General features: G+C 40.9%; 180 protein-coding genes, 2 tRNA genes and 1 riboswitch (2 of these 183 running past the window's edge). Of the genes, 78 read left to right on the forward strand and 104 right to left on the reverse strand.

The genetic code is table 11. The annotated features are described in order from the left end of the window. The 3 genes from M2408_RS15420 to M2408_RS15430 all read right to left on the reverse strand — a co-directional run. Positions 1–967, reverse strand: partial view of a bestrophin family protein gene (locus M2408_RS15420; RefSeq protein WP_259183204.1) — the 5' portion only. The gene continues 41 nt to the left of window position 1, outside the view; only the first 967 of its 1,008 coding nucleotides appear in the window; the start codon lies at positions 965–967; its stop codon lies beyond the left edge, outside the window. A 261-nt stretch (positions 968–1,228) separates the two neighbouring features. Further along, positions 1,229–2,482, reverse strand: coding sequence for an outer membrane beta-barrel protein (locus M2408_RS15425; RefSeq protein ID WP_259183205.1), 1,254 nt, complete (start codon positions 2,480–2,482; stop codon positions 1,229–1,231). Next, positions 2,479–3,156, reverse strand: coding sequence for an RNA polymerase sigma factor (locus M2408_RS15430; protein WP_259183206.1), 678 nt, complete (start codon positions 3,154–3,156; stop codon positions 2,479–2,481). The genes M2408_RS15425 and M2408_RS15430 overlap by 4 nt, the downstream gene beginning before the upstream one ends. A gap of 63 nt (positions 3,157–3,219) precedes the next feature. On the opposite strand from M2408_RS15430, the gene M2408_RS15435 reads away from it, so the two are divergent. From M2408_RS15435 to M2408_RS15450, 4 genes are all read left to right on the forward strand, one after another. Beyond that, positions 3,220–4,068, forward strand: a complete 849-nt coding sequence (locus M2408_RS15435; RefSeq protein WP_259183207.1) for a hypothetical protein — start codon at positions 3,220–3,222, stop codon at positions 4,066–4,068. A 155-nt stretch (positions 4,069–4,223) separates the two neighbouring features. Further along, positions 4,224–4,628 (forward strand): cytochrome c, encoded by a 405-nt coding sequence (locus M2408_RS15440; protein WP_259183208.1) that lies wholly within the window; start codon positions 4,224–4,226, stop codon positions 4,626–4,628. A gap of 12 nt (positions 4,629–4,640) precedes the next feature. Further along, positions 4,641–5,189 (forward strand): YceI family protein, encoded by a 549-nt coding sequence (locus tag M2408_RS15445; RefSeq protein ID WP_259183209.1) that lies wholly within the window; start codon positions 4,641–4,643, stop codon positions 5,187–5,189. Between the two features lie 18 nt (positions 5,190–5,207). Further along, positions 5,208–6,146, forward strand: a complete 939-nt coding sequence (locus tag M2408_RS15450) for a DUF5777 family beta-barrel protein (RefSeq protein ID WP_259183210.1) — start codon at positions 5,208–5,210, stop codon at positions 6,144–6,146. Positions 6,147–6,291: 145 nt separating this feature from the next. Here M2408_RS15450 and M2408_RS15455 read toward each other — a convergent pair whose 3' ends face one another. The 8 genes from M2408_RS15455 to M2408_RS15490 all read right to left on the reverse strand — a co-directional run bounded on the left by M2408_RS15455 (position 6,292) and on the right by M2408_RS15490 (position 21,101). Then, positions 6,292–8,622: a glycoside hydrolase family 95 protein gene (locus tag M2408_RS15455; RefSeq protein ID WP_259183211.1), complete on the reverse strand. Its 2,331-nt coding sequence runs from the start codon at positions 8,620–8,622 to the stop codon at positions 6,292–6,294. 44 nt (positions 8,623–8,666) lie between these two features. Next, positions 8,667–11,024, reverse strand: coding sequence for a discoidin domain-containing protein (locus M2408_RS15460; RefSeq protein ID WP_259183212.1), 2,358 nt, complete (start codon positions 11,022–11,024; stop codon positions 8,667–8,669). A gap of 107 nt (positions 11,025–11,131) precedes the next feature. Continuing rightward, positions 11,132–12,340 carry a DUF4998 domain-containing protein gene (locus M2408_RS15465; protein WP_259183213.1) on the reverse strand — a complete coding sequence of 403 codons (1,209 nt, stop codon included), beginning with the start codon at positions 12,338–12,340 and terminating at the stop codon, positions 11,132–11,134. A 33-nt stretch (positions 12,341–12,373) separates the two neighbouring features. Next, entirely contained in the window at positions 12,374–13,552 is a 1,179-nt protein-coding gene (locus tag M2408_RS15470; RefSeq protein ID WP_259183214.1) for a DUF5000 domain-containing lipoprotein, read from the reverse strand. Between the two features lie 53 nt (positions 13,553–13,605). Further along, positions 13,606–15,519 carry a RagB/SusD family nutrient uptake outer membrane protein gene (locus M2408_RS15475; RefSeq protein WP_259183215.1) on the reverse strand — a complete coding sequence of 638 codons (1,914 nt, stop codon included), beginning with the start codon at positions 15,517–15,519 and terminating at the stop codon, positions 13,606–13,608. 19 nt (positions 15,520–15,538) lie between these two features. Continuing rightward, entirely contained in the window at positions 15,539–18,901 is a 3,363-nt protein-coding gene (locus M2408_RS15480; protein ID WP_259183216.1) for a TonB-dependent receptor, read from the reverse strand. Positions 18,902–19,094: 193 nt separating this feature from the next. Continuing rightward, complete coding sequence (locus M2408_RS15485) at positions 19,095–20,192, reverse strand: FecR family protein (RefSeq protein ID WP_259183217.1); 1,098 nt, start codon at positions 20,190–20,192, stop codon at positions 19,095–19,097. 330 nt (positions 20,193–20,522) lie between these two features. Continuing rightward, entirely contained in the window at positions 20,523–21,101 is a 579-nt protein-coding gene (locus M2408_RS15490; protein WP_259183218.1) for an RNA polymerase sigma factor, read from the reverse strand. Positions 21,102–21,618: 517 nt separating this feature from the next. Here M2408_RS15490 and M2408_RS15495 point away from each other — a divergent pair. Beyond that, entirely contained in the window at positions 21,619–22,092 is a 474-nt protein-coding gene (locus M2408_RS15495) for a hypothetical protein (RefSeq protein ID WP_259183219.1), read from the forward strand. 160 nt (positions 22,093–22,252) lie between these two features. Here M2408_RS15495 and M2408_RS15500 read toward each other — a convergent pair whose 3' ends face one another. From M2408_RS15500 to M2408_RS15525, 6 genes are all read right to left on the reverse strand, one after another. After that, positions 22,253–23,215, reverse strand: coding sequence for a hypothetical protein (locus tag M2408_RS15500; RefSeq protein WP_259183220.1), 963 nt, complete (start codon positions 23,213–23,215; stop codon positions 22,253–22,255). Between the two features lie 191 nt (positions 23,216–23,406). After that, the gene (locus tag M2408_RS15505) at positions 23,407–24,768 is read right to left on the reverse strand and encodes a Gfo/Idh/MocA family protein (protein WP_259183221.1); all 1,362 of its coding nucleotides are present in this window, start codon (positions 24,766–24,768) and stop codon (positions 23,407–23,409) included. A 180-nt stretch (positions 24,769–24,948) separates the two neighbouring features. After that, positions 24,949–25,527 (reverse strand): fasciclin domain-containing protein, encoded by a 579-nt coding sequence (locus M2408_RS15510; protein ID WP_259183222.1) that lies wholly within the window; start codon positions 25,525–25,527, stop codon positions 24,949–24,951. A gap of 4 nt (positions 25,528–25,531) precedes the next feature. Next, a complete protein-coding gene (locus tag M2408_RS15515; protein ID WP_259183223.1) occupies positions 25,532–26,905 on the reverse strand; it encodes a RagB/SusD family nutrient uptake outer membrane protein in 1,374 nt (457 codons plus the stop codon). A 9-nt stretch (positions 26,906–26,914) separates the two neighbouring features. Next, the gene (locus M2408_RS15520; protein ID WP_259183224.1) at positions 26,915–30,007 is read right to left on the reverse strand and encodes a TonB-dependent receptor; all 3,093 of its coding nucleotides are present in this window, start codon (positions 30,005–30,007) and stop codon (positions 26,915–26,917) included. A 539-nt stretch (positions 30,008–30,546) separates the two neighbouring features. Continuing rightward, a complete protein-coding gene (locus M2408_RS15525; protein ID WP_259183225.1) occupies positions 30,547–30,996 on the reverse strand; it encodes a protein-disulfide reductase DsbD N-terminal domain-containing protein in 450 nt (149 codons plus the stop codon). A gap of 631 nt (positions 30,997–31,627) precedes the next feature. Between M2408_RS15525 and M2408_RS15530 the strand changes: the two genes are divergently transcribed. Next, positions 31,628–32,125: a DinB family protein gene (locus M2408_RS15530; protein WP_259183226.1), complete on the forward strand. Its 498-nt coding sequence runs from the start codon at positions 31,628–31,630 to the stop codon at positions 32,123–32,125. Between the two features lie 95 nt (positions 32,126–32,220). Here M2408_RS15530 and M2408_RS15535 read toward each other — a convergent pair whose 3' ends face one another. Continuing rightward, complete coding sequence (locus M2408_RS15535) at positions 32,221–32,364, reverse strand: hypothetical protein (protein ID WP_259183227.1); 144 nt, start codon at positions 32,362–32,364, stop codon at positions 32,221–32,223. A 263-nt stretch (positions 32,365–32,627) separates the two neighbouring features. On the opposite strand from M2408_RS15535, the gene M2408_RS15540 reads away from it, so the two are divergent. The 4 genes from M2408_RS15540 (at position 32,628) to M2408_RS15555 (ending at position 37,936) form a co-directional block, all read left to right on the forward strand. Next, the gene (locus M2408_RS15540; RefSeq protein ID WP_259183228.1) at positions 32,628–33,245 is read left to right on the forward strand and encodes a zinc ribbon domain-containing protein; all 618 of its coding nucleotides are present in this window, start codon (positions 32,628–32,630) and stop codon (positions 33,243–33,245) included. Between the two features lie 31 nt (positions 33,246–33,276). After that, entirely contained in the window at positions 33,277–34,812 is a 1,536-nt protein-coding gene (locus M2408_RS15545) for a glycosyltransferase family 39 protein (RefSeq protein WP_259183229.1), read from the forward strand. 20 nt (positions 34,813–34,832) lie between these two features. After that, complete coding sequence (locus M2408_RS15550) at positions 34,833–35,384, forward strand: putative glycolipid-binding domain-containing protein (protein ID WP_259183230.1); 552 nt, start codon at positions 34,833–34,835, stop codon at positions 35,382–35,384. 263 nt (positions 35,385–35,647) lie between these two features. Then, positions 35,648–37,936 (forward strand): family 20 glycosylhydrolase, encoded by a 2,289-nt coding sequence (locus M2408_RS15555; protein WP_259183231.1) that lies wholly within the window; start codon positions 35,648–35,650, stop codon positions 37,934–37,936. 114 nt (positions 37,937–38,050) lie between these two features. Here the strand turns inward: M2408_RS15555 and M2408_RS15560 are convergent, their stop codons facing one another. After that, complete coding sequence (locus tag M2408_RS15560) at positions 38,051–38,719, reverse strand: trans-aconitate 2-methyltransferase (protein WP_259183232.1); 669 nt, start codon at positions 38,717–38,719, stop codon at positions 38,051–38,053. A 359-nt stretch (positions 38,720–39,078) separates the two neighbouring features. Between M2408_RS15560 and M2408_RS15565 the strand changes: the two genes are divergently transcribed. Together M2408_RS15565 and M2408_RS15570 are read left to right on the forward strand one after the other, a co-directional pair. Beyond that, positions 39,079–39,636 carry a hypothetical protein gene (locus M2408_RS15565; protein WP_259183233.1) on the forward strand — a complete coding sequence of 186 codons (558 nt, stop codon included), beginning with the start codon at positions 39,079–39,081 and terminating at the stop codon, positions 39,634–39,636. Between the two features lie 25 nt (positions 39,637–39,661). Beyond that, positions 39,662–40,174, forward strand: coding sequence for a GNAT family N-acetyltransferase (locus M2408_RS15570; protein WP_259183234.1), 513 nt, complete (start codon positions 39,662–39,664; stop codon positions 40,172–40,174). Between the two features lie 89 nt (positions 40,175–40,263). On the opposite strand, the gene M2408_RS15575 is transcribed toward M2408_RS15570, so the two are convergent. Then, entirely contained in the window at positions 40,264–40,647 is a 384-nt protein-coding gene (locus tag M2408_RS15575; protein WP_259183235.1) for a helix-turn-helix domain-containing protein, read from the reverse strand. Between the two features lie 210 nt (positions 40,648–40,857). Here M2408_RS15575 and M2408_RS15580 point away from each other — a divergent pair, with 210 nt between their 5' ends. Continuing rightward, entirely contained in the window at positions 40,858–41,541 is a 684-nt protein-coding gene (locus tag M2408_RS15580) for a YceI family protein (protein WP_259183236.1), read from the forward strand. Positions 41,542–41,692: 151 nt separating this feature from the next. Here M2408_RS15580 and M2408_RS15585 read toward each other — a convergent pair whose 3' ends face one another. Further along, positions 41,693–43,435 carry a hypothetical protein gene (locus tag M2408_RS15585; protein ID WP_259183237.1) on the reverse strand — a complete coding sequence of 581 codons (1,743 nt, stop codon included), beginning with the start codon at positions 43,433–43,435 and terminating at the stop codon, positions 41,693–41,695. A gap of 345 nt (positions 43,436–43,780) precedes the next feature. On the opposite strand from M2408_RS15585, the gene M2408_RS15590 reads away from it, so the two are divergent. After that, positions 43,781–44,248 (forward strand): GNAT family N-acetyltransferase, encoded by a 468-nt coding sequence (locus tag M2408_RS15590; RefSeq protein WP_259183238.1) that lies wholly within the window; start codon positions 43,781–43,783, stop codon positions 44,246–44,248. 22 nt (positions 44,249–44,270) lie between these two features. Here the strand turns inward: M2408_RS15590 and M2408_RS15595 are convergent, their stop codons facing one another. Next, entirely contained in the window at positions 44,271–45,800 is a 1,530-nt protein-coding gene (locus M2408_RS15595; protein ID WP_259183239.1) for a DUF2931 family protein, read from the reverse strand. 264 nt (positions 45,801–46,064) lie between these two features. Between M2408_RS15595 and M2408_RS15600 the strand changes: the two genes are divergently transcribed. Together M2408_RS15600 and M2408_RS15605 are read left to right on the forward strand one after the other, a co-directional pair. Next, on the forward strand, positions 46,065–46,634 hold the full coding sequence (locus M2408_RS15600) for a GNAT family N-acetyltransferase (protein WP_259183240.1): 570 nt from the start codon (positions 46,065–46,067) through the stop codon (positions 46,632–46,634). Between the two features lie 210 nt (positions 46,635–46,844). Further along, positions 46,845–47,462 carry an HPP family protein gene (locus tag M2408_RS15605; protein ID WP_259183241.1) on the forward strand — a complete coding sequence of 206 codons (618 nt, stop codon included), beginning with the start codon at positions 46,845–46,847 and terminating at the stop codon, positions 47,460–47,462. 70 nt (positions 47,463–47,532) lie between these two features. Here the strand turns inward: M2408_RS15605 and M2408_RS15610 are convergent, their stop codons facing one another. Both M2408_RS15610 and M2408_RS15615 read right to left on the reverse strand, forming a co-directional pair. After that, a complete protein-coding gene (locus tag M2408_RS15610; protein ID WP_259183242.1) occupies positions 47,533–49,932 on the reverse strand; it encodes an outer membrane beta-barrel protein in 2,400 nt (799 codons plus the stop codon). Positions 49,933–50,215: 283 nt separating this feature from the next. Next, positions 50,216–50,620, reverse strand: coding sequence for a VOC family protein (locus tag M2408_RS15615; protein WP_120258972.1), 405 nt, complete (start codon positions 50,618–50,620; stop codon positions 50,216–50,218). A 180-nt stretch (positions 50,621–50,800) separates the two neighbouring features. On the opposite strand from M2408_RS15615, the gene M2408_RS15620 reads away from it, so the two are divergent. Next, a complete protein-coding gene (locus M2408_RS15620; protein WP_259183243.1) occupies positions 50,801–51,184 on the forward strand; it encodes a hypothetical protein in 384 nt (127 codons plus the stop codon). Between the two features lie 11 nt (positions 51,185–51,195). Here M2408_RS15620 and M2408_RS15625 read toward each other — a convergent pair whose 3' ends face one another. The 4 genes from M2408_RS15625 to M2408_RS15640 all read right to left on the reverse strand — a co-directional run bounded on the left by M2408_RS15625 (position 51,196) and on the right by M2408_RS15640 (position 54,307). Then, positions 51,196–51,639, reverse strand: a complete 444-nt coding sequence (locus tag M2408_RS15625) for a hypothetical protein (RefSeq protein ID WP_259183244.1) — start codon at positions 51,637–51,639, stop codon at positions 51,196–51,198. Positions 51,640–51,981: 342 nt separating this feature from the next. Beyond that, positions 51,982–52,737 (reverse strand): hypothetical protein, encoded by a 756-nt coding sequence (locus M2408_RS15630; RefSeq protein WP_259183245.1) that lies wholly within the window; start codon positions 52,735–52,737, stop codon positions 51,982–51,984. Between the two features lie 12 nt (positions 52,738–52,749). After that, complete coding sequence (locus M2408_RS15635; protein WP_259183246.1) at positions 52,750–53,589, reverse strand: DUF6882 domain-containing protein; 840 nt, start codon at positions 53,587–53,589, stop codon at positions 52,750–52,752. Between the two features lie 10 nt (positions 53,590–53,599). Continuing rightward, positions 53,600–54,307: a hypothetical protein gene (locus M2408_RS15640; RefSeq protein WP_259183247.1), complete on the reverse strand. Its 708-nt coding sequence runs from the start codon at positions 54,305–54,307 to the stop codon at positions 53,600–53,602. A 215-nt stretch (positions 54,308–54,522) separates the two neighbouring features. Between M2408_RS15640 and M2408_RS15645 the strand changes: the two genes are divergently transcribed. The 9 genes from M2408_RS15645 to M2408_RS15685 all read left to right on the forward strand — a co-directional run bounded on the left by M2408_RS15645 (position 54,523) and on the right by M2408_RS15685 (position 64,045). Continuing rightward, positions 54,523–55,266 (forward strand): LytTR family DNA-binding domain-containing protein, encoded by a 744-nt coding sequence (locus tag M2408_RS15645; RefSeq protein ID WP_259183248.1) that lies wholly within the window; start codon positions 54,523–54,525, stop codon positions 55,264–55,266. Beyond that, the gene (locus M2408_RS15650; RefSeq protein ID WP_259183249.1) at positions 55,263–57,182 is read left to right on the forward strand and encodes a sensor histidine kinase; all 1,920 of its coding nucleotides are present in this window, start codon (positions 55,263–55,265) and stop codon (positions 57,180–57,182) included. Before M2408_RS15645 ends, M2408_RS15650 begins: the two co-directional genes overlap by 4 nt. 17 nt (positions 57,183–57,199) lie before the next feature. Further along, positions 57,200–57,649 carry a hypothetical protein gene (locus M2408_RS15655; RefSeq protein ID WP_259183250.1) on the forward strand — a complete coding sequence of 150 codons (450 nt, stop codon included), beginning with the start codon at positions 57,200–57,202 and terminating at the stop codon, positions 57,647–57,649. Between the two features lie 219 nt (positions 57,650–57,868). Beyond that, positions 57,869–58,837 carry a preprotein translocase subunit SecD gene (locus M2408_RS15660; RefSeq protein ID WP_259183251.1) on the forward strand — a complete coding sequence of 323 codons (969 nt, stop codon included), beginning with the start codon at positions 57,869–57,871 and terminating at the stop codon, positions 58,835–58,837. Then, positions 58,834–59,013, forward strand: a complete 180-nt coding sequence (locus tag M2408_RS15665) for a hypothetical protein (protein WP_259183252.1) — start codon at positions 58,834–58,836, stop codon at positions 59,011–59,013. The genes M2408_RS15660 and M2408_RS15665 overlap by 4 nt, the downstream gene beginning before the upstream one ends. Then, positions 59,006–59,752: a hypothetical protein gene (locus M2408_RS15670; protein WP_259183253.1), complete on the forward strand. Its 747-nt coding sequence runs from the start codon at positions 59,006–59,008 to the stop codon at positions 59,750–59,752. The genes M2408_RS15665 and M2408_RS15670 overlap by 8 nt, the downstream gene beginning before the upstream one ends. 50 nt (positions 59,753–59,802) lie before the next feature. Further along, positions 59,803–60,441, forward strand: a complete 639-nt coding sequence (locus tag M2408_RS15675) for a hypothetical protein (RefSeq protein WP_259183254.1) — start codon at positions 59,803–59,805, stop codon at positions 60,439–60,441. A gap of 157 nt (positions 60,442–60,598) precedes the next feature. After that, positions 60,599–63,046, forward strand: a complete 2,448-nt coding sequence (locus M2408_RS15680; RefSeq protein WP_259183255.1) for an ABC transporter permease — start codon at positions 60,599–60,601, stop codon at positions 63,044–63,046. 372 nt (positions 63,047–63,418) lie between these two features. Beyond that, a complete protein-coding gene (locus M2408_RS15685) occupies positions 63,419–64,045 on the forward strand; it encodes a DUF1062 domain-containing protein (RefSeq protein ID WP_259183256.1) in 627 nt (208 codons plus the stop codon). A 229-nt stretch (positions 64,046–64,274) separates the two neighbouring features. Here the strand turns inward: M2408_RS15685 and M2408_RS15690 are convergent, their stop codons facing one another. The 3 genes from M2408_RS15690 to M2408_RS15700 all read right to left on the reverse strand — a co-directional run bounded on the left by M2408_RS15690 (position 64,275) and on the right by M2408_RS15700 (position 71,583). Then, a complete protein-coding gene (locus M2408_RS15690; protein WP_259183257.1) occupies positions 64,275–65,612 on the reverse strand; it encodes an SWIM zinc finger family protein in 1,338 nt (445 codons plus the stop codon). A gap of 1 nt (position 65,613) precedes the next feature. Further along, on the reverse strand, positions 65,614–68,724 hold the full coding sequence (locus M2408_RS15695; protein WP_259183258.1) for a DUF6493 family protein: 3,111 nt from the start codon (positions 68,722–68,724) through the stop codon (positions 65,614–65,616). Between the two features lie 393 nt (positions 68,725–69,117). Continuing rightward, positions 69,118–71,583: a glutaminase family protein gene (locus M2408_RS15700; protein ID WP_259183259.1), complete on the reverse strand. Its 2,466-nt coding sequence runs from the start codon at positions 71,581–71,583 to the stop codon at positions 69,118–69,120. Positions 71,584–71,934: 351 nt separating this feature from the next. Here M2408_RS15700 and M2408_RS15705 point away from each other — a divergent pair, with 351 nt between their 5' ends. Beyond that, complete coding sequence (locus tag M2408_RS15705; protein ID WP_259183260.1) at positions 71,935–73,737, forward strand: mechanosensitive ion channel family protein; 1,803 nt, start codon at positions 71,935–71,937, stop codon at positions 73,735–73,737. Positions 73,738–73,739: 2 nt separating this feature from the next. Here M2408_RS15705 and M2408_RS15710 read toward each other — a convergent pair whose 3' ends face one another. After that, positions 73,740–75,194, reverse strand: coding sequence for a PLP-dependent aminotransferase family protein (locus M2408_RS15710; protein ID WP_259183262.1), 1,455 nt, complete (start codon positions 75,192–75,194; stop codon positions 73,740–73,742). 99 nt (positions 75,195–75,293) lie between these two features. Between M2408_RS15710 and M2408_RS15715 the strand changes: the two genes are divergently transcribed. After that, positions 75,294–76,175, forward strand: a complete 882-nt coding sequence (locus M2408_RS15715) for a DMT family transporter (RefSeq protein ID WP_259183263.1) — start codon at positions 75,294–75,296, stop codon at positions 76,173–76,175. Between the two features lie 37 nt (positions 76,176–76,212). Here M2408_RS15715 and M2408_RS15720 read toward each other — a convergent pair whose 3' ends face one another. After that, positions 76,213–76,713: a GNAT family N-acetyltransferase gene (locus M2408_RS15720; protein WP_259183264.1), complete on the reverse strand. Its 501-nt coding sequence runs from the start codon at positions 76,711–76,713 to the stop codon at positions 76,213–76,215. Between the two features lie 153 nt (positions 76,714–76,866). On the opposite strand from M2408_RS15720, the gene M2408_RS15725 reads away from it, so the two are divergent. The 5 genes from M2408_RS15725 (at position 76,867) to M2408_RS15745 (ending at position 80,017) form a co-directional block, all read left to right on the forward strand. Next, positions 76,867–77,478, forward strand: a complete 612-nt coding sequence (locus M2408_RS15725) for an FMN-binding negative transcriptional regulator (protein ID WP_259183265.1) — start codon at positions 76,867–76,869, stop codon at positions 77,476–77,478. Between the two features lie 18 nt (positions 77,479–77,496). Then, the gene (locus tag M2408_RS15730) at positions 77,497–78,036 is read left to right on the forward strand and encodes a GNAT family N-acetyltransferase (RefSeq protein WP_259183266.1); all 540 of its coding nucleotides are present in this window, start codon (positions 77,497–77,499) and stop codon (positions 78,034–78,036) included. A 9-nt stretch (positions 78,037–78,045) separates the two neighbouring features. After that, the gene (locus M2408_RS15735) at positions 78,046–78,780 is read left to right on the forward strand and encodes a YggS family pyridoxal phosphate-dependent enzyme (protein ID WP_259183267.1); all 735 of its coding nucleotides are present in this window, start codon (positions 78,046–78,048) and stop codon (positions 78,778–78,780) included. A gap of 11 nt (positions 78,781–78,791) precedes the next feature. Next, positions 78,792–79,523 (forward strand): glutamine amidotransferase-related protein, encoded by a 732-nt coding sequence (locus M2408_RS15740; protein WP_259183268.1) that lies wholly within the window; start codon positions 78,792–78,794, stop codon positions 79,521–79,523. A gap of 176 nt (positions 79,524–79,699) precedes the next feature. After that, entirely contained in the window at positions 79,700–80,017 is a 318-nt protein-coding gene (locus M2408_RS15745; RefSeq protein WP_259183269.1) for a hypothetical protein, read from the forward strand. 116 nt (positions 80,018–80,133) lie between these two features. Here the strand turns inward: M2408_RS15745 and M2408_RS15750 are convergent, their stop codons facing one another. Both M2408_RS15750 and M2408_RS15755 read right to left on the reverse strand, forming a co-directional pair. After that, positions 80,134–80,424, reverse strand: coding sequence for a putative quinol monooxygenase (locus M2408_RS15750; protein WP_259183270.1), 291 nt, complete (start codon positions 80,422–80,424; stop codon positions 80,134–80,136). Continuing rightward, positions 80,421–81,032: an NAD(P)H-dependent oxidoreductase gene (locus M2408_RS15755; RefSeq protein ID WP_259183271.1), complete on the reverse strand. Its 612-nt coding sequence runs from the start codon at positions 81,030–81,032 to the stop codon at positions 80,421–80,423. The genes M2408_RS15750 and M2408_RS15755 overlap by 4 nt, the downstream gene beginning before the upstream one ends. Before the next feature lie 97 nt (positions 81,033–81,129). On the opposite strand from M2408_RS15755, the gene M2408_RS15760 reads away from it, so the two are divergent. Further along, positions 81,130–82,026 (forward strand): LysR family transcriptional regulator, encoded by an 897-nt coding sequence (locus M2408_RS15760; RefSeq protein ID WP_259183272.1) that lies wholly within the window; start codon positions 81,130–81,132, stop codon positions 82,024–82,026. Between the two features lie 7 nt (positions 82,027–82,033). Here M2408_RS15760 and M2408_RS15765 read toward each other — a convergent pair whose 3' ends face one another. Further along, entirely contained in the window at positions 82,034–82,603 is a 570-nt protein-coding gene (locus tag M2408_RS15765; RefSeq protein ID WP_259183273.1) for a Crp/Fnr family transcriptional regulator, read from the reverse strand. A gap of 121 nt (positions 82,604–82,724) precedes the next feature. Continuing rightward, on the reverse strand, positions 82,725–84,128 hold the full coding sequence (lpdA, locus tag M2408_RS15770; protein ID WP_259183274.1) for a dihydrolipoyl dehydrogenase: 1,404 nt from the start codon (positions 84,126–84,128) through the stop codon (positions 82,725–82,727). 355 nt (positions 84,129–84,483) lie between these two features. Between lpdA and M2408_RS15775 the strand changes: the two genes are divergently transcribed. Further along, positions 84,484–84,948 carry an OsmC family protein gene (locus tag M2408_RS15775; RefSeq protein ID WP_259183275.1) on the forward strand — a complete coding sequence of 155 codons (465 nt, stop codon included), beginning with the start codon at positions 84,484–84,486 and terminating at the stop codon, positions 84,946–84,948. An 8-nt stretch (positions 84,949–84,956) separates the two neighbouring features. On the opposite strand, the gene M2408_RS15780 is transcribed toward M2408_RS15775, so the two are convergent. Beyond that, positions 84,957–85,652 carry a LytTR family DNA-binding domain-containing protein gene (locus M2408_RS15780; protein ID WP_257088039.1) on the reverse strand — a complete coding sequence of 232 codons (696 nt, stop codon included), beginning with the start codon at positions 85,650–85,652 and terminating at the stop codon, positions 84,957–84,959. A 2-nt stretch (positions 85,653–85,654) separates the two neighbouring features. Beyond that, positions 85,655–86,665: a sensor histidine kinase gene (locus M2408_RS15785; RefSeq protein WP_120259005.1), complete on the reverse strand. Its 1,011-nt coding sequence runs from the start codon at positions 86,663–86,665 to the stop codon at positions 85,655–85,657. A gap of 171 nt (positions 86,666–86,836) precedes the next feature. Between M2408_RS15785 and M2408_RS15790 the strand changes: the two genes are divergently transcribed. The 3 genes from M2408_RS15790 to M2408_RS15800 are packed head-to-tail and all read left to right on the forward strand — an operon-like array spanning position 86,837 to position 92,620. Continuing rightward, a complete protein-coding gene (locus M2408_RS15790; protein WP_259183276.1) occupies positions 86,837–88,225 on the forward strand; it encodes a TolC family protein in 1,389 nt (462 codons plus the stop codon). 10 nt (positions 88,226–88,235) lie between these two features. Further along, entirely contained in the window at positions 88,236–91,526 is a 3,291-nt protein-coding gene (locus M2408_RS15795) for an efflux RND transporter permease subunit (protein ID WP_259183277.1), read from the forward strand. Further along, entirely contained in the window at positions 91,523–92,620 is a 1,098-nt protein-coding gene (locus M2408_RS15800; protein WP_259183278.1) for an efflux RND transporter periplasmic adaptor subunit, read from the forward strand. The genes M2408_RS15795 and M2408_RS15800 overlap by 4 nt, the downstream gene beginning before the upstream one ends. Before the next feature lie 146 nt (positions 92,621–92,766). Here M2408_RS15800 and M2408_RS15805 read toward each other — a convergent pair whose 3' ends face one another. Next, a complete protein-coding gene (locus M2408_RS15805) occupies positions 92,767–93,804 on the reverse strand; it encodes a linear amide C-N hydrolase (protein ID WP_259183279.1) in 1,038 nt (345 codons plus the stop codon). Positions 93,805–94,060: 256 nt separating this feature from the next. Between M2408_RS15805 and M2408_RS15810 the strand changes: the two genes are divergently transcribed. From M2408_RS15810 to M2408_RS15825, 4 genes are all read left to right on the forward strand, one after another. Next, complete coding sequence (locus M2408_RS15810; RefSeq protein ID WP_259183280.1) at positions 94,061–94,618, forward strand: YdcF family protein; 558 nt, start codon at positions 94,061–94,063, stop codon at positions 94,616–94,618. Positions 94,619–94,769: 151 nt separating this feature from the next. Further along, positions 94,770–95,555 (forward strand): trans-aconitate 2-methyltransferase, encoded by a 786-nt coding sequence (locus M2408_RS15815; RefSeq protein WP_259183281.1) that lies wholly within the window; start codon positions 94,770–94,772, stop codon positions 95,553–95,555. A gap of 58 nt (positions 95,556–95,613) precedes the next feature. Beyond that, positions 95,614–96,537, forward strand: a complete 924-nt coding sequence (locus tag M2408_RS15820; RefSeq protein WP_259183282.1) for a Dyp-type peroxidase — start codon at positions 95,614–95,616, stop codon at positions 96,535–96,537. 51 nt (positions 96,538–96,588) lie between these two features. After that, positions 96,589–96,951 (forward strand): DUF4180 domain-containing protein, encoded by a 363-nt coding sequence (locus tag M2408_RS15825; RefSeq protein ID WP_259183283.1) that lies wholly within the window; start codon positions 96,589–96,591, stop codon positions 96,949–96,951. A gap of 82 nt (positions 96,952–97,033) precedes the next feature. On the opposite strand, the gene M2408_RS15830 is transcribed toward M2408_RS15825, so the two are convergent. Next, the gene (locus M2408_RS15830) at positions 97,034–97,483 is read right to left on the reverse strand and encodes a VOC family protein (RefSeq protein ID WP_259183284.1); all 450 of its coding nucleotides are present in this window, start codon (positions 97,481–97,483) and stop codon (positions 97,034–97,036) included. 212 nt (positions 97,484–97,695) lie between these two features. Here M2408_RS15830 and M2408_RS15835 point away from each other — a divergent pair, with 212 nt between their 5' ends. From M2408_RS15835 to M2408_RS15845, 3 genes are all read left to right on the forward strand, one after another. Continuing rightward, a complete protein-coding gene (locus M2408_RS15835; RefSeq protein ID WP_259183285.1) occupies positions 97,696–98,187 on the forward strand; it encodes a GNAT family N-acetyltransferase in 492 nt (163 codons plus the stop codon). Between the two features lie 53 nt (positions 98,188–98,240). Then, the gene (locus M2408_RS15840) at positions 98,241–99,137 is read left to right on the forward strand and encodes an AraC family transcriptional regulator (protein ID WP_120259016.1); all 897 of its coding nucleotides are present in this window, start codon (positions 98,241–98,243) and stop codon (positions 99,135–99,137) included. Positions 99,138–99,233: 96 nt separating this feature from the next. Then, positions 99,234–101,174 carry an oleate hydratase gene (locus tag M2408_RS15845; RefSeq protein WP_259183286.1) on the forward strand — a complete coding sequence of 647 codons (1,941 nt, stop codon included), beginning with the start codon at positions 99,234–99,236 and terminating at the stop codon, positions 101,172–101,174. Between the two features lie 74 nt (positions 101,175–101,248). Here the strand turns inward: M2408_RS15845 and M2408_RS15850 are convergent, their stop codons facing one another. The 5 genes from M2408_RS15850 to M2408_RS15870 all read right to left on the reverse strand — a co-directional run bounded on the left by M2408_RS15850 (position 101,249) and on the right by M2408_RS15870 (position 106,825). Further along, positions 101,249–102,388: a serine hydrolase gene (locus M2408_RS15850; protein ID WP_259183287.1), complete on the reverse strand. Its 1,140-nt coding sequence runs from the start codon at positions 102,386–102,388 to the stop codon at positions 101,249–101,251. 18 nt (positions 102,389–102,406) lie between these two features. Then, positions 102,407–103,081: a LytTR family DNA-binding domain-containing protein gene (locus tag M2408_RS15855; RefSeq protein WP_259183288.1), complete on the reverse strand. Its 675-nt coding sequence runs from the start codon at positions 103,079–103,081 to the stop codon at positions 102,407–102,409. 5 nt (positions 103,082–103,086) lie between these two features. Then, entirely contained in the window at positions 103,087–104,586 is a 1,500-nt protein-coding gene (locus M2408_RS15860; RefSeq protein ID WP_259183289.1) for a TlpA family protein disulfide reductase, read from the reverse strand. 73 nt (positions 104,587–104,659) lie between these two features. Then, positions 104,660–106,168 carry a sensor histidine kinase gene (locus tag M2408_RS15865; protein WP_259183290.1) on the reverse strand — a complete coding sequence of 503 codons (1,509 nt, stop codon included), beginning with the start codon at positions 106,166–106,168 and terminating at the stop codon, positions 104,660–104,662. 90 nt (positions 106,169–106,258) lie between these two features. Continuing rightward, positions 106,259–106,825 (reverse strand): Crp/Fnr family transcriptional regulator, encoded by a 567-nt coding sequence (locus tag M2408_RS15870; protein WP_120259020.1) that lies wholly within the window; start codon positions 106,823–106,825, stop codon positions 106,259–106,261. A 201-nt stretch (positions 106,826–107,026) separates the two neighbouring features. Here M2408_RS15870 and M2408_RS15875 point away from each other — a divergent pair, with 201 nt between their 5' ends. Then, complete coding sequence (locus M2408_RS15875; protein ID WP_259183291.1) at positions 107,027–107,719, forward strand: HAD family hydrolase; 693 nt, start codon at positions 107,027–107,029, stop codon at positions 107,717–107,719. Between the two features lie 63 nt (positions 107,720–107,782). On the opposite strand, the gene M2408_RS15880 is transcribed toward M2408_RS15875, so the two are convergent. After that, positions 107,783–108,307 (reverse strand): DinB family protein, encoded by a 525-nt coding sequence (locus M2408_RS15880; protein WP_259183292.1) that lies wholly within the window; start codon positions 108,305–108,307, stop codon positions 107,783–107,785. Positions 108,308–108,531: 224 nt separating this feature from the next. On the opposite strand from M2408_RS15880, the gene M2408_RS15885 reads away from it, so the two are divergent. The 5 genes from M2408_RS15885 (at position 108,532) to M2408_RS15905 (ending at position 116,398) form a co-directional block, all read left to right on the forward strand. Continuing rightward, positions 108,532–109,212, forward strand: coding sequence for a response regulator transcription factor (locus M2408_RS15885; RefSeq protein WP_121125026.1), 681 nt, complete (start codon positions 108,532–108,534; stop codon positions 109,210–109,212). Continuing rightward, complete coding sequence (locus tag M2408_RS15890) at positions 109,212–110,588, forward strand: HAMP domain-containing sensor histidine kinase (RefSeq protein ID WP_259183293.1); 1,377 nt, start codon at positions 109,212–109,214, stop codon at positions 110,586–110,588. Before M2408_RS15885 ends, M2408_RS15890 begins: the two co-directional genes overlap by 1 nt. A gap of 162 nt (positions 110,589–110,750) precedes the next feature. Further along, positions 110,751–111,896 carry an efflux RND transporter periplasmic adaptor subunit gene (locus tag M2408_RS15895; RefSeq protein ID WP_259183294.1) on the forward strand — a complete coding sequence of 382 codons (1,146 nt, stop codon included), beginning with the start codon at positions 110,751–110,753 and terminating at the stop codon, positions 111,894–111,896. 25 nt (positions 111,897–111,921) lie between these two features. After that, positions 111,922–115,047 (forward strand): efflux RND transporter permease subunit, encoded by a 3,126-nt coding sequence (locus tag M2408_RS15900; protein WP_259183295.1) that lies wholly within the window; start codon positions 111,922–111,924, stop codon positions 115,045–115,047. Positions 115,048–115,114: 67 nt separating this feature from the next. Next, entirely contained in the window at positions 115,115–116,398 is a 1,284-nt protein-coding gene (locus tag M2408_RS15905) for a TolC family protein (RefSeq protein WP_259183296.1), read from the forward strand. 5 nt (positions 116,399–116,403) lie between these two features. Here the strand turns inward: M2408_RS15905 and M2408_RS15910 are convergent, their stop codons facing one another. The 3 genes from M2408_RS15910 to M2408_RS15920 are packed head-to-tail and all read right to left on the reverse strand — an operon-like array spanning position 116,404 to position 120,424. Then, a complete protein-coding gene (locus tag M2408_RS15910; RefSeq protein ID WP_259183297.1) occupies positions 116,404–117,981 on the reverse strand; it encodes a hypothetical protein in 1,578 nt (525 codons plus the stop codon). A gap of 2 nt (positions 117,982–117,983) precedes the next feature. Beyond that, positions 117,984–119,042, reverse strand: coding sequence for an HlyD family secretion protein (locus tag M2408_RS15915; RefSeq protein ID WP_120259029.1), 1,059 nt, complete (start codon positions 119,040–119,042; stop codon positions 117,984–117,986). Beyond that, positions 119,042–120,424 carry a TolC family protein gene (locus M2408_RS15920; RefSeq protein WP_259183298.1) on the reverse strand — a complete coding sequence of 461 codons (1,383 nt, stop codon included), beginning with the start codon at positions 120,422–120,424 and terminating at the stop codon, positions 119,042–119,044. Before M2408_RS15920 ends, M2408_RS15915 begins: the two co-directional genes overlap by 1 nt. Before the next feature lie 182 nt (positions 120,425–120,606). Between M2408_RS15920 and M2408_RS15925 the strand changes: the two genes are divergently transcribed. From M2408_RS15925 to M2408_RS15935, 3 genes are all read left to right on the forward strand, one after another. After that, on the forward strand, positions 120,607–121,899 hold the full coding sequence (locus M2408_RS15925; RefSeq protein ID WP_259183299.1) for a serine hydrolase: 1,293 nt from the start codon (positions 120,607–120,609) through the stop codon (positions 121,897–121,899). A 102-nt stretch (positions 121,900–122,001) separates the two neighbouring features. Continuing rightward, positions 122,002–122,373: a BlaI/MecI/CopY family transcriptional regulator gene (locus M2408_RS15930; protein ID WP_120259032.1), complete on the forward strand. Its 372-nt coding sequence runs from the start codon at positions 122,002–122,004 to the stop codon at positions 122,371–122,373. Then, on the forward strand, positions 122,366–123,835 hold the full coding sequence (locus tag M2408_RS15935) for an N-acetylmuramoyl-L-alanine amidase (protein WP_259183300.1): 1,470 nt from the start codon (positions 122,366–122,368) through the stop codon (positions 123,833–123,835). Before M2408_RS15930 ends, M2408_RS15935 begins: the two co-directional genes overlap by 8 nt. A 60-nt stretch (positions 123,836–123,895) precedes the next feature. Here M2408_RS15935 and M2408_RS15940 read toward each other — a convergent pair whose 3' ends face one another. After that, complete coding sequence (locus tag M2408_RS15940) at positions 123,896–124,660, reverse strand: DUF3050 domain-containing protein (RefSeq protein ID WP_120259034.1); 765 nt, start codon at positions 124,658–124,660, stop codon at positions 123,896–123,898. 210 nt (positions 124,661–124,870) lie between these two features. Further along, positions 124,871–124,964, forward strand: a riboswitch (SAM-I-IV-variant riboswitch). Between the two features lie 67 nt (positions 124,965–125,031). Here M2408_RS15940 and M2408_RS15945 point away from each other — a divergent pair. Next, positions 125,032–125,298, forward strand: a complete 267-nt coding sequence (locus M2408_RS15945; protein WP_120259035.1) for a 5-oxoprolinase — start codon at positions 125,032–125,034, stop codon at positions 125,296–125,298. Between the two features lie 160 nt (positions 125,299–125,458). Here M2408_RS15945 and M2408_RS15950 read toward each other — a convergent pair whose 3' ends face one another. The 12 genes from M2408_RS15950 to M2408_RS16005 all read right to left on the reverse strand — a co-directional run bounded on the left by M2408_RS15950 (position 125,459) and on the right by M2408_RS16005 (position 147,172). Then, positions 125,459–127,810, reverse strand: a complete 2,352-nt coding sequence (locus tag M2408_RS15950) for a glycoside hydrolase family 95 protein (RefSeq protein WP_259183301.1) — start codon at positions 127,808–127,810, stop codon at positions 125,459–125,461. Positions 127,811–127,816: 6 nt separating this feature from the next. After that, complete coding sequence (locus M2408_RS15955) at positions 127,817–129,802, reverse strand: sialate O-acetylesterase (RefSeq protein ID WP_259183302.1); 1,986 nt, start codon at positions 129,800–129,802, stop codon at positions 127,817–127,819. A 97-nt stretch (positions 129,803–129,899) separates the two neighbouring features. Next, complete coding sequence (locus M2408_RS15960) at positions 129,900–132,098, reverse strand: alpha-galactosidase (RefSeq protein ID WP_259183303.1); 2,199 nt, start codon at positions 132,096–132,098, stop codon at positions 129,900–129,902. 12 nt (positions 132,099–132,110) lie between these two features. Beyond that, on the reverse strand, positions 132,111–134,351 hold the full coding sequence (locus tag M2408_RS15965) for a glycoside hydrolase family 95 protein (RefSeq protein WP_259183304.1): 2,241 nt from the start codon (positions 134,349–134,351) through the stop codon (positions 132,111–132,113). 21 nt (positions 134,352–134,372) lie between these two features. Beyond that, positions 134,373–135,968 (reverse strand): solute:sodium symporter family transporter, encoded by a 1,596-nt coding sequence (locus M2408_RS15970; RefSeq protein ID WP_259183305.1) that lies wholly within the window; start codon positions 135,966–135,968, stop codon positions 134,373–134,375. A 19-nt stretch (positions 135,969–135,987) separates the two neighbouring features. Beyond that, positions 135,988–137,028, reverse strand: a complete 1,041-nt coding sequence (locus M2408_RS15975) for a GntR family transcriptional regulator (protein ID WP_120259040.1) — start codon at positions 137,026–137,028, stop codon at positions 135,988–135,990. Positions 137,029–137,037: 9 nt separating this feature from the next. After that, positions 137,038–139,062 (reverse strand): alpha-galactosidase, encoded by a 2,025-nt coding sequence (locus tag M2408_RS15980; protein ID WP_259183306.1) that lies wholly within the window; start codon positions 139,060–139,062, stop codon positions 137,038–137,040. A gap of 11 nt (positions 139,063–139,073) precedes the next feature. Next, a complete protein-coding gene (locus tag M2408_RS15985; RefSeq protein ID WP_259183307.1) occupies positions 139,074–140,252 on the reverse strand; it encodes a DUF4998 domain-containing protein in 1,179 nt (392 codons plus the stop codon). 20 nt (positions 140,253–140,272) lie between these two features. Beyond that, positions 140,273–141,463, reverse strand: a complete 1,191-nt coding sequence (locus M2408_RS15990) for a DUF5000 domain-containing lipoprotein (RefSeq protein WP_259183308.1) — start codon at positions 141,461–141,463, stop codon at positions 140,273–140,275. 23 nt (positions 141,464–141,486) lie between these two features. Next, on the reverse strand, positions 141,487–143,385 hold the full coding sequence (locus tag M2408_RS15995; protein ID WP_120259044.1) for a RagB/SusD family nutrient uptake outer membrane protein: 1,899 nt from the start codon (positions 143,383–143,385) through the stop codon (positions 141,487–141,489). 13 nt (positions 143,386–143,398) lie between these two features. Next, positions 143,399–146,590 (reverse strand): TonB-dependent receptor, encoded by a 3,192-nt coding sequence (locus M2408_RS16000; RefSeq protein WP_259183309.1) that lies wholly within the window; start codon positions 146,588–146,590, stop codon positions 143,399–143,401. 276 nt (positions 146,591–146,866) lie between these two features. Then, complete coding sequence (locus M2408_RS16005; RefSeq protein ID WP_259183310.1) at positions 146,867–147,172, reverse strand: hypothetical protein; 306 nt, start codon at positions 147,170–147,172, stop codon at positions 146,867–146,869. A 464-nt stretch (positions 147,173–147,636) separates the two neighbouring features. Here M2408_RS16005 and M2408_RS16010 point away from each other — a divergent pair, with 464 nt between their 5' ends. Further along, positions 147,637–148,872: a DKNYY domain-containing protein gene (locus M2408_RS16010; protein ID WP_259183311.1), complete on the forward strand. Its 1,236-nt coding sequence runs from the start codon at positions 147,637–147,639 to the stop codon at positions 148,870–148,872. A gap of 96 nt (positions 148,873–148,968) precedes the next feature. Here M2408_RS16010 and M2408_RS16015 read toward each other — a convergent pair whose 3' ends face one another. The 16 genes from M2408_RS16015 to M2408_RS16090 all read right to left on the reverse strand — a co-directional run bounded on the left by M2408_RS16015 (position 148,969) and on the right by M2408_RS16090 (position 172,318). Beyond that, positions 148,969–150,432 carry a polysaccharide lyase 6 family protein gene (locus tag M2408_RS16015; RefSeq protein ID WP_259183312.1) on the reverse strand — a complete coding sequence of 488 codons (1,464 nt, stop codon included), beginning with the start codon at positions 150,430–150,432 and terminating at the stop codon, positions 148,969–148,971. A gap of 40 nt (positions 150,433–150,472) precedes the next feature. Next, on the reverse strand, positions 150,473–151,228 hold the full coding sequence (locus tag M2408_RS16020) for a hypothetical protein (protein WP_259183313.1): 756 nt from the start codon (positions 151,226–151,228) through the stop codon (positions 150,473–150,475). Between the two features lie 24 nt (positions 151,229–151,252). Further along, positions 151,253–152,806 (reverse strand): RagB/SusD family nutrient uptake outer membrane protein, encoded by a 1,554-nt coding sequence (locus M2408_RS16025; RefSeq protein ID WP_259183314.1) that lies wholly within the window; start codon positions 152,804–152,806, stop codon positions 151,253–151,255. Between the two features lie 86 nt (positions 152,807–152,892). After that, positions 152,893–155,991, reverse strand: coding sequence for a TonB-dependent receptor (locus M2408_RS16030; RefSeq protein WP_259183315.1), 3,099 nt, complete (start codon positions 155,989–155,991; stop codon positions 152,893–152,895). Positions 155,992–156,263: 272 nt separating this feature from the next. Next, a complete protein-coding gene (locus tag M2408_RS16035) occupies positions 156,264–158,399 on the reverse strand; it encodes a TIM-barrel domain-containing protein (RefSeq protein ID WP_259183316.1) in 2,136 nt (711 codons plus the stop codon). Between the two features lie 5 nt (positions 158,400–158,404). Beyond that, a complete protein-coding gene (locus tag M2408_RS16040; RefSeq protein ID WP_259183317.1) occupies positions 158,405–159,541 on the reverse strand; it encodes a glycoside hydrolase family 105 protein in 1,137 nt (378 codons plus the stop codon). Between the two features lie 111 nt (positions 159,542–159,652). Beyond that, the gene (locus M2408_RS16045; RefSeq protein WP_259183318.1) at positions 159,653–160,366 is read right to left on the reverse strand and encodes a LytTR family DNA-binding domain-containing protein; all 714 of its coding nucleotides are present in this window, start codon (positions 160,364–160,366) and stop codon (positions 159,653–159,655) included. After that, a complete protein-coding gene (locus tag M2408_RS16050; protein WP_259183319.1) occupies positions 160,363–161,397 on the reverse strand; it encodes a sensor histidine kinase in 1,035 nt (344 codons plus the stop codon). The genes M2408_RS16045 and M2408_RS16050 overlap by 4 nt, the downstream gene beginning before the upstream one ends. Before the next feature lie 80 nt (positions 161,398–161,477). Further along, positions 161,478–162,617 carry an acyltransferase gene (locus M2408_RS16055; protein WP_259183320.1) on the reverse strand — a complete coding sequence of 380 codons (1,140 nt, stop codon included), beginning with the start codon at positions 162,615–162,617 and terminating at the stop codon, positions 161,478–161,480. A gap of 237 nt (positions 162,618–162,854) precedes the next feature. Then, positions 162,855–164,024 (reverse strand): NRAMP family divalent metal transporter, encoded by a 1,170-nt coding sequence (locus tag M2408_RS16060; protein WP_259183321.1) that lies wholly within the window; start codon positions 164,022–164,024, stop codon positions 162,855–162,857. Further along, on the reverse strand, positions 164,021–164,779 hold the full coding sequence (locus tag M2408_RS16065) for a LamB/YcsF family protein (RefSeq protein ID WP_259183322.1): 759 nt from the start codon (positions 164,777–164,779) through the stop codon (positions 164,021–164,023). The genes M2408_RS16060 and M2408_RS16065 overlap by 4 nt, the downstream gene beginning before the upstream one ends. Further along, the gene (locus M2408_RS16070) at positions 164,772–165,728 is read right to left on the reverse strand and encodes a biotin-dependent carboxyltransferase family protein (RefSeq protein WP_259183323.1); all 957 of its coding nucleotides are present in this window, start codon (positions 165,726–165,728) and stop codon (positions 164,772–164,774) included. The genes M2408_RS16065 and M2408_RS16070 overlap by 8 nt, the downstream gene beginning before the upstream one ends. Next, a complete protein-coding gene (gene pxpB, locus M2408_RS16075; protein ID WP_259183324.1) occupies positions 165,718–166,443 on the reverse strand; it encodes a 5-oxoprolinase subunit PxpB in 726 nt (241 codons plus the stop codon). The genes M2408_RS16070 and pxpB overlap by 11 nt, the downstream gene beginning before the upstream one ends. 684 nt (positions 166,444–167,127) lie before the next feature. Further along, entirely contained in the window at positions 167,128–167,763 is a 636-nt protein-coding gene (locus tag M2408_RS16080; RefSeq protein WP_259183325.1) for an ankyrin repeat domain-containing protein, read from the reverse strand. A 138-nt stretch (positions 167,764–167,901) separates the two neighbouring features. Next, the gene (locus M2408_RS16085) at positions 167,902–168,498 is read right to left on the reverse strand and encodes a hypothetical protein (RefSeq protein WP_259183326.1); all 597 of its coding nucleotides are present in this window, start codon (positions 168,496–168,498) and stop codon (positions 167,902–167,904) included. 493 nt (positions 168,499–168,991) lie between these two features. After that, positions 168,992–172,318: a TonB-dependent receptor gene (locus M2408_RS16090; protein ID WP_259183327.1), complete on the reverse strand. Its 3,327-nt coding sequence runs from the start codon at positions 172,316–172,318 to the stop codon at positions 168,992–168,994. 471 nt (positions 172,319–172,789) lie between these two features. On the opposite strand from M2408_RS16090, the gene M2408_RS16095 reads away from it, so the two are divergent. The 5 genes from M2408_RS16095 (at position 172,790) to M2408_RS16115 (ending at position 182,042) form a co-directional block, all read left to right on the forward strand. Further along, the gene (locus M2408_RS16095; protein ID WP_259183328.1) at positions 172,790–173,266 is read left to right on the forward strand and encodes a hypothetical protein; all 477 of its coding nucleotides are present in this window, start codon (positions 172,790–172,792) and stop codon (positions 173,264–173,266) included. A 666-nt stretch (positions 173,267–173,932) separates the two neighbouring features. Beyond that, positions 173,933–177,058, forward strand: coding sequence for a TonB-dependent receptor (locus M2408_RS16100; protein ID WP_259183329.1), 3,126 nt, complete (start codon positions 173,933–173,935; stop codon positions 177,056–177,058). Between the two features lie 18 nt (positions 177,059–177,076). Continuing rightward, positions 177,077–179,032, forward strand: a complete 1,956-nt coding sequence (locus M2408_RS16105; RefSeq protein ID WP_259183330.1) for a RagB/SusD family nutrient uptake outer membrane protein — start codon at positions 177,077–177,079, stop codon at positions 179,030–179,032. Positions 179,033–179,069: 37 nt separating this feature from the next. Continuing rightward, on the forward strand, positions 179,070–180,341 hold the full coding sequence (locus M2408_RS16110) for a DUF4959 domain-containing protein (protein ID WP_259183331.1): 1,272 nt from the start codon (positions 179,070–179,072) through the stop codon (positions 180,339–180,341). A 24-nt stretch (positions 180,342–180,365) separates the two neighbouring features. Beyond that, the gene (locus tag M2408_RS16115) at positions 180,366–182,042 is read left to right on the forward strand and encodes a DUF4998 domain-containing protein (protein ID WP_259183332.1); all 1,677 of its coding nucleotides are present in this window, start codon (positions 180,366–180,368) and stop codon (positions 182,040–182,042) included. Positions 182,043–182,203: 161 nt separating this feature from the next. On the opposite strand, the gene M2408_RS16120 is transcribed toward M2408_RS16115, so the two are convergent. The 4 genes from M2408_RS16120 to M2408_RS16135 all read right to left on the reverse strand — a co-directional run bounded on the left by M2408_RS16120 (position 182,204) and on the right by M2408_RS16135 (position 185,179). After that, positions 182,204–183,034 (reverse strand): M48 family metallopeptidase, encoded by an 831-nt coding sequence (locus M2408_RS16120; protein WP_244211718.1) that lies wholly within the window; start codon positions 183,032–183,034, stop codon positions 182,204–182,206. Between the two features lie 160 nt (positions 183,035–183,194). Beyond that, positions 183,195–183,845 carry a glycerol-3-phosphate 1-O-acyltransferase PlsY gene (gene plsY, locus M2408_RS16125; protein ID WP_259183333.1) on the reverse strand — a complete coding sequence of 217 codons (651 nt, stop codon included), beginning with the start codon at positions 183,843–183,845 and terminating at the stop codon, positions 183,195–183,197. Positions 183,846–183,861: 16 nt separating this feature from the next. Further along, entirely contained in the window at positions 183,862–184,719 is an 858-nt protein-coding gene (nadC, locus tag M2408_RS16130; RefSeq protein ID WP_259183334.1) for a carboxylating nicotinate-nucleotide diphosphorylase, read from the reverse strand. Between the two features lie 76 nt (positions 184,720–184,795). Next, positions 184,796–185,179, reverse strand: coding sequence for a DUF4783 domain-containing protein (locus M2408_RS16135; protein ID WP_167457247.1), 384 nt, complete (start codon positions 185,177–185,179; stop codon positions 184,796–184,798). Between the two features lie 250 nt (positions 185,180–185,429). On the opposite strand from M2408_RS16135, the gene gpmI reads away from it, so the two are divergent. From gpmI to M2408_RS16150, 3 genes are all read left to right on the forward strand, one after another. Continuing rightward, positions 185,430–186,962 carry a 2,3-bisphosphoglycerate-independent phosphoglycerate mutase gene (gpmI, locus tag M2408_RS16140; protein WP_259183335.1) on the forward strand — a complete coding sequence of 511 codons (1,533 nt, stop codon included), beginning with the start codon at positions 185,430–185,432 and terminating at the stop codon, positions 186,960–186,962. Continuing rightward, a complete protein-coding gene (locus tag M2408_RS16145; RefSeq protein ID WP_259183336.1) occupies positions 186,943–187,533 on the forward strand; it encodes a hypothetical protein in 591 nt (196 codons plus the stop codon). The genes gpmI and M2408_RS16145 overlap by 20 nt, the downstream gene beginning before the upstream one ends. 726 nt (positions 187,534–188,259) lie before the next feature. Continuing rightward, positions 188,260–190,557, forward strand: coding sequence for a TonB-dependent receptor (locus M2408_RS16150; RefSeq protein WP_259183337.1), 2,298 nt, complete (start codon positions 188,260–188,262; stop codon positions 190,555–190,557). Positions 190,558–190,714: 157 nt separating this feature from the next. On the opposite strand, the gene M2408_RS16155 is transcribed toward M2408_RS16150, so the two are convergent. Together M2408_RS16155 and M2408_RS16160 are read right to left on the reverse strand one after the other, a co-directional pair. Further along, positions 190,715–191,269 carry a ferritin gene (locus M2408_RS16155; protein WP_120259075.1) on the reverse strand — a complete coding sequence of 185 codons (555 nt, stop codon included), beginning with the start codon at positions 191,267–191,269 and terminating at the stop codon, positions 190,715–190,717. Positions 191,270–191,486: 217 nt separating this feature from the next. Further along, on the reverse strand, positions 191,487–192,137 hold the full coding sequence (locus M2408_RS16160) for a tetratricopeptide repeat protein (RefSeq protein WP_120259076.1): 651 nt from the start codon (positions 192,135–192,137) through the stop codon (positions 191,487–191,489). Between the two features lie 346 nt (positions 192,138–192,483). Between M2408_RS16160 and lon the strand changes: the two genes are divergently transcribed. Further along, positions 192,484–194,961 (forward strand): endopeptidase La, encoded by a 2,478-nt coding sequence (gene lon / locus M2408_RS16165; protein WP_259183338.1) that lies wholly within the window; start codon positions 192,484–192,486, stop codon positions 194,959–194,961. A 182-nt stretch (positions 194,962–195,143) separates the two neighbouring features. Here lon and dctA read toward each other — a convergent pair whose 3' ends face one another. From dctA to M2408_RS16210, 9 genes are all read right to left on the reverse strand, one after another. Then, a complete protein-coding gene (gene dctA / locus M2408_RS16170) occupies positions 195,144–196,397 on the reverse strand; it encodes a C4-dicarboxylate transporter DctA (RefSeq protein WP_259183339.1) in 1,254 nt (417 codons plus the stop codon). A 4-nt stretch (positions 196,398–196,401) separates the two neighbouring features. Continuing rightward, the gene (locus tag M2408_RS16175; RefSeq protein ID WP_120259079.1) at positions 196,402–197,457 is read right to left on the reverse strand and encodes an alpha/beta hydrolase; all 1,056 of its coding nucleotides are present in this window, start codon (positions 197,455–197,457) and stop codon (positions 196,402–196,404) included. A 296-nt stretch (positions 197,458–197,753) separates the two neighbouring features. Continuing rightward, on the reverse strand, positions 197,754–199,664 hold the full coding sequence (locus tag M2408_RS16180; RefSeq protein WP_259183341.1) for an amidophosphoribosyltransferase: 1,911 nt from the start codon (positions 199,662–199,664) through the stop codon (positions 197,754–197,756). Positions 199,665–199,784: 120 nt separating this feature from the next. Next, the gene (locus M2408_RS16185; RefSeq protein ID WP_259183342.1) at positions 199,785–201,662 is read right to left on the reverse strand and encodes an Nramp family divalent metal transporter; all 1,878 of its coding nucleotides are present in this window, start codon (positions 201,660–201,662) and stop codon (positions 199,785–199,787) included. Positions 201,663–201,745: 83 nt separating this feature from the next. After that, positions 201,746–202,348 carry a 2'-5' RNA ligase family protein gene (locus tag M2408_RS16190; protein WP_259183343.1) on the reverse strand — a complete coding sequence of 201 codons (603 nt, stop codon included), beginning with the start codon at positions 202,346–202,348 and terminating at the stop codon, positions 201,746–201,748. A gap of 64 nt (positions 202,349–202,412) precedes the next feature. Then, positions 202,413–204,458 carry a gamma-glutamyltransferase family protein gene (locus M2408_RS16195; RefSeq protein ID WP_259183344.1) on the reverse strand — a complete coding sequence of 682 codons (2,046 nt, stop codon included), beginning with the start codon at positions 204,456–204,458 and terminating at the stop codon, positions 202,413–202,415. Between the two features lie 158 nt (positions 204,459–204,616). Continuing rightward, complete coding sequence (locus tag M2408_RS16200) at positions 204,617–206,293, reverse strand: sodium/sugar symporter (RefSeq protein ID WP_259183345.1); 1,677 nt, start codon at positions 206,291–206,293, stop codon at positions 204,617–204,619. A gap of 52 nt (positions 206,294–206,345) precedes the next feature. Next, a complete protein-coding gene (gene xylA, locus M2408_RS16205) occupies positions 206,346–207,674 on the reverse strand; it encodes a xylose isomerase (protein WP_259183346.1) in 1,329 nt (442 codons plus the stop codon). 1 nt (position 207,675) lies between these two features. Then, on the reverse strand, positions 207,676–209,160 hold the full coding sequence (locus M2408_RS16210) for a xylulokinase (RefSeq protein WP_259183451.1): 1,485 nt from the start codon (positions 209,158–209,160) through the stop codon (positions 207,676–207,678). Between the two features lie 123 nt (positions 209,161–209,283). Between M2408_RS16210 and M2408_RS16215 the strand changes: the two genes are divergently transcribed. The 4 genes from M2408_RS16215 (at position 209,284) to M2408_RS16230 (ending at position 212,533) form a co-directional block, all read left to right on the forward strand. Next, positions 209,284–210,306 carry a LacI family DNA-binding transcriptional regulator gene (locus tag M2408_RS16215; protein WP_259183347.1) on the forward strand — a complete coding sequence of 341 codons (1,023 nt, stop codon included), beginning with the start codon at positions 209,284–209,286 and terminating at the stop codon, positions 210,304–210,306. Between the two features lie 28 nt (positions 210,307–210,334). Then, positions 210,335–210,892 carry a hypothetical protein gene (locus M2408_RS16220; RefSeq protein WP_259183348.1) on the forward strand — a complete coding sequence of 186 codons (558 nt, stop codon included), beginning with the start codon at positions 210,335–210,337 and terminating at the stop codon, positions 210,890–210,892. A 1-nt stretch (position 210,893) separates the two neighbouring features. Continuing rightward, complete coding sequence (locus tag M2408_RS16225) at positions 210,894–211,367, forward strand: hypothetical protein (protein ID WP_259183349.1); 474 nt, start codon at positions 210,894–210,896, stop codon at positions 211,365–211,367. Positions 211,368–211,510: 143 nt separating this feature from the next. Continuing rightward, positions 211,511–212,533, forward strand: coding sequence for a YCF48-related protein (locus tag M2408_RS16230; protein ID WP_259183350.1), 1,023 nt, complete (start codon positions 211,511–211,513; stop codon positions 212,531–212,533). Between the two features lie 194 nt (positions 212,534–212,727). Here M2408_RS16230 and M2408_RS16235 read toward each other — a convergent pair whose 3' ends face one another. Continuing rightward, positions 212,728–214,803 (reverse strand): Na+/H+ antiporter, encoded by a 2,076-nt coding sequence (locus M2408_RS16235; RefSeq protein WP_259183351.1) that lies wholly within the window; start codon positions 214,801–214,803, stop codon positions 212,728–212,730. An 86-nt stretch (positions 214,804–214,889) separates the two neighbouring features. After that, complete coding sequence (gene glmM / locus M2408_RS16240; RefSeq protein WP_259183352.1) at positions 214,890–216,272, reverse strand: phosphoglucosamine mutase; 1,383 nt, start codon at positions 216,270–216,272, stop codon at positions 214,890–214,892. Between the two features lie 201 nt (positions 216,273–216,473). Between glmM and M2408_RS16245 the strand changes: the two genes are divergently transcribed. Next, entirely contained in the window at positions 216,474–217,055 is a 582-nt protein-coding gene (locus tag M2408_RS16245) for a phosphatase PAP2 family protein (protein WP_120259090.1), read from the forward strand. After that, positions 217,055–217,885 carry a ZIP family metal transporter gene (locus M2408_RS16250; RefSeq protein WP_259183353.1) on the forward strand — a complete coding sequence of 277 codons (831 nt, stop codon included), beginning with the start codon at positions 217,055–217,057 and terminating at the stop codon, positions 217,883–217,885. The genes M2408_RS16245 and M2408_RS16250 overlap by 1 nt, the downstream gene beginning before the upstream one ends. Here M2408_RS16250 and M2408_RS16255 read toward each other — a convergent pair whose 3' ends face one another. Continuing rightward, on the reverse strand, positions 217,886–218,335 hold the full coding sequence (locus M2408_RS16255; RefSeq protein ID WP_259183354.1) for a MarR family winged helix-turn-helix transcriptional regulator: 450 nt from the start codon (positions 218,333–218,335) through the stop codon (positions 217,886–217,888). Between the two features lie 131 nt (positions 218,336–218,466). On the opposite strand from M2408_RS16255, the gene M2408_RS16260 reads away from it, so the two are divergent. The 4 genes from M2408_RS16260 to M2408_RS16275 all read left to right on the forward strand — a co-directional run bounded on the left by M2408_RS16260 (position 218,467) and on the right by M2408_RS16275 (position 222,823). Next, complete coding sequence (locus M2408_RS16260; protein WP_223583452.1) at positions 218,467–218,706, forward strand: FeoA family protein; 240 nt, start codon at positions 218,467–218,469, stop codon at positions 218,704–218,706. Beyond that, complete coding sequence (gene feoB / locus M2408_RS16265) at positions 218,706–220,808, forward strand: ferrous iron transport protein B (RefSeq protein ID WP_259183355.1); 2,103 nt, start codon at positions 218,706–218,708, stop codon at positions 220,806–220,808. The genes M2408_RS16260 and feoB overlap by 1 nt, the downstream gene beginning before the upstream one ends. A gap of 53 nt (positions 220,809–220,861) precedes the next feature. Then, positions 220,862–221,026, forward strand: a complete 165-nt coding sequence (locus M2408_RS16270; protein WP_120259094.1) for a FeoB-associated Cys-rich membrane protein — start codon at positions 220,862–220,864, stop codon at positions 221,024–221,026. A 375-nt stretch (positions 221,027–221,401) separates the two neighbouring features. Then, complete coding sequence (locus tag M2408_RS16275; RefSeq protein ID WP_259183356.1) at positions 221,402–222,823, forward strand: amino acid permease; 1,422 nt, start codon at positions 221,402–221,404, stop codon at positions 222,821–222,823. Between the two features lie 142 nt (positions 222,824–222,965). On the opposite strand, the gene M2408_RS16280 is transcribed toward M2408_RS16275, so the two are convergent. The 5 genes from M2408_RS16280 to M2408_RS16300 all read right to left on the reverse strand — a co-directional run bounded on the left by M2408_RS16280 (position 222,966) and on the right by M2408_RS16300 (position 227,189). Further along, positions 222,966–223,508, reverse strand: a complete 543-nt coding sequence (locus M2408_RS16280) for a GNAT family N-acetyltransferase (RefSeq protein ID WP_259183357.1) — start codon at positions 223,506–223,508, stop codon at positions 222,966–222,968. A gap of 53 nt (positions 223,509–223,561) precedes the next feature. Next, positions 223,562–224,626 carry a PA0069 family radical SAM protein gene (locus M2408_RS16285; RefSeq protein ID WP_259183358.1) on the reverse strand — a complete coding sequence of 355 codons (1,065 nt, stop codon included), beginning with the start codon at positions 224,624–224,626 and terminating at the stop codon, positions 223,562–223,564. Positions 224,627–224,756: 130 nt separating this feature from the next. Beyond that, the gene (locus M2408_RS16290; protein ID WP_259183359.1) at positions 224,757–225,254 is read right to left on the reverse strand and encodes a hypothetical protein; all 498 of its coding nucleotides are present in this window, start codon (positions 225,252–225,254) and stop codon (positions 224,757–224,759) included. A 45-nt stretch (positions 225,255–225,299) separates the two neighbouring features. After that, a complete protein-coding gene (locus M2408_RS16295; RefSeq protein WP_259183360.1) occupies positions 225,300–226,025 on the reverse strand; it encodes a hypothetical protein in 726 nt (241 codons plus the stop codon). A 15-nt stretch (positions 226,026–226,040) separates the two neighbouring features. Further along, positions 226,041–227,189, reverse strand: coding sequence for a hypothetical protein (locus tag M2408_RS16300; RefSeq protein WP_259183361.1), 1,149 nt, complete (start codon positions 227,187–227,189; stop codon positions 226,041–226,043). 520 nt (positions 227,190–227,709) lie between these two features. Here M2408_RS16300 and M2408_RS16305 point away from each other — a divergent pair. After that, positions 227,710–228,456 carry a hypothetical protein gene (locus tag M2408_RS16305; RefSeq protein WP_259183362.1) on the forward strand — a complete coding sequence of 249 codons (747 nt, stop codon included), beginning with the start codon at positions 227,710–227,712 and terminating at the stop codon, positions 228,454–228,456. Between the two features lie 108 nt (positions 228,457–228,564). Here the strand turns inward: M2408_RS16305 and mnmA are convergent, their stop codons facing one another. Further along, positions 228,565–229,656, reverse strand: coding sequence for a tRNA 2-thiouridine(34) synthase MnmA (gene mnmA, locus M2408_RS16310; protein ID WP_046672147.1), 1,092 nt, complete (start codon positions 229,654–229,656; stop codon positions 228,565–228,567). A gap of 187 nt (positions 229,657–229,843) precedes the next feature. Here mnmA and M2408_RS16315 point away from each other — a divergent pair. Both M2408_RS16315 and M2408_RS16320 read left to right on the forward strand, forming a co-directional pair. Continuing rightward, a tRNA-Phe gene (locus tag M2408_RS16315) sits at positions 229,844–229,916 on the forward strand. A 42-nt stretch (positions 229,917–229,958) separates the two neighbouring features. Beyond that, positions 229,959–230,031 (forward strand) — tRNA-Phe (locus tag M2408_RS16320). A gap of 65 nt (positions 230,032–230,096) precedes the next feature. Here M2408_RS16320 and M2408_RS16325 read toward each other — a convergent pair. After that, positions 230,097–230,686, reverse strand: partial view of a hypothetical protein gene (locus tag M2408_RS16325; protein ID WP_259183363.1) — the 3' end only. 1,513 nt of this gene lie beyond the right edge of the window; 590 of the gene's 2,103 nt are visible here — the last part of the coding sequence; the start codon falls outside the window, past its right edge; it ends in the stop codon at positions 230,097–230,099.

Below are 230,686 nucleotides of genomic sequence, written 5' to 3' on the forward strand. Positions count from 1 at the left end.
GCGAAGTCTCATCCAACATATCACGCATATCAATTTCGATCATTCGGCTAATTTGTGTAATCGGTATATCATTGGCACTACCTTCAAATGGATTGACGGAGCTCTCCCCTATGGTATCCAAAACATGAAATGCCCATGCTACGATTGTCGAAAACAAAACATTAAGCCAAATGCTATATCCCTCCAAAAATGTCCCCTCGCCCAATTTATCATACTCCCGGAGCAAACCAAAAGGCAATAATAAAATAAACACAAACATCAGATAAGTCGTAACCGAAGCGAAATTACGCGGATAAGGGAAGTTTTTGATACGCTCGGCTTTTCCCTGGTCATCGATCAGCCTGATGATCCCCTGTTGCAGCTCCAACCATTGAATATCATTGATATGCCCCTCTTTTTTCAGGGCAGCAACTTGTTCCGACTGTAATGCCAACAATTGGGTTGCCCTATTCTTTTTGGACAGAATATAAGTGAGTTCCTTTTCTTCCAGGTAGCTTCCCAACACTTCCTCCAACTTGCCATCCCATTCAGGAATACGATAATGTGTACGCAGAAATTCTTGATTGCTCTTACGACTGGTATTTTCCCAATTACGTGGTTCCCTAAGTTGGTATCGCAATGCGGTAAGCCAGGCAAAGTGCCGGTAGAACACTTGTTTTACAATCGGGCTCTGCTTTCCACCGGCTGTATCACGTACCAAAAATGCGAAATTACGACTGTCGTTGATCACGCTGCCATAGATCTGCCTCGCTTCCCAAATACGCCCATAACTCGCATTATTTTTAAATCCGACAATGAAAGCCAAGCCGGTCCCTAACAGGGCAAGGGGTTGCCAGGGTAATGCAAGAAAATGCCAGCCAAAATAATATAAAGCGGTAGGGACTGTAGCTATTAAAAGTATCCACAAGGTATCGCGGAAAGTCCATTTGAAAAATTCCTGGGGACTGTATCTTCTTCCGGTATGCATAGTCTATTTGATAATATGTTCTCTTGAAAATACGAAATATTCTGCATTAATCAACTGTCATTCATTAAGATCCACTATCCTTCTACAGCATACTTTATTGCATACAGTTGTACCCGATTCAAGCATGATGATCTATCCGTATAACAGTATAGACGATTGAAACAATCAATTGTCCCTGTCTTTTTCTTTCGTCCGACAGAATTATTCAGCTGTAAACATGAACAGCTTGATGCTTGATCAGTATATACTGATAGTATCATGTTATAAACTCAATCCCAATGTAAACGCGACACCTTTTGATTGTAAGTCCACATTCCCATATCCTATTCCTGTTAGAGGTATCTTAACAAAAGGTTTTATGCCTATATTGATCTTGTTGCTGATTTTCTTTTCAACCGATATCGAAAAGTCTGCTACACCAAAAATATGCTGGTTTTCGCCATTGACCTCATAGCTTACACTTTTTTTATCGTCGTAACTGCTTTTGGCCCCATAGACTGCACCCTTTTTGCCTCCGTAACTGGCTTCACCTTCATAGTCAAATGTATATTTTTCCTTCAGCATAAAATAACTGGACAGACCAGCACTGACATTAAACTTTACCTTTTTACTTTTCAATACCGTATAATTTGCTGTCAAAGGGACATCGATCACATCACATACGGCAGTAACCTGGCTAGGCAACTGTGTCAGTTGTGGGGGATTCGAGGGAGAGTAAAAGCTGTATGCTGACTTATAATTCTTCTTGGCATAGATAGCGCCAACAGAAATACTCAACCCTTTAATTAGTGGATAGGAATAAGCCAAACCAACGTTCTGACTTACGGAAGATTTACCGGCACCTTTTACACTCGTTAGATCAGGTCCCGCCAAAAGTGTTAACACCGACGACTCTCTTTTTGGCACACTGGGCTCCTCGATTTGCTTTTGATTATACAACGCGGCTAACCGATCTCCTGTTGTTTCAACCGGATCTACTGATAAGTTAAAACGGGGTAGTTGACCAACTTTAAATTTCATTTTCGGAACTGTAAAATCGGTTTTTGTATCAATCCGCCGCAGGATACCATGATTTGCTTCTGAGAGCGCTGCTATCGTATTAATTTGTGTCAGCTCTCCACCAGTTTTTTCCCCAAGACTAAAATCAACATCTTCTTTCAATCTTGATTTTATATTTTCTGTTTTTCCTTGAGGCGTTATCCGGGAAAAATCATGTTGAATAATCGTATCCCCCACCTGCTTCTCAGATCTATTTATAGCAGCGGATTGACCAGAATTATTCATTTTTTTGCTTTCTACCGGTACATCCTTATTCCAAATAAAAAAAAGAGCGAGAACTGCGGCTGCTGCCATAGATAGTGCTGTAAGAAAATACAATGTTGACTTTCTTTTATTTCGATCATTGTTCAATCGAGACTCCATCTCCTCCCAATGCGATTCATTAAAGTCAAAATTGGCTTCATCGAGACCTTCTCTAAAGATCTCATCAATCTTGTTCTTGTCCTTTTCCATCATGTATTCTCCCCAGTTTTACCTTTTGTCTCCTCTTGGCTTTTAACCATTTCAGCAAGTCGTCCGCGGGCTTTATGCAAATTGGATTTTGAAGTTCCAACTGCAATCCCCAGCATATCACTGATCTCTTCATGTCCATACCCATCAATCGCGTAAAGATTAAACACTGTACGATAGGCCGGTGGAAGCCGATGTATCATCAGTAGCAAATCCTCGTAATTCAATTTTTGAGTTATCGTATCATTATCGGCAATAGCATGTTCAACCACAGCAATATCGACTAGGTAACCCTGTCTAATTTTCGCGCGATAGAAATCTATTGCCGTGTTTGTCATGATTTTTTTTATCCAGGTAGATAAAGGCTTCTGATAATCATATTTGATTATATTTTTAAATACTTTAAAAAATCCCTCGTTTAAAATACCTATTGCATCTTCTTTATTATCGGCATATCGTAAACATATACCCAGCGCCAACGCATAATATGTGGTATAAAGATCTTTTTGAGATCTGCGGTCCTCATTTATGCATCCCTTAATAATATGGATAGATTTTTCGTCAACTTCTTTTATCGCCACTCGATATTGTTGCTTTTCTTTTGATAAATATAGTATAAAATGTAGTACGATGAGATAATAAGAAAGGTTGCCTGCAATGAAAAAAAAAATTTTTTTCATTGCAGGCAACCTTTTCCAGAGCATGGTCGTAATGGCTAGTATCAACAATTAAAACTTAGTATTATGGAACTTAACCCAAAAAATGTAAAAACAGCCCTAGTGGCCGTACTCATGTTATCCCTATTTTCGTCTTGTTCTAAAGATGATGACAAAGCTCCTGAGGATAAAAAGAAAGGAATACAGGCCGCTGCAAATGCTCAATTTGGCACCATTCTAACAGATGCTAATGGGAAAACGCTCTATTTCTTTTCAAATGATACAAAAGGCATGTCAGCATGTACAGGAAATTGTCTATCAACCTGGCCGGTTTATCATAACAATGAGACTAGTTCTGATATGAAGATCGATAAAAGTCTTCTGGGCGAAATTACAAGAACCGATGGAAGCAAACAAAGTACCTACAAAGGCTGGCCATTATATTATTATGCTGGAGACAGCCAATCTGATCCTGTAAAAGGAGATGCCGTAAATAAAATCTGGTATGTAGCAAAGCCCGATTATCTACTGATGGTTGCCAATGCACAACTTGTCGGGCATGATGGGAAAAACTATTTGGGAGATTACACGGAAGGTACGGGCAGCACCTTGTATTTAACCGACGATAAAGGCCGAACACTTTATGCCTTTAACCCCGACAAATTCAATAAAAATACATTTACCAAACCCGATTTCAGCAATGATGCTGTCTGGCCGATTTATCAAATGGACAAAGGAGCTTTACCATCCCTCATAAAATCGGCAGATATTTCGGTTATCGATGTTTTTGGTAAAAAACAATTGACTTTCAAAGGATGGCCTATGTACTATTTTGGTCAGGATCAACAACGTGGTGACAACAAAGGAATTAGCTTCCCCCGCCCCGCAGTATGGCCAATCTTGAATGACAAAACAACTATTGCACCTACTAGCTAAATTATCCTTTATGAAGCTACAATGATTTATTCGAATACACGCCAGCTAAACGGAGTACGAAGTATTCGAACGAGTCCTTGAACAGCAACAGCAGATATAAATGTGTAAAAAATAACACTGATAGCCTCATCAACTTCGAGAAAAAAAAGATACAGATGAAAAAACTAAAAATAGCTAGACCACTCATCCCGAACAATAAGTTCAAATTGACTATTGCGACTATTGTTATAATAGCTATTGCACTTACAGGATGTACAAAAAAACAAGCCGAGGAATTATCTTCTGAACCTCCGGGGCCAGAAGAAGTCACCGTGAAAAATGTGACCTATACAAATTTTGCAAAAGCACTTTTTGAAACCAAATGCAGGTCATGCCATACTGCTGGACGACCTGCCAGTGCACGCTGGGAATTTAACGGATATAACTCTGTCAAAGATCATATTACAAGGATTAATAACGTCGTATTGGTGACCAAAACGATGCCCATCGGGGGTACCTTGACAGCGAAAGAAATAGAATTGCTGGATGCCTGGATCAAACGCAATACTCCAGAAAACTAATGCAAAACTCATATGAATAAGATACGTATATACAGTATACTCCTGTTTTTGCTCGGGAGTAAAGCGACATTCGCTCAGCAGACAAATTCTTTAGTCTCCAAAGCTGCAACCATTTCTTTTTTCAGCAGCGCCCCTTTGGAAGATATAGAAGCAAAAAGCAGTTTAGCAGGATCTGCCCTAAATATCAAAACAGGAGAAGTTATCTTTCGGGTAAAAATTACTTCATTCCAATTTGATAAAAAACTGATGCAGGAGCATTTTAATGAAAACTATATGGAGAGCGATAAATATCCGTTTTCTGAATTTAAAGGTAAGATCGGAGAATGTGAAAAATTAGCCAAAGATGGCACCTACAAATTGAATGTTTCAGGTACTTTACAAATCCACGGTGTAGGTAAATCCTATTCTACCGCTGCGACTTTCAATGTGAAGAATGGAGCAATAAATGCTATCGCAGCTTTTGATGTCAGACTGGCAGACCATAAAATCAGTATTCCCTCAATCGTCGGAAAGAAAATTGCGGAGGTCGTGAAAGTAAAAATAGAAGCTGCTTATAAATAATAATTATTCCATTCAATTATGAAAAGTATACTATGCATAATGCTATCTATTATTTCGCTGAAAGTAGCTGCACAGGAAGATCTCGATAAAATGATCAAACTTGAAGGGCCAAAGAACGAAAAAGTTACTGCAACATTTAAATCAGGCAACTTGATCAATCTAAAAACTACTGAAACCATTCATCGAAATGAAATGGACTTCAGAGTAGATCACCGGTTTGGAGATATTGGAGGAAGTGCCGGCGGAGCAAAAAATTTCTTCGGTCTTGACAATTCAACAGATATCAGGATTGGTTTTGATTATGGTTTAACGGATAATATCAACATTGGAATTGCTAGAGCGAAAGGTGCCACGGAAGTCAGACAGCTCTATGAGGGTAATATCAAATACCGCTTTGTTGAACAAACAACAGACAATAGTGTACCTTTTTCGATCGCCTTTTTTGGAAGCACAGTCGTATCCGCTATGGAGGCTTCGGAAGAAAAACATTCCGCGGCAAGTTTCGAACAGTTCAGCGACCGTCTGAGCTATGTGACGCAATTGATTATTGCCAGAAAATTCAGTTCGAGTTTTTCTCTTACTGTTGTCCCTTCCTACCTTCACCGTAATTATACAGCCTATAATGACCAGAATAACATGTTTGCAATCGGTATTGGTGGTAGGGCGAAAGTCAGTAAAAGGATAGCATTCGTTGCCGACTATTTCCTTCCCTTCCGTCAATCCTCGAAAAAGAAATACCGCGAAGAACTAACTGGCCAACCTTACTACAATGCTTTAGGAGTTGGTTTGGAAATGGACACAGGTGGACATATATTTCATCTCAATTTTACAAATGCCACAGCGATACAAGAATCACAGTTTATCAGCGAGACCAACAGTTCATGGGGGAAAGGGCAATTTAGATGGGGATTCAGTATTGCAAGACGTTTTAATTTTAACAAAAAAGATAAAGGATAAAATCAGTAAACACGCTGCGCTTCTCGGTCTGCTATTAATAATATTAATCGTTTAATGCTGAACTATTATCCCCTTGCCGAGAAAGGTGAGGGGATAATAGTATTTTTTCAAAATGCACATGAGAGGCATTCTTTTGAACAGCTACTTAAATATTTTTAAGTGTGGTGTACCATTGGTAACCACCATTTAGTCTGATTTTTATTTTCTCCGGCTTAGCAGAGCGTATGGTATGCTTGATCAATTTACCGTCTTTCCATTTCATGTCGACCGTGTAATTGCCCCTCGCTTTGAGGCCTTTCACCTCGCCATTTTTCCATGCATCAGGTAAAGCAGGCAACAGATCTATACAGCCATCATGACTCTGCAAAAGCATTTCCGCAATACCAGCCGTAGCGCCGAAATTGCCATCGATCTGAAATGGAGGATGTGCGGAAAATAGATTCGGATAAACACCTCCACCACCGCCCATATTATTGGGATCAGCAACCGGTTTTAGCATTTCCCGGATCAATTTGAATGCTCTGTTTCCATTATGAAGTCTTGCCCAAAACAAGGTTTTATAAGCAATAGACCAGCTCGTACTATTATCTCCTCTTACCTCAAGTGTTTTTTTTGCAGCTTCCGCAAGTTCGGGAGTAGATAAAGGCGTGATTAATGGTGCTGGATAAACCCCATATAAATGGGAAACATGGCGATGGGTCGGTTCAATTTCTTTATAATCCTCCAACCACTCCTGTATACGTCCATCTTTGCTGATCACTCCAGCTGGAGGTATGGTCTGCAACAAATTCTCCAACTCCTGTCTAAACGCATGATCAATTTTCAGTTTTTTGGCGGCTGTGATCACATTAGTAAACAGCTCCCGCACAATCTGATTATCAATGGTAGGTCCCATACAGATACTCGCGGTCTTTCCGTTAGCCATATAGAAAGTATTCTCTGGCGAAACTGAGGGCGAAGTAACCATCCAGCCTGTTTTAGGGTCTTTCACTAACACGCTTTTATAAAATTCTGCCGAACCTTTCAGCACAGGATAGATATCTTTTAGATAGTTTAAATCATTTGTAAAAGCATAATGATCCCATAAATTGCTACATAGCCATCCTGAGCCCGCATTTGATGCTCCCCATGATGCACTTTCGCCGGGCTCAGTAAATCCCCAGACATTGGTAATGACATGCGCAATCCAGCCATCAGCATTATAGTAAGCCTTGGCGGTTTTCTTTCCCGGTTCAACGAGACTTTTCACCAATTCCGCAAGTGGCAGATTCAGTTCAGATAGATTGACCACCTCCAGCGGCCAATGATTCATCTGTACATTCACATCCAAGTGATAATCCCCATTCCACGGTGTGTTGATCTCCTGCGCCCAAAGCCCCTGTAGATTTGGTGGCAACAGTCCTACCCGGGTGCTACTGATGCTCAGGTATCTCCCATACTGAAAAAACAAAGTAGCAAGTGATGGATCATTATTGAAATTATTGTAGAAATTGGCTATCCGACGGTCTGTTGGTAAATCTGCAGCTGTCCCTTCTCCAAGATCAATATAAGCACGTTTAAAGAGCTTGCTGAATGCAGCTATATGACTACGTTTTTGCAGATCATAACTTTTTTTCATCGCTGCGGACAAAAACTGTCTTGTCTTTTCTTCAAAGGCAAAGCCTTTGAAATCAGTTCCAGCAGAAACGTAAATCAACACCTCAGTAGCATCTTCAATAACCAGATTATTATTTTCCGGACGGATAGTCCCATCCTTCAGTTTCGCCTGTACCCGAGCCAGATACTTCATCCCCTTACCATCGGTACCGTTATTGAGCTGGCCGGACATCTGCAATTCGTTGCCCACCGTATTAACCTGATAACGTTCAGGTCTATTCATCGCAATACGACAATGGAGCTGCCCGGGCTTGTCTGCTGTCAACCGTATGACATCGACATCATCGTCAAAACTTGTAAAATACTCCCGTTTATAATTTACACCATTACGTGTAAATGTACAGTTCGCTATGGCTTGGTCCAATAGGAGCTCGCGACGGTAGTTCTCAACTTTTTGTTCCTTTCCCTGATCCCCCTTATAAGTGAAATCGATCTGCAATGCACCCATTGTTTGAAATTTACCCCACCGTTCTCCTGCTGAGCCTTCGCCTTTACAAACAAAATTGCTATTTACCAATGCTTGTGCCTCATCATTTTTACCCTGTAAAATAAGTTGACGGATAGCCGGAAGACTTTTATAGGCCTCATAATTATTGGCATCCTGCGAACTTCCAGACCATAAAGTAATATCGTTCAGGACTATGCGCTCCTTTAAAATACCGCCATCGGGTGTCATTCCCAACCTGCCATTACCCAGCGGTAATGTGGCTTCCCAAATTTCCGCTGGTTTATCATACCACAATTTTAAGGGCTTTTGCTGGGCAGATACAGTTGTAAGAGCGAAGTAGCAAAAATAAAATACAGTTAACAGTTTCTTCATGATATATAGTGTTTCAAATCCCTCATTTTATTGTGGAAAGCTCGTTAATCTCCGTAAACCTTAAATTCATAGATATTGGCAATAGTCTTATCTTTTGCAGGTAAAACTGTCAATCGTACCCATCTTGCTTTGGCATTGCCCTCATCAGCAAAACATGGAATTGATGTTTTAGCGTTATTGGTTTTATCTGCAAAAACAGACCATTTTACATTGTCGGCGGAATACTCAATTTTATATTGCGCACCTTTATCTACGAAATCCGTAAAGGTTTCACATCTTTTGATTTTCTTTACAGAACCAAGATCCACGACCAGATGCTGCTCGGCACCATCAGCTTTGGGACTCCACTTGGAAAGGCTATTTCCATCAAATGCACCAATCAAGCTATGTCCCACGGGATCAGCAGGAGAGCTAGCAGGCATCCAAGCCGATAGCAATTGACCTGAGGCCGGCGTGTAGTTGAGTACAAGGTTGTCGAATCCAGCAAAATTAAAGCCCGATACGTAACCTGCTGCACCAATTGAATAGGTATCATCCTGTACATCAACAACGAGTTGGCCGTCTATGTAACCTTTGATATTGCTTCCTTTTCCGGTCAGCTTCAATTTATGCCATTTACTGGCATCCACATTTCCACTTGCAAGTATATTTTTCTTCGTCTGAAGTTTCCACGTACCATCTTTATAGATATTAAAACGATAGCCGAAAGGAATATTTGATTGATTGGCTTTATCATAGGCTCCTCTCAAAATTAGTCCGGCATAACCGACTCCATTAAAGGCATCATTTTCGACAAAAACATCAGAAGAAATTTCACCCTGCTCCCATTCCGTATTTTGCGCAACAAACGTATAGGCACATTCATCCGGAATCCAGTGCGTGATATCGTTTACGAGCAATTGTCTTAAGTATTTATTATTCCCTTCAGATTGCGCCAATTCAAAAGCACCCGAGTTGTCATAAAAGTATTTTGGCGAAAGCGGTGCTCTTTCTAAAGAATAATTATCAAAATTATCACTGTATTTTGTTGGGAAGGCTTTTTCCTTAGGGATATTGTGCGCTCCCTTTTGCTGACCTGTCGTTGTCGTAATCGTATAAATACTCTCCGGATCAACAGCTAATGTAACTTCTCCGTTGACTACAGAAACATCTTCCTGTTGTACAAATTGGCTTCTACTGTCCGACTTCCACACATGCAACTTATCTTTAGCAAGATCAGCGATATTGAATGTTAATTTCTGCCCCTCTGAACCACTGACCACCACAATACTATAATCATTGCTGCCATCCATGTTTTTATAAGTACAGTAAGCACCATCACCACTGAATTCACCACAGCCACTATCTAGGTACTTCCATCCTGGTTTGGCAAACTGGTTAAAATGCGCTACTGCCCAGATCGTTGGCCACACTTCATAATATCCTGACCACGGCGTAGTCCCTTTCATCAAGCCTACGTTCGAAAAACAGGAAATATCGGGCATTGAAGCAATCGGACACCACATATTTACTTTCACAATTTTCCATTTGATGTAACACTTTAAAATATTCTTGGCTAAATATGTCGTATTTCTCCAGGATGCTCCAGGTAATGAAAAATCCTCACCAGACCATAAGGGCAATTCTGTCAAAACAGAATTTGGGTTTGGTTCTTCACCTCTATATCCCCACATATAGGAGTCCGGATAGTGATAGCTGATCGATGAAATTGTATTTCTGAATACAGAGTCTTTAACCAGCAAATCACTGATTTCCCATGCTTTGCCAGCACCCTCGGGTGCATTTATTTTAATATCTCTAAATCCATTTCGATCGAGTGTAGGTCTTAAAACATTGACAATCCAGTCCCTGTTATAATCGCGCTCATTCCAACAACCTGAAATATACTTCATCTTGAGTCCCCAGTGTTTTGCACCTTCAATAAACTTGACCAGGTAGTCAGCGTTATCCTGTGACCATACCCCTTTAAACCATCCGGGCATGCTCCATTCTAGAGCGTCAAGTTCTATATTCGGATTTCGATTTGCCGCTTCACGCATCAGCCAGTACTCAAATCCACGGTTGTAATGTGGTTTTTCCATTTCGGCCCTTGTTCGTGCAAAACTTGGTTCTGAACCACAAGTGGTGTTACCATCCCCCCCAATTTCAGTCTTAAGGTAAGTAAAGCCAGCACCAAAGTTCGGTTTGAACAGGTAATCTAAAATATCGCTTCTGGATTTATCGGCATAATCTATTAATAATCTTGATGAAGAGCCTGCACTCACAGCGCCGACCCCGTCAAAAAGCCGTCCGCTACCTTTTCCGTCGATCTTAATTAGTTTAGATGAACCAGCATTTGTCTGTGCTAAAGCCGCACTGACTGCAAGAGCTAAGTAGAGTGTTGTAATTGTGTTTTTAAACATAGTTGGTTTCATTATATTACCTGTTTGAATTTTGCATAAATTTCAGGGTAAAATCTAACGGCTTTACCCTGAATATTCTTTTATTAGCACATGCTAAAAAATGATTATTATTTTACGATCCGATCACTTGTCCAAAAAGTCAGTTCTCCCATTGTGATAAATGTACCTCCGCCCCAAGTTTCCAGTACTTTAATTCTGATATACCGCGCTTTAGGCGTTCCCGGAGGAAGTTTAAATTCCTCGCCTGCTTTTGCGTAGTTGATATCTCCGTCTGTTGTTTGTCCGACCGGTAATCCTGAAGGTTTTATAGATTGACATTCGGCTAATTTTGTCCAGCTTGCCCAAGAACCATCCGAAGCAGGATTATTGCTGCCCCATATTTCAAATTTCTTCACATTCTCCGCCTTAAAGATACGGTCAGCAGCCTGCCAGATTTTAAATCTGCTGATAGAAACAGATTCGCCCATATCAAAAGTAAACCATTGTGAAGGCCCTTCAGTAGAAGCAAAGCCTTTGCCATCGTAATCTTTATTCCAAAGATATTCCATCAGCCAACCCCAATTATCCCGAACATCTGTAGGAAGCGAATATACCTTAAAGTTTGCCTTATCTACTTCTCGCTCAAATAGTGGAAGTGCGACCTCACTCGGTGCTATTGAGAACTCATCTATTGCCTTGGGTTCGGGTAAAAATATAGATTTGTAAGTAAGCTTAGTACCGTTCTTAAAGCCCGAAATCTCTGTTTTTAAACTTCCTCCTGGAATCACCACGGTTTGGATAGTACCTGTTTCAGTAGTATATTTTAACTCAATGGATTTTTCACCCTCCAATGGAGAATTCCAGTCAATAAAGAGCTTGCTTCCATCCAATGAATAACTTAGCGTTTTCACCGTTCGATTAGATAATATCTTTAGGTAATTCTCCCCATACACCATACCAGTTCCTTGTTTTACTATTGATTTAGCTTTAGGCCCGGTGTATGTATATACATCAAAAGAATAGGTGCCTTGAGAAAGATTATTAATCAACAGATCAACAGTATCTTTGCCCGTTGTTTTTACAACGTCTACTTCTGTCGAGTCTGCACTATTATTCCAGAAGGCCTTAACTTTGGTTATCAGTGGATCATTTCCCAAAACAACCTGCAATTTAATTCTGTTATTACCACCATGGACGAGCACAGTATCTGCTCTCCCTGGGTAGTAAATTTCGCCATCCTTTGTAATTTTTTTATACTCATCTTCTTTGGTACAGGAACTCATATATAATCCTACAGTGACAAGGAAGAAACAGGTCAGATATTTAGTCATTTTCATATTTTCACTATTAATTATTATTACACCAAATTTCTATTGTGGATTCCCCCACAGCGCTAATTCTGTAAAATTCACATAAACTCCATCTGACCAATTCCGCAAGGTTTTAAAGCGGATATACCTTACTGCAGGAGCATCTACAGGAATGCTGATGGTCTCCCCCTCCAGTGCAGCTTCAATATCAGCATTCGAATTCTGTCCCGGTGGCAAACCTGATGGTTTTATCTGTTCGTGTTCGGCTAATAATATCCAGTTGGTGAAACTGCCATCAGGGCTCGGATTGTTGGAACCCCATATTTCCACTTTTCTTGGATTATGAAGATGAAAATACCACCCTTGTCTCATAAACCAGACTAAACGGCTCAACTTAGCAGTTTGCCCCATATCGAAGGTAAACCATTGGGGCATACTTACCGGGTCAATGGTATGATAAGCTGTTTTATTACTTACATCACCATCAAAAAGATATTCAACTTCATTTCCAGGATAATTTTTCGCATCAGTACCATTAATATTTAATCCTTTCATTTTTGTTCTATCCAATTGTGCTTCAAAGAAAGGCTTTAAAGTCACATAGGTAGTATCAGATAAATTACCCCAGCGGTCCCGTACCATCAGTCCAAATCGGGTTTCTACGGCGGCGAGATTTCTTGCACCGAAGGTTCCTGTTTTTAGCTTCGTATTCAACGTTTTCAATGGCGCAAAATTGCCCAGTTTATCATTTGCTAAAATAACTATAGCTACATCCGATTCAGTCACATTCTGATAACCAATATCCAACCCGCCAAAAGCAGCACTAGCTACTAGCTTTTGTTTAACAAGTTCAAAAGGTGGTGTTTTGGGTTGCACTTTTACAAGCAATGGTACAGAGACATTTTCACTTTTATCCACGGCATATAACCTTGCTTCGTAAACATCCGTATCGGCAAACCCTTGTAAAACAACACTGTCCAAATACCTACTAACCTTGGTGTTCCGAACGACCCCTTGTTTCGTCGTATACTCAGCCCTTATATACAATAAATCATCATCTTGTGGCAAGCTATAGGTTATTTTGGCCGCTCCATTTAGATTCTCAACCTGAGCGTTGCTCACAGGCCCCGGAGCCTGCTTATCACTTTTATCCATTGTCCCCACCTCAGTCTTACGACAGGATCCGATCGTTCCGACGAACAACAATCCTGCATATAACATATATATTAATCGTTTCATTTTTGTTCTTTTCTAATGATTGATTTTGAATACTAAGTTTTACCTAACTGTTGTTACCAGCCTCCATTTTGAACCAGATTCGGATTTACTAAGATATTATCGTCCTTTATCGGCCAAAAATAATCCCTCGGACTGTTAAAACTTTGATTGAACAATAATATCCTTCGGTTATAATCAGCATATTCTGCCCGAATCACATCCCAGCCATAAATGGGCTGGTTCAGAATCTCTCCAGCCTTTTTCCAGCGTCTGAGATCCCAGAAGCGGCTGCCCTCAAAGGCCATTTCAATTAGACGTTCCTGTTGTATAATCTCTCTTAAACCATTTTTATCGGTGTATTTATTTGGATTCTTAGAAAAGTTAGTCCAAGAAGACTCAACAGATTTAAGCCCGGCCCGATCTCTTACCATGTTAACGTATTCCAACGCAAGCGCCTTATTATCTGTCTCGTTTAATGCCTCAGCATAAAGCAAATAAAGATCTCCTAGACGTACTACAGGCCATGGATAGCGTTCAACAACTACATTTATCGGAGTTGCAACCATTTTCCAGTTCACCAGTTTCTTGGTATAATAACCTGTTACCGAATAAATACGGGTTTGCTTTTTTCCAGAATGTTGTCCTGATTTGGCCTTAATGTTAAAATTTGCATTTTCCATATACCATGTAGATCCATCAAATGCCATATCCGCATAAAAACGAGGCTCTCTGTCAAAATGCAGACCAACAGACTGATAACCATTCTGTATCCCAAGATCTGCAGCTGTTGCAGTCCGCAGTTGGAATCTATTGGCATAGTCCCAGGTTTTATCTTCTGTAATAGGTACACCATTTTCTGTATAAAACAATTCAGCCATTTTCAAGGTAGGTGCGAGTTGCCCCTTTAAGCTTGGGTTAGCTACATTTGGATCTAGTTGTGGACTGGCATAGAGTTGTAAGGTCCAGGTGTCATCTGGCTTGGTGGTTGTCCCCCAGATCAGCTCCGTATTCCATTTTTCACATACGGCATTACGGATGCTCATTTCCGTTTTCGTGAAATCATCTACTGGCTTTCCCGGTGAATTAAAGCGATACAGGTCTATATCCGCTTTTTTGGCCGCAGCGATGGCTAGTTTACATGCCTCTGCTGCTCTTTCCCATTTTTTCTGATCATAGGTTGCACTAAATAATGCCCTCCCATCGCGATTCTTGATATTGGCAAAATCTGGATTTCCATTGAACAAAGGGCTTGCAGCAGTAACAAGTACTCTGGCTTTGATTGCCAGTGCAATAGGTTTGGTTATTCTACCCAGCTCTGTACTTTGGTCTAATATTTTTTCTGGTAGCCCCACGCTTCCCTCCCCTGCAGCAGCCTCATCGAGTAGATTAACAATATAGTTTACAACGGAGTCTGCCGACTGGCGACTTACCTTTACCTCATCAGGCAAGGCATTAATTGGCAAATTTTTGTCAACAACCGGAATAGGGCCATACATTCTGAATAAATACCAGTGAAAATAAGCCTTCAAAAATTTGGCTTCGGCAATCCAGCGGTCTTTCATATATGGCTCCACGTCTTTAACCCTATCAACATTTTCTAAAAATATATTACAGTTCCGAATACCATTCCACATCGATTTACCATCAAAACTATCCCAATAATTCATTTCGGGCTTATTTCTGTTTTGAAGTCCTCTGGCAATATTATACGGAGATAGGGTCGAATAATCTTCTCCGGTGGGCATTGGCCAATAAATCCAAAACTCATCTCCAGTGTTCATACCTGGATTCATTTCCGGATGTCCCTCCCTCGGTAGACCGTCATAACAGGTAAACAAAAATTTCTCTGCTTCATTACGATTGGAAAAAGCATGATCAATGGTAGAGACATTGTCTGGAACCACATCAAGAAAATTTTTCTTACAGGAATTCATCATAAATAGCAGCAAGGCCGCCGAAAGGGTAAAACGAATCGTATATCTTTTCATATTGAATTTCTTTTTTGTGTTAGAATTGGACGTTTAATCCGAAATTGTATACTTTTTGAAGCGGATATCTTAGACCATTACCCCCCATCTCTGGATCCCAGAGATCAAAGCTACTTTTGACGAACAGGTTACTGGCATTTAGATAAAGTCTGATTGGTCCCACTCCCATTTTATCAAGCATCTTGCTCGAGAGGTTATAGCCCAATTCCACTGTTTTTAACCGTAAAAACGAACCATTACGCATCCACCAACTGGAAGATTCAAGGTTATTATGATTCAGATTCGGGCTTAAGCGAGGCCAAAACGCATATATATTACCGTTCTCCTCGGACCAGTGATCATCAGCAATGGCTTGTAATAAACCATGTTGATAAGCGCCATTCATAACAAAAGGACTGGTTTTATCGGGGTCGATCCAGAAAGAAGACCGGCCGGAGCCCTGAAAGAATCCACTAAGATCAAAGTTCTTATAGCCTACTGACAATCCAAAACCATAAATAATTTCAGGTACCATAGGTAAGCCCAATGGGACATAGTCCTGTGATGTGATAATTCCATCTCCATTCATATCTCGATATTTAATATCGCCTCCCATGACCTCACCGAAAGTCTGAACAGGAGAATTTTTCACCTCTTCATTATCGACAAATAGCCGCTCAGCGATCAGACCGTACCCTTGACTAAGAGAATGACCGACCTTGGAAAGATAAGCTAAACTGGATGGGTAATTAGGTTCCTCATTGACAAGCAATTTACTGGTTGCATAGGTAAACGTTCCTCTAGCCTGTATCCACATATCACCAAAATTCTTATTGTAATCTATGGAGAGGTCGATACCTTTTCCTTCAGCCTCGCCCACATTAGCCCGTATGTCTGCCGATAATCCCATTGTTGTAGGAATATAAGACCGATTCATTAGAATATTATTTCTACGTGTCTTGTAGGCATCCAAAATAATATTGACACTGTTAAACAGACTGAGATCCATCCCTAGGTTGACCGTCGATGCTTGTTCCCAAGTGATCGCTTCGTTTGCGTATCTGGAAATTGTCACTCCCGGTTTACTGTATATATAATTTGTACCAAAAGAGGATCCGTGACCACCATCTTTTAGATTCACATCTGATAAATAAAAGAAACGATCATTTGGATCACCTATCTGATCATTACCGATCAAACCATAAGTTGCTCTAAATTTTAGTTTCGTTATAGTCTGTCTTAATGGTCGAAAAAACTCCTCATTCGATGCATTCCAGGCAGCCCCAATTGAAGGGAAGAAACCATAACGATGATTCTTCGCAAAACGTTCAGAGCCATTTAGTCCAAAATTTGCTTCAAACAAGTATCTGTTATCGTAACCATACGTAAATCTACCCGATAGTCCCTGATTTCTATAAGGGAGAGAAGTCTGAAGCTTATCTGCATCACCAGTTACAAAACTCCGTAGCTGGGTAACTAACAAGCCTCCAACACTATGTTTTTCGGAGAAAGTGTGATTGTAGTTAACAGCAGCCTCCAGATAAGAAACTGTATTTGCAACTTTAGCTCCTCGCTTAAAATCCAAATACTCAGTGGCATCTTTCTCATTGAGCAATTCCAACGAATATTTGTCACCTTCGGTACTAGTTGCATTTGCCCGATAATAAAAAGGAGTATACCTCCTACTCAGATCAAAATAAGAATAGCGTTGTGTATAAGCCATTAATCTTGCACTCAGCCCTTCTGTTAGGAATTTAAAATCTTGCTTAATTTCAAGCTGTACATTTAATGTTGATGAATTTGATTGCTGAAATCCTGAAACCATTTCTGCATACGGATTAAAATACATCGCTTCCGTCTGCCCATTGATTCTGGCATTCCCAAATAAAGGATGTTCAGCATAAGGCATATCAGATGCCGGAAAAACAGCTGGAAAATTGACAGGATTTGCGGCTATTGCACCCTGAAAGATATTACCCCCTCCACCAATTGGTCCCTGATAGTCATCAAAGCTTCCCGAAGTTCTTACAATTCCCTCCGTGGTTGGTGTCAGTTTAACATTGACATTTGAACGGATCTGATAACTTTTCAGGTTAATATTATTATCGAATTTATTTCCATGGTCAGACTTTAACACGCCGTTATCTACGTTATAGGTTCCTGCAATATAAAACTGTGCGTTTTTCCCCCCACCACTCATATTCATATTAAATCGCTGGTTGATCGTGTAATCTTTGATCAACAAACCAATCCAGTCATTATTGGGGTAAAGAAAAGGGTTTTCCCCTGCTATTGTGCGGTCTATCTTATTCTGGCTATAAGGCAGGTCTTCAAGTGCATTTCTAGTCAATACAGCTTCATTCGCCAGCTTCATATAGGTGATATTGTCCGCCAATTTGAAATTTTGTGTATTCGATGAAATCGAATTCTCTGCCCTCAAATTGAATTTTGTTTTTCCTGTAATACCGGATTTCGTAGTAACCAACACCACGCCATTAGCTCCCCTAGCCCCATAAAGCGAAGATGCAGCTGCATCTTTTAATACTGAAAAACCGGAGATATCATCGGGTTGCAATCTGGCTAATGCGTTAGAAGTGGATTCCATACCATCAATCAAAATCAATGGATCTACCTTCCCACTACCAAATGTTGTAATCCCGCGGATAAAAAACTGTGCATTATCAGCGCCGGGTTCACCACTCCGTTGAAAGGCAACGACCCCAGATAGCCTTCCCGCAAGCATCGTTGTCAGATTGCTGGTTGGTCCTTTCAATTCTTTCGGATTGATTGTTGTAATGGAACTGACCATACTCTCTTTTTTCTGATGACCGTAAGCGACTACAACCACCTCATCCAATTCGCTCTTATCCTCCGTTAATTGTACATTTATCTGTTGAAGCTCATCAATCGGAACTTCTTTTTTTGCGTAACCAACGATAGAGAAAACAAGAATTCCATTGGGGTTCGATACTTTGAGACTATAATTTCCATCAACGTCTGTTGTAGTTCCATTACTTGTCCCTTTTTCCACGACAGAAACACCCTGTAGTTTTTTATCTCCTTCTCCCGAAACAACACCTTTGATCAAATTCTGATTGGCCCGGCTCTCCCTTCTTTTGGAAATAATAATCATTCTTTCCTCTATCGCATACTCCAGCCCCAAATTAGCTGTAACTTCCTTCAACGCTTCATCAAGTGTGGCGTTCTTAACTCGAAAATTTGTCTTTTTTAACGGGCTGATCAGATCTATATTATAGAACATGTCGTACCCCGATTGTTTCTTGATCTCTTTCAGCACAGATTCTACAGCTGCATTTTTCAGCTCGAGATTAATACGTTGGCCATAGCCCTCCGCAAATGCCGAAATTGAAAATAAAAATGTAATTACAAATGTTAGCTTCATTATGATTAGATGCTTGCGAGTACATATTCCAGTCCCAAATAGGCGCTGTAATAAACAATACAAATGCTTGTATTGAACTTTTAAATTCATACTTTTGTGATGTTAGGTTAGTTAGAAAATTTTGTATTACCCTAATGTTCGCCGACGGTATGGCAGTACTGTCGGTTTTTTTTGATTAAGTTTTTTTCCCCATTTATTTTTCAAATTTTAGTGTAGTTCCCGTTCGGTTAATCTTGATATTGGCTGTCCGCGCAATAACGCTCAGTGCTTTGTCCAGCTCATAATTTCTTGGTATAGTTCCACTAAATGTAAGTGCAGGAAGAGTTTCAAGATCCACATCAATATTATACCATCTGGCAAAATCCTTCATAATTTCCTTTAATGTTGCATTATCATAAACAAATACACCATTCTTCCAGCCCAATACCTGCTCCTCGTTTTCAGTCTTATCTTGTTTCAAAGCTTTGGATTTTTTATCGAGGACAATCTGTTCGCCCGGTTTAAGGATATACTCCTTCTGAGGTGATGATCCGATCAAATTCTGAACAGAAACTTTACCATGAAACAAAGTGGTTTTAGTCGTTTGTTCATTTTCGTAATTATTGACATTAAACTTTGTTCCGTATACCTTAATCCGTTGATCGTGTGTTTTAACTATAAAAGGCTTACGCTTATTGGTTTCTACGTCAAAAAATCCTTCGCCCTGAAGTTCGACCTCCCGTTGACCCTCTGCATAAAAAAGTGGAAATTTAAGTTGAGAATCAGAATTTAAAACCACAGCACTACCGTCAGTAAGATAAATACGAGATTGTCTGCCCTTGGCGGTCCGGATTGTTTGATAAATGATCTGAGGCTTAAGATTAGGCAGACTATCCAGGACCTTAACATGGATATCCCCTAAGCTATCCTGTAGAATCACGGTTCCATTTTCCCGCAATAATTCAACGTTGGAGGTACCATCCAGTTTTATCTCTTTTCCATTACTTGTTATCAATGTGCTTCGGTTATCTGCTACTCCTATACCACCAGATTCTTCCCCCCCGCGTGTGTACCATAATACCGAAATTGCACAGATTATCGAAGCTGCAGCGGCAATTGAAATCCATGCGAATAGTTTCCTGTTGTTCTTTTTTCGGTTCTGATAAAAATACTCACGGTCGAAATATTCATCAAGCTGCTGAATAGCTACTTTGGCCTGATCATCTAATTCGATTTCCTCTTCTAGCTGCAAATCTTCCAAAATCAGTTCCTTGAAAAGTTTTGCATACTCCTTTTGTCGCATGTAATGCATCAACAAATGGATTTCTTCATCCGTGCACTGTTTAGCAAGATATCTTCTATATAAGTTTATTAATTTGGTTTGTTCCACAGTATAATTGGTCTTACTTTTACTCTATATACGTAAGCCAAAAAAATATCAACTATGCCAAATCAAAAAAAATTAAAATACTGCAAATATGTCCTACGTCTTGCAGCCGCAGAGATGCCCAAGGGATATTTACTGATTTTAATGTAAGATGATTTGTAGCAGGATTGTGCTGATGTAGCTGAGAAATACAAGGTGGTATTCCATGTAAGAAAACAACAGTGGTTTCAATTCCTAGGTGAGAAATATAGGGTGTTATTCCACAAATAGCATCATAAGAAAACAACAGTAGTTCCAGTTCCAATGCGATTTAATAATACCAGTAGCTTTAACAATATGATTGTTGATTGTGGCTGTAGAAATATTCAAAAGTTTGGACACCTCATCATAGCTTCGGCCTTCGAGCTTACAGAGTACATATACTTCCCTACATCGTTCGGGAATAATATCCAAGATATCATTGAGGTACTTCTCCATTTCTTTATAAGAGACCTCCGCTTCAATATCATTTGCGCATTTTCCCTTAGATAAAATCATCAGCTGTTCACTCTTAGCTTGATCCGAAGCAATTTTTCGAAAATAATCGTAAACTGTGCTTTGTGCAATTGTATAGAGATAGGATTTAAAATTTTTTGAAACATCAATCTGCGCTCTATTCTGCCAGACCTTTACAAATACGTCCTGAACGATATCCTGCGCAAACTCCACCGATCTTACCTGCTTTAGTATACGGCCGAAGATCTGTGCTCTATAGTCATAATAGAGCTTTTCGAATGCCTTTTGATTTCCCTCAGCCAATTGTAAGAGCAATATCGCGTTGTCCTCTAGACTCATAATTCTATTTCTATCGAAGTTCAATAATCCATGGTTTTTCAATTGCATTACGATGTGCGGGAAAATAATTCATACTTTCTGCACAAGTGCTTTTCTAGGTACTTGACGAGTTGAAAATAGTGGCAAAATTTCGTTAGGCCACCTGACAGTCGCCTGACAATTGATCTTTAAACAAAAGAAATAATATAAATTAAATCAGAGATGTATAAAACACGTAAAAACATGTAAAATATTACGATACAGCCGATGCATTTCTCTTTTATAAAAAGTAAGGATCAAATCCGTATATACGTTAACAAATGAGCAGGTTCTTTTTGTCCGACAAGGAGCTGTTTCACTTCGGGAGCAGCATCATGAAAGTAACTGAGCTAATGAGCCCGCCACGTCGAAATATCGAAGGTAAAAAGCTCAAAACTGGCACGAAATTCGATATCATTTGACCAGGCATAATTAATCAAATACTTAAAAAAACATAAAATAACAAAGTCATTTTGAGTCGTAAACTAATCTAAAACCTATGATCGTATCATTAAGTACTTATTTAATTATTATTGGGATATTTTGTTTTTTAATAGTTATCAAACCCTTATATGTTCGATTTATCAAAAGAGAGGAAGGTAAAAATAATGCGGTATTGTTACTGCTTCTCCTAACTATTCCGATCAATTGGTTTACACCAACGATCCTGACAATTACAGACTGCAATAATTACACAAAAGAGGTTGTGTTGTTCCCAACAACGAAAGGTGGCATTAAAATTAACTATGGAAGGGCGACTTATATCTTTAATAATTCGGATCGGAATTTAACGTTTGAATATTACTATTATGGAGATAATACACCAGCCAAGGGAGAGGAAAATAAGGAAATTGAACCGAAGAAAAACGCGAAAGTAAATGTTATTTCAATCGATTATATTCTTTCAGAACCGGCAGAGAGTGTATCCACGAAATCAAGCGGTGCAACAAAAACGGTATTGAGATGTAAATAAATAGGATACAGCACATTCCTTATTCCTGCTGTATCCAGGCAAATTTTCCCTTGTTTAAATAGATAACATCTCCACCACAAGATTCAGCTTGGTGAATGAAATTATAAAACGATTTCTTGCCATCATGTATATATTTTAAGAAAAAATGATCTCAATTAGATTAGTTATCACAATTCGCAATAAATATGGGATTCGGCAATACTTTTACAGTTGTCTGGGGTTCTGACGTTCCCTTAATCTGGTCAAACTTCATTAATATACCATCGTAATGGTAGTCTGTGCTTTTATAGTCCAGTTCTTTCGCTGGAATCACCCGATTGAGATATAGATTTTTGTCGGTATCATATCTGTAAGCTGCTAAATCTATTTTCTGATCCATGTCATCATGGGTATTGTACCCATTATTTACCAACTTGAAATCCGCATCAAAGGCGCTATCGAAAGATTGGTCTAAAAATTTCAGTTCTTCGAGCATAGAAAATTCTTCCTCTTTAGTAGATTTGCGAATAGGCGTATCCGACTGGTCACTGACTGCATATAACTCTTCTTTGCCTATTTTGAGCATAAAGTCATTGTGATACAAGCTACTTTGCATATGTTGCACAATAAAATCATTACAATCGCCACTGGCAAAATGATACGTCAATTTAGGAATCTCAATACCACGATCATTGTCCTGGTTTTCTCGCTCCAATAAGGTAATCGTATCCATCTTTTCATTAAACAGATGAACACTAGGAAAGTCTTTACAATTCGCATCCTCATTAAAAAGTGGCTGCATCTTATCCGGGAACTTTCCGACCAAAATCGCACTACTCAAACGATCCCCCATGAAACAAACACGCATCCCGCTTTTGATAGTCGGATTTTTCCGCGCATAGACATAAAATTGAGCGTCAGGATTTTTAGGCTGTAGATAAATAAGATCATTTTCGATCTTCCAGGTACCTTTTATTAATGTTCCGTAGGCTATTATCAAAAATGTTTTGTTTTTGTTTATAACAAAAGCAGCACCCGAAGATTTATATACCCCATCAATATGTTGTTCGCTTTGTTGTGCACAGACAAGATTAACACATAATGTCAATAACAGCACAAGTAGTTTATTAAATTTCAATTGCATAGCTTCAATATTTAGTTAAATATCGTAAAAATGCCAAAAGATAAATTGGCTATTAAAAATTAAATGGTAGGAGAATAAATTTTTGAAGGTCTTTCACCAATATTTGATTCTCCCAATTTCCAGCGCATAAACCAAAGTGGTCAATAAAGATCACATGAAAACGATATACTAAATCACAATTATAATTTATACTAAGACAGATCAGGATGCTGCCAGGGCATTCGATAAGGTCTTTTCAATAACTTGGTCGCTTCTGGATCATCGGTACATATTTTTTTTACCGGATCATAGTACAAAGGTCGATTTAATTGCATCGAAATATTAGCGAGGATACAACAGGCCGTCGATATATAGCCCTCTTCGATGTCAGCCACGGGCAATCGGTCATGTTCTATTGCAGACAATAGATCCAATAGATGTTGTCGTGTGGCTGGAGCTGTATGCAGTTCAATTCGAGGTTCTTCAAGATCTGCCGGAAATTTTTCCTTTTCATAAACCACGTCTTTTTTAATGGGAGTACCTTTACCTATTGGAATAAACTCAAATTTCATCACACTTCCTTTTAGCGTTCCTTTATCTCCATAAATAATAAACGCCCAAGGATATTCGGGATCCACAGGATCGCCCCAGGTGCGATGTTGCCATATACAATTAAGCTCATCATATTCAAATACTGCTGTTTGTGTATCTGCAATAGTTGACTTTCCCTCCTTTTGCACGTAAATTCCCCCTGTAGCACTAATTTTCTTTGGCCATTTGAGTTGTAACAGCCAACGAACAGTATCAAACATATGCATACCCATATCACCTGTGATACCATTCCCATATGCCATAAAAGTTCGCCACCAACCGCCATGAGGTAAACCGTCGTAAGGACGTAAAGGAGCCGGACCAGTCCATAGTTCATAATCAAGAAAGTCCGGAACTGGCTCCAGTGCCGGATTACCGTTCTTTCTCATATGATAGTAACAACACATTTCCACGTGCGATATCTTACCGAGTAAACCTTGGTCTATAATCTGCTTTTTTGCATCAATCAGATGTGCTGTACTCCGCCGCTGTGTTCCTACCTGTACTTTTTTATTATATTTTCGTGCATATCGGAGTATGGCTTCTCCCTCTAGAACATCAACACTAACAGGTTTTTGCAAATAGATATGCGCTCCCGAACGTATCGCATCTATTGCCTGTCTCGCATGCCAATGATCAGGTGTACCGATCAGAATGAGATCGAATTGATGATCCGCAAGCATTTTCCTGTAATCTTTGTAGAGCTTTGGAATCTGCCCCGAGCGTTGGCGTTCTCCGACCAATTGTCCCGCCTCCTGCAAATGACGGCTATCAACATCGCAAATCGCAACCACATTGACATCACAAACCTGCATCAGCCTAAATAGATCGCTTTTTCCATACCAACCCGCCCCGATCAGTCCGACCTTGATATTTTTAGGTACATGTCCAAAGGATAATCCTTTAGCCTCTAAAGCGGATAAAGTAACAAAAGCACTTGCACCCAGAATGAAGTTTCTTCGGTTCAGCGTATAATCAACCATAATTTACTGGCTTATTGTTTAGTATAAAACAAAACAATAAACTGAAGATAATGTTTATTGAGCTATCATTTTTCAATTGTATCCATTATCACCATAGCGCTTTATAAGCTGTTGGTATTTCCATTTTTTTCTTATACTTTATACACAAGACATTGTGCAGAAAACAGATCATCAATTTACCTATTTCGTCTTCTCGGATAAAAATACGATGTGATCAACGACATGGATGACACCATTATCCGGAACTAAATTAGATGTGCGGATTTGCCATTGGTTATTGGTCCCTTCATTGATCAGCCCAACATAGGTACTGGTATGGGACAAGTATATCGTTTGACCTTGTTCAGTCGTATAAGCAATTGGTTTGTTACTTGGAGCCAAGGCAGGATCACTAAAATTTACTACCGCCTTAACAATATGATAGCGCAAAATATTCTTCAATACAGGTACCGGAATAGCGGCAATATTGTCGTATTTATTTTCTTTTAGATATCCTGTAAAAGCTTGATTGGTGGGTAGAATAAAGGTTGCTTTTTCTGTACGTTCATACAATGCTTCATCCTTACATTGCAATATAGCTTGTTTCAGTGAGGACAATGAATCCTTCCCTTGAATATATGTCCATGCTGACATATTCAGTTTACTATTGTCTTCTGCGTAGTCGTATTCGAAGCTTTCCTGTATTTCGCAACTAGAAAACAATGATAGCGTACTAAAACCGCATAGAAAAAAAATAACGATATATTTTATATTCTTCATAAGATTATCTATAAAATTCATTTTGTTGCAAATTTGGATTTTTAAGAAGTTCGCCTTCATGTATTGGCCACAGCAAATTTCGCTTATCGGAGAGACCATTGATCGGTTTCATTGTCGAAATAGCGGTTTCATTTCTTAAGAGATCAAACCAACGGTGTCCCTCAAAACAAAGCTCTACAGATCGTTCATGCAAAATACTACCAACTAAACTTCCGAATTGGCTTTGCGCCTTGTTTTGATCCAAAACCGAAAGTCCCGCCCGAATACGGATTCGGTTCAGTAGGTCCAATGCTTCAACAGGCTGATTTAAATTGGCATGTGCTTCAGCCTTAAGCAGAAGGATATCAGCCAATCGCGTTAATACAATATTGCCTGCGGAAGGTTCTGGACTCTCGTCATTAAATCCTTGCCCAAAAAACTTCCATATCTTACGGGGCTGAACTTGAGACACATCGTAAATACGAGGTTTGCGAAGATCGTCAGGTTCGATTGACGCTATAAAACCCGCACTGGGTACATAATCACTATCCGATCCATTGGCATACCATACACGTAGGTTATTGGGTTGCACTTCATTATATCCGACTTCAAAAATACTTTCGGTACTGCTTCCTTTTACAAAAATGTTATTCCAATCCTCAATTGGTACCAAGGCATATTGCGAGTCCGCGATTACTTTTTCAGCCATTTCTATTGCTTGTGCATACTTTTTTTGCCACATATAGAGCTGTGTCAGAAAAGCATAAGCCGCCCCTTTGGTAATCATCACGCGGTTTCTGGCACCCGAATAATTTGAAGCACAATTCTCTGTTGCTAAGATTAAATCTGCTTCCACCTTAGCCAATACCTCCGCCTCAGTGTTCTTCTTGACAAACAGGTCCTGATCCAATCCCTCATAGGGTTCCGTAACCAAGGGGACCTGCCCCCATATCCGAACCAAGTAAAAATAAGCCAGTGCCCTTAAAGCATGGGCCTGCCCAAGTAATTGCCTTTTAAGTTCGCTATCTTCAGTTCCAAATGCCTGTGGAATATATTTGATCGCATAGTTCGCACGGGATATAACAGTATAAAAATTATCCCAGCGTGCCGAATTGATAACGGGAGTCAGTGTGTTCTGTTGCAGCGCAGCAGGATCGCCGGCATGGCGGGTCACAATATTATCGGCCCGCCCTTCTCCCCAGTAAGCAAAATTCTGACGAAAAAGAGATTGCAGACCATTATAGATACCATTGACACCAGCCTGCGCATCACTGGGCTTTTTATAGTACCCCTCTCCAGAGACATTGCTAATAGGCTCCTTGTCCAGCAACGAGTTCGAACAACCGCTAACGGATAAAAATAGAAGAGAACAAAATGTATATTTTAACAATTTTTTCATCACGATTTATTAAAGACCAAGGATTAAACCAAACATAAATGTGCGGCTCTGCGGATAAGAGCCCTCATCCAATCCCACACGAAGACCAGAATAGGAATTAACATCGGGATCAAAGCCTGTATACTTTGTCCAGGTAATCAGATTTGTAGCCGTAACAAAAGCATCGAGCTTACGCAAACCAATGCGTTTGCTCCAAGCGGGGTCAAAAGAATACCTTAAATTGATGTTTTTTAACTTCAGATATGAACCATCTTCGACCCACCTACTTTGTACCCGACTATCAGACTGTTTTGGATCATCCCGAATCAATCGGGGAAAATCTGTTTGATCTCCCTGTTCCCGCCACCGATTAAGAGCGTCAGTAGATAGATTATTATAACGAACAATTGAATTTCGCTGATGATTCAACTCACTATAAATCTGATTACCGACCGAATATTGAAAAAACACATTCAAATGAAAATTCTTATAGCTGAAATCATTGGAGATCCCGCCGAAATACTTCGGTTCAGCATAACCAATAATCTCGCGGTCATTTTGATCGATAATATTATCATTGTTCACATCCTTCCAAATGGGATCACCACCGGCAAATACAGGTCCATTCGCACCATTTGTCACCCCACTTGTATTGTCTTCATCACGTGCATATACACCAAGATAACGCCATCCATAAAATACACCGATAGGCAAACCCTCACGTAGAATATGGAAAGACCCATTTTGAATATGACCGCCAGTCAGAAGATTCTTAGGCAACGATGTAACTTTATTTCTATTTAAGCTAACGTTTATATTTGTGTTCCAACTAAAAGCGCCCTCCAGGTTACGGGTCTGTAGGCTAAACTCCAATCCTCGATTCTCAATAGACCCTATATTTTGTGTAATAAATTCAAATCCTGTGGTTCCGGGAATAGGCACATTATAAAGCAGATCTTTCGTTTTCTTCAAGTAAGCATCCGTGGAAAACAGGATTCTGTTTTTTAAAAAGCCAAGCTCTAGACCAAGGTTATATTGACGCGTTGTTTCCCAGGTGAGGCTCGGGTTGGGCATCACAGTTGGTGCCGCTCCCGAAAAATCCAGATAATTCGTTCCTAAAGTAAACTCTCCTCTCGCGGCATAATCACCGATGGCCTCGTTTCCGGTACTTCCAAGGCTAAAACGAAGCTTACCATCGCTAAGCCAACCCAAATTCTTGATCCCTTTTTCTTCGACAAAACGCCAGCCCGCCGACGCAGAGGGAAAAAATCCAAACCGTCGGTTACGGCCAAAACGGGAAGAGCCGTCCGTACGAAGGTTGAATTCCAACAAATATTTTCCGAGATAGTCATAGGTTACCCGACCGAAATAAGAAAGCATGGCATGTTCGGAAGCGATATTTACACCTTGGTTTGAAATGACAGATGCACCATTCAATGTACGGATATCATCACTTGGAAAATATTCTCCATCGAGACCTGTCCTGTCATAACGCCATTTCTGAAAACTTATTCCCAATACCGCCCCAATATTGTGTGCATTAGCTACGCTTTTTGCATAGGTAAAATAACTCTCATTGCCCCAGGTAAGGTTTCCAGAAGATCGTACAGCACCCTTATTATACCCCTCGCGGTAATCCAATATGGATGGCATAAATTCATCTTCTTTCATTGAAATATAATCCAGGTTTACATTACTTCGGAATTTAAGATCTTTATAAAGATCAATTTCCAGATATTGGCTTCCAACGATGCGATTACTCTTGTTCAGGTTGGTTGCAAACAAAGCCATCCCGACGGGATTCCGCTGTCCGATCATATAACCATTCAGTGATCCATTGGGTAGATACATCGACATAATAGGTGGCCGTATCAATAAACTGCGGATAATACTTAGATTCCCTGAGCCCGCGGCATTTGTCCGGTTGTTCACTGCGTTTGTATAGGAAATACTCTGCCCTATCCTGATCCGATCCGAAATTGTAAAGTCGACATTCAATCGGGAGGTAAATCGCTTGTAATTGGAATTCAATATCACACCATCCTGATCCAAATAAGATGAACTCCAGGCATATTTTGTCCCTTGATTCCCTCCTCGTACAGAGAGATCCAACTTATATTGCTTTGCTGAACGCATCAACTCATCCTGCCAGTCCACATCACCACTGTTCATGGGGTTGAGCGAATCTATAATTGTATAAAATGGTTCCTCAGGTTTGGCCATCCCCCGATAGGAATCCAAAACTGCCTCTCGATATTGCCTTGCGTTTAAAACACTTAGTTTGCGGGTCAGGGCACTCACTCCCGCAGTTGCATTTAATATCACTTCGGGTCTACCTTCTGCACCTCGTTTCGTCGTAATCATCACAACTCCGTTGGCAGCTCTAGACCCATAAATCGCAGTAGATGCAGCATCTTTAAGAATCTCAATCGAAGCGATATCGTTCGGATTGATATCCGTCATCGGGTTCAGCCCAGAATTTTCAGTACCGTTTAAAGAAGAAATGGAATTGGATTCCAGTGGAATACCGTCTACAACAAAAAGGGGATTGTTACCCGAGTTCAATGAGGAACTCCCCCGGACACGTATGCTCATTTCACCACCGGGTGCGCCGGAATTGGACGAAACCTGCACCCCTGCTGCCCGTCCCTGTAAAATTGAAATGGGATCCTGCAACGTTGTCTTGGCTATTTCTGAAGCACCTACGGAAACAATAGATCCTGTGAGGTTTCGTTTTTTCTGACGCCCATATCCTACCACAACAGTCTCTTCCATCAGATTGGAAACAGCAACTAGTGCGATCGTATAGCTTGCACGTGAATCTATTTTTATTGTCTGACTCGAGTAGCCCACAAATGAAAAAGTAATGGATTGCCCTATTGCTACATCGTCCAATACAAAGCCCCCCCTTTTATCCGTACTCACTGTCACATTTTTTGCGTCGCTGAGCTTTACGGTGACTCCAAGTAAAGGCGCCTTTGTGGTCGCGTCAATCACGTTACCAGTGACCGTCTTTTGCTGAGCGACAACAATGCCAGGAAAAATTAAAATGCTGCACAAAAAAAATAAGGATAGAACATAATACGGTCCTTTAAGGTTACGCTGGTTAGCACTAAATTTCATATGAAGACTTTAAGTTTATATCACCTATTAACTATCGATAATGATTAATAAAAAATATTTTAATGAAAACATTTACATTAAAACGTTAAGCATTATCAAATAATTAACGTTTGAAAAAAAACAATAGTATACGAAGCGCCAACTTTAGTAACATTTATGTGACGAAATCACTTTCAAGAAACATTATATTGTCCTACTATCTATTTCATAAATACTGTTTTCTTTCCCAACCAAGTCAATAAAATTCCAAATGGGCTCCGCAGAAATTAGACGAACATCAAACCGCAGACTACCTTGCTTGCAGAAATTTTCATAGTCCCGAATAGAAAGCTTAACCGCAGGTCATAAAAAAGCCCTAGAGCGGGGAACTCTAGGGTCTTAGCCATATATTAACCTATTTTATGAAAAGTATTTGCATTATTAACGCATTATTGTGGCAACTTATTTTGTGCTATATTGAAAAAAATTAATAATTATAAAAAAATCCCATTTATAGCGCTATAAATGGGATTTTTTTATACGATACAAAAAAGATTTTGTTATTTGATCGTTACTGCAAAAGCATATTCATCTGGAGGAAGACATTGTGATGCATCACATGCTTGCCATTCCACACTACCTTTCACAGTTGCTGTTCCTTTTTTCAAAGCCACCTTTTGTTGGAAGATCACCTCATTTGTAAAATATCCTACATCCATTTTAAAAACCTCTTCATGTTTTACTTTCGGTTTCGGCTCAGCAGTTTTTCCTGCCAATGCATAATCGGTCGCATTCACAAATGTGAAAGAAGTCGGAATAGGTCCGCCATCCTTTACATTTTGCGAATAAATATGCCAGCCATTTTGGATGGTAGCTTTTACATAGACGACTGCCTCTTTGTTATTTAGCTTTTTGCTAGCTACAGTCCATTTTACCGGTTTGTGAATTTGAGCAAAAGCGCCAGTTATCATAAAAATAACTGCAGTCATTAACAATACTAATTTTTTCATTTTTTTATATTTATTTTGGTTTATTACACGATGTCCATTCTCCTACCTTCATATCCCTTTTAGTTCGTTATATCAATATGACGATATGGAAAGACAAAAAACGCTACAACAATATTCGCCATAAACAATATAAAACACAACAACAGGTTGATAAAACAATAAATTTTATTGAAAACAATATAAAAAACAATACGATTCACATTTATACAATACTTTTTTCAATATTCTCGCCTTATTTTTTTTGTGTCCTAAAAATTGAAAACAATCCCTATATCATACTGGCTATACCACCCAAAATCTGCTATTATCCATTTAAAATCAGAAACAACAGATTTGTTACGTTGCAGCACCTGTCAAAAACCATCTTTGGCACAGAAATCGCATAATATAAAACTCATAATTTAGGTTAATAATTGGTTAGGTTAGACCGCTTGAAGTTCCCCACTTCAAGCGGTTTTTTTATGATGAATCTTCATATTCAAATCCATACTGACACATAGCTGTCAATATCCAAACTTATCTTTGACGTAGGATACAAAAAACAGAACGACCTATCATTTGTTCAAAAGGATGGGTAGAAAAACAGGGGCATTGTATCAAAAAATATTAAATTAATATATTCCAAAACAAGATGAACACACTTCAACAACTAAAATCTGAACTTGAAAATGAGTATCAGATCACTAAAAATTTTATTGAACTTTTTCCAGAAGGCAAAAATGACTATGCCCCACATGAAAAAAGTATGAAAATCATGCCCCTTGCGACCCATCTCGTAGAGGTATTTGAATGGCCAAGTACAATTTTGAAAACGTCCGAACTAGATTTTGCCGATGGTGGCTACACACCCACTATTCTATCAACGCGGGAAGACTTACTCCAGAAACTAGACCAAGATTTTGAAGCAGGAAAAATAGCCTTGGAAAATGCCGCCGAAGACGATTTAAATCCAGTTTGGACCATCAAAAGTGCTGGACAAAAACTCGCAAGCTGGACAAAATATGAAGCAATCCGTCATTCTTTAAATCAGATCACACATCACAGGGCACAATTAGGTGTTTACTATAGACTGAATAATATTCCCTTACCGTCAAGTTACGGACCTTCTGCCGATTCACAGAACTTTTAAGTCCAACATAGCTATTGTTTTTTGAACGAATATGCATAAAAACAGTCCGCGATCTACCTTCGTTTATGATTTAAGACTGTTTTTATGCCATTTCGCTATGCGCCCTCTCCCAACCTGCGGCGTACCTCAGTCGGGACAGCGTCAGGATGAATCCATGATGTCTCCGTAGTCAGTCCGTGGTGAGTCCGTGTTATACTCACTAAAACCACGTTCACATGATGGTCAGACTGCCCTAACATCTGCTCTCAGGTATGTTTAAAGCTCGAATCAGGCCGGAATGGTTCTCAAACAGTTACCGAAAATAAGCCAAATACTCGGACTCACTTGCCGGAAACGCGGTTTTTTGACATGAATAACCTTCGTGCATTCATCAACCCCACTAAAAGTGAATATAATGGCATAATTTTTGAAAAAAATTATCGACAAACCAATTAAATGGTATGCAAAATGGGCTAAAAACCCATAAGCCCAAATATAGAAACAGTATATTTAAACCTTGAATATGATTATTTTCGGAACAAGAACAAAGTTACTACAAAACAGCTCCAATGCAGCTGTAGGTACCTGCAATTATTGTAACACAGTAGGATCGTTATACGCCTACAAACAGGTAAAATACTTCCACATCTTCTGGATCCCCATTTTTCCATACAGTACAGAGATTATTAGTGTATGTGATCATTGCAAAAAAGTAAATTACCAACGTGAGATTGATCCACAGACCCTTGCAACAATCCGTTCAAGTGGTATGCCGAAGACACCCGTTGGATATTTTTCTGGATTAATACTAATCGGTCTTTTCTTCGGATCTGCGGCCGTAGCAGGAATATCCGGATCCATTAAAACAAAAAAATACCTGGAAAGTCCGGCTACTGGTGATGTATATGAAATCAAACGGAAAGAAAATGGGAAGTCCATGTACACGTTATACCGCGTTGCCAATATCACAACGGATTCCATTACTTTCGACGTCAATGACTATGAAGCAGAGGGAACGAAAGGTCTTCGCAAATTGAGGGAACAACGCAGCGATAATTACTCAGAAAAGGTCACTTTAGCCCGCCCAGAAGTTGTCAAAATGAAAGATGATAATCAGATATCATCAATAGAAAGAAAATAGAACTGGAGCTTATGGACAAATCTGTTCCTAAATGAAAAAACATCTTATTCTAGTAGGCCTTATCCTGCTGAAATTTATCATTCAATATCAATTGATAAGTCCGATATATGATTTACATCGGGATGAGTTCTTACATTTAGATCAGGCCAATCACTTGGCTTGGGGATATTTATCCGTTCCGCCGTTGACCTCTTGGCTTTCCTTCCTCATCAAGATTTTAGGAAACTCCGTGTTTTGGATCAAATTTTTCCCTGCACTGTTCGGAGCGCTAACCATTCTTGTCGTCTGGAAAACCATTGAAGAACTCAAAGGAGGTCTTTTTGCCTTGATATTTGGTACAAGTTGTGTTATTTTTTCGGTCTTATTTCGTTTAAACACGTTGTATCAACCCAATTCTTTTGATGTTCTGTCATGGACATTGATTTATTATTTTATCATAAAATATCTCAACAGCGGACACCATAAATGGCTATACTTTATTGCAGTCACCTTTGCTTTGGCATTTTTAAACAAATATAATATCGCCTTTTTGATCCTAGGGCTTATACCGGCCATAATAGCCGTTCCAGAACGTAAAGTACTATTCAATAACAAACTTTATTATAGTATTCTAATTGCTTTTTTAATCATCCTACCTAATTTAATCTGGCAATACATGAATAATTTCCCTGCTTTATATCATTTCAAAGAACTCGCGGAAACCCAGCTCGTCAATGTCAACAGATGGAGCTTTATCCGATCTCAATTTCTATTTTTTTTCGGAACTTTCCCTGTTATTGGGTTTGGATTATATGCTTTATTATGTTATCCGGCATTTCGAAAATATCGGCTATTCTTGTTGTCTTTTTTTATTACAATTGGAGTTTTTCTATTTTTAAAAGCTAAAGATTATTACGCAATCGGTATCTATCCCATATATTTTGCTTTTGGTTCAGTTTATATTTCAACACTTTTAGAAAATAAAGCTGAAAGAATTCTAAAACCTCTTTTAATTGCACTACCCCCTATTTTCTTTATTCCTGTTTATTTGCTGACATTCCCCAATAAGAGCCCACAATATATTGCGAACCATCCCGAAAAATACCGCAAAATTGGCATGTTGTCCTGGGAAGATGGTAAGGATCATCAACTTCCACAAGATTTTGCGGATATGCTAGGCTGGCGGGAGCTCGCCCAAAAAGTAGATGACATTTATGGCAAAATTCCCGATCCACAAAATACACTCATACTTTGTGATAACTATGGTCAGGCGGGCGCTATAAATTATTATTCCAAACTTGGAATCCGTGCCGTCACCTTCAACGCAGACTACATCAACTGGTTTGATTTCAGTCATGAGTTCCGCAACTTGATTCGTATAAAAAACTCATGGGAAAACCAATCTGAAATGAATGAAACCGCTCCCTATTTTGTACAATCTATACGCTCAGATTCCATTACAAACAAGTATGCAAGAGAATATGGAACTGTGATTTTCACATTTATCAATGCAAAAATCAATATCAACAAACGCGTCAAGAATGAAGTCGAACAAGAACAACGACAACATATGTTGCCTGTTAAATAATTAGTTAATATAGCGATCAGATGAAAACAGTATTATGGCGGGGAGTCCCTTTCCATTCCTTGGAGTATTTCAACATACAAGAAAATGACAATCATTATGTTGTAGTATCAAAAATTATAGGTTCCTATCGGAAAAAAATTTATTCAGTCTCCTATCAACTGATGATAAACGAACAGTGGGAGATCCAGGAATTTTTTATTGATTCCGAGGTCAATATGACCAAAAACACCCTAACTGGAAAAAAAACTGCCACCAACTGGGAAATCAATCATTTCGACAATCCAAGTTTCAAAGGTTTTCAATATATAGATATCTCTTTAACTCCCTTTACAAACACGCTACCAATAAACAATCTACAGCTGAAAATTGGTGATTCAAAAGAAATAGATATCATCTATATCGACCTCATCAACAATGACATCACACCTGTCCGGCAACGTTATACAAGGACAGATTTACACGAATATCTGTATGAAAATATAGTCAGTTATTTTACAGCTTATATTCAGGTAGATGAGAATGGGCTAGTTCTAAACTACCCTGGTTTATTTGAAAAGATAGCTGGAAACTAGTTTCAATCATGCCGAAATAAAATCAACGCAAAGCCTACCCTCAACCTTATTCTAACGATGCTTTCTGATCAAAAAAACAAATTGGCATGTATATAGGTTTTATAAATGCGCTACTAGATCAGTGCTACTAGTATCCATTTTTTTATTACCTCCGTTTACATAAAATATTTCTATATTGGTTCCGAGTTTTTCATGCTAAACCGACAAATTCTATTTGGCAAGCTCTTAAACACATAATTATTAAGAAATCACAAAAAAACTTTATGTCTAAAGCTATTTCACTGCTCCTGCTATTGTCTGCTTTCTATTGGCCTAGTAAAAGTTATGCGCAAGAAAAAAATCATATCCCCCAGCTGATCCCTTTTCCCGAACAACTGGAATCATCTACGGGTTTCTTTCAAATAGCCAAGGGAGAACTCTCTTATACGATTGATTCCGACATCTCCTCAAACTCTCTAGACCAGTGGGTACGTCAATCGTTATTCGGGGACATCCCTAAAAAGAAGATGACACATGCCAATGCAACACTACGATTGATAAAAAAAAGTAGTCTTTCCAAGGAAGGTTATGAATTAACGATTGATAAAAAAGGAATTCAGATTTCTGCTTCTTCGGATCAGGGGCTATTTTACGGACTGCAAACAATACAACAACTGTATCTTCTCGCAAAATCCACGGGGAGTATTCATTTGCCCTATCTGTCAATTAAGGATCAGCCAGCGTTTCAGTGGCGCGGTGTGGAACTAGATGTAGCGCGGCACTTCTTCTCAAAAGATTATTTATACAAGTTTATCGATCTCTTGTCGTCCTATAAATTCAATAAGCTTCACCTGCATCTGACGGATGACCAGGGTTGGCGTATCGAGATAAAAAAATACCCAAAACTTACTTCACAAGGTGCTTGGAGAACGTATAATAACCAAGATTCAGCATGTCTTGCCAAAGCAAAAGATAACCCCGATTTCAATCTACCCAGCGAACACAAACGTATCAATAATGGACGAGAAGAGTATGGTGGATTTTACACACAACAGGATATCAGGGATATCGTCGCCTATGCATCGAGCAGGCATATGGAGATTATACCTGAGATAGATATGCCCGGACACATGATGATCGCCACGAAAGCCTATCCCGAGCTACTCCTAGACAGTGAAACCGCAGGCTGGGGAAAACAGTTCTCCGTACCAATCAGCCCATGGAAAGAAAGTAGTTATACATTTATAGAAAATGTCCTTAGTGAGGTCATCGAGCTTTTCCCTTCCACTTATATTCATATTGGTGCTGACGAAGTGGAAAAAGACTCCTGGTCAAATTCAGCCATTGCTAAAGCATTTATGAAGGAGAAAGGCATAGCAAATTTACATGACCTACAAAGCTATTTTGTAAAACGTGTTAATAACTTCATACGTTCGAAAAATAAACGCAGCATCGGATGGGATGAAATACTTGATGGTGGTTCGGATACATCGATGACAGTTATGTATTGGCGGGGATGGGTAAAAAATGCCCCTCGTGAGGCGGTCAATCGTGGTCATCGTCTCATCATGACACCTACCAACCCATTGTATTTTGACTACCTTCCCAATAGTAGCAGCTTGGATGCGGTGTATAACATGTCTGTCATACCATCCGATATCCCAAGTAACAGATCAAATTTAGTTCAGGGTGCGCAGGCAAACATATGGACAGAAATGATTCCCTCGACAGCCCGGTTAGAATTTATGATTCTACCAAGATTGAGTGCATTGGCAGAGCGGGTCTGGACCAACAAATCGCTATATGAGAGCTATAGAAATAGATTAATCGCTCACTTTGGGATCTGGAACAAAATGGGGCTACGTTACCGTATGCCAGATCTAAATGGTTTTGCTGATAATCAGGTTATCGTTGATGAACGATCCTCGCTGAAAATTGAAAATGAACTTCCAGAAAATGCAATACATTATACCACAGATGGTAGTCTACCAACTCAGAAAAGCCCAGTACTAAACGATTCACTTATTGTCAAAAACGAAGGAGCTATACGTTTCGCAACGATATCTTCTTCAGGAGCAAAGAGCGAACTGTACCAAGTGAATTTCAAGAGAGATACCTGGAAAAAAGGTGTTACCGAAGATGTAAAGAATATGCGTGCAGGATTGACCGCAACGCTATTTAATGGAACATTTGCAAACACAGCTGCAATAACAGGTAAAACGGTACGCCAGGAGATTATTAAGAATATCCATTTGAGTGATACGATTAAAATGCCTTCATTTGGTGCAAAAATTAAGGGCTATTTGTATGTGAAAGAAAAAGGGATCTATAATTTCTATTTCACTTGCGATGATGGTGGAGTTTTACGTATACATGATCAGGTGGTCGTAGACAACGACGGACAACATGCCCCAATCATGAAAAGTGGACAGATTGCTTTAGAAAAAGGATATCACCCGATTAGCATCGATTTCATAGAAGCGGGAGGTGGTTTTACGTTAAAACTTCAATATCGTGTTAACGGTTCCAAAGTTACAGACATACCCGACGATCATCTCTTTCATAAAAACTAAGGTTAAAAGGGGTGTCCACAACCGTCGGACACCCCTATTTTTTTTAATTTTATTCGTATCCCCAAATGTCTCTTTTCAAATATTCAATTCCCAATGGCTTACTTTTTGAAAAGCTTATTTTTTCTTTGTCATCCAGCCCATATAAATCGTTGATTGAAAAAAACGTACCGGAACCTCGAATCCCGCTTCAACACATAATGCTGCAAGCCGATCCTCAGACACATGAAAAAGGTCCTTCTCTATCCTATTCAGTCGAAGACTGATCTGCTCTTCTGGTATGTCATCGGACAATAGAAGTCTTAGAATTTTCAGATTTTCTCTAATCATGCTGCTATCTCCTGTGATATCCAGCATCACAAGGGGTGCTCCTAAAAGCAGTCTTTTTCCTATTTCTTTCAGCAATTCTAGCTTACTCCCATTATCTTCAAGAAAATGGAGAACCAACAATAGTGTGGCAGCATCATATTTTTTGTCATTTTTCAAATCTTGGATTAGGGCATCAACAAGTACAATGTTAGGGTATCCCTCAAGTTTCTGCCGAGCCTGTTGAATCATTTCAGGGGACGGGTCTATGCCTGTTATATTCCATGTTTTACCCTTTGTGACCAGCTTCTGTATCTCATTGCCAGTTCCACAGCCGACAACCAGCAGTTCATTGGGATCCGTATCTGTCAACAGCTTGGGCAAACAATCCAAAAAATAATGATAATTGGGAATCCAGGCTTCCACAAATTGATCGTAGCCGCTCGCTCTTTCATTCTCAAATAATTCTACTTTGCTCATATTCTTAATAGTGCAATCTTGATATCAGACAGATCAAGTGTTAAGTTATAAAGATAGCTCAATTGAACCAGTATCTCCTTTAATTAGTCCATTTCAATTGAAAAAATTGTATTACCCTAATAGTTTGACCAATAACCTCCAATCAAATTCATCGGAAATACATTTCTCAACAAAAGCCGGTAATTGTTATTGAAAAATATATTGTCTTCTGTTCTGCCATCTATAGATTCAAAACTTTTGCTATCTTTATTTTACTTAGCCAGAGTTGTGATAACGACAAATAAAAAGCCATATGGTTACACCAGATGCAACCAAGACAATTTGTTAAGATCAGCTCAAAAATATATTAACAATACTATATGAGCTTTTTAAATTTCTTAAAAGGACAACATAAATTAAAGCAGATTGATGTCAGTGAAGACCAGGACTTTGTTGATCTACAATTAACGATAACCAAAAACTGGAATGATGAAAATCTAAATCATATTATCCAGGCAAAGGGGCTGTGGGGGAAAGAAACAGTCGGTATAGAAGTTTCATTTCGATGCGATATGAAATTAGGAATTGTTAACACGGAAGTAGACAAGAAAAGATTTTATCAGGAAGGAATCAACTTCTATTCTATAGGGGAATTGAGTGATAATTTTACTAAAGCTTTAAGTAACTTGTTTAAAACTGAGGCCAGCTCTTTCAAGATGCTTGACACTATAGGCTCCACAGCATTTGTACTTAGTGGCCAACCAGAGTATTTTGACGAAGAATATATAAAAACCAAAATTTTCTTCGACGATACAAACGAAAAGGATAACTATGCGGAATGGTATGTGAATATTGACCTAAAAAATAGAATTCTCGAATTAAGGGAAAAAGATCAGGAATATCGAAAAAACATCATTAATGTATTGACAAATAACTAGCTTTTCGATAATTTAGAAATTAGTAATGTCTATTCAGCTATTAGCACTTAAGTCTAACTCCTATTCTATTCGTCAGTTATTGGAAAGCGAATTCGAATATTATAAATCAATTCGTTTAGAAGCAATTCAAACGGAGCCTAGTTTATTTCGATGGAGCAATCCGGCAGAAAACGATCTCTCCGATTTGGACTGGCAAGAGCGTATAAAATATCCCCGGATTGTCTTTGGACTTTTCAAAAAAGACGACCTGATCGGGATGACCAGCTTGTTATTATTAAACGATACTGAAGCATATTTTGGGCAATCCTTTATTCGCCCTAAACATCGCGGACAAGGGCTTTCAAGTCTATTGTACAAAATTAGAATGGCCTGGGTCAATACACAGCAGATCAAACGGCTCATCATCAGTCATCGGGAAATCAACACGATTTCAAAAAAAGCAATCCAACGTGCAGGTTTCGAATATAGCCATCGGGAACTCGTGCATTGGCTGGACGGCACAACTGGCTACTCATTGTACTACCGCTTAGAACTTTAACACAAATCTGATCTAATTTCGAAAATAGGTACGATAATAATCATTTCAATCGATTGAAAACCTGTTGCGAATATAAAGAACAAAACTTCCTATATAGCAGCTGAGCTAGTCCCGTTTTTTTGATAAAGTGTGCTTCTGTAAGTGATACCCCATTTAGCTATTTCATCAATAATAGGACCTAATGTTCTCCCACATTCCGTAAGCTCATACTCCACAGTAAGCGGCTTGGTATTTAATACTGTCCTTCTGATAAGATGGTTCATTTCCAGATCTTGCAGTTCTTTGGACAACATCTTTGCCCCTATCCCATCAACTTCCCTCAACAATTCCATAAAACGTAGCTTCTCAAACAACATTAATGTTCCTATAATGTGGAATTTCCATTTACCTGCCAAAATCTCCATGGTATCTTTTATCGCCAATATCCGCGTTTTACAGCCGGTGGAGGAACTTGATAGCGCTTCCTTTTTCATTTTACTTGATCTCCTTCTATTGATTACAAAAATACTGAATTACAGCATCACAGTGTACTATCTTTTTGGAAAGTAGTTTCTTTAAGGAAACTAATACCAAAAATAAACTATCTATAATCTACCTTTGTATTCATAAATTAAAATGGCATGATTGATGCCGACGATACAGAATAATACAAACATCTTATTAAAAAATAAAACGATTAAAAAATGAAAAAACAATTAATCTCGGGTTTAGCCCTTATTTTGTTATTCGCTTCATGTCAAAATACAACTGGAGACAAAGCTAAAACAACGTCAGCGCAAGAGGTGACTGAACAAAAAGGACAGACTTATACTGTAGAGGCTGACAAAAGTACACTAAAATGGACAGGTTACCACAAAGGTGGTTTGAATCCAAGATATGGTGTCTTAAAAAGCGATGGTACACTTTCAGTTGAAAACAATGCTGTCACTGGTGGGTCTTTCACCATTGATGTCAATTCAATCGTAACAGACAGTGCTTCTGTAGATCCTACTACCGCAGGTGGTAAAAAATCAACAGATTTGGATGCACACTTGAAAAGTGCGGACTTCTTTGATACAGCGAAATACCCTACAGCTAAATTTGAAATCACCAAAGTTGCTCCATTTGATGCTGCTCAAGGAAAAAGCGTTGTTGCTGATGCTACAAACACTGTCAGTGGTAACTTAACAATCAAAGACAAAACAGTAAACGTAACATTTCCTGCTAAAATTACTTTCAATGGCGAAGAAGTTACTTTCTACTCTAAATTTACGATCCAAAGACAAGATTGGGGACTTACCTATGGTACCGAAGGTAACCCTCAAGATTGGATGATCGCACAAAATGTTGACATTGAACTTAATGTTACAGCGAAAAACGCAAAATAAGATTTCTAATGGCTGATACAGCCTTCTAGAATTCTGGCTATAATCAAGTTGGCTTACAGAAGAGCCAACTTGATTATTCTTTACCTTGTTCGCATCCTTAACCTACCAAATCTGTATTATTACTCCTCCTGATCAGGTTCATAGCATTAAATTAATGTGGATTCATCTCCTGATCTCGCAATTCCATTTTCTTCTTTAGACGCTGTTTTGCTTTTTTGATTGCTTCGGTAGACACACAGAGTAGTTCACTCATACTACTATTGTTTAGATCCAATTTTTGTAGAGCAAGTATACGCAGATCGTTATCTGTTATTTTTGAATAGTTTTGTTTCATTTGTGTTAAATAACCCGGATGGACCTTATCAAAAACATGCTTGAATTTTAACCATCGTTCATCAGTCATGATATGTGCCTGCAACATCGCATTTAAGCTGTCCGAAACCTCAGCCATGTAAGCAGGATTTTGCACTGACACTTTCACAATCTCCTGTCGGAGCTGTTGAATAGTTGTATCATTTTGTTTGATCGTATTGGTAAATTCGCCAAGGGAATCTTTTAGAATCAAAAGCTCTTGATCGAGTAATTGCTTTTCGTAACCTAGCTTGAGCCGATCCTTTTCAAGAAGGGTATTTCTCATTTTGATTTTTGCCTTTGATCTGTTGATTAAGAGCAATACAATCGCAAAAACCAAAATCAAACAGAGCCCAACAAATTGATAAATCCGTTTGGTGTGAAGTCTTTTTTCCTCAGCAGATTGGATAGTTCGATTATATCGCTCAGTCTCCCTTTGCCAAAGAAACCTTTGAATTTCTTTATCATTTATTCTTTTTTCTAATGAATCTTTTAATATCAGATAGACATGTAATTGTTTGAGTTCTTCCTCCTTTTGATTTAAACCACGAGCAATATCAGACAACAATTTTGAGGCCTCCATCTTATATTTCAGGAAATAGGGTTTTTCCTCCATCAGGCTTATGCTGGTTACAGCATATTGCTTGGCCAGTTTCCATTCCTTAAGCACAATATACCAACTTGCCAGATTAAGGTTTGCTCGCATGGCATCCTTTCGTTCATTAAATCGCATAGAAAGATCGATGTTCTTCTGAACTAAGGCAATCGCTTTTTGCCGATCGCCTGCTTTCCAGGCCTGATCGGCTAGATTGCCGGAGATAATGCCAATCCATACCGAATCCTTAGCCAATTTTGCCTCTGCCATCGCCCGATTGAAATAAGTGGCAGCCTGATGATTAAGCGAATCATTTGCTAGATACACTGCAATGGCATTGATTAGATCCACACGTTCTCTTGATGCTGCTTTCGAAAAAGGTAATGCTTCCTGTAAGTAATCAACGGCTATACTATGATCTCCAATATAACTATAAAAATTCGCGATGAACTGGTAATGCTTAACTACTAATGGTATTTTTTTGATGTCAATTTTGGATTTTAAATCATTTGCCCGCAAGAAGAATGGAAATGCTTCCTTTACCTTCCGATAGACATAGTTATAATAGCCTTGTCGCGCATAGCCTATCATTTCCAATTCAATATTATTATGCTTTTGAAGCAATTGCTCCGCAAGCCCATAATATTGATCAGAAACAGCATTAGTTCGATCAAACGCAATTGAATACCCATCTGCCATACGCATGTAGTATCCCCATTTTAGTATACTATTATTAGTCCTATTAGCGAGCGTTAAAATAGGATCCAGTGCATTTTTCAACGCAATAGTATCCTTCCCAAAGTTAGCTGGAAATTGGAGTACAGCTTCCAACTGAAGAACAGGGTCTTCAATATGCACTATTTTTTCTATAGATTGTCCAACGGCTATACTCGTACTTTTTATCGTCAGAATAGCTAGGAACAACATACAGAACAAATAAATTTTCATTTTTAAAAAGGTCAAGTTTTTATTAAAATGGCTAACAGTAACAGGTCAACTCGTAATAGATTTAATTTCCAGATCTGCCCTATTAAAATCTGACATTGCCCATATACAGTTGGATTCCCCAATAGCTATCGGAATGACTTCATTATTTTATTTAGCAAAATGGTTAATATAGACTCATAAAGCGAGGGTATAGACCCCGATTCACTGTCGTAAATATACAATTTATCCGCGTAAGAGATCAATGCCATTTTGTTAAAAAATTGTTAGCTCATTACTCTTATTTTTAGGATTTCCAGTACATCTATCTAGTTTTAGAGCATAATCCAAATGTGTTTATATTTGTATATGGAGATATCAATACGAAAAGGAATATTAAGCGAATTGCCCCAAATAAAAGAACTATTTGCTGCGACAATTACTTCAGTATGTCAGATTGATTATAATGCAGAACAAATCGAGATATGGAAATCTTCGATCAATAACATTGAACGTTGGAATAACTTAATCAAAAACCAGTATTTTATTGTCGCAGAAATAGATAAACAAATCGTCGGTTTTGCTTCATTGGATCATGGCAACTATATCGATATGTTATACGTACACAAAGATTTTCAGCGACAGGGCATTGCACAACGATTATATGACCACTTGGAGCATAAGTCTAAATATTCAAATATGGAGACGCTAACAGCAGATGTCAGTAAAACGGCTAAACCATTTTTTGAACGTAATGGTTTTACGACAATTGCCAGACAGGTGCAAATTCGGTCAACCGTAGAAATTGTCAATTACAAAATGCAAAAAACTTTTTAACATCTATTGGTCTAGCTGGAGATCAAAACTTCTCACCATATTTTATGATTTCGGTTTCCATAAGCAAAAGCTGGTGTTCAGCATTTTTTAATCGTGCGGTCGCCCGGCCATTTTGGGTATCCACGGTAATTTCCATCTCAGCCTTTATATTTTTATCGCGATCAAAAAAAGCTTTGAATTTTTTAAAAATTTCCATTTCATCAAATTCAAAATTTACCGCACAACGGTTTTGATTTTTATCATACCATTTGATATATATATGCTGTGGAATTCCCCTTTTTTCAACGGTAACATTTTGAGTTCTTTCATCGAAAGCAAAACGTTCAGCATTAAAATACTGAAAAATTACATCATATGTTTTTATTTCTGGAGCGATCACAAACTTTGGATTCCAGGCATAAGCTGTCCCTAGTTTATTCCAATAATCATCAGGAACAGGTTGATTTTTTTTTGCCATTTGTATTGCCAAAGGAACGATCATTGTATCTGTCAGTACCTTATTGCGCCACTCCTGATTAAATAAATCACCATAAACCATCTCCTTATTATCAGAAACCTTCTGGTCAATATTGATTTTCTTCGCCTGATACTGACCTATTTCAACCTGCCGATATCCCGATCCTCCAGCCCATATCACCAGTCTTCCACCGGGTGCAAACCCGAAAATAATCTTGTTATAATGCTCCTCAACATCACTGACTGACCTTCTTTCTACATATGGTTGTTTGAAAAGTGTAAGCAATTTGTTGTAATCTATTGTGTCATGGAATTGGTAGAACGCATTCTCTGAAAACGAATACCAAGTAACATCAATTGCCTTAGGCAATGACATCATACTTTTATAAGTCTCGGCCCCCGCCTCCCCCCATTTTGCATGATAATTCACCGTATTTCCCTCACTAAATGTAAACTCATAATCCGCATCTTTCGGGAAGATGAATATCCCTTTGTAGAGTTGTACCGGATAACCTGCTGGATTACTCATTGCACCCGCCCATTCAAATCGACCCTCTTTTAAATTATCTGCCTGATCTCGCCGCTCCCGTTCAGCTTCCCTAACCTCTCGTCCAACTGTCGAAAAAACAGACACAAGCACACTGATTAAAATATAGCCCAAAAATGTTAGTATCAACGCTGTCCACGATCTTAAGCCCCAAACGAACGTAATGCTACTGAATAAACTCAAAAAAATGCTCAAAATTAAAATCAAAGGGAACATTTCAGAAATTACTCCTCCTAGATCAGCGTATATCTTGTGTTCATATTCGTCGCCTAGTGTACTGACAAAAAGCAACACCGGTAACAATGTGGAAAATATAAAATAATATAAAAAACTGTAAATACCCTCAAAGACAATACTAGGTTTGTCAAATACGTTAAATCGTTTCCGAAGCTTATTGAAATGAAAATAAATAAGGGTAATTACAAGAAAATAGGGAGAAACACAGAATGCCCCATAAACCAAGTTCATATCAGCATCTTGTGTTAACAACATTGCCAATAATCCCAAAAGAGTCACAACAAAGGCTGAAATTGTAGCTTTAAGAACCATGTATAGATTTTATTATTTATTGATCATAATATATAGCGGTATCCTGTCTATATTTTGCTTCAAATCCATAATTTGAAAAACAAGAACAACTTTACTCAAAAGTAATAAGAAATGAAATTATAAGTACACAACAATTCATATTCAAAGCAAATCATTACATATTCGTTCAATTTTTTCAAACCACTTAAGAGCTCAATGATCGCAACGCCTAAAAAGAAAACAGATCATTTTATTAACTTAGCCCACGAACAGAAAATACGAGTTATGCATTTGACGATTAGACCCGCACAACAACATGATGCCACAGTTGTACCTGAAATCATGTTACAGGCGATGGAAGATATCATCTTTCGTTTTATACAAAAAGAAGACAAAAAAGAAGCAATACGTTTTTTAACCGATCTTTTTCAACAGACCGAAAATCTATATAGCCATGAAAATACTTTTGTTGCTGTAGATCCCGAAGGCAATGTTATGGGATCATTGACGGGATATGATGGGGATCATTTTATTGCGCTACGACAACCAATCCTGGAACTCTTGCAAAAAAAATATGCCAATGATCTAATCCCTGAACCGGAAACAACGGGACAGGAATTTTATATAGATTCTGTTGCTGTATCCAGTGCTGCCAGAGGTCAGGGTCTAGGAACTGAGCTATTGAAACATGCGATAAAACATGCCAAAAATCAAGGTTTCAAACAAATAGGTTTATTGGTTGATTTAGATAATCCGAATGCCAAGAAGCTTTATGAACGCCTTGGTTTCACATTAGGAAACAAAATGCCTTTCGTCGGTGGAGAATACTATCATATGTATATTCGATTTGTTTAGGTTAATCTATAACATCCAGTTCGTGAAAACCATCAACATTATTATTCAAATGTTGGTTTCATCCAAAATACTAAAACTGTTAACTCAATAAATTGGTCAAAATAGAGCCCAGAACAATTTAAAGTCTATCTTATTTATAAATACCACAAGGATTAATATAAAAGATCTAAAAAGGAGTTCTTAAAATTCCCTATTTTTGCTCAGATCAGTATGAAAAATCAACTTCATCGACAACTCCGTATTTACAGATATGTTATCTATCGGGAAACGTTAATAGATCCCTGGGAACATTTTTGGTCTTTTATTGGTGCATTCGTAGGCATATTTATCATCGCTTTTATTCAATCGCTTCATTTCCCGCCATTGGAGAATGTTTTCCTGATCGGATCATTTGGTGCCTCCTCTGTTTTGGTTTATGGCGCCATACAAAGCCCACTTGCGCAACCTCGAAATTTAATCGGTGGTCATGTGGTTTCAGCGATAGCTGGAGTTACCGTAGCACAGCTACTCCCCGATATCATCTGGCTCACCGCCCCCTTTGCTGTAGCCCTGTCTATCGTATGCATGCAGCATACCCGCACATTGCACCCACCGGGAGGAGCGACAGCCCTAATCGCAGTAAGTAGCGGAACCAAAATTTCTTCCTTAGGGTATTGGTATGTATTGAGTCCCGTACTCTCCGGATGCCTGATTTTATTTATAGTAGCACTTATTTTTAATAATATCACCAAAAATCGGCACTATCCAGTTAAAAGATCACGTTTACGTCGTTCACAGCGACAACATCTAAAATCACGATTTGAACGAACTAAAGGGACATCAACCTAATCTGAATTAGCTAAACCTATCGTAATATCCCCACAGTCCGCATATCCATCTCGCAAAGCAGTAGACATTCTTATTTACGTCGATGTGGGATATGTTCCATTTCTCGTGGACTCTTTTCCGCTGTTCCTTCTTTTTGTCTGCCGGCACCGAATTTCCAACTAAAAGAAAGACTTACTGATCTGTTGTAATAATTGCTAGATGTTGTACTTCTGAATGAAGGTGCTACCGCCATACTCCTTTGTGTCATAACTTGCTGAAATGGATTACTTACTGTCAATACAATACTAGCTCTATCATTCCAAAGCTCCTTTTGAGCAGAAAATCGATAAGACCATTCGGCCGTATTTCGCCCCTGCAAAGTCACATAACCATTGCTATAGTCTCCTGAAATCTGGAGACTGTAACCTTTAGACAGATCATATGAATTGCTGAGATTAGCAGCATAAAATCCATTACTATTCCTTACCTGTAAAGCTGGGCTCCTAAACCAGACATAATAGAGTTCCAGTCCACCATTGAGCATCCAATTCGGTTGCAGTTCCATGGATAGATTGAGCTGCGTACCCAAGCGTTTATTTATCGCAATATTACTTGGTGTAGTACGTGAAGTACCGAGACTGTCGACGACTGTAAGCTGCTCTATCGCATTATTGTTCGTACTATAATAGACACTACTATTCAGATTAAAATTGGATGTCGCGCTGTAATTGTGTCCTAATTCTACGACCCGAACCCTTTCTGGCCGCAATAGCGGATTTCCCGACAGCAGATTTCGTGGGTCACTGGCGTTGACATAAGGATTGAGATCCCATATCCATGGTCTACGTATCCGCTCTGTATAGGCGAATTTGAGTTCATGATGGTCATTTACCTTTTTAGCGACTAACATGGTAGGCACCCAGTTGCCGAATTTAGATTTAAATGAAGATGTGGAACTCCTGAAATCAGCCCCCAATACTGTTGTTTCAAAACGAATTCCGGGCCTAATTGTCCACTGATCATCGGTTTCGATTTTTAAACTCATATAGCCCGCCAATATCGTACTGTAGTAATCCATTTTATCCGACCGGGATGGGATTTCGACCAACTCTTCACTTCCCGGAGCATGTTCATTATTGAAAACAGTGTAAAGGCTACCGGAATTACTTCGCTTCAATTTCATTCCCGTTTCAATGACGTTTTTCCCGGTCGCATCTATAGGGTGCGTATAGTCTGCCTGAAGATCAAAGTCCCAAGAGTCACCTTTATTTGGTCCTTTCTCCTTAAAAGAGCTTACTCCGGACATTTCTTTTTGACTGGTTATGTATTCCGACCTATCGTTTGATCGGGCGGCCAGCCCAATGATCTGCAACTCCTGTGACTTGCGTCTAAATTTTTTGAGATAATTCAGCGAGAGCTCATAATACTTTACCGAATTCTGCTGCTGACTAAACTGATTATATTCAGCATAGGTATTTCCATCCTGATACAAGTTGTAAAGTGAACTACGCGCAGGCCAACGGCCATACCAATAGGACAGGTCTGCGCCAATTTTTTGCGAGCTATCTGGGCGGTATACAAATCCCAGAGTTGCAGACGCCCCCCTATCCTTTTCAGTTGCATCATTGTGCTGTAAAAGTTCTCCTACCGATACCCCATTGGATAAGGAGGTTCTTTGCAGGGTTGACCTGTTTCGTTCACGTTCCGCATTCATCGTTGCAATAAAATTGAAATCGAATTTTTCAGTAGTCGTAGACCAGGAGCCACTTCCAGATTGATCCAAGTTACCTAAACTAACATCCAAACTTCCATGTGTTCCCCGGACAGATTTTTTTGTGATAATATTAATGATACCTGCAGCTCCTTCAGCTTCATATTTTGCAGATGGCGAAGTAATCACCTCAACAGATTTAATAGAACTTGCAGGAATCATTTTTAAAGCATCTTTCAAATTCTTAGCCATTATTCCAGAGGGGATACCATTAAGCAGAACTTTAATATTCGTATTCCCGCGCATCCGCAATTCCCCATTACTCCCCACGGTTAACAGAGGAACTTTCCGCAATAGATCTACGGCCGAACCGGCTTTATTACTGATATCAGAGCCCGCATCATAGATCAGTTTATCACTTTTATAGCGTATCGGCTTTCGCTTCCCTTTCACAACAATTTCTTCCAACGATTTACGCTGACTGACAAGTCTGATCTCTAATACATTTGATGTAGTTATCGACTTAGACAGATGACTTTCATATCCCACATAAGTCACCAAAATACTTGGATTCCCGGTCTGCGGCATAACGAGCTTAAATCCGCCTCCCAAATCGGTAGCGACTGTCTGTAACACTTTTCCGGCAGAAATCAGGGACACTGTAGCCTGTTCGATAGGTAATGCATTGCTCGCATCGACAACTTTTCCTTTAATTTCATAAACGGTATTTTTCCCAACTTGATGCTGAGCATATAAAGAAGGTGGGTATAGAGTAGACACAAAAAGAATAGCAATTAGAAAATGCTTCAAAACACGGAACATATTGTCTGGATTAAATACAATACAAAACAATAAGACTATGTTCTTTTTAAAAAAATTTAATGAGGAATAAGGTGAATAAAAGGTCAAACAACCTTCATCATCAAATTAGTAGCTTTTGTCATTCTCTTTTGGGTAGAGATTTAACAATTGCCATCGTCCATCAGCCATACAATTGACCAATTGATTTGAAAATATGGATGAACGATGGCTGGTCGAAAAAATTTGCTTCCGTATGTAAATATTAAGCACCTGGAAATTTACTCATATCCATATAAAATATCTCCCAAGTGTGGCCATCATAATCTTCCACCTTTCTCAACTGCATAAAACCATGATCCATCATCGGCATTGGTTCTATTCCTCCTGCCGCCAGCCCTTTGTCAACAATTTCATTTACCCGATCCAGACTCTCCACAGAAAGAGCAAATAGTCCAGCGATATGACTTTTTGTATCGGCTATGGGTTTATTCGTAAAGGATTTAAATTTATCATGTGTCATAATCATGACAAAAATATGTTCACTCCAGACCATACATTTAGCATCGTCATCACAAAATTGTAGATTTACTTCAAAACCCAATTGAGTATAAAAATCCATTGATTTGTTGACATCCGCCACAGCGAGATTAATAAATACCTGTTTCATCTTTTTAAATTTTTAATTGCTATTGATAACACAAACTTGCGCATTATGGTTTACAAAAATCTTAGCATAAGACAATAAAATTCGTACCTAATCAAAATCTCATATTAGTTGGCAGAAAGAAGCTACAAAAGCTATATTTGTCTAAATGTTAAGTATAATGTTATCATTTAATTATTAAACATGATCATCATAAGAACCTTCGGCGTTATTTTGCTCTTGCTAGGTTTATTTCTCGCATACGGATTGTCCAAAGACAGTCGACTGATGCTCTTTGGCAGCAAAATTAAAGCCGATGTCATTGGAATAGACAGTGTAAAACACAAGCGTTTCGGATACCTACACTATCCGGTCCTCCAATTCAATTATAAGCAAAAACAAGTTCGTCTGGTGAATGATTTAAGTAGCATTAACCCTCAAAAAGTACCTGCTCATATGGAAATATATTACAAGGAAGGTATCGGTATAAGTAATGGTTTTACTGTTATATATGCAGTCTTTTCCATGATAAGCATCATCATGATAATCTTTGGCATCATAGCCCTTCGCACCAAACACGTTCGTTAACTTATATCAGCTTATTTGGAAAGTTCGGCAAGGTCTGCCTGGGAGAATATATGCTCACCTTTAAGATAGCTATTTGCTTCTTTCAGGTAGACATAAATTATTTTTCTAGCTTCGGGATTAGGCAACTTGTATAGGTTATGTACCAAAAACTCTTTATCCCGCAATCGGTCTTTACTGTAATTCAAAAAAGATGGTGCATGTGTCTGTACACTCCAACGGATAAAACGTAAATCAATATTATCAGGATATTTGATGATAACCGATTCCAATAATTTCTTACCTTTTTTAAACTGGCCCAGCTTCGAAAAGGGATTTCCCATATGCTTTGCCCAAAGGATCTCATAAGCGGCAAGATAGCCTTTTTCTATCGCCGTATTTGCGGCTGCCTCTAACGTTTTCAAATTGGCCTCACAGAGTTTTTTATCTTTGACAGCAGCGGCATAATCGGCTCGCATTTTGTCTACATTTATTTGACCAAAACAACAAATTGTACTTAATATAAAAGAGAAACAAACAAAAAATCGTACTACCATCCCAAATTCAATTAAATAAAATCATGCATTATCCAGATGAATTTAAACATAAAATGTATCGTCATATTAACCAAACAGATCGTTGTGTTTATATAAAATTCATCCTCAGACCATGCTCAGTCTTATTCTAGTTCATATAACAATAGTTTAAGCGCAAGAGTTTTATTATTTTTCTATTTCATCAGAAACCACTGTCTCATTTTGCCTATCTAAAGCTCATCGCAAAGCGCCTCTCTCCCCCTTAATTATGACTTCCATGCACATCTATTCTTCAAACATTCTTGCATCATAACTTTTGATCACAAAACCACCATGCAAGTATCTCGCTTTTCTCGTTATTTTCCTCCCATCCGATTGGCGATAAAAAGTGTAAGAGATTTCCCTGTTTTTTGCATCGAATTTTATGGATATTGGTGGATAGGACTTTAAGTGATCTTTACTCAATTGATCACTTTCAAGAGTAGATTTATTCCTCAACGGGCTTTCATCAACATTTGTCCAGCTACACACAGCTAAAAAATGTTTATTCGAATCAACCAAACCCAGATTATCCTTATACATGTAAGCCTTATAACAAGAAAAAGATAACTCATCCATTCTTTTGATCAGTAGGTAACGATGCTGGTCAAGCGAATGGAGCTCATAGAAGTAATCAAAGGTTCTTTCCTGCCTATTGATCACATGCTTGTTTTTCAACACATAATTCCAGTGCTCAAAATTACTGCTGAGGGTGAACAGCTCATACGCTCCGGATTTTTTCAAACTAAAATCTGAATTTAAACTATCCAACACCTTTCTAAAGGTTTTAAAACTGATGATATCATCTTGCTCTAGTGCTTGAATTAATCGTCCCTCAAATTCTTCGCAAAGTGTACTTTTGCACACCGAGTCTTGATTGGCAATCACTGTATTAAGATCAAGAAATGATCGGACAAGCTTTAACTCGCGGTCAGTCTGTCCATAGGACCCCTGTGTTGCTTGAAGCAATAACATTAACAGCACTAATTTAAGCAGTTTCATCTGTCCGAGTTTCTACCCCTTGAGATTGGTAAGACGCGACAGCTCATCAAACTCTGCAGTGATCGTTTCTCCGCCTTTTGTTGCTATGAGCCGGGCTCCCTCTTCCGATATTTTATAACCTTTTTCTTCCAGATACCACTGCAAAGCAATCTTATGGTTCATTTCAAATTGGGAAATTAACTGCGGGAAGACTGACAGTATCCGAAGATGATCATCTTGACGTTGATGGTCTACAAGATCACTTTTGATCGTCACCAGCATTGCCCCCTGTCCATAATCAGCAATATAATAAGCGCTCGCATCAAACATTCCCGAAGCGATCAAACCGATACGGTGCATCTCATCTTTGGAAAAATCGAAGCTGCTGTTGCTGAAAAGATCAATCCCTTGATCTTCACCATATTTTTTTAGTTGAAGAGCTTGCTGCGTAATATGTTCAGAAAGACCAGATTTGGTATTTGCCCATGCCCAAAGCCAAGTTTCGGACGAATGCGAAAAAGTCCCTAAGACCTGGATCGGAAAATCAATGTTTGTCCCAAAACTAATCTCCTCTTTGCTCATATCAATATTCCAATTATTATTACCGATGATCGTGGCAAAATCATACTGCTTATCAAAGGCAATTCCACCGAATCTTTCAATCAGTTCCTGTTCTGTGAGATAGGGTAAGCTATCATCAGGCTTCTCGGCAGACGTGACCTGCCCCACTTTAGCTCCAGGTTCCACTCCTATAGTAACTTGTTCTACTTTAGCTCCTTGTTCTACTGTAGGGCCTTGCTCTACCTTAGCTTCTGCTTCGGTACCCTGTCCTGTTTTGGTACCCTTTCCAAAAAGTTTGTTTAAAAATCCCATAATTGTTTCTCTATTTTTTCAATTCAGCCAGTAATTCAGCCCTTCTATAGCTCTCCCCGTTAATTGTCAGTATGATTTCATCGATCTGTTTTAAATCAGCTATTATTTTAAGCAATTCATTTTTTCTATCTATTTTGATTTTCTTATTGATAAAAAATTCATGAATATAAAGCGTATTCAATTTCGGAATTGTCTTTAGCTCAGCCAGATCTTTCAAATGAAACATATTAGTTAACCTCAATTCACCTAATCGATCCAATTTAGCAAAATCAACTAATTTTTTTGAATTGAGTTCAAACAAAGCAATGCGTTCCAATCCCGAAAAATCATGCAAAAAAGATAAATCAGCCATCTTTGATACCGAGGAAATTTCGAGATTCCGTAATGAAGGTAGATGCGGAATGATTAAATGATCACTTTTAGAAGTAAAACCTTCCAGCCCTAGCGACTCTAGCTCCAGTCCCTCCACAAAATCCAATGTATTTACAGCTCCCCTATTACTTATATACAATTGCTTAAGTGACCTACAATTGGCTAGTGGGGATAAATCCTTAACACTTCCCGCAATTAATAAATTGCGCAAATTCCTGATTTTCTCGATAAATTTTAGTGAAATGCTCGTATAAAAAAACAATTCCAATTTCTCTATCTGGTCGATCGGTTGATCTTTGAGAACATCCAAATCTTTCGCGCTATTGATCTCAATCGCTAATTCCATAGTACCTATTTTTATGCTTAACTCAAATATACTGAATGCAATAACCAACCTAATTATGCATTTACAATCCGTCAAAATCGTTTATAATTCGTGAAATTACTGAATATATCAACTGGCGATCTGTATCATATATTGAAAAAAACAGCACAAATATTAAATGAATAAGATTTTTTTACTCACAATTATTATTTTTACCGAACAGAAAAGTTTGAAAAATGATAACAGTCGCGATAATAGAAGATGAACCCGCTGTCCGTAAGGAAATCAGTTACCTTATACAAGAGGAAACCGACACAGAACTAATTGGTTGGAGCGACAGCGTCAGAACTGCTGTAAAACTAATTGAAGAAAAGAAGCCGGATGTGATCCTAATGGATATTCAACTAAAGGATGGTACAGCTTTCGATCTTCTAAAAAAACTCAATGTTATCCCACAAAACGTCATATTCATCACTGCATATAATCATTTTGCGATAAAAGCGATCAAGTATGGTGCTCTGGACTACTTGTTAAAACCTGTTGACCAAACTGAATTAAAAGAAGCATTAGAACGCTACCGTCGTCGCAGCGATAATAATCCACAATGGATGCAACAGCTAAATATGGCACAGAATGCAATGCACCATGGCGATCTACCGGAAAGTATTGCTTTGACATCCATTCATAATGTGCGTATCGTTGCTGTTCATGACATCGTCTACTGTAAAGGTGATGGCCCATATACTTTTTTCTTTCTGAGTGATGGTTCCAAGGAGCTCATATCCAAACCGCTGAAATATTACGAGGAATTGTTACCCGCCCCATATTTCCTACGGACCCATCAGTCCTATTTGGTAAACCGTAAGTACATAACCGGTGTTAACCGTTCTGAGTATATCGTATTGAAAAACAAAGAAGAAATACCTATTTCATCGCGACGGAAAAACATAATTTTAACCCAGCTTTTCCCAGAGAAATGAGATATCTGTTACGAAGTATTTTCTTTTTGCTGCTTATTTTACATATTGTAGCTTGCGACAAAAGACCGCCTTTTTCTTCCCGAGACCATGATGCTGTTTTAGCACAGATAAAGGAGCTCGAAGACAAAAGGTTGACGCCTACGAACGGCGACTCACTCAAGAGAGCCTGGCGACAGCTTGGTGAAAATCCTGATGTAAAAAATGACACCGTATTCTTTGCAAAAGTTAAATACAATACCGCTAGGCTATATGCCATGCTTCAGCAAGATTCCGCAGGCTTTTTTGTAGAGCAGGCACTTGAATTGATTGAACCTACCACTGGTAATCTAAAGTATAAAGCACTTATCTATAATGGTATTGGCAATATCCGCAGTGCCGAAGCAAAAGAACGCGAAGCTGGGTATTACTACAACAAAGCAGCTGCGATCGTTCTCTCGGACAGCACCGCAGGACTTTCTGCGGAAGCGAAATCGGCTATATTGCTCTCTGCAGCACAAAATAACCTGAGTTCGTTTCAATACAATCTCGCTGAAAAAATGAATCGGGCGGCCCTCCATCTCTCAGATTCGCTTCCAAAGGAGCATATCAATCGTCAACGTGTATTGGTGCAGATGATTTATACACTAAATACGTTGCAGAGGCCTGCCAAAGAAATAGCGCCATACCTCCACAAACTAGAGCAACTCCACCGATTATTTCCAGATAAGTATAATATCAGTTTCTTATACGATTCGAAAATACAGTACTTTGAAACGACACAACAGCAAGATTCCTTGCTACATTACCAACTACTGAAAATAGAAATTGATGAGCGACAGAGCAATATCAAGGAGTCCTCTGTATTGATGAATAATCTACTTGTAAACTACTGTAATGTTGCAGCAATTTATGTGCTATTTAAGAAGCCTGTGCAAGCAGCTCAATATATTGTAAAAGCCAAACAGCTTAGAACACAATTCCCCAAATTAATCTTTCCGCATAATGAAATACTCTTTCAAAAAAGCTTAGCCGAGCTGTACCGTTTACAGGGCAAAAAGGAAGAAGCAATAACCATCCTAAATAATATTGTTCAATTACAGAAAAATGTCTATCATTCGGAAAACACACAAGCAATTGCCGAAATGAATGCATTGTATCAACTACAGGCCAAAGATCAATCCATTCGCACATTGAATGAAAGCATTAAGATCAATAAACTACAATTACAGCAAAATCGTCTGTGGCTGGTAATATCCTCCTTGGGTCTTATCTTATTGATTATTATATTATTCTTTCTATACTATAGTTTCCGTCAGCGACGCCTAAGCCAGGAGAAAGAAAAAGTCCTACTGCAACAGCAATTATTGCGCACACAGATGGAACCACATTTTATTTTTAACACCTTAGCAGCGGTACAGAGTTTTGTGCGATTAGATAAGAAAGAAAGTGCCATCAAATATCTCAATCGCTTTAGTCGTTTGTTGCGGAGCAATCTGGAGTTAAGTCGAGAGAATCTGGTGCCTTTAAATGAAGAGATCGAAACACTGGAAAACTATCTGACCTTACAGCAAATGCGTTTTGAAGATGCTTTTACCTATCACATTACACAGCCAGACGAACAGGATCTTAGTGCCATCATGTTACCTCCGATGTTGATACAGCCTTATGTCGAGAATGCCTTACTGCATGGTATTGACCTCGAAACCTGTAAAGGCAATATCGACATTCATTTCCAATTGGATGGAGATGTTTTATCTGTAGACATCCTTGATAGTGGCAAGTCTGAACCCAATATCCAAGAAACTCCACATCGCTCACTCTCTGGAACAATCAGTCATGAACGCATGCAACTCCTGGGTAAGAAAGCAAGCGTAAAAATCACGAAAAATCCTGTAGGAGGGACATTGGTCAAATTGCAAATACCTATTACATCCTGACTATTTTCTAAAAGACAATGATTTGGTTATTCTTTATATTTCAATTCGGGCTCTTTATACTTGCTACCATTATTGCATTGGATTTGGCCTGTATCGCAATTTTCCTGTTTTACCAAAAAGATAAAACTCGCTTACTTAGGAATACCATTATAAAGTCTCCTTTAGGAGGAAGTCTATTATCATTAAAGACGATGGCCTTTGCTTGTCTTATTATTCCAACGCTATGTCTTCTCTATTTTAGTCTATTAGGTAAGTTTGCCAATATTAACCTGAGTTTTATTCTAGCCTATTACAGCACAGCAATTATTAGTTTTCTATTGCTTGTCCTTTCTTCCAAAATTCATCAAAAGATACAAATAAGCTCTTCTTCTATCGGGAAAATCAAGCTACTATTTATTATTGAAATATGTATACTCATTACCTTGCTATTTTTTGCAACGAAGGTTGATACAATGAGTTTATTGTAACAAACGAGCATATAGACCACATGTCGAATCTGCAAGATTGATATTTGCGAATCGTAAAAACCTATTTACGATTCGTAAATATCACTGTTGTGGCCAGCATTCCTTTCTTAGCTTTGATAAATCAGTAATGGTATTTAAATGAAAAATACATTCTTCAATATCGCATGCATTAGACGAATCATAAGTTTCACTATCCTTATTATTATAACTAGAAATATTATGGCACAAGAAGTCAATCATTACATCGCGGCCGGTAAAGACAGATCCAAAACGATCAGTGGGCAGTACGGTGACCTCAGTGGCATCTGTCTCTTTGAAGACGGCAAATTCATGTTATATGGTTATGCTACCATGGTCTTTGGATCCTATGTCTTTGAAAAAGATTACCTTCTTTTCTATCCAGACCAGTTACCGCAATTTCAGCTATATGCATACCATAACCCCACTTTAGGAGATGACGTATCTGTCAATTTTAGAGGCTTCGAGGAGGGAAAGACTTCTGTACAGTTTGGAGACGACAGCATACAACCAGTTTTCAACGATGGGGCCAATTGCTTCGATTTTCCCTATATCTATGAGCAATCACACCCGATGTCACAATTGAAATTCGCTGTACAAAATGAAGGTTTTGATGCTGGCCCTGCATACCAAACATTCCACTATCAAAATGACAAACACTTCAATGACTTTATCGCAATCTATAATAAACCACAGCGAGCGCGAGCGAATTTCGGCGCCTACCTGTATTTAACTGAAGATAAAAAGCTTTCTATAAGCCTTTCTAATTATGGCGGTAGGAAGGGCTTTTTAAGAGAAAACCAAGTAGACCCAACACAAAAGCGCTGGCTTGAAATACTAGCAATGAAAAAACAGTATGAAAGCGCGGGAAGCATTGAGCTGACGGCAATATTTTCCAATGCGGAGTATAACATTTCTTATCCCGACCTAGCGGAATATAATTTTGACAAAGCAACAAATCAATACATCAGCAAGTCCCCGGAGGATAATGACCAAGAGCGTGATCAGGGTGATCGCTATCTGCGTCAATATACCAAACAACCATTAGTACCCAAGCAAGGTAAGTTTGACAGCAAAACTGCCGCTGCCGCAAGTCTATTTTTTGCTAGCTGTGACAAACCTGACGAATCGTATAATCACATTAAAACAAGAAAAGAAAAAACTAAATGATCAAACAAAGTTTATACCTCATCCTATTGCTATTACTCTCTACGAGTAGTTATGCACAGTTGAATTTGCGAAAAGCGATTTTGCAAAGTGATTTGATTATTTCTATCAATAACCATCGTCAGGACAGCATTTGGGAAAATGACCACACCTTGCAGTCCATACACGCAAATGGATAAAATAGATTCAGGCAATACGTTTATCCTACGCAATAAACTCAAATCTACACCACAGACACTACGACTCAAGAATTATCTGGGTCAGGAAGGCTTCTTCTCCAACGATATTAATCAGCCTTTCTCTTGTCTCGTACCAATGGTTATCGATATAAGCAAACACTATCAAGATATATTTTTCATAAAAAAAGAAAAAGGGCAGTATAAACAAGTATTGATGTTATCAAATGTAGAGGATGCTCTCTTTCAAGCTTATAGAAAGCAGATAACAAGTAGCAGCAATTTTGAAAACATCAAAAATGAAAACGAACGGTTTTCCAAAACCTTGGACTGGTTTATCGAGAATGGTCTACTACCCGATGGCGAATTTATAGCCTATTATAAACAAAAAGGCATCACCACAGACTCTATATTATACACCGAAAAGCAATATCAGACGATCCTACAACAATTTCAACTCGGGCATGAAGATCTATTATCCCTAATCAAAAAGAAGTACCCTGAGGAGGTAAAACAATATTACACTCAAAAAATGAAGGACATTCTACTTATCGAAGGACCTGATTATAATAATTATTATGATTTCGACAAAGCTATTTCTGCTCTTACCGATAGCTTTAACAGCGACACCAGTTCCGCGGATTATATCTTATGCAATGCACTGACATCCGAAAAGTTTGAAAAATATGAAAAAAGAGATATTATGGTACATTTACTAAAAGTCGTAAGTGAGTGGAAATAAGCAATGGTATCAAGTTTGCTTAGCATAATGAATAAAAACAGTGATCGACCATGCGTATCCTGAGACGAGTTATTATATTAGTTATATCGTGTTTCACCCATATCGTTGCCTATGGACAGTATCGTACGGTCCAGCAGATCGTAGATCAAGTGATTCATTCCTATAACAGTAAAGACAGCATCGCTTTTAATGCACTTCTTAACAAAGAACTCGGTCTCTATTTCATAACCACTTTGGGAGTCAATAATCGTTGGACATATACATCAAAAATGTCCTTTAATCACCATACAGATTATTCAATCAACGACCCTTACCAAGACTTTCTGGCGCAGGATCAGATTTCAAACACAAACACAAAAAATATAACCTATAGCAATCGACCTTTTTTCGAGTGTGAAACAATCTATAAAAAAGGCATATTTGTCGCCAATAAAGGTAAATACCACACCTTATCCGAATCTATTAATTTTTATAAAACACACTATTCAGGCATTATCGGTGAAGAAATTACGTCGGATAAAGCGCAAGAACTAGACCATCTCTATAGCAGGGTAAAGCGTATTGAAAACCAGAGTCGACGGATTATTGTCAACAGCGACACAGGTACTTTTATTTTTTATATCACCAAAATTGACGGACAATGGTGGTTAACGATTATAGATTTTGCCAGCGCTGACTGCAGTGTATAATTGTCCGCATCTGAACAAAAACATGTTCGAATACGAACAGTCTCCCTTCGTAACAACAAGCTTCAAGTAGTTAAAAATCAACGCACTAAAATAATGGCAAATCAATTGCAATTCTATTTTAACATGAAATAATCATCTATTTGTAATTGATACCGCTATGTTAAAAAACTATATAAAAACTGCTTGGAGAAGCTTAAAAAATCAACGCTTCTTCTCATTAATAAAAATAGGCGGCTTTGCCTTTAGCATAGCGATCTGTATGCTTATTGTTTTATATGTAAAGCATGAGTTGAGCTATGATAAATTCTACAAAGATGCTAACCTACTTTTCAGGGTGGTAGGGGTGATCAATAAAGACAATACTGTTCTAAAAGGACTATCTCTACCGGCTCCGGCAGGCGCTACTTTAAAAGAAGAATTTCCAGAAATTATTACCTCTGGAAGATTATTAACAAATCCTCTTTTTGGTGCTGGAACCAATCAAATCGCCACAACTGGCAATGCCGAACTATTTTCCGAGGAGGGCTTCTGTTTTGCGGATCAAGCGATCATGGATTTCTTCCCAACCAAGACAATCTTCGGTTCATTAAGCCATGCGCTCGACAATCCAAAGACTATTGTAATCACCAAGCGGAAAGCAGCGAAACTGTTTAACGGAAATCCGATCGGAAAACGCATCTATTTAAATAATGATAAATCAAACGAGTATTCCATTACAGCAGTCATCGATGATATTCCCACAAACTCCAATCTATATGGATTTGATTTCTTTATGACTTTAAGTGGTCATGAACCTTATGAAGGTGAAAAATTAAATTGGCTGGCCTCCAACTATACAACCTATTTTAAAGTCAGAGAAGGAACCGATATACAACAATTAGAAAAGAAAATCACAAAATCTTACATTCAGGATCATTATAAACCCGCCATGATTAAAGCGGGTATGACGGTCAATGAAGAGGTTTGGAATACTGCAAGAATGACCTTACAGCCCTTGGAAAAGATTCATTTATATTCCAATGATGTGCAAACTCATAAGATTGAAAGCCAAAATCGTGGTGATATTCGATTGGTCTATATTTTTGGTGGAATAGCGACATTTATATTGATTATCGCAATGATCAACTTTATCAATCTGTCTACTGCCAATGCTGTTACACGTGCAAAAGAAGTTGGTGTCCGGAAGACAATCGGTTCGGGTCGAAAGGCCCTCATCGTACAATTCATGGCGGAGTCCTTTTTATACAGTGGGATCTCCATCGCATTTGCCTTATTTTTCGCAGTGCTACTACTTCCCTTTTTTAATCAGATTGCCGGTAAATCATTGGTTTTTCCCTGGACAACCTGGTATTTCATCCCCACCCTTGTCGTCTTCGGTCTATTGATAGCTGTTGTATCTGGAATTTATCCCGCAATGTATCTTTCTAAATTTAAACCGATTGCTGTATTAAAAGGAAACGTTAATCTAAAATCTAGCCGCAACTGGTTTCGAAATGGACTTGTTATCTTCCAGTTCACAACATCTATTATCCTGATCATTGGCACCTTGGTCATCAACCAACAAATAAAATATATTTTAAATAGAGACTTAGGTTTCAACAAAGAGCAGGTGCTCATATTAAGAGGAACCGGCACTTTGGATGGAAAGCAAAGGTTACTAAAAAACGAATTAAAGGAATTGTCTAGTGTCGCGTCTGTCTCTATAGGTGATTACCTCCCTGTTACGATGGACGGCGTAAAACGTAACGGAAATTCATTTTGGAACGATGGTAGACAAAATCAAGACGTCGGTGTAAGCGGTCAGAACTGGATTGTTGATGATGATTATATCTCCACCTTTGGTATCAAAATCCTCGAAGGACGTAATTTCAACATGAACATGCCAACAGATTCCGCGGCGATAATAGTCAATCAGAAGATGATAAAAGAGTTGAACATCAAAAATCCGATCGGTGCAAAAATTCGAAATTATGCAACTTATACAATCATTGCTGTGGTCGAAGACTTTATCTTTGGAAACATGCGTAATGAGGATGTTAAACCGCTGGCATTGATTGTTGGCGGTAGTCCGAATATGATGTCCATCAAACTTAAATCGGACAAAATGGAACAAAGTATTCAGGAAATTACAAACGTTTGGAACAAATTCTCTCCAAATCAAAAAATCCAGTACACCTTCTTGGATGAAGGATTCGCCATGTTATATGCAGATGTACAACGGACTCAGGTTATTGTCTCAACCTTTGCAGGTTTAGCGATATTTATTGCCTGTTTGGGATTATTTGGACTTGCCGCATTTGTGACGCAGCAACGGACAAAAGAGATCGGTATCCGGAAGGTTCTTGGAGCCAGTCTACTAGGAATTATAAAATTGCTATCCACTGATTTTATAAAACTTATTTTCATCGCCATTCTAATCGCCTGCCCTATTGGCTGGTGGGCAATGAACACCTGGCTACAGGACTTCAATTACAGAATCAGTATCCAAGTTTGGACATTTATATTTGCAGGAATCACCAGCATGTTGATCGCATTTGGGACCATCTTCTACCATGCGCTAAAAATAGGCCGAATAAATCCGGTCAATAGTTTAAAAGACGAATAAATCCCATTCATACATTTCACCGATACAGTGTATATCATATTGCTGTCGGTGAAATGTTGTTATTACAAAACCTCTCTTAGTAATTTCAATTAAATTACTTAACTTAGCATATAGACCAAACGACTACGTTTTGAACACAATTCTTAAATTTATAGTTGCTTAGTTAGCCTCACAAACCACAGGCTAATCATTCTTTTATTTGGGTAATCCTATCCAAACAGGTTTTCATTTGATTTTATTATTCACCTTATTACTGTAGCAAATATTTCTTTTTTGCTATGCAAGCTATCCATACCCTCGTGTTTTGATAGCGGAAACAGCGTGAATAATATCAAAAAAATTAGCAAAGAATATTAAGCACGACTATAAATAATGCAAAAGGAATATACATGGGCTATCAGTCCAAAGAATACACCACTACTAAAGAAATCATGTAGCCACTGCGATAGTAAACAATTTTATTGCAGTGAAAAATTCAGAATAAATGCACAGAAAAAAAACGTTGATGTATGGTTGATTTATCGATGTGCTAAATGTGACAGCACATACAATTTGACCATATTTTCACGTACTCGACCTACTACAATAGACAGTATATTGTTCAACAAATTTCAAAATAACGATACAGAACTGGCTTGGAAATATGCATTTTCCGAGGAAATGAGAAGAAAAAATAGGGTGGAAGCCGATTTAGCTACAGTAACCTATGCTTTACAATATGACCAGATTTCAAGCGATGAACTGCTGTCTTTGAATGAAAGGATCTTAACATTCGAGGTTGACTATCCCTTTGACTTTCAACTTAGACTATCATCCCTCATTCGTACCTGTCTCAACCTTTCTTCAAGACAGCTCGATCAACTAATCATACAAAAAGCAATTACGGTAGTGGGAAAACACCTGCAGAAAAAGCATAAGTTAAAAGACAAAGATCGCATTGAAATTGATTGTAAACAACTTAAAAGCATACTGTGTAACAAGATCCGTAATATACAGTAACGGATTGATTAATTTGGGGTTCCCCTTAAATTCAATGAATAACAAAAAATAGGGTTTAAATTCATCAAGAACTTAAACCCTATTTTTTCATCAGACTGAGGATCCAAAATATTATTTGGTATCATTTATCAAAATTCACCTTTTTATACGCCCCTTAATCCTGCGAATAATTCAAAAAAAGCAGTCCAAAGAATAAAAGCATCCTCCTACGATTTGAATAGTTGACAATTTAATCTTTCAACTGCATTTTCACCGCCAAGACATGCTTACATACACCGCGTTTTCCCTGATGATTTGTATACCAATTGCAGGTACATCGCGCCTGTTCCCCTTCAATCAAAACGGTATGCAGCACACCCGAACCCTCTACCCGAGCCTCCAATGTCCGTCCCTCCCGTCGTATAATCTGTACGCTATCAGTTTGCAATAATTTTTTCGCATTCTTTAAACGGGGATTAAGCGACAATATACGTTCTGTTTTAAATGGCAACCGTCGATAATAGTGTTTTGCCTCATGCATGTCATACCCCAATAATCCGATGGACGATAATGAGGCAGTTAAGCTATCCATGGTATCAAAGGCGATATCATGCTCTATCGACAGTAGGGTTGGGTTGAATAGTTCATTAGATTTCAGCAGGCTATTAAGTCCGTAAATCCATTCTTGCGGAACCTCCTGCACCATATTCTCCAGCACATTTCCTTCACCTGAAAACCCGCGATAATTATCCGGAGAGAGCGCCAGAGTCATGCGCATTTTTCCAAAATCAACCACCACACAGACACATTCGCCACCTGCAGCCTGATATACACGCATCAGGTCAACATAAGGCAACAATGATTCCAATAAACGCAGACGTTGGATACCACCAATTTGCACTGCATCGGCACTCTTCAATGGTGAAAACAAGAATTTATTCCCCCTTTTGCTCAAATAATAATTCCCTTTGACCGAACCTCGTGGAATACTTTGAAATAACTGGACGACCTGCAATTTCTGTAAGACAAAAACTTCTTCCATTTCGGCAAGATACCACTGTACACTGGTTAATCCTTTGACCCATCTCAAAGGTAGCGTGACCTTTCTTTCTACGACAGTCCCCCCATCACTGTGCAGTGAAACTTCCTTTTCGCCTACTCCCATCACCATTGATTCTGACTTTTTGATGCTATTCAATGCATTTAACATCGGTTCGTTAAAATCAACATTTGTTGTACCAGCAGCCAAAAACTCTCCATCTATCGCCTCTTCCAAAAGATCCAGTCGTGCATACACACCGTTACAGGAGGAAAAACCTTCAAAGCGAAGCTGTTCGGTTCCAGCAGAAACAATTGGATCTCTTAAACTTGGTGGTACAGGGCCAAAACTCGACCGAACCACCTTAGATAACGTCAGTAAACATTTTGAACTCAATAAAGGATCAACCAATTTGCCCCAGAAAAAACAGGGAACTTCATTGACATCTTGCAGCTCCGCCTGATGAGCAAGTACGAGCTGTTGTATTCCATTTCGTTCGGCAAGTATCGATGGTCGTGCAAAGCTTACTTCTAAATCTTTTAATGCCATTTTACAGTTTATTAAATTTTAACACAATGGGTTTTAACGCTGCAACTTTTTCCCATTCCGCGATTTTTTCCTTCAGTTGTTTATCATCTTTTTTGCCCAGACGAAGCGCAAGGTCGTAAGTTTGCTCGATCAGCTTTTTAAAATTAGCTGGCATTTTTGTTTCCCAGCTGACACGTAACAGCAGGCTTTTTAATAGTTGATATAATGCATCGTTGTGAATTGGGCTGATGTCGCGGACTACTTCAAACAAATCCAGAAAACGATTTATAGGTGCGTACGCTTTACCTATTAAATCACCCAGATAATCACCCAGTGTCTGAACATCCAGCTTTCCTTTCTCCACCCATTGCATGACCAACTCCGCCGCCAAAGTACGTGTATTCTTTTCTTTCGTCAATAAGCTACAGGCTATAAACAACTGCGTACTTGGATCAGTAGCGCCATGATAATCCAAGAGGGCCGTCAACAGCGCTGGTATGGTCTTCGAAGTCTCCAATGCATAGGAATTGAAACGACAATTTAACACGAGACTTAGCGGTTCAGCCACCTGGGGAATCAAGCTAAAAAAATAGCGGATATCAGCCTCGCTCACGTAATAAAAATATTCATTTTTCCGGGTGGTATAAACATCCATTGCATACAATAATGGTCTCGGCGTTTCCTGATAAGTAGGCATTGGAATAGCCAATTCCTGACCGATCAAATATTGCTCATTCTGTTTTGTCTTATAATCGTAGCTCGTATTATAATTCGGTTTAATCTGATAGCTGGGACGATAAGGTTCGACCACAAAAGGAAAACTGGCTAAGGCTCCGGTCTCGAATGCAGGAAACTTTCCGTCCGGTTGCCGTGTCCGCGCAGCCGTTGCCCATACGGCCAGCCACTCCTTTTCATCGCCTTCTTTTTTGAATAGACGTTGAAGCCAGTTTTTCCCTTCCCCAACCTTGATATTGTCAGTATATCCCAAGGCGAATGCGAGCAACTCACGTAATTCCTCCGTTTGGATATGCTGTAATTGTGCCTTGTTATCCTCGCCATCTATACGTGGCATCCTACTGATTGCAATAGCCATATCGACAGGATCTATAGCAACCCCTTGTTGCTCATGCGCAATGATCCGATCGATTAAGACCTCGGGTGATACCCAATAAGGCGCATGACTCGGTGTACTGAGCAATGAAACAGCAACCTGTTGCTGTAAGCGACTTTGAAATATAGCCAGTAAATGATCCAAAATCGAAATCGATCTAAATTCACTGTTATAACGGCTCTTATATCGATATATCGTCTTAGGTTGATAAATAATATTCAGCAGCACGTTACCAAATAAACTGGCATAAGAAGCCTCACTGTAACCGTTCTTTAACTGTTTGAGGTAAGGATCCAGTTGTCTCACATAATCCGTTGGAAATTCATCCCGCTTGGTTAACCAGGCATGGATAAGCAATTCCATATCCAAAGGATCCCCTCCCTTGATTATCTTTCCCCAATGAAATAAGATATCACTCCAATTGGCCAGATAAGTGATTGTTTGATCGAGTTGTATATCATTCCCTTTTGGGGCTTCATATTCATACACTTCATTCATTCCCCGCAATGGAGATAATACTTCTGCTTCACTCAACAGAGCCTCTTCCAGCCAAGGCTTTAGTTGACTACTGACATCCCCCATGAGTTGTGTGGCATACATCGTCAACCTCATTTTAATCTCCTCATCCTCTACAGCAGCATATTTAGCAATCAATTTTGCCGCACGTTCCTGTAGCGAAAGATCAGATAACATAAAGATGGGAGTAATCGCAGAACATACAGCCGACGCAAGTTCTTTTTCCTGTTTCAGCCATTTGTCAAATTGGATCAGAAGCGTCTTGATCCCCCCTTTCAGATCATTGCGCATAAAAACAGGTTCCAACCAAGATAAAAGCTCATTGCTGTCCAATTCCGAGCTTCCGATCAGAGGCTTCAGTCGATCAATGGCAAAATTAACGACCGCAGCCTGCTCATGATGTAACAAGGGGAAAAGATGGTTTTGATGTTGCAAAATCACCGCATCATTAATATTCAACTTCGTCAGAAGCTTTCGGAAAAAGCTTTTGAGATTTATATTCCAATCTTTGGTCTGCGTTTCAAAGAGTTGTTGTATAAAAAGATCGGTATCCAATTTTCCTTGTTCCAATAATCTCGGGAAAACATAGTCCCATACCAGCTCCGATTCCTGCGTTTGATAATCATAACGCAAATAGTTGTTTTGCAGATTCGTTTCGTAGGCAAGCAACAAAGGAACATCGCGTGTATAAGCCTTCTCGTCTTCAATCAATCTATCCAAATAGGCTTTCTTCTCCGGTTCATTATAACCTAGATTTGGGGCGTTGCCCAATGAACGTGCGTAGACTTCAGGTTTAAATTCAAAGTAGCCCCACTCTTCCAATAAACGGATGTTGTCATAGGTAATCGCCATCCATTCATTTTTAATCATTTGTTCGGCGGCAAAGTCTGCCAACCAACTTGGTTTTGCCCAATCCAGTACCTTTTTTACCGAGGGGATATTCAGTGAGTTTAAAGGATCTATCAATTCAGTCCAGGTCGTAGTATCACTCAACGAAAAAGTCGCCAATGCACTCAATGCAATCAGTCGTTGTTGCGTCTGATCCGCACGTTGCCCCCAATTGTAATTGGCATGTTTTTTAAATTCCGGTTCTTTGGAAAGATCCGTCCACGATAACCAATATTTCTTTGCTTTTCGTATTTCTTTTTTAATAAACTCGACATTCCCTTTTAAATGTCGGTCAAGAAATGGAATCAGACCATCAATATTTGTCTGACGAATAAGTTCAAGGTATTCATCGGCAATAGCTTGCTTGGATTGGGCAGCTCCTTTTTTCTCTGTGGGAGCGACGATTGCCAAGCCATCATCCGAATAACCTTTTTTTATTTTCTCGGCAATCAATTTCTCAGCATCTTTCAGACAAGTTTCATCTGAATCAAAGGCCTTTGTCTTCGACTGCCCGTCGGTACCGTTTCGTCCGTAAGTTACCGTATGACTATTTTCCTTGGTTTCAATTTGCCAAAATTTATCCGATGATCCGTCAATTAATTTTAAATGTCTAAACATAATGATTCCGATTTATTAAAGCTGACAATCCTGTCACAACACAACTCACGATCAAATGACAAGTTGGTTTTTACGCAACAGGAGACTCACTCAAAGATACATTTTCAATGTATCTACAAGATAACGGAAATCAGTGATTTTTAAAAATTTATAGTCTACCGCAAAAAAATAAAGAAGCCGTCGATCAAGTGAAAGCGAACATTCCAAAAGTTGAATAGTTGATAGGAGCTTGGTGGAGAACGCAAATACCAGATTAAAAAAAAGCCAAACAGAAAAGAGCCCGGCGGAATACCGGGCTCTGCTATAAAAAAAGGTAATTTTGTTTATCCGTCCAATGATTTTGGAATCAATCCATTTTTTGTACTTCGTTTAAAGTATGGATATTTTCGCCGCTTATTTTTGCTGAAGTTTATCCGATAGCATCTTCATATAAAAACCACCTACAACACTACGTGCCTTAAAATTCTCACGTATCCCTGTATTCGCGTCGTAAAAATCATTTAGTGGAACACGAGATTCTGTTTGGATCGCATGGTTGTAAACCGGATGCACCAAAGCTTCGAATTCATCCCGTGTTGGTGCAAATGTAGCAGTCCACAAAATCCAGTCGTTTTTGGTATATGCTTTTCGGCTATCCAATGGAATTCCAAATCTACTTTGTTTGGTCAGGTAATACTTGATCTCCGTGTTATAGACTTTCTGTGGAAACAGATTTAGTCCCAGCACCTTGTCCCAAATCAGATTATATTTTTGGCTCCAGGTATTTTTATCGTCAAATGTCAGCGCGTAATGGTCTCCGGCATCTGCCATTTCCATCCATTTTGGCACCATCTCCTCCGCAATGGCACGATATTTCTTCGCCGTCTCATTTTCGCCGATCGCTTCAGCCATTTGCGCATAACAGGCGATCCCCACAATAGCCTTTACCGATAAGTTTACATTACGGGCGAGATGGCCCGCAAAATCATCTGTACATAATTGCGTTTTAGGGTCGAAACCATCCTTTACAAGATAGTCTACCCAAGTGGTGAGCGTCTTCCAGTGCTTACGTGCATAGTTCCCATCCCCCTGTACTTTTGAAATCGCAGCGGTCAAAATAATCATATTTCCAGACTCTTCGACCGGCATTGGCTCGCCATAAGTCTGTCCATTGGCCAATGGATATGTACCTAGATCATGTGCTGCCCAAGGGTGAGGATATTTGCCACTTTCACTAAAGTAAAAGATACCCGTCAACATGCCTTTCAACAATTCCGGATTATAGATCAGGTATAGAGGTGCCGATGGATAAGTGACATCGACCGTATTAATAAAACCACCACTGTTGTTCTCTTTGGATAACCAGAGCAATTCGTCCTGTGGACTTTTCACCAAGGTGTGCGCAGCAATACTCTGGCGATAAGCCAGTGTTGTTAAATGGGCATATTCCTTTCCGCCAGACTTTAACGCATCTGTGTAAACCTGTTTATCGAAAGCAACACATCTATCCATTACTGAGCGATATTCATTGGCCGCTAAGGTAAGCTGATTTTCAATGGTTTCTTTACCAGAATTATTCCACCAAGGCCGCAGATCTTTTTTGAAATATTGGATAGCATAAATCTCATCATAGCCAAGTTCAACAAAACGTTCGACTTCCTTATTGCCCACCGTCCCAAAAGGAATGATTGTATTCAAAGATAATGCCGTTCCCTTTGTACTTGTTGACTTTGTATTTCCTTTTCTAAAGTCATCCACAGCCGTTGCCATTGGACTTACAAACTGCTGCGACTGATCTTTTTTGGGTGCGGCAACATAAAAATAGCCCCAGTCAATACGCATATCATCGGCTCCTTTTTGCAACATAGGTTGTTCGACTGTTCCTGTTTTCAAAATAGCTAATTTGTCAGTCTCATATTTTTTAGCAACGACCTCCTGTGATGGTTTATAAACCGCAATGTTGGATGCCGCACTTAAAAAGACTTTTACAGCATGTTGTTTTCCATCATTTGCTTTTACCTGATAGGTAATATAAGATACAGGACGAGCCAATAGATTAAGATCATCCATCAATAGCGGCGATGTAAATGTGAGCTTCAGATCGACTTTGCCTGCCTGGAAGTTATATATGGTACGTGTGGCTGTTATCTCCACATCTTTCTGCACGGCAGTTTGTATTTTAGCCCCCCCCTCTTTGAGCCTATCTACTAGGCCAAAGTCAAGAAAACGGCCTCCGGCAGTATTGCGCAAATGAATAGCAATCTGATTTTGACCCGCCTTTAGGTCCGACTTATTTATCGGCAAATACTGGAAGCTGTTTGTCCACCCCGCCTTTTCATAAACCTTTTTCCCATTTAAAAACACCACGACATTATCATCATGGTTCAATTTTAAGAAGAGTTCGTTGATGCCTTGCGGATCGGTCACATTAAAGGCACGACGTACCCAGATATCATCCGATTTCCACAAAGTCTTGACATGTTTTTGATCGTCTCCCAGAGGAGCAGCACCTGATTTCCAGCCACTGGCTTTATAAGAAGAGGACTGCCAATCTCCTTCGGGTTTAGACTCGGTATATTGTACAGTAAAAGACTGATCTTCCGCAGTGGGAAGAATCGTTTTATAATTGGGTTCCTCCTTACCAAGAAAACGATAAATATTGCCGTCGACATTAATCAGTCCCAAGAGCGAATGATCTGCTTCGGTCCAATGTTTGGTGGTTGATGCATTCAACTGATCCGTCATTGACCAGATACTAAAGTTTGGATTGTGGGTAATCAATGGGTAAGCTGGAGCTTTTCTCTGTTGGGCCTGTACATCAAAAAAGCTCGATATACAAGCTAACAAGCAACAAATACTCACTTTTCCGAGTTTGTTCATCTTAAAAATAGGTTTTTTAAAGGGTTTAATCATATATTTTGATAAAATTAGCGACCTAGCTGTTTTCAGGCATAAAAAAGAATCATTAAAAATGCCTAAAGAAAAATATAAGCTTCACAACAAATAACGTTGGAATAACTGACATTCAGCAGCCTCTTCGTATCATTTTATATGCAATTTATATCATATTGCAGCAGGTCCCCCCATAGATTAGCGGATAAAAAAGATAATCGAAAAAAGATTAGAACATCCGATAACTGGGTTCAACAAAAAACATTATTATCTTTGGCTATCCGATCAGGATCAGATTGGTCAGGCTGATAGATTGGAATCAATTTTACCTTGGAGAATATGAGAAGATTTTACATTTTTTTCTTTACAATTATACTGTGTTTTTGTTCAACAATCGTTGGGCTTTATGCACAGGAGAACGATTCAATCAATAAAAAAGAACTTGGTTTAAGCACCTTATTAAATGATATCCGACAACAACAGATCAACGATTCACTCGAACGTCAGAAACTACAGCATGAAATCGCCAGTCTCAAAAGTCAGAATAGTCCCAAGAAAGAAAATCTAAAACAGCAGCTCAATAATTTTGACGAAGAAAACAATCTGCGCAAGCAACAGTTAAAAATCAAAGTTGACTCGATCAAAAAAAACACCAAGCGTTATGCCGTCGCACCATTTAATGACACCCTTTTTTATATCTATAACAAATTGGGTTCATCTCTGGCCAAAGATCGCGCCTACAATGTGGTCAGCAGAATTGAGAATCTCTATGAAGATGATTTTGTAAAAGTAGATTCCTTCAAAATCGAAAACAACGAAATCAGCGCCGATATTGTTTACAAAGATCTGATCATTACTTCCATCACAGAACTTGACGCCCTACTGGAAGGGAAAAACAAAGAAGAGATTGCCACACAATACCTCAAGCGTATCCAACAGGCCATCAGTAAGGAAAGAGCGGACAATAGCATTACCAAAGTGCTGATCCGTACAGGACTTGTCCTCCTTATCCTTGTGGTCTTTTCGATTTTGGTGTATTTTATCAATAGACTAAAAAGATATGGCACGAATCGTCTATTGGCCGAACGTACAGAGCGGATCAAAGATGTTAAAATCAAAAATTATGTGTTCCTTACCTCCGTTCAGAAAACCCGTATTTTCATTAACACAATCAATATTGCACGTTGGGGACTGATTGTATTGATCGCTTTCATCATGCTTCCCATTGTTTTCAGCGTCTTTCCCTTTACGCAAAGCTGGGCCTCCAATCTGATCGGACTTTTTACCAAACCCCTGAAAAAAGCGGTCTTCGCCATTTGGGATTATATTCCAAATCTGATCACCGTTTTTGTCATTCTATTTGTCATGCGTTATGCCGTACGGTTTGTGAAATATATTTTTAACGAGATTGATAAAGGTAAATTGGAGGTCAATGGCTTTCACCGGGAGTTTGCTATGCCTACATTTACCATTGTCCGGTTTCTATTACACGCCTTTACATTGGTACTTGTATTCCCTTATCTTCCGGGCGCCAATTCAGACATCTTCAAAGGGATATCTGTTTTTATCGGAGTACTATTCTCTTTGGGATCATCCTCCGCCATTTCCAATATTATTGCAGGTCTTGTCATTACCTATATGCGCCCTTTCCGGATCGGTGACCGAATCACAATTGCGGATAAGACAGGTGTTGTTATTGAAAAATCACCCTTGGTAACCCGGCTAAGGACAATTAAAAATGAGGAAATCACCATTCCAAATTCATCCATCCTATCAGGCAATACTGTTAACTATTCTACCTTTTCAGAAGAAGGAATATGTTTTCAGGTTGAACTCACAGTGGGCTATGAAGAACCTTGGCAACGTATACACGAATTGCTCTTAAATATTCCCACACGTATAGCACGTGTCAATCAACTTCCGGCACCATTTGTATTACAAAAAAAACTAGACGATTTTTATGTCCTCTACGAGCTGAATGTTTATATTTCCAAATCTGGGGAAATTGAGCTGGCCAAATCCGAGATTTATCAACATATTCTCAATGACTTCCTAGCTGCAGGTATTGAAATGAATGGCCCGCACCTATTTGCAAAATTGGATCATGTACCACAATACCAGCCTAAAAACACAGATAAATAGTATTAAGGTCTGTGATCTATTTCTGGATCAGTTTTGTTGGCATGTAGCATCATTTTGGCTAGATTTCCCAACTGTACCAGTGCAAAACGTAGTTCATCCGTCCAGGGTAGTCCTAAGCAGAGGCGCATACAATTTTGAAATTGATTTTGCAGGGTGAACATTCTCCCCGGAGCAATACTCATTTTCTTTTTTAATCCGTAGTTGTAAAGCTTTGTCGTGTCTATGCTTTTTGGCAACTCGACCCAAAGTGCTAACCCTCCTTGGGGTCTACTGATCCGCGTCCCTTCTGGAAAAGATTCCGCGATCACATTGGCAAACCGTTGATAGTTTTCCTGCAATGTTTTCCGAAGATCATAGAGATGATGATCATATCTTCCGGTCATTAAGAAATTACCCACTGCCTCGTGAATTAATGTTGTGGACGACAAGGCATGGATTAATTTCAAGCGGAGAATCTGATCCTTGTATTTCCCTGCAGCGACCCAGCCCACCCGGTAACCGGGGGCCAATGTTTTTGATACCGAGCCACACCATAACACATTGCCCTCTTCGTCAAAGGTTTTACAACATTTGGGTCGTTCACTCCCAAAATAGATATCGCCATAAGTATCATCCTCAATCAGTGGAACAGCGTGCTTAGCAAGTAACGTGACCACTTCCATTTTATTTTTATCGGGCATACAATAGCCTAATGGGGTATTGAAATTGGGCACAAGTAGACAAACATTGATCTCGGGCAATAAGCGTTCAAGCGAATGGATATCAATCCCCGACATTGGATCGCAGGTCAATTCAATAACCTTTAATCCCAAACTCAGAACCAATTGCAAAATACCGGGGTAGCAGGGACTCTCCAATGCAATGGTATCTTCCGGCTTGGTCAATGCCATCAGACAGAGTGACAAAGCATGCATACAACCATTTGTTGTGATGACATCATCCGCTGTCAATCGACCATCCCAGCCCAGGGAACGGGCCGCTACCATCCTACGCAATTTCAGATTCCCCTGTAAAGGTTCATATTCAGCGCCGCCGGCATCTAATTCCCGGGTTGCAAGTACGATTTCCTTTTTTAATTTAGCCAAAGGCAGTAAATCCCCTGAGGGAACACCGATGGAAAACAAGGTTAGGTCTTTACGGCCCATATTCGCGTAGACGCTACTGATCAGCTCATTGGGCTCAACGCTATCCGCTATCAGCTGTATTTGACCTGTTTCCGGAAGTTGTAACTTATGCTGATTCAATGCGTTAACAAAATATCCCGACTGCGGTATCGAATAAATTAGTGATTGCGCTTCCAACGCGAGGAATACCCGCTTAGCTGTATTCATACTGATACCATGTTCTTTACTCAACACGCGCACCGATGGTAACCGTTCATTGGGTCTGAGAACACCATTTTTTATTTTACTCGCTATATTTTGAGCCAAAACACTGTATAGAAAGTCTTTTCCCATATTGTAAATATAACTGTATCCATCAATTAAACAAAAACTGTAACTGTACTCAATCTTAACTATTCGCGAGATTTGTATCAAAATTTAGATAATCTAACAATGAGCATCAATACAGAAGCAACGGAATCATCAAATGGCTGGCTAAACGGTTTACTTGGCGTCATTATATTTAGTGGATCATTGCCTGCAACACGGATAGCAGTCCTAGATTTAGATCCATTCTTTGTGACCGTAGCCCGCGCTACTATCGCAGGTATACTCGCCCTTATCGTATTATTGATCAACAAGGAAAAATTCCCTCAAAAAACACAGTTTTTATCCCTAGGTATTGTGGCGTTGGGCGTAGTCATTGGTTTTCCCTTATTGAGTGCCTTGGCCCTACGTTATGTGACTTCCGCGCATTCCATTGTCTTTGTAGGTATACTTCCCGTATCAACTGCTGTTTTTGGTATCATTCGTGGCGGCGAGCGCCCTCGTCCGGTATTTTGGATCTTTTCGATATTGGGCAGTCTTTTGGTTGTTGGATATGCCCTTAAGCAAGGTATATCTTCCTCTCCTATTGGCGATATACTCATGCTATTATCTGTAATCCTTTGTGGACTGGGCTATGCCGAAGGGGGCAAGCTTTCAAAGACATTGGGGGGCTGGCAGGTAATTTCCTGGGCATTGGTATTTTCATTACCAGTGGCTCTGCCCTTGACTTATATTTTTCTTCCAACCACGGTAACCCATGTAAGCATCGGAGCCTGGACAAGTCTTGCTTACGTTTCCCTCTTTAGCATGTTTATCGGTTTTATCTTTTGGTATAAAGGATTAGCTCAAGGCGGTATAGCCTCTATTGGACAGCTACAGCTCCTTCAACCCTTCTTTGGTCTAATCTTAGCTGCTAGCCTACTTCACGAAGAAGTGAATATCGGGATGTTATTCGTTACCATTGGTGTCATACTCTGTGTGGGTGGCGCTAAAAAATTTGCCAAATAAAAAGACATGAAGCGCAACAGACCTTGTCAGCTGACAATTATAAAACCAACACATACATCAGTTCAGCTGCGACAGTACCATCCGGCCATTCAACGTCACGGGAATGCGTATAGGTAAAATTAAGCGCTTGATTTGCTGCCTTTGACGATTCATTCCCCGCGCGATGCGATACGGTGATTTGCGCACATCCTTTTTCGCGGGCCCATGCAATACGTGCCTGATAAAATAATCTTGACAGTCCTTTTCCGCGATGAGGTTCACGAACAAAAGAAGCAATCAGAATAGCATTTGAAGCGTCATCACGGTCCACGACCACGCCCGTTAATCCAATGATATCCTCTTGATCATATAGTCCAAACATCGCACAATTTTGATTCTCAAGTAGTGCCACCCAATCCCGCTGGCTGTAAGCCCCCTCTCGTTGATAATTACTTCCAAATACCCCGGGATCTGTATGTAACGCTTCCAGCCTAACCTTCTTGTAATCTTCCCATTGTGCTGGAGCCAAGCGCTGCAATACGTAATTTTCTTTCTTCATTTCTTCTTTTACTATCACCAAAGGTAAATATAACCAACAATCTCGATTAAACTCATGAAAATTGTCACTGGACTATCCGCTTTATTGAATTTGGACCATTTATTCCCATCACTTTAGCCCTATTTTTGATATGATCAAAAAAATACGCTTTGTATGTACGTACCCAAACATTTTCAATTTAAAGACTATACCGAACAGATCGCATTTATGAAACAATATAGTTTTGCAACGATTGTATCCATAAAAGACAATATCCCTATAGCAACACAACTTCCCTTTCAGATCAAGGAACATGCAGATAAGCTATTTTTAAGTTCGCATTTTGCTGTTGCAAATGAGCAAGCCAACTCTATCGTAGAAAACACTTCGCTGGTTATTTTTTCAGAACCACATGCCTACATATCCCCTATGCATTATGACAAAGAGGAAAGCGTCCCAACCTGGGACTATATCGCTGTACATGCCTACGGAACAGCACGGATTATAAATAATGAGGACGAAAAAACAGAAGTGCTTGAACAGATGATCAAGACCTATGACAGTGCTTATTTAAACCAATGGCGAGGGCTTTCGGATCGTTTTAAAAAGGGCATGATGCGCGGCATCGTCGCCTTCGAATTGGAAGTAACGGATCTACAGGGACAAAAAAAGATCAGTCAGAACAAAACTGCTATCGAAAGGGAACGTATTGCGACATATTTAGAACAAGGAGACAATCCGATCGAAAAGAACATCGCTAAATCTATCAGAAATTTACAGTCTTAATTTATTACACACGGTCACATGGACAAAAATTCAATAAACATAAAAATCCTCAAAGTGAAAATGACCGATATTGATCTATTGCAAAGTATAAGTCAGCAGACCTTCATCGAGGCATTTTCCGAAACCAATACAGCAGAAAATATGACGAAATACATGGCGGAAAAATTCTCGAATGAAACATTATTGGCTGAATTGAGCAATCAAGGGTCGGAGTTTTATTTTGCCCAACTAGATAATAAGATCATTGGCTATCTCAAAATAAACAGTCAACAAGCGCAAACTGAATTACAGCATGAGCATGCACTAGAAATAGAACGCATCTATGTATTACAAGAATTTCAAGGGAGAAAAGCAGGACAATTCCTCTATGAAAAGGCATTGGATACCGCTAAATTAAAAAACGTAGACTTTATTTGGTTGGGTGTATGGGAGAAAAATCCCCGTGCGATTAGTTTCTATAATAAAAATGGTTTTGTCGCTTTTGATAAACATATTTTTAGATTAGGAGATGATGAGCAAACTGATATTTTGATGAAAAAAAGTGTCATTAACAATTAATTTCAAACTATGAATGCGACTATCAGTAACAATATAAAAACGATACTCCAGCGTATCGAAAAGGCATGTCAGAGTAGTGGTCGAGATCCACAAGAAGTAACATTATTGCTCGCAACAAAAACTGTAACAGCGGATCGAATTAAAATCGCCTTACAAGCTGGACAGACCTTGATTGCCGAAAACAAAGTGCAGGAACTAAAGGAGAAATACGAAGACCTGAAGGGAATTGCACATCACAATCATTTTATTGGACACTTACAGACCAATAAAATCAAAGAAATCCTCAAATATAATGTCTCCTGTGTGCATTCTGTAGACCGCTTCGATTTAGCCCAAAAACTCCACCAGCGACTCACAGCCGAAAATAAAACCATAGATATACTCATTCAGGTCAATACATCTTACGAAGAAAGTAAATATGGCGCTGACCCAGATCAGGTCATTGACCTCGTCAGGCAGATCGCCCCTCTGAACAGCTTACACATAAAAGGATTGATGACGATTGGCCTCCTAAGTGCCGAAGCTGAACAAGTCCGTAGGTGTTTCCAGTTGCTCAAACAGATTCAACAACAAATCATTATGCTCGATATTCCGAATGTATCGATGCAAGAATTATCCATGGGAATGAGTGGGGATCTGGAAATAGCGATTGCCGAAGGCGCTACTATTGTACGGGTAGGTACAGCGATATTCGGACAGCGAAATACCCCCGATAGTTATTATTGGAACGAGAATTTGATTTAAAAATAGAGCTTATGAATGTACATTTTATACAGCATGAAGATTTTGAAGCTCCAGGAGCCTATTTGCAATGGGCATTAGCACGACACCATAAAACGAGTTTCTCCAAGGTATATCAATATGAAGCGCTACCACAAGACGGCACGATGATAGACTTATTAGTTATTATGGGTGGTCCTCAAAGTCCAGATTCCTCTCAACAGGAATATCCTTATTATGATGCGCACGCTGAAATTGCCTTAATCAGGCAATGTATACATGCTGGAAAAGCCGTTGTTGGGGTTTGTCTAGGATCACAATTGATCGGTGAAGCCCTAGGGGCAACCTACGAACCGAGTCCGGAAAAAGAAATAGGCGTTTTTGAGATCCAACTTACTCAAGATGGTTTAGCGGATCCGAAAGTTAGGCATTTTGATGAATTTCTACCTGTCGGTCACTGGCATAATGATATGCCGGGGCTCAGTCCAGCCAGTCAAGTTCTTGCGGTCAGTGTAGGTTGTCCACGACAGATCGTAAGGTACACCGACCTGGTTTATGGCTTTCAGTGCCATATGGAACTCAATGCGGAAGTTGTCGAATTGCTGATTCAGGCAGAGAAAGATCTTTTACACAAAAGCAAACTACATAAATTTGTGCAGACTCCAGATCAAATCCGCAGTTACGACTACACCGAGATGAACAATAAGCTATTTCAGTTTCTCGATCAGCTGGGAATTGCCTATCAACATACAAAAAACAATTTTTAGAACGGATCGAAGCAATCCAAATCCGGTTCCTCAGCCATAGATAGCAATCCAACATTACAGTGCATGTACAACGGATTTGAAAATGACCGACGGCAAATCATCTGTAGTAGATTTAGCAGATTTTAGGAACGAGGTATGAAAAAAAACTGTAGATTTAGTTATCAAACAAAACGTCGATGGATTTTACACTTAAGCATTTTTTTAGATCAGCCACGCTATTAATCTTCGGTCTACTGTTATTTTCATGTTCGGTCAAAAAGAACGATGAAAATCTAATTTGGTATGAAAACCAGGTTATTGAGCAGGCAGTGCCCGAACAAGATTCGGTTTACAGGATACAGATTGGTATGATGGCTTCTTCTTTTTGGCTGGATAACAAAGGTAACGAGCGGAAAGATCAGTTATCTCTTTTACAAGAGAGTCTGAAGCAAAGGAATCCCCTTACTATTGGCGTTGAAAAAGGAACCAATAAAATCATTCGTGTTACTAAATAGCAATAAACGATTAGCACTCCGTAACGCTAACACGAATGATTTCAACAGTTTTTAATATAAAAACGTGTCTGATTCCAGTTTAAATTTTAAATTTTGTCCTCCCTATCAAAATGGAATCAAGCTATTTTTTCCATTAAGTAAATCTGAGGTGTCTCTTGCAGCTTCTCCTCAACCATTCGCCCAAATGCGAGGATATAAGGTTGCTGATTATGTGCATCAAGTCCGGCTTGGCTTTCCCAGATTTCATAAAAGATAAACTGATTCTCATCTTCAGCCAGCTGATGCAGATCATACTGTATACAAGCAGCTTCCTTTCGGCTCTCTTCGACCATATGCTGCAATGTATGCATAACCTCGATTCGAAATACCGGATTCGCCTTTAAAATAGCCGTTATATAGATCTTCATGATAACTGAGTTTCAAAATAAAATACCTCTTCCAAATATGCTTTATATTCCTTTTCGTAGTTATCCACACGCTCCTGTGTTGCGCCTTTCTCCATATCATGGAAATGAAAACTTCCAATACTTTCCAATCCAGCAAATTGATTCATCTTATGAAAGCCAAACAGAACACCTTCATCAACAGAATGCTGATCAAAAAACTCACCTTCCATCGTAAATGCCGTATCTGGCGCGTTCCAACTTGAGGTTACAAAATATTTTTTCCCATGCATCAATCCACCGGTACCGTAATTGATTGCCGGATTCTTACGCGAACGGCCATCACTCTGGTAGATTCCATTATTGTGTCCAGCTGTAAATACTTCATCTATATAAAGTTTTAGACGGTTAGGCACCTGAAACCACCATACAGGGAAGTGATAAACAATGATATCCGCCCATTTAAAATTTTCAGCTTCCACCATCGCGTCAAACGCATCATTTACATTGGTCACACGGGTTTCAAATCCATTCTTAACCAAAGTTTGCTCCGTCCAATTTGTAATTGTGGTATTAAAAGAACCACCTGAGTGTGCGAACTCCTGTCCGCCATTGATAATAAATATATTCATCTCTATTATTTTTATTATTGATAATACAAATTTCTATTATTTTCATAGATCATACAAATAATTTAAATTGTACATTTGTATCATTAAAATAATAGATATGAAATGGAACTTAGAATGGCTTCGTACTTTTAAGGCGATTTATGAGACCGGCACATTGTCAGCGGCCGCACAGGAATTGTTTATTTCGCAACCTGGCGTGAGTCTACATCTCAACTCCTTGGAAGCCTTTACAGGGCACAAACTATTCGATCGGTCAGCACGTCGGATGGTACCGACAGAGAAAGGAAAAATTTTATATAATTATATTATTGATCCGCTTAAAAAGCTAGAAATAGGCGAACAACATTTTCACAATCGAGCTCTGGATGAACGTATTACCATCAGCGTTGGTATGTGTTTTGAAACCTTTCAATACACTCTTGAGGAGCATATTGCCCAGCTTCCCTTTAACCTCATTATTAAATTCGGCGAATACCCACAGATGCAACAGGATCTGGACAATGGATTACTCGACCTCATTATTACACCGCAAAAAGGTAATCAGCAGAATTTAGTGTATCAGCCCTTTTCAAAAGAGCGTATCGTGCTGATCGCAGGTTGCCAAACAGATACAACCGAATTGGAAGCTTTATTGCAGGACAATAAGATCAAAGAAGCTTCCGAGCTATTAAAAAAACAGCTCTGGTACAGCACTGCCGCAGATATGGATCACCTCAGGAATTTCTGGTCAACACATTTTGGCGAACATCCCGATTTCAGCCCCAATTACATTGTACCCAATATCAGTTCCATTATACGTTGTCTCAGCAATAACAAAGGCTTTTCTATTGTTCCTGATTTTTTATGTGCAGAAGCTATTGCTTCCGGCAAAATTAAACTGGTCTGGGAAGGTCAATCTCCGGTTGAGAATACACTTTATTTTGGTACACGCAAGAAAACAATGTATCAAGAGGAAATCAGCAAATTGGAAACATTGCTACAGGAAAAATGGTAGATTTCCCTTATTGATTCAGCATCTTACTTAAGAATTCGGGGGTCACGCCAATATAGGCGGCCACCTGCTTTTGCGGAAGACAGGCAATTAAGCTAGGATAGCGTGTGCAAAATCGTTCATAACGCTCCTTTGCGGTCAAACGGAGATTTTCCATGGCACGGCTCTGGTAATATACCAAGGCGTTTTCTGCCAACACCCTGAAATAGATATTCAATTTTGGGATCTCCGTATACAATCTATTGAGATCCGTTTTTGCGATCATGGCAATTTCAGAATCAAATACAGCATCAATGGCAAGATATCCCGGTTTACCCGTGACAATACTATACATATCCCCTATCCACCAACCTTCGGGTGCAAACTGCTGAATATATTGATACCCATTTTCATCTACACAATAACTGCGCAGACAACCCGAAACGACAAATAGCGCATAACGGCTCACATCCCCTTCCAACAATAAAAACTGTTTTTTCTTGACCTTTTTCAATTTGACAAAGGAAAAGAAAAGATCCATTTCCTCCTTAGTAAGATCAATCTGTTTCAGGATGCTCTCCGCTAATATATGTTGATCCATGCGACAATACGAATTGATATTTAACAAATATAGTTTATCCCTAACCCCGAACCAAAGTTTCTATCAATTGTTTATTGTTTGCAGAAAGTCACCTACATGACCTTCTGCAAGTCAAATACAGTTAAATATTGACCGATGGTCGTCCTGATGCGATGACATGTGCTTCCTTCATCACTTCGGAATAGGTCGGATGGGCGTAAGAAATCCTGGCCATACTATCGGCCGTAATTTCATATTCCAGCCCTACGACTGCCTGTGCGATAAGATCTGCAGCCCTTGCTCCCAGCACATGTACACCCAGCAGTTCACCATAGACTGGATCCGCCAAAACTTTCACAAAGCCCTGCGTGTCCATTCCCGCACGTGCACGGGCATTGGCAGAAAATGGAAAGTTCCCAACAGTATATTTCATTCCCTTCGCCTTGAGTTCCTCTTCGCTGAAACCGACAGATGCGACTTCAGGCCAGGAATAAACAACAGCAGGTATTCGATCATAATGTATATGCGGTTTTTGACCATTGATCTGTTCGACAACAAATAGTGCTTCCTCCTCCGCTTTATGGGCCAACATCGCCCCACCGATCACATCTCCGATAGCATAAATATTGGGGGCAGCGGTCTGCAACTGATTATTGACCACAATTGTTCCCCTATCATCCAACTGAACATCCGTATTTTCCAGCCCCAATCCTTCGGTATAAGCTTTGCGACCTACAGCCACCAACACATAGTCAGCCGTTATTTCCTGCTCCTGCCCAGAACAATCTTTGAACGAGACCTGCGCGCTATCGCCCAAATTTTCTGCTTTATAAACAGCCTGTTGAAGCAGTATGCGGATACCTTCCTTTGACAGGATTTTTTTGAGCCCATCCCCCAGTTCATGATCCATATTTGCCAGAAGATGATCCGCATATTCGATGATCGTAACTTCAACGCCCAATCGATTGAATATCGAGGCCATTTCCACGCCAATCACACCACCACCAATTATAACCATGTTTTTTGGCTGCGCCTTTAGGGATAAAGCCTCCGTTGACGTGATAATTCTTTCCTTATCAATCACTAGCCCAGGAATAGTAGCCGGTTTCGACCCTGTGGCGATAATGATCTTATCGCCCTGAATAAGCTCGGTCACATTGTCTTTCTTTACAATGCTTAATGTCGAATTATCCACAAAGGAGGCTGTACCCTGAATCACCGTTATCTTATTTTTCCGCATAAGAAAATTAAGCCCCTGTGTATTCTGTAGTACCACCTGATCCTTACGCGCATACAGCCGTCTAAAGTCTACAGACAAGCCATCCGTCGTAATTCCATGTGCCGCAAAATGATGTACAGCATCATGATAATGATGGGTACTGTCTAAAATAGCCTTTGTCGGAATACAACCAACATTGGTACATGTTCCACCTAATGTATTGTATTTTTCGACCAATACCGTTTTATACCCCAATTGGGCAGCACGAATCGCGGCAACATATCCGCCGGGCCCAGAGCCAATAATGACTAGATCATATTGTTCCATATCTCAAATTATTTTTGTACCTAATTCCTATTTATCACGCTAACACCTGCCTTTTGAGCTGCCTATATTTGCTATTAAAAAATAATACCATTTGGTATATAAATAATCAAAAAAAGCCTACACAAGCCTAATTAAAACAATTAAAAATTTAAAAACGAATAACATGATGCAAATATATAAAATAAAATACCATTAAGTATATTTTATTATTAACCAAAAAAAGAAAAGCATGACCACTATATAAACGAATTGGCAGTTCCGACACCTCTCCATAGACAATTGGAGTTTATGACATAAAATGCCGCTGATATTTTATAACTTCACAAGGAATAAGCAATAAAAACATCATTTGTCAATGAAAGAACATCAATATAAAGCGACCGTTGAATGGACGGGCAATTTAGGGAGTGGTACAGATCATTATAAAAACTATGAACGAAGCCACCAGATCAGCATAAAGGACAAAGTGATTATCCAAGGGTCTTCTGATCCGGCATTTCGTGGAGATCCCAATAAGCACAATCCCGAAGATCTTTTACTTGCGTCCTTATCCTCCTGCCACATGCTATGGTATCTTCATTTCTGTTCGGTCAACAATATTATCGTGGAATCGTATATTGATCATGCCACAGGAACAATGATGGAGGAAGAAAGTGGCAAGGGCTTTTTTAAAGAGGTCATACTTAGCCCCTCAATCCGTGTACAGCGACCTGAAATGATCGACAAAGCAATAGCACTTCACAAAAAAGCCAATGAATATTGTTTTATTGCAAATTCAGTGAATTTTCCGGTGCTCCATCAACCCCATGTAAGTGCTTAAGGATGATTTTACCTGTTCCCCAAGCGTTCCTGTAATTCTCTTCTGAAAGTGATCCCAACGGGGAGACTCATATTATTGATCTGCACCATACCATGTTCATATTTGCTGACCTTGTTGATAGAGGCAATATACGATTTATGGATGCGGACAAATTTGGACGCAGGTACCTGCGTTAAGATCTGTTGGGTGGTACTGGCAGTCAGGTAAGTCTGCGCCGGTGTCACGATTTTTACGTAGTTACCAAAACTCTGAATAAAATCGATCTGAGAAAGCTTCACCTCAATCAATCGTCCATCCATACGGATACTTATTGTTTTTGGCTCCTCCTCCTGTGGTATTGTACTCTGGTTAAAAGATAGAAAGCGCTGTACAGCTTTAATAAAACGAGGAAAAGATATTGGTTTCAACAAATAGTCCACCACCCCATAGTCGTAGCTTTCCAATGCGTACTCCGAATAGGCTGTTGTCAAGATCGTTTTGGGTGGATTGTCCAACATTTTCAAGAATTCCATTCCGGTAATTTCGGGCATGTCAATATCCAGAAAGATCAGATCAACCCGGTTATTGCGCAGATATTCCAGTGCTTCAAAGGCATTATAGCATTGAGCGACCAATTCCAGATCAGCGCTTCTTTCAATATAATTTACCAATACATAATGTGCAGCTGGTTCATCGTCAACCACAATACAGCGATTTTTCTCCATGGCTAAAGATTTATAACTAAAGACACCTCAAACTCCTCTTTACTTGCATTTGTATTTAACTGATAGCGGTTGGGATAGAGCAATTTTAATCGCGCTATCGTATTTTCCAAACCTATTTTTGCCGAAAATACATTCCGTTTTTTCACAGGAACTGAATTTCGTACATGCAAATATAAGTTCCCTTTTTCAATCCTGATCGAAATTGCTACGTAACAATCTTCTATACTACAGGTACCATGTTTAAAGGCATTCTCTACAAATGTGATCAATAGCATCGGCGCGATCTGGTACTTGACTCCTTCTTCCCGCTGATAATCAAAGTCAATCTTGGTTCGATAGCCCAACCGTTCACGTTCCAATTCGATATAACTCGAAATAAAATCAATCTCATCATCCATTGAAACAAATTCCTTGTCGCTACTTTCCATCTGATAACGCAGCAGTTGTGACACTTTGATAATCAATTCAGAGGTACGTTCCGGAAATTTAAGGCTGATGCCATAAATGGTATTTAAGGTATTGAACAAAAAATGGGGGTTCAGCTGTTTTTTTAAATTAGACAATTGTGTCTGATTAGAGAGCAGTTCCCGTCGCGTTTTCAATCGTTGAAAACGATAGAATTCAATAAATTGGATACTTCCCAAAATACAGATCAACGAGCCCAATAATACACCGACCTGATAATGGAATGTTTTCTGCGCGAGGCTTTTATACAAAAAACAGTTTTTATAAATAAAGTTTTCCGTTATTTCTTTTAGCACCAAAGCAAACACCAGCAATATTGCGATCGACGATAGCGCATACAATGTGGCTTTATTCTTTTTAAGCAGAAGAGGCAGCAGAAAAAAACGGTTCACCTGCGCATGGATATATAAGATCAAAAAATAGATCACCCCCATCAAGAAGCCTTTCCAGCTCAAAATCAGAATCCAGTCATTCAGCGTAAAGAGGATAAACGAGAAAACCAGCAACATGGTTTCCTGTATGATCTTATTTTCCAGAACCTTTCTCATACTCCCTTATTTTGTTAAAAATCTGTTACAAAGTAAAAGTATTAAGTTTACAACCACCGAAAAATAAATGACGAATTACATTGGTCACTTTTAAACGTCATAGATCATTTTAAACGGACTATACAACAAGGTCCAGCCTTATCTTCGTTTCCATAAAATGATATATAACCTATGCTGAAATTGAATTTAGTGTTGTCATTGGCTGTATCACTTGCGACCTCAACCTCATTTGCACAAAAGCTTACCATCCGTGATGCCGTAGACCAAGGTCTTGCAAATTATGGAATTATTAAGGCAAAGGCGTATTATGTCCAGTCAGCACTACAGACCAACGAACAGGTAAAACGCGACTTCTGGCCTAATTTGACCGTTGTAGCGCAACAAGATTATGGAACCATCAATGGACAGAATGGCCCATTATATGGATTTGGTGGGCTCGGTGTTGCTTCTTCGGGTGCGGCGCTTCCGGAGCAAAATTGGAATTCCGCTTTTGGAGCGCTTTATCTTGCCAACATCAATTGGGATATCTACACCTTTGGCCGCAGAAAAGAGCGCATCGAATTGAGTAAAGCGGACAGCAAACGATTGGAAATTGATCTTCAACAAGAACAATTCCAACATAAGATCAAGATTGCCGCAGCCTATCTGAATCTTCTGGCGAGCCAACGTCTTCAAAAAAATCAACAGAAAAACCTTGACCGCGCTCTGGTTTTCTTTAACATCGCGGCCACCAAAGCCAAGAACGGGATTTTGCCCGGTGTCGATTCAACCTTGGCTTCGGCAGAAGTATCCCGCGCGAAGATCAGTTTGAATCAGGCCGGAGAGAATGTGAAGGAGCAAAACAACAAATTAACGGTACTGATGGGGATCAACGCAACAGATCTTCAGATTGACACTGCGCTGGTAACAAAAACACCCTCCCAGCTACTGACGACCGACCCAACGTTGGTGGACAACAACCCCGTGCTTCAATATTACAAAAGCCGGATTGAAGTTGGTGAACAACAACTGCGACTGTCAAACAAGGAATACCTGCCCACCTTATCGGCCTTCGGTGTTTTCCAGGCAAGAGGTTCTGGCTTCAAAAGCGATTACACGACAGACCTCCATGCCTTTACAAGAAACTACTGGGATGGTATCCGCCCCAACCGACAAAACTATCTTTTGGGCTTGGGGATCAATTGGAATTTAACCTCAATCGCCCGAATCAACAAAAAAATCAGCGCACAACGGTATACCAACGATGCTTTACGGGAGGAATATCAAACCACCGCAGCACAATTTGTTGCACAGCTGGATGCCGCCGACGTTAAGATCAGATTAGCACAACAGAGCGATATCGAAGCCCCTCGACAGGTATCAGCGGCCCAACAGGCCTACAATCAAAAGATGGCTATGTACAAAAACGGTCTGGCAACACTTGTGGATGTCACCCAAACCCTATATACACTTAATCGAGCCGAAACAGATCGCGAAATCGTCCATATCAACCTGTGGCAATCACTTTTGCTGAAAGCCGCAGCAGCAGGGGATTTCGATATTTTCAACAAAGAACTATAAATAACACCGCATGAATTTAATACGTTTTGCCTTACGTAAGCCGATCTCCATCCTTGTGTTGGTCATGGGACTTATTGTATTTGGAATAGGCGCAGTACGCACGATCAAGGTAGACATTTTACCCAAAATGAACCTTCCTGTTATTTATATTGCGCACCCCTTTGGAGGTTATTCTCCAGATCAGATGGAGTCTTATTTTGCTAAAAACTACGTCAATATCCTGCTTTTTGCCAACGGAGTCAAATCCATTGAGACCAAAAACATCCAGGGGCTGACCTTAATGAAGATCTCCTACTACGAAGACACCAACATGGCTCAGGCTGCAGCCGAATTGAGCGCATTGGCCAATCGTATCCAGGCCTCCTTTCCCCCGGGATCACAACCACCCTTTATTATCCGGTTTGACGCGTCATCACTCCCTGTAGGGCAGCTGGTACTCAGCAGTGACAAACGTTCTAACAACGAACTACAGGATCTAGCCAACGTCTATGTACGGGCTTCTTTTACCTCCATACCGGGATTACTTTCCCCGCCACCTTTTGGAGGTAGCCCACGTACAATCGAAGTCAATGTTGATCCCGATCTGATGCGCAGTCACAATATGACCCCTGATCAGGTCGTCGAAGCGTTAAAACTCAATAACCAGACTGCCCCTGCCGGAAATGTCCGTATAAAAGATAAAAACTACATTACACCTACCAACAACACCATTCGTGATGTGAAGGATTTTGAGAAAATCCCCCTTTTTAAAGGTGGTGTACAAAATCTCTATCTGGGTGATATAGCTACAGTGAAAGATGGTGCCGATGTCACGGCAGGTTATGCACTCGTCAATGGCAAACGATCGGTCTACGTCAGCATTGCCAAAGCCGGTGATGCCTCCACTTGGGAGGTCGTACAAAATCTGAAGGCCGCACTTCCAAAAATACAGAATACCCTGCCCGAAGATGTCAAATTATCCTATGAGTTTGACCAATCCGTCTATGTCATCAACTCCGTCAAAAGTTTGATTACCGAAGGCGCTATCGGAGCAATACTCACCGGTCTGATGGTCTTATTATTTTTGGGCGACCGTAGAGCAGCTTTAATCGTTATCCTAACAATCCCAATCTCTGTAATTTCGGGCGTACTCTTCCTGAAACTATTTGGACAGACGATCAATCTAATGTCACTGAGTGGATTGGCACTGGCAATCGGTATCCTCGTTGACGAGAGTACGGTTACGATAGAGAATATACACCAGCACCTCGATATGGGCAAACCCAAAGCATTGGCAATCTGGGATGCCTGTAAGGAAATTGCCCTGCCAAAGCTGTTGATTTTATTGTGTATCCTTGCCGTATTTGCGCCAGCATTTACAATGACAGGTATTCCGGGATCCCTATTCTTACCCTTAGCCCTATCCATTGGATTCTCCATGATCATCTCCTTCCTGCTGTCACAGACTTTTGTACCGATCATGGCCAACTGGCTTATGAAAGATCATCAAAAGAACGGTCCACATAAAATAAATCCAAAAGGACTGAATGCAGATGAAGTAAAATTTGCCGAAACAGGTCTATCCGTCGAATCTGAACAAGATACCCTGAATCAGAAGAAACTTCTTGTCGAACGGGAAGATTTTAACAACGATGGCAAGATCAGCCTGTTTGAACGTTTCAGAAATCGGTTTATGAAAATGATCGACAGACTGTTCAAACAGAAGAAAATTATCACCGTCGTCTACCTAGTTGGTGCCATAAGTCTGGTGCTCGTTTTACTCAATACGATTGGACAGGACGTATTTCCAAAGGTCAATTCAAGTCAATTTCAGATGCGTCTGCGTGCGGTTGAAGGAACCCGTATTGAACGTACCGAGGAGAAAGCCAAGCGCGCGTTGGCCGAACTTGAAAAACTTGTTGGAAAAGAACATATAGGGATCTCCTCCGTGTACATTGGCCAGCACCCTGGGCAGTTTTCTGTATCGCCGATCTACCTATTTATGGCCGGACCTCATGAGGCAGTTTTTCAAATCGCTCTTAAAGATTACGAGAACGATATGGACAGCTTCCGCGATGAATACAGAAAGCGACTCAAGGCCGCTCTTCCAGATGTGCAAGTTTCCTTTGAACCCATCGAACTCACCGATAAAGTCCTGAGCCAAGGTTCACCAACACCGATCGAGGTGCGAATTGCTGGCAAGAACAAAAAGAATAATGAGAAATATGCAGGTAAATTAATCGAAGAACTGAAAGCTATCCCCTATTTCAGGGATGTACAGCTGGCACAATCCATCAAATACCCGTCCTATGACATCAATATTGATCGGGTGCGTGCCGCTCAGCTAGGTATTGACCTTGCAGAAGTAACCCGATCACTGATCGCGGCAACATCGTCCTCCCGTTATACGGAGAAAAACACCTGGATTGATGAAAAAGCGGGACTATCCTACAATGTCCAAGTACAGGTTCCCATTGATAAAATGAAAGACGAGAAAGAGATTGGAGAAATACCATTGTTAAAAAATTCGTCAAGACCAATACTGAGCGACATTGCAACCATTACGCCATCTTATACTTATGGCGAGAATGACAACTTAGGTGCTATGCCCTACATTTCCGTCACGGCCAATATCGACCATACGGATCTGAAAACAGCCTCCAATGATGTACAACGTAGTATTAAAGCTTTGGGCGAACTTCCACGCGGTCTTTCGGTGGAGCAAATCGGATTGGGAAAAGTATTAAATGAAACCATGGACAGCCTACAGGCAGGTCTGGCTGTAGCAATCATTGTGATATTTCTGATGCTTTCGGCCAACTTTCAGTCATTCAAAGTATCTATGGTTGTTCTCACCACCGTGCCAGCCGTTGTCCTTGGATCCTTACTGATGCTCTTAATGACCGGTTCAACACTCAACATGCAATCCTATATGGGTATTATTATGTCTGTGGGTGTATCCATCGCCAATGCCGTGCTATTGATCACCAATGCAGAGCATATCCGCAAGCACAATCAAAATGCATTGGCAGCAGCACGCGAAGCAGCCTCACTGCGTCTACGTCCTATTATTATGACCAGTTTGGCCATGATTGTCGGGATGTTGCCTATGGCTATCGGTCATGGTGAAGGCGGAGAACAGGTCTCCCCATTGGGACGTGCAGTTATCGGAGGCTTACTCTTCTCCACCTTTGCAGTACTGGTGATTTTACCTTTAATATTTGCTTGGGCACAAGAGAAAAGCAGCACCCAATCGATCTCCTTAGATCCCGAAGACGAAGAAAGTAAACATTATATCGCAGCATTAAAACCTTTATCATGAAACACAATCTCCTAAAAATATTATCCGCAGTAGGCCTGCTCGCCTACTTAACCGGATGTCAGTCCGCTGCCGAGGAAAACAGTACAAAAGTAGCAGCAGTAACGGCAAGTCCAGCAATGGAAACATTTGCGCCGTCCAAACAGAAACTAACTAACAAAATGCAGATACCGGGCGAGATCAGTGGATTTCAGCAGGTGGAAATTTATGCCAAAGTGAGCAGCTACGTACGGGCATTAAAAGTTGACATTGGCAGTCGGGTTCAGGCCGGACAGCTGTTAGCTGTACTTGAGGCACCAGAATTGAGTTCACAATTGTCAGCCGCAAAATCTAGGTTAAAGTCGCAGGAAGCGATTTACATGGCCACTAAAAGTACCTACGATAGACTGTTCGAAACCAGTAAAGTAGAAGGTACTGTAGCCCGACTGGATCTCGAGGTCGCCGAAGCGAAAAAGAATGCTGATTTTGCCCAATTTCAGGCGGCAAAATCAGCTTATGCGGAGGTACAGAACCTATTGAACTACCTCGAAATACGTGCACCATTTGATGGTGTTATCGCGACACGTAATGTCAATCAGGGTGCCTATGTCGGACCAGCGGGCAGAGGTTCGGAGATGCCCATCATGACCATCCAGCAACAGAGCAAGCTCCGTTTGGCTGTTGCCGTACCCGAACAATATGCAGGCTTCCTGGCAGCAGATCAACCGCTGCAGTTTACCGTAAAGTCCTTGCCGGGCCAACAGTTTTCAGGTAAGATCGCACGCAAGTCAGGCGCGCTGGATAGCAGATTCAGATCTGAACGAGTTGAAATCGACATTACCAATACCAACAACAAACTCCTCCCGGGTATGGTTGCTGAGGTCGAGTTGCCCCTGACTTCTCAGGATAGCACCTTTGTTGTTCCCAAAGCCGCAGTCTTTACCTCAGGTGAAGGAAGTTTTGTCATCGCCGTTGTGGACAACAAAACAAGTCGTGTTCCGGTACAAAAAGGACGTAGCATTGACGGACAGGTAGAAATCTTTGGCAATCTTAATCCGACCATGCGGCTTGTGAGTAAAGCCGATGAAGAAATCGCGGATGGCACCACCGTTAAATAAAAACAAGAAAGCTGTCCTAAGAATAAAAACGAAGCCCATGCGCATTGATCGTTGAAAAGAGATGCTCGGGAATACGAATAAATTAAAAGCCAATAGGCTGTCCAAAAATATCGGACAGCCTATTGGCTTTTAATATTTTCACACGACTATATACCCATAAATTTAAAGGCGTTGGCAGATTTAAATAGTCCATTTGAGATGCCATTAATTGCTATGCCCTGTTTTAAATCCAGTTTCATTGCAGGGGAACCCTTTTTCAAATCAAACTTAGTAAGATCCACCCATAAAGTTCCCGGAGTCAACACATTCTCAAAATAATAAACTTTATTCTTTTGATCTGCGACTGACCGCCATCGGGTAGAGGAAATATTAGGTTCAGTTTCCGAGCTGATACCAAATGGAACAGAGCAATTACGAATGACACTAAATACACTCGCGACAGCAGTTCGTGTATCCTCCGTTTGTGGGATGGCATTGATATAATACGAAGCACGCACAAAACGATCTGCAGCCCGATTGGTACCCGGAAGCATAATTGTCCCCGGGATTCCCTGCCAGTATCTGTTTAAAGCCAGCTGTTCCTCAAATACGGGTGAATTTGTCATCACCGTATATGCTGCATTATGGTGAATAACCAATTTTCCATTGATGTATTCAAAGATGGCATTGTCACCCGTTGCATCCGAAAGGGATAGATGTATTGTTGTAAACTTTTCGGTTCCCGGAATATAGTCACTCACAATTACAAAAGGCTCGTCCTGTAACACCTTCACCGCCTCAGCTACCGTCGCAAAATTGTCAAGTACATATTGTGCCCAGGCTGAGATCGCTACCCCTTTTTTTGTTCCGGCGGGATCAAATTTAGGATAAGTAGACTCGACCAGCCAAAGGACATTGGCGACCAGTCCCTTTTCATTCAGTCCATCCACGGTCGCAATATCCCATGCACTAGCAATCACACTACCATATTGTGATGTCCAGGTAAGCGATTGCGGCCCCACTTCACCACTTCTTTGCATACCCCGCGGAAATACCCAAATGTTAGCAGCAATGTCATCCTTCCAGTCCATGCTACGCGCTGTAATAACCGTTTGACCGGGTCCTTTATAAACCACCCTGGTGCAGGCATTCGTCTTTCCATGCAGGAGGACTACAATTAAGATAATTGAAAAAAGATACTTCATAAAATAGTTGTTTGACATATTAACAAATACTTAATGATTTTGTTTAGACAAAACTATTAAACAAAAAAAACACCATTAAAAGCAAGTTGCCCAGACAGTTTAACATCTCATCCACTGAAAGATCCTGTTTTCTAGCCTCAGATCATTTTTTTGTAGCCTGAGTCTTTTAGCTTTTAACCCCATTTTTTGCTATTTTCAAAATATGTCGCGACAAAGACAGTGAATCATTTAACTAAAAAATCAATTGCTAAGGAACATGTTGAAGATCATTAAATCAGGAATGAAACTTGGGCTTATCGTATTTCTGATTCAAAGTATATTAATTTGTATCGATGGGCTACGTGACAAAAAGACCAAAGCGGCTATCGGTATTGTTCTCGGTAATAAAATCAACCCCGACGGTAGTCCCTCGGAGAGACTACGGGAACGATTAAACAAAAGTATCCAGCTATACAGGGCAGACCGGATTCAGATGATCCTTGTCAGCGGAGGCTTTGGAAAGGAAGGTTTTTGGGAAGGCGACAAAATGAAAGACTATCTGGTCCTGAACCATATTCCATCGCAGAAAATTATTGTGGACAACTATGGAAATGATACCGAAAAAACAGTGGTCAACAGTATCCGTATCATGGACAGCCTACATTATAAAAGCGCCATTTCCATCTCCCAATATTTCCATCAGACTCGAACAAAAGCGCTCTTTCGAAAAAAGGGATTTGTCAATATCGAAAGTGCAAGTCCCCTCTATTTTGAATGGCGTGATGGCTATTCCATCTTCCGGGAGTTTGTTGCCTACTACAAAGAGGCCTTATAACGCTTATAAAAAGGAGCAGTTTGAATCCATTTATTGTATCTCATAATTGAGCGCATCTCCCCGCTGATAACCATCCACGAGTCATTCAATCAAAAAGAAGTTTGTTTTATCGTCAAAGCAAATTATATTTACGACACACTAAACCAATCAAATGAAAGAGAAATTTATTGACAGAAAAGACCAACAGGCAAATAAAATATTTGAAAGAAGAACATTAGCAAACGACTATCGTACCATTCTCCCACTGTTAAAACCCGGTTTAGCTATACTCGATGTAGGCTGTGGCACAGGAACGCTGACAAATGAAGCCGCATCACTAATCGCGGACGGCACAGTGATCGGTTTGGACAACACCCAATCTTTTATTGATATAGGGAATCAACAATACGGTGACAGCGCCAATCTTAGTCTGGTCTGTGATAATATTTTCAGTTATGAGCCACCACATCAGTTTGATCTGATTATGACTGCAAGAACAGTGCAATGGTTAAGTGATATTCCTGCGGCCTTACAACGGTTCAAATCCTGGTTGAAACCCGGAGGACAGCTTTCGATCCTGGATTATAACCATACCGCAATTGAATGGAACCCAGCACCACCGACCAGTATGTTGGAGTTTTATCATACATTTCTGAAATGGCGTGCCGATGCAGGTATGAACAACCGTGTCGCAGATGAAATCGCCACTTTACTCCAACAACAGGGATTTACAGCCATTGAGATGATCAACGCCGATCTGACCTACACCAAGGACGACGATCATTTTCAGACCAATCTTGGAATCTGGATCAAAGTTGCCCAGTCGCAACAAATGGTAATAGAAGGGTATATTACAGATGAACTGCGTTTAAAAGCCATTGAAGATTACAGCAACTGGATCGAAACAGAAGCGCTATCAATGACGCTCAAAATGAATGATGTAAGGGGAAAAGCATAGATTACAATTTTATTTGTAGCTTAGTATTATTGTCAATGTCCAATCAACACAATATTTTATGAACAATCAAGCGCAGAATGTTATCGATTCACCCAGCAACAATACTGTTTTCATGGTATGGAATTTTCAGGAAAATAAAGAGCTGAAACCGGTGTTTGAACGGATCTGTGCCCTGGTCGTCAATCTGAATAATTCGGCTCAGGTACGTTCGACTGGTATAAAAGCGAGTGTCGTCATGGGGATCAGTTATCATTCCTGGAAAAAATTGGCACTACAGGAGCCATTACCAAAAGAATTGGTTCCTTTTGAGCCCATCGTAGGTCAAAAACATGTCGCTGTTGCTACCCCAGGTGATCTCCATTTTCATATTCGAGCTGAAGAGCAAAGCTACTGTATTGACATGGCAGCTGAGATTTCCGATGTACTGGCAGCAGTTGCTGATTGCAAGGAAGAAATCCACGGCTTTCGTTATTGGGATGGAAGAAGCATTCTAGGTTTTGTCGACGGCACCGAAAACCCGACAGGTGAAGACCGTGCTTTTTTTGGTATTATTGGAGATGAAGATCAAGCCTATCAAGGTGGCAGCTATCTTTTTGTTCAAAAATACATTCACGACATAAACAGCTGGCGGGCCTTACCGGTATCCGAACAGGAAAAAGTTATTGGGCGAAGTAAAACCAATGATATTGAAATGTCGGATGACGTAAAACCGGCCAATTCGCATTCGGCCTTAGCCAATGTAGGCGATGATCTCAAAATCGTTAGGGACAATATGCCCTTTGGTAATATCGCCAATAATCAAATGGGCACCTATTTTATTGCTTATGCCAGTAGATTTAGCACCGTGACACAAATGCTAAAACGAATGTTTATAGGTGAACCAGATGGTAATTATGACCGTATTCTGGACTTTAGTACAGCTCAGAGTGGCACATTATATTTCTGCCCATCTATTGATATGCTGAAAGATTTTGCAGGATAGCGCAATCTTTAGGGCTTAAAGACAATCATTACTACTCAATATATTACGACTATGCAAATCGACGTTATCCAAGTAAACGATAGAAATATCGCTGAAGTAAAAGATACTGATATCCTCATCAACAATCTCGATGATGGTTTACAGATTATGGTAGACTGTGGCGCACAGGAAGCATACAAAGCAATCTTATACCAAGAAAATATTTCGGCTGATTTTTTTGAACTCAAAACTAAGTTGGCGGGGGATATTCTTCAAAAATATACGCAGTACGATTTTGACGTTGCTATTGTTGGTGACTTTTCCATCTATAATAGCAAAAGTTTGAATGATTTTATCTACGAAAGTAATAAAGGCCGCAAGATCAACTTTGTTGCTACACGGGATGAAGCCATTACTAGACTATCAAAGGGTTAACGGTGCAGCTCGATCCATTCAAGGCGGCCAGTCAATCTCCTTTCATAAAAAATAAGCGGCTAATAAAATAGCCGCTTATTTTTTATTCCTGCTGCAACCAATCCTCGTAAGACATTACCCCCAATTCTGGCCTCCCCTCGCCTTCCAATAGGGCAATAAATTCCAATTGATTTCCATCTGGATCGTTAAAGTAAATTGCCAATGCCGGCATCCAGGCAAATACCATTGGTTTTTCTACACCATCTTTCAAAAAATTGTAAGGCTGCAAATCCCTTTCTTTGAGATAGTCTACTGCGTAATTCAAGATATCTTCTTTACTGGCTCTAAAAGCAAAATGCCGCGGTTGAAAATTTGCTTCCTCCTGCCAGAGTCCCAGCATATATTCCTTCCCTGTACCGACCCACAAAAAGACGATAGGTCGATTGGGATCACGATGTGCAATCCGCAGACCAAGCATCTTCGTATAAAAATTGACAGACTCCTCCAGATTACGTACCTGGATATGCGTTTCATATAATCCTGTTATCTTCATTGTTTCAATAGTTAAATGTGATCCGGTTTCCATACATCATTCCAAACTTTTGTTGGCATGAACCGATGTATTTATTCCTCTATGACAATTTAAGTTAAATTCCGATCTCCCAATTGGCAAAATCAGAAATAAGACAGAAAAATGATTATTTGAAGTCCAACTTTTGATTTAATAGAAAAACAACCTTATCTTGTGTAGAAGACACATTAGCCATGTACAACACACTAGAATTAAAAAAATACACAGCCGAAGATTTCGCTCTTTTTAGAGAACTTACCAAAGACGATGAGATCATGAAATATATTTCAGGCAAGGGATTGACAGCTGAGCAGGCCGAGAAAAAATTCGCTTCAATTCTCGAAATCAATACAGATCCATTATTGGGCTATTTTATGGTGATAGATTCCGATAGCCAATTATTTTTGGGCGACTGCAAATTGGTCAACTATAGAAAAGATCCAACCGTCTTTGAGATAGGTTATTTGCTTAAAAAGAAGTTTTGGCGTAAAGGTCTCGGTACCAAAATCTGTGAATCTCTGCTGGCCATGGCCAAAAGCATCGACGCCAATAAGGATGTGATCGGCATCATTGACCCAGATAATGCGGCCTCCAGACAATTACTGACAAAGTTTGGGTTTCAAAGCTACTTTGTTGGTATAGAAGATGAGGTTGCTACAGAAAAGCTTATTTTAAAACGCACATAACCTATTTTATCCAACCGAAAGAATAAGGTCTATTGCACATGACAATCCCCCCTATGAAGTTTAGTATCAAGATCAATCCAAATACACACGACAGCCTACAAGACACTTTATCTTTCTTTGGTGTAGATTGCAATCGCCCTTACTACATCTCATCCGGCAATCCCCTTTTCGAATACCCCAGAAATTCCTTCCGTATTGATTTTTACGCCATTTGCATTTGCACGGCCGGAACGATTACAGTAGAAATTGATAATCAAGAATATACACTAGCACAGCATAGCTTACTTGTTTCAGCACCTTCCACCATCATCAAATTTACAGCGGTCAGCAAGGATTTCAGAATGAAACTACTTTTCTTTGACAAGTTGTTTCTACTTAAAAACATTGCCAACCCATTTTTTATAGAAAAACTGGGACTATTCAACAATGCGACATTCGCAATTATACCCGAGGCAGAAAAACTCGCCGGAAAATTATTAAGGCTCCTCGAATATTTAAGAGAGGTGACCCTCAGGGCGACACGTTTTACCCCCGACATTATTCGCACCATTATATTTAACCTGCTGCTAGAAATAGCCGATGTACTGGCCGTGGAGGACCAACATGCAGTTGAAACAATTCAGGAGGCCAATAGCCTCTACTTTAAGTTTACGGATCTGGTACAGCAACACTGCAGCCAATCCAAAGATGTGAAATATTACGCCGATCGGTTATTTATTTCAAACAAATACCTGATTAGTATTGTTAAGAAGGCATCTGGAAAGACGCCACATGAAATCATAGACGAAAATTTGCTCAAAGAAGCGTATGCCCTACTCGGAAATCCTGAGAAGACCATTTCCGACATCGCCTACGCCATAGGCTTCAATTCGATCTCTGCATTTGGTCGTTTTTTCAAAAAGTACTCCATGTTATCGCCTTCTGAATATCGAAAAAGACAAAATATGTAAAAAAAGGAAATTCGGTAGAACAATAGCGAATTTGAGGGCATAAATGATCTAAGGAGTATGGCTAACTTTACTCAAGAATTAAAAACAATAAGAATCATGAAAGAAATCACCTCAAAATTCGACAAAGTATTAAATGCATCTGCTGAATATGGAAATGTAAATCATGAACCGGATTCAAGCACAGAACAACAACGTAACACGCCTAAAAAGGCAATGCCTTTTTCAGATCAGATAGGAAATTACCAACGCAATAAAGGTATACCGAACAAATCCTACAAAGACAGCAAAATCTATATTGTCGGTAGCGGGATTGCGGGGATGTCTGCAGCATACTATTTCATCCGTGATGGACATGTCCCCGCAGAAAATATCACCTTCCTGGAGCAGTTACATATCGAAGGCGGATCCCTGGATGGTGCCGGCAATGCCAAAGATGGTTATGTCATCCGTGGTGGACGTGAAATGGACATGACTTACGAAAATCTATGGGATATGTTTCAGGATATTCCAGCATTGGAAATGCCAGCTCCCTACAGTGTACTTGATGAATATAGATTGATCAACGACAACGATTCCAACTATTCAAAAGCAAGACTTATCCATAATCTTGGTGAAATCAAAGATTTTAGCAAATTTGGGTTGGCCAAAAAAGATCAACTTGCAATCATCAAACTCCTGCTGAAAAAGAAAGAAGAATTGGATGACCTGACAATTGAAGATTATTTCAGCGAATCTTTCCTGAGCAGTAATTTCTGGACCTTTTGGCGGACCATGTTTGCTTTTGAAAACTGGCATAGCTTATTGGAATTGAAACTGTACATGCATCGCTTCCTTCATGCAATTGATGGATTAAACGACCTTTCTTCCCTTGTATTTCCTAAATACAATCAATACGATACCTTTGTCACCCCATTACGCAAGGTGTTACAAGATAAGGGTGTTAAGATCCAGTTTAATGTACTGGTCAAAGATCTTGACATACAAAGTAACACCGAAGGAAAAACCGTTGCCGGTATCATTACCGAACAAGATGGTCAGGAAGTACGTATCCCACTAGGTCCAAATGACTTTGTCATTGTCACGACCGGTTCAATGACCGAAGACACCTTCTATGGTGATAATACCAAAGCACCGATCATCGGTATAGACAACAGTACCAGTGGACAGAGTGCCGGCTGGAAGCTCTGGAAGAATTTGGCTGCGAAATCAGCTATTTTCGGTAAACCCGAAAAATTCTGCAGCAACATTGAAAAGTCAGCCTGGGAATCTGCTACCCTGACCTGTAAACCCTCGGCTTTGATTGAAAAATTAAAGGGCTATTCGGTCAATGATCCCTATTCAGGAAAAACAGTCACCGGCGGTATTATTACAATTACAGACTCCAACTGGTTGATGAGCTTTACCTGTAACAGACAGCCACACTTCCCCAGCCAGCCCGACGATGTCCTTGTACTTTGGGTCTATGCCCTATTTATGGACAAACAAGGAAATTATATTAAAAAGACTATGCCCGAATGTACCGGAGATGAAATTTTGGCAGAACTATGTCATCATCTGGGAATCATTGATCAATTGGATGATGTCATCAAAAATACGATCGTCCGCACGACATTTATGCCCTATATCACATCGATGTTTATGCCTCGTGCTAAAGGCGATCGCCCAAGAGTCGTTCCAAATGGCTGTAAAAATCTAGGTCTCGTTGGACAGTTCGTCGAAACCAACAACGATGTCGTATTTACCATGGAAAGCTCAGTCAGAACTGCACGTATAGCTGTGTACGAGCTCCTGAATCTCAACAAGCAAGTGCCTGATATCAATCCTTTACAATATGATATCCGTCATTTGTTGAAAGCCGCACGGACACTCAATGATGATAAGCCATTCATAGGTGAAGGGCTATTGCGTAAAATCCTGAAGGGATCTTATTTTGAACATATTCTTCCCGGAGGAGATGAAGAAAGTGAAGATCATGAATCATTTTTGGCCGAGCAGTTCGGTAAATTCAGAGATTGGTTAAAAGGAATCAAGGGTTAACTCTAATCCACACGCCAAATCGCCTATGTCTTTAGAAAAGACATAGGCGATTTTATTCTCAATCCGCAGACGTGCTAATTCGCATATACTGCATTTAGCCAGCCAAAAACAGATTTGTTTTGGGCACTTGGATTCATGGGCTTAGGCAGTTTAAGTACAGCAAGCAGCGCGTCAAATGCATCCGCAATCAATAGATCATCACGATTGCTAAATAAAGTGATAACAAGGTCTTTCTGCTGATCTAAATAAACAATATTATGGAAGCCCGTTGATTCTCCCGAATGGAAGAATAGCCTATCTCGCTCCAAAGGATAGATAAACCAGCCTAAATTGTAGAAAACACCATCTTTTACGGGAAGGCGCTCTGTTTCCAGAAAATCCTGTATAACAGCTTCGGGAAAACGCTTATGAAGCAAATAATTGGCCCATTGATGGTACTCCAAAGCCGATAGATAAACTCCGCCATCACCTTGAGTCGCACTGGTCACACTCTGATCAGCAAACACAAAGGTATCCCCCTTAGGATGATAACCGAAAGCCCGATTGGGGATATTTGAATCAACAGTATAGACGATTCCATCGCGGATACCATTCGGCAGAAACAAATGCTTTTTTACAAATGCTGCAAAAGACCCCTTTGCCACCTTTTCCACAATCAAAGCCAACAGGCAATAGCCCGTATTGCTGTACCTGAATTGACTCCCCGATGGAAAATAAACAGTATCGGTCTGCCGGATATAATCCAGCACATCTTTATCCGAAACCTGCGCTGTTCGATCACTTGGTATCAATGCCTCATAATCCATTATTCCCGAACGGTGTTGGAGTAATTGAGCGACGGTAATACCCTGCAAAGCCAAGGGCAAATCGTCAAAGAAAAGTCCCAATTGATCTGTTGGTTTTAGCTTTCCCTGAGCAAATAAACTGCAAATAGCTTGCGCTGTCACCTGCTTACTGACGGAGGCCATCCGAAAATGGGTCTTTTCTGTGATCTTTTGTTTCGTTTTTAGATCCACTATTCCGACTGCATAGTGGTAACGGATCTGTCCATGCTGACTAATCGCAACAGCTATCCCAGGTTCATTTTCCTTAGGATAATAGCTGGAAAGCGTTTTATCTAATAAAGATTTCTCCATATTTTGTCCCGTCGCATAGCTAGTTACACCCATAAAAAGTAAAACGAGTTTTAGGTACATGATACTATAGTGCTGCATTGCTTTTATTTTTGTGTATTAATACAATTTAAGATCTGTATAGGTGGTACCAATAGGTATTATTCTGTCAGCTATCCAGATCTGGGCGCGATCAAACTTTGTCATTTTGCCTTTTGCAACAATAAACGCCCTGTGGCAACGCACAAAATCAGATTTTGGCAGCAATTCGCTGAGCTCACTGATGGTGATCCTTGAGCTAATCAGTTTATCCGACAGATGTATCTGTGTATAGTTGCCTGAAGCTTCGATATAGTGTATATCATCAAATTCGACCTTTACATGTTCATAGCCATCTTTTACAAAAAAATAGCCCTTGTTGGTCTCAGCCTTTGTAGATCTCAGATGGTACAATTCATGTGCTTTGTTGCAGGCCTTTAGAAATCGAGCCATAGAAAAAGGCTTTAACAGATAATCAATTGCGTCAAGTTCAAAGCTCTGCAAAGCATGTTCGGAATAAGCGGTTGTAAAAATAATCATGGGAACCGTACTCAGGCTTTTCAGAAATTCGATACCTGAGATATCAGGCATCTTAATATCCAGGAAAATCAGATCAACATGTTGCCCCTGTAAATAACTGATTGCCATAAATGCATCTGTGAATGTTTCTCTCAATTCAATAAAGGGAACTTTTGACGTGTGGTGGCTAATGACCTCCAACGCCAACGGCTCATCATCTATCGCTATGGCTATCATACAAATTATTGGTTTAAAATCTTGTCAAGCTGCTCGTAAAGCTGCTGTCCATGACTTGGTCGAAGCGCTTTTTCAACGACCAATTTTCCTGTTTTATCAAATATAAAATATTGTGGGTAATATTCCGCTTTGTCCTTGGCATTTTGTAGCAGCTCCTTCCAAAAAGGTGCCATCTGTTCCCTATTTTTACGCAAATGGACTCCTGTTAAATTATTAATCCGTATAAAGTCCTTCCAATCTTGGTCTTTCTTATCTTCATCCATATCCAGATAAACAAAGGCGATATCTTTATCCGCATATTTTTTCTTCAGTTCCGGTGTATATTTCAGCTCTGCCTTACAGGGACCGCACCAGGTCCCCCATACATCAAGATATACCACCTTTCCTTTCAATGTCGCAATCACCTCATCAATTGAGCTTACACGCTCATAATCCGCAAAAATCTGAATATTTTTGTTTTGCTTATTTTCCACCAACGCTGACTTCAATTCCGCAATATAGCCCTGAATGGTTGGATTATGTTTGGCTGTAGGAAAGCGGCTAAAATGAGCCATCGCCAAGGCTTCTAAATGCTTCAAATCCTTATCCTGATATAGATTGACCAATTGTTGATAATCATACTCCGCAGCGATACTTGACGGAAAATTGTTCGCTACACCGATAAGCCGCCAATAATCCTTGCTATAGATATCCATCAACCTATTGGCGCTATCCAAGCTTATTCCAAAATAAGGTATCAATTTACCGGATAGTATTTTCTCCGCTTTTATTTTGGCAAAAGCCTTCCTTTCGAGATAACGGACATAGTTATCCACGAAGGTATAATAGGATGGTCCCCCAACCGCGGCACGAAGTCCCAGGTCAGCATCATCAAAAATATGCAGTATCAAACTATCCGCTGTGGATTTGGGCAAATCACACTCGCGCACAAAATCATTGAGCTGATTGTATTTCTGTGCATTAAACTCCATTCGAATAAACTGCTTTTGTTCAGGAGACAATCGTGAACTTTCAATCAATGCCTTCATCCGATTGCTATTCGCAAAATAAGGCTTCAATAAGTTTTCCTGTAACTGGGAAAAGGAAAGTTTAGCAAAATCAGCAAGGGCTGGAGCTTTCATAAAAAAGGGCACTGGATCCGGATTAATCTGTTGTATAAGTTCATTCTCGGCTCTTGCTGTACCACCAATAAAACGAATGGTGCTATCTGTCAAGACCAGTTCCAAATCCTTTCTCGGATTCAGTAATAGTGTTTGAAATATCACCTTGTTATACTGAATTGTTGCCGACTTCTGTTCCGAAATCGGAAAGGTATACTGAAATGAGCCATCGCCAGCAACGGATATGATTTGCGAGTTTTCACTACGAAAACCAAATACAAGCGGTATATTGACATTCAGACTTTTGCCTGATTGATAGTTTTGGATTCGGCCATGCAGCTTAAACTGAGCCTGTATAGTCGAGTGACACAAGACAATAAGTGATAAAATAAAAAGCTTTTTCATTGGATTTTAAAATGCTCCGTCAAACGAAGACTTATAAAAGGTTAACAAAAGATCGAAAATAATGACAATTTACCTAGTCAATATGTAAGGTCAAATGGACAAAAAATTCCTGTGCATTTTCACGAATGATCAGCTCATGTCTGTCTTTATACAACAGCAATAGGCGTTTCCGTACATTGTCAAGCCCCACACCACTTTTTAACTTTTCAGGATCATTGTCATTTTTGAGATTGATACTGTTACTGACATCAAAGAATAGCACATTGCCCCTGACCTGTAAAGAAATTTTGATATACGAGGGCTTCTGTAAACTAATACCATGTTTGAACGCATTCTCAACAAAAGGAATAAGCAACATCGGGGTAATTTGGTAATTTTCAAACTGCTCTTCAATCAACGTTTCGATCTTAATATCGGCAGACTGTGAAGTTCGAAGAGTTTGCAAGGCGATATAATTATTCAGGTATTCGACCTCTCGGATCAGCGAAATCTTATCCTGCGTGTTCTCATGAAGCATAAACCGCATCATGTCCCCCAACCGCTGGATGCCCTCCCCTGTTCTTTCGGCTTTTTCCTGCAAAGCGGTACCATACAATGTATTTAATGCGTTAAACAGGAAATGTGGATTGATCTGTGACTTTAAGAAGTTGAGATTAGCATCCGATTTACCCAGTTCGGTACGTAGTGAGGTCAACTCAGAATTTTGTAAAACACGTTTTCTATACAAAAACCATGAAAGTGGAATACTGACCAATAACTGTGTAGGTAGATGAAACAATGCTACAATAAAAATTACTTCGGATGTCCGATTAAAGAAGAACAGTGCCAAAATACTTAAGGGTAACGTCAGTATCAAACTAATAACAAAGATGTTCCAAAAATAGCTGCTAAATTTCTTTTGCTGCCTATACAGTTCAGGCAATAGGTAGTAAAGCGAATAAATCACAATACCAACCGCAGAGAGCACCACCATGGTCCAGAGAATCGTAAGCTGAAAATTTGATCTGGATATAATCCATAAAAATAATCCTACAAACCAAAATCCTATTCCGAAAGCCAGATCCATTTTCATTTGTCTTTGCACAGCGGTATTTCCGTCCAATTTTTTGAGCAGATAGGCAATAAAATACTTCACGCAGGTATAGACCGAAATAAGAATGACCAATAATGTGGTCTTACTAAAAGTATCAAAAAACAGGCTATTATATCCCTGTTGAATTGTCTTATATGCCAACAACTCATAGGTATGACTGTATGTTTTACAGATACCAAGAACTAGACTAACAATAACTGCCAGTGAGATGATCAGGGAATAATTCAATGCTTCTCTTTTCTTTTCGATAATTGCGGGGATCAGTATAAAATTCAGCGCCAAGAAACTTAGATAGACGACCAAAATATAAAGGAACTTGGGCACAAAAAAATTAAAGAAATACGAGTAGTTTATTTTTGCGGCAATGAATTGTTCATGGATACCACCATCATTCCTTTGATTGGTATCCGATACAAGGTTATAGCTGAATATAATAAAAAGCAGCGTTGCTAACCAGAATTCTACTTTTCGAAAATCTTTTAGTTTCATCTAAAATTGGTTTTGATGATACAATGCTAACAGAAATGAAAAGATAAATAGAAAAAATGTGACGAATGCCCTAAAAAATGGGATGGGTAATTATTCCAGGAATTTCTTAAGCTCCCGATTGAGGCTTCTGACCGAAATACCCAGGTAAGCAGCCATATCCTCTTTCTTGATCGCAATATCCTGCTGGGATTGGATTTCCAATAAACGATGTAAACTATGTTCCAGACTGTATAACTGCTGGTAAGATGCCCGGCTAGAGGTATGTACAATACGTTGTGCCATCACATCCAGCAACATATTGCTCCATGTGATATCTCTTTCCAATAGCTCCCTAAAATACGTTTTGGAAAATGCATAGACCGTCACATCGGTCATGGCCTGTATACTACACAGACTGGGAATATGACGAATGCTTTCGATCTCCCCAACGATTTCCCCGACCGAAAGAAATTCAACGATATACTCCTTGTCATTGGCCTCGGTAAAATAACACTTGGCTATCCCTTCACTGATAACCATAACCTTGGTGGATGCCGTTCCCTGATCATATAAGTTTTGCCCCTTGGTATACTTTCTGACTACGATATCCTCCTGACGCTGCTGCTGAGCGTAAAGTGTTATCGTACGATCCAAAAATGATTGATTTGTTCTTAACATAATGATCCGGGACAAATGTCCTTTTAATAATGATTTCCTTTTGAGAAATTAGCTTCATAAAATTACAAAAGTAGATTTAAAAACAGCATGATTTATTCAAGACGACTCTTCGATGTGAGTGGGTTTGTTAAATATGACGAACCGAGCGCAGTGAGCTTATGAAGACCATTGAAAATAATTCATAAACAACTAATGATACAAATGAAAAATAAGATAACAACCATCGCTTTTGATGCCGACGATACCCTTTGGGCCAATGAATCCTATTTTCAGGAAGCAGAAAAACAATTTTGCCTGCTTTTAGAAAACTACCTTCCACAACATACCGTCTCGCAGGAGCTCTTCGCTACCGAGATGAAGAATCTGCACCTATACGGTTATGGGATTAAAGGCTTTATGTTGTGTATGATTGAGACCGCCAATCGAATCTCGGAAAACAAGCTGCCCGTTGAGATCATTAATCAAATTATAGCGATCGGACATGAACTCCTGCAGAAGCCCATTGAATTGCTTCCCGGTGTGACCGAAACACTGACCCAGCTAAAGGGCAATTACAGACTGGTCGTTGCAACCAAGGGTGATCTGTTGGATCAGGAACGGAAATTAAAAAATTCGGGACTGGAAGACTATTTTCACCACATCGAAATCATGAGCGACAAAAAAGAAAAAGACTATCGTAAGTTACTCAAGCATCTGGATTGCGCACCTGATCGCTTTATGATGTTGGGCAATTCCCTCAAATCCGATATCCTTCCGGTACTTGAGCTCGGTGGGTTTGGTGTTCACATTCCCTATCACGTGACCTGGACACATGAACAGCATGAGGTTAATTTAGAACACGAACGCTTTATTGCCCTTCAACGAGTCGATGAGATCCTGACACATCTGGGCTAAAGGCATTTGAACAGCGTAAGCTAGCACATTGTCTACAAAACACTAGCTTATGCTGTTTGACCCTTAATAGGTCATCTGCTCGTCCATTTCATATTTCATACCCGGATAACCGAGTATACGCCGCATCAATGCCATCTGACCGCAGAGATAATCCTGCCGTCCAATGCACATACCTATAAAGTTAAGTTTGTTCTCCTCGACAAAAGGAACGTTCATATCAATTTTGAAAATCTCCGCCAATTGCGCATCGTCTACTTCCAGCAGACGCTGATAGACTTTGGGGGAAATGGCATAGAAACTATCTTTCAATTCTTTTAAACTTGGGTAGTTAAATTGTTCATCCAATGTTTTACCCATAAAAAATAAGTCATGATAGGGATCTTCCTCCTGAAGGCCCAAAATGTATGCGATTCCATAACGTACATTGACAAAGTTACCGGCCATCCAGACAATGTGGTTGGTCTGCCCGTTGATACGTTGACGTGCATGTTCCTCGGAAATACCGTCCAATACATTGATAAAACTTTGACTGTGCATCCGATACGCAGGAATAATGACTTCTAATTTTGCTGAATTTGGTTTATCCATTGCTCATTGATCTATAGGTGCCAGGCACCTGGTTATTCATCAAAGTTAACTGATTTAGAGCACGATACTCTTGTCGTATGGCAAGAATATGAACTTATCGAAAAGAGCAGCCGTTAAATAGCGAAACCAAGGTAAATTTGATAACTTTGTCCTGTACCGTCCATACGCTTTGGTCGAAGTCAATATTGAGGATGAAGTATTAACGAATAATCTTTCGCTGTTGTATGAAGATTCTTTTAGTCGAAGATGATGTCCGTGTCGCGGGACTAATAAAACGCGGACTGGATGAAAACGAATTTCAGACCGACATTGCCTATGATGGTATTTCAGGAAAGAAAATGGCCCTGCAGCACGATTTCGACCTGATCATTACCGATATTGTATTACCTAAGATGGACGGGCTTGATCTCTGTAAGGAAATCCGCCATATCAAACCCGACCTGCCCATCATCATGCTTACCGCGCTCGGTACCACAGATGACAAAATCGAAGGTTTTGATGCTGGGGCGGACGATTATCTAGTCAAACCTTTCGAAATGCGGGAGCTATTGGCGCGGATACGGGTGTTGCTCAAACGCTATCAGAAACAGGACAGCACTACAGGAACCATCCTGCGCTACGCAGATCTGGAAATGAATCTGCATACCAAAAATGTCAGACGCAACAATATCGATATCAGTCTGACACCCAAAGAATTCAAACTACTCCACTACCTGCTGCTGCACCCGGAACGTGTATTGTCAAGAATGGAGATTGCCGAAAAAGTCTGGGAAACCCATTTCGATACCGGTACGAATTTTATTGATGTCTATATCAATTACCTCCGAAAAAAAGTAGACAAGGATTTTGATAAAAAATATATCCACACCAAATCTGGGATGGGCTTTATTTTAAAACAGGACTAATGCAGATCAGAACGCGAATCACCATACTTTTTACAGTCGTCACAGCGACCATCCTGATGGTATTTGCCTGCACGGTTTATTATTCGGCCGTAGAGAATCGGGAGAATGAATTTTATGCCCTCCTCAAAAAAGAAGCCTACACCAAAGCAAATCTGTTTTTAAATGCACAGGTAGACAGAAAAACACTGCAAGATATCTACCACAACAACCGAAAAATTCTCAACGAGGTTGAAGTAGCCATCTATGACACCCGTTTTAAGTTATTATACCATGATGCTGTAGACATTGATTTTGTCAAGGAGACACCAGCTATGTTGCGGGATGTTGTCAAAAAAAAGGAAATTGGCTTTTATCAGGACAAATGGCAGGTGATCGGCATTACCTATGCGTACAACAACGCGAATTTCATCATCACCGCTGCCGCTTATGATCAGTATGGTTACAATAAACTTCAAAATCTGTTATCGACCATCATTATTGTTTTTATTTTTGCGGTCTTTTTAAGCTATGCCGCCGGAATATTTTTCTCAAAAAAAGTATTCCGTCCGATTCAGGCCATGACACAAAAAGTCAAAAACATATCGGCCAATAGCTTGGATGCAAGACTTCAGAGCACAGGTAATAAAGATGAGCTATCCGAACTGGCAAACACCTTTAACGATATGCTGAACCGTCTTGAAAACTCCTTTGATGGCCAAAAGCACTTTGTCTCCAATATTTCCCACGAACTGCGTACGCCTTTGGCAGCTATGATTACCGAACTCGAAATTTCCACGAATAAAGACCGAAGCACCGCTGAATACAAGGTTATCATTGACAACACGCTAAACGACGCCCAGAAACTTAAAAAACTGTTTAATAGTCTACTGGATTTTGCCAAGGCGAGTTACGATAGTTCAGAGATTTCCTTCAAAGCACTACGTGTCGATGAAATCCTGCTTGACGCCTGCCAGCAGGTTTTGCAGGCCAATCCCGATTATAAACTCGACATTTTCATTGATCCCGCTCTGGAAGACGAGCAGATGATTTCGATTGTCGGCAATGAATACCTGCTCCAGGTCGCTTTTGTAAATTTAATTGAAAACGCCTGTAAGTTTTCCGATAACCAAAAATGTTCCATAGCGATTAAATCCAGTGGAACGTCTATACAACTAGAATTTAAAGATGACGGCATAGGCATCGATCCTCAGGATCTTGAACGCATATTCACCCCTTTCTATCGCGGCAACAACAAAGCGTACAGTGAAGGGAATGGCATCGGTCTCTCACTGACCAAAAAGATTATTCTACTGCATCAAGGCGTAATTCTTGTCCGCTCAACGAAAGGCATCGGTAGTGTATTCCAGATCAATCTACCCCATCCATCAGCACTCTAATAAAATTCTAATATTTTTCTAAAGCCTCTCTAACTACCTTCCATCAGAGGCATGGATAGCTTTGCACCATAATTTTTTAGAAACAGAAACGCCGGTCATCAACCGCCCATTCGTTGAACAATTCTTGAATGAGTAGAAGATGGCCTTTAGAAACTAAAAACAATGGTTAACCGCGCTATCAAAATTCCTATCCATCCCCTTAGATTCATGGGCTGGATCGCTGCCCTCACGATCATGCAAGCATGCACTCAACGCTCCGCTGTATCTTCGGACGAATCCTCGGCCCTGCATTTCGCAGGTGACACCCTGACGATCAACGCACATGCGCCACTGCTGTCCAAGATCAAGTGTACCGCCGTCGTCCAGCAACCGCATCAGTTGACATTCAGCACCGCCGCTATGGTCAAAATCATCCCCAATAGTTATGTTGAAATCCCCATGCCCTTTGCGGGGCGGGTTGTCAGATCCTACGTGAGCCTGGGGCAGAAAGTAGCGGTCAATACAGCCTTATTTTCAATCAGTTCTTCGGATTATTTCGATGCACAACGAACATACCTTGAGGCCAAACAAACCTATGCCCTGGCAGCAAATGTTTTAAAACGTCAAAAAGATCTGCTTAGCCACGGTGTCGGTACACAAAAGGAACTTGAAGAAGCGGAAACCAATTTTGCCATTAGCAAGACGACGCTCAATAATGCGACAGCATCTTTAAAAATATATGACAACAACCCGGCGCAGGTCGTGCTAGGTCAGCCCCTGCTCGTCCGTTCACCCATCCATGGCGAAATCCTCAGCAATACCATTGTCCTTGGCCAATACAATAAAGAAGACGCTCCAGCTTTACTCCGGATTGCTGAACTGTCGAAAGTATGGGTTTCGGCCTATATCAAGGAAAAAGACCTCGGTGCCATAGATCAGATCCGCAGTGTCGAAGTGCGCATTGACAACCAGCCTTCAAAAAGACTGCAAGGAAAGATTGTCCATATCAATCAGTTTGTCGACGAAGCAAATCGCAATATCGAAGTGTTAGTTGAATGCGACAATAAAGATCGGCTGCTCAAACCGGGTATGTATGTCAATACGCAATTTGAACAGGGAGCTGCTGCCAGTATATTTATTCCTGCGAAAGCTGTACTCCAATTTAATGATAAAAGCTTTGTCTGGGTACAGCTAGCACCGCACACATTTATGAGGCGATATGTACAGACCGGTGTCACCGAAAATGAGCAGATTCAGATTATACAGGGTCTGTCCAACGGTGAACAGATCATCGGTGAGGGCGCATTTTATCTACTAGCAAGCAACTAAATCTTTATCCAAAAATCGTATTACAATGAAACAACTTATTAGCCAGATCATCGCCAAGAGATGGGTTATTGCAGCTGCTTTTCTCCTTATTGCATTTTTCGGTTATTACGCTTGGAAACAGCTTTCAGTTGAGGCCTATCCCGATATCGCAGACGTGTCCTCACAAATCGTCACTCAGGTGCCGGGCCTGGCCGCCGAAGAAATGGAGCAACAGATAACAATTCCCATTGAACAGACCATCAACGGATTACCCGGAATGGAAGTCATGCGTAGCAAAACCACCTTTGGACTATCCATGGTCACCATCGTGTTTAAAGATGGTGTTGACGACTACTGGGCCAGGGCCCGTATACAGGAACGCCTGGCAGATCTCAGTCTCCCCTACGGTGCAGTACCCGGATTAGATCCACTTACCTCGCCGACAGGAGAAATCTTTCGTTATATTCTCGAAAGCAATACCCAGGATCTACGGAAATTGACCGAACTCCAAAACTTTGTCATTATCCCTAAAATCAAACAGGTGGCGGGAGTAGCCGATGTAACCAATTTCGGGGGCATCACGACGCAGTTTCAGGTCGAGCTGGATCCTAAAAAACTTGATCAATATGAAGTTTCTCTAGGCGAAGTAACCGCAAAGATCGAAGCCAACAATGCCAATGCCGGTGGAAGCATGATGAACCGTGGCGACCAATCTTATATGATCCGAGGTATCGGCCTTGTCAAATCGCTGGACGACCTCGGCAATATCGTTGTCAAATCGGTCAATGGAAACCGTATCTACATGCGGGATCTTGGACAGGTAAAGCTTGGCAACCTCGCCCGTAAAGGCGCCTTGGGCTACAGTGACAAACGTGGAGTAGACTATTCAGATAATATTGAAGGCATCGTATTGCTATTAAAGCATGAGAATCCCTCCAAGGTATTGGCCGGTGTAAATGCGGCGGTCGAGGAACTTAACAGTAAAATCCTTCCGAAAGATGTCAAAATACACGTGGTCCTGGATCGCACGAGCCTGGTCGACAACACCCTGCATACCGTATCCAAAACACTGCTCGAAGGTATGGCACTCGTCATTCTTGTACTGATCCTTTTTCTGGGGAGCTGGCGTGGTGCTCTATTGGTTGCCATCACCATTCCACTCTCGTTGTTGATCGCCTTTATATTGATGCATTTTACAGATATACCTGCCAATCTATTATCTCTGGGGGCGATAGATTTCGGAATTATCGTGGATGGTGCCATTGTTATGCTCGAAACCATTCTGAAAAAAAGGGAAGAAAAACCCGACGCTCCATTGGTCGAGCAGACCTTAACAACGAAAATTGCTGAAGTGGCCAAACCAATTTTCTTTGCCACCATCATTATTATCACAGCCTATCTTCCTCTTTTCGCTTTCGAACGGGTAGAAAAGAAACTGTTTACACCAATGGCCTATACCGTTGGTTATGCGCTATTGGGGGCTCTAGCAGTATCCTTGCTACTGATTCCCGGACTGGCTTACCTCATCTACCGCAAACCACAAAAGGTTTATCACAATCGATGGCTGGAAAAATTAACGGCACTTTACCATCAGCGGATCAAAAAAATAATGCTGCGTCCAAGACGAGTGTTTGTTCCCCTCGGCCTTGTTCTTTTAGCAACAGGACTGCTGACAGCATCCGTGGGTAAAGATTTTTTGCCTATACTTGACGAAGGTTCGATCTGGTTACAGGTCTCCCTCCCTCCGGGCATCACGGTAGAGAAATCCAAGGAAATGAGCGACAGCCTACGTGCGCGTACCTTGAAGTACGAAGAGATCTCCTATGTCATGGTACAGGCCGGACGCAATGATGATGGTACCGACGCCTGGACCCCTTCACACTTCGAAGTCAGTGTGGGTTTGAAGCCATACAAAACATGGAAATGGGGAAAAACCAAAGCAGATCTTATCAATGAACTGGCCGCAGAATATGCCCAAATGCCGGGCTATAATGTAGCTTTCTCACAACCGATGATCGATGGTGTCATGGACAAAATCGCGGGAGCACATAGCGAACTCGTGGTCAAACTTTTTGGGGATGATCTGAAAGAAACCCGGCGTGTTGCCGAAGACCTCATGACCACACTTAAAGGAGTGGAAGGCGCTGTTGACCTGGCTATTGACCAGGAGCCGCCACTCCCACAGTTGCAGATCATCGTTGACCGGGACAAAATTGCACAATATGGATTGAATATTTCGGATGTCACCGACCTGATTCAAATTGCAGTTGGTGGCAAAGCTGTATCTCAGGTCTATCAGGGGATTAAAGTATACGATATCACCTGTCAGTATGCTGAGAACGAGCGAAACTCGCCGGAAAAGATCGGCAATCTGATGTTGTATCCCGATAATGGCACACGCATCCCCTTGTCGCAAGTCGCCACGGTCAAACTCAATACCGGAGAAAGTACCATTTCACGCGAACGCAATAGCCGTCAGCTGACCGTCAGATTGAATGTACGGGGGCAAGATTTAGGTACTTTCCTGACCAAAGCCCAGCAGTCAATCGACCAGAAGCTGAAATACGATCCACAGAAAATCAGACTGCAATGGGGTGGTCAATTTGAAAATCAGCATCGCGCCTACAGCCGACTGGCAGTCATCGTCCCCCTGACACTGGCGATTATATTTATCCTGCTGTATAGCACCTTCGGTTCTTTTGGACAGGCCGGCTTACTTATCGGTATTGTACCGCTGGCACTCTTTGGTGGAATGCTTGCGCTCAATATACGGGGTATGACCCTAAATGTATCTTCGGCAGTGGGTTTTATCGCCCTTTTTGGTGTTGCCATACAAAACGGTGTATTGATGCTTTCCCAGTTCAATGTGCTACGAAAAAATGGAATGGCCTTAGAAAAAGCTGTCATTGAAGGCGCTTTCAGTCGATTCCGCCCTGTACTGATGACCGCGACGGTGGCTATACTTGGCCTACTTCCAGCATCATTGGCGACAGGTATCGGATCAGATGTTCAACGGCCTCTGGCCACCGTGATCGTCTATGGTTTACTCTTTTCTACCCTGCTGACACTGTTTATGCTTCCACCCTTGTATTATCTGATGGAGCGAGGACGGCAATACAGCAGTGGGCCAAAACCATCAACCGATCACATACAAGCGGAGACAAATTCCTAAAATCAAAACCACATTCTGTTTAAAGCAATACAGCTGCTTTAAACAGAATGATCAAGATAAAATTTCGATGAAAACACAGATCAGACTTCTTCTTTCCTTTATGCTGCTCATTGGAAATGCTGCTGCACAAACAATAGACTCAACTTTTACTCATAAAAATCTGGACTACAGCAGCTTTATTGCCCAGGTTGGAAAGAACAACCTCGGTTACGCCGCTGAAAAGTTCAACCTTTCAATCGCCGAGGCGAATATCATCAGTGCCGGTATCTTCCCGGATCCCGAATTCACCGTAGGGCTCTTTGACAATAGCGAAAGAAGCAAACAACTCGGCCGGGGTTATACCGCCGGATTGAGCTGGACGGTAGAATTGGGGGCAAAACGGCAGGCACGTCGCCAGGTTGCAAAGGATGAGGCCGAAACCACCCGTCTCCTATTCGGAGACTATTTCCGAAATCTACGTGCCGATGCCACCCTTGCTTTTTTATCAGCAAGGTACAACCAGCAATTGGCAGCAACCTATCGCAGTTCCTATCAACAACTCGCTCAGCTCGCCAGCTCAGACAGTATACGTTATCAACTAGGCGCTATTCCACAAATTGACTACCGCCAGTCAAAATTGGAAGCCGCCCATATGCGCAATACGCTTTCGGCAGCCGAAGCGACAGCCAATTCCTCCCTAGCGGGGTTATCACTGCTTATGGGGGATAAGAGCCCCATTCTTTGGCTACCACAAGGATCTGATGTTTCTTTTGATCGCAACTTTTCATTAAGTACATTGCTATCAACCGCAGTACGAGAGCGTGCTGATCTTAAGGCTGCGCTACAAAACAAACAGCTCTCCCATAGTCTGCTCCAGCTGGCAAAGGCAAACCGTGTGTTAGATCTCGGTATTTCCATCGGCTTTACCTACAATGGTGAGGCCAGAAATGAAACCGCACCGACACCACAGTTTAATGCCATCAATGCCGGCCTAGCCATACCACTAAAATTTTCCAATTTTAATAAAGGCGAGCTGAAATCTGCTCAGTTCAAAATTGAGCAAGACGAATTGATCTATCAAGATGCAGCATTACGCATCCAGACTGAGGTGAATCAAGCTTATATGCAATATAAAGCTACTCAAAAACAGGTACTGCAATTTAATAATACAATGTTGCTCGAAGCAAAAGCAATCCTGGAAGGAAAGATCTACAGCTACAATCGGGGCGAAACCGCCCTGCTGGAAGTGATCAACGCACAACGCTCCTACAATGACACCCAACTTGCTTACAATGAAGCGCGCTACAATTATGCGGTCGCATTGGTGGAATTACAACGTGCTGCAGCCACTTGGGATATTGATCAATTGTGACACCGTTATACCGGTGAAATCTGATTCTTTTTAAGCTTCTTATACATGCTTTTCAAGGAAGGGGAAATCAGTATCAGCAGCAAGATGCTGATACTTATTATGGACATCAATTCATAGTAGTCCATGCCATACCGGACGAAAGACTGTATATTAACCCGCTCGCTGATGAGCTTCAATCCCGCGGCATGCTCCTTGTATTGCAATCCATGTTGCAATACCCTGTGAGATTCCCGCTGAATATAGTCTTCAAATATCAGATTGCTTGACTGCAGCTGATCTCGAAAAACCTCCCGGTGCTGGGCATGTTCAAATAATTTAAAGAAATTCTGTAGACCGATACTACTGGTATAGCCCAGGTAACGGACGGCCAAACAAGCTGCCGCCGCTGAAGCTCCCAAATGAGGGCGTACACTGGCAATCACAAATAAGATTGTTGGCACCATGATCAGACCAACACCCAGCCCATGCAATACCAACGGCAACCAGAAGTGATCTTCATTGCCCTCACTTTCAAATGAAAAAAACATATATTGGTGAAAGGCCAGCAGGCAACAGTAGCCAACAATCCAGATCCATTTCACTGTGCGCCGTTTTAATAGCCAGTAGAAGGATAGCATAACACCACATACAATCCCGAGGATATTAAACCATTGAATATAGGACAGGTGAATGGGATCCAGGCGGATGACCTGTAGAAAATACTGATTGGAAATCGCCAGCGAAAACCGTTCGATATACATCATATACAGGACCAAGATTCCGAACAGGAATTTCCGGTTTCCAAAGATGGACAGCTCAATATAAACACGTTTGATTGCTTTCTGCCTCATGATAAACAGACCCAACAATAAAATTCCACCGAGCAATACGATCAGCATAGAACTGTCCGAAAACCAATAAAGTTCCTGCCCATAGACCATCAGATAACCGAAGCTTATCACAGTCAAGCTGTAAAGGACAAAACTGGCCCAGTCCAGGGAAAATAAAGGGTACGGTCGATTATGCCGGATGGGTTTCATTGTGACGATGATCAGTGGTAGCCCCGGTACAAAAGATAAGGCAGCATACAGGTAAAGTTCATCAAAGTTAAATGAATCTATAAATTCCGCTGTCACAAACGTATTGAAAGGTGAACTACAGAGCAGCATACCAAAAAATATGGCATAACTTCCCTCCTTGGCCCTTTCCGTTTTCAGTCGGGAAAATATCATGGATATGGAGAGGTTGACAGCCGATGCGAACAGCATACCCTGAAAAAAGCGTAAGCCATATATCCAACTGATCTCGTTAACGCGATACATCAGGTAACAATTGAGCAGCTGTAAGAGATTGAAAATGATGTAGTACTGTTTGACCGGGAAATACTGAAAAAAGCGACGTTCCAGGACGTAGAATCCGACAAATCCCGCATAGAAAAGAATAATGAGGAATTGAATATCACTGGGCTGTGCACCGTAGAACCCCGCGGTGACATTGACATTGGCACCGGGCAGAAAAAACAAGACCATGCTTGGCATCAATCCGCTGAATAAAATCAACTTAATCAGCCATTCAGGTACCCAGTCTTTGAAGATCCCTTTCACTGTTATTGATTTTTTGAGACCGAAACATTGACATTCATTCCTGAGAGTAATTTTGCAGTTCCCTTATCCCTATCCAGTTCGATACGAACTGGAACCCGCTGTACGATCTTCACAAAATTACCAGTCGCATTGTCCGGTGGAAGCAATGAAAAAGAAGATCCTGTTGCTGGCGAAATAGAAATTATCTTTCCATAGAATGTTTCATCCGGGTAGGCATCCGCAACAACCTCTACACGCCCACCAAGGTTGAGATAACGCAATTGCGTTTCCTTAAAGTTGGCTGTCACCCAAGTTGGTGTCTCTGCATTGACAATAAATCCCAACACCTCGCCCGGATTTACCATCTGTCCTTTTTCAATGCTACGTTTCCCTACCCGACCATCATAGGGAGCCCGGATTACGGTATATCCTACATCAAGATGCTTTCGGTTTGCTGCAGCTGACAACCGTGCTTTCTCCGCATTGATCACCCCCTTTTTTACATCAACATCATTCACCCGATCCCGCGATGCCTCCAACTTATGCTGTAATGCGGCAAGTTCACTTTTGTACACCTCCAGTGTGGCTTTTATATCTTCCAGCTGCTGCGCCGTAGCAGATTTTTCATCAAACAGAAACTTATAGCGATCGTATTCCAGTTGCTGCTTCGTCATCCGCGCTTCGGCAGCAGCAATGGATTTTTCCAACGATTCATGTTCGGCCTGCAATATTTCCTTTTGGCTACCTAACACACTGATTTCCGCATTTTCTTTGTTTATCGAAGCCGAAGCTTGCTCAGCTTCATATTTGTACTCCCGATTGTCGATTAGTAGTAAGGTATCGCCGCGCTTGACCGATTGATGATCTTTAAAGTGAACCGAAACAATGTAACCGCCCACACGGGAAATAATGGGATTAATATACTGGGTCACTTGTGCATCATTGGTATAGGTATACCGGATGCGCAACCAGAGTATCCTTCCACCCCATAATAAAAGTGCCAACAAAGCAATCCCAGCCAACCAATTGGTGATTCTGGTCAATTGTACATCGGTCATTGACCGGCCTGATTTAGGTTTCATTAGATAGTACCCTTCAAAAATTCAATAAAATAATAATGTTTCTGTATCGCGATCCGGGCGGATTCCAGATCAAAGTTTGTCTTGAGGCATTGCATATCTGCATCCAATAGATCCGTAATCAGCGCCGAAGACTTGAAATACCTATTTTTTATAATACGGGCATTTTCTTTGGCCAGCGTTAGATTTTTTTGGCAGACAGCCTGTTGTTCCAGTGCTAGATTATAATCCAGATAAGCCTGCAACAGTTCATTTTCCACCACTTCCTCCTCATGATGGTGTTTGACTTCTTCCCGCTTCAAAGCAACCTGCGCTCCCCGGACAATATTTTTATTGAGGTACAATGCAGATATTGGGATGTTCAATTTAAGCCCTACGATATTTAAGTTGTACCAGCTCGCATTATAGGGATAGAGAAATACCTGTGGATTCGCAAAAGTAAATGTATTGGTCAGGCCTAGTTCGGGCAGGTAGTTTGACTTCGCCTGTTTGATACTCAGTTTTTTTAAAGCAACTTCCTGTTCAGATTTCAGCAGTACAAAAGCCTGCTGTCTCGCAGTGGCCACAAGCTCCGCATAGTTTAACGGATGACTTTCCATCGTAGCACACATCGGGATAATCTCTTGCCCTATACCGGCAATCAGCTGCAATTTTTGGTTAATTGCTCTGATATCATTTGCGATCTGTACCAAAAGCAGTTCGCGCTTGGACAATTCGAGGGAAATACGCAACACGTCACTATGCAGCACAACACCGGCTGTATAACGGTATTCGATCTCTTTCAATTGCGTCCGCTGATCTTTGATATCCTGCTCGATCAGTAATTTGTTGCGATAGGCTAAATCCAGATCCAGAAACAAGTTACAGATCTCCAGCTTAATCTGCGCCGTGGAACTTTTCCAATCAATGTTGGCAAGTTCCATTTCGAGCTTTTTTGATTCGATTTTCATAAGATCCCGATGGCCGTTGTAGAGGTTCAGGTAGAAATCGAGTCCGGTATCATACAGGTAATGGATAACATCATGTTGTGATGGTTTGGCAAATATACCTTGATCGTAGACCGGCATATTGCTCGCATAACTAGCAGAAGCCCTGACACTGATTTTCGGCAGCAATTCCATCCGTTGCTGCCGCAGGGCTATTCCTTTTTCCTGTAATTGCAAATGCGACTGTTCGATATACTTACTGTTTTGCAACGACTTACTGATCAGATCAGCGAGTGAGGTGCGTAGCGAGTCCTGGGCCTGCGTTTCTAAAACCGAGCATACAAGTACCACGATGGTGCCCATTGCTTTTGCCCAATAAGGCGAAAAAAAGTTCAATGTCTTTCTGTTATTTTTTTGCGTTGCAAACTTAGACACTAATTGGAAAATGAATTTCTTCACAAACGCCAATATGTTATGTAAAAAAGACATTTTTTGATCAATTTAAAATAAAAGATCGAAATCTGCCAAAAACAGAGGCAAGAAAGAAAACAATAAGATCGCTTTGCTTATTATACCTATATACTATTCACAGTAGCTATCGAGCTTATATCGTTTACATGCCAAATTGATTATGATTGATTATGAAAAAAGCCATCTTATTACTTCCATTACTTCTGATACAAATGAGCCAGGCACAAGAATTTCCATCCGCAGTGGATTCTGATCCCAGCAAACTGGGATGGATGACGGGATTTCCGCCACCACAGGATCGAATTATTTCAGCATTGGACGGTACATTTTTTAAGTTTCCGGCATTGCGTTACAGTGTTTGCCATATGCGTGAATTCTTTCCGTCGAAAGTCGTCCCTTCCGCCCCCATCAACCGTTATTCTTTTTCCACTGCGGAGGATTCCGCCATTGATGCCTTGAGTTTTCAACCTCTTGGAGATGAAAAGTCTATCAGTTGGGCGGAATCTCTTTTAAAAAATTATACTGATGGTATCCTTATTCTTCATAAAGGGCGTATTATCTACGAAAAATATTTTGGTGCATTGACCCAGAATGGCAGGCATGCTGCTATGTCCGTCAGCAAAACATTAACCGGCACGCTAGCTGCTCAACTGATTACTGAAGGCGTTTTGGATGAAAACAAATACTGCCGGGATTACATTCCCGAACTTGCACATTCCGCCTTTGGCGATGCAACAATACGTCAGGTACTGGATATGACAACAGGCCTGGAGTTCAGTGAGGACTATGCTGACCCCAAAGCAGAAATATGGGCCTTCTCCAAAGCAGGAGATCCCTTCCACTTCCAACGAAGTCCTGATGAACCGGCAAACTACTTTGATTACTTAAAGACGGTTAAGAAAAAAGGTCAACATGGTGACGCATTCGGCTATAAAACAGTCAATACAGACGTTATGGGCTGGATAATTTCTCGGGTATTAAACAAGCCCTTGTCACAAGTCCTTTCCGAAAAAATTTGGCAGCCCTTGGGAACCAATTTTGATGCCTACTATCTGATTGATGGTGCTGGAATATGCTTTGCGGGCGGAGGACTCACGACCAACCTCCGCGACATGGCCATGTTTGGTGAGATGGTGCGCAATAAGGGTTATTTTAACGGAAAACATATCCTCGCGAAGGAAGTAATTGAATCCATCCGCTCTGGCGGAAGCCAGGCTGCTTTCGCAAAAGCCGGTTATACCAATCTAAAGCAGTGGAGTTATAAAAACATGTGGTGGGTAAGCCATAATGCCGATGGAGCCTTCTGTGCACGTGGCGTCCATGGACAGACCGTCTATATCGATCCCAAAGCAGAAATGGTTATCGTCCGATTTGCCTCTCATCCCCTGGCATCTAATTCAGCCAACGATGGATACTCCCTACCCGCTTATCAGGCGGTGGCCGACTACCTACTGAAAAAATAAAACCACTAATAACCAATACATTACAGTTAATCAACTTATTTTTCAGTTTTAAAACTGAAAAATAAGTTGATTAACTATGAAATAAGTTATAGCTTTATAACTATGGAAGAATTAACAAAAAAAGAAGAAGAAGTTATGCATGCTGTATGGAAATTAAAGCAGGCTTTTGTCAAAGATATTATTGAATATATGGATCCGACACAAACAACGCCTTATAATACCATATCATCCATTGTACGGATTTTAGAGAAAAAAGGGTATGTGGGTTTCAATTCCTATGGAAAGACTTACCAATATTATCCGCTGATCTCCAAGATGCAATACCGAAAGTTTTTCTTTTCGCGTGTCATGAACAAGTATTTTGATGATTCTGTCGAAAATCTGGTATCATTCATTGTCAAGGAACAAAAAATCAGCGAAACAGACATCGAGAAAATCAAGGAAATTATCAATAAAAGTAAAGAAGATGAATAACCTATTTTCCTATAGCATAGAGGCCAATATCAGTTTACTTATTTTAGTCTCGCTCTTTGTCCTGGCTTTTCGGCAGCTTTCATTTTTTCGTTGGAACCGGCTTTTGCTTATTGCGTTGGTGAGCTTTTGTACGCTGGTTCCTCTTCTTAAATTTAAGACTGATTATGTCAAATTAATCGATTCCAAAACAAATTCAAATCAGGAAATACAGTCGCCAGAGCAGCTGGGTTATTCCAATGCCCCTTTTTTGATCGAACCCGAAGAACAGCTCAATCTATGGGACCGAATAGAGTTAAAAAAAATACTCGCTTATGCTTACTTATTGATCGCCATTTTCTTTCTGATACGATTAGTTTATCGCAGCTTAAAGCTCGTATGCTGTTTAAAGAAGATGGATTTTCAGGAGCATCAGGGAATTAAAGTAATCCCGCCGTTTAATCGCTTCAATAATTGTTCGATCTTTCATTATATCGTTATGGATAAAAGCGCACTTGAAAGTCCCGAAGGCAAGCTCATCTTTGCTCACGAGGCACAGCATATTTTAAAAGGACATGCCTGGGATAAATTATACATCGAGCTGATGTGCTGCATCTTCTGGATAAACCCCGCCATTTATTGGGTTCGGAAAGAACTGTATCGCCTACATGAGTTTCAGGTCGATATAGCGGTAGCTAAATGCTATGGAAAGACTGATTATGCGAGCTTCCTGCTGAATATGACACAACAAAATCAACAATTAGATTATATGCAAAGTAGAATTTTAAAAAACCAAAATGAACTGGTAGAACGCATCGACAGGTTGATGCGAAATCTATCACCACGCACGAAAGGTTATCAGTATCTGCTGTTTGTTCCTTGTATATTCGTGTTAATTGTCTCTTTTTCTTTTATTGATCCTCCGAAAGAAAAGATCTCCACTACTAGCGCTGTTAAAAATAGCGCAAAGACCATTGTTCTGGATCCGGGACATGGTGGCAAAGATAGTGGTGCCACCAACAGCAAGGGCCTCAAAGAGAAAGATCTCACTTTACAGGCTTGTAAGATGATTCAAAATGAACTTGAAAAAGAAGGTTTTCAGGTTGTATTGACCCATTCGAAAGACGAATTTATGATGCTTAAAGACCGTACGGCCTTTACTGGTGACGCATTAATTTCTATTCATTTTGACATTGATCCTTCAAACGCCAAGCAGCCAATCGGCCTACGGTATCCAAAAGCTGTTGAACTACCCAAGATACAGGATCAAAGCCGAGAACTTGCGTTCCGTCTCACACAAAATTTAAAAAATCAAGGATTAAGCACGCAGAAACCGGTTGAAAGCCATAATCATGCGATCTTACGGGGAGCAAAAATACCAGCGCTCATTGTTAGCTTAGGGAATATGAATACCTTTTCCAACACATTGGATCCACAATTTATCAGCGCTTTTACCCAAGCCCTAAAAACGTCTCTGTCGGAATAGTTTTCCGTAAAATTATCAGATCAATTCTTTTTACAAAGAAGCCAAACAATAGAAGATTCCCTATAGGGAATCTTCTATTGCGTTCCAGAGTTCAATGCGCTTTTGAAGCGCCTCTTTACTGACTATTTTCATTTCTTCCCACTTCTCATCATCCTCTTTGGCCAGGTCGCTGATCATCTGCATTGCCAAAGGGCCATGCTCATCACCGTCCAGATCAATATGACGTTGGAAATAGTAGATAAAATTATCTAAGCTCGATTCAGGAAAGTTGGTTTTCAGCTCCTGCAAAATGGAGGTAAACATACCCGGGATAAGATCCTCACGACCAAATGTAAAGGCAGCAGCAATTTTATGTACCTCCCCTTCTTCGATCAGTTCAAAAGTAAAATTCAGAAAATCTTTGATCCTTTTGTCCAGTGTCGTCAATGCGATGGCATCAAAAATACTTTTGGATTTCTTGGCGTTCACGATAAACTTGTTAACCAGGTGCAGGTCTGCCCCCATTTCACTCATTGCGTCCAGATACATTTCAAAATGGCTCAAACGGCGACCATCAATATATTCGTCGGATTCTTCCGCTAATACAATTTCGTTAATCAGATAGCGTGTCGAAGGATGCTCACTTGCAAACCAAGGCAAAGTTGTACAGGTCAATTTAATCTGCAAAGCTTTTAATAAAGACATAAAATCCCATACAGCGTACACATGCCCTTCGGTAAAAGAACGTAGATTCTTGATCGTTTTGATTTTAGGATACAAGGAGTGTTGCAATAATACCTCGCGTTCGGCAGCAATGTATTCATTAATTTCCGCAATTCTATTCATGCCGCAAAAGTATTGTCTTATCTCTGTTTTTTAAAGTATTTTCGACGAGATTACAGTAACATGATAAATTATCGGGCAAGCTATCCACTTCATAACCAAACCACAGCCAAAAACCCAAACTCACTTTTGCCGGCCTTAGTCTTCTTATCCACACCCAATTACCAAAAAAACAAAAATATTTTTAATATTAAAAAATAATCTACTATATTTGTAGAGTATTCAGAATTGCATGATGCAATACCAACCGAGTGTAGACACCGCGGTGGTAAATTAATACGGGTTTCGACCAAAATAAACGTTATACAACGGTTATTTTTCCCAACAAGATCTGGATACAGTTTATGGTTTAATCCTTTAAATTTTTAAATTGTATGGCTACAACAACAAATCTTTACCAACACTTACTGGAAAAATTCAGCTACTATTCCACAGACGAACTAATACAGCTCAATAACGATACAATCTTGGGACAGGGTTGGGGCTCGGCCAAAGCGACCTTTCGGACAGCGCTGCTCAGTACTTTCTCCAAAAGAGGACTGGACCTATCCAACATCATTTCCAAGGAAGACGGTTTTACCTCAGTGAAGCATGTCCCTGTACGTTTGGAACACAATGTATTGATTCCATTGCAATCTTAAGACAGCAGTCATAGCACTTTCAGCGTAGAAGCACCGACTACCGTCTTGTCTTTTCTGTTTTTCATATTTACATGTAATTGTGTATAACACATGTGTATGCAATGAGATTTTTAAGACAAAAGGATCCCCGGCCTGCAAAAATTGCAGGCTAGGGATCCTTTTATTTTTCTTTTGTATGATAGGCAACCCAGTTATGATCTATACATACCTGAAGTTGTTGTGATTTGGATGAATAAATCTGGTAATTCAGTATTTTACCATCTTTCCATTCCATGTCTATGGTATGATTTCCTTTGATGCGCATTCCCCTGACCTGACCTTCTTTTTTCCAGGCTTCAGGGATTGCTGGCAGGAGATACACACTGTCCTTATGCGACTGCACCAGCATCTCAGCGATCCCGGCTGCTCCACCAAAATTACCATCAATCTGGAAAGGTGGCCCAGCAGTTAACAAATTGGCGTAAACACCGCCCCCAGCGCCATAATTGATATGTGTATCGACACGTGGGGTCATCAGCTGCCGAAATAATTTATAGGCACGCTTGCCTTCATGCAATCTGGTCCAAAACAGTAGTTTATGGGCTATGGCCCAGCTCGGCCCATCATCTCCCCGTACATTCAGACTCTTTTTAGCGGCTAGCTGCCAGTCTGGATGTTCGTCATAACGGATCAGATAGCCTGGATACAAACCATACAAATGCGAGATATGCCGATGCTGCGGATCAACTTCTTCATAATCTTCGATCCATTCCATGATACGGCCATCTTTGGCTAGCTGCACTGCCGGTGCTAAGCGTTTCAATTGCGCTGAAACCTTCGTTAAAAAAGGATCCGATTGTTTGCCTAATAATGCTGCCGCATGGATGACATTTTCAAATAATTCGCGTACGATCTGATTATCTATCGTTGGTCCCATCGTGACGTTTGCCTGGTGGCCATTAGGAAGCTTAAAGGAATTTTCGGGAGATACCGATGGCGAAGTCAACAGCCAACCTTTACCGGGGTATTCAGTCAAGGCGCTGGCGTAAAATTGTGCCGCGCCATAGAGTATTGGGTATATCCGTCGCAGATAGTCCATATCTTCGCTATAAAGGTAATGTTCCCACAGATTATTGCACAGCCAGCCCGAGCCTGCATTGGCAATGCCCCAAGAAGCGGATTCCCCCGGTTCGGTATAGCCCCACACGTTGGTGATCACATGAGCCACCCAGCCCGGAGCGTTATAGTACGCTTTCGCGGTCTTTGCTCCCGGGGCCATAAGGCCTTCCACAAGACTCACCAACGGTTCATTGAGTTCGCCCAAATTGGCCGCTCCCAGGTGCCAATGGTTCATTTGCACATTGATATCCAGGTGATAATCCCCATTCCAGGGTGTCTGAATCTGATTTGCCCATAGCCCTTGTAAATTCGGCGGCAGCAGACCTAAACGCGTACTGCTAATACTAAGGTAGCGACCATACTGATAAAATAAGGCTGCCAGCCCCGGATCCTGATCCGGTTCTTTACCGAAAGCCAGCAAACGTTGGTCGGTCGGTAAATTATCTTTCGAGCGGCCAAGACTGAGCGACAAACGGTTGAACTTTGTTGAATAGTTTTGTAGATGTTCGGCATATTGCTTGGCATAGGATTTTTTTAAAGCCTTTGTTAAAGTTTCGGTTGTTGTACGCTCAAAATCCTTGCCTTTAAAATCGGTATCTGTCGCCACATAAATCAGTACTTCGTCAGCCTGTTGGATAACAATAGATTGCCCTTGTACAAGCTGTTTTCCACCTTTAACTTGCGCCCGGACACGTGTTTTAAACTGGATACCTTTACCGTCCACACCATTATCCAATTGTCCCATCAAAATGAGCTCGCCATCTTTGGTCGTAGCAGTCGCCCTTTCGGGACGGTCGATCTTGATTGCTAGGTTTATCTGCCCTTTTTTGCTACTCTGTAGACGAATAATACCCACATCATCTGCAAAGCTTGTCCAATATTCCCGGTTATATTTTACGCCTTTGAGCTCATAGCTCGTTTTTACCAGGGCCTTTTCAATATCCAGCTCGCGGCGATAGTTTTGTACCGCAGCAATATCTGTTTTTCCATCAAATGCAAGCGTCAAATTGCCAAGAACTTGATAACAGCCCCATTGCTTACCACCCGATCCCGGGCCTTTGCAGATAAAATGTTGGTCAATCAATCCCTGAGCGAGGTTATTTTTCCCGTTTTTGATCAGGTTTCGAATGCTATCCAAGTACCTACTGGCTTCATAATTATTGGCATCCTGAGGGCTTCCCGACCATAGTGTAATATCGTTGAGTACAACATGTTCATTTATTAAGCCACCGTCGGGCATCATACCGATCTTTCCGTTACCTAGGGGCAAGGTCTCCTCCCATTGTTTTGCCGGCTGTTGATACCAGAGTTTGCTCCCCTGCTCCTGCCCAAATAACTTGCCCGAAAAAAAGAACAGCAGCATAGCACAAAGTATCCTATCTATTCCACGACCTATTTTTGGATATCTATTCATATCACCTTAGTTTTTTGTCCAGTCATCTGTCCGAAAAGGAGATCCGGCGATCCCAGCATCATTATACAAAGTCAGGTCCGGGTTATCGGCCCAGCCGTAACGCACTGCCACCGGCGACAGCACTTCTTTGGCAGATACGATCAGCTTATTTCCCACCTGTTTGACCTCAGCGGGGTAAAAGACCTGATCTGCGCCAGCAATGGTAAAACTACCTTTCAGTTTATCCGCATCTTTCAGCACCAGTTTTTTGCCCATGGGGTTAAAGCTGAGCTGCATCTCTGTTCCCTTTGTGATCCAATGTTCGAGGACAGGCCCCGAATAAGGGATCTTCTTTCCATAAAGCTGCGCTGTTGCAATCCAGCCTAGCCTTCTACCGACATCCTGTTTATTTTTTGGATGAATATCCACTGCATCACCGATATCTGCAATAACAGCCATACCTGTGTAATGCAGTTTGAGCGTTTGGCGCTGCGCCTCTCGTAATCTCGCCCAGGAAGAAGATTGCGGTGCCGACTTCTTCTCCTTATAATTTGCCAATTGCACAAAATAAAAAGGCATCTTTTCGTTGTTCCACTGTTGGCGCCAGTCCTGAATCAGCGCTGGCAACAGTTGCTCGTAAGGTGCATCTTTTGAATCTGCATTACTTTCTCCCTGATACCAAATAGCTCCTTTTATTTTAAGATCCACAAAAGGTTTAACCATAGCATTGTAGAGTACAGTCGGTCTATTGGGACCCTCCATCGCGTTAGGCTTTGCGGGCAGCTTAGTCAGATCATAACCTACTTTGCATTTCCAGTCTCCAACGAGAGAAATCTGCTCCCCATTCGGTCCTTCCAGTCGTGGCTGTTCTGTACCGCCATATATTCCTCCGTCTCCAGCGCCATCAAATACCCGAACGGCAATATGCAACAGGCCGCCATTGTTTGCCGCTGCAGGCACAGTATATTTCCGAATCTGGTTGTAACCAACAGTTTCGCCCACCTTTGTGCCATTGACATAGGTGATATCATTATCGTCTATCGCTCCCAAAATCAACTTGAGGGGTTTACCCTGCCAATGTGCCGGCAGCGCAACGTCTTTGCCAAAATAAACGACACCGTCCATACCCGGAAACAGGTTTTGGTCAAAAAAGCTGGGAATTGTAATCGTAGACCAGGTACTTTTATCCAATTGTGGCGCAAACCACTCGCCCTGCGTTGCTGTCTTCACCTGATCCTGCTGTTCGGCGACGCGATTCCATTCTGCCAAATCCTTCGCATAGACTTCCTGTGCATCTGGGCGTTGGATTTTTTCGATGGCCGCCGTATAGATTGAAAACGGTGTAAGTGCCTCTCGGCTCATCCAGGTTTCAATAATTGTTCCGCCCCAGGAAGAATGGATCAAACCAATGGGGATTCCTGTTTTCTCGTAGATCTCACGTGCAAAAAAATAGGCCGTCGCCGAAAACTCTGGAATACTTTGTGGCGTTACAGGATTCCATCCACCAGACTCCACCTTAACTGCTGTACTAGGTTGATTGGCCGTTGCTTTTGGAATCTGCAAAATGCGAATATTGGGGAAGTTGGCTGCTTTGATTTCCTGCTCGAAGTTATTGATCTTACCCCAACCCGCCAGGGGCATTTCCATATTTGATTGCCCCGAACAGAACCAGACTTCACCGATCAAAATATTATTTAGGATCAATTGATCCCCATCATTGATTGTAATTTGGTAGGGTCCACCGTATTTCGGTGTCTCCAAGAAGACTTCCCATCTCCCCTGTTGATCGACCTCTACCTGATAGTTTTTGTTATTCCAGCTGCTGTTTACGCTAAGTTCCTTGCCTACTGCGGTACTGGTTCCCCAGATCTTGACCTTTTCTTTCTGCTGGAGTACCATATTATCGCCAATAAAGGCAGGCAGCTGTACTTTAGCCTGTAGGGTAGAAAATCCACTGGCAACGCTGAGTAGCAGGGCCAGAAGAGTCCTTTTATACTGTTTAGGTTTTATCATGATTTTTGAGTTTATTGCTCAATTGGGTTTATAAATTTGGCGCATCCGAAGTCCAGACTGTTGGAATCGGAGCTTCGGATGTGCCACAGTTATTTTTTTAAAGTGCCGAGATCTTCAGCAAAACGCTCGTACGGTTGCTATTCAGATCAGGATTCACACCGACTTTCATCAGGTAATCGCCCGAATAGGTTTGTCCCTGGCCTAAGCTCGACTTGGCTCCCGGATACAAGTTGATCTCCTCCACCCGGTATTGTTTTTGGGCATCTAGTCCTTTTAAACGCACTGGATCCGTTGATCCTATGCCATAGCGGTTATTGACCAGATAGTTGAAGATGACAGCTTCTGTTTTTTGGTTATTCACATAACTCAGGGTGGCAAAGTCACCTTCACGCGGATCGGCCAAACGATACTGATCCCCATGCCAGATTGTTGCTTTAAGCGCGTCGTAATTCTTTACCGCCTGCTGGGAGAATAACAGATCCTGCTCATTCAGGTGGCTCACCACAATATCAAAACCCAGTTTGCCCATCATGGCTACATCCGTACGGAATTTGAGTGGCTGTTTTCCCCAGTCTGTTACATGGTTTGAGGTGCTGATTGCCGGGAAAAAGTAAGAATATTCGTACTGCATAAAAATACGTTCCAGGGGATCTGTATTATCCGAAGGCCAGAATTCGGTAAAGTACCGAAGCGCTGCATAGTCCACGCGGCCACCGCCACCCGAACATAACATCATCGGCACCTTTGGATACTTCGCACGAATACGTTCCAACACCTTATAAAGGCCTTCGACATACGAAATATAAAAGGCGCCCTGATCTTTCAGAAATGCGGAATGCGCATTGTATATCACCGCATTACAATCCCATTTAATGTATGCCAATGCCGGATTTTTGGTAAACAGATCGTCCAAGATATGAAAAACAAAATCCTGCACCTTGGGATTTGTCAGATCCAGGATTAGCTGATTGCGAAAGTAATGTTCTTCACGCTGCGGCTGTTTAACGACCCAATCCGGATGTTGCTCGTAGAGTTCGGATTTGGGGCTGACCATTTCGGGTTCTACCCAGATACCAAATTTAACACCTTGTTTAGTCGCTTCTTCCACAAGCGTCGCAATACCATTGGGCAATTTTGTGCGGTTAGGTTGCCAATCTCCCAAGCTCGAGTGATCACTATTACGCGGATATTTATTTCCAAACCAGCCATCATCCAATAAAAAAAGGTCTACTCCTAGTTTCTTGGTATCCTGAAGCAGTCCTTTCAATTTTTGCTCATTAAAATCAAAGTAGGTCGCCTCCCAATTATTAAGTAAAGTCAGGCGTTCGCCATTTCCATCCAACAACTGATATTTACGAGCCCAGTTGTGCAAGTTCCGGGAAGCCTCTCCTTTTCCCTTCGTCGATAAGGTATAAATCAATTTGGGCGTTGTAAACTCTTGGTTGCTGGCCAGTTTCACATTGGAAGCATAATTATTTATTCCGGCGATAATACGTAAGTTATTGAGGTAGTCGACTTCAAAATCCACCTTAAAATTTCCGCTATACCCAAGGCTTGCCATCAGGACGGTTCCTTCATCTTCGGATGCCGCCTTGCCCAATGACACCATAAAGGAAGGTGGCTGGAATAAGTTTGCGCGTGTTCCGAGTTTACTGTCCAACACTTTGATGCCATGCGTCAATGGGGTCTCCTCCACCTGCATTTCTTTTGCCCAGTCGCCATGATACTGCCGCAACCAATACGCTTTTGAGCGCAGGGTCAGGTTGGCAGAAGCAAACTTTTCGAGGGTAACAACTTTTTTTTCTTTATTCTGGATAGTTGCCCACTGCTCAATGATATTTTCATTCGAAAATGATTTGTAGTGTAACACGACGTAAATATCATATACTGGATCTTTCAGCGTGATATCAAGCTGTTTAACATTGGCATCCAGGTCTTTCACTGCATGCTTTTCATAGCGCAAGTCCAGGGAGCGATTACCATCGGCATGGACAACACTAATGGCAGGTTCCAGTAGATTTTTTGAACCTGAAGGGGTATAAGCCGCATTGGATAGGCCACTATAGTCTGTCAATTGTCTATAACCGCTTGCAATGGTCGCATACTCTTTTGAATCACTCAATTTTTCACCGTAATAAAGCATTTTCAGTGTTTTCGTGGAATCGTACTCCAATACAAGCGCATTTGATCTAGTTTCAATGGGAATCTGTTTGGACTGCGCCTGCACATCCAGATGGACAAGCCCTTGAGTCATCAAAAGCCCGAGTACAACATGTTTAAAATGATGGGTTGGCATATATAAATAGATTTAGGATTTGTTAACGAACTTGACTATTTTGTTTGCTTTCAGTTGAATCTTGTAAAGGTATTTGCCATTGACTTGCTCTTGCAATGCAAGACCTTCTAATCTGGAAGGAATTAATACCTGAATTGTTTGATCCTTCGACGAAGAAAGGACGAGCTGCGTAATACTTCTGTTATTCCATTCCATCTTATCTAGCTGTACATTGCCCCGGGCTTTGAGTCCTTTGACTGTCCCGGCAGACCAACGATCGGGCAAGGCAGGAAGTAATTCCAGAACATCAGTTTGCGATTGTAGCAACATTTCACTCAGGGCAGCCACATAACCGAGGTTGCCATCAATCTGAAAGGGTGGATGCGCACAGAGCAAGTTGGCATACACTCCGCCTCCATTGTTATAATCGATGCCCTCTCCGCCGACGAGGTTAATGAAATTCGTTAAAATCTTATAGGCATGATTTCCATCCTGTAATCTCGCCCAGAAGGCAACCTTCCAGGCCATGGACCAACCGGTAGATTCGTCGCCACGTGCGGTCAGGGTGACTCGTGCAGCCTTGGCAAGTTCCGGTGTTTTCAAAACCGAGAATTGATTGCCGGGATATAGGCCAAACAAATGCGATACATGGCGATGTTTGTCCTGTGGATCATCACGATCGGTTTCCCATTCCTGCAACTGCCCCCATTGACCAATCTTGGGTTTGAGCAATGCATCGCGAAGTGCCGTAATATGTTTACGATAGTCAGCGTCAATATTTAAAACTGTGCTTGCCTGGATGTAGTTGTTAAAGAGATCGTAAATAATCTGATGGTCATAGCTCACGGCATCCTCCGTGGGGCCATGTTCTGGCGACCAACCCTGTGGTGCCACCACAGTTCCGTCCGGTCTTCGTACCAGACGATCATCCCAAAATTCACTTACTTCTTTTAAAATTGGATATGCAAACTCGCGTAGATACTTCCCATCCTTATTAAAGGCATAATGTTCCCACAGGGCCTGCGCATACCAAGCACTTCCAGGGGTGTTCCAAAGAAAACTCTCGCCACCGAAGATATTATTTTCGGTCTTTACGGTCCAGCCCCGTACGCCCGGAAATTCCTTTTGTGTATTTACTTTCTTTACCTCGCGCATGCTATTGATATAATCGAGGTAAGGCCAGGCCGATTCACTCAGATTGGCCACTTCAGCAGGCCAATAGTTCATCTGCACATTGATATTGGAATGGTAGTCCGAGCGCCATGGTGGATTGTTGCTGTTGTTCCAGAGCCCCTGTAAATTTGCTGGCAGGCCACCTTTTCGGGAGGAGCTGATTAAAAGATAGCGTCCATACTGGTACAGCAAGGCTTCTAGCGCCGGGATCGGCTGTTTTTTATAGGCTTCCAACAACATTTTTGTTGTCTGTTTGCCATCCAACTGACTATGGTCAAGATCGAGATCCACCCGGTTGAACAGTGCCGTATAATCTGCGACGTGCCTTGCCAATAGTTTATCTACGCCATATTTTCTCGCTTGGTTCAGATAACGTTCATTGGCGTGTACTGGATTTTCAGCCGACTTCCATTTTGCTGCCCGCGTATTGGCATAATCTGTTGCCGCACTCAGCAGCAGAACGATTCTATCAGCAGATTTTACCGTAAGGACAGCCTGTCCTTTTTCATCTTTTGTTTCGGAAAGTGAACCACCGACCACCTGTACCTTCACCTGGGCAGCATACCGCATGCCATTGTCGAGCGTTCCCTGAAACCGCAAATGGCCATCTTCTACTTGTACGGTCTGTCCATGTGTATCCTGAAGTGCAATTACGGCATTCAGTTTCCCTTTTCTACTGTTTGTATAGTCAAATACCATGACCTGATCCGGCAGACTGGCAAAATACCGTCGATTGATCTGCTGTCCATCCTGCTGATAGGCGGTTTCATGCAGCCCCTTATCCAAATTCAATTTCCGGCTATAAGCTGTAAAAGACTTGTTAACATCGGAATCAAAGCGAACAAAAAGATCACCGAAAGCCTGATAAGCGCCCGTTTCCTGTTCATCACCGGTCCATAGGCTATTTTCATTAAATTGAATATGTTCTTGATTTACTCCAGCAAAGATCATGGCGCCAATTCGTCCATTTCCGATGGGGTAAGCTTCGGTCATCCAGTCCGTTGCGGGCTTATTATCCCAGAGGTAATAGCGTTGTGCATAGGTTGTGGCTGAGCAAAGGGTCAAGCATGTAAAGATGAGGCATTTAATTTTTCTGTGCATTAACATAGCGACTTATACAATTTATTGAGCGATGCCCAATGGTGAAAAAACAAAATAGATGACAATCATCAATAGAATGAGAAAGGTGCCGACCCCGTACCTCCCCTTCCAATAACTACCTTTGTCCTGACCTGAAAACTCAAATTGATAGACCGATAGGTAGTTTGGCTGGCTCAATTTACTTCCACTCCAGATGACCAGCGCAACAGCGATAAATAGTAATGCGAATAGGTGCAGATAGTGTAGTTCTGTCTTCCATACAAACACCAGCAGAAAATAACTAAACATGTACAGGAACAAACCAATTTGTGCCATCCTTGGTGTCACACGGCGGGAGAGAATCCCCAAGATCATAATGGTGAAGATCGGCATATTGAACAGCCCCGATACCGTTTGTAAGTACGTATAAAAACCATCGTGAGCAAAGAGAATAAAAGGTGCAATAAACATGGCAGAGATAGAGATGATCAATTCAAACAGTTTCCCTTTTCTGACCAGTTCTTTTTCATTAAGGTCTCTTTTCTTATATTCCAAATAAGGCTTGTAGATATTAAAAATAAATAAGCTACCACAGCTCTGAAGGCCGGCGGTATAGGTAGTCATTGCAGCACCAAAGACCAATGCCAAGGAAAAGCCAATCAGCACATCCGGAAAGATCAGTACAATAAGTTTTGGAAAAACGGAAGCTGTAGGCTGCACATGCGGCAATAAGTGTACCGCCAGGAGACCAGGTAAATTGATCAATAGTGGCATTAGGAGTTTTCCACCGGCAGCCAAAGTCATTCCCTTCTGTGCTTCTTTTAAATTTTTAGCGCTTAATGCCTGTTGCGCAATATAAGGTTCCATTCCCCAGTAATAGAAATTGATCAGCAACATCCCTGTAAACAAGGTGGAGAAAGGCACTGCGTCCTGTTTTGATCCCACGGCATTGAGGTGATCTCTTTTATCGTGAAACAGTTGCAATACACCAGTCCAAATATCACCATTACCCAGGTGCCAAAACGCGAAAATCGGAATGAGCACAGCAAGTATAAACAAACAGAGCCCGAGTCCCATGTCGGACAAAGAAATCAGCTTCAATCCCCCCAATATGCTGTATAAACTGCCAATGATACCCAATGCCCAGACCAATAGCCAGATACTCTGCCAATAACTGATATGCAACAGTCCTGGCACATCAAACATTGTGGTCAGACTAAGCGCGCCACCGTATAATACCGGCGGCAATAAGTTAACAATATACCCGATCAAGATCAGAATAGAGACCAATATTTTGGTTTTGGAGTCAAACCGTAATGCCAAAAAGTCCGGTACTGTACGAAAGCCATGTTTGAAATAAATGGGCAGCAAAAATTCCGAAACCAAGAGCATGGCGACCACAGAGCTTACCCCCCAACCGATCACCGAAAGATTATTGATATAGACCGATTCATTTTCACCTATAAACTGATTGGCGCTCAGGTTGGTCAATAGCAAAGCCGAACCGACCATCCAAAAACTGTTGCTCTTTCCGGCAAGAAAGAAACCGTTTAATGTATTGGAATAATTGGTCTTAAACTTCCATAAGGATCCCAAAGCAACCAGACCAGTAAAAAGACAAAAACTAAAAACTATCATCGTAAAAACCTTTCCTATTTTATACGGAGTTGCGGTCTACCAATGTTGTTGGTACAACTTCCCTGATCAATGTTCTTTCCAGCACAAACCTGGCCGCCTCCGATCCGATCCGAGCAAAACTTGTCGAAAAGGTGGTAATACCGCCACTAATAATCTCTTTGATGACATCATCATTATGAGAAAGAATACCCAGATCCTGCCCCAAAGTCCAATCTTTTTGCAAAACTTCTTTCAGCATTTGGTACAGCTCTGGATTATGAATGGTAAAATAGAGTTTTCCTTTTTTTAGGTCGCCTACATGATATTGCTTTTCGATCCGCCCTTTTACTTTATACTCTTTTAGAAAGCGTAAGAAAGCATCTTTGATTTCATTGGGTTCGGCTGTATTTTCCCGAAAATAGAAGATCACTTCTTTATATTTTTTGATCTTTGGGTAAAGTTCTTGAAATACAGCATAGGTTGCCTCCTCAAATTCCTGTGACACATAGGAATAGTCTTCGCCAAGGTCCACCAAGCGATCAATAATCAACAATTTGGAAGCCGGGATGGAACGTAGCAGCAATTCAGATTCTTTATTTTCAATTGGAGCAACAATATATACGGTATATCGTCCCTGGATACGATTGAAAATATCTTCAAAAGTCTCCATGTTGTTGTGATGGAAAAAGAGATCCACTGTTACCTCCTCCGGAAGATTGGCCCGCAATTCATTCACCAATGTATCTTGAAAGGTATCGTACGCATATAACAGTACCGCAACTTTTTGTTTCATCTGCGTATTGTTGCTCACCACAAAATATCCCTTTCTGTTTTTTGATTCCACGACACCATGGGCAATCAGATCCCGATAAGCTTTGGCAAATGTTTCGCGTGCATAGCCTAGGTATTGGATCAAGTTATTGACAGAAGGTAAGCTGGAATGTACCTCCAGCTCATTAGCGTCAATTGCGTCCAATACCCCTTGTACAATACATTCATGTTTTGACAGAGTATTCAATGCTTCCAAGCGTTTGATCCGATCGATCAATACTTTAAAATGTTCTTCTTTGCTTATCTTCATACGTTGTGATTAAAGCAGGGCAATTTTAAATAATTTTGCTCCTGCTTGCTCAAAGGCAATGGATTTTTCAGCGCTAAGCTCTTGATTTGTTTTATCAAACAAGTCCACCGCCTTATATTTTTTGTTTGGCGTTAGGCCAATCTGTTTAAAATCTATGTTTATTGCTGCCGGGGTGGTATTGTAATTAAATACCGCCACATACAGATCTGTTCCTATCTTTTTGTAATAATAGGTATTTGCAGCTTTTCCTTCTACAAATCCTGCCGGACGGAAGCTCTTACCATCAGCTATAATCTTTAAAATTTCGGGATCCTGCAGATATTGATTCATCTTAGGTTGCCAGTTTTCCTTTTTCGATAAGTCATCGCCAAGGATAATGGTACCCGTTACAACGCCTGAAAGCAATCTTGCTTTATTGACTTCAGGACTTTCATCGTGAAAGACCAGGTGGTCTGCATCAATAAAATCATAGAGATGGGTCTGCCACCAACCGTAGCTGACACTGTTTAAGGTATACTGTGTTTGGTCGATCGTCTTCCAGGCATCGCAGGCAATTCTGCGCATATGTGCAAATTGTGCTGTCGCCAAGGAAGGAGAAATCGCTGCATAGATCAACATCTTACCCTGCAAAACATCGACCAAATGCTTCATTCCTACAGCGTATGCCTGCATACCCGTCTGAATTCTATTATCATAGAAACCCGTGGATTCGATTGCGGCATGAGAAAGAAAGTCGATCTTGATCATTCTAAACCCACAGTCGACCAATTTTCCCAAGATCACATCCATGCGGGCCTGTGTACCAGGATGTGTTGGATCCAAGGCCCGCCCCCCGTCTAAATTATGGTAGCCTTTTTGTGTTTTGGTCCAAAGCTGGCCAAAGGTAAATTGGCTTCCCTCTGCCTTGCGATCCGGTCCACTTCCATGGCCCCAGTCTGTAAAAGGAGCCCAATAAACACCGGGTTTAAGACCCAAAGAATCACAATAGCGAACAAACTGCTTCAATTGTGTATAGTCGCCCGACATTCCTCCTGGTGTCATATTATCCCAAAAGGAGTCCAGATCAATAAAAGCTTCGCCACCTGTATTACGGAAATAAGGTATATCCTTCGCAAAATATTCGGCTGTGGCCGTGGCATTCTGAAAATTGATTTTATCTTGTATCACACCCCAGCTATTCCAACCCACAGGGGTCGCACCTTGCCATTTTTGCAAATAGGGAGGTGACAACTTACGGTGGATTTTAGCATAGTTTTCCAATCCCATACGCCAGTCATTTACATAAGACACCGCATATTTCGGCGAACGGATCACATTGCCGCTCACAAAACCATGGCCCATTGAATCCCGTGTAATAGCCACATCGGTAAATCCCGCTTTAGCAGCAATCAAGTTATACTGTCCATTGTCGCCTTTGATATCAATCCCCGATTTCCAGACTGATTGATCTAACGAACCGATCAATACGCCATGCGTACGCTCTCTGTCGTAGACCACAGCAACTTCCGCACTCACTTTATTGTTTGAAGAAATCGCCTTATTTTCATAGGAGATAAAGGTATCATTGTCAAAGGGAACAGCGACCTGATAAAGTGATTTCCCAAGCGATGATATGGTCGCATTGGACCATATCGGAACCAATTCATTACTTGACAGGTTTTTTCCTTTGACTTCCAATTCAAGGATAACCATATCACTGTTGTCATAGAAATAAAAATGCTGTAACAACGTTATTCCAGTAGTAGTCTTGGAAGAAACCGTATAACGTGTACCCTTTCCCAAATTATCCTGAATTACCGTCTCAGTCACTTTACGGCCATCCTTCAGTTTGTCTGTACTAATTTTTTGTCCATTGGCAAGTGTTAGATAAGCACTGGCATCTTTTAAATAAGTGACTTGATCTTTGCTTAGCGAATATGTTCCGGTCTGCTTGTTGTAAGCCAAGGTTATCCCCCCTTTTTTTACCTGAAAGGACTGGGCCGTTAACATTACCGTACTGAGCATAAAACATAGCGCGAAAATAGCTGTCTTCATTCTGCTTGATATTATTGTAAATTGATCTGAAACGCGTTAATCTTCATGTAATGGTCCGGTTGAAAATTGACCAGAATCCCCATATTTATGGTGACTTTTTCCTTGATTTCAAAATAGACCCCATCGGATTTTACGTCTGCATGGGCCATTGCCTGTTGAATTTGCTCAAGATCTGGAATTCCACTGTTTGCTTTGCTTACGACCAGTTTTGCTGGCGGTTGATCATAATTTGTCCAGGATAAGTTACAAAAAAAACGATATTTACCGGGAAATAAGGTTACTTTTTGCTCAATTTTACCATTTACGATCGCTGGAGCGCCCCATCCGGCTTCAATATTAACCACACCCCCATCATCCGAACCAAAGCCACCATAACCATTGTGGTTTTTCATGCTCGTATTGGTTATCCAATGATCCAGATTTCCCCAACGGTTGCCATCGAAAGCCGTCGCTGTAAACGGAGTTTTGTAATTCTTCAGACACCAAATACTGATGTCGCCTTTTTTTATCGGTAGTTTGTTGCGCTGCACCATAAAGGTATCAATCGCATTGCTATCAGGCCGAAATACAGTCTGGTAAGCAATCTCTTGATTCGGCAGATAGTCCAAGAGATTAATTTTCTCATTCAGCTCTTTCGTCCGCACCACGGTATCCGTAGTTGTATTGTTTTGATTCTTATAAGTCATGCGAACGGCATAGAATCCCACACTTGGTGTCACATCCTGTAAGGCAAGTTGAAATTGTTGATCAGCCATAAAATTCTGATCCAATATTGTCCGCTGGAAAAGTCCTTCACGATAACGATCGCCATAAACGTTTCCGACAAGAAAGGTCGGTACCGAAAATCTTCCTTGGCTATCTACTGTACGGATTTCGAAATTCATGGGCCCTTCCGGTAGATTTTCAATCACATAATGTACGGTATCGATAGCATCAGTCAATTTTACCGGAAACTTCATGGAATCCTGTTTACTGTTCCAATACACGCGCAGCTCGGAAACTCCGGCGTTCACCCGAAAGATGCCATCTACTTGTACACGATATTTTCCCGAACGTATTTTGATGGAATCCAGCTTCGCAGGATATACTATTTCCTGTCCATCGGTGAATTTCGTAAATTCATCCATCTTAGAACATGCGCCGAATAAACAAACGCCGAACAAGGCCAGTATGCATAGATATGTTCTCATCTTCATTTTCTTTTTAATAGTTAATAAACACCCCATACTTGTACTTGGGCAATCTGGATAAAGTAACTACCACGCCAGTTGCGCAGATTGCGGATCCGTAGATATTTGTATTTTGGTGCATCTTCGGGCATATCAAAAGACCAACCTGCGATGCCATATACTTCATCTGCGTTGGTATTTGTTCCAGCTGGAGTACCCGAAGGTTTTCGCACAGTACAGGTTGTCAGTTTAGACCAAGATTCCCAGGAGCCATCTAGATTTGGACTGTTACTTCCCCAGACTTCAAATTCACGCATGTTACCCTTATCGTAAAAACCATTTTCCCGACGTGGGAAAATCACGATACGACTTAATTTTGCTTCCTTACCGATAGAAAAAGTCAGGGATTGCGGAGCACCGGCGCTTTCAACCGTATATAAGGCTGGCCATCGGGAGGGATTCATGTTGCCGTCCCACATCATTTCCGAAGTCGTCCCGTACATATACTGCGCATCCCCCGGTAAATGTAACGCTGCAAACTGCTGTCTCGGAAAAAGATTTTCTTCCAGAGGTGTCAGCGAGGTATACAACGTATCCGATTTATTTAACCATCGGTCACGCACATAAAAGGCAAATTTCATTTCACGGGATTTCAGTCCGCGGATATTATATAAGATCAGGGAATCCTGGCTATAATAGTTGTCCAAAGGCAAATATTCCCCATTATTCAGGGAGTCAACCATAGGGACAATAACGACATCACCTTTTTCCTGATTGATTGAACTTATCCGGACGCCGCCAAATGTTGGCGCAATTTTCATTTGCCCGAATACGAGATCAAAAATCGGTGTTTTAGGTTCTACTGTAACGTCCACAGCATCTGAAGCCACTTCGGCCTTATTGACGGCGTAAAGCTTTACAATATGTTTTTGTGTATCCGGAAAACCGTCGATTAAGATCTCATTTTTATAGGTTGATGATTTTACGATCCGTGTCTGTCCATTGGCCATGACATATTCGGCCTTTACATACAATACATTTTGACTGGACGGTAAACTGTAATGTATCGTTGCCTGTCCGTAGCCGTTGGTAACAGAAGTATTTTGCACAATACCTGGTTTCGTTTGGTCATCTTCAATCAGCGTCCATCCCTTTTCCTCTTTACAACCAGCCAATAGATAAAAAAGACCGATCAGGACATAGCAATAGTTTAAATATTTTAGATTTTTCATAATTTTTCTATTTAAATAAGGGATTACCAACCTGGATTTTGTACTAAGTTGGGATTGACCAAAAGGTTGTTTTCCCTTATCGGCCAGAAGTAATCTCTCGGTGCCACAAAACGTTGTTGAAAAAAGGTCTGCTCTTTATAGAAAAGTTCGGGATGATCTTTATCCTGGTTTCTATCCCAGCCGGTAATGTTTTTATTCAGCTCTTGTGCCGCCAGCTTCCAGCGTTTCAGATCCCAAAAACGTGATCCCTCAAAGCTCATTTCGATATTCCGTTCACGTTGGATAATGCTGCGCAAACCTTGCTTGCTTGTCGGTTTAGCAGGGTTTAACGCATACTTTGACCAGGATTCTTGGATACCTTCCAACCCAGCCCTTTTCCGAATTTTATCGAGGTATAAAAAGACGTCAGCTGTTGGTCCCTCGCTTTCGTTCAAAGCTTCGGCATACATCAAGTACAGATCCGCCAGGCGCATCATCGGCCAAGGATACTCTTCAATGTGTGAACTATTGCCATCTTTGAAAGCAAATTTCCAATTCACTAATTTTTTGGGATAGTATGTTGTCACAGGAATAGAGAGTCCGCTGCCAAATAATCCCAGGCGTAACTGTGTGGTCCAGGTATTTTCATCACTACGGCTTGGACTATTTTCCATAAACCAGATCCCCCCATCAAAACCAACATTGGCGTAAAACCTATTTTCGCGATCAAAATGTACACGTGCAGTCTGATAATTCTGAATATTATTGAACCGCTCTGCATAGTTACCCGAACGAAGCTGATTCTTATTACTAAAATCCAGGGTTTTATCTTCGTCCATTGGCACGCCATTTCGGGTATAGAATTGGTCAACAATCTTTAAGGAAGGTGCTAAGGTACCATGTACACTGTTATTACCTGCATTATTAGGATCAATATGTGCCATGGATGAATACTGCATCTGCCAGGCCCGTGAAGTCGGATTTGCCCAGATAATTTCCTTGTTCCATTTTTCAGTCACAGCATTGCGAACGCTCATTTGAATCATTGTCGTATCGGAGAGCGGAAATACAGTACCAGGAAATTGGTATAAACCCATTCCCAGGTTCTCGCATGCGGTAATCGCTTCCTTTGCCGCACGGGCGGCCTTCTGCCATTTTTCCAACTGAAAGCTCTGGTTGAAAAACAGCGTACCATCGACATTTTTAAAGGTTGCATAATCCGTATTACCGTTAAACAGCGGACTCGCGGCATACAATAATACTTTTGCTTTAATCCCCAAGGCAATAGGCTTGGTAATACGGCCCAAATCCGTAACCGGAGACTGGACCGTATTGGGTAGTTTAGGAATTGCCTCGTCAAGAACCTTGACTATATAATCGACAACCTCATCAATAGGCTGGCGTTTAACTTTTGCATCCTCGATAGAAGTATTTACAGATAAGTTGACATCCATTGTAGGAATAGGTCCGTAATGCCGCATCAACATAAAGTGATAGTATGCTTTTAAGAACATCACCTCTCCTTCCCAGGTGGTACGCTCGTCCTGTGTCATATCACGTACTTTTTCGGGATTACGAATATTTTCCAGAAAAATATTACAGTCGCGAATGGCATTATACATATAACCATCCCAATAGTTCACATAGGGATTGGTGACGTTCTGATTTCCACGGGCAATATTCCAGTTTGTTCCATCGATACTGAGGGTTGGGTAATCCAACCAGAATTCATCCCCCGCTAGGTAAGCTGGATTTCTGGTCGGATCACCATCCGGTGGCAGGTATGAATAACAGGTAGCCAAGTACTTTATTGCTTCGCTACGCATCGTAAATGCATTATCTATTGTCGCCACATTATCCGGCACGACATCCAAATAGTTGCAGGATTGAAAAAACAATAAACCTGACGCAACCAGTAATTTAATTAATCTTAGATTTTTCATGATAAACTGCCTTTTAAAATCCTACGTTAATACCTACGTTATACACAGCCTGCACAGGATAGCCTAATCCTTCACCACCCATTTCAGGATCCCACATCTTAAATTTGCTCCATACGGCAAGGTTGAGTGCATTGACATAAAAACGGACATTGGACATCTTAAACTTGTTGAGAAACTGATTTGGTAGATTGTAGCCCAATTCAACAGATTTCAATCGCAAGAATGCGCCATTACGCATCCACCAAGTTGAAAACTGATTATTATTGTTGTTAAAACCATCCGTCAAGCGTGGCCACAGGGCCCTAACATCCTGGTTATCTTCGGACCAATAGCTGTTTGCCACTTCCTGCAACAAACCGTTTTGATAAGGTCCGTTGATCGCAAAAGGTGTAATATTTCCCGGATCAATAAAGAATGATGAACGGGCAGATCCCTGTAGAAATGCACTGACATCAAAACCTTTGAAACCTACAGAAAAACCCATCCCATAAATAATTTGGGGATCTGTCGGATAACCGATCGGCACTTTGTCTAAATCCGTGATTTTACCATCGCCATTGATATCCCTGTATTTGATATCACCACCCATGGTTTTAAAGGCGCCACCAAAATTTTGTAGCGGTGAGTTTTCCGCTTCGATATCATCGACAAACAGACGTTCAGCAATCAGACCATACGATTGTTTGATCGGATGTCGCAGCCGAGAGAGGTAGGATAAATTTGCCGGATAGTCAGGCTCTTCGTTAACCAGTAATTTGTTGGTTGCATAGGTCATATTTGCCCGCAACTGAGTCCACCAGGTATTTTGAAAGGACTTATTGTAATCCAGGGCCAAGTCAAATCCTCGGCTCTGCGCCTTTCCGATATTAGCCTGAATATCGGACTGAAAACCAGTTGTAGAAGGAATATTCGAACGCACCATTAGGATATTGCTGCGGGTAGAGTTGTAATAATCAAACACCACACCTAAGCCATTTTTTAGATTCAGGTCAAATCCAGCATCGAAGGTCTTTGCCCGTTCCCAGGTAATATCACGATTTTCATACCGCGATATGGAATAACCAGGCCGTGTGTAATCCCAGTTATTTCCCCAAGAGAAACCTCGTCCACCGTTATTCGGATTCACTTGCGATAGGTAGAAGAAACGATCCCGATCTTCGCCAATCTGATCGTTACCCACCAGACCATAGGTTGCTCTCAATTTTAAGCGGGAAACGACAGGAGTCATAAATTCAAACATTTTTTCCTCATTTAGGTTCCATCCTACACCAAAAGAGGGGAAGAAACCAAAACGATGATCTTTGGAGAAACGTTCAGAACCGTTGTAGCCGAAGTTGAACTCAAAAAGGTAGCGGTTTTTGTAGGCATAGGTTGCGCGGCCTGACACCCCGAGGTTGCGAGCAGGCAAAGAAGCCTGCAAGTCGCCACCGTTAGCGGTCTGATAATTACGGATAATACCGATCAACATCCCTGTGATATCATGGTCCTCAGCGATGGTGCGGTTGTAATTGACAGCAAACTCACCATAGGTTGTGGTATTTAGAATCTTATTTCCCTGGTTGTAATCCAGGTATTCCGTACCCTCATTTTCGTTGAGCAGACTTAAAACCGTATTGCTCGTACCTGGGATCCGGACCAAATTGTAATAAAATGGCTTAAAGCTCCGCGTGACAGAAAAATAAGAATAGCGTTGTGTATAGGCCATTAAGCGAGCGGATAGACCTTTGGTAATAAAATCGAAATTCTGTTTCAGTTCCAATTGCACATTGACTGTGGAGCTATTATATTCCTGAAAACCATTGACCATATTGGCGTAGGGATTGTTATATAGCGTTTTGGTGGTTGGAATAAAGTTATTTCCGAAAAGCGGATGCGTCGCGAATGGAGAATAGGAAGATGGATAAATTGCCGGAAACATTACCGGGTTGGACCAGATTGCTTCACGAAATACGCGCTGTCCACCATTGATCAGATTTCCCCATTTATCATAGCCCCCTATTGGTCCTGTATAGTCATCAAATTGGGCCGAAGTACGGATAATTCCAATAGTCGTTGGGGTAACATTTAAGGTAATATTAGAACGTAAGGAGTAGTTTTTCAGGTTGATATTATTATCAAAGCTATTACTATTTTCGGATCGCAGAATTCCCTTATCGTTATTAAAGGTACCTGCGACATAATATTGAGCAAGGTTTCCCCCACCGGTGACATTGAAGTTAAAGCGTTGGTTGTTGGTATAGTCCTTTATCAGCTGGTCGATCCAGTTATTATTGGGATAGAGCAACGGGTCGTCTCCCCGTTCAGTATGATCAATTTTGTTTTGGCTATAAGGAAGGGTTCCTTTCGGATCTCTGGTCAATACCGCCTCATTAGCCATCTTCATATAGGTGATATTATCGGCGAATTTAAAATTACGCGTGTTGGTTGAGATGGAGTTCTCAAAACGTGCATTGAATTTTGCCTTACCAACAATACCGCTTTTGGTGTTGACCAAAACAACCCCATTTGCACCTCTAGCGCCATATAACGAAGAGGCTGCTGCATCTTTCAATACGGAAAAACCAGCGATATCATCAGGCTGTAAGCGGGCCAGTGCGGTGGCATTGGATTCCATTCCGTCGATCAAAATCAAAGGATCCTTTTTCCCAGCGCCAAAAGAACCGACGCCGCGAATAAAGAAGGAAGCGTTGTCATTACCTGGTTCCCCACTCCGCTGGTAAGCAATTAGTCCAGCTACCCGACCCGCCAGCATGGAGGTCAGATTGGATGTTGGTCCCTTAATTTCTTTCGGATTGATCGAGGTAATGGAGGCCACCATGCTCGTTTTTTTCTGCGTACCGTAGGCTACGACAGTCACTTCATCCAGATTGGAACTTGATGAGGATAAGTAAATGGTCATACGGTTGGTACTCGTGACCTGAACAGTTTTGCGGTCGAATCCGACCGAAGTCAGGACAAGATGATCGTTGATGTGTGCATCTTTAATCAGAAATTGTCCCTGTGCATCCGTTGATACAACTGCATTCTTTCCCATAAAGGCAATTGTAACATTGGAAATGGGTAAATGTCCGACGCTATCCAATACAACTCCTCTCAATTCAAACGATTGGTTCTGTGCGTGCGCAAAACCAGCCATTAGCATAAAAAGGAAGACAAGACTACATCGCTGCCATTTACAGATTCGGTAATACATGTGGTAGATCATAAATTGGTCTTCTTATAGATTGGTTATTATACAGTAGTATGGCGAGTATTAATCTATACTATTCTATACTACTATACAATAGTAAAAACATTTTCCGACATCCGCAAATATTTTTTAATAATAGCTTCTGTTTGTACGATATATGGCACCAGTGGGCAACTACAAAAGGTGGGATTTGTTATAAAAATAAAAGCGGTATATACCGTGAAGAGTGAGGTTATATACCGCTAGGGAATCTATTTAGAAAATTTTACACAAAAAAAAGGTAGGCCTAGCCTACCCTTTTGTCAATGAGTGGTGATATTTTAAGGTATGATTGAGCGAATGTGCAGTCTGCCGGGCATCGTCCTGATAAGACGACAGATCCCCACAATTTCGAATGTCTGCCACATCCACTTTCTTTCTTACTTTGCTGATGACCTGATTTAGTTCGGATTTCCAGTTGCCCGGATCACCAAAATCGTCCATCCAATTTTTATTGATAAACCTTTTGTAGTTCAAAAGCAAAATATACAATTCCTCACCACTACCGGCGCGATTGATTGACGTGCACCAGTTCTCTAATTTGTCTTTAAAACTCATAACCAGCAATATACAAAAAAAATATTGCTTATCCAAATACTTGCTCTTATCGCGTCCCAGACCTAACACAAATATGACCGTACTTCCATAAAACCGTCCGCTTTGATGTCACATTGTCTGTCAACTCTTAATTAGTCCTTTTGCGATATGTCATGTATATCGGAATAAAAATTATCATGTATACCCAATTCAGGATTTATTCATGAATCGGTATAACAGGAACCAACCTCCCCCCTCGTTTGCATTTTCTTTACTTTTTGTTTACCGTTTTGATCCTATTTCTTTGCTATTATACCAAAGAAACAGCAACGGAATACCAAAGAAATAGCAAAGCAGAGGCAAGCCAGGCCCCTAGAAAGTTCGAAGAAACGGCCTAGAATAAGCAATAAATAAGCAGAGAAAAGAGGCCACAAATACCAAGAATACGATTATTTTCTTTTAAGTTTACACAGAAGATTTATTTTATGATCAAGGCTACTTTAAAAATTCTCGCGCTAACACTGTCTATAACAGCTGTCACTATTCCCAATGTAAGCTTGAGCTATCCAATCATTAAGGATCAGCCAAACCACTTCTTTTTACTCCAACAGGAACTGGGGGGTGGCTATATCAAAATCGGCAATCAGATCCTCTATAGAGGCCAAGAGGTGAAGGATGCCAATGCTTCTACTTTCAAATATCTCAAGGATGGTTATGCTAAAGATGCTTGGAAAGTTTATTTTCGTGGCAACATAATCAAGGATGCGTCGGCTTCTTCATTTCAAGTATTAACAAGCGGCTATACTAAAGATGCCTGGAAAGTATACTTCCGAGGGGAACCCATGCCAGATGCCTCGGCTTCATCGTTTCAGATATTAGGTGATCATTACAGCAAAGATTCATGGAAAGTCTTTTACAGCGGTCAGGTAATCCCCAATGCATCAGCTTCTTCTTTCAAATTGTTAGGCAATGGCTATTCCAAGGATTCATGGAAAGTATATTTTCGAGGTGAGCTATTGCAAGAGGCGTCGGCTTCCTCGTTTCAGATACTAGGTGATCATTATACCAAAGATTCCTGGAAAGTCTTTTACAGAGGACAAGTAATCAAAGATGCATCAGCCAGTACCTTCACACTCGTAGGAGATGGTTATTACAGGGATTCCTGGAAAGTCTTTTACAGTGGACAGGTAATCCCCAATGCATCAGCCTCCACTTTCAAGGTCTTAGGGGATGGGTATTCTAGAGATTCATGGAAGGCATTTTATTTCGGGAAAGAAATAGCGGAAGCAAATGCCTCCAGTTTTGAAAATTTGGGGCAAGGTTATGCTAAAGACCGATGGAACAGCTACTACAAAGGTCAGAAGAATGGCCAACAAGGCGGAGCCGCAGTAAAGATACTTGGTGGCGGTTATGCTAAGGATAACTGGGAAGTGTTTTATAAAAGTGAAAAACTGCAGGAAGCAACAGCATCTTCATTTGAATATATTACTGATGGTTATGCCAAAGACCGCTGGGAAGTTTATTATCAGGGCATCAAAATAGCCGATGCCACTGCAAGTTCCTTTACCGTTCTTGGTGGCGGTTATGCTAAAGATCGCTGGGAAGTTTTCTACCGTGGTCAGAAAGTGGAAGACGCGACAGCTTCTTCATTTGAGTACCTTGAAAAAGGCTATGCCAAAGATAGGTGGAACCAATACTATCGCGGTGAAAAAGTAAAGTAATCCGGAGCCAACAGACTCCCTAAAAAAAACACCCTCATTTCTTTCTATTTAAATAGAAAGAAATGAGGGCAAACCGGGTCCTTCCGACACAAACGCTTACGGATTGATGACCAAGCTATTTCCCAGTCCCGTCATAAATCCCGGACCGATATTTTGTGCTTTCAGTAAATCCCGATGTTTAGCGTCCAATTTTGGAGCACCAGCATCCGCTGCGGCAGCAAAAGGATAATTACCGACAAAAGCACCCAACACCGGACTGGTACTGGTCGGCTCATAGATTCCATCAGTTGTCAACGTATATTTTGGATTTTGACGTGTAAAACCAGCTGGAAGCTGTTGGCTCGTCGGCACATCAAATACAATATTTCCCTGGTAGGTAAAATTAATGGGTTGATCTGTAAAGGTCAGCATGGTTGAACTTGCAGCTTGCGACACCACATTATTGGCGATATGTCCATCTGTTGGTGGCAAGGTGCGACTGTTCCCCCCTTTTCCCGAACCGATATCGAATGATTGCTTACATTTAATCATGGTGTTGGCCACCACCTTCACACGTTTTACTTGATAGTAACCGCTTAACGGTGAATTAGGTACACCATCCATGACAGCCAAAGGTGCTTTTTGTCCTGTTCCCGCCATATTTTGGAAGTAATTGTTGTAGACAATATGATCCTCTCCGATTATCCGGATACCACCAGCTGCACTATTGCCGTTACCGACAAAATAGTTCCCATAAACAGCAGAACCATTTCCATGTCTCAAACATAGCGTCCCTTCGCTCTCATGAAAGAAGTTATTGCGGATGGTATCGCCCCCCATCTTGTTCGAGATAATTTCAGTTTCACCGTTGCAACGTTGAAAAATATTATCCTCAATCGTCGTAAATGCACTGGTCATGGACCAGTCACTTGTTCCGATACGGATCGTTTCGCCACCGTTATTCGGTAGCTCTGCCCGTTCCCCAAAGAAATTGTGATCGATCCGGTGTTTCATCGTTTTATTTGTCCCCCAGACCACCATCGTAGGTCCCTGATGTAATTTCCCCTTGAGATAACAATGATCAATACGATGATTCGATCCATTAATGGATACCCATCTATAGTCAGTAGTTGCTGCAGGTGGATTATAATCCACAATAGCCGTATTTGTCAACCGGCAATTTGATGAAGAAGAGGTGAAATCAACCACATTTTTTCCGGAGGTATACCCATTTTGGAATACCAGTCCATTAACCACGAGCCATTTCCCCGTAATGCTAATGGAAGAAGTACCTTTCATGATCACTGATCCAGGTTGTTCGGCGAGCAGCACAATAGGCTGCTGGCTTGTTCCCTGTGCATTAAATGTCAGTTCCTGATTCGTCCATTGTCCCGATTTCATGATCACCGTGTCACCCGGCTGCAGACTTAAAGCCTGCAAATCCGTAGCCGATTGAATAGTATGGCATTGCACACAGGCGATACCATTTAATTGCAATTTTACCGCAGCTGGTTTTTCACAGCTACTCCCCATCACCAATAAAAGTGATAAAGCGGATAATACTGAAAAGTTTCTCATCATATTTACATTTGTTTATAAGGTTCATTTTGCCCCACAGTACTTAAAAAGGATACACTGTGGTATTTCCTTTGGATCCAAAAACATGTACCACGCCATTCATTGTCACGTACCCCCCAGATCTATTGGTTGTTTTATCGTTGATCTGGATCGGTGCCAGATCATTGTTATTGACCAGTTTTAGATACATCACACCCTCCTGGTTAAAACCTTTCCCTTCGTTCATGTAACCCAACAGGGAGCTTTTACTTGCCACTGTATTTACTGGAAGCAATGTTTTGGCTTTGACATTGGAAATAGTCAATTTATCAAAGTTGTAATTCCCTTGTAAAATGAGATAAAGAAAATAATTACGAACATCATCGCGGTTATAATCTTCCCATTTCGTAGCTGGTCTGGTAATAGGCTTGCCTGTACCATCCTCCCCAGTCACAATAGGAACATCGAAGAAAAGTCCAGCAGTCACCTTTTTCGTTTTTGCATCCCATGTTTTTATCGCATCATTGTGTAAAAAGATAAATGTGCGATCCGTCTTATCCAATTCCTCAAGACCTATACCAGCATACTCTAATCCTTTACGCATCCATTTAAAGATCGTATCCGATGGATTCTCTGTAGTTTCATAGGAACGATTTTCCAAAAATTTGCGTGCACTGATCCCAATATTAGGATCCAGTGTTTTATGTTTGTAATCGTAATTTTCCTGTAATTCCAAATCGAAAAGCGAACAGCCTGTCAGCAGCAAACTTGCTGCAATAACCATATATTGTGTCCATTTTATATTACATATTCTTTTCATGACTCTTTGATTTATATTCATCTATTAATCAGTATATCCCGGATTTTGAACCAATAACGTATTGGAGTTTAACACATTTCGATGAACAGGCCAATACACTCTTCGTTGTGGATCCAGGAAGCCTGGTTTGTCTAAACTCCCAGCATCTTCTTGTCTACGTTTCAGAATAGGGTCCATCACTTCTTTTACACGGCCAGTACGTACCAGGTCAAACCAGCGTTTCCCCTCACCATATAGTTCCATGCGGCGTTCGTTCAGAATCGCAGTTTCTAGCTGATAAGCAGTTGCCAAACCAGGGTTACTCGCTTCGTACTCTGGGAGATTGGCTCGTTTACGTACAAAATTGAGGTATTTTAAGGCATTTGCCTTGTCACCCAATCCATTTAAAGCTTCAGCGTATAAGAGGTAAATATCAGCCAATCTATAGATCGTCAAATAGACCGGAAGCATTTGATTGGTTGCTGGCCAAGGATCTTCTTTGGTCGGAGTCGCATTTGTAGGGTACCATTTTATAAAGCGGTCCCGCTTGTTATTCGGTAAACCGTAATAAACATCGAGGGTCTGCTGCGGACGGATATCAGAACTTGGTGTGCTGGTCGTCTGTGGTTGGAACAAATCCGCCCATGCTGTTTCGTCGACAACAATTGGCTTATTATTAGGCGCCCATGAGGTCTGCATACAAGCACATCCGTTTTTTGTATAATCCCAATGTATACTCCAAATGGCTTCCTTACTATTCAATGGCCCAGTGAAAATTGCTTTCCAGGTGGCAGCGTCCTGCAAATTTTTCTCATTGGTACCCGCATAGCTTACACCTGTAGGAGATTTGGCCAAAAACAATTTTTCGATCCATATCTTCGCATTCGGATAATCTTTCTTCCACATGTAAACATCAGCCATCATGGCACAGACCCCTGCACTACCGATCGTCCATAGTGGGTTTTTGGCATCCTTATCCACCTGCGCATAGGCTTTTTCCAGATCGGGGATAATCACTTCATCCATGATCTTTTCCTTTTTGTCCCTTGGACGTGATGCCGGCAGATTAATATCTTCATAAGGTTCCAACCAGATCGGAGCATCTCCCCATACGCGGACCAGGTAGAAATAACACATTGCCCGGAGGGCATAACATTGTGCTAAATAATCATCAACCATTTGTGCTGTAATCCGGCTATCTAATTTAGCCGCCTGCGGAATATATTTAATATTCAGATTGGCTCTTCCGATGATGTTGTATAAACCACTCCAATCCGAAAATTGATTGGTTGGAGTAATACCATTTAAAACAATCTCATCAATAAAATCTTTGGTATAGCTAATGCTCCGGTCAAAATTATCTGAGCGATATTCTCCCCAATACAAGTATTTTTCCAAAAAATTATCTTTTGCATTACCTACGCCAATCATTTCTATCTGAAATCCACTGTACATTCCTGCCATAGCAGCCTGTACATCATATAGATTTTTAAAATGCTGATCCAATGCAACTTCTGCCAAAGGTTTTTCCTCCAGAAATTTACTACATCCCCCTAATGTGGCCGACAAAAGTAATAGTGCTAAAATCTTTGTTTTCATCTGTATAATTTTTTCTTAAAAGTGATGAAGCGATCTGACTTACTTTTCATTTGGATAAATCGTGATGGTTTCATAACTAAAATCTCTTAAAAATTGATATTTACTCCAAATCCATATTCTCTTCTTCTTGGATAACGCCCGTCATCCTCACCCGGTGTTAATGGATTCGTTGTGCTGAATTCCGGATCATAGCCTTTATAATTGGTCCAGGTCAATAGATTCGTTCCATATACATAAGCCGTAAGCCCTTTCATTTTCAACTTATTGATCAATTGCTGATCAAATGTGTACGATAAGCGTGCACTGGCAAGACGCACAAACGAACCGTCTTCGATATATAGGCTATTTTGATTGGTTTTCATATTTCCGCGGTTATTTTTTTCCAAATAGTAAGGATATTTGGCCTGGTCGCCTGGTTTGCGCCATACATTATAGACCATATCCGGCGAACCCGCCCCAGTATTTGTAGGGTAATTCTGGCGCTGCAATAGCGCATTATACACTTCGCGCCCAAACGAACCATTGAAAAGAACATTTAGTGAAAACCGTTTATAGGTAAAAGTCTGCATAAAACCGAAGTAGAAATCGGGAGTTGCATTACCGAGAACCATCCGGTCTTCATCGTTGATCAAACTATCTTTTTTATTATTAAGCCATTCAGCATCTCCGCCTTTTAATTTGCCATCAGGCGCATATAACTGCTGTACAGTTCCGTTATAATCACGACCATCGAAAGTATAGACAGGCTTTCCATCACGATATAAAGGTTTACCTTGATCGTCCAAGGTCAGCGTTAACTTATCCCAATTATCATTGTAAGCATTCGATTCATCCCAGGCATAGACACCCAGATTGCGCCAACCATAAAAATTGCCAATACGACCGCCCTCTTCTACATACCATTTATTGCCCGCAAATGTCGGTACACCATCAGCCAGTTTCAAGATCTTATTACGTTCAAAAGATATATTTCCACTAACTTCCCAAGTAAAATCGCGCGTCACAATCGGTTTACCATTCACGATCAATTCCACTCCTTTGGAACGAATCGAGCCAAAATTCACATTAACTTTTGAAAATCCAGCTTCTTTAGCCAATTCTCTTGGGTATAGTAAATCTGTGGTTGTTTTCACGTAATAATCAGCTGTAACTCCTAAGCGTCCACTTAAGAAGGTAAGATCCAACCCTGCATTATGCTGTGTTGTCTTTTCCCATCTGATCAAGTTATTTCCGAATGTCGGTGTCAATGAAGCTCCACCGATCCCGTTGTAATTACCACCAAATTTTACTTTAGTATAGGATTCATAATCTCCGATCTGATCATTTCCGAGCTGACCGATACTATATCTGATCTTCGCATCCTGTAATGCTGGTTTCGCCCACTTCATAAAGTTTTCATCCGAGAATCGCCATGCTGCGGATCCTGAGAAAAAATTTACCCATTTATTGGCCTGAGCAAAACGCGAGGAACCATCTCTTCTGAAGGAACCCTGTACCAAATAGCGACCTTTATAATTGTAACCAACCCGACCAAATATGGATGCCGTTGCATTGGCTGTCGCCCAGGTGTTTGTATTCGCTAAAACCAAATAATCAGGCAAGCTAACCCGGATTTCCTCGTTGACGCTATTCATGTACTCCGAATGAAAGCGATCTGTTCTTCTTCGATCAGCACTAAACCCCAGTAAAGCATAGACATTGTGATCCTGCGCAAAGGTTTTATTATAATTCAGATACGATTGAAACTCCCATGTAAAGATTTTGTTGAACTCGTTTGTTCCGTAATTTTGATCCAATTTGGCAGACAGAAAACGAGGCGAAAATTCTGTAGTCTGCGTATTGTCTAATCGCGCATTAAATAATGTTGTGAATTTCAGATCATCTCTTATTTGATAATCAAGCTGATTATTGAATTGTCCTGCATAGGTCTGAATCAGATTTTCTTCATACAGCGCATTGGCAATAGGGTTTCGCTTCGATCCGATGTAACTCGTCAACGATCCATCTGGATAATAAATTAAAGAATAAGCAGGTCGATCCATAAGGACACGGATGGTATTTCCAATTGGTGTAGCGTTTGTTTTTTGCCAAGAAAAGGAAATATTATTGGAATAGCGCAATTTGGACGACATCTGATATTCGACGTTAATACGTGATTGCAACCTTTTTGCATAGCTGTTTAACATAATAGATTTATCATCCAAATAGTTCAAACTGCTGTAGTAGCGAAGATTTTTCTGACCACCACCAATACTCAATTTAATCTCTTTCTTTTGAGCGAGGTTCCCCAATAACAAACGCTGAAGATCATTATCGGCATTGAAACTTGGATTTATAGAATCCGTATTGGTTGCGTTACCCTGTATATTTCTGAACTCCCGAACTTCGGCCGAATTGCTAACTGGTATGTAATGTGACAAGCGACCAAAAAGATGGTTGTAATTTAGATTGATCAATGGTCTCCCCTCCGATCCGCGTTTGGTCGTAATCAAAATCACCCCATTGGCACCCCGTGTACCATAAATTGACGCCGAACCAGCATCTTTTAGTACCTCAATACTCTCAATGTCTGTGGGATTGATATTTGCACCTTCAGGATTAATGATACCGTCCACCAAATACAAAGGACCATTACCACCATTTAATGTCGAAGTCCCCCGCACCTGGATGCTACCAGTTGCTCCGGGAGCACCACCACCATCATTGGTGACGAGTACCCCTGCTGCTTGTCCCTGTAAGGCATCAAAAATGTTGATCGGCTGGCGCTCTTCAATCTTTTTTGCACTCACAGAAGAGATAGCCCCAGTCAGATCGCGCTTTTTAACAGCACTACCGTAGCCCGTTACGACAATTTCATCCAAGGCATTGTCATTTTCAACCAGCTGTACGTCGATTTGTCGTTGAGCACCAACAGTACGCTCCTCGGCTTTCATCCCCACCTGACTAAAAACGAGTATACTTGCCGGAGCAGCCTCAATCTGATACTTCCCGGAAGCATCTGTACTTGTTCCCTGGCTCTTTCCTTTTACTCGGACGCTCACCCCCTGTAGTGCGTCACCTTTGCTATTACTCACTTTGCCGGAAAGCCGAACATTTTGTTGGGCAAAGAGCGGTAAACCCATACTTCCCATTATTAAAAATAGGCAGAGTACAAAGCACCCCATTTTTGTGATACTTTTCATCATAAGTTAGATATTTATTAATTGGTTATTTATTATACTAAGGTATGCCGGCCATCATGGCCCCATTTCGTCTCAGCTTCCACATTGATCGAAGCTAATGACAGATTCATTCCTATGCTCTTATTGGTTATTGTTTATAATTCGTTATTACTCAAATATCGCTCAGTTCCTCCTGTCAGAGGGTGTAAATTCTGTTCTTTTTAGCAGTAAAAAATGGTCATTTAATCTCAAAAAGCACTTTTCTAGACCATCAGGAATAAGCTATTTTATTTTTCCTATTTTGTCATAAATTCAAATTGAACCTTCCCAAATGTATTCGGTTTTCCCGTCTGCGGTCCGGATATTTCTCCGCTTAGGCCCCCTTTTGCATTTTTTTTGATCAACACCCGACGCCAAGCATAGCTCCCTTTTTCGTAATCAAAGCTCACACCGTCATCATCATATAGCTGATAGTTACCCTCCTTCTCCCCGTAATGACGGATGGTCAAATCGACTTTTTCATTGGGGAGCGGCGTGTGTAGACGGCTGCCCATCATGGGTATAATACCACCATCTTTGACGTAGACGGGTATACGGTCCATACCTGGATCTGCTACGATCTCCTCTCCATTGCCCACATATTTTCCTGTATAGAAATCATACCAATTACCTTTTGGCAATAACACCTTTCGGGACGACTCTCCAGCGAATAGCGGCGCAACCAGTATATATTCGCCACACATATATTGATCCTTCACCTCCCTGTTGACGGCTTCCAGGTAAGGATTTGTTTCCAGATCCTGGTTTCCCAACACGGCCTTAGCCTGCCCCTGGAAGCCTTCTTCCAATACCATCGCCCGGAAAGGAGGTGTACCATCAAAATGATACTTCGCAAATTCGGAATATAAATACGGCATCAGCTCCATTCTTAATTGTGCATAATATTTCACCTGATCAGCGACTTCGGGAAAAGACCAGGGTTTTGTCCCGCTGGACCAGGCATTGATCATCGCCATTGGCGAAAAGACAACAGACTGAAAACGACGTAGCCATTCCTGCCCAGTTTTCGATCCCCGCACTTCCGGCGTCCATAGTACACCGCAAAATCCACTATTGACCAGTGCGGTGATAAAATCTTGATGACTGTAATAATCATTGTAGATGACATAGGGCAAATTATTGGCTCCAGCATTCGATGCACGTACCAGTCCATAAGTTCGCTTATTCTGACTTCTGTATAAACTATCGGTCAGTTTCTGTGCAAGTACACCATAGGTTTGCCGCATTTGGATACCACTGATACCCGACGGAAATTTGGCCATATCAGGCCAAAGATAATAATCGTAACCGTCTACTTCATCCATTTTATAGCCGCTGACGCCAATATTGAGCTGGGCATCCATGAATTGTTTAGCGAGGATTTTTTTAGCTTCGGGATGATTCAAATCTGGAACTGTACCATTCCAGACGGTATGGGAACCTGTATAAGGTTCAATGGCCTTACTGATACCCGCTTCTGGCGAGACGTACGGATTTGTCCAGAGATTTAGACGAATTCCCTTCGTAGCCAATTTCTTGATCAGAGCAGCTGGATCCGGAAAACGTCCTTTGTCCCATTCAAAGGTACATGGATAAGCGCGCGACTGCCATCCGGGCTCAAGCCCAATGAAATCAAGCGGAAAACCATGTTCTTCAAACTGGGCCGCTTCATTGAGTACCTCTTCGGCAGTATAGAGTTTCTGTACCCGTTGTGTAAATCCCAGTCCCCATCGTGGCGGCAATGTACCACCACCGCAGAATAAATTATACCGTTTGATCGCGTCCAGGGGATTGATGCCCGCAAAGACATAAATTTCCACACCTGCTGCCGGGATATAAATCTCTACCGCATCTGAATAAGGACGCGAATTCCAGCTTTTATCAGTATTACGATCCTTGGCTTCTGCCGGCTCCTTAGCATCTTTACGAACGCCTGTACCCACGTAATAGGTTAGATACTGTGCAGAATTAACAAGCACTCCATAACCCTTGGAGGATACATAAAAAGGAACCGGAGCATGCGTACGGCCATTATCTTTGCCACCATAGTGATCGACATGCAGATTAAGGATCTTACCACGTTGGTGAACAGTTTGGAAATTCAGGCCTAAACCATAGATCTGTTCGTTTTTTGTCAACGGCATCCGCACATAGGTTTTCCCGTCAATCAGTTCCGCATGAACTTCCATTTTCGGAAATGGAAAATCAGTTGATTGCAGCTGTTCAAGTGTTGCAGCGCGCGGTTTGCTATCCGCAGCACCCAGCAAGGTATATTTCTCAGGCTGGCCAAAGGTACCTTTCCATACACCGGGATACTGCTCTTTCCATTGAATAGGTTGCGCTTTTGCCTGTGTACAGAGCAACAGCATAAGGATCATCAAGATTCTCTCCATAGCATTTATTTTTTTAACAGGGCATTTACACACCAGAGTATCGGCGCCTGCCCGTGCATGTCACCCGTCTTTTGTTTTCGGTCCAGATAATATTGATAATCATTTTTTCGGTTGGTACCTTCACAGACATTGGCGATATCTCCCTGTTCGTTGATATAGCCAACAAGAGCCAACCAAGCCTTACGTGTGATTGCTGTATATTCTTTTGCATCAAGCCAGCCGTTTCGCACACCTGTAATCAGGGCATAGGTAAACATGGCTGAACCCGAGGTTTCGACCCAGGATTCCGGTTTATCGATCAGTTGGCCCCACAGTCCATCTTCACGTTGATACTTTTTGAGGCTGGCCATCATTTTTTTGTAAGAGGCTAATATCGCCGGCCTATTGGGGTTATCGGTCGGTAAAGAAGACAGCAGTTCGCTCATCCCTGCCGCCATCCAGCCATTTCCCCTCCCCCAAAAGAAGGGTGCATCTGGAGCATGATAGAATAGTCCATTCTCCTTTTGGATGGTATCGAGATAGACCAGCATTTCATGGGCAGCCCGATCGATGTATTTACGCTCTCCAGTCACCTGAAATGCCTTGGACTGCACCATGGTAATCATATACATATCGTCTATCCAGTAACGTGTCTGCCAGGTGAGTCCCTGATCCAGAAACTTTTGGTAGGCATCTTTCACAGTTTGGGGCGAATCAATGGGGATGCTCCATTGGGCATCGGCAAAACGCATTCCCATCTCGCGAAAAGTTTTGTTTTTTGTCTGCTGATAAAGTTCAAGGGGAACGGTTCCAAATACCGCAAAATCCACATGCCAAGGTCGTGGCAACAAATGTTTCTCCGTATCAAAAAGAGGCATAAAGCGTTGGGTAAGCTGCTCAAGTAGTGCCTTGTCAGAACTGATATCGGCAAACTTCAATGCGCCGTACCAGGTACAGACTTCGGGATAGGTAATGGATTTGGGTGGCGCTGGTGGTTTAAAGCTGTTATGTGGACTTTCGACAAAACGCTGTGCGACCAAACGCCCTACGGTTGTGGGATTGGCCTTTTCGGGCCAGGTTTTCAAATCTATGCTTTGTGCCTGACCATATAGTGCCAAGGACACAGCAATACCCGAGAGTATTGACCTCACAATAGTTATCATTAGCTGGGTTTATATTTAGTTATTAGACCAAATATCGCTATGTAACTACTTTTTTGAGGGGTAATTTTCGACCATTTAGGTGGAAATATTGACTAGAAAGCTGCTGTTGATTTAACTCCCCCTTTTCAGAATATAGCGTTCGATACGCTGAGCGAGTGGCTCCCGATGACTTCTACCAATCGGGAGCTGTTTATTTTGCACCCAGATCATATTATGCTCAATACGATCAATTTTAGCCAGCGCCACGAGAAAGGACTGATGTATCCGAATAAATTCCTCTGCGGGCAGCTGTTCAGCGATGCTTTTTAATGTCAAATAAGCCATGATCTTCCTTTCCGTGAGATGGATGAAAACATAATTTCCAGCAGATTCAATAAAGAGTATATCCGCAAAATTTATCTTTTCGATTTTCTTTTCACAACGAACAAATAGAAAAGGAGGAGGAGGTACTTCTGTCCGACCCGATTCCATGTATTCTTTGGCTTTTAACACTGCTTTCAAAAATCGTTTAAAGGCGATTGGTTTAAGTAAATAGTCAAGCACATTCAGATCATAGCCATCCAACGCATATTCAGGGTATGCCGTCGTCAATATGACGACTGGTCTGGCGTTGATTTCCCGTAAATACTGAATCCCCGTTTTTTGAGGCATTTCAATATCAAGGAATAGGATATCCGCCTTATTCTGTTGAAGCCATTGATCAAGTTGATTGGTATTCTCAAATTCACCCACCAATTGTAAAAAATGAATATCATCTATAAATTCACGCAATATTTTTCTTGCAATAGGTTCATCATCCGCGATAATACAACTCAATTTATTCATATCATAATATTTAATTTAACAGACCAGATTGTACCATCATTTTCGATCTGTAATGTATGGGCTGCAGGATACAATAGTTGCAAACGTCGTCTGACATTTTCCAATCCAATACCACCAGTTTCCTGTACGCTGGGCCCATACGAGTTTTCACATTCAAATAAAAGCTCATTTTCTTTCTGCCGGAGTAAAATCTTGACAAAGCTTTCCTTTTCATTTGTATATCCGCTAAACTTAAATGCATTCTCTACAAAAGGTAAGAATAATAAGGGTACAATCCGTTTTCCCTCATCCGTTACATCGACTGTAAGTTCCACGGTTAACAGTTCATTTTTTCGCATCTGCTGAATTTCCATATAGCTTTTCAGGTAAGAAATTTCTTTTGCCAGATCTACGGTATCTGCATTAGCTTCATATAATCCATACCGCAATAGGTCTGCAAATTGTACCAATGCATCTCGGGCGGTACCATTATGTCTATCGATAAGTCCGTAAACCGTATTCAGACCATTAAACAAAAAGTGGGGATTGATCTGTGATCGCAGGTAATTCAGTTCGGAGTTCAGCTGTGCGATCTGAAAATTCTTCAATTGCTGGTCTTTTTCATAACGTGTTTGTGTAATAGAGATCATGCAGGAGACCACGACAAACCATAATGCATCCAAAAAGGAACTCCAGGCCAGTTGCTTATAGTCCGTAGTTGCAAAGTGAGGAAGTTTTTCGATAAGCTGATAATATTCTGTCAGCACAATGATCGATACGTAAACGAGAATAGAAAAGAGCACGGCCGTGAGATAAGCAAATCCTCTTTTTGTCCGTTCAAACCAAGGAAACAATAAAAAGCCATTGACCAAAGTAATGGCGACCATTAGGCAAAAATGGACAAAAAAGATAGGTACGAATGGCACCCAGTCGTCATCCGCAGCATATAATTTCCTGTTGAGCAGCATAAAACCTATATGGATCAGAATAAACAGAAAATAGTAAGTGTATTTTTTGTTTATGAACTGGTTCAGATAGGTTTGAATACTCATGGTACGCTACATTTTTGCAGTAATGCTTCTTGTTCAATTCTTTAGCAAACTAATTTAGTGGAATAAAATGAGATTTCGGGTCAATCCCTTGAGGGCACAAATGTAAAGCGCTTTTTCAGTCTCAAAAATGGTTTTTCAAAAAAATGATAGGACAACATAGACAGCAGTACCGTGGCGATAAAAGCGATCACAAAGCCAAGCGTATTCCGCCATTCTTCTAGCCCGAGAGACTGGCTTAAAGTTGTCAGTTCTGTTGCAAATGTTTTATAGATCAGCCAATAAAAAGAGATATGAAATACATAGAGACCATAGGAAATACGGCCAAGATAGATCATAGGTTTGGGTAAATAGCGTTCGGGCATCCCCAATAAACTGAGAAACAATAATAGGCTACCAAGCAATATCAGCATCCAACCAATTACAGTTTGTGGCACATTCGAAAGATGGGGGGCATCAGCATGTATTCCACAGGCAATAGAAGCCAGCAACCAACATCCCAGAGTCGCGACAATCAGCAGAAAACGTGTGATCAGTGACCATTGGGGCATCCAACCTTTGAAATATAACGACAGTAATATGCCAACGGCAAAAAACTGAAACTGCACAAAACTATTGGTCCATGCACTGTTAAACTCTTTGGTCGGGTGTAGCCCATAATAAATAAGAAAAATATAGGCCAGCGCGAGGAACAGATAGGCTGCCATTTTCAGACCACGACGACCGCCATAGGCAGCCAACAAGGGAATCAAGATATAAAACTGTTCTTCTACAGATATACTCCATAGTGGATTGAGCGGATAAGCTGGCAACCATCCATGCGTACTGATGTATATATTGCCTGCAAATAGACTAAAAGAACCCCAGGCCAGTGGCGGTAGCGCAAATGCAGGAAAAAAAAACGGGGTCAACAATACCCAGCCAAAGAATACCAAAAAATAAAGTGGCCAGATACGCAGTATACGTCGGATATAAAAAGCTTTTGGATGCACCCGACCAGTCTGCTCCTGCTCTCGGGTCAGTAATTCCGTAATCAAGAATGCGCTTAGTAAAAAAAAGACCGGAACACCGAAGTTACCTACCAAATTAATGTTATAGAGCCAGTATTGTTTAACAGGATCAAAGGGAGCAAGATCCATGCGGTGTACAAAAAAGACACAGAGGAAAGCAATAAAGCGTAATACATCTAATTCAGGGCGGTAATAACGTTGGACGGTCATCATTTTAAAAGGATTATTGATCAAATTAAAATACGTGATACCAGAAAGTTATAAAAATATTTTACATATAAAGTTCATTTAACGTGTCAAACGACAATTTCAGCTTGATTTCTGTCTCCCTTGATAAAGCTCGCCTGCAAATGCTTCAAGCTGATTTTCTTTCCAAAATTGGATACCCGACGGAAAGTTGAGGATATTGGCACTTGTATGCTGAAAACTATGACCTGATGTTCGAAAGACTTACAGATCCATTAGTACTCTTAGGCTCATAAACGCCATTAACACAACGATCGTTGCCCCAATCAATGTCAGCAGAATCGGTTGTTTATAGACGCCCACAATAGCAGGTTTGTAGGCAGCTATCAACATCACGGTCAACGAGATCGGCAATATAAAACCATTCACGGCACCAGCGATAATCAATAGATGGACAGGCTTACCAACAAAAACAAATATTAGGGTGGAAATCAATATAAAGGCAATGATAATCCAATTTTCATTTTTTGCAATCCGTGCATTAAATGTTTTTATAAATGAAACGGAAGTATAAGCCGAACCGATAATGGAGGTAATCGAAGCTGCGAACATGACCAGACCGAACAGGCGATAGCCAAAATTGCCTGCCGCAAGCCGGAAAACTGAGGCTGTAGGATTACCATCGTCAATCAACAAACCCTGACTCAGCACACCCAAGGCAGCTAAAAATAGACAGACCCGAACCAGCGAAGCAACAGATATCCCCATGACAGCGCTTCTATTGACGGTAGGCAAGGCATCAAATCCTTTTACCCCAGCATCAATCAAGCGATGACCACCCGCAAAAGTAATATATCCGCCGACAGTGCCCCCTACCAATGTTATGATCGAAACAAAATCAATCTTTGCCGGAGCTACTGTACGCAGTACAGCCTCGCCCAATGGCGGCGAAGATATCAATGTGATGTAGATAAATGCTAAAATCATGATCGCCCCCATGAGCTGGGTAAAGCGATCCATGGCTTTGCCGATCTGTTTGTTTAGGAAAACAGCGATAGCAATGAATGCCGAGATACAGGCTCCGGTCATGACATTTACACCAAAGAGGGCTTCCAACCCCAGTCCCGCTCCAGCGACATTGCCAATATTGAATGCCAAACCGCCGAGGATAATCAGTAGCGAGATAAAACCACCCAATCCGGGCAACAGTTTATTCGCGATATCCTGTGCCCTCATTTCGGATACTGCGATCACACGCCAGATATTTAACTGAACCCCGATATCAATTAGGATGGATACCAGAATCACGAATCCAAAGCTCGCGCCCAGCGATTTTGTGAAAACCGTCGTTTGTGTCAGGAAGCCCGGACCGATAGCCGATGTCGCCATCAACAATGCCGCACCAATGAGTGCTGAAGTATTTTTTTGTTTCATCGGATCAGTATATCGTGTTTTTTTAACGTTTGGTTGATTGTCTTGGCAAATTGTACGGCTTCTGGGCTATCACCATGCAGGCAGATGGTATCGGCTTGAATACCCACTTCATACCCTTGCAGGGAAGTCACTTTTCCTGTTCTGATCATAAACAAGACCTGTTCTGCCGCCTGCTCAGGATCATGAATAAGCGCATTTTTATCCGACCTTGCTGTCAATGTGCCATCCTGTTGGTAAGTACGGTCAGCAAAGACTTCACTATATACCTTCAAGCCTTTATTCAGGCCGGCGTTAATGAGTTCGCTGCCCGAAAGACCATATAGGATGAGGTTTGGATCGATCGCGTAGATCGCTGCTGCGACGGCATCGGCCAATTCAGGTTTGCGCGCCGCCATATTATAGAGGGCGCCATGCGGCTTCACATGTCGTAATGTTGTCTGTTGCACCTTGGCACATGCTGCAAGTGCACCAATCTGATAGACAACCAGTTCGTAAACTTCCCGAGCTGTAGTCTGAATCTCCCGTCTTCCAAAACCTACCAGATCCTGAAAACCGGGATGGGCGCCTATTTTGACATTATATTTCAGGGCCAGCTGAATGGTTTTCATCATAGTCGAAGGATCTCCGGCATGAAAACCACAGGCAATATTGACAGCGGAAACATAAGGCAGGATAGCCTCATCATTGCCCATTGTCCAAGCGCCAAAACTCTCGCCCATATCGCAATTTAAATCTATAGTCAGTTGCTTATTCATATTTCAATGCGATTGCACTTTTCAGTTTAATTAATTGTTGATGACGCTGTTTCAATAAATTTTGGGCCTCATCCAGGTCGACCCGTTCAAAACGGATAATATCCGATGGGTTCTTTTGCGCCAGGAGCGGAAGGTCTACAGTAGCAACCTGGCCAATGACGGGATAACCGCCTGTGGTCGGATGGTCAGCCATTAAAATAATTGCGTTACCATCCGTTGGCACCTGTATACTACCAAAGGTGACCGCCGTTGACAACAGTTCCTTTTTTTCTTTTAGCTGCAATGGTCTGGATTGTAAGCGGTATCCCATCCGATCCGAGTTTTTGCTAATAGTAAACACATCCGCAAAGAAGCTTTTCAGTGAGTTGCTTTCAAACTGATCTCGCTGTGGGCCGTCCATCACCCGGATGACTCCAGTAGAAAGGTCTGGATACAGCGCAGAGTCAATGCTCCAGGAGAATTGGGTTTCTCCACTATCATAGGGATGGTTGAAAGCAATCCGGTCCTGTTCTTTGAGTGGCCGACCTTGCCAGCCACCTATTTCTCCCTTGCTATAAGTTGATCTGCTGCCCAGTACTTCGGGGATATCAAGTCCATCGCGAAAACAGATATAAGCCCGGCTGCCTGAATTTGGTCTCCCGAAGGAAAGCAATGAACCAGCCTCAATCAAGACAGGTTTCCACATTGGTAAGGGCTGACCATCAACCTTGGGCGACAGGTCTGCCCCTGTCACAGCGATAAGCTGTGCCTGTTCGAAATAAATGGTAGGACCAATGATAGTACATTCTATTGCGGCTTCGTTATCTACATTTCCCAGTATACTGTTGCCCAACAGTAAAGCATAGCTATCCATCGCCCCACTAACTGCCATACCGTAGCGCTGTAGACCATAACGTCCCAAGTCCTGTATCATAGTCAACATGCCCGCCTTGATGATCTTAATGCCCATAGGATGCTGCTTTTAGTTGAACAAACTCATCATAAGTTATAGGCACAAAACACACAAGATCCCCCACTTCAAGCAAGGAGGGTTTTTCACGTTTGAGGTCAAACAGTTGCAATGGCGTATGTCCAATGATCTGCCAGCCTCCAGGTGTCGCAATCGGATACACTCCAGTCTGTTGTCCCGCAATCCCTACCGCTCCAGCCTCAATCTTCAAGCGGGGTACTTCTTTTCGTGCTGTTGCGATCCGGCTGTCTAGACCGCCCAAATAGGGAAATCCAGGAACAAAACCGATCATATATACCCGGTATTCCGGAGCACTGTGAATATGGATAACTTCTTCTTCCGTCAACCCATTGTATTGGGCCACATAAGCGAGGTCATCCCCATTGTAATAGACGGGGATTTCCTTTTTTACAGCCTGATATTTCGGATCATCTGATATATCTTGTACGATTGTTTGAAATGCAGTCAATAGTTCCTGATAGGTAATCGTCAGCGGATCATAGTATATCGTGATTGTTGTGTAGGCCGGAACATACTCAATAACGCCTGGCTGCGACCAGTTTTCGATACAGGCCACGACCTTACGAACCTGTGTATTGACGGCTTCGGAAAGCGAATCACCAAAAGAAAGGACAATCGCCTGATCTCCCATGGGATAATGCCGGATGGAATTTGGCAAGGCTATACCTAAAGACTGCTCGTGGGAACTTCCCATAATTTGTATGTTATAATCTATACAAAGATTATAAATACCAGGCGATAATCAAACAACAGAATTTAAAAATCAGTTCACGAAAAACTCAAGATTTGCCCCAATCCCTGACTAGTTTTAGGCACATATTATTCAACAATAATACGATTGCTCCCGATTAACAATCCCTATTTGCGTAATATATTTCAGAGAAAGCAGACCTTTTTCCGATAATCGGGTTAGTCGGTGGCGTAAAATCTGTATTTAGGTCGTACTTAAAAAGCGCTGGAAATGTGCAACTAAAAAAAGCTTGAGAATCTTATGTCAGGAAATTATTAGGGAGATAGGTAGCTTATAGATAACTGGCTTGTTTTGAAAAAGCCTATTGAATAAAACAAATGCCCACAATCGCTCAGTATATTTTGCAAAAACACGAAGACAATTACGGGACATTTACACTTCCTCTAATCACTCTGTTTGCCTGGGAGGGTAGAGAAAGTAAATCATTGTCCATGATAACCTGGACAAATCTATATATTAATAAGTCTCGAACAAATTTAAAGCTATCAATCGGGAACTGAAAGAAAAATAAGTTTCGAATTTCAACGATAAAGTTGTTATTTTCTATTGAACACAAGCCAATTAGCTACACAAAACAGGTTGTAGCAACCTATTCTATTGTGTCAAATGATCTAATTATTTGCATGATCACTTGAGCACATCTTTCAACCCCAATTGCTCATCGTTCATATAATCAAAAAAAGTTTCTCCGTCACCATCTGGAATGTTTTTATCTGCTCCAGATGCTAGAAGAATTTTGATACAGTCTATAATTGATTGGTGGTATTTTGAATCCGCTTCTCGCAAAGAGTTAAATGCCCATATAAGTGGTGTTGATTTATACCGGATAGATATCTTATTGATATCTGCCCCATTTTCTATTAGCTTGCTCACGACATCTGATCTACCACACCAGGAAACCCAATGTAGTGCAGTACCACCTTCGCATCCAGAATGGTTTAGTTCAGCTCCTTGCTCAATATAATACAAAGCACATTTATCGGCATATAAACTACAAGCAGCGATCAAGGGAGTATCCTTTTCTGTGATCATTTTGTTTCCATCTATTTTCGCTCCAAAGGCGACAAATATTTTTGCCATTTCAAGTGCCTGCTCATCGGTGTAAGTCTTCAAAAAAACACCGTCACAAATCCGGTGAAGAGGATGTGCCTTTGATGTGTTGGATTCGTCAAATGGAATCTCTTCATTTGCGAGATCAGGATGCTTCGCAAGAATATTTTTTAATCCTTCATAATCTACGGAGTCAATAAGTGCTTTAATCATGGGTTCTAATATTTATTTTGATATAACAGGGAAACCAATAAAAAAATAGAATAGTTTAAATTACTTCAAAAACGACAATTGAACTTAATTTATTGCCATTTTAAAAATCGACAATCAACAACATAACAACGCAATAGTCTACTGTTCTATTTTATAAGACCGAAAGATGTCGGCAGTACATTGATCTTTTGCAGTTGATTTGGTCAGTACAAATTCAAAGGTAGGTTCTAACCCAGTCATATAAATTTTTTCTCCATCCTGATTTCTGAAAGAACTTTCTTGCTGTGTGAATCCAGCAAGTATACTAAGCTTGTACCAGCCATTTTCCAGCTCAAATTGAGGTTTTCCGAACTTATGTTGGTGTTCGATCCGCTCTTTCACTTTCGCTGCTGTAAAGTCATTCAATATCCACCAGGTAAATAACAAGATCTTACCGTTCGCTACATTCAAGATGTATCCATCTTCTCGGATCTGAAGATCATTCCCCTCTTTCAATAGTTCGGGTGCTTCATCATCAGTTAGAAAGATAATGGTATAGGATAAATTTTCAACCCGTGACAGAGGAATCATGCCCCCCTCTTCAACAACCTGGTTCCCAGTTCCTTTTGTTGTAAATTCGGTCGCAAGATCATTGGGCAAACCATTTTTCACTTGGTAATCGTGCAGCAATTCAATATCTCCAAGTAGAAAATAAGATAATGTATCATTTAAGACTTCCGTAAATTTTGCTTTCATCTTTAAGTTTTTATCGGATTGAAATTTACATCATAAAATTCTTAGTTTATATTGATTTATCATTTCTTTTTCGAAAGTGCCAGTTAATAAACTATATAAGCCCATGCAAGATTGCAGATTGGTTCTGCTAGCCTATTCCTTGTCCCAAATCTGTTTTAGCTTGTACCTAGTTCCACCCTACAGCTGATCATACCTCGATATCAGAATGGGGAAGCAATGTGAGTCAAGATGAATACCAAATACTGACATACTCCTACTACAGCTTATATTTATTAAGATAAAAATTGAACGGATCATTATTCATGTATCGGTATAATACGGAAGGTCAAGTGATAATCTTGACCTTCCGTATTATAAAAAATAAATATATAAACTATTTTAGCTATTATTTCTGTCTAAAGAATCTTCCCAAATAATTAGCCCTCGTTAAAGTTAAAAAAAGCCTCAAGAAATATTTTATTCCTTGAGGCTTTAATTAAACACCTATACTTGTTTAGAATGAATATCTCAATCCAATCATTGCAGACCAAGTTGTTGAAGTGGTGCTCGCTGGAACAAAAGGAGAAGTCACTAATTTCCCGTCGTATTGTAACATTTGGAAAGTAGGATCAGCCACAGCATTTTTTTCAACTCTGCCTAGTATTGCCCTTCCATTAGTCAATATCGCATCTTGTACTCCCCATTTAGAATTAAATAAGTTACCAACATTAATAATATCAACTGTAAATTGTAGCTTATCTTTTTCGGTAGCAATATTATTAAATAAATTCTGCGTCCATCTGACATCAAACCTATTTAACCAAGGCATCAAAAATTGATTTCGTGGTAAGATCTTTCCTCTGTATTCTTCTAACCCATTATCACTAACAAATTGGTCAAAGGCTTTTATTTGATCTGCTTTAGAAAACAAGACATCATTTCCTTTTTTAATATCAGCAAATTTCATATCAGAGGTATTTTTAGGCAAATAGATCAAGTCATTTGTAATTCCGTCTCCATTCAAATCATAACTATGATAATAAGAGAATCTACCTTGATTTGCTCCATTATAATATACTCCCAAAGTTGTATTTTTTATTGTATAACTAATATTAGCAACAATTCTGTGTGGTATTGCATAATCTGAAATACTTAAAAAATCTTGATTAGGGCTATTTATCACCGGGGAACCTAACCATGCCGAACTAGCATTTGAACCATTATTTGCAGAAACCTCTTTAGCTTCTGAATATGTGTAAAAAACAGATCCCGATAAACCATTCCATGATGATAATGAACCTCCAAATGTAGCAGAGAAAGCATGTCCTTTCGTTTTTGTGTTGGTTAAAACGACTGCACTGTTTCCACCGATGGATGGATTATATTGATAAGATCCGTTATTTGGATAAAAATCACGCTCTACACCAGCATAGGTCATTTTCTCAGTTGTCGCTTTTCTATTTGCTCCAAATTGATATGCCGCATTTACATCTCTAGTATACAAGATATCAGTGGTTAACGTTATTGGTGTATTAGGTATTCTATAATCTGCACCAATACTTGACCTCCAAATCGTTGGCATTTTAAAATTATCATCTACCAAAGCAAATGAATCAGGGGCTCCATCTTTTGGATTGGTAATAAATGGCGTTACGTCTTTACCTTCTTTATCTTTATAATAGATCGGGTTTTTTACATAATAATAAGGATCCTCTGGATGGAATTGCACCTTTCCAATCCAACCTGCCACATCGTCATAGCTTTTGGGTTCTAATACATTTTGTAGAACACCTGCATTTGTTGGCATATTAGTTAACCATACAAATGGCACACGGCCTGAAAAAATACCAGTTCCACCACGTACCATAAAGGATTTATCTCCGAATACATCATAATTAAAACCAACTCTCGGAGACAAAATAACGCGCGATTTAGGCCATTTACCCGATGCATAATTGCGTTCATTCCCATCGACTCCTAATAGATTTAATGCATCAATCGAGCCATTGGGAGTTAATTTGTTCATATAAATTGGCAATTCTGCTCTCAATCCCACTGTTACGTTGAATTGATCATTTACAGTAATTCTATCTTGGGCATAGAGAGATGCTAAGCCGTAACTGACTCTCGAATACGTATCCTGACCTTCATAGGGATATGTAAGCGCATACATAATTGGCGCAACTTCCTGAGCTGTACCAGTTTTCAAGAAATCCGCTACAGACGCATAACGATAATAACCTGTTCCAGAACGTGTATAGGAATTACCAAACTTTTGCACATCAAATGCTACACCACCTGTAAATGTATGCTTTCCTAACGTATAAGTTAAGTTATTCGTGAAAGAAAAGTTATCGTTGACAACATCATTCAAATAAGAAAACAACTCTGTTCCAAAACTCATGTAGTTAGTTCCTGAGCTGCTACCATCCCAAATGTCAACAAACGGAAACAATCCTTTACTAGGTGATTTTCGTTTATCCTGTACTCGCGTATAAGTAAATAAAAACTTATTTGAAAGTTGTGAATTGAAATTAGAATTTAATTCTGCTGACAAAGAGCTAACTGTATTTTCAAAGGAGTAGTTACCATTTTCAAATACCATAGAATTTTCGCTCACCCTCCCAGAAGCTGATCTTGGAGAAGGCCCAGAATTGAAATTCGCTTGCTGCATCGATGTACCTTTTAAAATATTATATCTGAACGCAGCTTTGTGTTTATCACTAATATTCCAATCAATTCTAGCTAGAAATTTATTCCCATGTTGTTTTGCTTCATCTGCATAACCTTGGTATCTTCCAGGATCATACCCCCAAACATTCTTTAAATGTTCGGTAACGGCCTCTAGATCGGACTCTTTGACTCTTGTTATATTTTGAGCGATATTTGCTACACCGTCTTTAGAAGCTTTCCATAAATTAGCTCCCGACGCATTAACGCCTGTCGCTGCCTCACGCTCACCGCTCACAAAAAAGAATAACTTATTCTTTATAATTGGTCCACCTAATGTAAAGCCAAAATTTTGTTTTGTCCCTTCTCCGTAATCTATTTTCTTTTTATTAATTCTAAATCCATTGAGGTTTTGGTTATTATAATATCCGTAAACAGAACCATGGAACCGGTTAGTACCCGATTTTGTAACCGCGTTTATTCCAGCTCCGGTAAATCCAGATTGTGTGATATCAAATGGTGCAATATTAACAGATATTTCCTCAATCGCATCTAATGAAATAGGCTGTGAATTTCCACCCGGTAGTGGATTTTTTGTATCAGTTCCAAAACCATTATTGAAATTTGCACCGTCAATCTGTAAATTATTATAACGAGAATCTCTACCAGCAAAAGAAGTTCCATTGGCTTGGGGGGTCATACGGGTAAATTCAGTAATACTTCTACTAATTTGTGGCAATTCTTGAATTTGTTTTAATCCAACATTTGTCGCAACCCCACTTTTAGTAGCATTTAATTTTCCACCCCTTCCTGTTACCAAAACTTCACCTAAAGTTGTTCCTGAACTTGCGAAAACAGGATTTAGCGAAAAAGCCTCACCTAACTTCAAGTAAATCTCTTCGTAAACGATAGGCTGTTGTCCCACATAGGTAACCTCAACTTTATAAGGACCACCAACACGCATCGCCGGTAGATTAAAACGGCCCGCCGCATTCGAAGAACCCGAATAAACCGTTCCCGATGGCACGTGTGTTGCCTTGATAGTAGCTCCCGAAGTTAGACTGCCGTTTGCTTCTTTTACAATACCTGTAACGCTACTTGTCGTGACCTGAGCTTGTACAGCACCATAACTGGCCATTACAAGAGCGAAAAAGAGTAAAGATCTTTTCATATAATGTGATTTGTTAAAAAATGTTAAGCAAAATTACTAAGAGATTTCAAATAACAAAGGACTTAATATAAACTTAACACACTACAACACATACACTTCATACTATACAGGAAGAAATTCTTATCTTCCTATATAATTTTTTAATAAAAAAAACGTTATAACACCTTTTAAACCACCATTTCCAAAGAACCAAGTCTATATAAAATAGTTTTCCACAGTCAATCGCTCCGATTTATTTGTAACAACATTCTTCCATTCCCAACTTGAGCTTTTTTAAAAAAATTCATTAACTTTCTTTCAACCGAGAATTTTATTAATCAACTCGTTTTTTTGTAGCAATTGCGCTACTCTGCCTTGTATTTATTTAAAAACTATAAACTATTGTCCGTTCGAACTGGTTTCTTTAAAAATCTGTTTTTAAAAACGGAGAACTTTTTAGAAATTCGCACACCTTTATAATTCACTTTTTTCATGGAAGTCGGTATTCAAAATTCTTCTTTTCAGGAACCCGCAGACATTAAGTTGTCTCCAGCAGGGCTTTCTTTCTTAGCTTCAGCAGCTAAATGGGCCAATTTTTTGGCTATTGTCTGTTTTATTTTTATCGGTATATCGGCCATAACCATGATTAGCTTGATCTTTGGGGCCAGTGCCTTATCTTTGGGTCAGGGTGAATATGTCTCGGCCGGTACAATATCGACCTTCGGTGTGCTTTACTTACTGCTGCTGGCTTTCTCCTGCCTCCCGATCTATTTCCTCTATAATTTTGGATCCAAAGCAAAAAAAGCCGTCGAAAACCGCGATAGCATCCAACTTGAGCTCTGTCTCGAAGCTTTAAAGAAACATTATAAATTCATCGGGATCATAGCCATCATCACCATCGGATTTAATTTCCTGGGACTTGTCGTAGGGGTTATATTAGGTATCTCCGACGCAATCGCTGGCGTGTAAAAAAAAGCTATCTGAAAAATACAATCAGTATATCCAAGGCTGACAACGGAATGGCACCACTATTCCGTTGTCTATCGATTTCCTCTCCTTTCCCCTCCTATTGATACCAATCCTAACAATACGATCCGAGAAACAAATGTTTTCGAAGTATTTTTTTAGGAATCTACCCAAATCCCCCCTGATCACATAATTATAAGACAGAGAGAAAATAACCCAAAAATAATTAAACAACAGAAAACTAAACTTCTAACAACAAATATATTTTTCATTTAATTTAATTTTTCTCAAACAATATCTTGCTTAAATCGTTATAGCAATAATGAAAGGAAAAATAAGATCGACAGTTCTTATTTTTTCAGTTTGAAAATAACCAATTTGTATAATCTAAAACCTAACCTTTATGCAAAAAATAAAGAATTCATCTATTGCTATGCCCTGCTTTAGCTCATTAGGGGACTAGCTAAAACAGACAGTCAAGGCTGTACCAAAAACCTGAATAAGAAGTAATAACCAAATAATTTAAAACAAACTTAAACCAATTTATTTTTTAGGGCAACTCCTGTCTTGGGGGCTCCTTGTCTTTAAAAAGGAAGAATTGATAAACGAATCTAATATCTTCTTCCCAACGTAAATCAACCAATTAATTTATCTAATCACCTATCAATTATGCAAAAACGAAAAGAAAAACTGTTTCTTTTCCTATTGCTCTTTACCCTACCCATGCTGTCTTTTGCTCAAAAGCAGCTTACTGGTATTGTGAAAGATGCATCAAATGGAGAAAAAATCGAAGGTGTTACCATTCTCAAGAATAGGGTTCCGGTAACGAAGACCAACGCGAATGGAGAGTTTCAACTCTCTGGTATTGTGGGCGACAGCCTAGTCTTTAAATTTGTTGGAAAGAAAGATGAAACGCGTGTCATCGGTCCACAGAACATTATTGAAGTATTATTGTATGACGATGGAAAGAGTCTTGATGAAGTTACCGTCGTCGCCTTCGGAACGCAGAAAAAAGCCACCGTAGTCGGTGCTATTACGACCGTAAAAGCCTCGGAGTTAAAAATTCCCGCAACCAACCTCACCAGCGCCTTCGCCGGCCGCATACCCGGCGTGATTTCTTTTCAGAACTCAGGCGAACCGGGTGCAGACAATGCCCAGTTCTTCGTCCGTGGGGTCACAACATTCGGCTATCAGGCTTCCCCCCTGATCCTGATTGACGGTTTTGAATCAACCACCGACAATCTTGCCCGGATGCAGCCCGATGATATCGAAAGTTTCTCCATATTAAAAGACGCCTCGGCAACCGTACTCTATGGTGCCCGCGGTGCCAACGGTATTATCATGGTCACCACCAAAGCGGGAAGAGAGGGACCTGTAGGATTGAATGCCCGCGTAGATGTCAATACCGCATCACCAACCCGAATGATCAAAATGGTTGATGGCATTGACTACATGAAACTCTATAATGAGGCGCGCATGACCAGAGATCCTATTCTTGGTCCTTATTATTCCCAACAGAAAATACAGTCGACAATAGATAATGAAAATCCCATGATTTTCCCCAACATCGACTGGTACAATACCCTACTCAAGAACTATACAGTCAATACAAAAGCCAATGTCAATCTTAGCGGTGGTGGACAGGTGGCCACCTATTATGTATCGGGTGGTTTTGATAAAGAGTCCGGTTTGCTGAAAGTGGATGACCGAAACAATTTCAATAACAACATCAATATCAACCGTTTTTTTATTCGGTCAAATGTCATTTTTAAACTGACAAAAACGACTACTTTAGATACTCGGATCCAAGGTCGGTTTGAACGTTATAACGGGCCGTTCAGATCGGCAAGTGATATCTTCCGGATGGTGATGAACAGTAACCCAGTCGATTTTCCGGCAGTATTTTCCCCCGATGCCAAAAACGAATTTACCCAGCACACCTTATTTGGGAATACTTTTGTCACAGGATCTCTAAAAAACAACCCCTATGCGGAGATGGTGCGGGGTTATGAAGACCGCAATGAAAATACCATCACAGCGCAGGCTACACTGATGCAAGACTTGGCTTTTTTGACACCAGGTCTGAAACTCCAAGGCCGGGCTTCGGTAACAACTTGGAGCAAATATGCCGGTACTAGAAGCTATGATCCCTTTTATTATGATCTGGAAAATTACAACCAGATTACCGGTGAGTACAGTCTCTATGCGCTCAACCCCACAACAGGTCGAGCAACACTGGGCGATGTAGAGCCAAAAAGGGATGCCAGCTCCAATTATTATTTCGAGGCGCGTTTTAACTGGAACCGTAGTTTTGGCAATCACAATTTAGGTGCCATGACCGTGGGGATGATCGAGGAAAAATTACTGACATCCGGTAATAGCAACTCCATTTACGAAACCTTACCCGAACGCAATATGGGAAACTCTGGACGTCTGACCTATGATTTCGACAATAAATACTTTGCGGAATTTGCTTATGGTTTAAATGGTTCGGAGAAGTTCATGGGCCAAAAACGCTTTGGCTTCTTTCCTTCCTTGGGCGGTGGCTGGATGGTCTCGAGCGAACGTTTTTTTGAACCACTTAAATCGGTCGTCAGTACATTAAAACTACGTGCTACCTGGGGACGTGTCGGAAACGACGCCATTGCCGAGCGGAGAGACCGCTTCTTTTACCTATCGGATATTTCAAGGGGCAATGATGCCATGTATCGTTGGGGAACCGATTTTATGAATGCTTATAATGGATTTAATGTAAACCGCTACGCTAATCCAGATATCACCTGGGAAGAGTCCGAAAAATGGAATGTTGGTATAGAAGCCAATTTCTTTAATGAGTCACTCAAATTGCAGGGGGACTTTTTTAAAGATGTACGGAGCAAAATCTACATGCGACGGGAAAACTTCCCTGCATCTGCCGGTTTGGAGGCTGCCATAAGTGGTAATGTGGGTAAAGTCAGTTCGCAGGGATTTGATGGTTCGCTTACCTATCAAAAATTCTTCGGATCGGATCTCTGGCTTTCGGCCCGGGCCAATTTCACCTATGCCACCAACAAATATCTTGCACTGGACGAAAAAAATTATGCAGATACCTATCTAAAGAAACTTGGACACAATTTGAGACAAGAATGGGGGCTGCTTGCCGAGCGACTATTTGTCGATCAGTATGAAATAGATAATTCACCCAGACAGGATTTCGGTGAATACATGGCGGGTGATATCAAATACAAGGATATCAATGGTGATGGCATTATCAATGATAACGATAGGATTCCGATGGGTTACCCTACCGTACCAGAGATTCAATATGGTTTTGGTATGTCTGCGGGTTATAAAGCATTTGATTTTTCTTTCTTCTTTCAGGGGAACAAAAATGTCTCTTTCTTTATTAACTCCACCGCTGAATCCAACCCAAATACCGGATCTTATGGAATAGCTCCTTTCGCTTCCCGCAGAAATGCATTGGCTATTATCGCCGATAACTATTGGAGCGAAACTAACCCAAATACCCATGCATTCTGGCCTCGTCTGTCTACAGATCCCATTAATAATAATACACAGCAGTCCTCCTGGTGGCTGAGGGATGGTTCCTTTATCCGGTTAAAATCCCTTGAGATCGGTTATAGCCCGCGAAATTTAGAACGCTTTGGTTTTGGCAAAGGTAGCCGGATCTATATCAGTGGCGAGAACCTGGCTGTATTCAGCCCATTCAAACTTTGGGATCCAGAATCCGGACGAAATGGACTCGGCTATCCGCCAAACCGACGGTTTAATGTTGGTATTCAATTATCATTTTAACGTATAACGGACTTACACATGAAAACAATAAAATATATCGCAATTGCAACAGCATTCTTTTTGGGTTCCTGTTCCAAGTACCTCGATGTGGTACCAGACAATACCCTAAAACTGGAAGATATATTCAACATCAAAGTTGAAGCTTACAATGCACTAGCCAAAGTATACAGCTACCTACCCAATGATGATCAGACGCATGTCACTTCCTGGTCGCTGGGAGACGAATGGCTCGGTCGGCTGGATCTTAACACCAATACAGGCAACCTACGGGCAATCCGTATTATGCGGGGTTTACAATCACAGACCTCACCTCAACTGGGTCTTTGGTCTGGTACCGAAGGTGGTAAACCGCTCTATCAGGGTATACGCCAATGTGAGGTTTTCCTAGCCAATATTGACAAAGTACGTGATATGACCGATGGAGAAAAAGCCGAGTGGAAAGCACAAGTCAAATTTCTAAAAGGTTATTTTGCTTTTTTACTGATTCAGCGCTATGGACCTATTGTTCTGCCTACCGGTCTTGCTTCGCCAACATCCACACCGGAGGAATTGTTTTTGAACCGTTCCAAAGTAGAAGATTGCTTTAATTACGTATTAAACCTCATGAATGAAGCTATTCCGAATCTGACTGAACGTGTATCCTCCAACAACCTCGGGCAGATCGACCAAGTGGCAGCCAAAGCGATCAAAGCTAGGGTGCTTGTGTTCAGAGCAAGTCCATTTTTCAATGGTAACCGTGAATACTTTGGCGATTTTATGGACAGTGATGGCCAGCCTTTCTTTCCACAGGCTGAGGATAAAGAGAAATGGAAAGCAGCCATTGATGCGCTTAACGAATCGATTACGTTGTGCGAAGCAAATGGACTGGGACTCTATCATTTTGCCAAGGAACCTTTTATTTATGATCGTCCCGCATTTACGGCTAATCCCGAAAGAATGCAAACATTGTATGACTTACGTATGCTTATTGTAGATCCATGGAATAAAGAACTGGTTTGGGGGAATTCAAATCTCAATTACTATAACCAAGGTGAATTGGCCCATTCCTCCAATATCCGTTTGCCCGAAGGCTATGGCGACGGGGTCGTGAACGAACCTTCTTATTCATGGCAATGGATGGGTGCCACCTATCAAATGGCTGAACGTTACTACACCGAAAATGGATTACCCATTGATGAGGATCTGACCTATGATTTCAGCAACAAATATGAAATCATCAAGACACCAGCATCCAGTGAAAGCAGCTATACGCACTGGAACGGCTACATGCAGCCCAATACCGAAACCATCAAATTATACATGAACAGAGAGCCTCGATTCTATGCCAACCTGGGCATTACAGCGGGTTATTGGCGGGCACATACCGTTCGTATCAATACCATGTTCTATGGAAATTCCCATGGAGGTTATAACTCCTCGCAGCACACCACAGACTTTTTTGCCACGGGTATTGGTACACAAAAAATGGTACACCCGGAGTCACAATCCGGTGCTTGGCAGCGTACGATAAAATTCCCTTATCCCATAATCCGAATGGCTGATCTATATCTGATGAAAGCAGAAGCTTTAAACGAATATTCAGGCCCATCAACAGAGGTCTACACCCTCTTAGATCGCGTCAGAGAACGTGCCGGAATCCCCTCCGTGGAAAAGGCCTGGTCTGACGCTTCGCTCGCCAAAACGGTCAATAAACACCGGACTAAAGAGGGGTTACGGGACATTATTTTGCAGGAACGCGGTATTGAGTTTGCATTTGAAGGTATCCATTTCTGGGATATGATGCGCCACAAACGGGCTACATCGGCGTTTTCCATGCCAATATGGGGATGGAACCATACCGGGACCACAGGCACTTCATTCTTTGTACTTGATGTCAAACAGGAAAGACGTTTCACCATCCGCGACTGCCTATGGCCTATTGATCTCAATGAGATGAACACCAATGGTAAACTTATTCAGAATCCGGGCTGGTAATGCTAAATTTTTATTGTAACAATTAATATAGACAAACATGATCAAATTAAATCTCCAATATATCGCATTTAGTTTCCTGCTGCTTTTCTTTGCCTGTAAAGAGATTGAGCGATTTTCTCCGGCTGCGGACGATGGTACGCCACCCGGAAAGGTAGAACTGCGCAGGTATATCCCTTTATATGGTGGGGCCCGCTTTTTTTACAATATACCAAAGGATGAAGACCTCATCAGCATCGATGCCGTTTACACCAATCCCAACGGTAAGTCTTTCACCTTTTCGGCCTCTTATTTTGTGGATTCCCTAGATGTGTATGGACTGCCCAGCACAGATGAATACACCATAAAGCTATATGCCGTAGATCGTACGGGCAACCGGTCAGAACCACTGGATGTCAAGGTGCAGTCTCTGGAACCTGCTTTTACCCGGGTAGCCAGTTCGATACAGGTGAAGCCGGGCTTCAGTTCCTTCTTTCTGGACTGGGAGAATGAGCTCAAGCAGGACGTCAATGTTTATGTAGACTTTACATTTAACCAAAATGGCACACCTCGCAGCCTGACCTCGGTCTTTTCGTCCAATCTGGCTACCGACCGCAGGTTTATCAATGATCTGGTGCTCCCATCGACAGAAAAAGTAGGTGTGAAAGTTCGCGTCGAAGACAGCTATGGAAATACCACTGCAACCATCGACAAGGGGAATATTTCCCTCCTCGAAGATACGAAAATATCAAAAAAAGACTGGGTATTGCCCAAAGCCGCCGATTCCATCGGCCGTATCCCGATGGCCTTTGGCGACGGACTGGAAGGGCGCTCGCGCTACGTGATAGACGATATCATAGACCGGGGTGACAACCTCAACTTTATGCATACGCATGGGCGGGGACGAACCGGAAAAACGGCTGATGGGAATATGCCCTGGAACTTTATCATCGACCTGGGTGCTTATTATGAACTAAGCCGCATTATTACTGTACAGCGGCATTCCGGGGGATTGGCCAATATCTCCAGAGGGCAGTACTACCGCAGCGAAAATGTCGGAAGGTTCAAAATGTATATCTGGGATGATGCCAAACAAGACTGGGAACCCGTATCAGAGCACTTTATTCCAGTACCTTTTGGGATCAGTGAACTTGAATTTGTGAAAAAAGGGGAAGCTGGCGATATGGCTTATATGTATCCCGATAATCCGAAGTACACGAAGAAGACAAGATGGTTCAGGTATGAAGCTGTAAAGGGTTTTACATCTGACTATACTTTAGATGATGCGAACTGTCTTTCTGAAATCACGCTTTACGGACGCAAAAGTAACTAAATAGAGACCTCAAAGACATAAAGTATGAAAACAAAAAATAAGTTCAGAAAAATAGCTGGGTTTTTAGTTGTCTTGACGTTAATGGCTTTTAGCTTTTCCTGCAAGAAAATGTACGATAATATAAAACCCTACGCGGAGGAAACTGTGTATCCGCAACGCTATGATACCATCGCCGCCAAAATCGGCTATGAACGGGTCGAAATTGATCTGATAAAGGCAGGACGGATTCCCTCAAGTCAGATCCGGATGGGAAAATCCAAAAAAACAATTGTTGAATATGACAATCAGAAAATCACCATTGATTCATTGGTTTCCTGGCTCAATATCAAAGGACTCAAACAGTCTAAACTGTACCGCTTTAAAGTCTATACCATAGACCAATTTGAAAATAAGTCGGTGCCACAGCAAATCGCTGTCATTCCATTTACCGAAAGTGACGTAAAAAACCTGGTCATTGCTTCTCCGCGGATTATGACTTCACCAAATGCTATGGTCATCGACTGGACGAGCTCACTATCATCCATCCTGTTGACTTATAAAAGCCTTTCTTTTGAATATAAAGATAAGACCGGAAAAGTAATTACAGGAACCCGCGGGACCTCACCGCGCATATTTGCGGCAAACCTGAATCCAGGATCAACGGTAGCAATGAAGCTATCCTATAATGTCATCCCGAAAGTAGGCGGACAGGAAATAGTAGACTCGATCACTTATACACAGACGCTCGATATCACTTTGCCTACCGGAGAGACAACCTTCAATCCAACAGAACGGGATATCCTCGTCGCGAACGGGGTAACAACCTTCAATGCGAATGTTGCTGCAGGGATTAAGAAATTGACCTTTCCAATTCACACCAACAGTTTACAGGATTTATTCTATTTTTCCAATGTAACTGAATTGGATCTGACCGGCGGTGAGCTGTTTAATGTTAAAACCCTTGATTACAACAGAAATGGTGTGGTCAAAACGATCGGTGGCGGTAAGTTTCAGCCTTTTATACGTCATGTATCAGCCATATCAAATGCCAATGCGCAAGCGATGTTAGACCTCCTGGATCTGGGGATAATCAAAAAAATTAAATATATCCCCAATTCGCTAGGAATAGATGAATTGCTGAAACGCTATGATGGTAAAAACATTGTCGAATGGGTGACACCTCCGGATGAAAGTTTGATTCCGATGAATTTCTTCCTGGACGGAAAGATTCAGGACAATAACTGGGCAACGGATATTGTCAATCCGGCAACGGACGCTCCGGCGGGAACAGCTATTGTGAACCCGATGAAAATCACACTAAAAGCAGCGAGCGCTTCCTTTGTATTTACACTTCCAAAGGAATATCGATTTAATATCGCTACTTACAAGTATCTTAAATTTAAGGTCTATGCACCTGACAAATCTAAATTTACCGGCAGTTACAGCGCTTTCCAAAAATTGTGGCCTAGATTTATGAACTATATGTGGGCATTTTCCAGTGAAAGTGCCTTTGGTCAGGAGTACTGGGAGCTGGACAGAAATGCCACCCCAATTCCGGACAGCGATCTGACAAAATGGAAGGATGTGACCATTGATTTGTCCTCAGCAAAAGACAAACACAACAGAGTAATTGTCATTAACATTGGTGGTGAGCCCGGCGGAACATTCAGTCCTCCGGCGGATATTACTTATTACTTTGCTAATTTCAGGTTTTCAAAATAACACAAAGAAATAATTCCTCAAAGAACCGTTTAGCACGGAATAATCGAAAATAGACCATAAGGGGATTCGAAAAAATGAGATAAAAAAACGGGAGTGTCCAAAGGTGGACACTCCCGTTTTTATTATTTAATGTGAAGCATATATACTATGCTTGTATTTTTTTACTTTTTGTAATACCGCATTGCATTCGGAATCTGCTTCTCAATATCCGCAATACGTCTCGCATCGCTTGGGTGAGTGCTCAAGAACTCCGGTTGTCCTTTTTGACTTCCCGCTGCCATGCGCTTCCAAAATCCAATAGCTTCATTCGGATCGTAACCGGCCAATGCCATGATAATTAATCCTGCCTGATCTGCAGAAGATTCATCGCTGCGTGAGAACTTTAACTGAGCCAAGCTTCCCCCCAAACCATACAGATTGTTAAAAATTCCAAGGGAACTGCTTCCAGTCATTCCTGCTGCTGAGCCCAGAATCTGACCGCCCATTTGTAAAGCCATCTGGTTGGACGCCTGTGCTACGGAGTGCTCTTCAATAGCGTGGGCAATTTCGTGTCCCATTACTGTCGCCATACCAGCCTCGGTACGCGTTACTTGAAGTATTCCTGTATACACAGCCACTTTTCCACCAGGCATACACCAAGCATTCACATCATCACTCTTCACCAGGTTAAATTCCCAATTGAAATTATATTTATTGGCGATACCTTTGCTCTGCAAGTATTGATTGACAGCGGTTGCCAAACGGTTACCCACACGTTTTACCATTGCCGCATCAGCCGTACCGGTAATAACTTTTGTATTATTTTTTGACAAGAAATCTTTGTAAGCCAGTGCAGCCTGTTGGTTGACTTGGTCAGCACTGACCAATTTCAAATATTTTTTTCCAGTAACAGCCGAAGTAGCACAACCTGACAACCCCGATGCCAGTGCCACACAGGCCATTACGATAGCCGAATACTTAAACATGCTTTTCATATGTATCTTATTATTCATCTGTGTTTGTTTCAATTGCATTCATGAGCTCACAGGCCCAGTCTCGTTTTTAATGTTGTATGGAATGTTGGGGCTAGATTCGACAGGTTCTCTGTTTTTTCCAGCGCAGCTATTTCATAATAATCTATTAAATACTTTTTTTAGGATGCAATTATTGTGCCTATTCTTTTGCCTTGTTTTTTTTCTTGAATAGATAAATCTTGGATTCATGTCCTTTTAGCAGACGCTCAATATTCTTTTGATGGGTAATTAATAGCAGTGTACAGATGGCGATGCCATAAAGCAATACCGAAGGAATGGTAGTCTTAAAAATAAATGCCAAGCTAAATGGAAAAGCAAAACCGGCCGAAATTGAACTTAGGGACACGTAATGTGTCGTCAATAGGATAATGATAAATACGGATACACAAACTAAAGCTGCCGGTGTATGTATCGCCAAAATCATCCCGCACAATGTCGCTACCCCTTTTCCTCCCCGGAAGCCCGCAAATACAGGAAATAGGTGACCTATTACCGCAATCACTCCCAAGGCCAACTGAAAATTAACGAACTGAACATCACTGGTATTTTGGCCCAACTCAATCAGATAGGCGAGATTCGTTGCTGTCCAACCCTTGAATATATCTACAAACATCACGATGGAGCCGGCACGCGGTCCTAATACGCGAAAGGTGTTAGTCGCTCCAGCATTACCACTCCCATACTCACGAACATCTACGCCATAAAATGCCTGACCCAACCAAACTGCTGTAGGTATAGAACCAAACAAATAAGCTAGTAATACTGCAATTACTAAATAAATCGATATCATTAAATTAAATCAGTTCTTATAATAATTTGGCTTTCAGACTAAGATCTAAGCTCTTGACACTGTGTGTCAAAGCACCCACCGAGATATAGTCTACTCCAGCCTCTGCATAGGCCCGAATGGTTTCAAATGTTATTCCCCCAGAAGCTTCTGTCTTAAATCGATGATCGATAATTTTAACAGCTTTGGCCACATCCGCAGGTGAAAAATTATCCAACATGATTCGGTCCACTTCGCCAAAGTTAAGAACTTCGTCAAGTTCCGCAAAATTTCGGACCTCTATTTCTATTTCAATTGGTTTATTTAATTTCTTTCGATAGTCATTTGCTCGTGTCAACGCCGATACAATTCCACCGCTATAATCCACATGATTGTCTTTGATCAGAATCATATCGAATAATCCAAACCGGTGATTGGTACCTCCACCTATTTTGACCGCTTCTTTCTCCAATACCCGAAGTAAAGGTGTTGTCTTACGAGTATCCAATACCTGCGTATCCGTACCTTTCAACAGCTCCACATATTTTCGGGTTGTCGTCGCTATACCACTCATACGTTGCATCACATTCAATACCAAACGCTCTGCAAGTAGAATACTCTGGATATTTCCGCGAACATAAAATGCGATATCACCAACTTTTACCTGGCTTCCATCAGGAATAAATACCTCACAGGTCAAGGTTTCATCGATGTAACTCATGATCGCTTGAGCAACCTCTACGCCTGCCAAAATACCGTCGTCCTTAACAATCAGTTTTGCCTCTCCTTGTGCGCCCACCTCTATCGTGGATAAAGAGGTATGATCACCATCTCCGAGATCTTCCGCGACTGATTTTTTTACAAACTGCGCCAAATAATCCTTGATTTCCTTCTCCATAAATACAATTTATTGGGCTAAGATGTGGAATAATTTTTTAATCGAAAAATAGAATGATAAAAAAATAGCGTCTGACCTAACTTTTATCGATCCGAAGTTCTTCTATTGTCTGACTATTGGATCCCGCACTTATCTTGATAAATACCCGATAATTGGCTTGTTCTGTCGCTAATGAAAAGGTGAAGTATTGATAACCATTGTTTGCATTACTCGCTTGGGTCAGTTTGACGGTCTTGGGTTTATGTTGGTTAAAAAATGTGCCCAACATAATCTCGGACTGATATTTGGTATACACACCATTTTCTCCCAATAGGGACAAGGTCAGATTGGAACCAAAATACTTCGCGATATTCTTCGCATTCCCCTCCCTTAAATACGTTTTAAGTTCTTCAGAAATACTTCCCAAAGACTCCTCTCCTTCCCGTACAACAGGCTGTGATGAATAGTTTAAATCTTTCAAAAGATGCCCTGAGGCGTTAGTGTGTATAAAAAGACTATAAACAAATATAAATACGCAATAGCTTAAAAGTTTCATATAGCTCAAAATAAGACAGAACAGTTTCCACAATAGATGTAATCAATCATTAGGTAGCATAGTTTATACCAAACATAAACTATGCCACAAACCTATAAAATTATTGCATATAAACAAGGGAAGATTTTAAAGACGCATTGATAGATTCTAAAATTAAGGTTATCTTTGTTATACGATGAATAAGAAAAAAGTTGCACTCATGATCCTAGACGGACTAGGATACGGAAAACATGATAAATCAAATGCAGTTGAAGCTGCAAATACCCCATTTTTAGATCATTTATTGGAAACATACCCAAATTCAAGTCTGGAAGCTTCTGGTGAAGCCGTTGGCCTTCCTGATGGACAGATGGGTAACTCTGAGGTTGGCCACATGAATCTTGGCGCCGGAAGAGTTGTCTATCAAGAATTAGGACGTATCCACAAAGCGGTAAATGATGGCGTATTCAACACAGATATCGTTATCCAGGACGCATTTAAATATGCGCTTGAAAATAATAAAAAAGTACACTTTATCGGTTTACTTTCGGATGGTGGTGTACATGCACACACCAAGCACCTTAAAGGTCTTTGTGATGCCGCCAAACATGCTGGACTAAACAGTGAGCAGGTCTTCATTCATGCTTTTCTGGATGGTCGTGATACTGACCCTAATTCGGGAATCGGCTATGTTAAAGATCTACAAGAATATCTAAAAACGACTTCAGGCACATTCGCTTCTGCCATTGGTAGATATTACGCGATGGACCGTGACAACAGATGGGAACGCGTTAAGTTGGCTTATGATCTTTTGGTGAAAGCCGAAGGTGAAAAAACCAATGACCTGGTTGCTGCAATCCAAAAATCATACGATGCTGGAGTAACAGACGAATTTGTTAAACCAATCGCCTTGATTAATGAAGATGGTACTGCCGCAGCAACAATCCAGGAAGGTGATGTGGTCTTCTGTTACAATTTCAGAACAGACCGCGGTCGTGAAATCAGCATTGCACTGACACAGAAAGCTTTCCCTGAATATGATCTTGTACCGTTGAACCTGTACTATGTCACACTAACAGCCTATGACGAAACCTTCAAAAATGTACGTGTTGTTTTCCAAAAAGATAACCTGACAAATACCTTGGGTGAGGTGTTGGAAGCCAATCATAAAACACAGACCCGTATTGCCGAAACTGAAAAATATCCACACGTGACATTCTTCTTTTCGGGTGGCCGTGAACAACAATTCGAAGGTGAGAACCGTCTTTTGGTCCCTTCTCCGAAAGTGGCTACTTACGATCTTCAACCTGAAATGTCTGCAAATGGAATCACTGAAGCAATCGTCAATGATATGGAAATTCTTCAGCCTGACTTTATCTGTCTCAATTTTGCAAATCCAGATATGGTAGGCCATACCGGTGTATTTGAGGCTGTCGTAAAAGCAGTAGAAACAGTAGATCAATGCACAAAAACAGTGGTGGAAACAGGATTGAAAAATGGTTATTCATTTATCATCTTGGCTGATCACGGTAATTCAGAATTTATGGTCAATGAAGATGGATCACCAAATACGGCGCATACAACCAATTTGGTTCCTTGTATCTTGATTGATGATCACTACAAAAAAATCGCAGATGGTAAATTGGGTGATATCGCTCCAACCGTTCTAAAACTTTTGGGCGTAGATATCCCCGTTGAAATGACAGGAAATGTATTGGTATCAGAATAAGAATTTATATAAAAAATTAAGCAGCGCACTTCCACTACTGGTGGGAAGTGCGCTGCTTTTTTGGAGCTGCAGCTCCCCCTCTGGCCCGCAGAAAACTAAAAAAACAACGGATATCTTTTCGGTAGACTCTTTTTTCAGTGCCGAAGCACAACGCTTGCAGCAACTCAACCCTTCGGTGTTAAAATCCGTCAATAAAGACGGTGAAAAGGAACAACGTGAGCTCAAAATTGAAAACTGGAAAAACGAACTTTCAGCCTTCCAGTCTGCGGATATCAGCAAAAATTTTGATCCTGCACTCTACGATGTCAAAGCCGTAGATTGTGTAACGGAATTTACTGCCAAAAAGAAAGAACTGCAGATACAAAAACTCCGAATTGAGTTTGATCGTAAAAACGAAAAGGTTAAACACATCCAAATCGATAAGAAGATCGCAAACTCCCTTTATGATAGTGAGGAAAAACTGGATTATTATATCGATTCATTGTACAGTATTGTAAAACTTCAGGATGTACAAGGACTCGATGCAAACCAATATGAAATTATTGGGCGATTTGTACAATCAAAAAAATAGCTCATGCTGAAAAATGTCTTTATGCCCATTCATAAAGACATTTTTTTATTCCCCAATACAAACAAATAAATGCAACATCATTGCTTTATTTATTATTTTTCTTATCTTTGCTTCATTAATAGTCTGCAAAGACATCGTATAGAAAAATAAAGTGCGCAATATTTCATTGAACAAATTAGCAGCGTTAACGCTTTTAATGACCTTTTTAATCGGTCAGTTCATTGTCTATACCCATTCCCATGAGTCGCCGGCATTAAGTATAGTGGACTGCAGTCCAAAAAAACACCATGCGGACCATCCAAAATGTTCTATTTGCGACCAAAGTTCACATCCGCAATTACTCTTTCATTTTAGCCAAAATGAAATTTCTCTTCCTGAACGGGAAATAGCATTTGGTTTCTTTGTCCCTAGTGACCAAATGATCAGTGCATTGCTATCTGGCAATCGCGGTCCCCCCATTTGTTAAATTTCATCCACGATGCGACAACAAAGCTTTTATGGAAAGCCTTGTTTACTATGATCAGGAAGCAAAGAACCAAAATTTTGGTGATTGCTACTGGCGTATTCATAATGGATTTTCCTCTTAATTTAACAATCAAGCAATTCAATGATGAATTTCTCCGCATTGAACAGGTTATTTTTCACGACTGATGAAAAAGCAATTTTAATGCGACAGGTTATCATTTGGATAGACCCCATCTACTGATGGCATAAAAATATTTACAGATGAAACTCAAAATTAAAGGCAGCATATGTATGCTTGTCTGCTATTTCCTTCTATTCACGGCTAACGCCGCGAACATATCGGGCAAGGTGACAGATTCAAAAACGAATCAACCGATCGCGGGAGCGACCATATCTTTACTCCAACTCCGCTCAAGTACCTCTTCAGATCAACAGGGGCGTTATACATTCAAATCACTGCCCTCGAGTGGACGTTATCTTGTCGAAGTACGTTTTATTGGGTACCAATCGCTGATCAAAACGATAGATCTGACATCAGCGGATGTATCGGTCGATTTCGCATTGACAGAAAGTATAATCGAGACAAATGAGGTGGTCGTTACTGGTACCCTTGTGACTGCGCAAAGCCGTCGCAACAGCACTTCTGTCTCTGTTATTTCCAAAGACGAATTACAGGTTGGTGCGACAAATCTGATCGATGCGCTAGCCCGTCAGGTACCTGGTTTAAGTCAGATTACAACAGGACAGGGTATTTCTAAACCTGTCATCCGCGGTCTTGGTTATAACCGTGTTGTCACCGTCAATGATGGGGTGAAGCAAATGGGCCAACAATGGGGTGACGAACATGGTATCGAGATCGACCAAAATCAGCCCGACCGGGTAGAGGTACTTCGGGGTGCAGCTTCGTTGATGTACGGATCTGATGCCATCGGTGGTGTTATTAATATCCTCGAGCCCAGCGTTCCCACTGCAGGTGAAATAAAAGGCGAGCTGCTATCTAGTTATTCAACCAACAATGGACTGACCAACAACTCACTCATGCTTACAGGCAATGAAAACGGCTTTGTATGGCGCGGACGTGGATCTTATCAAAATGCGTATTCCTACAATACACCAGCAGGGCGCTATATCAATAGTGGCTTTAATAATACCAGCTTCAGTGGTATGCTGGGTTTAAATAAGCAATGGGGATATTCACACCTTAATTTTTCCTACCTCAAAAATAATATTGGTTTTTACGATGGTGAAGTCGGCGATCCATTATACAATGAATCTAAAAGCCGGACATTGGATTTCCCCAAACAGGATATCCGCCATTATAAGCTCGCGCTCAATAATAATTTTGTGATTGGCTCAGGAAATTTAAAACTGGACCTGGGCTACCAAAAAAATCAACGTCGCGAACTTGAAGAAGCGACACCTTCCCTATTTTTTGATTTAAATACCTACTCACTTGATGCGAAATATTACCTCGCTGAAAGAAACGGCTGGCAGCATGTCGTTGGTATCAGTGCCAGTCAGGAGCATAGTATCAACAAGGGTGTTGAATTTCTGATTCCTGCTTATGACCAGGTCGAATTGGGCGTTTTTGGTTATGCCAAGAAAACTTGGGGCGATAACACGTTCAATATGGGACTACGCTACGATTATGTCAATAGCAAGGGCAAACAGCTTTTCGTTGAGGATGAGGAGCAATTTCCGGGTTTTAAAAATAAATTCAGCAATATTAGCGGTGCTTTAGGCTTTACACATAGTTTCAGCGAAGATTTCAACTTCAAAGCAAATGCCGGATCGGCCTTCAGAGCACCTAACCCGGCAGAATTGGGCTCTAACGGCGTACACGAAGGTACATCACGCTATGAAATCGGTAATGAAAATCTGAAAGCAGAACGTAGTTTCCAAGCGGATGCAACCCTTGAATTTGGACATAGCATCGTCACCGGTAGTATCGGGATCTATGAAAATTATATTCATAATTTTATCTATGCTTCAGCAAAAAAGGGCGATACAAAAACCATCGTTGATGAGGACAATAATGAACAGACTTATGATGTTTATCGTTACGGTCAGGCAAATGCCAATCTTTATGGTTTTGAGGGAAGTCTAAACTTCCATCCGCTGAACTGGGTACACTTGGACAACACCTTTACCTATACCCATGCACAAAACAGGACTTTTGATAGGCCATTAGCATTGATTCCGGCAGGTGTTTTACACAACACACTACGCCTTGAGCCCAAAATAAATGGATTACATGCTTTTTATGTATCGGTAGGTTTAGACAATTATTTCAAACAGAATCGCGTTGACGAAACTTTTGAAACAGCAGCAGATTCGTATTCATTGATCAATGCTGGAATAGGCACTACCTTACATTTAGGAAAACAACAAGTGAAGCTGTACGCGACTGCGTCTAATCTCACCAACAAGCGTTATTACGATGCTTTAAGTAGACTACGTCCGGGAAGATTATCGCAAGAAAACCCTACTTATGGCGTTTATAATATGGGCAGGAACGTTACTTTTGGAATCTACCTCCCACTTAGTATAAAAAAATAAAGCGCCGAAGTTTTCTTAAAAGGCAGATTTGGCAAATGTGCTAAATAATATTTTGAGACTTCCTCTAAAAAATAATGTCCGAATTCTTAACGAATTCGGACATTATTTTTATGCGATCAGCGCACTAAAAATTATTCTCAGAATTTAAATTCTCGCCCTACTTAGGGTCATCTGCGGTGCCTTCCCGTGCCAAAGCTACATCGTCAGGCATGCTTTCTAATGAGGAATCTAATGCAAATAACGATTCATCTGAGGCCCGATCTCCACCGGCGATCTTCAATTTATCGATCAATTCAAGCGCAAGTTTCTCTTCTTCGATCTGCTCTTTGACAAACCATTGTGCAAAATTCCATGTCGCCCAATCTTTCTGCTCCATAGACAGATTGACAATAGTATAAATCGCTTCGGTATTATCTACTTCATGTTTAAATACCCGCTGGAAACATTCCGTCAAGGTCTTTGGATCTGCTGGTGGTGCTGAAATGGCCTGGATCCGGGGACGCCCTCCTCTTTCCAGTATGTACCCCATAATTTTGGTCATATGATTCCGTTCCTCTTGCGCATGTCGATATAGGAAATTGGCGATACCACCGTAACCTTGATCGTCGGCCCATACACCCAAAGCCAGATAAATTTGCGCAGCTTCGGCTTCTTTTGTCATTTGACTGATTAAAATATCCTGCATTTCTGCAGACAATCGATTCGTTTCCATATACTAAATTCCTGTTGATTCAATAAAGGAACAGTATTGCGAAGTATTTCGTTTGCAAATTTATCAAAGACAGACGGCAGAGCGGATCAGTCGTATCAAGAGAATCCTCAGAAGCTATTGGATAACCTAAAGAATGAAAAGAGCAAGGTGCTAAGTACCTTCATAAAAAAAGGGAAGCTCAGTTGAGTTTCCCTTTTTTCTATCCTATAAGATAAGCTTATTTCAAGTTATCTCTATATACTTTTGCTTTTTTGACTTCTGTTTGAATATCTTTTTTAGAAGAATCAAAGCTCAATACTTTTTCATAATCCTTGATTGCATTATTATAAGCATCTGTAGCCATTGCTTTGTTGTAATTAGGTGTACCAGCTGTACCGATCAAAATACCCAAATCGCGGTTTGCGATTGCTCTATTTTGATAGAACTTTGAGTCAGTAGGTGTGATAGCGATCGCTTTTGAATAATCTTCAATCGCTACGCGCAACAACTGTTCTTTGTTTGCCGCAGACACTTTGTTTGCTTGAATTGCAAGAGTATTGTTTGCTTTTGCTTTAAAGTACAATGCATTTGCATTTTTAGGGCTTAATGCAACAACCTTACCGAAAGTTTCAGCTGACTTTTTATAATCACCATTTTGAAATTGGGAGTAACCCAACATATACAAGACATCCGGATCTTTGCCTTCCTGCGGTAAAGCTTTTGTCAAGTATGACTCTGCATTTTTGAAGTCACCATCCAAAAGAGCTTTTTGGCCCATTCTCACATTGGCATTGCTATGCTCAGCTTGTTTTTGTTGTGCATTGGCACCAAGTGCAACCAAAGCAAAAACTCCTGTGAACAAACCTAATTTAAGTGATTTTAAGTTCATATCTAAATAGTTACGTTTTTTCAATATACCTTATTAATGATCAATATTGATCGTTTATTATCCCAAGAAAAAATAGTCCTGTTGCTTCACCTCTCGCAAGAATCTGCCATCGTTTATTCTTTCACATTCCAATATTACAATTATTATGCCTATTTATCCAACAAATGGCAGATAAATTTTATTTAACCTGCCTTTTTTGCATATTCTAGAAAATAGATTAGTAATTTTGCTACCTTTTAGCAATTGGCACTTCCCTTGCAATATAGGGGAAACAATATTTGAAGCTTAAAATTTGAAGGTCTGCCGACAACATGTCAGCGACTGCCAAATACACAAAATAAACACTATGAGCAAATTCGAAACTTTTGATTTCAGTCAGGCTATTCCAATCGTTACGGAAGACACAGAATTCTTCCCCCTATTGACACAGCAGGATGAAGACGATATGGCAAATGCTGAAATTCCAGAAGCACTATCTATTTTGCCTTTACGCAATACCGTATTATTTCCCGGTGTTGTCATTCCGATCACTGTAGGAAGGGATAAATCCATCAAATTGGTTAAAGAAGCTTATAAGGGCAACAAAACAATTGGTGTGGTTTCACAAAAGGATATGACAGTAGAGGACCCTGGGTTTGAGGAGTTGAATAAGGTGGGTACTGTTGCCCATATTATCAAAGTGCTGCAGATGCCTGATGGAAACACCACCGTCATCATCCAGGGAAAGCAACGTTTTAACTTGATAGAGATCTTAGAAACCGAGCCTTATCTCAAGGCGCGTGTCGAGAAATTCAACGAGGCAAAACCCAAGATGACAAAACATTTCAAGGCGACAATATCCACCTTGAAGGAAATGGCATTACAGATTATTCAGCTTTCACCCAATCTACCCAGCGAAGCTGGTATCGCAATCAAAAATATTGAAAGCCCTTCTTTTCTGATCAATTTTATTTCGTCCAACATCAATGTCGAAATGATCAAAAAACAAGAGCTTCTTCAAATACCAAAGGTTGAAAACCGTGCAAAGCTCTTGTTGGAATTGTTGACCTTGGAAATCCAAATGTTGGAACTGAAACATCAGATCCAGAATAAGGTGCGTGTCGACCTAGATAAGCAACAGCGGGATTATTTCCTGAACCAACAATTGAAAACTATCCAGGAAGAGCTTGGTGGAAATACACCTGACCTTGAGCTGGAAGAGCTTAAAAAGCGTGGTAAAACAAAAAAATGGGGCCTTGATATCGAAAAACATTTTAACAAGGAACTTGAAAAGCTATCACGTATCAATCCAGCTGCTGCAGATTATTCCGTTCAGTTAAACTATCTTGAACTGCTGCTTGATCTTCCATGGAACGAAACGACCAAAGATAATTTTGACTTAAATAAAGCACAAAAAGTCCTGGACAAGGATCATTATGGGTTGGAAAAAGTCAAAAAACGTATCATTGAATACCTCGCGGTATTGAAACTGAAAAATGATATGAAAGCTCCTATCCTTTGTTTGGTAGGCCCTCCAGGAGTTGGTAAAACCTCCCTAGGAAGATCTATCGCCAAAGCATTGGGACGTAAATATACACGTATGGCCTTGGGTGGTGTGCGCGACGAAGCCGAAATCAGAGGCCACCGTAAAACGTACATCGGTGCAATGCCAGGCCGTATTATCCAATCGCTGAAAAAAGCAGGTGCTGCCAATCCGGTCTTTATCCTGGATGAGATCGATAAAATGAGCGCAGATTTTAAAGGCGATCCCTCTTCTGCCCTACTAGAGGTATTGGATCCGGAGCAAAATACACATTTCTACGACCATTATGTGGAAATGGAATTTGACCTTTCCAAAGTAATGTTTATTGCAACAGCCAATTCGCTAAGTGCTATCCAGCCAGCTTTATTGGACCGTATGGAAATCATCGAAGTCAATGGATATACCATTGAGGAGAAGATTGAAATAGCGAAAAAACACTTGCTACCCAAACAACGTGAAATGCACGGTATGGCTGCAAAGGATGTTGCTCTAAAAGGTAAGATTATCGAAAAAATCATTGAAGACTATACCCGAGAATCGGGCGTACGTGGACTGGAAAAGAAAATTGGTTCGATCGTCCGTGGTATTGCGACACGTATTGTCATGGAAAAAGATTATAATCCAAGTATCAACGATCAGGATGTTGTGGATATCCTGGGCGCTCCGATCTTTGATAAAGATATCTACGAAAACAATAATGTTGCCGGTGTGGTGACTGGCTTAGCCTGGACTTCCGTGGGCGGTGATATTCTATTTATCGAATCCTCTTTAAGTCCCGGTAAAGGACGCTTGAGCCTGACAGGTAACCTTGGTGATGTCATGAAAGAATCCGCTTCTATTGCCTTAGCTTATTTAAAAGCTCATGCTGCTGATTTCGGGATCGACTACAAGGTATTTGATCATTGGGACATCCATATCCACGTGCCTGCAGGTGCCATTCCTAAGGATGGTCCATCCGCTGGGGTAACAATGCTTACTGCGCTGACATCTCTATTTACCCAACGTAAGGTTAAAGAGAAATTGGCTATGACAGGTGAAATTACACTACGTGGAAAAGTGTTACCAGTAGGTGGTATCAAAGAAAAGATCCTTGCGGCGAAACGCGCGAACATCAAAGATATTATCCTTTGCAAATCCAACGAAAAAGATATCCTTGAAATCAAGGAAGATTATATCAAAGATATGCAGTTCCATTATGTGACCGAAATGGCACAGGTGATCAAACTAGCACTTCTAGAAGAAAAAGTAGATGGTGCTTTAGATCTAACTCAAGGAATTGAAAACACAAAAAAAGAGGCTTAATCGCTTCTCAAGAGTTTAGATAAGTTTATTCAGAAAAACGGGGTGTCCAAAAATATTGGACACCCCGTTTTTCTTTTATGTGGCCCGTATTCTCACTGTGTCGTGTCAAAGACTCAATAACCATGGGATTCTCTATTCGTTTTTTGAACACAAACTTTATGATCATCCGGTTCTATGCGCTATCAACCAAGTTTCTCATGGAGGACTTCCTCATCCAGGCTATTTTCATATTTGGAAATCACGAGTGTCGCTGCCGAATTGCCAATCAGATTGGTGATGGCCCTTGCTTCACTCATAAACCGATCCACCCCAAACACCAATGCCACGGACTCAACAGGCACATGTCCGACCACGGGCAAAGTTAGCGCCAAGGTCACAAAACCACTTCCAGTCACACCCGCAGCTCCTTTTGAGGTTAACAACAGAACCAACAGCAAGGTAATTTCCTGCTGCAAGGTCAGGTGCATATTGAGTGCCTGCGAAATGAATACCGCTGCCATAGTCAGGTAAATACTCGTCCCATCTAGGTTAAAGGAATACCCTGTCGGGATCACCAAACCTACTACGGACTTCGCACAACCTGCATCCTCCATTTTCTGCATAATGCCCGGCAATGCTGATTCCGAAGAAGAGGTTCCCAATACAATCAAAATCTCATCTTTGATATATTTCAGGAATTTGAAAATATTAACCTTCAGGTAGAAGTGTAATACCGCACCAATAACAATAATGACAAAGATAAAACAGGTCAGATAGAAACTTAACATCAACATCCCCAACTTGGTCAAGGCTTGAATACCAAACTTTCCAATGGTAAATCCCATCGCACCCATGGCTCCCAATGGAGCAAGATACATCACCATCTTAATAATGGAGAAAAGTACCTTTAGAAAAGATTGCAGCACATTGATAACGGGTTCAGCAGCTTTTTGACCGACCTTGGTCATCCCTATCCCAAAAAGCACCGCAAAAACCAGTACCTGCAATATATTATCTGAGGCAACCGAAGCGATCACGTTCTCCGGAATAATATCCATGATAAAGTCCATGAAACTGTGTGGCTTCTGGGACTCGGTAATATAATGTGATACCGAAGATGTATCCAGACTCGCCAGATCGGCATTCATGCCCGTTCCGGGTTCAATCAGATTGACAAAGATCAAACCGATAATCAATGCAATCGTGGTCATGACTTCGAAATAGATAATCGATGTCAGTCCAATCTTCCCTACTTTCTTCACGTCCTGCATCCCTGCAATACCGATCACGATCGAACTGAAGATCAGGGGTGCTATCACCATCTTGATCAACTTGATAAAGACATCACCCAGCGGCTTTAGTTTAACGGCAAAATCCGGGAAATAGACCCCACAGAAAATACCGATCAATATACCGACGATAACCTGAAAATAGAGACTCTTAAAAATATGTTTCATTGTCTTAACGAGTGACGGCTATCCCATCGGCTTTTAACATGCCCTTGAATTTGGGGTTTCGGATATATTTATTAAAATCATGGCTTTTCATCCCCGTAAAATCAGTATACTGCATAAAAGGATAATACTTGACCAGCTCATTGTACACATCCACTTTATACCCCAGGTCGGTAGCTTTCAGCTTATTGGAAAGAAAACCGACAAACTTCTTCAACATCACATCGGTGTTATTGACGGTGATGTGAATCTTCTTGACCTGTTTACTAAAGGTTCGGTAGGAATCGGTTCCTTTCTCTACATCTTTTGATTTAAAATCTTCGATACCGATCGCCGGAGCGAGCATAATACACATGATATCGTTTCCGTTTTCGGCAAGTTTTTTTGCTCCATCAACATCAACATTATGATTTTCCAGTGTACCCTTTGCGAAACTCGTACTGAATGTTGCACTGCTCAGAGCACTCAATACAACTGAAGCGCCCCGACTATGTGAGATCAGGATAATCTTCTTATTGCTGATGCTATTCAGGAGATTGCGTAATCCAAACTCACCTGCCATTTGGCTAAATGAGGTAGCAGAAAACCAAACTTTAGCGCCGCCAAAAGGATTTGTCGTATGTAAACCATCCCAATAAAACTTAACCACCTCATCTTTATTCGTATTGAGCTTTAATAACTTGCGCATATACTCATAGCTCTCATTGACCTCATCTGATGGTGCATTGAATCCATGCACAAATATAAATACACGGTCTTTCGCTTTTACTTTGCTGCCCACAGCCAACATTCGGGTCTTTTCAAAACCTTTCAACTGGCTTTCAATTCCTTTTTCTGTTGCAATCTTCATCAGGGAATAGGCATTCACATCACCACTTTTAGGTGGTTCACCATACGTTTTGCGCCAATTGTCCGGATAGAAGTTTCCATTCTGATCCACAAAGGAATTCACGATATTCGGTTTGTCAAATGAATTGGGGTAAGGATCCTTGGGCACGTTATGGGCTATATCACAGGAAACCATTGAAAAAAGAAGAAAAAGATAGAAAAGTTGTCCTCTCATGGAGCTATTTATTTACGCTGTTAAAAACCTTAATTTCAATAAGGCCAAAGATTGATTGAATCATAAAAGTATATATTGGCAAAATACAGCAAATACCTTATGATAGCCTGCTGTGTCATTATAATCAATTCCGTATTACGAATATATAAAAAAAGAAGCTGTACAAAAAGTAAAAGCTCTTCTTGGCGACTCCCTTGGGTCCAGCATATAAAAAAAAGACCTCGCGGGGTAAAAACAAGATGAAAGAAAAAGGGGCAGTCCATCTTGAACGCCCCCTTCTTCTGATATTTTTATACTTAGCTACTGAAGTATGCACGTACATTTTTACCTTCAATCCAGTTCATATAGGCTTTATTAACAACCTTATTACCACCTGGGGTAGGGTAATCACCAGAGAAATACCAATCTCCAGTATGCGCCGGACATGCTTTATGTAAATTATCCAAGGTTTGATACACCACCTCAAGCTCCGCTTTTAAATGGTGTGGTCTAACGATACGGCCAATTTCTTCGGAAATCTCCTGATCTGTAAATGGCGCATAAATGGCTTTCACATAGTTTTCGATTTCATTGACATCCTGTGTCATCGACAACAGACATTTCTGGTACACTTCATCAATAATATGTGCCATACCACGTTGTTTCAACAGGTTGATTGCTGCTTCAAATGCAACGAATTCACCCATACGTGACATATCGATACCATAACAATCTGGGTATCGAATTTGAGGTGCAGAGGAAACGATCACAATTTTCTTCGGATTCAAACGATCCAAGATTGTCAGGATACTTTGTTTCAAGGTCGTTCCACGTACAATGGAGTCATCAATTGCAACAATGGTATCTTCATGATCTTTAACAATGCCATAAGTGGTATCATACACATGTTGTACCATATCTGTACGATCCGCATCCTGCGTAATGAAGGTACGCAATTTAGCATCCTTTACATTCAGTTTTTCAAAACGAGGTTTGATGCTCAAGATCTCATCCAACTCCTCATCAGAAATTTTCTCTGCACGTTTTAATAAGGTCTCTTTTTGGAAATCCCTGACGTAGGTATTGATACCATCCATCAAACCGTAGTACGATACTTCGGCCGTATTGGGGATAAAAGAGAATACGGTATTCTTAATATTACTTTTGACAGATTCCAGTACCTGTGGCACTAATAATCTACCCAATTCTTTACGCTCTTTATAGATATCAGCATCTGACCCACGAGAGAAATAGATACGCTCAAAAGAACAAGAACGTTGTTCAACAGGTTGTCTAAACATTTCCTGTGACACAGTACCATCTTTTTTAGCGATCAAGGCATGGCCCGGTTTAATTTCTTTCACGGCACCGATAGGCACATTGAATGCAGTCTGGATAACTGGTCTTTCGGAAGCTACAACTAAGATTTCCTCATCTTGATAGTAGAATGCCGGACGGATACCCGCAGGATCACGCATCACGAAAGCATCGCCATGACCAAAGATACCAGCGATGGTATAACCACCATCCCAAGTCTTTGCTGAACGCTTTAGGATCTTGGAGACATCAATGTTTTTGGCGATCAATGAACTGATCTCGACATTGGAATACCCTTCTTTTTTGAATTGATCAAAAAGCTCCTGGTTTTCATCATCTAAGAAATGTCCAATTTTTTCCAAAACGGTTACGGTATCCGCTTTTTCTTTTGGATGTTGTCCCAACTCATACAATTGTTGCAAAAGTTCATCAACATTGGTCATGTTGAAGTTACCCGCAACAACAAGATTGCGTGACATCCAGTTGTTTTGTCTTAAAAATGGGTGACAGCTTTCGATACTGTTCTTTCCATGCGTTCCATAGCGCAAATGTCCTAAAAGTACTTCTCCAGTAAAACTGACATTATCTTTTAACCATTGGGTATCCTTTGACTGATCTGGAAATGCCTTCTGAACAGAAGCAAATTTTTTCTGTACATATTCGAATATGTCTGCCACAGCAGTTGAGCCCATAGCTCTGTAACGCGAAATGTAACGATTTCCAGGTTTAACATCAAATTTAATGGTTGCAATTCCAGCCCCGTCTTGTCCACGGTTGTGCTGTTTTTCCATTAATAGGTACAATTTGTTGATGCCATAGAATGGCGTACCATATTTTTCCTGATAATAAGATAAGGGTTTTAACAGGCGAATTAGTGCGATTCCGCACTCGTGTTTAATAGCGTCGCTCATATCTTGATTTGATGACGCAAAAGTAAGAATTATTTAGCACTTACCGATCCATCCCCACACTTTTTCCGCAATAAAATTACAGTGAATAGACAGTGTCTCTTTGCGATAGGTTTCAAAGCCTTATTGTGCGATAAAAACCGGAACTTTTACAGCATGACGCAATTTGTTTACAGTCTCACCAAACACAAAGTCTTTGACTCCGGTATGACCGTGACTCCCCACGACCAAGAGGTCAGCATGATATTTTTCGCAGACTTCGGCAATGCTCTTGATCCGATTGTTGTAGCCAAGTTCATATTCCGTTTGATGCCCTTTGGACAATAAAAAGTCAGCATATAGCTTTAAGCGTTCCAAATCCTGTCGTGACTCAAAATCATCAGTAGACTCGCCTGTATATTTAACGGAGGCACTTTCGACAATGTGGACAACGACAAAGCTGGTATCGGCATGTGACAACTGCAACGCGTATTGTATTACTTTTTGATCTGAACTTGAAAAATCCAAGGCAATCACCACCTTCTTGAAAGATCCTCTGTCCTCAAAATGTAAAGCTTCAAATGGAGGGTGCACTTCCAACTCGATCGGTTTTGATTTGCGCATAATGGGAATTAATACCGTCATGATCAGCAGAAAGAGCAGACCAACGGCTCCCAGAATAAGTAACACTGTGACAAAAAAATTGTTTGCTTCGGTAATCCATCCGGTGACCTCGTCATAAACCAACTTAAAATTCAGCACGGCTATCACAGCGGCTATCAACCAGGCAAAAGCCTTGGTCAGGGGTTTAATTGCAAAGATGCCCATCTTGGCCTTGTCACTGACAAAGTGAATCAGTGGTATTACCGCAAAGGCCAGCTGCATACTCAAGATCACCTGGCTAAAGATCAACAACTGCCCTACTCGCCCTTCGCCGGAAATCAGGATCACCAATACAGCGGGTATAATTGCCAAAAGCCGCGTGATAATCCGGCGCAGGGTCGGACTGATACGCAGTCTTAAGTAACCTTCCATTACAATCTGTCCCGCCAGGGTTCCTGTGACCGTTGAACTTTGGCCCGCTAGGATCAATGCTACAGCAAATAGCTTCGAGGCCCATTCTGTACCGAGTAAATTGCCCAATAAATGGTAGGCATCTTCCAGTTCGGCAACATCATGCATACCATTTTTATGAAATACGGATGCTGCAAGGATCAAAATTGCCGCATTGACCAGGAATGCTAGGTTCAATGCGATTGCACTATCCCAAAAATTATATTTTAATGATTTTCGTATGGAGACTTCATTTCGGTCAATCTTTCGGGTCTGCACCAGGGCAGAATGCAGGTAAAGGTTGTGTGGCATGACGGTAGCACCGATAATACCAATCGCTATATAGAGCGCAGCACTATTGGGAATGCTCGGAATAAAACCTGTGACTACTTCGGAGAAATCAGGCTTAGCCAAAAACATCTCCACCATAAAGCACATGCCGATCATGGAAATTAAACCGATGATAAAGAGTTCCATTTTGCGCATACCTAACTTCTGTAAATAGAGTAACAGGAAGGTGTCCGCAAAACTGATCAGTACCCCCCAGAGCAGATCAATGCCGAACAACAGGTTGAGGCCAATGGCCATACCCAGTACTTCGGCCAGATCACAGGCAGCAATCGCAATCTCGGCTAGGACATACAGCACAAAATTCATCCGCTTGGGGTAAGTCTCGCGGTTACATTGCGCCAGATCCTTCCCTCTCACGATACCCAATCGCGCACAGAGGTTTTGCAGCAATAGCGCCATAATATTGCTCATCAGCAAGACCCAAATCAAAGCATAGCCAAACTGACTTCCCCCCGCGAGGTCCGTCGCCCAGTTGCCCGGATCCATATACCCCACACTGATCAGATAGGCTGGGCCGAAAAAACTGAGTACCTTTTTGAATTTGGATTTTCCTTGATTGACATCCACACTTTCATGGATATCGGATAATGATTTATGATGGGAGTCGTCGTGATGCATAGTTTACATGAGGACAATATCTTTTATTGCTAGGGCTAAAGATAAAAAGCTTTACATTACTAGGCAATTAAACAGCCATATAATTAGAATTTAAATGAAAGTTGTCCAGAATTTTCTTTCGACTGATTGCCAAATTTGACAAAATCAACGGGTTCATACTGCCCCATGTCCGGATTAAAGCGGCGGATATGCACACCGCTACACATAAAACTCAGATCAACTGAGCGCAATAGTTTTTTTGCGAAATCGAGCCGTTCTGGTTCCAATCTACGTCCAATAGAAATATGCGGTTCATCACTGATTTCGATCAGATCAAAGGAGTTGAGGGTATGTACGACCTTTCGGGTCCGATCCTTTAGGTAACTTCGGGCATGTACCGTGGGAGCAATATAAAAAGCTCCTCCAACGAAAGAGGAAAAATGATCAAAATAAACATACTGACTACGCTCATAGAGCATCGTTTGTTGTAAAGCGGCAATGGCCTGTGCCAGTGTATCCTCATTTCCGGCAAAAGCACAAATGGTCACATGGGCTTTGGAATTGCAGCTGTGATACCAGCCTTTGTCCTTATCTGGAAATTCTTCGGCCAAGGCCGCTCTCAACTGCTGCTTTAAACCGTCCACCAATACTAAACCCGCTTCATCAGGCTGAAAAACAAACGAATACTTATTGACACTACCCTCCATAACAAAAAATCACCTTTTGATCAGTAGGTAAGATACCAAATACGATGGAGATAACAAAACGATACTACCATCCTATTCCATAGTCCTCCCCATTGTTGCTGCTACCGCCCCAGAGTGTACCATGTTGCTGGTCGAAATAGATCGCATTGATCGGACCACTATTTCGTTCACCAAACTGTATGCTATAGCCCATTGTCTTAAGTTTTTCGACAACTTCCTTCGGCGTGCGTTTGTCCAGTAATAAGCTTCCGGCACGAGGTTTTCGGTCGTCTATTTTGGTGCCACCCAAAGATAACCACAGTTGATTACTATTGATATTCGGCGCCTCACTTGCCTGCTGTGGTGTCATGCCGAACTCCACGGTATTCAGAAAGAATTGCAGCAGATTCTGATCCTGTGTGTCACCTCCCTGTACCGCAAAAGATAGATATGGTTTTCCCTCTTTTAGTGCCAGCGCCGGTGTAAGCGTTACACGTGGCCGTTTGCCCGGTGCCACGACATTAAAGGGATTGATCAGCGAGTCGAGGACAAAACTTTGTAAGCGTTGGCTCATACCCACCCCCGTGTTTCCGGCGATACAGGCCGGTAGCCAGCCTCCACTCGGCGTGATCGAAACAACCCAGCCTTCGGCATCTGCCGCTTCCACACTGGTCGTTCCACGCAACAGCCGATCCATATAGACACTATCTGTTGCCAGAGAGGCCCAGAGGGCTGTATCCGGCAGGGATAACAAGGATGATGTTGAATTCGCATCGTGCTTGGGAACAAAATCTTTTTTTGACTCCGTATCCGGAGTGAATTGTTTGCTACGTTGTTGAAGTAGCTTGGCAAAAGGATTCTTCTTTCCTTCATAAGGATAAGGATCGCCCGGAAGAACCTGTGGATTGTTCTGCTGCGGATCAATTGTGGCGGCCCGTGCCTTGGCATAAGACTCACTTAATAAACCCTGAATAGGTGCCTTAGGTTTGAAATAGGGATCCCCATAATAAAAATCCCGGTCTGCAAAGGCCAGATTCATGACCTGATATATTGTATGTATATAGGGCGCTGAGTTATAGCCCATGCTTTTTAGATCAAAATTTTTCAGCAGCTGCAAGCTCTGCAGCATAGCTGGTCCCTGCGTCCACTCCTGTAATTTATAGACGTCTATACCTTTATAGTTAACATGCAAAGGTTCTTCTTCAATGGGTTTCCAGTTGGCAAGGTCTTCTTTGGTAATCAAGCCCCCCTGCTCTTTACTGCCACGGACAAACTCATCCGCAATATCTCCTTTATAAAAGCGGTCGTAGGCGGCCATGATGGCTGTTTTTCGGTCTTTACCGGCTGCAAGGGCTTTCTTTTCCGCTTCAACAAGCTTGGTTAATGTTTGAAGCAGATCCTGCTGTACAAAGAGCTCGCCGGCTTCGGGAGCTTCCCTTTCTGTCCCTTGATGGACCAAGAAGACTTTTTTGCTGTATGGCCATTCTTTAATACGCTCTTTACCACGTTCGATACTGTTAGCGGTCTGTGCATCAATGGGATAACCGGCCGCCATTTCTAGTGCTGGTGCTAGTACTTCGGCCAGGCTCTTGGTGCCATATTGGGCCAGCATGTAACATAAGCCCCCCGGCGTGCCGGGTGTAACCGCGGCAAGAGGGCCGTATTCTGGCGGAAATTCATAGCCCTTTGACCGAAAGAAATCAACCGTTGCCCCTGTCGGCGCGACACCGAGTGCATTGATAGCAATCACTTTTTTTAATTTCGGATGATAGATCAGCGCCTGTGTCTCTCCACCCCAGCTGAGCACGTCCCACATGGTACAGGTTGCCGCAAGCATTGCACAAGCAGCATCAATAGCATTGCCCCCTTGGTGGAACAGCTGGGCACCAGCAGTCGCGGCCAAAGGCTTACCTGTAATCGCCATCCAGTGTTTACCATGCAATGGCGGCTTCTCCGTACGTTGTGTCTGTCCCTGAACTGGCGCAAATGTTGTCATCATTCCAACAAATGCAGTGAATAGCACATATTTTCTTTTCATCCCTGTTATTATTTTTTGTCCAAAGTCCACCCCTTTGGTCTCCTCTGCTATTGAAACAGGGATACCAGGCCGGATTTGCGCATCGTAGCACATGTAATAGTTATTGAAGACAAGATAGGAATTTTTTAAAAATCATCTGACTATTGGTGTAAACCCTCCGTACAAAACGGTAGCCAGATTTTTTAAAAACAAAGAGCCCATCTCAACCGCAGTTGATATGGGCTCTCTATATCGCCTTTTTGATGATCGGATTACCAATAGATGGAATACAATGCTGTCACCAATAAGGCAACAATCAATGCTCCGATCAAAAATGCTTTATGTGGTTTAAACATCGTTGTATCTACTTCCAGACCAGCAGGTACTACCCCACGTTTGTTGTCAATCAAACTGATAATAATCATACCGATGATACAGATCGCAAAGACAAAGCCCATCCGGTCCAAAAACGGAATTTCGTAAATCCCCGTTGTCGGATTTGGAATAGAGAAACCGGTAGAAGCCAAGAAAGAAAGATCTGCCCAATCTGGTAATTTTTTGAAAATAATGGATAAGATAAATCCACCGATCGTTGCAAATAATGCAGCATTTGATGTTGTCTTTTTCCAGAAAAATCCCAAGATGAACATGGCAAAAATACCCGGTGACACAAATCCGGTATACTCCTGGATGTATTGAAATCCACCTTTTTTGTCAATACCCAAATGTGGCGCGATAATCACGGCCAAAATCATGGCAACAACAACGGTCAATTTACCAATATTGACCAACTTCTTATCAGAAGCTTCGGTATTAAATACCTTTTTATAAATATCCAATGAAAAGATCGTGGCAATACTATTTGCTTTACCCGCCAATGAGGCAACTACCGCAGCTGTCAAAGCCGCAAATGAAAGCCCTTTCAGACCTGCTGGCAACAAATTCAACAAAACAGGGTAAGCATGATCCGGATTTACCTCACCATGTTGCATCATTTCATTTTGAAATAAGCCATCTTTCCACATAACGTATGCGGCAATACCCGGTAATACCACGATAATCGGCATCAACAACTTCAAGAATGCAGCAAACAAAATCCCGTTACGCGCAGTCTTCAAATCTGCTCCCAGCGCACGCTGCGTGATGTACTGATTACAACCCCAATAGTTCAGATTCACAATCCACATACCACCGATCAGAACCGTTAGTCCCGGTAAATCCAGGTAGTTTTCGTTTTTACGTTCCAGGATCATGTGGAAGTGATCAGAAGCTTTTTCAGTCATCAGTTGGTAGCCCTGTAAGATACCAGAACCACCATAATGTTCTGAAACAAGATTCAATGCCAAATAGGTTGTTGCCAAACCACCCAACACCAAAAAGAATACTTGAATAATATCCGTGTATCCGATCACCTTCATACCGCCCAATGTGATGATAACGGCAAAAATGGCTATAGCATACATACAGGCATCCAGGCTAATACCAGAGATACTGCTGACCGCAATTGCGCCTAAGTAAAGAATAGAAGTCAGGTTGACCACCACATATAATAGTAACCAAAAGACAGCCATAATCATGGCTACAGTGCCATTATAACGCTTGTGCAGAAATTGCGGCATCGTAAAGATCTTATTCTTGAGGTATACCGGAATAAAAAACACCGCCACAACAATCAGGGTAATTGCCGCCATCCACTCGTAAGTCGCAATGGCAAGTCCCATCTTGAAGCCCGAGCCACTCATACCGATAAATTGTTCTGCAGAAATATTGGATGCAATCAGGGAGGCTCCAATCGCCCACCAAGTCAGCGATCCTTCGGCAAGAAAATAATCCTTGGAGCCTACAGATTCAGACTTTTTGCGATAATACACCCATAATCCATAACCTGCGACAATGACAAAGTATATCAGGAAAACGATGTAATCTTTTGTACTTAAATAATTATTCATGTATTGGTAATTGGTTTAATTTGATCGTCTAATATAGAAATATTTTGAATAACTATATATACCTGTTGATCAAATTTTCTAAATACTCCTGTCTTCCACTGATCGTTTGAGGCTCACCAAATTCTACCGCTAAATCTCTTAAAGATTCCAACGTCAGGGCGCCTTGCTCAAAAGAGGCACCGTTGCCACGATCGAAGGATGCATAACGGTCTGTTCTTATTTTGCGGTATTCACCGTCTTCCAAGATACGTTCAGCAGTAAGCAAAGCCCGTGCGAAAAGATCCATCCCACCGATATGTGCGTAGAATAAATCTTGAGGATCAGTCGAGTTCCGACGGATTTTGGCATCAAAATTAACACCCCCGCCCTGGAAGCCGCCACCTTCTAAAATGATCAACATGGACTCGGTCAGTTCATTGATATCATTGGGAAATTGGTCGGTATCCCAGCCGTTTTGATAATCACCACGATTGGCGTCAATGGATCCCAGTTTTCCGGCATCAATAGCAACCTGCAATTCATGTTGAAAGGTATGCCCGGCCAAAGTTGCATGGTTTACCTCAAGATTGAGTTTGAAATCGTCCAATAGGTCATACTGTATCAAAAAGCCCAATACGGTAGCTGCATCATAGTCATATTGATGTTTAGTCGGTTCACATGGTTTTGGCTCGATAAAGAATGTCCCTTTGAAACCATTTTTACGGGCATAATCCTTAGCCAGGTGTAAAAACTGTGCAAGATGTTCCTGCTCCCGTTTCATATTCGTATTTAACAAGCTCATGTAACCTTCCCGTCCGCCCCAGAACACATAGTTTTCACCACCAAGTGCAATGGTAGCATCCAATGCAGCTTTCACCTGTGCAGCGCCGTGCGTCAATACCTGAAAATCCGGATTGGTCGCTGCTCCATTCATATAACGTCTGTGGCTAAAGAGATTGGCTGTACCCCAAAGAAGCTTGACACCACTCGCCTGCTGTTTTTCTTTAGCGTAGTCTACGATCGTTGCCAGTCTTTTTTCGTTTTCCAGCACATTATCCGTGTAATCCACCAAGTCTACATCATGAAAACAGTAGTATGGAATATTCATTTTGCTGATAAATTCAAAAGCAGCATCCATCTTATCTTTTGCACGTGTGATCGGGTCATTACTTTCATCCCAAGGAAATCTGTGAGTAGGCCCGCCAAATGGATCGGATCCGTCACCATTGAAGGAATGCCAATAGGAACAGGCAAACTTAAAATACTCTTCCATGGTTTTACCTGCAACAACCTGTTTGGGATTATAATAACGAAAAGCAAATGGATTTTTGCTTTGCTGTCCTTCAAACTCGATCTGTCCGATTCCTTTAAAAAATTCTTTTTGTCCTTTGATTATATTCATCTTATTTCGCATTGATTTTATTAACTAAAATTTCCTTCCACTGTTGATAACTTTCTTCATACTGATCAACGTGATTAGGTTCTACGGTATATACCGGTTTTAAGCTCCGGAAGGCTTCCCTGAAATCGGTATAATAGCCGCTACCGATTCCTGCGCCCATGGCAGCACCAACACTGCCGTCATGATCATATACTTCTACGGGAACATTGGTCGCACCCACGAATGAGTCTCGAAATACGGGGCTCAGAAATAGATTGGCATGTCCCGCACGGATCATCTGTGGATATAGTCCATTTTCGCGCATAATATCCAGTCCATAGCGGAAAGCAAACGCTATTCCTTCCTGAATCGCCCGCATGATATCAGCAGTTTCATGTCTATTGAGGTCGATTGCCGTTACCGATGCGCCCACCAGTTGATTATTCAACATACGTTCGGCTCCGTTTCCAAAGGGGATAACCTGTAATCCTTTACTACCGATGGGTGAAGTCGCTGCCAGGGCATTAATCTGATCATAGGAAAGCTCTTTTCCCAAGAGCTTCCGGCCCCAGCTGTTCATGATACCGGTACCATTGATACAGAGCAATACACCGGTCCGGATTTCATCTTCCCGATAGTTAACGTGGGCAAATGTATTGACACGGGATTCGCGATCAGCGATCAGCTTGTCGCTCACGCCATAGATAACACCCGAAGTGCCCGCTGTGGCGGCTACTTCACCAGGTTGCAGCACATTCAAAGAAAGTGCATTATTAGGCTGATCTCCAGCTTTATAGTTGATGGTTACCGCCGCTGACAACCCCAACTCCTCCGCTACAGTTTGCTTAATCTGACCGTGTTCAGCAAAAACGGGCAATATTGTGGGGATCAGATTCGCATCGAAACCATAATAGTCTAGGAGCGCTGTGGATAGTTCATTGCGCTGAAAATCCCAGAATATTCCTTCCGATAATGCAGAGATGGAGGTACTAATGGTCCCTGAAAGCTTCATGGCTATAAAATCCCCGGGAAGCATGATCTTATCAATTTTCTGATAGATCTCGGGTTCATTGGCTTTTACCCAAGCTAGTTTGGAAGCGGTAAAATTACCTGGCGAATTGAGATGGTGTTGCAGGTTGAAGGCCCTTCCCATTTCCTCAAAAGCGGCATTTCCCAGTTCAACAGCCCGACTATCACACCAGATAATGGCATTGCGCAATACCTGTTGGTCCCGATCGACAACAACGAGTCCATGCATTTGATAAGCTATACCAATGGCTGTGATTTGTTTGGGATCATACAAGCCTGAAGCATTTGCCTTGGAAAGAGCCTGTTTGAAATAGGACCACCAATCCCTAGGATCCTGCTCCGCCCAATTGGGTTGCGGCGAAATAATAGGAGCCTCCTCAGCGGGATATTGCGCCGAACAGACCTTTCGCTGCGAGAATGCTTCGACAATGGAAACTTTGACTGAAGAAGTACCGATATCTATACCTAAAAAATACATATGAATTTCTGAAAACTGGTTATTAAAAACAATTGGCGGAAACAAAATAGCAACCGGTTGCATAAAAGTAGAGTATGTTTCCGTATTTTCCAAAATATTCAATAAAATTATTTACTTTGGGGCGTGAATAAAAAAACAACGATCTATGATATTGCGCGGGCGCTTGGAATTACGGTTTCAACGGTTTCCCGTGCCTTGAATAATGTACCCACCATTAGTGAAGCTACGCGACAATTGGTCTTGGCAAAAGCAAAAGAGCTGAATTACAGTGTCAATAAAATTGCATCTTCACTCTCTTCGGGGCGCTCCAATACAATTGGTGTTATCGTACCGACCATGCAAATCCATTTTTTTGCTGAGGCTGTTCACAGTATTGAAAAAGAACTAAAAAAACACAACTATAGCTTGCTGCTTTATCAGTCGAATGAATCCTATTCAGATGAGGTAAATGGCGTCAAAACCTTATTGGAAGCACAGGTGGATGGTATCATTGCATCACTCTCCTTAGAAACTCAGCAAATAACACATTTTCAGGAGGTCATCAAGCAGGGCAAATGTCTGATCATCTTTGACCGTACTCACCGGGATATTGCAGCACCAGTAGTCAAATTGAACGATTTTGAGGCGGGCTATCTGGCGACCAAACACCTGATTGAACAAGGGTATAAAAATATTGGCTTTATCACCACAAACAAAGAAATCGCTATCTTTCAGGATCGCTTTAGTGGTTTTGAAGCCGCCCTAAAAGAGGCTGACCTTCCACAGTTGGATGATCTTATTGTCCGCGGTGAACTATCTATTGAAGCGGGGATAAAAGGTACTGAACAAATCTTGCAATCTTCCATTCAACCGGATGCTATCATTGGTGGTGATGACTTTACAGCTGTTGGGATTATCCAAGCACTAAAAGCGGCTGAGATTGCTATTCCAGCGACCGGTGTCATCGGTTTTGCAAATCAGACTTTCTCTTCGTTTATTACACCAACTTTATCGAGTATCGATCAACAGGCCAACAAAATGGGTGAAGAATGTGCTAAACTCTTTCTGAAGATGGTCAAACAAAAGGATCCTTATGAAGATATCGAACAAGTTGTTCTCGATCCAATCCTGATAAAAAGAAAATCTACCTGTAAAATAGACAAATAATTGATAACTTTGCCGAAATTTGAAATAAATGCAAGCCAGGCAGAAGTTTAGAATTTTAAGTATTTGCTTATTATTTGTTATCCAGGCACTCTTTCTAGTCGCCATTTTTGTTGAAAACACCAACTCATATATTGTACTGTCATTCATCGGATTACTTTCCTTATTCATCTTATATAGTTACCTCAAATCGCCGATACACCACCACATCCATGAATATGAGTCGATCAAAATTGCGGTTTGGGTGCCGATAGGCGCTATCGCCTCCTATTACTTCAATCAGATTTTTGGTCTTGGCCCGGTCATGGGGGCTGCACTAACGGGCACATTGGCGTCCTTCATCCCCAATATCAATAAAGATTCTGGCTACCTTCCACATCTTCCTGCTGCCATCTATTGTGGTGCTTTTGTGGGTATGTCGAGTTCCCAGGTTGCTCATGGTTTTTCTTTTATATTGACGGCGAGTGTCTTTACCGCAGTCTTTCTGGTCATTTCAAAAAGTTTACTGAATGGCGTCGGTGGCAAATTGGGGACACTGGCTTTCCTCGGTGTTTCGTTGACCTATTTACTACTTTATCTTTTCAAATAACATGGAAACATTCATTCTATATCTTGTCGGAATTATCGGAAGTACAGCAACATATTATGTAAATACAAAATACAAACAGGGCGCAGTACGCTCTTCCGCATTACTGACGTTGATCGTGTCTGCTTTCCTCTATTTCTTCCCCCATCTACTCTCCATCTATCTCACACAGTATATTCCAGCCGTATTTATCGGTGCTTCTTTTATCGGTATGGTATCCAAAACGCAGCTGTCCACCTATTTCGGACTTTCCTTGGCAGGTGTTATCTTCACCACCATCCTGCTCAACACCAGTAAGTTTTTCAATGGCTATGGTGGCGCATTGGGCACATCGGCCTGTATATCCTTGCTCGTTATTTTAAGTATACCTTATTTCAAATCACCAAGAAAAATGACAGTTGGCTTACTCCTATTGAGGAAAACAATCTTGAAAAAAGGACGTAAAGCATCCCGCAGAAGTGTAGATTTGTCTAAATAATATCCGTAGATTTACCATAATAACATAATTGGATCTATTGCAGTAATACAAGTGAATTTAGCGTAAATAGATCTACCGCAATTATATAACTGAATTTAACATAATTATGCAGCTGAATGCACTACTATAATTAGTATAACCACATGAAACCACTATTTCTTCTCTTTTTCATTCAGGTCTTTCTTGTCGAAAGTGTATCTGCACAAAAAAACACAATTCAGCTGTTGGACCAAGAACGCAATAGCAGCTATCGGGGACTAAGTGTTGTTGATGATCAAACACTTTGGGTCAGCGGAAGCAACGGCACAGTGGGCTTAAGTACCGATGCCGGGAAAAATTGGCAGTGGGTCAATCCGATCGGCTATGAAAAGATTGACTTTAGAGATATCGAAGCTTTTGATGAGAATCAGGCCCTGATTATTTCAGCAGGTTCTCCAGCTTTAGTATTGCTCACAACTGATGCGGGTAGAAGCTGGAAAGAGGTTTTTAAAGATACACGACCCGAAATATTTTATGATGGTTTTGCCTTTACACCAAAAGGTGTCGGTATAGCTTTTGGCGATGCCATCAATGGGAAGATGCCTTTAATAAAAACAACAGATTTTGGGCAGACCTGGAAGGATATATCCTCCAATTTAAGCTATACCATTGCCGAAGGTGAAGCCGGTTTTGCCGCCAGTGGTACCTCCATCTTTAGTCTTGCAACTGGAGATTTCTGGATCGCAACCGGCGGAACGGTTTCCAATATTTACGCTAGCGGTGATCAGGGGGACACTTGGCAGCGTTACAGTTGCCCCATCACGCAAGGGCAAAATAGTACTGGCCCTTTTTCCATTGCATTTAGTTCCCCTAAATCAGGGATCGTCGTTGGCGGCGATTACAGAAATGATAAAAACAAGGATAAAGCCTGTTTTTTGAGCAATGATGGCGGCAAAACCTGGCAGGCCTCAAGTCAACCAGTATCGGGTTTTAAATCGGCTGTAATCTATCTTTCGAACAAACAACTGATCAGCACCGGAACCTCGGGAACGGATCTGTCAGCGGACAAAGGAAAAACATGGTATACAATCTCTCAAGAAAGCTACAATGCGGTGCAGAAGGCTAAAAAAGGTAAAGCCGTCTTTTTGGCTGGAGATAAAGGAAAAATAGCAAGGCTGGTCCAATAGATCAACCTTGCTATTTTAAACCCGCGAGCAGGCAAGTCTCAGATAGTATCTAAGAGCCCAAAGCCTTTTCAATTTATCCTGTCCGGCATATTGGGACTGAACTTCACCGCAGGTGCCAATGGCTTTTTTGAATGACTCTTTATCACGATACCAACGCTTGACAAAGCTTTATTACCGCCAGTTGTGTAAGCAGCTTATTTGCGTGTCAGGCGCGACTCTTCTAAATCCAATGAATATTCCAAATCTTTGATGACATCACTGTCGTACTCTTTGCTTTCTTTCATTTTTGCTAATCCGTTGCGACGTACAACCAGAATTTCTAGCATAATTTTATTATACAATCCCCTAACGGCTGATAGCTGTGCTCGGGTATCTTCTTCTTTGGCACGTTCAGATGCATTTATACTTCGGATGAGCTGTTCTTTTACTCGTGCGATTGTCTCATACTCCATCATCTCCTTGGCATAGTGCTTATCGAGATAGGCTATAGAATCCCTACCGAGCCTAACACGAATTTCATCAATTTGCTCTTCCATCGGCACCTGTTCATCAACCTCCTCGATCTTGATCAATTTTATCAGCAAGGGCAGTGTAAGTCCCTGAAACACCAGAGTCACCAGAATAACGACAAAAGTGATAAACAAAATAAGATTACGATGCGGGAAAGCTGTTCCGTCATATAAAGTCATCGGGATAGCCAAGGCTGAGGCAAGCGAAACAACACCCCGCATACCAGCCCAACCGACGATCAATGGTAGTTTCCACCCCGGGCCTTTTTCTCTGACACGGACTCTTTTGAACAATAAACGTGGAACATAAGCCGAAAGATAAACCGCGACCAAGCGCAATACAATGACAATAACACAGATGGCCAAAGAAAAATCAATTGCCTCTTCCATCGAGTACTCACCCAATCCATTGATGATCACAGGAAGTTCAAGCCCGATCAGGATAAAAACAAAGCCATTCAATAGAAAACCTATTGTTGCCCACACCTCCTTGGTTTGGATACGGGTATGGTAATTGAGATAATCACCTGCCCGGAAAGAAAGAAATAAACCACCACTGACGACAGCCAAGACGCCCGACCATTCAAAATGTTCAGCAACGATATACATCAGGTAAGGAGCGATCAGTGTAATGGGTGTCGATATACTGGAGGATTTAGCGACATAACGCAAGAAAAAATATAAGATATGGCCGATCACAAGTCCAACAACAACACCCATGACTGACAGGACAAGAAATTGTGTTGTTGCTGTACCCATCGCAAATTGTCCCGTTAGGATAGCAATGGAAGCAAACCGAAATACGGTCAAAGAAGCCGCATCATTAACCAAACTCTCCCCCTCCAGGATAGCAATACCCCGTTTGGGTATACTCACACCTTTTAATACTGAACTTGCGGCTACCGCATCCGGTGGAGAAATAATACCGCCCAACAGAAAACCTAAAGCCAAGGTAAAGCCAGGAATAATACTGACTGAAAAATAAGCGATTGCCAAGGATGTGAAAAAGACCAGACCAAAACCCATAATGAAAATGGATCGACGCCATTTCAGAAAATTGTTCCAGTTGGTATACCAGGCTGCTTCAAACAACAAGGGTGGCAAAAATACCAAAAAGACAATATCGGGATCTATGCTTATCACGGGCGCTCCAGGGATCAGAGAAATCCCTAAGCCGCCAATAACCAATAAAATGGGATAGGATATCTTTAAGCGTTGGCTGAGTACAAACAGCATCGCCATAAAGAAAAACAGCACCATTACCAAGAGTACATTATTATGCACTTCATGGCCAAGCTTCCCGCCGATAGCGGATTTAACATCAGCATAAGGTGCAAGCATAGACAGGTTATATTGTTGGATTTTCCAATCATTGTCTATTTTGCTCAATACACCAGTACCCCGAAAGTACTTCGTGTTTATCTTAAAGGTTTCGTCAAACCAAGCCGTCGTACTATCGGTATTAAAATGGAGGGATCTGTTCTGGTAGGTATAGTTCCAGGCATATTTAGGGTTAAAATACTGTTCAGAGAATTTATCGCTATGGTTTTTATCCCAACGTTCCTCCCGGTCGGCGCCCAATATTACTGCATCTGCCGCAAGTGAATTGATAAAGGGGCCAAACTTCACCTCGCCTGAAGATTTATGCCAGGTATCTAATGTCTTATTGATCACATCAATGGGTTCCTGGGCCATCAGGGGAACCGTAAATAAAAATAGACTCAAAAAACAATAAATCGCTATAAAGGTCTTTTTAATCATAAATTATGAAAACGTGTTTTTATTTTGTGGAAATATCTTTCCATTTAGATCATAAAACAAAAAGCTGCGGATGCAGCTTTCTGTTTTTATTTAATTATTTCTTCGATCTCGCGAATGATTTTTTGTGCAATCTGCTCAGCGGCTTCCGGTGTTGGTCCTTCGGAGTAGATCCGAATGATTGGCTCCGTATTGGATTTACGCAAATGCACCCATTCGTTTTCAAAGTCTATTTTCAGACCGTCGATGGTACTGTGCTCTTCATTTTTATATTTCTCCTCCATTTTCGCCAAAAGATTGTCGATATCCAGTTCCGGTGTCAACGTGATCTTATTTTTGGACATGAAATATTGCGGTAGTGAAGCACGGTATTCAGAAGCTTTCTTGCCCAGCTTAGCCAAATGTGTCAGAAAAATAGCTACACCCACCAAAGCATCACGACCATAGTGTGAGGCTGGATAGATTACCCCACCATTACCTTCGCCACCGATCACTGCATCAACTTCTTTCATTTTAGTAACCACATTGACCTCGCCAACAGCAGCAGCATAATATTCACCACCATGTGCCTTGGTTACATCACGCAATGCACGTGTAGATGATAAATTGGAAACCGTATTACCTTTTTTATGTTGTAACAGATAATCTGCAACTGCAACAAGTGTATATTCCTCACCAAATAACTCACCATCTTCCATCATAAAGACCAAACGGTCCACATCTGGATCAACGGCAATGCCCAAATCAGCTTTATTTTCGATTACAGCGGCCGATAAATCTGTCAAATTTTCTTTTAAAGGCTCTGGATTATGCGGAAAATTACCATTAGGCTCACAGTGAATTTTATAAATTGTATGTACACCCAAAGCATCCAACAAAGCCGGGATAAATGTACCACCCGTACTGTTCACCGCATCCAAAGCAACTTTAAAGTTCGCCGCTTTGATCGCTTCTTTATCTACATATTCCAATGCCAATACAGCATCAACATGTTTTTGTAGGTAGGAGTAATCTTTGTGTACTGAACCCAGTTGCTCGACAGCAGAAAAATCAAAATCCAGGGATTCTCCAAGGGCTAATACTTCCTGACCTTCCGCATCAGATATAAATTCGCCTTTCGCATTTAACAGTTTGAGCGCATTCCATTGTCCCGGGTTATGGGAAGCTGTCAGGATAATCCCTCCCGCCGCTTGCTCCAGGGGAACAGCAATCTCCACTGTTGGTGTTGTCGATAATCCCAAATCAATCACATCAACACCGATACTTTGCAGGGTTCCGATAACCAGGTTGCTGACCATTTCGCCAGAAACACGAGCATCTCTTCCAACCACAATTTTCTTTATTCCGCTTTGCTTTACGATGATAGTTCCGTAAGCAGCTGTAAATTTAACAATATCTATCGGCGTAAGTCCTTCTCCCGCACGACCGCCTATCGTACCTCGTATTCCTGAGATTGATTTAATTAAAGTCATTTCCTTTGAATTGATTAACGTGTAAATTTAGCATTATGACAATAAAATATCGAATTAAAATTATAATTATTGAATATTTAATGTATCTTTGTTGCAACAAAGTTGTTTTTAAAAGAAACAATCGTTTGCAATGAAATTATTTTTACTTTTGAAAAGCGAGTTTTTAAAAGTTTGGGAATTTCATTGTAATCAACAAGATTTATGATTCAACAATTAGTACACATCGACCAAGAAATTTTTCTTGCCATCAATCAAGGTTTAAGTAACCCTGTATTTGATTGGCTGTTGCCTATACTACGTAATCCATACACCTGGGCTCCATTGTATCTATTTCTGGTTATTTTTTTCATCAAAACCTATGGAAAAACAGGTATACTGATTGTAGCAATGACGTTGGTTACTTTCGGTATTTCCGATGGTATCTCATCTCATTTGATCAAAAAGACTGTCAAAAGAATCAGGCCCTGCAATGATGTGGAGTTTAAGGAAAATGTCAATATCCGGGTACGATGTGGCTCCGGATTTAGCTTTACTTCCTCTCATGCGGCCAATCACTTTTCCTTGGCTTTCTTTTGGATTGTGCTATTCCGAAGAAGATGGAAATATGTACTTTGGTTATGTATTGCCTGGGCATTCTTGATTTCAGTCTCCCAAATCTATGTTGGTGTTCATTACCCGTTTGATATACTCTGTGGCTCCGCGCTGGGAATCCTAGTTGGGTTGGCTACAGGCTATCTGTTTAAGCGGTTCGTACCTAGCTTTTTTAAAACTGAACAAGTATAATGAATTCAATTTTATTGATTTTAATTTTATTCGTACCTGCATTTGCAAGTGGTATCGCTGTCTTTTTTGTACAGAAAAAAGGGACAAATTTTCTAAAATTGATCCTTTCATTTAGTGGAGCCTATTTATTCTCCATTACTGTCCTGCATTTGATTCCCCATGTTTATCAGTCGACAAACACCTCACCCGAAATATTGGGTATCTATGTACTTGGAGGCTTTCTGTTCCAGTTATTCCTTGAGCAATTTTCGCAGGGAATTGAGCACGGGCATATCCATACTGAAAATGAGCATGGTCATCACAGCCATAGTTTTCCGATCGGTATCATGTTTAGTTTATGTCTACATGCTTTCCTGGAGGGAATGCCATTGGCGGCGACACATCAGACCGAACTTGCATTAGGGATTTCAATCCATCATATTCCAGCTGCATTTGCCCTAGGCAGTATCTTGATCAGCACACACCTCAAAAGAAATACGATTATTATCACACTGGCTCTATTCGCGGCTATGACTCCTTTCGGCTTTCTATTAAGTAAAGCGATTAGCGCTGGTGAGGTGGGTAATATTCAACAATATTTTGATAAGATCATGGCTGTGGTTATTGGTATATTTCTGCATATATCCACAACAATATTGTTCGAGTCCGGATCTATAGACCATCATAAATTCAACAAAAGAAAAATGATTGCGGTAATTGCCGGTGTGGCCATTGCTCTGGCAAGTTTTGCTTTCGGCGGTGAACACGACCATGCACATGGACATGATGAAGGCCATCAAGAGCTGCATGATCATGATCACGACCACCATGACCATGATCATACACATTAATCAACCTCTTAGCTTGTCCAATAAAATACTGAGTTGCATTGCTTCCTTTTCACTGATTCTATTGGTTAAAATATCCGTCATCAGCATTGGCTCTTCAAGATTTTCAAGGATCTTCAGGCCTTTATCGGTGATAACTAGATCAACGGCGCGTTTATCACCACCCGATTGACAGCGGGAAACAAGTCCTTTCGTCACCATCCGATCAATCATACGGGAAATATCGGGTGTTGTACTTAGCATTCTTGATTTGATCAGGTTATTGGTTGCAGGCTTTGGATATTGGCCTCGGAGGATGCGTAAGACATTAAATTGTTTCAAAGTGATCCCTTCTTTGGCTGCTCTTTGTTCAAGTTCATTATTCAGCCAATTGTACGTATATAGAATGTTTACGGTACAACGATGCCATTCATTACTGAATTTACTTACTTTGATTTCGTCCTCGATTTTCATTTTGGTTGATAATTAATCCCTTTTTACTCGTAAAGATAGCTGTTTTTTGCGCTAAATACATAACTATGACATTAGAATCATTCTAAATGGTAGAAAATCTGTATATTTGGAGAATACAAAAAATTAGGTAAATGCGTAATAAAACTAGCTTAGACAAGCTAAAAAAAGGGGAAAAAGCGGTGATTATTGATTTTGATTCGCACGATATTCCAGCTAAATTTTTCGAATTAGGTTTTGTGCCTGGTACTGAAGTAGAAGTGAAACATATCGCACCTTTAGATGGTCCTATATGTTTAAATATTATTGCTAATAACGCCTTGATTGCCATTCGCAAATCCGAAGCTAAAGTCATCCTTATTGATCAGAAATAATGAATAACCCGATTATTGCACTTTTGGGTAATCCAAACGTGGGTAAAACATCCCTTTTTAACCGGATTACAAAATTAAATCAGAAAGTAGGAAACTATCCTGGTATCACTGTAGAAAAACGTGAGGGACAAGTTAAAGCCAACAACAAGACGTATCGCATTATTGACCTTCCAGGAACCTATACCCTGTTTCCGAGTTCAATGGATGAAGAAGTCGTCTTCAATACCTTGGTCAACAAAGAAAACAGCTTTAGACCAAACCTTGTTATTGTTGTTGCTGAACCAACCAACCTGAAAAGGTCTGTCATCCTCTATCAACAAGCACGAGAGCTCGGGCTTCCGGCTATCTTCGTCATCAACATGATCGATGAGGCCAAAGAAAAAGGAATAAGTATAGATATCCCAAAGCTTGAACAGCTACTTAATACAAAAGTTTACGAAACAAATGCGCGTACGGGACAGGGTATCGATCAGTTGATCAAGAATTTCGATGCCACCCCGCCGATGTATGTCAGCAAATTTCAGTTGCCCCCAATAGCAAACGAAGCATTGGAAGAAACCAAAAGACTTTTTCCTTTGGACACTGAATACCATACCTGGCAATATCTTGCTAAAGGGGAAGTCTCTTTTCTATCGAAAGAAAAAAACGATTCAATTCAGCAAATTCGCGACAAGCATCAGTTAAAAGCGGAGAAACTTCAGAAAGAAGAGGCCATTCTTCGGAGCAAATCCTTAGATGGAAACTTAGCCGAAATCTATACCAAGGACGATGCTTCCAACAAAAACAAGACAAACGCGATCGACAAAATATTGCTCCATCCCATCTTTGGGTATCTGATCTTCTTTGGTATTCTCTTCCTGATTTTCCAGGCGATCTATACCTGGTCAGGTCCGGCGATGGACTTTATAGATGGGCTTTTTGGTGATCTTGCCGCTTATACGCAGACCACGCTTCCTGCTGGTCCGCTCACAGATCTGTTGAGCAATGGTATTATCAAAGGTATCGGTGGTATCGTGATATTTATCCCACAGATCGTTATTTTATACATTTTTATTTCTATTATGGAAGAGACTGGCTATATGAGCCGTGTGGTTTTCCTGATGGATCGTTGGCTCAGACCCTTCGGGCTAAATGGAAAATCCGTAATCCCTTTAATCTCTGGGGTAGCCTGTGCTGTACCTGCGGTCATGTCTGCACGTAATATCGAAAATGCAAAGGAACGACTTGTCACCATATTGGTCACCCCATTCATGACCTGTTCTGCCCGTCTACCTATTTACATCGTATTGATCGGATTGGTTATTCCAGACACCAAATATGCAGGATTTCAATTGCAGGGTATGGTTTTATTTGTCATGTACCTCCTTGGAATATTTGCAGCATTGTTTTCGGCCATACTCTTGACCAAAATCATTAAATCCAAACACAAGTCCTTTTTAATATTTGAGCTTCCTACTTATAAATCTCCAGACTGGAAAAACGTTGCTTTAAATGTTTGGGAGAAAACGGCAAGCTTTGTATTCGGAGCAGGTAAGATTATATTGGCAATTTCTGTTATTCTTTGGGCTTTGGGTAGTTTCGGTCCAAACGACAAGTTTAGCAAGGCCAAGGAATATGTCACACAAAATAATCCCAACCTCTCAGGTGAGGATCTTGACCATGAGATCTCTTCTTACCGACTGGAACATTCCTTCCTCGGCTATCTTGGCATGGCAATTGAACCTGTTGTAGAGCCGCTGGGTTATGACTGGAAAATGGGAATCGGTTTGATCTCCTCATTTGCAGCGAGGGAAGTTTTTGTGGGAACAATGGCAACTGTATACAGCCTTGGCGATGAAGTGGATATTGAAGATGAAGCAACGAAAACAACAGTATTAAGCAAAATGCGGAGCGAGATTAACCGTAATACGGGTTTACCGGCTTACAATTTTGCTTCCGGAATATCTCTTCTCTTATTTTATGCTTTTGCCATGCAATGTATGAGTACAATAGCAGCGGTAAAAAGAGAAACAGGATCGTGGAAATGGACATTAATTCAAGTTGGTTTTATGACAGGCCTGGCTTATTTCAGTGCCTTGATTGCTTATCAACTCTTAAAATAAACTAGTTGTGCAAGTGAGATAGATGCTTTCACAGTTTAAAAAAATAAAAGATCATGGATAATTTAACAGTACAATATCTCATCGTTGGAATTTTGGTGTTAGCGGCTGTATGGTATGTCGTTAGAAATGTCCGTAAATCACTGAAAGGTAAATCAGGTTGCTCCAAAGGTTGTGGATGCAGCTGCGGAACAGTGGAAAAACCACAGAAAGCAAATTAATTTATCTTTTACTGTATCATTTACAAACAAAATTTCGTTCTAAGGTGGAGTGGCCAAAAATCACACTAGCTACGAACAAATGAAACGCTACCATTCTCATGGTAGCGTTTTCTATTAAAAACCTGTCTTTCAGCAGTATTAGTAAACATTGCTTTCTGGTCCAGTAAAAAGCAAAGCTTAAGGTGCATAAAATACCTAAGTGTTTTATTAACTTTATGCGCTTAGGTCAAAATGCTGTAGTAGCAAATTAAATAATTTGTAGTACTTTGCAGATAAACCAATTTTCATCTCAATCCCGTGTTGGAAAAGAGATGAGTAGAATATTCAGGATCAAGACTGATCGACACTAAATAAGTAACCGTATTAACCATACAAATGGAGAAACAGAATAACAAGGATTCGAAACAATTAAAAAGGGGACTTCAAAATAGACATATTCAGCTGATCGCTCTTGGTGGCGCCATCGGAACTGGATTGTTTCTTGGAATAGGAAAAGCTGCCACACTAGCGGGGCCAGCGGTGATACTTGGTTATGCCTTTGCAGGGATAATTGCGTTCTTCATTATGCGCCAATTGGGAGAAATGGTGGTTGAAGAGCCCGTATCCGGTAGCTTTAGTTACTTCGCTAATAAATATTGGGGTTCTTTTGCTGGTTATGCCTCTGGCTGGAACTATTGGGTGCTCTATATTTTAGTGAGCATGGCCGAACTAACAGCTATTGGAGTATATGTCCAATTCTGGTGGCCGGAAATCCCACTTTGGGGATCCAGCTTATTTTTCTTCTTCGCTATCAATGCCCTGAACCTTGCCTCTGTAAAAATTTATGGCGAGACAGAATTCTGGTTTTCAATCATTAAGGTTGTCGCTATTATTGCCATGATTGTCTTTGGTGTCTATCTCCTGCTTAGTGGTTCCGGAGGTGAACAGGCGAGCCTGAGCAACCTCACGTCGCATGGTGGTTTCTTTCCAAAAGGCTGGTTTAACCAGGCTGGAGATGGAAGCTATGAAGGTCTGCTATCCGCCATGGCACTGATTATGTTTTCTTTTGGTGGACTCGAATTGGTGGGTATTACCGCTGCCGAAGCCGAGCATCCTGAAAAAAATATCCCCAAAGCGACCAATCAGGTTATCTACCGGATCCTAATCTTTTATGTAGGCGCACTGATTATCTTGTTTTCGCTTACTCCTTGGACAAATATCAATGCAGATACAAGCCCTTTTGTACTGGTATTTGACAAACTCAATGGTTTTGAATTTACTCTATTCGGAAAAACATTCTACTTTACAAAAATTATCGCAAACACACTCAATCTGATCGTGCTCACCGCAGCCTTATCGGTTTACAATAGCAGTGTTTACAGCAATAGTAGAATGCTCTTTGGACTTGCTGAACAGGGTAATGCGCCTAGGTTTTTGTCTAAGCTAAACAAAAACCATGCACCTATAAATGCTATTCTGGTTTCAGCTGTGTTTGCTGCGATCTGTGTCTTTATCAATTATGTTGCACCTAAGAATGCATTGGAGATCCTGATGTCGTTGGTTGTTTCTTCGTTGATCATCAACTGGGTAATGATTTCAATCACGCATTTATATTTTAGAAAAAACAAAGTCGATGCCCATGTAAAAACGAAATTCCCTTCGTTTCTCTATCCATTGAGCAATTATATCTGTCTGATCTTTTTGATCGCTGTGTTGGGTATCATGTGGGTAACAGGTATGAAATTGCCGGTTGAATTGATCCCAGCCTGGTTATTATTACTATATATCAGCTATATATTGATCAAAAGAAAAAAATAGGGATTGTAAATCAATTTTATCAGCCTCATAATTCTGGAGCCATCGGTCTCCGGACGAAATAAAGGGCCAGATTCGTTTAGGAATCTGGCCCTTTTGCAAAGAATGAATTAAATAATCAATCTTTATCGTACTTTAATATGCCTTAATCTAAGTAGTCCTGATCTAAAATTGCATATTCATAATTATCACTCCAACCGTCTTTTAAAGGCAAGATCTTTCTCCGATGAGCTTCCCTAATCATGCCTACCTTTTCCATTATCTTATAAGACGCGATATTTTCTACCGCACAGCCAGCTTCTATCCGATGGAGATTAAGTTGTCTGAATCCAAATTCAATTATTTGTTTTAATGCCTCTGTTGCATATCCCTTATTCCACATTTCTGGGACTAACTTAAACCATACTTCCGAATTTCTATATTTTACCTTGACAATACTGATATCAATCAGACCAACAAATTCCGCCCCCACAATAGTTTCAATATAAAAAGTATAGTTCTTTCTATCCTCAGATTCCTTTTCTTGTTCCGACCAGGTTTTTACCATTTGGGCGGTATCCCCTATCCCATTCGGATGCCCGCTCGGATTAAATAAGGCCGTTTCTGGACACATTAATAGATAATGAATCTTTTCCAAATCTTCATTTTCCACTGTTCTTAACCGGAGTCGTTCTGATATAATTTCCATTTTTTAAAATTACACAAATAGCGTAATTTTCAGCGGTCATTTGACAACAATAACTAAAACAAGCCCAACTGCATTCCCGCATCGGGCAAGCGGAAAAGATCCCTTCTCAAGGACGGAAGCACCCCGTTATTCATATATTTTTTGACCGACAACTTAAACAGATGCTGCAGGCTCTCTGCCATATTACCATCTCCTTTTATCCGCCGTCCGAAATCAGTATCATTAATTTTTCCACCGTGACAAGCCTCGATCCAATGCAATACCTTTTCAGCACGATCCGGGTAATTCTGATACAACCAATCTTTAAAGATATCACCGATCTGCCCGTTGAGCCTAACAATGGTATAAGAGGCTGTAATTGCTCCCGCGTCTGCTCCAGAACGGATCAAATCTGAAATCTCGTCGCTATTGATTCCAGGAACGATGGGTGCCATCATCAGCATCACGGGTACACCTATCCCCGTCAATTCCTCAATCAGTTTTAAACGGGCCGAAGCTGTAGCCGTCCTGGGTTCCATCTTTTGCCGGACCTCCTCCCTTAGGGAATTGATGGTCACAGCAACCGATACTAGATTTAGCGCTGCAAGTTCACCTAAGAGGTCAAAGTCCCTTCGCATCAACACATTTTTACTGATGATAGAAACTGGATTTCGGTATTTAAGCATCAATTCTAAAAGCGAGCGTGTGATCCCCAGTTTTCGTTCAATAGGCTGGTAGCAATCCGTATTGCCTGAGAGCATAATCAAATCAGGCTGATAACTTGACTTGCGAAACTCATGCTCCAGGAGTTGGGCGGCATTGTGTTTGACCAAGATCTTGCGTTCGAAGTCTAATCCCGCACTAAAACCCCAATACTCATGCGAATTGCGGGCATAGCAATAAATACAACCATGTTCACAGCCCTGATACGGATTAATTGACCTTTCAAAGCGCAGGTCTGGACTATTGGATTTAGAGATAATGGACTTCGGGTGCGTCGGAATAAACTGTGTTTTTTCGGCCCCAAGAAATTCTTCGTCCAAACCTTCGATATGTTCCTGAACATATTGATTAGAAAAAAATTTGTTATTGGGGTTGATCTGCGCCCCTCTGCCCTTAAAATATTCTGACGGATTCATAAGTTAAAATTACTAAAATAATTAGTAAACAGGAAATAAAAATCTGTCTTTATATGTTCTCATTTAAAAGATTATGGATACAATCTCCACGAGAAATAGTCATAAGGTATAGGGCTTGCAAATGGCATCGTTATTCTTTTTCTTCTAGCAGAACTAGGTGAAATAAATAGGCTAGTTCAATAAACTTAGCACAATTCGTTTTTAAGCTCTCTATTACTATACCATCGGGAGATGAGCTTCCTTTTCCAAAAGATACTTCAAAACAATCTGTTAGCACAGACCTCAAATACCCTATTTCTCTTTGGTATTCAGAAAAAATCCAATTAAGAGCAAATAATGGTTCTGATCTTTCCTTTATCTCCAAATAATTAGTTTGATAATTTAATGATTCAAAAGAAGAAGTGTAAAAGGCATTTTCATCGCTATTATCATCTTTCAACCTAATGCGCGGCCTCTTATGCGGCTTAAATATCCAACAAAATTCCACAATCCTTAAAACGGATGTATAAATATTATAGACGCGCTTAAAATCACTAATCTCTTGTCCGTTTAAAATAGAATCCAACCACCAAAACATTTCATTAAGAATTGTATCAATAGTAGATTTTCCAAATATCTTAAGCAGCACTGTTTGTGGACTTATAATTTCGTCTATCGTTAAATTTGACGGATATTAACCGAATTCTGAATATAAAAATGCCCTTGAATCTGGAATATAATCTTCATAGCGATTTATCAAATAAGCCATTTCTGTTAATTTCTGAAAAAGAACATACGTATCATAAACTTCTCCACCATCAATCTCTTGACAAATACTTGTTGATAAGAAAGTATATTCTCCCCATTTAGAAAGCAATTGAATCCAATCGAGATGTGTCCTATTTTCAAAAATAGATATATAAAATGCATAAGGATTCTCAATTTCATCCAATAACAACCAACGAACCTTCCCCTTAAACCGGTAAACCACTTCCATATAATCATCTTCGCGTTTTAAGGGTTTATATTGCTCATCAAATTTCATGTGCAAGCACGAATAATCATCAAAGTAGTATGTGCTATTAGAGCTATAACAAAACTTTGGCCGATACCTTTCTTGATTATTCAACACACTGACGCCACACTCCTCATCAGAATTTTCTTTATAAGTCAGATATAGCCATGCTAAATCTAACAATCTTCTATTTAACCCCAATCGATATGCTGCGTTTGCAAGATATAAATCAGGATAAATTTCGTTCGACATCACGGTTCTTAAAAGCTTATCATTTCCGAGCAAATGATTTTCGTAATCAGTTGCATCAAAAAACTGCCAATATAATCCAAGCATACTTTTGTAAGTTATATCGTGTTTACTTATCTCTAGATCAATTATTCCAATCGGTTTTTGTATGTCCATAATTTAAAAAATTAATTACAATTCTGTCTGTACACGGCTCAACATGATGAGATAGAGAACTTCCAACAACTCCTCTAACCCCTGAAATAAAGAAAGCACACTAGTATAATTATCTGTAAAAGTGCCTTCGGAACCAACTAAAAGCAACATAAATTCATGAAGATTTCTATGTAATAAGTCATACTTAATGCCCTTTAACTTATTAACCAGGTAATCTAAGTCCATTTTCGGTAAATGATGGAAGGGAGGCCTATCATAATCCGTCCAAAAATTCTCAAATTCCGAAAAATCATCGATTATAAAGTGTTTTAAATCCCCAAAAAAGCTTTCATCGTTCAATGATAGCTGTTGAGCAAGATCAATCAATTTGTGGAAGGTGTGGACTATACCGCCCCTATCTCCCATAATTCCTTCTTCAAGACCTCCATGGTATTCCATTGTATAAAACAATTTTCGAAGAAATTCCTTTAAATCTTCATATTCCCATTTATCAAATATTCTCATTATTGTCTTTACGGGTTGCCTACCTTCCTCCAAAGAAAGATAGCTACTGCAGGCATACAGATTTTGTGTCTCTTTCATTCCATTACTTTTATAAATAAAATTCATTACTTCGACCATTTGAGTGAGGCCTCTAAACTCTGAAATCTCACCCCCCACATTACACCGGTCGCCGACATCCAGGTGCCGCCAGTCCGCTCCCATGTCCCACCAATGCCGCAACACATTCATGAATCCCTGAAGACCTTCTTCTTGTCTAAAAGATTCTGTAATCACTACCTTCAAACTATTTTTTAGCCCACAAAAAAAAGAGCAATAATTATGGTCCTTAAATTCACGGAAAGCAAGGTCATTGCCGGCAACTAAAAGTTGAGCACAACTAAATTCCTTGTCTATTAACCAAGCTACATTAAGAAGTTTCTGTAATTTACCCATGAAGTGATAAAGTGTATGTATTCCATTTCCAAACGAAAAGAGATAGGGTCGGTAGTGGCAATGCTTCCATTCCCATAGTAGATATTGGCAATCAACCAAAGAATAATTTGAAAACACATCTTCTAGGGCAATAATTGGGTCTTGAAGTTCTCTAGCATTTAACGAATAAGGATAGTCTTCTTCCCAGATCCAGACCGACTGCCTTTTTATTGGCTGTTCTTGTATCATAATTAAACTATATAGTTTATCTATACAAATGTACCAATAAAATTATTATATAAAAAATAAATTGTAAATATTTTCTATACATATAGAAAGAATTATAAAACATATATATACTAAACCGCTCAAAAAAAATATCCTTAAAAAACGTAAAACACACTGTATATTTAAAAGACAATTGGTTTATCCAATAATCATCAACGGAAAAAAAACACCATATTCACATACCAAGCCCGCTTACGCCGTGTTGAGTCCATGTTGAGTCCGTGTTGACACCGAGTCTATCTCGCTTGCAAACTGATATGATCTCTGACACACCCTGCACACGATGACCATCTTAATCGGATGGGTATTATATCATATCTTAACTAAGCCTATAGGAAACCATAGCGGTATCTGTTACCAATTTCATTATCATGAAGTACCACCAATTTCAAAAATTGTAAAGGCTACTACTTTACGATTTTCAATTTTATAAAAGTTATAATAAACTGTTTTAAAGCAATTTAAAATATTAACTTTAGCTATGGCAATAATTGAAAATGGATATTTGAGAGGTCAAATTAGTAATTTGATCAATCGTAAAGTTGGAGACAAAAATGTCGTACAGTCCAAATCATCGGACAAGATAAACCAAACAAGATGGAGTGAAGCTGCTGCTTCCGATTTCGGAACGGCGAGCGCAGCGGGAGCAACAATCCGTCGGGCTTTCAATGCTGTACATCAAAAAGTACATGACAGCGGTATGCACAACAGACTGGTTAAACGTATGCAACGCGTACTGCTCGGTAATGGAAAATACGAACCCGGAGACCAAAGGATCACTCGAGGAAATATCCAGCGATTGGTAGGCTTTCAATTCAATAAGAATTGCCATATCTATGATTACCTTTATTTCGATACCAATGTGACTTTTTCTGCTCCAGGAACCACCTCAGTATACCTGCCCGAATTGAACGCACAACGAAATTTCTATTGGCCCAAAGCATGTAACCATATCATTCTAAAAATTGAAATTGTAGCCTTATCTTTTGATAAAAAATACGCACGAACAATTGGCTCCCACGAAATCGAATTAACACGATACGATAATCAACAGCATGAGGCCAGAACACTCACCTTTGATTCACCTGATAAAGATTACGATACCATCTTGGTCTCGCTTTCGACCCTCTATCTTGAAAAAAGAAGTAGTTATGCGCTACTTCTTAATTCGGTTGACTTAAATCCTGCCGGCATAATAGCTGCACACAACCTTAGAAATCCCTTATGAAACTAGAGTAGCACTATCGTTTACGCTGGGCGTACAAATAAAAATCCCTATACTGTCGATGCAGTATAGGGATTAGAATTCTTATGCTGAATTTCAGATCAGCTTTTATTATTTCATCAAGAAACCACCGCCTAAAAGATCATTTCCTTCGTAGAATACGGCTGATTGTCCTGGCGCGATACCTTTCACATTGTGTACAAAGTCTATACGCACTTTATCGCCCTCTTGCGAGATGGTAGACAACGCACCCGAATCTTTATAACGTACTTTTGAAATTGCCTCCATTGGTTGGTCAAGACCTGCATATTTGACAAAGTTCACATTGCGTACATAGGCATGTGATTTTTCAAGCTCATGCTCCTCACCCAATACCACCGTATTGCTTTCAGGCAGAATTTCGATCACAAACATCGGTTTACCCAAAGCAATACCCAAACCTTTACGTTGGCCGATGGTAAAATACGGGTAACCAATATGTTTACCGACAACTGTTCCGTCTGAAAGGATAAAATTACCCGGACCGATCTGCTGATCTAATGTAGGTACTTTATGTCTCAAAAATGCACGGTAGTCATTGTCTGGCACAAAACAGATTTCGTAGCTTTCCGATTTATTAGCAAGCTCCTTCTGTCCCATGTCAAGCGCCATTTGACGGATTTCCTTTTTCGTGAACGATCCCAATGGAAACTGTGTACGAGCTAGATTTTCCTGCGATACACCCCATAGGACATAGGATTGATCCTTATTTTCATCTTTACCCTTTGATATGACATAACGGCCATTGTCGTGCATACGAATATTGGCGTAATGTCCCGTAGCGATAAATTCACAATCCAATTTATCAGCACGCTTCATCAAAGCCTCCCATTTGATGTGGGTATTACAAAGAACACATGGATTGGGTGTACGCCCTGCAATGTATTCCTCTACAAAATTATCAATTACAAAGTCTCCAAACTCATCGCGTATATCTAATATATAATGAGGGAAACCATAGTTTACGGCTAATGTACGAGCGTCATTGATACTGTCGAGGCTACAACATCCAGTCTCCTTAGACGAACCACCTGCGGATGCATAATCCCAAGTCTTCATCGTGATACCTATGACCTCATATCCTTGTTCGTGGAGCATGACAGAAGCAACGGAGCTATCGACCCCTCCACTCATTGCAACTAAAACTCTTCCTCTTTTACTCATCTCTATTTATTGAAATGCAAAGATACAGCTTATTCCTTTTTCTCTATGTTAGTTTCTTGTAATTTTATCTCGATCAAAATCAACACTTTCGAAAAAAGAGCAAAAATAATCTCCATAAAAATTTTAGAATTCAAATTATCACACTATATTTGCATCGCAATAGGGGGACAAACCCATAGCAGAAAGCGGTGCCATAGCTCAGCTGGTAGAGCAAAGGACTGAAAATCCTTGTGTCCCTGGTTCGAACCCAGGTGGCACCACGCTTCAATCTGATGATCACAGATTTAAATAAAAGGTCAACTGGTGCCATAGCTCAGCTGGTAGAGCAAAGGACTGAAAATCCTTGTGTCCCTGGTTCGAACCCAGGTGGCACCACAAAAAAAGCCTGTTCATTTGAGCAGGCTTTTTTTGTTTCTTAACCACAATACATTAGCAAAAGACTACAATCCCCTCCCCTGTAAAAAATCTGCTCCATAATGGTCTAATATCCGATTATAGGCTTCCGCTGCAGCACCATTGCCCCAATCGTAGATAGTAAACTCTCCTATGCCCAGACCTTTAGCATTTGTCTCCCCACCATGACCATAGTTTTCCATCATAAAACCATAATCCTCTTTTCCAAAAAATGGCCAGGCTTCCTCCCATTGTGCTTTGGTATCCGGGTTTTCAGGACAGTACATCATGACAAAGGAAGCCCGTAAAGCCGCTAAGCCACGCTGGAGGTATTCCCTTTGCTTCAATTCCTTACCATAACGAATAATCAACTCAGCGAATAAACTCTGTCTGGCATCGTTCCATTCTCCATCTGCATTCATCACACCAAATCCGCCCAATGCTTTTATTGGAATAAAATGTGGTTGCCATGCGGCCTGTGTCATCAACAGTTCGTCCAAGGTACGCTGGCCAATCTTGAGGTATGGTTTCGCTTTAGTGGTTTGATAACATTCCAATAGCGCCTCCGCCGTCCAAAACATAGAAAAATTATTCTGCTTGTACATGTCGTTGCGCAATACCTTTTTCCCCACCCAAT

Origin of the sequence: Sphingobacterium sp. BIGb0165, assembly GCF_024810095.1 — a bacterium.
Classification (GTDB): domain Bacteria; phylum Bacteroidota; class Bacteroidia; order Sphingobacteriales; family Sphingobacteriaceae; genus Sphingobacterium; species Sphingobacterium detergens.

Coding starts and splice junctions, on each gene's coding strand:
- dctA (WP_259183339.1), bottom strand. CDS start 196,397: ATGAAACATATTTTTAAGAGTCTCTATTTTCAGGTTATCGTCGGTATA.
- M2408_RS16305 (WP_259183362.1), top strand. CDS start 227,710: ATGGCAATAATTGAAAATGGATATTTGAGAGGTCAAATTAGTAATTTG.
- M2408_RS16275 (WP_259183356.1), top strand. CDS start 221,402: ATGGAGAAACAGAATAACAAGGATTCGAAACAATTAAAAAGGGGACTT.
- M2408_RS15555 (WP_259183231.1), top strand. CDS start 35,648: ATGTCTAAAGCTATTTCACTGCTCCTGCTATTGTCTGCTTTCTATTGG.
- M2408_RS15495 (WP_259183219.1), top strand. CDS start 21,619: ATGATCGTATCATTAAGTACTTATTTAATTATTATTGGGATATTTTGT.
- M2408_RS15885 (WP_121125026.1), top strand. CDS start 108,532: ATGAAGATTCTTTTAGTCGAAGATGATGTCCGTGTCGCGGGACTAATA.
- M2408_RS15805 (WP_259183279.1), bottom strand. CDS start 93,804: ATGAAGTATCTTTTTTCAATTATCTTAATTGTAGTCCTCCTGCATGGA.
- lon (WP_259183338.1), top strand. CDS start 192,484: ATGAGCAAATTCGAAACTTTTGATTTCAGTCAGGCTATTCCAATCGTT.
- M2408_RS16200 (WP_259183345.1), bottom strand. CDS start 206,293: ATGAATAATTATTTAAGTACAAAAGATTACATCGTTTTCCTGATATAC.
- M2408_RS15650 (WP_259183249.1), top strand. CDS start 55,263: ATGAGATATCTGTTACGAAGTATTTTCTTTTTGCTGCTTATTTTACAT.
- gpmI (WP_259183335.1), top strand. CDS start 185,430: ATGAATAAGAAAAAAGTTGCACTCATGATCCTAGACGGACTAGGATAC.
- M2408_RS16070 (WP_259183323.1), bottom strand. CDS start 165,728: ATGGGCATTAAGATCATCAAGGCGGGCATGTTGACTATGATACAGGAC.
- lpdA (WP_259183274.1), bottom strand. CDS start 84,128: ATGGAACAATATGATCTAGTCATTATTGGCTCTGGGCCCGGCGGATAT.
- M2408_RS16180 (WP_259183341.1), bottom strand. CDS start 199,664: ATGAGCGACGCTATTAAACACGAGTGCGGAATCGCACTAATTCGCCTG.
- M2408_RS15725 (WP_259183265.1), top strand. CDS start 76,867: ATGTACGTACCCAAACATTTTCAATTTAAAGACTATACCGAACAGATC.
- M2408_RS15755 (WP_259183271.1), bottom strand. CDS start 81,032: ATGAATATATTTATTATCAATGGCGGACAGGAGTTCGCACACTCAGGT.
- M2408_RS15530 (WP_259183226.1), top strand. CDS start 31,628: ATGAACACACTTCAACAACTAAAATCTGAACTTGAAAATGAGTATCAG.
- M2408_RS15500 (WP_259183220.1), bottom strand. CDS start 23,215: ATGCAATTGAAATTTAATAAACTACTTGTGCTGTTATTGACATTATGT.
- M2408_RS15570 (WP_259183234.1), top strand. CDS start 39,662: ATGTCTATTCAGCTATTAGCACTTAAGTCTAACTCCTATTCTATTCGT.
- M2408_RS15575 (WP_259183235.1), bottom strand. CDS start 40,647: ATGAAAAAGGAAGCGCTATCAAGTTCCTCCACCGGCTGTAAAACGCGG.
- M2408_RS16285 (WP_259183358.1), bottom strand. CDS start 224,626: ATGAATCCGTCAGAATATTTTAAGGGCAGAGGGGCGCAGATCAACCCC.
- M2408_RS16015 (WP_259183312.1), bottom strand. CDS start 150,432: ATGATGAGAAACTTTTCAGTATTATCCGCTTTATCACTTTTATTGGTG.
- M2408_RS15950 (WP_259183301.1), bottom strand. CDS start 127,810: ATGAATAGATATCCAAAAATAGGTCGTGGAATAGATAGGATACTTTGT.
- M2408_RS15540 (WP_259183228.1), top strand. CDS start 32,628: ATGATTATTTTCGGAACAAGAACAAAGTTACTACAAAACAGCTCCAAT.
- M2408_RS15660 (WP_259183251.1), top strand. CDS start 57,869: ATGGCACAAGAAGTCAATCATTACATCGCGGCCGGTAAAGACAGATCC.
- M2408_RS15795 (WP_259183277.1), top strand. CDS start 88,236: ATGAATTTAATACGTTTTGCCTTACGTAAGCCGATCTCCATCCTTGTG.
- M2408_RS15925 (WP_259183299.1), top strand. CDS start 120,607: ATGAAAAAAGCCATCTTATTACTTCCATTACTTCTGATACAAATGAGC.
- M2408_RS15880 (WP_259183292.1), bottom strand. CDS start 108,307: ATGGATAAACCAAATTCAGCAAAATTAGAAGTCATTATTCCTGCGTAT.
- M2408_RS15560 (WP_259183232.1), bottom strand. CDS start 38,719: ATGAGCAAAGTAGAATTATTTGAGAATGAAAGAGCGAGCGGCTACGAT.
- M2408_RS16030 (WP_259183315.1), bottom strand. CDS start 155,991: ATGATGAAAAGTATCACAAAAATGGGGTGCTTTGTACTCTGCCTATTT.
- M2408_RS15845 (WP_259183286.1), top strand. CDS start 99,234: ATGAAAGAAATCACCTCAAAATTCGACAAAGTATTAAATGCATCTGCT.
- M2408_RS15810 (WP_259183280.1), top strand. CDS start 94,061: ATGTTGAAGATCATTAAATCAGGAATGAAACTTGGGCTTATCGTATTT.
- M2408_RS15490 (WP_259183218.1), bottom strand. CDS start 21,101: ATGAGTCTAGAGGACAACGCGATATTGCTCTTACAATTGGCTGAGGGA.
- M2408_RS15740 (WP_259183268.1), top strand. CDS start 78,792: ATGAATGTACATTTTATACAGCATGAAGATTTTGAAGCTCCAGGAGCC.
- M2408_RS15655 (WP_259183250.1), top strand. CDS start 57,200: ATGATTTGGTTATTCTTTATATTTCAATTCGGGCTCTTTATACTTGCT.
- M2408_RS15965 (WP_259183304.1), bottom strand. CDS start 134,351: ATGCACAGAAAAATTAAATGCCTCATCTTTACATGCTTGACCCTTTGC.
- M2408_RS15855 (WP_259183288.1), bottom strand. CDS start 103,081: ATGATAGCCATAGCGATAGATGATGAGCCGTTGGCGTTGGAGGTCATT.
- M2408_RS15945 (WP_120259035.1), top strand. CDS start 125,032: ATGGCTACAACAACAAATCTTTACCAACACTTACTGGAAAAATTCAGC.
- M2408_RS15580 (WP_259183236.1), top strand. CDS start 40,858: ATGAAAAAACAATTAATCTCGGGTTTAGCCCTTATTTTGTTATTCGCT.
- M2408_RS15750 (WP_259183270.1), bottom strand. CDS start 80,424: ATGAAGATCTATATAACGGCTATTTTAAAGGCGAATCCGGTATTTCGA.
- M2408_RS15915 (WP_120259029.1), bottom strand. CDS start 119,042: ATGAAACCTAAATCAGGCCGGTCAATGACCGATGTACAATTGACCAGA.
- M2408_RS16220 (WP_259183348.1), top strand. CDS start 210,335: ATGCAAGCCAGGCAGAAGTTTAGAATTTTAAGTATTTGCTTATTATTT.
- M2408_RS15635 (WP_259183246.1), bottom strand. CDS start 53,589: ATGGGATTTTTAAACAAACTTTTTGGAAAGGGTACCAAAACAGGACAG.
- M2408_RS15505 (WP_259183221.1), bottom strand. CDS start 24,768: ATGGTTGATTATACGCTGAACCGAAGAAACTTCATTCTGGGTGCAAGT.
- M2408_RS16115 (WP_259183332.1), top strand. CDS start 180,366: ATGAAAACAAAAAATAAGTTCAGAAAAATAGCTGGGTTTTTAGTTGTC.
- M2408_RS16100 (WP_259183329.1), top strand. CDS start 173,933: ATGCAAAAACGAAAAGAAAAACTGTTTCTTTTCCTATTGCTCTTTACC.
- M2408_RS16295 (WP_259183360.1), bottom strand. CDS start 226,025: ATGGACATACAAAAACCGATTGGAATAATTGATCTAGAGATAAGTAAA.
- M2408_RS15625 (WP_259183244.1), bottom strand. CDS start 51,639: ATGCGAGCCGATTATGCCGCTGCTGTCAAAGATAAAAAACTCTGTGAG.
- M2408_RS16025 (WP_259183314.1), bottom strand. CDS start 152,806: ATGAAAACAAAGATTTTAGCACTATTACTTTTGTCGGCCACATTAGGG.
- M2408_RS15780 (WP_257088039.1), bottom strand. CDS start 85,652: ATGGAGAAAAATCGCTGTATTGTGGTTGACGATGAACCAGCTGCACAT.
- M2408_RS16190 (WP_259183343.1), bottom strand. CDS start 202,348: ATGGAGGGTAGTGTCAATAAGTATTCGTTTGTTTTTCAGCCTGATGAA.
- M2408_RS16270 (WP_120259094.1), top strand. CDS start 220,862: ATGGATAATTTAACAGTACAATATCTCATCGTTGGAATTTTGGTGTTA.
- M2408_RS15550 (WP_259183230.1), top strand. CDS start 34,833: ATGAAAACAGTATTATGGCGGGGAGTCCCTTTCCATTCCTTGGAGTAT.
- M2408_RS15535 (WP_259183227.1), bottom strand. CDS start 32,364: ATGTTAGGGCAGTCTGACCATCATGTGAACGTGGTTTTAGTGAGTATA.
- M2408_RS15720 (WP_259183264.1), bottom strand. CDS start 76,713: ATGAAGAAAGAAAATTACGTATTGCAGCGCTTGGCTCCAGCACAATGG.
- M2408_RS15895 (WP_259183294.1), top strand. CDS start 110,751: ATGGTTAACCGCGCTATCAAAATTCCTATCCATCCCCTTAGATTCATG.
- M2408_RS15860 (WP_259183289.1), bottom strand. CDS start 104,586: ATGAAAAAGCTTTTTATTTTATCACTTATTGTCTTGTGTCACTCGACT.
- M2408_RS15590 (WP_259183238.1), top strand. CDS start 43,781: ATGGAGATATCAATACGAAAAGGAATATTAAGCGAATTGCCCCAAATA.
- M2408_RS16195 (WP_259183344.1), bottom strand. CDS start 204,458: ATGTGCTACGATGCGCAAATCCGGCCTGGTATCCCTGTTTCAATAGCA.
- M2408_RS16235 (WP_259183351.1), bottom strand. CDS start 214,803: ATGATTAAAAAGACCTTTATAGCGATTTATTGTTTTTTGAGTCTATTT.
- M2408_RS15775 (WP_259183275.1), top strand. CDS start 84,484: ATGAAAGAACATCAATATAAAGCGACCGTTGAATGGACGGGCAATTTA.
- M2408_RS15670 (WP_259183253.1), top strand. CDS start 59,006: ATGGATAAAATAGATTCAGGCAATACGTTTATCCTACGCAATAAACTC.
- M2408_RS15595 (WP_259183239.1), bottom strand. CDS start 45,800: ATGGTTCTTAAAGCTACAATTTCAGCCTTTGTTGTGACTCTTTTGGGA.
- M2408_RS15430 (WP_259183206.1), bottom strand. CDS start 3,156: ATGAAAAAAATTTTTTTTTTCATTGCAGGCAACCTTTCTTATTATCTC.
- M2408_RS15525 (WP_259183225.1), bottom strand. CDS start 30,996: ATGAAAAAATTAGTATTGTTAATGACTGCAGTTATTTTTATGATAACT.
- M2408_RS16155 (WP_120259075.1), bottom strand. CDS start 191,269: ATGGAAACGAATCGATTGTCTGCAGAAATGCAGGATATTTTAATCAGT.
- M2408_RS16260 (WP_223583452.1), top strand. CDS start 218,467: ATGCGTAATAAAACTAGCTTAGACAAGCTAAAAAAAGGGGAAAAAGCG.
- M2408_RS16085 (WP_259183326.1), bottom strand. CDS start 168,498: ATGAAAGCAAAATTTACGGAAGTCTTAAATGATACATTATCTTATTTT.
- M2408_RS15830 (WP_259183284.1), bottom strand. CDS start 97,483: ATGAAGATAACAGGATTATATGAAACGCATATCCAGGTACGTAATCTG.
- M2408_RS16055 (WP_259183320.1), bottom strand. CDS start 162,617: ATGATGACCGTCCAACGTTATTACCGCCCTGAATTAGATGTATTACGC.
- mnmA (WP_046672147.1), bottom strand. CDS start 229,656: ATGAGTAAAAGAGGAAGAGTTTTAGTTGCAATGAGTGGAGGGGTCGAT.
- M2408_RS15645 (WP_259183248.1), top strand. CDS start 54,523: ATGATAACAGTCGCGATAATAGAAGATGAACCCGCTGTCCGTAAGGAA.
- M2408_RS16105 (WP_259183330.1), top strand. CDS start 177,077: ATGAAAACAATAAAATATATCGCAATTGCAACAGCATTCTTTTTGGGT.
- M2408_RS15465 (WP_259183213.1), bottom strand. CDS start 12,340: ATGAAAATGACTAAATATCTGACCTGTTTCTTCCTTGTCACTGTAGGA.
- M2408_RS15800 (WP_259183278.1), top strand. CDS start 91,523: ATGAAACACAATCTCCTAAAAATATTATCCGCAGTAGGCCTGCTCGCC.
- M2408_RS15760 (WP_259183272.1), top strand. CDS start 81,130: ATGAAATGGAACTTAGAATGGCTTCGTACTTTTAAGGCGATTTATGAG.
- M2408_RS16300 (WP_259183361.1), bottom strand. CDS start 227,189: ATGATACAAGAACAGCCAATAAAAAGGCAGTCGGTCTGGATCTGGGAA.
- M2408_RS15640 (WP_259183247.1), bottom strand. CDS start 54,307: ATGGAATTAGCGATTGAGATCAATAGCGCGAAAGATTTGGATGTTCTC.
- M2408_RS15840 (WP_120259016.1), top strand. CDS start 98,241: ATGAAGTTTAGTATCAAGATCAATCCAAATACACACGACAGCCTACAA.
- M2408_RS15620 (WP_259183243.1), top strand. CDS start 50,801: ATGATCATCATAAGAACCTTCGGCGTTATTTTGCTCTTGCTAGGTTTA.
- M2408_RS15450 (WP_259183210.1), top strand. CDS start 5,208: ATGAAAAGTATACTATGCATAATGCTATCTATTATTTCGCTGAAAGTA.
- M2408_RS15710 (WP_259183262.1), bottom strand. CDS start 75,194: ATGGGAAAAGACTTTCTATACAGTGTTTTGGCTCAAAATATAGCGAGT.
- M2408_RS15785 (WP_120259005.1), bottom strand. CDS start 86,665: ATGAGAAAGGTTCTGGAAAATAAGATCATACAGGAAACCATGTTGCTG.
- M2408_RS16255 (WP_259183354.1), bottom strand. CDS start 218,335: ATGAAAATCGAGGACGAAATCAAAGTAAGTAAATTCAGTAATGAATGG.
- M2408_RS15445 (WP_259183209.1), top strand. CDS start 4,641: ATGAATAAGATACGTATATACAGTATACTCCTGTTTTTGCTCGGGAGT.
- M2408_RS16035 (WP_259183316.1), bottom strand. CDS start 158,399: ATGGAGAGAATCTTGATGATCCTTATGCTGTTGCTCTGTACACAGGCA.
- M2408_RS15480 (WP_259183216.1), bottom strand. CDS start 18,901: ATGAAGCTAACATTTGTAATTACATTTTTATTTTCAATTTCGGCATTT.
- nadC (WP_259183334.1), bottom strand. CDS start 184,719: ATGGAGAAGGAAATCAAGGATTATTTGGCGCAGTTTGTAAAAAAATCA.
- M2408_RS16160 (WP_120259076.1), bottom strand. CDS start 192,137: ATGAACTTAAAATCACTTAAATTAGGTTTGTTCACAGGAGTTTTTGCT.
- M2408_RS15905 (WP_259183296.1), top strand. CDS start 115,115: ATGAAAACACAGATCAGACTTCTTCTTTCCTTTATGCTGCTCATTGGA.
- M2408_RS16175 (WP_120259079.1), bottom strand. CDS start 197,457: ATGAGAGGACAACTTTTCTATCTTTTTCTTCTTTTTTCAATGGTTTCC.
- M2408_RS16060 (WP_259183321.1), bottom strand. CDS start 164,024: ATGAAACAAAAAAATACTTCAGCACTCATTGGTGCGGCATTGTTGATG.
- M2408_RS15960 (WP_259183303.1), bottom strand. CDS start 132,098: ATGCCAACCCATCATTTTAAACATGTTGTACTCGGGCTTTTGATGACT.
- M2408_RS15980 (WP_259183306.1), bottom strand. CDS start 139,062: ATGAAGACAGCTATTTTCGCGCTATGTTTTATGCTCAGTACGGTAATG.
- M2408_RS15470 (WP_259183214.1), bottom strand. CDS start 13,552: ATGAAACGATTAATATATATGTTATATGCAGGATTGTTGTTCGTCGGA.
- M2408_RS16185 (WP_259183342.1), bottom strand. CDS start 201,662: ATGCATCACGACGACTCCCATCATAAATCATTATCCGATATCCATGAA.
- M2408_RS15705 (WP_259183260.1), top strand. CDS start 71,935: ATGAGAAGATTTTACATTTTTTTCTTTACAATTATACTGTGTTTTTGT.
- M2408_RS15675 (WP_259183254.1), top strand. CDS start 59,803: ATGCGTATCCTGAGACGAGTTATTATATTAGTTATATCGTGTTTCACC.
- M2408_RS15835 (WP_259183285.1), top strand. CDS start 97,696: ATGTACAACACACTAGAATTAAAAAAATACACAGCCGAAGATTTCGCT.
- M2408_RS15745 (WP_259183269.1), top strand. CDS start 79,700: ATGGATTTTACACTTAAGCATTTTTTTAGATCAGCCACGCTATTAATC.
- M2408_RS15680 (WP_259183255.1), top strand. CDS start 60,599: ATGTTAAAAAACTATATAAAAACTGCTTGGAGAAGCTTAAAAAATCAA.
- M2408_RS15890 (WP_259183293.1), top strand. CDS start 109,212: ATGCAGATCAGAACGCGAATCACCATACTTTTTACAGTCGTCACAGCG.
- M2408_RS16230 (WP_259183350.1), top strand. CDS start 211,511: ATGAAACCACTATTTCTTCTCTTTTTCATTCAGGTCTTTCTTGTCGAA.
- M2408_RS15735 (WP_259183267.1), top strand. CDS start 78,046: ATGAATGCGACTATCAGTAACAATATAAAAACGATACTCCAGCGTATC.
- M2408_RS15970 (WP_259183305.1), bottom strand. CDS start 135,968: ATGATAGTTTTTAGTTTTTGTCTTTTTACTGGTCTGGTTGCTTTGGGA.
- M2408_RS15870 (WP_120259020.1), bottom strand. CDS start 106,825: ATGTTAAGAACAAATCAATCATTTTTGGATCGTACGATAACACTTTAC.
- pxpB (WP_259183324.1), bottom strand. CDS start 166,443: ATGGGAAGTTCCCACGAGCAGTCTTTAGGTATAGCCTTGCCAAATTCC.
- M2408_RS16145 (WP_259183336.1), top strand. CDS start 186,943: ATGTATTGGTATCAGAATAAGAATTTATATAAAAAATTAAGCAGCGCA.
- M2408_RS16090 (WP_259183327.1), bottom strand. CDS start 172,318: ATGAAAAGATCTTTACTCTTTTTCGCTCTTGTAATGGCCAGTTATGGT.
- M2408_RS15695 (WP_259183258.1), bottom strand. CDS start 68,724: ATGTTTAGACATTTAAAATTAATTGACGGATCATCGGATAAATTTTGG.
- M2408_RS15630 (WP_259183245.1), bottom strand. CDS start 52,737: ATGAAACTGCTTAAATTAGTGCTGTTAATGTTATTGCTTCAAGCAACA.
- M2408_RS15690 (WP_259183257.1), bottom strand. CDS start 65,612: ATGGCATTAAAAGATTTAGAAGTAAGCTTTGCACGACCATCGATACTT.
- M2408_RS15990 (WP_259183308.1), bottom strand. CDS start 141,463: ATGAAAAATCTAAAATATTTAAACTATTGCTATGTCCTGATCGGTCTT.
- M2408_RS16005 (WP_259183310.1), bottom strand. CDS start 147,172: ATGAGTTTTAAAGACAAATTAGAGAACTGGTGCACGTCAATCAATCGC.
- M2408_RS16120 (WP_244211718.1), bottom strand. CDS start 183,034: ATGAATAATAAGATACATATGAAAAGCATGTTTAAGTATTCGGCTATC.
- M2408_RS16065 (WP_259183322.1), bottom strand. CDS start 164,779: ATGAATAAGCAACTGACTATAGATTTAAATTGCGATATGGGCGAGAGT.
- M2408_RS15765 (WP_259183273.1), bottom strand. CDS start 82,603: ATGGATCAACATATATTAGCGGAGAGCATCCTGAAACAGATTGATCTT.
- M2408_RS15935 (WP_259183300.1), top strand. CDS start 122,366: ATGAATAACCTATTTTCCTATAGCATAGAGGCCAATATCAGTTTACTT.
- M2408_RS15515 (WP_259183223.1), bottom strand. CDS start 26,905: ATGAAAAAATTGTTAAAATATACATTTTGTTCTCTTCTATTTTTATCC.
- M2408_RS15435 (WP_259183207.1), top strand. CDS start 3,220: ATGGAACTTAACCCAAAAAATGTAAAAACAGCCCTAGTGGCCGTACTC.
- M2408_RS15730 (WP_259183266.1), top strand. CDS start 77,497: ATGGACAAAAATTCAATAAACATAAAAATCCTCAAAGTGAAAATGACC.
- M2408_RS15685 (WP_259183256.1), top strand. CDS start 63,419: ATGCAAAAGGAATATACATGGGCTATCAGTCCAAAGAATACACCACTA.
- glmM (WP_259183352.1), bottom strand. CDS start 216,272: ATGACTTTAATTAAATCAATCTCAGGAATACGAGGTACGATAGGCGGT.
- M2408_RS15975 (WP_120259040.1), bottom strand. CDS start 137,028: ATGAAGATAAGCAAAGAAGAACATTTTAAAGTATTGATCGATCGGATC.
- M2408_RS15475 (WP_259183215.1), bottom strand. CDS start 15,519: ATGAAAAGATATACGATTCGTTTTACCCTTTCGGCGGCCTTGCTGCTA.
- M2408_RS15715 (WP_259183263.1), top strand. CDS start 75,294: ATGAGCATCAATACAGAAGCAACGGAATCATCAAATGGCTGGCTAAAC.
- M2408_RS15865 (WP_259183290.1), bottom strand. CDS start 106,168: ATGAAACTAAAAGATTTTCGAAAAGTAGAATTCTGGTTAGCAACGCTG.
- M2408_RS16095 (WP_259183328.1), top strand. CDS start 172,790: ATGGAAGTCGGTATTCAAAATTCTTCTTTTCAGGAACCCGCAGACATT.
- M2408_RS16150 (WP_259183337.1), top strand. CDS start 188,260: ATGAAACTCAAAATTAAAGGCAGCATATGTATGCTTGTCTGCTATTTC.
- M2408_RS15455 (WP_259183211.1), bottom strand. CDS start 8,622: ATGAAGAAACTGTTAACTGTATTTTATTTTTGCTACTTCGCTCTTACA.
- M2408_RS16040 (WP_259183317.1), bottom strand. CDS start 159,541: ATGATAACTATTGTGAGGTCAATACTCTCGGGTATTGCTGTGTCCTTG.
- plsY (WP_259183333.1), bottom strand. CDS start 183,845: ATGATATCGATTTATTTAGTAATTGCAGTATTACTAGCTTATTTGTTT.
- M2408_RS15510 (WP_259183222.1), bottom strand. CDS start 25,527: ATGAAGAATATAAAATATATCGTTATTTTTTTTCTATGCGGTTTTAGT.
- M2408_RS16210 (WP_259183451.1), bottom strand. CDS start 209,160: ATGTATTTTTTAGGTATAGATATCGGTACTTCTTCAGTCAAAGTTTCC.
- M2408_RS16050 (WP_259183319.1), bottom strand. CDS start 161,397: ATGAGTATTCAAACCTATCTGAACCAGTTCATAAACAAAAAATACACT.
- M2408_RS15605 (WP_259183241.1), top strand. CDS start 46,845: ATGAAAAATCAACTTCATCGACAACTCCGTATTTACAGATATGTTATC.
- M2408_RS15825 (WP_259183283.1), top strand. CDS start 96,589: ATGCAAATCGACGTTATCCAAGTAAACGATAGAAATATCGCTGAAGTA.
- M2408_RS16245 (WP_120259090.1), top strand. CDS start 216,474: ATGATTCAACAATTAGTACACATCGACCAAGAAATTTTTCTTGCCATC.
- M2408_RS16225 (WP_259183349.1), top strand. CDS start 210,894: ATGGAAACATTCATTCTATATCTTGTCGGAATTATCGGAAGTACAGCA.
- M2408_RS15600 (WP_259183240.1), top strand. CDS start 46,065: ATGCATTTGACGATTAGACCCGCACAACAACATGATGCCACAGTTGTA.
- M2408_RS16280 (WP_259183357.1), bottom strand. CDS start 223,508: ATGGAAATTATATCAGAACGACTCCGGTTAAGAACAGTGGAAAATGAA.
- M2408_RS15700 (WP_259183259.1), bottom strand. CDS start 71,583: ATGAACAAACTCGGAAAAGTGAGTATTTGTTGCTTGTTAGCTTGTATA.
- M2408_RS15615 (WP_120258972.1), bottom strand. CDS start 50,620: ATGAAACAGGTATTTATTAATCTCGCTGTGGCGGATGTCAACAAATCA.
- M2408_RS16010 (WP_259183311.1), top strand. CDS start 147,637: ATGATCAAGGCTACTTTAAAAATTCTCGCGCTAACACTGTCTATAACA.
- M2408_RS16000 (WP_259183309.1), bottom strand. CDS start 146,590: ATGATCTACCACATGTATTACCGAATCTGTAAATGGCAGCGATGTAGT.
- M2408_RS15485 (WP_259183217.1), bottom strand. CDS start 20,192: ATGCATTACATGCGACAAAAGGAGTATGCAAAACTTTTCAAGGAACTG.
- M2408_RS15520 (WP_259183224.1), bottom strand. CDS start 30,007: ATGAAATTTAGTGCTAACCAGCGTAACCTTAAAGGACCGTATTATGTT.
- M2408_RS15545 (WP_259183229.1), top strand. CDS start 33,277: ATGAAAAAACATCTTATTCTAGTAGGCCTTATCCTGCTGAAATTTATC.
- M2408_RS16250 (WP_259183353.1), top strand. CDS start 217,055: ATGAATTCAATTTTATTGATTTTAATTTTATTCGTACCTGCATTTGCA.
- xylA (WP_259183346.1), bottom strand. CDS start 207,674: ATGAATATAATCAAAGGACAAAAAGAATTTTTTAAAGGAATCGGACAG.
- M2408_RS15850 (WP_259183287.1), bottom strand. CDS start 102,388: ATGCAGCACTATAGTATCATGTACCTAAAACTCGTTTTACTTTTTATG.
- M2408_RS15460 (WP_259183212.1), bottom strand. CDS start 11,024: ATGTTTAAAAACACAATTACAACACTCTACTTAGCTCTTGCAGTCAGT.
- M2408_RS16110 (WP_259183331.1), top strand. CDS start 179,070: ATGATCAAATTAAATCTCCAATATATCGCATTTAGTTTCCTGCTGCTT.
- M2408_RS15585 (WP_259183237.1), bottom strand. CDS start 43,435: ATGAAAATTTATTTGTTCTGTATGTTGTTCCTAGCTATTCTGACGATA.
- M2408_RS15940 (WP_120259034.1), bottom strand. CDS start 124,660: ATGAATAGAATTGCGGAAATTAATGAATACATTGCTGCCGAACGCGAG.
- M2408_RS15790 (WP_259183276.1), top strand. CDS start 86,837: ATGCTGAAATTGAATTTAGTGTTGTCATTGGCTGTATCACTTGCGACC.
- M2408_RS15955 (WP_259183302.1), bottom strand. CDS start 129,802: ATGATAAAACCTAAACAGTATAAAAGGACTCTTCTGGCCCTGCTACTC.
- M2408_RS15815 (WP_259183281.1), top strand. CDS start 94,770: ATGAAAGAGAAATTTATTGACAGAAAAGACCAACAGGCAAATAAAATA.
- feoB (WP_259183355.1), top strand. CDS start 218,706: ATGAATAACCCGATTATTGCACTTTTGGGTAATCCAAACGTGGGTAAA.
- M2408_RS16045 (WP_259183318.1), bottom strand. CDS start 160,366: ATGAATAAATTGAGTTGTATTATCGCGGATGATGAACCTATTGCAAGA.
- M2408_RS15820 (WP_259183282.1), top strand. CDS start 95,614: ATGAACAATCAAGCGCAGAATGTTATCGATTCACCCAGCAACAATACT.
- M2408_RS15875 (WP_259183291.1), top strand. CDS start 107,027: ATGAAAAATAAGATAACAACCATCGCTTTTGATGCCGACGATACCCTT.
- M2408_RS16080 (WP_259183325.1), bottom strand. CDS start 167,763: ATGATTAAAGCACTTATTGACTCCGTAGATTATGAAGGATTAAAAAAT.
- M2408_RS15900 (WP_259183295.1), top strand. CDS start 111,922: ATGAAACAACTTATTAGCCAGATCATCGCCAAGAGATGGGTTATTGCA.
- M2408_RS15425 (WP_259183205.1), bottom strand. CDS start 2,482: ATGATGGAAAAGGACAAGAACAAGATTGATGAGATCTTTAGAGAAGGT.
- M2408_RS15995 (WP_120259044.1), bottom strand. CDS start 143,385: ATGAAAAATCTAAGATTAATTAAATTACTGGTTGCGTCAGGTTTATTG.
- M2408_RS16020 (WP_259183313.1), bottom strand. CDS start 151,228: ATGAAAAGAATATGTAATATAAAATGGACACAATATATGGTTATTGCA.
- M2408_RS15985 (WP_259183307.1), bottom strand. CDS start 140,252: ATGAGAACATATCTATGCATACTGGCCTTGTTCGGCGTTTGTTTATTC.
- M2408_RS15665 (WP_259183252.1), top strand. CDS start 58,834: ATGATCAAACAAAGTTTATACCTCATCCTATTGCTATTACTCTCTACG.
- M2408_RS15930 (WP_120259032.1), top strand. CDS start 122,002: ATGGAAGAATTAACAAAAAAAGAAGAAGAAGTTATGCATGCTGTATGG.
- M2408_RS15565 (WP_259183233.1), top strand. CDS start 39,079: ATGAGCTTTTTAAATTTCTTAAAAGGACAACATAAATTAAAGCAGATT.
- M2408_RS15440 (WP_259183208.1), top strand. CDS start 4,224: ATGAAAAAACTAAAAATAGCTAGACCACTCATCCCGAACAATAAGTTC.